This is a genomic window from Pseudomonas ekonensis, from assembly GCF_019145435.1.
Taxonomy (GTDB): Bacteria; Pseudomonadota; Gammaproteobacteria; order Pseudomonadales; family Pseudomonadaceae; genus Aquipseudomonas; species Aquipseudomonas ekonensis.
Map to the genome: position 1 here is coordinate 2,388,058 of NZ_JAHSTS010000001.1, position 227,086 is coordinate 2,615,143.

Genomic DNA, 227,086 nt, shown 5'->3' on the forward strand with positions numbered 1-227,086 from the left:
CGCCGAGTTCCATTCGGTGTGGGGCAGATACAGATCGGGGTCACGCTGGCGGTACCAGGTGTGCAGGTGGGTGGCGATGAAATGGATGCCGGTGCCGATGCCCAGGTCCTGCAAGCCTTTCATGAAGGCCTCGCGGTCCAGGCCGCAGCGTTCGCTGTCGATGCGCAGGATGAACAGGTGCCAGGCGTGCTGCTGCGCGTAGGTCGGCAGCGTCAGCGGCTGCACCGGCAGGCCTTCGAGGCGCTGCAGGTACCGGGTGGCGAGTTCGGTGCGGCGGGCGTTGATCGCGTCCAGGCGCTCCAGCTGCACCAGGGCGATGGCGGCGTTGATGTCGGCCAGGTTGTACTTGAAGCCGGGTTCCATCACCTGGGCCTGGGGCTTGCGGCCATGGGTGAGGCGGTCGTAGGCGTCGACGCCCAGGCCGTGGAACTTGAGCATGCGCACGCGGTTGGCCAGGGCCTCGTCGTCGGTGACGAACATCGCGCCTTCGGCGCAGGTCATGTTCTTGATCGCATGGAACGAGAAAATGGCGGTGCCGGTGGCGCCGACGTGACGGCCCTTGTAGCGGGTGCCGGCGGCGTGGGCGGCGTCTTCGATCACCGCGATGCCGTGCTTGTCGGCCAGGGCGTAGAGCGGATCCAGGTCGAACGCGGCGCCGGCGTAGTGCACCGGGATGATGGCCTTGGTGCGCGGGGTGATGGCGGCTTCGATGCGGGCGGCGTCGGTCATCAGGGTGTCGCGGTCGACATCGACGAACACCGGCTTGGCGCCGAGCAGCGAGATCATGTTGGCGGTGGAGACCCAGGTCTGCGAGGGCGTGATGACCTCGTCGCCGGGCCCGATGCCCAGGGCCAGCAGGGTGATGTGCATGCCGCCGGTGGCCGAGGACAGCGCCACCGCGTGGCGGCAGCCGACGTATTGCGCGAATTGCTCTTCGAGTGCCTGGTTCTTGGGTCCGGTGGTGATCCAGCCTGAACGCAGGACCTGTTCGACGGCTGCTATTTCCTCCTCGCCGATACTCGGGCGGGAGAAGGGGAGAAACGCCTGACTCATGAGCACCTCGCTGCGAAAAAAAAGACTGATCTGTTTCCTGTTGGATCCAATCCCAGCGTAGACGCAAAAAAAGTCTTTGCATCAAGGAGTTGCCAAAACAACATGACGTCGGGGTTTGGTTGACTTTTCAGGCGTTGCCCGGCAGGTTGGTCGGTGCCGGCTGAGGATCAATCGAACTTAAGGTTATGCTCGATTTTGTGAAAGGAATATGAAAAACCGGTCGGCGAATCGTTTATCTCAAAGTCATACAGCCAGTGTTCAGGCTTCTACCGTTTATCGCGTTCTTTTGTGGAAAAGTCCTACGGAAAACGCTCTTTAGATAAGTCTCATTGCAGTTGTTAGTTGCAGTACTGAACCGTTTTTATTCAAGGCCTATCGTTTGATCGACTTACCCGCTGCACCTTCAAAAGATTCCGCAACCAGCCCGATGTCCCTGTATCTGGCGCGTCTGGCGCCTTCCAGCCAACTCACCATGCGCTATGTGCTGCAAGACGCCGCCGACCGCCTGGGGTTTGAAGACGTGAACGTCGAAGACATTCCCTGGCACGCGCTGCAACCGGAAGATGTTGTTGCGCTGGTGGCCGCATTGCGCGCCGACAACTACGCGCCGAACACTTCTTCGCTGTATGTGAATGCCGTTCGCGGCGTCATGAACGAAGCCTGGCGCATGAGCCTGATCAGTCACGAACATCTGTTGAAGATGCGTTCGGTCAAAGGCATCGCCGGCACACGGCTGTCCCAGGGGCGCAACCTCAAACGCACCCTGATCCACGAACTGATGGAAGTCTGCGCCGCCGACCCGCGTCCGCAGGGGTTGCGCGACGCGGCGATCATCGCCTTGCTGTACGGCACCGGCATGCGCAAGTCGGAGTCGGTGGACCTGGATCTGCACCAGGTGGACTTCAGCGAACGCAGTCTGTGCGTCACCGGCAAGGGCAACAAGCAACTGATCAAGTACGCGCCGGCCTGGGCGTTCGCCAAGCTCGACGCCTGGCTCGAACTGCGCCGTTCTCAGCTCAAGGAAGGCGAACGCGACGATCCGTTCCTGTTCAACCGCATCCGGCGCGGCAGCCACATCACCCGCGAGCGCATCACCAAACATGCGATCTACTACATCGCCCGCCAGCGCGGCACCCAGGTCGGGGTGAAGATCATGCCCCACGACTTCCGCCGCTCGTTCATCACCCGGGTGATCGAGGAGCACGACCTGTCGATCGCGCAGAAGCTGGCGCACCACAGCAACATCCAGACCACCGCCAACTACGACGTGCGCGACGACAACGAGCGGCGGCGGGCCGTGGACCGCTTCGACCTCTGATCATACGGCGTCGAAGACGTGAGCCGCCCCCAGCACCGACAGTTGCACGGCGCTGCCGGCCGGCGGCGCGTGCATGCCGGAGCTGCGCACCAGCAGTGAACGCCCGGCGTCTGCGGCCTCAGGCGGGCGCAGTTCCACGGTCAGGGTGCAGGTGTTGCCGCCAAAATCCCGCTCGGTGACCACGGCGTTGCAGCCCTGCGCATCGGCCGCGTCGGACAGCAGCAGCTGTTCGGGGCGCAGCATGATCTGCGCATCGCCGCAGAAACCGTTGCTGTTGACCGGCACCCGGCCCAGGTCGCAATCGGCCCAGCCAGACTCGATCCGCGCGGGCATCACCACCGCTTCGCCGAGAAAACGCGCGGTCTGCTCGTCGTCCGGGTAGCGGTACAGGTCCATCGGGTGGCCGGACTGCACCAGCCGTCCGCTGCGCATGACCGCCAGCTGATCGGCGAACGACAGCGCCTCGCTTTGATCGTGGGTGACCAGAATGGTGGTCACGCCGGCTGCTTCCAGCAGGCGCGCGACCATCTTGCGCATGGCGCCGCGCAGGCCGGTGTCGAGGGCGGAGAACGGTTCGTCCAGCAGCATCAGCCGCGGTTGCTGGGCCAGCGCCCGGGCCAGCGACACCCGCTGCTGCTGGCCGCCGGACAGCTCGTGGGGCCAGCGCGTGGCCATGTCGGCGTCCAGCGCCACGCTGTCCATCAGTTCGGCGATCCGTTCGCTGCGGGCGACGCCGGTCTCCGCCAGGCCGAAACCGATGTTGGCGGCCACCGTCATGTGCGGGAACAGCGCGCCGTCCTGCGGCACATAGCCGATCTGGCGCTGGTAGGCCGGCACCGCGTGGGTGCTGTCCACCAGCGTCTGGCCGTTGAGCGTGAGGCTGCCGGCGTCGGGGAATTCGAAGCCGGCGATCATGCGCAGCAGGGTGGTCTTGCCGGAGCCGGACGGGCCGACGATCACCGTGCGGCTGCCGGTGGGCACCGACAGGCTGACGTCGTCCAGCGCCGTCTGTGCGCCGAAGGTTTTGCGAATGGACTTGAGTTCGAGAGCGTTCATCGGCCGGCACTGCGTCTGGATTGGTGATAGAGGATGGCCGTCAGCGGCAGCGACAGGATCACCATCAGCAGGGCGTAGGGCGCTGCGGCGGCGTAGTCGATTTCGCTGGTCATGGCCCAGAAGCCGGTGGCCAAGGTGCGTGTGCCGTTGGGCGCGAGCAGCAAGGTGGCGGTCAGTTCGTTGGTGATCGCCAGGAACACCAGCGCCGCGCCCGCCGCCGCACCCGGTGCGGCCAGGCGCAGGGTGATCAGCCACAAGGCCCGCAGCGGCGAGCGGCCCAGGCTCTGGGCGATGTTCTCCAGCTCCACCGGCGCCTGGGCGAAACCGGCGCGCAGGCTGACCAGCGCCCGGGGCAGGAACATCAGCAGGTACGCCAGCAGCACGGTGAGGGTGGTCTGGTAGATCGGCCGGGCGAAGTGGATCGTCACGGTGACCAGGGCCAGGGCCACGACGATCCCCGGCAATGCGCTGGTGATGTAGTTGCAGCCTTCGAGCAGGCGTTGCAGCTTGCCGGGGGCACGGATCGACAGCCAGGCGATGGGGATTGCCGCGAGGCTGGTCAGCAGCGCGCCGGCCACGCCGAACGACAGGGTCTGGAGCAGGGCCGGCAGCAGCTCGTCGCCTTGCCAGACCTCGGCGCCGCCGGCGATCAGCCAGCGGCCCAGGGTCAGCAGCGGCACGCCCAAGGCCAGCAGGCACGTCACCGTTTGCAGGACCAGGCCGAAGGCGGCCGTGGCCGGGCGCAGGCGCACGGTGCGCTGTTCGCGGGCGCTGCCGGAACCGACCCGGGCATATCGGGCCTGGCCCCGGGCGGCGGACTCGACGGTGAGCATCGCCAGGCAGCACAGCGCCAACACCCCGGCCAGCATGTTGGCGGCCGGGCCGTTGAAGGTGGACTTGAACTGGTCGAAGATCGCCGTGGTGAACGTGTCGAAGCGGATCATCGCGTACAGGCCGTATTCGGCCAGCAGATGCAGGCCCACCAGCAGCGCGCCGCCGCAGATGGCCAGGCGCAGTTGCGGCAGCACCACCCGGAAGAACACCGCACGGGGCTTCAGGCCGAGGGATTCGGCCACGTCTTCGATGGCCGGATCCAGGCGCCGCAGCGTCGCCGCGATCGGCAAATAGAGGAACGGGAAATAGGCGATCACGGACACCAGCACACCGGCCGGCAACCCGTGGATCGAAGGCACCAGGCTGACCCAGGCGTAACTGTGCACGAAGGCCGGCACCGCCAGCGGCGCGACCGCCAGCAGTGACCAGATCCGCCGGCCCGGCAGGTCCGTGCGTTCGGTGAGCCAGGCCAGCGCCGTACCGAGCACGATGCAGATGGGCAGGGTGATCAGCACCAGCAGCACGGTGTTGACCAGCAGTTCGGCCACGCGCGGGCGGAACACCAGTGCTTCGATGGTCGCCCAGCCGGTGTACCACGACACGCCGATCACGAACCCGATCGGCAGCAGCGACAATAGCGACACCGCCACCGCCAGCACGACCACCCACGAACCGCCGCGCCCGTTGAGGGCGCGGCTGCGACGTGACAGGTTGGCGGGCGGCGCCGCAGCGACCCCCGCCGGTAGAGGTTCGGGCATCAATTACAACAGTCCGGCCTGGGTCATCAGTTCGACGGCTTTCTTGCTGTCGAGCTTCGACGCATCGACTTTCGGCGCGTCCAGATCCTTCAACGGCACCAGTTTGGGGTTGGAACCGGCGTCCTTGCCCACGGCGTACTCAAACGACTTGCCGGTGCGCAGCACCTCCTGGCCTTGCTTGCCGGTGATGTACTTGAGGAACGCCTGGGCTTCCTCCTGGTGCTTGCTGGACGCCAGCACGCCACCGCCGGAAATGCTCACGAAGGCACCCGGATCCTGGTGCCGGAAGTAGTGCAGGGCGGTGTTCTTGCTGTTCTCGCCGGTCTTGGACTGATCGACGAAGCTGTAATAGTGGTAGATGACGCCGCTGTCGATCTGCCCGGCGTTCACGGCCTTGAGCACCGCGCTGTTGCCGCGGTAGGCGGTGGCGTTGGTCTTCATGGCCTTGAGCCAGTCCAGCGTGGCGGCTTCGCCTTTCTGCTGCAGGACGGCGGCGACGATGGCCTGGAAATCCGCGCCGGCCGGGGAGGCGGCCCAGCGGCCTTTCCAGGCTGGGTCGGCCAGGTCCATCAAGGATTTGGGCAGGTCCTTTTCCGCCAGTTTGGCCGGGTTGTAGACGAACACGGTGGAGCGGGCCGCGATGCCGACCCACTGGCCATGGGCCGGGCGGTAGGCGGCGTCCACCTGCTCCAGGGTGGCCGGGGCCACCGGCGCGAACAGCTTGGCGTTGTCCACCAGCACCATGGCCGGGGAGTTCTCGGTGAGGAACACGTCCGCCGGAGAGGCCTTGCCTTCCTGCACCAACTGGTTGCCCATTTCGGTGTCGTCGCCGTTGCGGATGGTCACCGGGATGCCGGTCTCTTCGGTGAAACCGGCGACCCAGGCCTTGGTCAAGGTCTCGTGCTGGGCGTTGTAGACCACGATGCCGACGGAATCGGCGGCGAAGGCATGGCCAGCCCCGAAAAGTGCGGCAGTGAGCGCAGCGAGTTTCAGGAAGGACGGGACGCGTGGACTCATGGCGGGACAGCTCCTGTGGTGGGACGTGATCGGCAACCCGTCGCGTGCCTGGCAATGCGAATGAGTTGCAAATGTCGGGTGGCTGGCAATGTAGAGAGGCAAATGAGAAAAAAACGTCAAACAAACCGTTAATACATGTCATTGCCATTCAGGTTAGCAGTCACTCGACAAGTGCAGGGTTGCCGTGCGTCACACAGAAGCGTTGTCGCTCAGGTGCGGGGGATGTAGGCCACGCTCTGGTCCTGGCGGACATGGAAGACCTGTTCGCCGCGGGTGGGGGTGGTGGTGACGACCTGGTGGTCCGCACCCAGATAATCCAGGGGCAACGGATCGCCGGGGCGGTACTGCGCGACGATGATCGTGCGCTGCGGATCCCAGTGGCGGCCGCTGGTGCGCTCAAGCCAGGCCATCAGCGCGGCGGTGTCGCCGGCGCGGGGGAAGTCCTGGGTTTCCTGCACGTAGTAGAAGGGGGCGCCGCCGGTCTGCAGGTACATCGGCACTTTGTTGTCCACCTCGACCATCACCATCTCCCACTGCTTGAGCGGCGCTTGCAGGCTGGCCTGCTGGCGCACGGTTTCGCCGAAACGGATCACGCCGCCGCCGCTGTTGGTCCACGGGTAGAGGACGCCCAGCACGCCGAGCGTCAGCACCGTGGCGGCGGCGAATCCGGCCTTGAGCCGATTGCCGCCGAACCGCCCTTGGGCTTCACGCGCCGCCATGCGCCGGGTGATCCACCAGGCGCCGAGCAATTGCGCGAACGGCACCAGCGGCAGCACGTAGTAGCTGCGCCGGCTGCCGCTGGCGGTGAAGAACAGCAGCAACAGGCCCAGGCCCTGGATCAGCCGGCGGGTGTCCGGTTCGATGTGCCGCCAGTGGCGCACCGCCACCCACAGCGCAATGATCCAGCACGGTGCCCACGGCAGGGTGTAGACCGGCAGGTAGACGAGATAGGTCCAGATCGGCCCGATGTTGTCGAACGGCTGGAAGAAGCGCACCACGTTTTCCCGCAGCACCAGGCCCAGGCCGCTTTCGCCGTAGTTCGGCGCGCCGTACAGGTGCGAGAGCAGGAACGGCGTCATGTAGAACGCCCCGGCCACCAGCAGCGCGGCGCCCAGGCGCAGGTTGAGGTGGCGTTTCCAGCGGCCGTCCTCCAGCAGGTGCGGCAGCAGCACCAGCCCCGGCAAGATGAAGCCGATCAGGCCCTTGAACAACGAGGTCAGGGCCAGCAGCAGGCAGAACACCACATAGCGCGAGAAACGGCTGTCGTCCGGCCCGCGCCAGTACCACCAGACCGCCGCCAGCACCCCGCACACGGTGAGGATGTCGGCGGTGGCGACCCGGGCCCAGAACACGAAGTAGAAGGTGGTCGCCAGCATCCACCCGGCGATCAGCCCGGTGCCCTTGCGGAACAGGCGTTCGCCCAGCAGGTAGACCAGCCAGACGCTGAACCACGCCGCCACCACCGACGACAGGCGCAGCGACCAGTGGCCCAGGCCGCCGGTCAGCCAGGTGCTGGCGGTGATCAGCCAGTAGGAGAGCAGCGGCTTGTCGTAATAGGCGCCGCCCTTGAGGTACGGGTCGAAGTAGTCGCCGCTTTGCAGCATCTGCAACGCGATGTTGGCCCAGCGGGTTTCGGCGCCCCAGAGCTCGCGGCCGCCGAGGCCCAGCATCAGCATCAGGGCACTGGCGCCCAGCAGAAGCCACAGGGCGCGACGGTCGTCGCGCCGTTCATTGGGTGCGGTCATGGCTGGCTCTGGGGAAAGATGAAGATGTGCAGGTCACCGCGGCGGAAACGCTGGCCGTCCACCGGCAACTGTTCGATTTCCTGTTCCTCCAGGGTGTTGTTGACGCGCATCACCACACCCACCGAGCCTTTCTTGCGGGCTTCGGTCATCCATTGGCCGACGCCTTCGAGGCTGACCTTGCGGTTGGCCATGGCCGGGTCGTCGAGGCCGTACTTCAGCTCGCCGACGGTGTTGAACAGATCCACTTGCGGCCGGTTCAGCCGCCATGACAGGGCCGAGGCCGCACCCAGGTCGTTGCTCAACAGCGAAGCGGTGGCGCCCAGCGCCTGCTGGTGCTCGGCGATGAATTGGTCGGGCATCTTGCTGTCGACGATCTTCGCCGGCATCGCCGCCGGCAGCAGGGCCACCAGCAGGCCGATGCCCAGCGCCGGCATCGCCCACAGCGTCAACGGCCGCAGCGTTTGCAGGGCGTTGGCGATGATCCAGCCGATCAGCACGATGTAGGCCAGCGACAGGCTGAACATCTCGGTGTTTTCGTAGAGTTCGCGCTTGCTCTGCAGGTAGAGCAGGGCCACCAGTGCGACGCTGGCCACCACGGTGTTGATGATGCCGTTCAGGCGCAGGACGCGGCGGCGGCTGTTGTCCAGCCAGGCCACCACGGTGTGCCCCATCAGCAGGGCCAGCGGCAGCAGGCACGGCATGATGTAGGTCGGCAGCTTGCCGCTGCTGAGGCTGAAGAAGGCCAGCGGCAGGAGGAACCACAGGGCGAGGAACGCGGTTTTCGGTTCGCGCCGTTCCCGCCAGGTGCGCATCAGCGTCGACGGCAGCAGCACTGCCCAGGGCAGGGTGGAGGCGAACAGCAGCGGCAGGTAGAACCACCATGGACGGGCATGCTGCGCCGCGTCGCCGGCGGCGAAACGGCGGATGTGCTCGTGCCAGAAGAAGAAACGCCAGAAGTCCGGCTCCCGGTAATGCACGGCGATCACCCACGGCAGGCTGACCAGCGTCGCCACCAGCACGGCCAGCGGGCCGTAGCGCAGCAGTTCGCCGAAGCGGCGCTGCCAGACCATGTAAGGCAGCACGATCAGCACCGGCAGCATCAGGGCCAGGAACCCCTTGGTCAGGAACCCCATGCCGCAGGCCAGCCCCAACGATGCCCAGCCGCCCAACCGGCCCCTTGGCGTCTGGCCGTCGAGGGCGAACCACACCGCCACCAGGCTCAGGTTGACCCACAGGGTGAACTGCGGGTCGAGGTTGGCGTACCCGGCCTGGCCGGCGATCAGGCCGAAGCTCATGTAGAGCAGGGCGCAGGCGGCGCTGATGCGCGGCGAGTTCCACAGGCGGCGGGCCAGCAGGTAGGCCAGCCAGACGCTGGCCCCGGTGCTCAGGGCCGAGGCGATGCGCACACCGAACAGGTTCTCGCCGAAGACCGCCTGGCCGATCGCGATCAGCCAGTAGCCGCCGGCGGGCTTCTCGAAGTAGCGGATGCCCATGAAGTGCGGGGCGATCCAGTTGCCGCTCTGGAGCATTTCCTGGCTGATCTGGCCGTAGCGGGTCTCGTCCGGGATCCACAGGCCGTGGTTCATCAACGGCAGCAGGTAGAACACGGCGAACGCCAGGATCAGGCCGAGGATGGCCCAGCGTTCGAAGCCGGCGTCGGGACGGTTCAGGGGGATGGGACGGGCAGCGTGTCGCAGCGGATTGTTTTGGGACGTCATGACAAAGCCTTGGTGGGGCGGAGTGCAGGGTTCAACGGCCCTGCCGACAGGTTCCTGCGTCGGTGGGCCATCGGGTTGAATGAATGCAGGCGTGTGATCGGGCTACGGATGTTTCCTGTATTCAGAGTGCGTCCCGACTTCCAGGCAGGCGCGCTCGCGATTAAGACAAGCCCAAACAGGGCGGATGTCCAGTTGGGCGGACTGGAATACACCTTTCTTTACAAATTAATGAAAAGACAGGCATTCGAACTGACCGATAACGTCACTGTTTCTGTTGCGGCATTACTTCTGGGCAAGTTGTGTCCAAGTGTCGGCGTTGACTATACCCAGTACTTCAAGTTGACCCTTGCCGCCGATGCGTACGAACAGTGCGCTGCCATATTCTGCGGTGGCCGCATGGGGGAACCCGGTCTGTTTCTCGAAATCGCTGATGCAGCCGCTGTGGGTCACCAGCACCAGGTTATGTTGCGCGACCTTGTGCGCCACCACGTCATTGCGCAGCGTGGGGCCGCAGGTGGCCAGCCATTCCTGGGTGTCGGCGTCGTGGCCGAACATGAAGTGCGCGGTCTGCGCGGTCCGTGTCATCGGGCTGCTCAGCACTTGGGCCTGGTCCATGCCCAGGTGCGCGAAGCCTTGCCCCACGGCGGTCGCCGCCGCGCTGCCCACCTGCGTGATGCCGTCGGCCGGCCCCAGGCAAAGGTTCTCCGAGCGGTCGCAGCGTTCGGTATGACGCACCAGCGCAACCACTTCGCCAGCCTTCCAGGCCGTGATCAGCCGGCTGGTTTCGGCAGGCCCGGCGTTGCCCAGATAAGTGGGCGTTCGCGGCCACCAGACAAACCCGCTGACCAGCGCGGCCAGCGGCAGGAGCCAGGCCAACAGCACCAGTATGCGCATATGTTTCAAGCGCCCTCTCTTATTGGCGGAAATGAATTGCACGGACTCTCCCAAGGCGTGGCCCCTTAGAACTTTCTGAATAAGTCAGGCACGGGGAGTGCCAACTATTAAATCAACTTTGATCACGGGGAACATGAACCGCAGCTGAACACTACGCAGCTGCTCGTCGGGGGGTGGTGAAGAACATGTGAAAAAAATGCCAGAGCCGTAGATCCGCAACTAATCCGGTAATTGATAAATAAACTCAAATCCGAATTTTGTTTGGGCTTCTGGCTTACAAACATTGACGGCTGCGCTGAAGTTGTATTTTTTCAACTTCATCAGGGACGACGGTTTGTCGCCCCATGCCGTGCAGCCCGGAACGCGCCTGCCAAAGCCCTGGAGTCACCGAACCGAATGGATCTCAAGCAAAGCCTGAGCAAGCGCATCGTCATCGTGTTTGCCCTGATGAGCGCCGTCGTCGCGGGAGTGTTTGCCGTGGGCATCGTGGCCACCGTCCATGTGGTGGAGCACAAGCTGACGAGCACCGCCCTGAGCGGCGGATTACGCCGACTGTTGTCGATGGATGACATCAGCCGGTGGAACCATCGCCCGGAAAAGGATGAACTTTTCTACTTCGAGGGGGGGCCGGGGCCGTTGGCGCTCACCCCGGCGCTGGCGGCATTGCCGCCGGGCTTTCAGGAGGTGACGTTCGGCGACGATGCGTTCTTTGCCATGGTGGAACTGGTCGGCGGGCGCAAGTACGTGCTGCTGCGCGACCAGGAAAGCCTGGAGAAGCGCGAGCACCTGCTGTTCGTCGTGGTGACCGTCGGGTTTCTGCTGAGTGTTCTGCTGGCGCTGGTGCTGGGCCGTCTGCTGGCGCGCAGGGTGATGGCGCCGGTGATTCGCCTGGCGCGTCAGGTGCGTCACCGCGATCAGTTGCTGGAACTGGCGCCGCCGCTGCACCCGGACTACGCGGCCGATGAGGTGGGCGAGTTGGCGCTGTCGTTCGACCAGACGCTGGGGCGCCTGCGCGAGACCCTGAGCCGGGAAAAGCTGTTCACCGCCGACGTCAGCCACGAACTGCGCACGCCGCTGATGGTGCTGTCCGGTTCCTGCGAGCTGCTGCTCGCCAACCCTTCGCTGGATACACGCTCCGCTGCGCAGGTGAACCGTATCGCCAGGGCCAGCCATGAGATGCGCCAACTGGTGGACACCTTCCTGATGTTGGCCCGTGCCCAGGACGACACCGGCAACGACATCTGCGCCACGCTCAGGCAGGTGGCGGACGCCCAGGCGGAGATCTGGGGCCGGTTGATCCGGGAGAAGGGCCTGGCGTTTTTCTACGACCCGAACCCGACCCATTCGGAGCGCTTTAACCTGACGTTTCTGCAATCGGTGATGGGCAACCTGCTGCGCAATGCCTGGCACTACACGGATAAGGGCTACGTGCGCCTCACGCTGACGCAAAGCGGCTTCGTGGTGGAGGACAGCGGCATCGGCATCCCCGAGGAACAGCGCCCGGCGATGTTCCAGCCGTTCGTGCGAGGCGACGAGCGTCGTGGCGAAGGGCTCGGCCTGGGGCTGTCGCTGGTGCAGCGGATCTGCACCCGGCAGCGCTGGACGGTGGAGCTCACCACCCGCGAGCCCAACGGCTGCCGCTTCGCGGTGGAACTGACGCCGCCGGTTCAGGAGGCCGTCGGGCACCCCCGGTTGCCGCCCGCCGCCTGAATGATCAGCGCGGCCAGGCGTTTGACGTTGTTCTGCTGGGCACTCACCAACTCATCGATCGACGGCCCGGACGGCGTGCGCAGGGTCGAACGGCAGGCGAGCCGCGCACCGTCGCCGCCCGCCGCCCGCAACTGCCATTTGACGTCGATCAGCCCGTACTGGCCGGGCACCGAATCGAAGCGCTGGATCTCGATCAGCACCGACGCCTTGCGCGGACTGCCGGCATTGCCCATCTGATCGGTCAGGGTGCTGCGCAACTCATCGGCCAGGCTCGCCCCCCACCATTCGGTTTCCAGGATCGCCAGGCCGCTGTTGCCCTGGCGGATGACGATCTGCGGCCGGTCCACCTGCGGCGGCACGCTGATGCCTTCCAGGGCGATGTCCGGGCCGGAGCGGTCGGCGGCCGGTTGCGCCGGGGTCAGGGTGTGGAAGCTGATCGGGTCGCTGCGGCAGGCGCCGAGCAGCAGGCACGCGGCGAGCACGGCGGTTTTCAGCGGTGAGGCCATGGGACAGCTCCTGTGCTCAGTTGCGCGGCGGACCTTTGAGGTCCAGCGGCGCGGCGTTGTCGGGACGTCCGCGGATCAAGGATTCCGGGTGCCGGCCCAGGTAATCCGAGAGTTCGCGCAGCGAGCGCGACATGCGTCCGAGTTCATCCAGCGTGCGGGTCAGCTGTTCGCGCTGCGGCGAGTCTTCGGCCAGGGTCGAATTGGCCGACTGCAAGGTCTTGCTCACGTCGGACAGGGTGTTCTGCACGCCGGGCAGCGTCTTGGCGTTGAACTGGGTCAGGCCTTTGCGCAGTTCCACCAGGTTGCCGTCCAGGTTGCCGGCGATCCGTTCCACCGGCAGCTTGTTGAGCTTGTCGATCACGGCTTCGAGCTTCTCCTGCAACTGTTCGAGGCTGCCGGGGATGGTCGGGATCATGATGGGACGCAGGGTCGGGTCGAACGCGACCTTTTCGGCTTTCGGAAAGAAGTCCAGGGCGATGTACAGCTGGCCGGTCAAAAGGTTGCCGCTGCGGGCCTGGGCGCGCAGGCCGTTCTCGACGAAGGTGCCGATCAGCCGCACGGCGGCGGCTTCGTCCTCAGGATTGTGCTTGAGCACCTTGAGCATCTTGATGTGGGCCTGGCCCAGGCGCTGCGGGTAGATCACGATGCCGACGTTGACCGGGAAGCTGCGTTTCTTTTCGTCGAAGTCCAGGTTGACGCTCACCACCCGGCCCACTTCCATGCCGAGGAACTCCACCGGCGCATCGACCTTGAGCCCGCGCAGCGCCTGGTCGAACCGCAGGCTCAGGTATTGCGGCTTGCCGTTGGGCGGGGCGAGGGCGGTCTGCTGGTCGTCGAACAGGTCGAAGGTCTTGAGCTCTTCGGCCGCCACGTCGTTGGGGCTGTACTCCGGCGCACGGAAGGCGACGCCGCCGACCAGCAGGGTGGACAGCGATTCGGTCTTGACCGCGAAGCCGTTGGCGCCGACGTTCACGTCCAGGCCGCTGGCGTTCCAGAACCGGGTGTTTTCGGTCACGTAGGCATCGTTGGGCGCATGGATGAACACTTCGACGGTCACGCCTTTGCCGTCGGCGTCCAGCGCGTAGGCGACGACCTGGCCCACCGGGATCTTGCGGTAGTAGACCGGCGAACCGATGTCCAGCGAGCCCAGGTCCTGGGTGTGCAGATTGAAGCGCTTGCCCGGTTCGCCGTAGGTGATCGGCGGCGGGTTCTCCAGCCCGGTGAAGTGCTTGGCCCGGCTGTTGGACTGCCCGATGTCGGCTCCGATGTAGTCGCCGGAGAGCAACGTGTCGATGCCCGACACGCCGCCGGCGCCGATGCGCGGGCGCACCACCCAGAACTGCGAGTCCTTGCGGGTGAAGGTCTCGGCCTGCTTGGACAGCTTGACCGTGGCGTTGACGCTTTTCTGGTCGTTGCTCAACTCGACGTCGGTCACGTGGCCGATCACCACGTTGCGGTACTTGACCTCGGTCTTGTTGGCGGTCAGGCCGCTGCCGGTCTTGAACGAGACGGTGATGGTCGGGCCTTCCTGCATCAGGTTGTGCACCACCAGCGATATGCCCACCAGCACCGCGACGATCGGCACGATCCACACCAGCGACACGTTGAAGCGCCGGGTCTTGACCGGGGCGGGGCCGGGTGCGGGCGGCGGGCTCGCGGCTGACGTCTCCATCCATGACCTCCGGGGTGTGTTCGGCAATGAGCGTCAGGAACGCAAAAGCACTTCATCAATATAGAAGTGCTTTGCGAGAGAGCAAATGCGGGCCGGCGAAGCCGTCAGCCGAGGATTTCCCGCAGGCGGTACCAGAACATGCCCAGCGCCAGCAGCGGCGAGCGCAGGGCCGGGCCGCCGGGGAAGGTCATGTGCGGCACGCCGCTGAACACGTCCATGCCTTGGCTGTGGCCGGCGTGGATCGCCTCGCCGAGCAGTTTCGCGCACCAGTGGGTGACGTTCAGGCCATGGCCGGAGTAGCCCTGGGCGTAGAACACGTTCGGGTGCTGCTTGAGCCGGCCGACCTGCGGAAAGCGGTTGGCGGTGATGCCGATCTTGCCGCCCCACTGGTAATCGATGCGCACATCGGCCAGTTGCGGGAACACCTTGAGCATCTTCGGCCGCATGTACGCGGCGATGTCCGCCGGGTCCCGCCCGGAATAGTGGCAGGCGCCGCCGAACAGCAGGCGACGGTCCGCCGAGAGCCGGTAGTAGTCGAGGCCGACTTTCTGGTCGCACAGCGCCAGGTTCTGCGGGATCAGTTCGGCGGCACGCTCCGGCGACAGGGGCTCGGTGGCGATGATGTAGCTGCCGGCGGGCAGCACCTTGCCGCTGAGTTTCTGTTCGAGCCCGTCCAGGTGTGCGTTGCAGCCCAGCACCAGGCGGCCGGCGCGCACGGTGCCTTGGGCGCAGCGCACCTGCACGGTGTCGCCGTGGACGATCTCCTGCACCTGGCTCTGCTCGAAGATCCGTACCCCCAGCCCAGCGGCCACCCGGGCTTCGCCCTGCACCAGGTCCAGCGGGTGCAGGTGGCCCGAGCCCATGTCGATCAGGCCGCCCTGGTAGACCCCGGCGTTCACCACCTGCCGGCGGATCTGTTCCGGCGCCACCAGCCGCGTCTCATGGGCATAGCCAGATTTCGCCAGGCTGTCCTGTTCGGCCTTGAACGCCTCGAACTGCGCGGCGGTGTTGGCCAGTTCGCAGAAGCCCCAGCGCAGGTCGCACTCGATGCCGTGCTCGGCGATGCGCCGGCGCACCAGCTCCACCGAGTCGATCCCGGCCTGTTGAAGGTAGCGTACGCCGTCGCTGCCGACGTGGCGGGCGAAGCCTTCGACGTCATGGCCGATGCCACGGATCAACTGCCCGCCGTTGCGCCCGCTGGCGCCCCAGCCGATCCGCCGGCCCTCCAGCAACACCACCGAGAGGCCGCGTTGCGCCAGTTCGATGGCGGTGTTGACGCCGGTGAAGCCGCCGCCGATCACGCAGACGTCGGCGACGAGGTCGCTGTCCAGAACCGGGTAGGGCGAGGCCGCGCGGGCCGAGGCGGCGTAGTAGGAGCGGGTATGTTCCTGGGTGTACTGATTCATTTGTTCGACTTCACTTTGCTCCAGGACCGGGTCATCAGACGCATGATCGACTGGGGCGGGGTAGAGGAGATGTAGAGCTTGTCGAGCACCGCCTGGGACGGGTAGACCTCAGGGTTGTTGACCAGCTCGGCGTCCATGTACGGCTTGGCCGCAGGGTTGGGGTTGGCGTAGCCCACCGAGGCGCTGACCTTGGCGATCACTTGCGGGTCGAGCAGGTAATTGATGAAGGCGTGGGCTTCTTTGGGGTTGCTGGCGTCGGCGGGGATGGCCAGCAGGTCGAACCACAGGTTGGCGCCTTCCTTGGGGATCGCGTAGGCGATGTTCACGCCGTTCTTGGCTTCCTTGGCGCGGTTGGCGGCCTGGAACACGTCGCCGGAATAGCCGAACGCCACGCAGATGTCGCCGTTGGCCAGGTCCGACACGTACTTGGAGGAGTGGAAGTAGGTGATGTAGGGGCGGATGCTCAGCAGTTTCTCTTCGGCCTTCTTGTAGTCGTCCGGGCTTTCGCTGCGCGGATCCAGGCCCATGTAGTTGAGGACGGCGGGGAAGACTTCGTCGGCCGAGTCCATCATCGACACGCCGCACTGGGTGAGTTTCTTCAGGTTCTGCGGCTCGAACAGCACGGCCCAGGAGTCGATGCGGTCGACGCCCAGCACTTGCTTGACCTTGTCGACGTTGTAGCCGATGCCGTTGGTGCCCCAGAGGTAAGGCACGGAGTGTTCGTTGCCGGCGTCGTTCTTTTCCAGCAGGGCCAGCAGTTTGGGGTCGAGGTTCTTCCAGTTCGGCAATTGCGAACGGTCGAGTTTGAGGAACGCGCCGGCCTTCACCTGGCGGGCCAGGAAGTGGTTGGAGGGCACCACTACGTCGTAGCCGGTGCGGCCGGCGAGCAGTTTGCCTTCCAGGGTTTCGTTGGAGTCGAAGACGTCGTAGATCACCTTGATCCCGCTGCTGGCCTGGAAGTCGGCGAGGGTGGTCTCGCCGATGTAGTCGGTCCAGTTGTAGACGCTGACCTGGGGTTGGGCCTGGACCGCGGCGCTGCACAGCAGCGCGAGGGCGGCGGGGATCATGGATTTCAACGGACGCATGGCGACACCTCTTGGCATTGTTGGAATTTTCGGGTTGCTGCGTTTCCTGTGGGAACTAGCTTGCTGGCGATGACGGCGGGTCAGCCGACGAAGATGTTGGCTGTGCTGGCCCTATCGCGGGCAAGCCCGCTCCCACAGGGGAATGCGGTGTTTCGGTGTTGCGGTTTCTGTAGGCGCCAGCCTGCTGGCGATGGCGGCAGATCACTCAATCAAGATGCTGGCTGTGCCGGCCTCTCGCGAGCAGGCTCGCTCCTACAGGGGATTGCGGTGGTTCAGACGCTCAGCAGCAGGAATTCCCGCTCCCAGGAACTGATCACCCGCTTGAAGTTCTCGTGCTCGGCCCGTTTGACCGCCACGTAGCCGCGCACGAACTTGTCGCCCAGGTAGCCGGCGACGGTCTCGCACTCTTCCATCTGGGTCAGGGCGTCTTCGATGGTGATCGGCAGGCGCAGGTTGCGCCGTTCATAGGCCCGGCCTTCCACGGCAGCGCTCGGCTCGACGCCTTCGACCATGCCGATGTAGCCGCACAGCAGACTGGCGGCGATGGCCAGGTACGGGTTGGCGTCAGCGCCGGGCAGGCGGTTTTCCACGCGCATCGATTCCGGCCCCGATGTCGGCACCCGCAGGCCGACGGTGCGGTTCTCTTCGCCCCATTCGACATTGACCGGCGCCGAGGTGTCCGGCAGGAAGCGGCGGAACGAGTTCACGTTCGGCGCGAACATCGGCAGCACCTTGGGGATGAACTTCTGCAGGCCGCCGATGTGGTGGCGGAACAGCGTGCTCATGGAGCCGTCGTCGTCGGCGAAGATCGGCTGGCCGGTGGCGATGTCCACCACGCTCTGGTGCAGGTGCATGGCGCTGCCGGGCTCGTCGCCGATCGGCTTGGCCATGAAGGTGGCGGTGACGTTGTGCTTGAGCGCCGCCTCGCGCAGGGTGCGTTTGAACACGGTGATCTGGTCGGCCAGGTCCAGCGCGTCGCCGTGGCGAAAGTTGATCTCCATCTGCGCCGGGCCGTCTTCGTGGATCAGCGTGTCCAGATCCAGGCCTTGCAGTTCGCACCAGTCGTAGACGTCTTCGAACAGCGGGTCGAACTCGTTGGCCGCGTCGATGGAAAACGACTGGCGACCGCTCTCGGCCCGTCCCGAACGGCCCAGCGGCGCCTTGAGCGGCAGGTCCGGGTCTTCGCAGCGCTGGGTCAGGTAGAACTCCATTTCCGGCGCCACGATCGGCTTCCAGCCCTTGTCGGTGTACAGCTGCAGAACCTTTTTCAGCACGTTGCGCGGCGACAGTTCGATCGGGTTGCCGAACTTGTCGAAGGTGTCGTGGATCACGATGGCAGTCGGCTCGATGGCCCACGGCACCACGTACACCGCGTCGCTCACCGGTTTGCAGACCATGTCGATGTCGGCCGGGTCGAGCAGGTCGTAGTAGATGTCGTCGTCGACGAAATCCCCGGTTACCGTTTGCAGCAGCACACTCTCCGGCAGGCGCATGCCTCGCTCATGCAGGAACTTGTTGGTCGGTGCGATCTTGCCGCGGGCGATGCCGGTCAGGTCGCTGACCACGCATTCCACTTCGGTAATCTTGTGATCTTTCAGCCATGTGAACAGCTGATCGAAAGGGGCGTTCATAAAGACCTCGTCGTTGGTTTTGTTGACGCGCCGGGAATACGGTTTCATCTGCCGCAGGCTTCCCCTGTGGCGCGTTGGCGTCTATCTTGGGCGGGCCTTGCGGTTCCATCTATCCACTTTCAGCAGCACCAAAGCGCACCAAAAGAGTGCGCAAGGTCTCCCATGACAACGTGTAATCCGATCCAGGTCCAAGCCTTCGACACCGCCGACGTCACCGAACAGATCCGCGCCACGCCGGGTTGGGTGCAGCATTACCAGCAGATGTCGCCGGGGCATTTCGCCGGGCGTATCCGCTACCTGGACCTTGAGGGCGTGGAGGTCTACGAAGAGCAGATGAACACCCGGGTCGAGCAGAATTTCAGTGCGCCGCCGGGGGCGCTGGCGTTCTGTTTCGACCGCAGCGACAACGCGCTCTACCTGCTCAACGAAGAGAGCCGCAACATCTGGATCACCCCGGAGAACTACCAGGAGATCGCCGTGGTGTTCGGCCCCGACTTCGTCCGCCAGCACGGCCTGGACGTGGCGCGGCTGGAAGGGCTGTTCATGGCGCCGCTCAACGGCGGGCAGAACGCGTTGTTCAGCCGCTGGCTCAGTGCGACCCTGACCCGGCTGGCGCAGACCTTCGACCCGACGACCAAAGACGCGCTGACCCTTCAGTTGCTGGAGGACTGCCTGTTCATCCTCGACAACGCCCGGCTGTGCCTGGACCGCGGTGCCCAGCAACGCAGGGCCGACGAGCGGATGATCATGAAGCGCGTGGGCGAATGGGCGGCGGACTCGCCGGAGGAAACCGTCAACCTGCTGGAGCTATCGCAGGTCGCCGGGGTGTCGCTGCGCCAGTTGCAGCAAGCGTTCAAGGCCTACACGGGCATGTCCCCGACCCACTGGCTGCGCCTGCGCAGGCTCAACAGCGCCCGGCGTGAACTGCTCAACCGCAGCGGCGGGGCAACCACCGTAGCGGAAGTGGCCATGAACTGGTCGTTCTGGCACTTGGGGCGGTTCTCCAACAGTTACCGGGCGCTGTTTAAAGAGTTGCCCAGCGAGACGCTGAAACGGGGCAATAAGTAAACGGACTTCTGTTGAGTGCCGAGGGCAGGATTCTTTACCGTCAGGGTGTCTGTAGTGCCGGGGCGTAGGACGTATCCGGCATATGTGGCTTGATGTTTCCCAGAAGTCGCTTATTTGGATTTTTATAAACAAAATCAATGGCTTGAATTAACTTAACGTTGTCGGCCCGCAAGTTTGCTGTGCTTTTCAAGGCCATCTAGCGTTCTGCGAACCGATGCAAACGGTGCATCGGTTCACATGAAACGAGGCATACGAGATGGCTGTTCCATTGAACGAAAAAGATAGCGCCAACACACTTCCCCAGGCCGTCCTGCATCTGATCGCCGGGCAATATCCGGGGGTCGCCCGCGATGCCGGGCTGCTGACCAAAGAAGATGTCATCAAGATCAAACAGTATGTGAAGAAGGGCCTGTCGCTGCCCGGCGAGCTGCCGGAGGTCGAGTCCTACCTCAAGTACAAGAAGATCGACATCGCCGGGCTCGAACCGGTCGACATCCAGGGCCTGTTCAAGAAGATCAGGATCCACGCCGCCAGTTGGGACGCGGTGGAAAGCAAGATCCTGCAGCAGAGCATCGACCTGACGTCCGCCGCCAAGAACATCGTCAGCAGCGGCGGCGAGATCCTGTCGGTGATCAAGGAAATGCCGATCATGGAGCGCGTCCGCACGACGCTCGGGCAAATGACCGGCAATGACCTGGCCGGCATCAAGTACACCTCGGACGACGGCGAGGTCGCCACGGCGGTGACGCAAATCATCCGGTTGATGAAGGTCGACATCCAGCGTCAGCAGGCGGCGACCCGGGAGCTCAAGGAGCGCATCTCGAACTTCAAGATCGAGCTGGCCGGCGGCGACCTGTCGAGCGGCAAGCGGGTGTTCGGGCTGCAATCGGAGGTCAAGGGCAAGTACGACCTGATGGAGCGCAACAACCTGCTCGCGTCGATCGCCGACTCCCGGGAAACCCTCAAGGAGAAGAAAGCCCGGATCACCCAGCTGGACAAGGACTACGACTACTACGTGGGCATGTCCTTTTCCGGTGGCTTGCCGATCCTGTGGCCGATCACCGGGTCGATCTTCGGGCCGAAGGCCGAGAGCGCGAGGAAGGAGCGCAATGCCCTGAAGGATGAGGTCGATGCCCTGCAAGCGTCGGTCAGCGCCAAGCAGAGCCTGCAAAGCGCCATCGAAAGCTCGATGTCCAACTTCGGCGACATCGGCATCCGCATGGCCGGGGCCGAAGCGGCGCTGAACATCCTCAATACGATGTGGCAAACCATCCTCAGCAAGATCGACGCGTCCGCGTCGCAGTTCGAGCGCATCGACGATGCGTTGCGCCTGACCACGTTCGTGGCCGAGTTCGCCCTGGTGATCGACCCGTGGCGCGATGTGAAGAACACCGCCGGCGAGTTGCTGGAGACCTTCAACCAGGCGCTGGACGAATACAAAAAGAACTTCAAGTGACCCTTTCCTTGATGAGGAGCATTGCCATGAACGGCGCAACCCCGATCCACACCCAGAACATGCCTGCCATCGACGTGAAGAAGATCGTGCAGACCATCCGCGACATCGCGACCCTGGCGCGCTTTCGCCACGAACGGGACGATGTCCTGCAGGAGCGGGCGCATCAGGTCGCGGCTTACCTGAACAACACCGACCGTACCTTGCGCGAGTCGTTTCCGGTGCTGTTGACCGCCCTGGACAGCGCCAGCGGCCAAAGTCATTTCGCCGCCCTCGAGGAGCTGTGGGACGCCCTGGGCAGGCATGACTTGAGCGCCGAGGACCGCGCGCTCGTGAGCGATGAGGTGCGCAACCTCAAGGCCACCGTCGAGGCGATGCTCGACCGCGTCGAGACGCGGTTCTGCGAATGCGCCCGGCGTCTGGAGAACGAGGTGCACAGTGTCTACAAGGTGGAGATCGACGGGCGGGCGGACGATCCGCTCAAGGTCGCCAAATCCCGCAAGACCCGGATCCTCGCCGAGCTGAACGAACATGCGCGCAACAAGGCTCTGTGCACCGAACAGCGGGACACGCTGATCAAGGCGCAGGAGGTGATCCGCGAGTTCAACCTGGCCGACATGTACAAGAACTACATCCCGTCGGGCGAAGCCCTCGACGGCATCGATATGGAGAACCCGAAGAAGGAAGCGGTGAAGCAGGGCATCGAGCTCGTCCGCAAAGTGCTGGGCATGGTGTCCGAGGGCATCAAGTACATGGAACTGGCCACCGCCCGCGGCAACCTGGACAGGGAAATCGAGGCCATCGCCCAGCAAGAGGAGCGGCTCAACGATGAACTCGACAGTGCCGAGGACGGGTTGTCGGACGCGCTGGCGGTCGTCGAGATCAGCCGTCGCCGGCGGATCGCGGGCGAGGAGGTGATGGCCGTGGCCAACGTCTGGAAGGGCTTTGCGATGGCGGTGGAGCGGCTGCGCAGCACGGACTACACGCCCAGGGACCTGACGACCCTGCTGAACCGCTATCACGTTCATATTGAGACGCTGAGCATCGACTACAACGCGATCCTGATCGACTGAGTGACGTCGGCGGCCAACCCCTGCGGTTGGCCGCCGCCATCAAGGGCAAAGGTTTCACATGCCGTTGACGAACTCCGGGTCTTCAGGGTGCAGGCGTGCGCCGAGGCCGGCCAGCGCCTTGGCGTATTCGCCGAGCACGCCAAGGGCCCAGTCGGCGCGGCGGCGGATGCGCAGATCGTCGGGGCCGGCGCTGTCGGGACCGTTCATCACCGACTCCACCTGACGCACGATCAGCTGTTCGGGCAGGTAGCAGATGCGGCAGTTCTTGTAGCTTGAAGCACGCAGTTCGGAGAGCGGGTAGGCGCCGCCCTGGCCGGACGACACGCCCACCAGCAACGCAGGCTTGTGGCCGAGTTCGCGGTAGCCGGCGTGGACGAACAGGTTCTTCAGCGCCGGGCAGGCCATGCCGTGCCATTCCGGAGTGAGCACAACCAGTGCGTCTGCCTGGCGCAGCAACGCGGCGTGATCGGCCCAGATCCCTTGGGTGTCTTCGGCGGGCCACAGCGGCAACGGCTCGCGTCCAACGTCAATGACACTGGGGTGGCTGCACAGTCGCAAGTCTTGCAAACGCCCCGCGAGGTAGGCAGCGACTTTCGCCGATTGACTGTCGGGCTGACTGGAGCCGGCGATGAGGACGATGTTCAGGCTCATTGGGCCAGCTCCCGGTTGGCGGTTGTCTTGGGTTGCGGGCGTTTGTCGCGCACCAGCGGCCAGAACAGTTCGTGCTGCCAGCTGACCGGGCGCATGTCCTCGATGCCGTAGTGTTCCGGCCGGCGCCGGGTGATCCTGGCCGAACCGAACAGCACGTCCCAGAAGAACAACAGGTTGCCGAAGTTGCCCTTGTAGTGGGTCACGTCGTCGTCGGCATTGAGCCCGTGGTGTGCGGAATGGGTGGCAGGTGTGGAGATGGTGCGCTCCAGCAGCCACATCAACGGGCGCAGCGCCGGGATACGGTACAGCCGGTCATCCCACGGCACGCTGCTGTGGGCCCCGAAAATCACCAGCATCTTGACGATCAGGTAGCCAAAGTACACCGGGGCCAGGCCCATGTAGAGCAGGGCGCCGGAGAACCACAGCCCGGGCATCAGCAGGTAATAGAAGCTGTTGTTGCGGTAGACGATGCGGATGCTCATGTACGGCGCCGAATGATGGGCACGGTGCAGCGAGTACAGGAACGGCACCTTGTGGCTGAGGCGGTGCCACCAGTATTGGGTCATGTCGTCCAGCACCAGGAACAGGCCCAGCCCGAGCAGCCAGTGCAGGCCGGCGAGGCTGTCTTTGGTCTGCGGCGCGAAACGGTCGAGCAGCCAGGCGCTGAGGAACGTCACCAGCGGCAGCGTGACGCCCATCAGCAGGCCTGAACCGATGATTTCGATGACCGCGTCACGACGCTGGGCACGGGGCTGCCTGAAACAGGCGCAGGCGATTTCGAGGACGATGAAGCCGATCAGGATGGCGCTGATGATCGGGATCGGACTGTTGGTTATTGTTGTTGTATTCATGGCACTCTCTGGTTGGGGCCGACAAGGCCGGTGCCAGACAATAAAAAACCAAGGGCCCGCCGCACGATATGCGCAAAACGGACAGAATCACCCGAGAAGCGGCCAACCCGATGCCGGAGCGGTTTCACCGCGGGCCATTGGGGCGGGTGCTGGAGCGTTATCTCCACAGCCGTTCCTCACAGCCGCGAACCCACTACAGCATGGTCGCCCTGGAGCAGCTTTGGGCCAAGGCCGCCGTCCATGATCCGGCCATCGGCCTGCATCTTTTCTCCCATTTCCGCCGTCAGGACTGGCACGTGCTGGCCCATTCCTGCCTGTTCAGCGCCAATCTCGAAGAGGCGATCCGCTTCTGGGCGCGCTACGCGTCGCTGGCGTCGGACATGGACCATGTGGAACTGGTCGAGGAGGGTGACTGGCTCGGCGTGGAACTGCGCATCGATGCGCCGGCGAGCCTGGCGCGTTATGTGGTCGAGCATTACTGCGTGATGTCGGTCAGCGTGCTGCGGGCCGGCATGGACAGGGCGGTTCTGCCGCAGCGAGCCTGCTTCGCGCATGAAAAGCCGGACTATCACGCCGAATACACCCAGTGGTTCGGCGAGGACGTACGGTTCGGCTGCGGCCACAACCGTGTCTATTACGATCGCGCCAGTCTGCAGCGGCCGCTTCTTACCGCGCACGTCGGGATGATGGAGGTGCTGTGCCAGGAACTTGACCGGCGTCTGGCCCGTCAGCAACGGCTCAGCGGCTGGGCGGGGCGGGTGGCGCAGGGCATCCGCCAGGCTCTGCTGGCGAGCCAGAAGCCCAGCCTGGAAACCCAGGCGCAAGCGTTGCACCAAAGTGCCCGGACATTGCGCCGGCGTCTGGAGGAGGAAGGCCTGACGTTTCGCCAGCTGTTCGACCGGGTTCGCGCCGAGACGGAACAGTACCTGGAACTGCAAGGGCTCAGCCGGGCGGAAATCGCAGCTCAATTGGGCTACAACGATCTGGCGGCTTACGTGCATGCGCGCAAGCGGTGGCGTGGCGATATGGATGACGAAGCATGCAAATAAATTATAACTACGCTAAATGACTGTTTAGTGTAGTTATATCAAACATCCCGAGGACTGAACGATTGAACCGATATGACGCACGGGAATTGGCGGCCGCGCTCAACCTGGAACCCCACACCGAAGGCGGTTTCTACCGGCGCACGTATCAAAACGATCTCGAACCCATGATCGATACGCCCGGCGGCAAGCGTCATCTGATGTCGTCGATCTACTACTTGCTGACCGAAGATGCGCCCATCGGGCATTTTCACTTGAACCGATCCGACATTGTTCATTACTACCATGTGGGCGACGCGATCGAGTACAGCCTGATCCTGCCTGACGGCACGCTGAAAACCGTCGTGATGGGCGCCGATGTCCTGGGCGGCCAGCACTTGCAGCTGTACGTGCCTGGCGGTGTCTGGAAAGCGTCGCGGTTATTGGATGGGGAGCACGGATTCGGTTTGATCAGCGAGGCTGTCTCGCCGGGCTTCGACTATGCGGACATGAGGTTGGGCGAACGAGATGAACTCAGTGAGCGGTTTGCGCAACATCGGGCTTTGATCGACAAACTGGCCTTGTGATGCCCAGTCAGGGACGGGACAGGGCACAATCGACAGGTTCTGGTGCGCACTCACGCACCAGAACCGTCTCAACAGTTACCACTGGCCGCTGGCGAGACAGCCAACGATCTCCCAGCCGCTGTATTCCCACCAGGAATATCGTTCATCGGAGCAACTTCGGGCCAGGCTCGCCAACTTGATCTCGCCAGCTTTTGGCTGCGTTCTGAATGGCGTATCCAGTGAGGCTGTCACCGGGCTGACGGTTTGCGGGGCCTGGATGGCGGTCGGATGCACGGAGGCGCTCGCGACCGTTGCGGTGAATACGAGCGTCGCGGATACGGCCAGAGCCGCTATGGACTTTTTCATGTTCGAATCCCTTCAGTTATCTGACATGCAGCGAATGCATTGGCCAGACCTGCATGAACCAACAATCTGAACAGATCGGCCATTGGCGTGATGTGACGCAATCAAAGCCTAACACCAGGCTGGATCCTGAACAGTCGCTCAAGTGTGCTATTGACAAGGCAGTGGTCGAAGGAGTGGAAAGAGGCCCGGGGTCGTGATGTTGGCTGCAAATCTGGCTAAGACGGGGCTGGATGACCTCATATGAATCTACGCATAATGTATATTATGTTAAATAATGTGTCATTCCAGAATGCTCATGAGCTGTCCATTTCCACTTACCTCGGTCGCTTTTCCACAAAGCCCTGTTTGCAGAAAAATCAACGCCGTTTTTGCCCGCTGCGTAAACCTCGTGTTCGTTCAGTGCTGGAGGAACTCAAACGCACTGCGGCCATTTTTCTCCATCTTGACCAAATCTTGAAAAACCCTTGAGCCGGCCTTGTGAATGGCTCCGTAAGCTTTCTCCGTCTACTCGTTGCGCAACCGTGCAAACGCTCATCGACGGTTCCCCGACGAGCCTTTTTGATCTTGATAAGGAATACCCGCGTGCGCGTCATCAATGGACTTCGTAAAGGTCTGATCCTCTCCCTGACATTCAATGCTTCGCTGATCGCCACCGGCGTGCAGGCCGATGAGTCGCGTTCCGGCGACGCCAGTCTCTGGGGCGACAGCACCGATGTCACCCTTGGCCTCGGCGCCGCCTACGGCCCTCGCTACCTGGGCTCGGAGAACTACACATCGACGGCTCTGCCGATGCTTCGCGTCGAACGCGGAATGTTTTTCTTTGACCTCAAGGAAGGCCTGGGCCTGCAATGGCAGTCGCCTTCAGGCTTCAGCGCCAGTGCCTCGATCGGCCAGGACACAGGCCGTGCGGACGGCGACAGCAAGTACCGCTACGGTTCGGACAAGCTCAAAGGCATGGGCGAAGTCGGCAGCTCCACCGTGCTCAACCTGCATGCCGCCCAGCAACTCACCTCCTGGCTGGCGCTGAGGGCCAAGGCCGAGCTGCGGACCGGCGGAGAGAAGCGCGGCGATCAGTACGCCCTGGGCTTCGAAAGCAAGCTGTTCGACGGCGACCGCGACAAGGTCACCTGGGGCTTCGATGCCCATGCCGGCAACGCACGCTTCAACCAGACCTATTTCGGCGTCACCGACCAGCAGAGCGCCACGTCGCGCTTCGCCAGCTACAAAGCCGACAGGGGCATCTATGCCTACTCGTCCGAACTGACCTGGATGCATGCGTTCGATGAGCATTGGTCGACCATCGCCGGCGTCGAGCTGACCCACTACACCGACCAGGTCCGCCACAGCCCGATCATCACCAAGGACACCACGGCCGTGAGTTATCTCGGTGTAAACTACGCGTTTTGACCGCACGCCAGCCTCCCCCGAACCTTGCCGTCGCCTGCCCGGGCCGCGGCAAGTCTTGTCTTCGAGCCCTTTATGACCAGCAAACTGATCCTCATCGTCGAGGATGACGCCGACAGCGCGAGCATTCTCGAGGCCTACCTGAAACGGGATTTCTTCGATGTGGCGATCGCCAGGGACGGACTCATGGGCGTCGAGCTGCATCAGCGGCTCAAGCCCGACCTGGTGCTGCTCGACATGATGCTGCCGGTGATGAACGGATCCGAGGTGCTCAAGACGCTGCGCCGGCGCGGTGACACGCCGGTCATCATGGTCAGCGCCATGGGCGATGAGCCGGAGAAGCTCGGCGCTCTGCGGTACGGCGCAGACGACTACGTGGTCAAGCCGTACAACCCCAAAGAAGTCGTCGCCCGGGTGCATGCGGTGCTGCGCCGGGTTCAGGCCGGCGCCAAGGCCGTGTCCCGGCTGCGTTTCGAATCGCTGTGGCTGGACACGGACAGCCGCTCGGTCGGCGTGGTTCAGGAGGACGGCACGGATCTGCCGGTCGAGCTCACTCCGACAGAATTCAATCTGCTGGCGATCCTGCTGGGCTCGCCGCAGAAGGCGTTCAGCCGGGAGGACTTGCTGGCCCGCTGCCTGCCGGACAGCGATGCGCTGATCCGGGTGGTCGACACGCATATTCACAATATCCGGCGCAAACTCGAGCTTCAGGGCATCACCGGCGTGCTGGTGACGGTGCGCTCGATCGGTTACCGCTTCCACTGAGGCCGCTGCGATGAACAAACCCGTCACGCTCTGGAAATGGGTCGGCTGGCGCATGGGAATCATCGCCGGCAGCGCCGTCGTCTCGATGGCGATGATCATGTGGGTCCGCTACCTCTGGTGGCAGAAAGAGGTCAACGCCAACATTCCCCTGCACGCGCAACAGCGCTTCGCCTCGCTCATGGAGCAACCCGCCGGCCATGAGGCCGAGCTGTGGGCCTACATCACCCGCTACTACCATTTCGATGACATCCGGCCGGGCATCACCGGGGCCGACTGGTGGACCATCGCCCTGCTCCTCGCCGCCGCGCTTCCGCTGATCGTCGCCACCGGTTTTCTGTTGGTGCGTCCGCTGTCGAGGCGGTTCATCGGGATTGCCGCGGCGGCGCAGAAGGTCGCGGGCGGTAACCTCAATGTGACCCTTCGTGTCAGCGAAAGAATGCCGCTGGAGATGCAATGCCTGACCAGCGACTTCAACAGCATGACCCGCCGGCTCAGGCTCTACGAACAAGAGGTGCAGGCGTCCAGCGCCGTGCTGGCCCACGAGCTGCGCACGCCCCTCAATGCGGCGATGGGCAGGGTTCGCGGGATGATCGACACCGTGTTCCCCGCCAATGAGGAGCAGCTCGGCCTGGTGCTCAATCAGCTGGAGCACCTGAACTTGCTGGTCGATGACCTGCTCCTGCTGTCCCTTGCCCAGGCGGGCCAGTTGCCCCTGACGAAGACCACCTTCAGCGTCGAAGAACTGCTGCGCGAACGCATCAACTGGTTCAAGCCGCAACTGGCCGACGCCGGGCGGGAGGTCAAGGTCAACGGTCTTTCGCCGCTGCCGATCAGCGCAGACCGCAACCGCATCGGCCAACTGTTCAACATCCTGCTGGACAACTACCTGCGCTACGCCGCCACCGGGGGCGATCTGCACATTCAGGGGCGCCCGGATCCGGAGCGCTTCACGTTGATCTTCAGCGACCGCGGCCCCGGCTTATCCGAAGCGGCGCTGCAGCGCGTGTTTCAGCGATTCTGGCGCCAGGAGCCGTCGCGCAGCCGCGGTGCGGGCGGAAGCGGGCTTGGGCTGTCGATTGCGTTGGCCATCTGCACCGCCCACGGCGGCGAGATCGCCGCACGCCGAGGTGCGCGAGGCGGTATGGAGATTGAGATCAGCTTGCCCCGCTCGCTAGGCGGGTGATTCCAGGCAGCCAGGGTCGGGACGACTTCGAGGATGCGGGATCGCCCGAGATGACCCTCCACGTCAAGCCGAAGGCCGGTTCGGGGGAAGGCAATCACCTCCCCCTGAACCGCGTTCACTGCCCTGTCGAGGACGTGGGCAACACGCCACGACGGGAAAACAACACCGGCGCCCCTTGTGGGTCGAGCAACGCCGCTGTCAGCGAAAGCCCCTCGACCGACTGACTCTCCTCGAAGCGCTCTCCCCCGTCGCTGCTTTTCATCATCAGCCCGTCCAGCCCGACTGCCAGCACCCGTCCGCCGGACACCGCCACCGACGTGACGGAGCCTTTGCTCTGGGTCGGCACTCTGCGAAAGTCCTTGCCCTCGGCCGTGCCGTGCATCAGCGTGCCGCGCTGGCCGCCCAACAGCAGGCTGCCGTCCGCCAACACGGCGCCGGACCACAGCGTGCCTTCGTAACCGGTGCTGATGTACCGCCAGCTTTTGCCTTCATCCTCGGAAAGCAGAACTTGTCCGTGTTCGGCGGTGGCATAGAGCTTGTGTTGGCCATCGGCAAACAGTCCCATCAAATTGAGATCCGCCTTCTTCGAACCCGGCGGCGCCTGCAACGTCTGCTCCGTCCACGTCAGCCCGCCGTCCTCGGTGGTCAGCACCAGGGACCAGAGCCCCACGGCGACGCCCTGTTGGGCATTGAAGAAATGCACGGCGAACAGCGGCCGGTCCTCTTCGTTGGACATCCGCTGGATCTGCCAGGAGTCGCCGCCGTCCGCAGTGACCAGGATCGCGCCCCAATGGCCCACCGCCCAGCCGCGTTTGGCGTCGACGAACGACACCCCCGTGAGCGGCGTGGACAACGGCACCGAGCTGGCCTGGCGAAAGCTTTTACCGTGATCGTCCGACAGCAGCACGATCCCGTGGTCACCGGCCGCGACCACGCGCTCGCCGGCCCAGACGGCATCGAGCATGGTCGCCTGGCTGGCATGTTCCGACTGCACCGCCGGCACCACCTGCAACGGCGAAGCCCGCAAGGCAAACGGCGGCAGCATCGCGGCGATCAACACGACGATGGACAAAAAACCGTTACGCATGACTCTCTCCTCAATGCATCAGCGCGCCGATCATGCGCACGGGGCGCCTGCGCGGGAAAACCTGTTCCAGCCAGACCGCAAAGGCCGGCAGCACGGTCATGGCCATGACCATGTTGACGATGAACATGAACGCCAGCAGCTTGCCCATGTCGGCCTGGAACTTGAGGTCGGAGAACGCCCAGGTGGCGACGCCGATGGCCAGGGTGATGGCGGTGAAGATGGTGGCCATGCCGACCTCAAGCAACGCATGCTCGACGGCCTTGGTGATCGGCTGGCCATAGGCCTGGTGCCGTTGCAGGCGGTTGTAGATGTAGAACGCGTAATCGACGCCGATGCCCACCGCCAGCACCATCACCGGCAAGGTGGCGATGGTCAGGCCGATCTGCAGTTCCTTCATGAACCAGTAGCCGATGAAGGTGCCGATGGTCAGCGGCAGGCAGCAGACCAGCACCGCCCGCCAGTCGCGGTAGACGACGAACACCAGCAAGGCGATGGCGGCGTAGACGTACAGCAGCATCGGCGTCTCGCTCTTCTCCACCTCTTCGTTGATGGCGGCCAGGACGCCGGCGTTGCCGGAGGCGAGGCGCACCGTGACGTCGGGCGACGGGTTTTCGCTGCGCAAGGCCTTGGCCGCGTCCACCACCCGGTTGATCGTGGTGGCCTTGTGATCGGCCAGATACAGGTGCACCGCCGACATGCTGCAATCGGAGCGCATCAACCCCGGCGTGCGCGCGACCTCGGTGGCCAGCGCAGCGTAGTTCACCGGGTCGATGGGCACCGCGCCCATCTTCGGGTTGCCTTCGTTGTAGCCCTCGTTGAACTGGCGCATGGTCGAGGAGAACGACGCGACGGACAAAACCCCGGGCACACCCTGCATGGCCCAGACGAAGCGGTCCTGGTACTGCCCCACCGCGACGTTCTCGCAGGCGGCCCGGCTGTCTTCGCCGGTGCTGTCGCGGTTGGCCTCGAACACCACGCTGAGCCAGTCCAGGCCGATGTCGTAGTTGCTGGCGATGGACACGGCGTCGCGGTTGAAGCGCGAGTCTTCGCGCAACTCCGGAGCGCCGGCCTGCAAGGTGCCGACGACCCGGTCATGGCTTTGCCAGATCGCCACCAGAAAAACCGCCAAGGCCACGCCCAGCACCCACTGGGCGTAGCGCCGTTCGGCGAGCCGGCTCAGGCCGTGCAGCCAGCGGGTGCGGCGCTGGCGGGAGACTTCCTGCGCGGCGGCGTACTTGTCGTCCACCTTGAGCAAGGACGCCACCAACGGCAGCATCACCAGGTTGGTGACGATCTTGTAGGCCACGCCGAGCGAGGCCGTGATCGCCAGTTCCCGCACCATGGGAATCGGGATCAGCAGCAACGTCACGAAAGACACCAGCGCCGTCACCAGCGCCAAAGTGCCGGGCACGAGCAGGCCGGTGAAGCTTGAGCGCGCCGCCTGCTCGGCGCTCTTGCCGACGGCGATCTCGCGCACGATGAAGTTGATCTGCTGCACGCCGTGGGAGACCCCGATGGCGAAGACCAGAAACGGCACCAGCACCGCCAGCGGATCGAGGCCGTAGCCCAACAGGCGCAGGCTGCCGAACTGCCACACCAGCGACGCCAGGGAACACACCAGGGCCAGCAAGGTGAAGCGCAGCGAGTGGCAGTACCAATAGACCGCGGCGGTGGTCAGCAGCAACGCCAGCAGGCAGAACTCCAGCACGGCTGACGCGCCGTCGGCGATGTCGCCGATCTGCTTGGCGAAGCCGATCATCTGGATCTCGAAATCGCCGTCCTCGAAGCGCTGGCGGACTTCCTTCTCCAGCGCATGGTTGAACGCGACGTAGTCCAAGCGGGCGCCGTTGGCGTCGAACTCATTGAGCTCCGCGGTGATCATCGCGCTGCTCTGATCCCGCGAGACCAGGGTGCCGATGAAACCACCCTGGGCGCTGGAGTTGGCGATGGTCGCGATGATCTCATCGTCCAGGCGTTCGGGCGTCACCGTCCCCGGCACCAACGGGTCGGCCCGGAAGCCCTCTTCGGTGATCTCGTTGACGAAGGCATTGGGCGTCCACAGCGAACGCACGCTGCTGCGGGATACGCCGGGCAGGAAGGTGACCGCCTGGGTGACGTCGTAGAGCCGCTTGAGGCCTGGCGCGCTCCAGATCGCGCCGTTGCGGGCCTTGACCACGAGGGTCAGGCGGTTCGCGCCCATCAGGTCGTTGCGGTAGGCCTCGAAGGTCTTGATGTACTCGTGGCCGATGGGCAGTTGCTTTTCGAAGCCGGCATCCATGCGCAGCTGCACGGCGAACCACGCCATGATCAGGGTGAAGACGGCCAGGCTCGCCAGCACCAGCCGACGATGCCCGAACAGGACGCCCTCGACGCACGGCAGCAGGCCGCGCGTCCTTGCTTCAGTCAATTTCACAGAACCGTTCACGGCAGGCCTCACAGTGTGCGGGAGATCGAGATGCCGACGTAATCTCGGTCACGGTAGAGCTGGTCGTAAGGCGTGTCGCCGCCCATGAACTTCGCGTAGTTGAGGTTCACCTGCCAACTGGCCGGGTTGCGCACGAAATTGAGGTACAGGTTCATGCTGCTGGCGTCTTCCGTGAAGGTGGCGGTGAGGTTCGGCGTGCGTCCCCCCAGCGAGCGCGAGTAGAAGACCCCCGGCGTGACTTGCCAGCCCGGCAGCAACGTACCGTCGTAGGTCAGGCTCATGTCCAGGTTGATGCCCGAGGACGTCTTGTCGCCATGGGCCTTGGGCGGGATCGCCGGGTTCAGCTGCCAGGTGTTCAGGCCGGCCGCGAGCGGCTCGCCGTTGACCTCGTCATGCAGCCCCGGGTACTTGATGACCACCAATTCCGACAGCAAGGTGCCGGTGCTGGCCCCGGTGAAGTCCAGCAGCGCCGGCGAGTTGGACGGCGTGAAGCTGTACAGGCCGGTCAGGTGCCACTGGAATTTCTTTTCGTCCTTCCAGCATTTGCCGCCGTTGTTCGCGCACAGGTCGACGACCGGATTGAGCATCACCGCATCCTTGGGCCGGTACGAAAGCTCCGTGCCGACCGCCCAGTCGCCGATCGGCATGTTCGCGCTGACGCCGTACAGCATGCGGTCTTCCTGGTACGCCCAGGTGGGTGCTACGGCGAACGTGTTCGGATCGAGCGCCGCCACGCTCAAAGTCGGCAACTTGTCGTGGTAGCGCATCACGTACAGGCCGTAGTTGACGTTGCTGTCCTCCGGTTGCCAGCGCAGCGAAAGGCCCCACTGACCGCTGTCCCGAGCCTTTTTTCCGGAGAAGCCGTAATCGCCCATGCCCTTGCCCGGGCCATTGCTCGTGGACCAGTAACTGCCCACCGGCGGCAATTCGCTCTTGTTCCAGCCGAACTGGTAGTAGGTCTCGATGTTGAGCCCCGAGCCCAGGCCGGAGGCGACGCTGAGCATCGGCGCCGGCAGCACGGCTTCCTTGAGCTGGACGCCGGGGCGCGCCAGCGCCTGGTAGTCGTAGGCGTTGGTATTGTTGATGCCGCCGGCCACGAACAGGCTTTCGCCCCAGTTGATCACCTGGTTGCCCAAGCGCGCCCGGACGCGCTGTTCGCCCACCTCGAAGCCCTTGCTCACCCACAGGTCGAGCAGTCGGGCCTTGAACGCAAGGTCGTCATGGGCGGAGTCGCTGAGACCGTCGCCGCCGACGCTCGCGGGGGTGTTGAAGGACTGGGTGCCGGTGGTGTCGGTGGCGGCGAAGTCGCGGATCCAGCTGCCCCGCACCATGAAGCTGACGTCGTCGGGCATCTTCAGCAGCAGCTCATGCGTGCCTTTGAGGTAGTGGGTGAACAGATCGCCGCGGTCGTAGTTCAGGTCGCCTTGATCGGCGACGCCCGAGCTCTGCGCCAGGCAGCCGGAGGGCGCGTCGTGCCCGGTGACGCCCTGGTTGATCAGGTTGCAGGCTCGCGACTCCGTGCGCAGGCCCATGCCTGCGGTGATCGTGGAGTCGAAGGAGCCGCGGACGGTTTCGGTTTCAAACGTGAAACCCATTGCAAATGGGGTGGCGCACGCGATGACAAGGCCTGAAGCTTTCGTAATTGTTTTTTTCATGCTGGCTCTCGATCTGACGACGTTCGTTAGCGTTCGCTGATGGCTCGCAGGTTATCGGAGGTGAAAAAGTCCCTTTTCAGGCGCGGGCTGGCGTTGTCCTCGGTGAGCCAGCGGATGTCGGTCTTGCCCGCGCCGACCGTGGTCATGTCGAAGAGGTAGCGGCCGTCCACCAGGTTGTACTGGATTTGGGCTTCCACATCGCACGTGCCGGTTTCGTACACGGGCGTTGAGAGCCCCTCGCGCACTTTCCAGATCTGCCCTTGCTTGTCGAAGTCGACGGCCATCACCGCGTTCCAGCTGTCCTCGTCGATGTAGAACAGGCGCTTCGGCGCCTGGTGGCGCATGCCCTGGCGGACGTTGGCTTCGACGACCCACACCCGGTGCAGCTCATAGCGGCGTGCCTGCGGCGCGATCGAGTCGTTGCCGGCGAAGGCTTCCACTTTGGCGGAGGTGTCGTAGGCGCCGAACATGTTGTAGGGCACCAGCAGCTCCTGCTTGCCGACCAGCTTCCAGTCGAAGCGGTCCATGGTGCCGAAGAACACGTTCGCTTCATCGACGGTGTACTGGTTGTCGAGGCCGATCTGCGGCGCGTCGTAGGAGTACGACGGCATGCGCCGCACGCGGCGTTGGCCGGGGAAGTAGTAGAAGGTGGTGGCCTGTTCGCCGGCGACGGCGGTCTGCACCGCGGCCTGGCCGGCCAGCGCCGCCGGCTCCAGGTAGTTGAAGAAGGTCGCGTTCTCCAGGCGCCCGACGGACGAGAACAGCGCACTGCCCTTCTTGCCCCACGGCGTGAAGAAGAACGTGTCCACCGACTGGCGCGACCACTCCCCGCCTTTGCGTGGCGAGATTCCGGAAACGCTGCGTGGGATTTCGACGCCGACACCGCGGTAACGCATCTTCATGTTCCACATCACCTCTGCGCCGTTCTTGGGGACAGGAAACGGAATGCCCGGAACATGGGCTTCCTCGAGGGCGAGCCCTGCGGCGTCAAGCCTGGCGAAGCCGATGTTCTGCCGGGTGTTCTGCGCGACGAAGTCCGGCGCGCCGCAGGTGCGGCGGCTCTGGTAGACATCCATGCGGTAGCCGGGAATCTTCTTGAACAGCTCGAACTGGCCGGGGGACAGCTTGGCGGCGTACTCAGCGACGTTGTTCGAGTCGATGCTGTACAGGGGCTTGTCGCCCTTGAACTTCCAGAAGTCGCCACGGACCTGCCCGTAACTCCATCCCGCGCCCTGGGGCCCCGGCTGCGTCCAGGCCGGAATGTCCCCGTTTTTACTGGCGGCGACTTCGCCGCCCAAGGGGGTCAGCTTCGTCCCCAGCATGGCGGGCTCCACGCTTTCGGCCTGGACCGAAAGCACCACCGTCGCTGCAGCGATACCCACGATCAATTGCCGGATGGCAGGGCGGGGAAACACTGCGCCTTTCGGGCGTTCAACTACGTCATTCATTGCAAGATCCTCAAAGGGCTTTAACCGGCGGCTCGACCGCCCATATGCAAGAAAAGCTGGATGTCGCAGGGGTAGATCACCTGACATGATCAGTTGATCAAGTCCGGCGATCAGAAAAAGCAAGCCATATGCCAAAATCCGGGTGGACGGATTTTTCGTAGGCGTATCAATGGGTTATGGGTTTTCCGTGGATTCGGGTGCGTCGACTGTCCGCACTGTTTTGTTAAATATGGAAACACCTGTTACGAAGATTCACTTGACCCTTCGGGGCCCCAAGGCCACTTCAGGCCCCACTCCGTGCGCACCCGGTGTTTCGCCTCGGGCTGCCCCGCCACGGGGCAGCCCGATCCCTTTTGCACCGGCGTGGCACCTTTCGGATCGGCGCTTTGCTTACGCATTTCCGCCAAGCAGAAAGCCGTGGGCGCAGCCAGGGAATCGGGCCGGGCGGCGGTATAGCGCGTTTCACATATGTTGAAAGAGATCACTCATGCGTTAGCATCCATCCCCGCAGACACTGAACCGGATTACCGACGCAAACACCGAAAAGGAGGCTGAGCCTATGGCCAGAATGGGCGCGGAACTGCGTAGACAGGATTTCATTGACGCCACCGTGAAGGTGATCGCGAAGTACGGCGCCGCCAACGCGACGACTCGCCGGATCGCCGCGCAGGCCGAGTCTCCGCTGGCGTCATTGCACTACACCTTCCACACCAAGGATGAGCTGTTCTATGCGGTGTACGAGTCGCTGATCAACACGCCGCAACAGGCCTTGGAGCAGGTTCCGGCGGGCTCCACCGCCGCCGAAGCCGTGGGGGAAATGCTGCGCCAGGCGGTCGACTGGTTCATGACCCACCCAGATCTGGCCATCGCGCAGGCCGAGCTTTTCACCTGGTCGTTGCGCAACAATCCCGCCATGGCGACCCAGATCTATGCCGATGCCGGCCGGGCGACAGAGCAGGCCATCGAAAAGGTCGTGGGCGCCGGGCTGGACAAAACCGCATCGGTCACCGTCAGCCGTTTGCTGATCAATCTGCTCGACGGGCTGCTGGTCGCTTGGTCCGCCCATAGCGACACGGAGCGTCTGAAGACGGAAACCGAAACGGCGTGTCAGGCAATGAAGCTGCTGGTGGCGACTTTCGAAAAGGTTCCAGAGGCAGCTCGAACGTCATGAGAATCCGGCGCGGGATCCTGATGTTCAGAACTTTTTAAGTATGGAATTGTGTCGGCCCCCTGCCCGCTCAACAGCGTTGTCGAGGAACAGACATAACGCCAGCGCAGAAGAGATCAGGCAACTTGAAGTCGGTGATGAAGTTATAAATCGAGTGTGCTGAAACAGTGACCACTCGAATGCTTCATATGAAATGAGACAGGCGACGCAGAAACAAAAAAGTGCAAACCTGAACATGTAAAAAGAGGGAAGCGCAAACTGCGCCCCCTAAATGAAACACATGCTGCTGACAGCCTATGCCCTGCCGATAGCGGAAGTGGTGTATCGTTCAGTGAGTCGGCAAAATCGTGCCCCATTTCCGGCAGAAGAACCAACTTCGCCCCGGGAATCGCATTAACGGTGGCAATCCCTCCGCCGGTGGCGACCATCAAATCCTTATCCCCGTGAATGACCAAGGTGCTGCACCTTATTTGCCGCAGTTTCTGGCATCCACAACGAAAGCCCCGCCGCCAGGCACTCATCAGTACCTGCGCACCGCCACGGACGACGGCGACTTTCGCAGCGTTCTCTACTACCGACTCAACATCTTGCGCTTGCGGACCACACCGTTGCGCGAGCGGCCAGAAGACATCGCTCTGATCTGCTGGAGCATCAGCCAGCGCCTGCTGGTTCAGGGCCAGCCGCCGGGGGGGGCCGACATCCCGACCGCTCTGCTCCCGCATCTGAGCCGTTATGCCTGGCCGGGAAATTTCCGGGAACTGGAAAAAGTAATCGAACGGGCGATGCTCTCCGCCCGAGAACTGCTGCACGACCACGGCCTGGACGAGCATTACCTGGCCCGCTTGCCGCCCGATCTAATCAGCTTGGCCGGCAATCAAAAATCCGTGAGAATGCCATCTGGCCATTATCGTACGGAACGCACTTATGCCACGGAAGCGAAAAGGAAGCGACGGAGGATCGATCGCCCTATTTGCCTTGATGTTCGTTGTTGCCCTTATGGCGCAGATCCCCAAATACGTGTGGATTACGCTCGGGATTATGCTTGCCATAGGCGTGTTGGCCTGGGTTGTCAGACGTTTGACGCGAAAAAAGCTATACATCCCTGAAGGAAATGACCTCCCCGCAAAGTTTGCTGGTGCCTCAAGGCGGCCAAGCTCACCGACGGTCACTGTTCAATTCAGCACAGGCCCCCAGGAGCGTGAGTTTCACAGAGCCCGCGTGGGAGCAGCAAGAGAGGGTCTGAATTTTACGATCCCGAAATCAAATACCAAATCCACGGGCGTGCGTTGGCTTGCCGAGGGTGAAGCCGTCACTGTCGCCGATCTACAGATTCCTGGTGGATTTCTTTACCTCTGTGAACGAGCCACACAGTTTGGTAATGAGGAGCCATCACTGATTGATGCCACACTTCGTGTCGCGCGCTCATCCATGAGCTTGACTGATCGGCAGATGTCCTATTGGCCTAGCTACAACTCCATCACACCTGAGGCGCGGCGCGCGTACCTGCAGTGGTTGTCGGGAGGCCGCCGTCAGCCAGCGGATGCAGGTTATGTATTCTTGTTCTTCTACGGCCTTGAGCGTCGAGCCCTGATCGATGCGCCAGTTGATCCTCAGGCAAAGGCTGAGCTTCCTGCCATCAAAGCCGAAGTTCACCGTCTTCTCGATCTTTACGGTGATAACTATTCTTTCCGCGGATACGCTACCCGCTTCCTTGCACATCTCGATGCGGGCACAGTCGAATCCCAGAGCTATTTAACCGAGCCAGATATCACCGCCGTCGATGGCTACGAACTGCCCATGACGCTTCGTATCGCGTTAGGTCAAATGGCCGTGGACAAATATCCGCTCAACGCAAGCTGGGCTCTGACTTGGGCATTGACTGAGCCCAACATCTCCAGGCGCACCCCCGTTACCCGTTGCCCGGAGCAGTTCGCAACGCTTTTCAAAAACGAGTTCGCAAAACGCTTTCCCAACGGCATTCCCTTAACCCGGAACAAGACCAAGCTAAAAACGGCTTATCGGCCAGCATCCGCTGGTCTGAGCATTCCAGCAGTATCGGTAGGCGACTTGCCGGACGTCGCTGCGACCTCAGGAACGCGAAACAAGCTTCAGGTTATCGTAGAGGACTGCAGCGCCGTGCTCGATCCTTACAGCCGGTACTTGGGACGCAACCCAGACGCCGCCAACAGCCTGGAATCAATTCTGCAACTGCCCATAGAGCTGTGGCCTGATGAAGCCAAAGCGGAACTGGAGCAATTAGAACAACGTGTAGGTGGAGAGATCATCTGCATGAGTTTCGGCGAGCTGGCAGGTCGATTCAAATCCGCTGGTGCACTTTCTCGCGACAAAGTTCTCGCCCTCGCCCGCGCGCTGGAGAGCATGCGTATCGGTCTAGAGCCGGATGTTCTTTCTGGCAGCCGCACACCCAAAGCAGAAGACACCATTGCGTTGTTCGCCGCAGATTCGGATGAAGGCACGCTTCGTTCCAACGATGCATACGGCGCCGCAGCAGTAACGCTTGATCTGGCTAGTGCAGTAGCCGCTGCAGACGGCGACACCTCACTCGAAGAAGTGAAACTCCTGTTCAGTCACATCGACTCATGGGATCACCTCTGCGGAGCGCATCGTAAACGTTTGAAAGCACACCTGCAGATTCAACTCAAGCAGCCCCCAACGCTGGCAAGTCTCAAGAAGAAGTTGGAGCCGCTCACCTCAGAAGCCAAACGAAAGATTGCCGGTTTCCTAGCCCATCTAGCTCAAGCAGATGGGGAGGTTACGCCGCAGGAAGTGAAACTTCTCGAGCGCGTCTATAAGTCCCTTTCCCTAGACCCTCAGCTTGTCTACAGCGATCTGCATAGCGCCGCAGTGCGCCCGCTCCAGACGGAGCCAGTAGCCTCGATGGACGCGGCACCGACGGTAGCAAGTGCCGAAGGGGGGGTCACTCTGGATATGGCTAAGATTGCCCGGTTGCAACAAGAGACCGCCGAAGTGTCTGCTCTTCTAGCTAATGTGTTCGGCGAGGAGTCAACGGCTGCCGACGTCCCCCAGATTGACGTCATCGACCAGGGGGAGGATAGCTCTGTTGAGCAGTTCGCGACTGTCCATGGCTTAGATGTCGAACACTCCGCGTTCTTGCGTTTGCTGGTTTCGCGCACCGAATGGAGTCGGGCCGAACTGGAGGACGTTGCCAGCGATATGGAACTGATGCTGGACGGCAGCTTGGAGCGAATCAATGATATGGCCTTCGAATTGTTCGACATTCCCGTGACCGAAGGCGATGACCCCATCGAAATCAACCCCGATATTCTGGAAGAATTAGCCCTATGAGTAAGATTCGAGCCAAGGATCGCGATGCGGTCATCCAATCGCTACGCGCAGGTGTAGTGCCACGTGTAGGCCAACATCTGATTCAGGTGGGCCGAGCTGGTGAGCTCGATTCCCTGCTCAAGGATGTGGATCGTCTGGCAGACGGCGGTTCAGCCTTCCGTGTTGTGGTTGGCGAATACGGTGCTGGTAAAACGTTCTTTCTCAATCTGGTGCGCGGTATCGCCATGGAACGCAAGCTGGTGACCATGCATGCCGACTTGAATCCGGATCGGCGTTTACATGCGTCAGGTGGCCAAGCGCGCTCCCTCTATTCTGAACTTGCAAAGAACATGGCTACCCGCACCAAACCTGATGGAGGTGCACTCCAGGGAGTGGTGGAGAAATTCATCTCCCAAGCCAAAACTGAAGCCAAGACGAAAGGTGTGGAGAGCGAAGCGATCATTCGTGAGTACTTGGCGGAACTCACCGAAATGGTCAACGGTTATGACTTCGCAGATGTGATTGCCGCTTATTGCCGCGGTTTTGAGGACGGCAACGAGCAACTCAAGGCCGATGCGATCCGCTGGCTCCGTGGTGAGTTTTCCACCAAGACCGATGCGAGGGCCGCACTAGGCGTGCGTACAATCGTTGACGATGCTTCTATATACGATCAGCTCAAATTGCTGTCGCGGTTTGTACGTTTAGCGGGTTTTGGTGGTTTGATGGTCTGCCTTGACGAGCTCGTAAACTTGTACAAGCTGGCGAATGCCCAAGCCCGGAACGCAAACTACGAACAGATTCTGCGCATCCTCAACGATTCCCTGCAGGGTTCAGCTGAGGGTCTGGGCTTTGTGCTAGGTGGAACGCCCGAGTTTTTGATGGACACTCGTCGCGGTCTCTATAGCTACCCTGCCCTGCAATCCCGACTCGCTGAAAACAGCTTTGCGAGATCCGGCTTAGTCGACTTATCAGGCCCTGTAATTCGCCTCAGCAGCCTGACACCCGAGGACTTCTATGTTCTATTGCAGAAGCTTCGAAATGTTTATGCCTGCGGCGAGCCTGAGAAATTTTTGTTGCCCGACGAGGCCATTCCCGCTTTCATGGCGCACTGTAGTCAGCGTCTTGGCGAAGCTTACTTCCGCACGCCGCGAACGACCATCACCGCTTTCATCAATCTACTCGCCGTGATTGAGCAGAATCCGGAAGCGGATTGGCGTAGCCTGTTGGGCGCCATCGAACTGACCAAAGACGATGGTGGGCAGCAAGATCTTGAGGTCGAGACCGATGATGAACTTGCCACCTTCAAGCTCTGATTCTTCGTCTTTTGAACTTCTCCATCCCGAGATTCAGCAGTGGATCTGGACGCAGGGATGGACGTCATTGCGCGATGCTCAGGAGTGGGCAGCTCCTGCCTTGGTGGATGCAGATCGCGATGTAATCATCGCAGCATCCACTGCGGCGGGTAAAACGGAGGCAGCGTTTCTGCCCATCCTGACAAACCTGCTGAACGACACAGACAGTGCTGGTGCTGTTCTTTACATCAGCCCACTCAAGGCATTGATCAATGATCAGTGGGACAGACTAAGCCGCCTGTGCGAACGGCTTGATGTGCCTGTGGTTGCTTGGCATGGCGATGTTTCATCGAGCAGAAAGCAACGATTTCTAAAGTCGCCAGAAGGTATTCTTCTGATAACTCCCGAATCACTCGAAGCTTTGTTCGTAAACCGCGGTTCTAGCCTTCCAGGGATCTTTCAGAACCTGCGCTATATCGTGGTAGATGAATTACATGCATTTATTGGTAGCGAGCGCGGTAAGCAGTTGCAGTCTCTGATGCAGCGGGTAGAACTCGTTGTTGCCCGTACGTTGCCTAGGGTTGGTCTTTCCGCCACGTTAGGTGAAATGTCCTTGGCGCGCATGTTCTTGAGGCCAGTTCACCCGGATGACATAACAGTTATCGAATCCAAATCTACCGGCCAAGAACTTCAAGTCCAAGTACGCGGTTACATTGAACGCCCGATACAGGATGTGGTAACCGAGCATATCAGCCAATCAGGTGTGGTCGATGTACAAGCTTCATCTGAGGAGGCGCAAGCGCGAGGCAACATTTCAGGATCGAGGACGGCAATCGCAGGTCACCTCTACAAGGTACTCAGAGGTCACAACAATCTGATCTTCCCCAACAGGAGGCAGGAGGTCGAATGGTTTGCCGACCGCCTACGTTTGCTGTGCGAGCAAGACGGCCTGCCCAACGAGTTTTGGCCGCACCATGGCAGTTTGTCCAAGGATCTGCGACAGGACGCTGAGCAGGCGCTGAAGGCGGGATACCCTCCGGCCTCTGCCGTATGCACGACCACCTTGGAGTTGGGTATCGATATTGGCAACATCAAGACAGTAGCTCAGATTGGCAGTCCACCATCAGTCGCTAGTCTGAGGCAGCGTCTCGGACGCTCTGGCCGCCGACCGGGAGAACCCGCAACACTGAGAGCATATTGCCGCGAACGACCGTTAACCGATCAATCAGACCTTTCTGACCAACTTAGAGAAGGGCTTGTCCAGACCATTGCCATGATCCGCTTACTGATCGAGGGTTGGTTTGAACCACCCCGATCGCAAGGCATGCACGCTTCAACGCTTGTCCAGCAGTGCTTGTCTACGATTGCACAGCTAGGCGGGGCTTCAGCGACGCAACTATGGAGCATCCTTATCGCCAGTGGAGCTTTTGCGAGTGTATCCAAAGCTGACCTGATAGCTTTGCTCAAATGCATGGGCGAGAAAGAACTCATTGTCCAAGACAGTTCTGGACTTCTGCTCCCGGGAGAGCTCGGTGAGCGGCTGGTTAACCATTACGAATTCTATACGGCGTTCACGAGCGATGAGGAGTTTCGTTTACTCCGGGATGGCAAACAGCTCGGGTCATTACCGATCAGCAAGCCATTGACCAAGGGGCAACGCATCATTTTCGGAGGCCGTCGTTGGGAGGTTCAGGATGTCGACCTTGAGGCAAAAGTGATCGTAGTCACTGCGGCGCATGGTGGTGAACCTCCACAATTCGAAGGGTTGAGTGCACAGGTACATGATCGCGTCCGACAAGAGATGCGAAGCGTACTGATGGAAACGATCCCCTGTCCTTTCCTGGACAATCAAGCTCAAAAACTGCTTGAGGAAGCACGAGCCAATTTCCATGCGATGGGCCTGTATGCCAAGTCCATCGTCGGTTCATCCAATGCTAGCCACCTGCTTACTTGGCGAGGGGACTACACGAATGATGCTTTGGCATTGCTGCTCAAGCATAAGGGCATTCAGTGTGAGAGTACTGGACTCAGTTTAGAGGTGGCGTTTGACGAAAACGATACGCGGCGAGCATTGCGTGTTGTAGGCGAAATGGACATCTCAGATATAGAGCCCATTCTGGCTGACGTCGAAAATTTGATAAGGGAAAAATGGGACTGGGCTTTGCCCCCTTCACTCCTCATGCGATCGTTTGCTTCAAGTCAACTTGATTTGCGTGGAGCCATCGAAACGGCTCGAATGCTCAGTGACTAATCTTGACGGCTGTAACTTGACAGCCTCTTGTTCAAAGGCGCTCGCGCCGATCGGGTCACAGCATTCAGCCAGCCGTGGCACATCGCGCATATTAATCTGCACCGGACAATGGGCGCAGTGACCCTAGTTGCAATCTAATCTAGTCCTTGTGTCATTCACTGGCATGCACCCGCGTGCGGTTGCGCCCTTCGTGCTTGGCCCGGTACAGGGCCTGGTCGGCCAGGCTGACCCAATGCTCCAGCGAAGCCTCGCCGTCGAGTTGCACCATGCCGATGCTGACGGTCGACGCCAGCTCGCCGCCGGGCACCGGCAACCGATGCTGGCTCCAGGTTTCGCGCAGGCGCTCCAGCAAGGCCAGGGCCTGTTCACGGTCGGTCTGCGGCAGCAGCAGCACGAATTCCTCGCCGCCATAGCGGGCAAACAGGTCCGTACGGCGGACATGGCTTTCGCACACGGCGCTGAAAGCCTTGAGCGCCTGGTCGCCCACCAGGTGGCCATGGGTGTCGTTGACGCGTTTGAAGTGGTCGATGTCGAACATCGCCAGGCACGCCGGACGGCCCTGCAGGCGGACTTGGGCCAGCTCAAGCTGAGCTTGCTCGATGAAGGCGCGGCGGTTGAGGACGCCGGTCAAGGCGTCCCGCGCGGCGGTCTGGCGCAGTTCCTGTTCCAGGGATTTGCGACCGCTGACGTCGCGGATCTCCGCCACCTGGGTGCCATCGTCGAGGGCCGCGAGCGTCAGCTCCGCAGCGAACCGGCTGCCGTCGCAGCGCACCGCCACCCGGTCCAGCGCCACACCGTCGCAGCGGCCCAGCTGTTTCTGCAAATCTTCGTCGGTTTCGAACAGGTCTTCCAGCGGACGCTCGTACAAAAATTCCCGCGGGCAGCCGAACAGGTGCTTGAGCACCGGGTTGGCATCGACGATCCGGCCGTCGCGCACGATCACCACCGCGGCGCTGGTGATGTTCATCAGGCGTTCGAAGCGCGCCGCACTGCTCTGGGCCGCCAGCAGGAAGCGGCGCAGGCTGAGCAGGGTCAGGCCGAACAGGCACAGGATCCACAACGGATAACCGACGTTGTAGGCGAGCATTTCGGCGGCGGGCTCGACGTCTTGCCGGCCCTGGCTCTGCGACAGGCCCTCGAACAGACCGAGAACCCCGCTGCCGGCGGCGCTCAAGGCCAGCAAGCCGAACATCAGCGCGGCGAAGAGCCGCGCGCTGTGCAACCGACGGTCGCCCGGCAGCCGCAGCAGCGCATGGCAGGCCATCCCACGGACAAAGGCGCTGAGGAACGCATACAAGGCCACGACGTCACCGGCCTCCAGCGGCTGCACCAGCCAGTGCCACAGCCACCAGGGCGCTGCGGCCAGGAAGGTCACCGGTATCAGCCACCAGGGCGTGGGCCGGCCGAGGAAACGGAACACGCCGATGACCAGCACCGTTTCCCCCGCGGTCAGCAAGCTGTGGCAGAGCACGTTGTAGGGCAACGAGGCCGTATAGGCGGTGCCTTGCGCCAGGTACTGGCCCACCGTCACCAGCAGGACGCCGCATGTCCACAGGCCAGGCCCTGGATGGGGCCGCGAGTAGTACCACAGCGCCAGGCAAATGATGGCGCTGGCGATCAGAATGTTGGTACCGATCAGGTGGGGTGACAGCAACAAGGCATTCATGGCGGCGGGAGTCTGCAAACCGAAGGGGTCGATCACCGTGACAGGAGCGCCCGGCGATGCCTACGAGTTTTCTGCCGGGCCCGTCCGAACTTTAGGCTTCCTGCGAAAAATCCGCCCGTCGGGCTACAGGGTTTGCCTGCCGCCGCCCAAAGAATGCGCTTGACCTTAAAGGCAGCTTTAATCTTAGGGTGCACACCACCCCGACCCGGTACCCTCAATCTTCATAGGAAACACCATGCAAACCGTCCTGGGAGCAACCGGCCAGATTGCCATGGAGCTGGCCCGCGAACTGCACCGAACCCATACGCAAGACATCCGGCTCGTCAGCCGCAAGCCCCTCAAGGTCAATGACTCCGACACCTTGGCGCCGGCCGACCTTCTGGATGCCGAACAAGCGGCCAAAGCGGTGAAGGGCAGCAGCATCGTCTACTTCACCGCCGGCCTGCCGCCGGACACGCAAGTGTGGGAAACACAGTTCCCCGTGATGCTGCAAAACGCACTCGACGCGACCCGTGCGGCCGGTGCGAAGTTCGTGTACTTCGACAACACCTACATGTACCCGCAGGATGCGCGCGTGCTGACCGAAGACGCTCCGTTCGAGCCGTTCGGCCGCAAAGGCCGGGTGCGCGCGCAGATGGCGTCCATGGTCCTTCGGGAAATGCAGCGAGGCGACATCCCCGTCGTCATCGGCCGCGCCCCGGAGTTCTATGGGCCGGGCAAGACCCAGAGCTTCACCAACGCCCTGATCCTCGACAACCTCAAGGCCGGCAAGACGCCCCGCGTGCCCGTGCGGGACGATACCCGGCGCACGCTGATCTGGACGCCGGACGCCAGCCGTGCCCTGGCCGCGCTGGGGAACACGCCGGACACCTACGGCCAGACCTGGCACCTGCCCTGCGACGACGACCGCCTGACCTACAAGCAATTCGTGGCGCTGGCGTCCGGCATCGTCGGCAGGGAACCGACCTACAAAGTGCTCGGCAAATGGACGCTGACCGCCGTCGGCCTGATCGCCAAGCCAGTGCGCGAACTGCGCGAGCTGCTGCCGCGGTACGAACACGACAACCTGTTCGATTCCTCGAAGTTCAAGCGGCGTTTCCCGGAGTTCAGGGTCACGACCTACCGTGAGGGGCTGAGTCAGGTGCTTGCAGGTTCGGGGCGCCGCTAGACGCCGCGCCCCGCTCTGAGCGGGTTGGCGGGTGCCCCGACACCGGGGCACCCGCGCTTGACCCTCCCTCAAAACACACCGCAACGCCCCGCCTCATCTCCTCCTTGCAAAACCCCGGCGACCGTCTAGTTTTGTGTTAGTTCCCACTAAATAACATCAAAACACCATCACCCAGCCAGGAGGCGCCCTCCCCCAGAAAACCATCAGCACACTGCCTTTAGTCACTGAAACGGATCTCAGTCAAAACGAATCAAGAGGGATGCTTGATGAAGCGCAGTCTTTTGCACCGTGTGCGTTCGGCACGCGGGCCTGCTGATCATTTCTGGGTGTCGTTGTTTTGCTTCTCCGGTCTTGTGATCGCCAGCTTCCTGTTGTTCGAGCAGCAGATCCACGACGTCGTCGCCCAACTCGACCTGTACCTGCCCCGCACACCCGCCCAGCACATCAACCTGGCGCTGCTGCTGATCGCACTGCTGGCCCTGGACGTGGTGCTGCCGGTGCCGTCGAGCATGGTGGCGCTGTTGGCGGTGGCCGCGCTGGGCGGTATCGGCGGGTATCTGGTGATCTTCATCGGCCTGTGCCTGGGGGCCTGGCTGGGATATGCGTTGGGCGCCGGGTATTTCCGGGTGCTGTCGGGCCGTCTCGGGTTGCATCAGCGCAAGCCGGGGCAACTGGCCTACCGGTTGGGCACGCTGTCGTTGATCTGCCTGCGCGGCGTGCCGGTGCTGGCGGAAACCTCGGTGGTGGCCGCCGGCATGCAGCGCTATCCGCTGCGCGCGTTCGTGCTGGTGACCACCCTGGCCAATGCCGGCCTGGCGCTGGCCTACAGCGCCATCGGCACCCTGCTCGTCGAACAGAACGCGCTGCTGGTGACCCTCCTCGCCAGCATGGTGCTGCCGGGGCTGTTCCTCGCCGGGCACAGCCTGTTCAAGAGCCTGCGCAGGCCAGCGCTGGAGCGTCCGCTGCAAGGCCGCTTCGACGTGAGCTACGACTACCCGGTGCTGTTCACCGATCATCTGTTCGACCCGCTCAACCCCTGTCTGCACCAACAGCTCAGCGCCGGGCAACGGGAACCGGTGACGGTGCTGGCGTTCGCCGACGAACAGCTGCTGAAATCCTCCCCGCAGCTGTCGGGACAGATCGAAGCCTGGTTCGCCGCCCACGCCGGCGACCTGCGCCTGAAGGCGCCGCCCATCGCCGTGCCCGCCGGTGAACTGAGCAAGACGGCCGAGGTGCTGCAGCAGCTGTACGCCGACATGCTGGAACACGGGCTGGACCGGCACTGCTATGTCCTGGCCCTGGGCGGCGGCGCCGTGCTGGACTCGGTGGGCTACGCCTGCGCGACCTTCCACCGGGGCATCCGACTGATCCGCATCCCCAGCACGGTGCTGGCCCAGAACGACGCCGGCATCGGGGTGAAGAACGGCATCAACGCCTTCGGCCAGAAGAACCTGCTCGGCGCGTTCTACCCCGCCACCGCCGTGATCAACGACTTTCAGTTGCTGACCAGCCTCAGCCGCCGCGACCAGATCGCCGGACTGGCCGAAGCGGTCAAGGTGGCGCTGATCAAGGACGACGCGTTTTTCCAATGGATGGAGCAACAGGCCGACGCCCTCGCCCGTTTCGATCATCCGGCCAGCCGCTACGCCATCCGCCGCTGCGCCGAGCTGCACCTGGGGCACATCACCGGCGCCGGCGACCCCTTCGAACGCGGCAACGGCCGGCCACTGGACTACGGCCACTGGGCCGCGCACCGGCTGGAGAACCTCAGCCGTCACCGCCTGCGCCACGGCGAGGCGGTCGCGGTGGGCATGGCCCTGGACGGGCTCTACGCCAATGCCCTGGGGCTGTTGAGCGATGCCGAGACCGAACGTGTGCTGAATCTGCTGACCCGGCTCGGCTTCAACCTGTGTCCGCCGGAACTGGCGCTGAAAGATGCCCAGGGCCGTTCCCAGGTGCTGCTCGGGCTGGAGGAGTTCCGCCAGCATTTGGGCGGGCAGCTTTCCATCCCGCTGCTCAACCGCATCGGCGCATCCATCGACCTGCATGAGATCGATGACCGGCTGATGGAGCAGGCGCTGGCCCGGCTGTCCTCCCGCAGTGCGGCGGCACCCGCCTTGAACGAGGGCTGCGCGCAATGAGCCAGATGTCGGGCCTCAAGACCTGGATGACCCTCGGCCGGATCTCCAACCTGCCGACGGTGTGGACCAACACCCTGGCCGCCGCGCTGTTGGCCAGCAGTGCCGGCGCCCTGGCGCCGCCGTCGTCGTTGGTGTGGGTCCTGCTGCTGGTCACGCTCTCGCTGCTGTACCTGGCCGGCATGCTGCTGAACGACCTGCTGGATGCCGACTGGGATCGGCAGCACCACAACCCGCGGCCGATCACCCTGGGTCTGGTCAGCCGGGAACACGTGCGCCGCGCCACCGTGCTGTTGTTGGTACTGGCGGCAGCCTCGGCATTGGGCCTGAGCCGACTGACCGAGCAGCCGCACTGGCTGCTGGGCAGCGTCGTGCTGCTGGTGGGCTGCATTCTCGGCTACAACCTGCTGCACAAGAAGTACGCCCACAGCGTCTGGCTGATGGGCGCCTGCCGTTCGGCGCTGTACCTCACCGCAGCGGCCAGCCTGGCGGTGCCGCCGGAGCCCATCTGGCTGTGCGCCGTTTTGCTGGGCGTGTACATCAGCGGGCTGACCTACCTGGCCCGCCAGGAACACCGCAACCAATTGCTCAGCCGCTTGCCGCTGGCCCTGATGCTGAGCCCGCTGGCCCTGGCGGTGTACGCGGACAATCTGTGGTTCTGGCCTGTGCTGGTTTTGTGGCTCGGCTGGCTGGGATGGCACTACCGGCGGCACCTTGCCGATCCCCGACGACGGCAGGTGCGTGCCTTCATCGGTGCGGGGCTGGCGGCCCTGCCGCTGTTCGATGCCCTGGTGATGGCCGTGGCCGATCAGCCGCTGGGCAGCCTGTTCTGCGTGATGGTGTTTTTCCTGCTTCCCCACTTTCAGCGCTGGGTGAAACCGACATGAACATGGACGTCACCGTACCGCCCACGGATGCACTCGACATGCGCCGCGAATGCCTGGCCGAACGGCGCCAGGCCCTGAGCCGCCAGCTGGATCAGACCGAACTGCAATGGTGGTGCGAAGCGCAGGAGCAGCTCGCCCGATCCCCGGACGCTGACACCGCCGCGCGTTTGAGCAGCCAATGCAAACGCCATCTGCGCGAACGGGGCATGCCCGACAGCGGCTGGAGCACCCTGGAACTGGCGCGCGCCTTGTTGCTGGCCCACGTGCTCGAACACCACGGCCCCGGCGCGCAACTGCCCTTGCTGCACCAACTGTTTCGATGGGGCGACGACCACGAAAAGATCGCCCTGCTCAAAGCCCTCGACTGGCTCGACAGCCATGGCCGTTGCCTTGAACTGGCGTTGCAGGCCGGCCGCACCAGCAACAGCCAGGTGTTCGCCGCCCTCGCCCTCGACACCCCTTACCCGTCGCGGCACTACCCCGAGCGGGCCTTCCACCAACTGGTGCTGAAGGCTCTCGGCATGGGGCTCGACGCCGCACGCCTGAACGGCCTTGCGCAGCGGCACAGCGGCACCCTCAACCAGTTGGCCCTCGACCTGTTGGAAGAGCAGCTCGCCGCCGAACGCACGGTGTCCGCCGGCCTGCCCCGGGTGATCGCCTTCAGCCTGCTCGGCCCTGCGCAACGCCAGCGGCTGGAAGACCTGAACCGGCAGCACCGCTTGCCGCCGGAGTGGCGCGCCCGCCTGGCCGGCACCCCATCGAACTGAAGCCCAACCCGCCTGTGCCTTTGACGAGGAGTCACCATGCCCAAGTACTTCGATCCGCATATCCATATGGTCAGCCGCACCACCGACGACTACCAGAACATGGCGGCCGCCGGCATCACCGGGGTGATCGAGCCGGCGTTCTGGCAGGGCCAGGCCAGGACCAGCGTCGGCAGCTTCGTGGACTACTTCGACACCCTGCTGGGCTGGGAGCGCTTTCGCGCCAGCATGTTCGGCATCCATCACTTCTGCACCATCGGCCTTAACCCAAAGGAGGCCAATGACCTGTCGGTGGCCAACGAAGTGCTGGAGGTGCTGCCGCGCTATCTGGTGAAGGACGGTGTGGTGGCGGTCGGCGAGATCGGCTACGACGACATCACCCCTGAAGAGGACCGCTTTCTGGCCGCTCAACTGGAGCTGGCCAGGCAGTTCAATCTGCCGGTGCTGGTGCACACCCCGCACCGCGACAAGATCGGCGGCACCAAGCGTACCCTGGCCGTGATCCGTGAAGTCGGGATCGCCGAGCATCTGGTGATCATCGACCACCTCAACGAACTGACCCTGCCGCTGGTGCTGGACAGCGACTGCTGGCGCGGCCACTCGATCTACCCCAACACCAAGATGTCGGAGACGCGCATGGTCGCGCTGCTCCAGCAGTACGGCACGGAAAAGATGGTGGTCAACAGCGCCGCCGACTGGGGCATCAGCGACCCGCTCAAGGTGCCGAAGACAGGCCAGGCGATGCTGGACGCCGGCTTCAGCGAAGCCCAGGTCGAAAAGGTGCTGTTCCACAACCCGGTGGACTTCTTCGCCCAGAGCGGCCAGCTCGACAAGGCGCTGGTCGGCACACCGTTGCCCATCGATCAGCGTCGCCAGTGGCAGGAAAACTCCGCCCTGCGCGGTCAGGATCCGGTGATCAAATGAGCGCAGCCGCCGGTTGGACGGCCGCCCAGGTCGGCTATTGCAGCAACGTGCATCCGACCCATGACCTGGCTGGGCTGCGGGCCTCCATCGAGCGGCACTTTCAGAGTGTGCGCCGGCTGCGGGGCTTCAGCGAACAGGACAGCGGCCTGTGGATCTGCGCCCGCGCCGCCGCCGAACTGCGGCAGGCGCCGGCACGTTCGCGGTTCCTGAGCCTGCTGCAACAAAAGGGCCTGCGCCTGACCTCGCTGAACGGCTTTCCTTACGGGCAGTTCCATGACGGCGCGGTGAAGGCCGAGGTCTACCTGCCCGACTGGTCCATGCCGCAACGCCTGGACTACAGCCTCGACCTGGCGCACCTGCTGGCGCAGGCCTTGCCGGCGGACTGCCCTCAGGGCGTGATTTCCACCGTCCCCTTGGGTTATGCCGCCGGCTGGAGCCCGGCGTTGCAGCAGCGGGCCGAGGATCAGTTGCGCCAGCTCACGGCCTCGCTGGCCAGGCTGCACCGGGAAACGGGCAAGAAGATCGTGTTCTGTCTGGAGATGGAGCCCGATTGCGTCTTGGAGAACACCGACCAGGCCATCGCGTTCTTGCGCCATTGGCGAACGGTCGATCCGAACCATGGCCATCTGGCGCTGTGTTTCGACGTCTGCCATCAGGCCGTGATGTTCGAAGACTGTCATCAGTCGCTGAACCGGCTGCGTCAGGCCGGGGTGCCGGTCGGCAAGATCCAGCTGTCCAACGCGCTGATCTGCCGCCTGGCCGGTCTGGACGAAAATCGCGCCAAACAGGTCCTCGAGGTATTGAGCGCTTTTTCCGAAACCACCTACCTGCATCAGGTCAAGGCACGGGATGCCGAGGGCCGCTTGATGGCCTGGCCGGACCTGCCCGGCGCGCTTGACGATTGCGCGAAACATCCGGGGCGCTACCCCGAACTGAGGATCCACTTCCACGTGCCGCTGTTCAGCGAACACTTGCTGTTGCCTGAACTCAGCGGCAGTCAGATCGCCCTGGCGCAGACCTTTGACTATCTGGCCGAGCACAAGGACTTTCGTCCCGTGCTGGAGGTGGAAACCTACAGCTGGGGCGTTCTGCCTGCCTCACTGCGGCCCGCCGATGAGCAGGCCCTGCTCGCGGGGATCGGCGCCGAGCTGCGCTGGGTCGAGACGCAACTTAGTCAGCGGCGCCTGCTGCAAGCCCAGGTACAGGAGGTTGGCGCCGATGCCCTCTGAACGCCCGCGTCAACCGCTGATGCTGATCAACGTGGTCGGGCTGACCCCGGCGCTGCTGGGGCCGAACACGCCGCACATCAATGCGCTGCTGAAGACGGCGCAGATGGCCAGCCTGCAGCCGTCGTTTCCGGCCGTCACCTCCACCGTGCAGGCGTCGATCCTCACCGGGCTGCCGCCCTCCGGGCACGGCATCGTCGGCAATGGCTGGTACTTTCGCGATCAGGCCGAAGTGCGTTTCTGGCTGCAGCCCAACGCGCTGATCCAGGGCGAGAAGGTCTGGGACGTGCTCAAGCGCGAGCTGCCGGGCTTTCGCTGCAGCCAGTTGTTCTGGTGGTACAACATGTACGCGAACGTGGACGCCTCGATCACCCCGCGCCCGCATTACCCGGCCGACGGCCGCAAACTGTTCGGCCTCTATTCGTCGCCGCCGGGCCTGCACGAGCGCATCGAGGCGCAGATCGGCGAGTTCCCGTTTCCGGGCTTCTGGGGGCCGGCGGCCGGCATCGCCTCCAGCCGCTGGATCGTCGATTGCGCCCTGCTCGAATTCCGGCTCAACCGGCCAGACCTGCAACTGATCTACCTGCCCCACCTCGACTACAGCCTGCAACGGGTGGGCCCCGATCACTCGTCGGTCGCCGCCGAAGTGCAGGCCATCGACCAGGAAGTCGGCCGCCTCCTGGACTTCGCCGGGGAACAGGGCACGGCGGTGATGCTGCTGTCCGAGTACGGGATCGAAGCCGTCGAACGCTCGGTGTCGATCAACCGCACGCTGCGCGCGGAAGGCCTGCTGCAGGTGCGCCAGTCGCTGACCTGGGAGCTGTTGGATCCGGGGGCCAGCGCCGCCTTCGCCGTGGTCGATCATCAAGTCGCGCACATCTATGTGAAGCACGCCCGTGACATTCCGCGGGTCAAGGCACTGCTGCAACGGGAATCCGGCATCGAACAGGTGCTGGACAAAAGCGAACAGCGCGCCCGGCAACTGGATCACCCGCGCAGCGGCGACCTGGTGGCCGTCGCCGCCCCAGGGCACTGGTTCGACTACCGCTACTGGCTCGACGACCGCAAGGCGCCCGACTTCGCCCGCACCGTGGACATCCACCGCAAGCCGGGCTACGACCCGCTGGAGCTGTTCATCGACCCCGCCATCCGCTTTCCGAAACTCAAAGTGGCGCGCCGCCTGCTGCAAAAGAAGCTCGGCTTTCGCTACTACATGGACCTGATTCCGCTGGACACGGCCATGGTCCGCGGCAGCCATGGCCGCCCGCCTGCCGACGAACAGAGCGGCCCTTTGCTCATCACCGATTGCGACCTGCCGTTGCCGCAGCGTTTGGCGGCGACGGCGGTCCATCAACTGCTCCTGCAGCATTTCCTGGGGCAGACCTACACCCACCTGGCCAATGCCAAGGAGCTCACATGCGGCGAGCCATCTCCATAACCGTTCTCAGTACCCTGGCAGGATTAGCCCAGGCGGGAACGAACGACACCTTCGATTGCAGCAACTTCCTGCAATTCGGCGGAGACCTGAACAAGACCCGGGCCGAATTCGCGCAAAGCCCGGAAACCATGAGCTGGAACTGGTTCGCCTGCCTGAACCAACCGGCCTCCGCGAACAGCCCCGACCGGGTCTGGGAAACCATGAAACCGTCGGATCAGGTGTACCTGAGCAACGGTGCCCAGCCCCTGCCCTACGCCCAGCGCGTACCGACGCCCCAGGCCGTGCTGGACAAGGCCAGGCAGCAACAGATGAACCTGAGCCGGGTGTTCCACAACCTCAACGCCGTCCAGCAGGTCGACGGACTGATCCTGGAAATGGGCGGTGACGTGCCAGAGGCCGAACGCGGCAAACCGGTGCGGTTCCAGCTGCTGATGGGCGAAGGCACCTTCGACTACATCGTCGAGAAGCAGGTCTACAACATGAACGGTCAGTACGCGCTGACCGGCAACCTGGCCTTCCCCTCCGACGCCTGGGAACTGAAGTCCGGCTGGCTGTGGATCGGCAATGACGCGGCCTACCAGAAGCGGCTGGAAGACGATGGCTACTACATCGCCCAGGCCTACTACCAGGACAAGGACGGGTATCAGGTGGGCTATGCCGCGCTGAGCGCCCTGCACGTGATCAACAAGCTGAACCCCGGCTGGGTCTGGACCACCTTCGAGAACCGCAACAACAGCAAGTACACCGTGACCAATGCGATTCCGCCCACGCCGATGACCAACAGCACCGGCCCCACCGCTGCGGCGCAGCCGGTCAACACGCAGTTCCAGGGCCAGTTCCCGCCGTTGGCGCAATACGAACAGATCGGCACTCAGATTCGGACGACTCCCACCCTGCTCGCCAACTCCCAGCTGGAGTCGGCCTTCCAGAGCCAGTCCTCGTGCTTCGCCTGCCACGACACGGCCGCGTACTCGAAGAAGGACGGCTACTTCAATTTCGCTCTGAAACAGCAAGGAGGCATCGTTTACCCCACTGCCTTGGTGCCGGCATCGGACTTTGCCGGTTACAACAAACTGGATTTTGTCTGGTCGCTGAAGCGCGCCCAGTGGCAACGCTAAGGAGCATGACATGAGCGTACTGAACTTCCCCCGCATCTACATGAACGGCCATATGTTCTGGAACCCGCCGACGGCCAACAACAACGACACCTACCCGCTCTACGACGCAGTGAAGATGGAGATGAACTGGCGCTTCCTGGAGCACTACAACGTCACACCGGAAAATGCCGCCACCGACCTGATGCCATGGATCATCGCCCCGCGGGTGCTGCACGAGGCGCCTGCCTACGTCACCCAGGTGCCGGGCAACGTCGGCATGAGCTCCCCCACCATGCTTCCGGGCGAATGGGACCTGTTCGGCGATAACGCCTGCGGCACCGTCAACTACGACCAGACCCGCTCCGTCATCATCGGCGGCGAGCTCCCGAACGGCGGCTACGTCAATCAGGATCCGTTGATCAACCAGACCTACAACCTGTTCGGCAACCCGTTCGGCAGCACCAGCCCCACCGCGGCCCGCTTCGTCGACGTCAGCCCCTGGCAGAACACTTTCACGGCGCTGTACTTCGACAAACTGGTGCTGGGCGACGACCAGTGCGGCCTGACGCTCAACCGGCAGTACCGGATGCTGGACCGCTTCCTCAACTTCAACTGGGCGGCGACACTGCGCGGCCTGATCTACGTGACCGTCACCTGGCAAACCTGCTTCCCGAGGGAGAACCTGAGTTGGGCGATCGGCGATTCCGCCCTGCTGCGCAACCTCAAGGAACAGATGGAACAACAGAACGCCCAAGGTTTGATGTTCCGGTTTTCCTCCTACCTGACCTGCTACGACAGGAACGGCGTGTTCAACAACTACCCGTTCGTCGACACCCGTTCCGATTCACCCTTGGCGTTGGCTCAACTGCAGGACATGTACCAGAAAGGGCTGGACAACGTCGGCAGCATTTTCTTCAACCCGGCCTACAGCCGCACATCAGGCACCCTGGGCCTGTGGCTGGACGGCGAGTACCCGACGGCGCCGTCCGGTCGGCGCCTGGTTCCGGCCAAACCGGTTCCCGTCACCGGTGTCGGACAACCCAATAACGAGGTGTCACTGGGCGTCATCTCGGCGCAGGCCCACGGCGACACCCTGTCGCTGGATCTGCTGAACACCTTCCCCAGCTATGCGTTCGACTCGAAGGCCCCCATACCGGTGGCGGAAAAGTTCGATGCCGGCACCTACACGCTCGGGATGCGCCAAGGCGACCAATTCACCCCGTTGGTCGATTTCGGCTTCAAGGAATACCGGCAGTCCGAGTTCGACAAACGCTCGGGCATCCTCGATCTGCCGCTCGACGCCGAAGCACAGAAGCAACTGCAAAGCGGCACCCTCGAGCTGCAAATGCGGGCATCTTCGCCCGTGGTGGCCGCGACCCAGGAGATGTGGACCGCCGAGGTGGTCGAAAGCGGCAGCTTCATCGACGTGGGCGAACGCCGCACGCTGCACATCATGGTGCAGTACGACGGCCAGCCGGCGCCGGCCGGCACCGTGCTGACGGTGGCGGAATACAGCAACCCCTACCTCGTCGGCACGTCCGACTACTACCTGACGTTCAGCAACCACGCCGACTTCACCCTGTTCATCGATCACCCGCAAGACCGTTCGAAGAACAGCCCCAACCTGCCGCAGTTCGAAGGCATGCCGGCCGTCGCACGCAGGGTCAACGACGGCACGGGCCGTCAGATCGTCGCAACCCGCATAGCCGAGGCGTCCCCCACCGAGCAGCCGGTCAGCTACCTGCAATACCTGCCGACGCCCGGTTCGGTGTCCCTGAGCCCCTGCCTGTCGTTCGAGAATCCCATCCTGGCCGAAGGTCAGTTGCAGGATGAACCGAACGGCTCGGTGCAGTACACCTACACCCGGATCCAGACCGACGCCAACGGCGTTGCCCTGTTGACCGTCACCGGACGGGCGGCGGGCTTCCCGACCCTGCGCTTCTTCCTGCACGACAGCGGGCAGCCGCCGTCGATCCCCTTCAGTTTCGCGTCGGGGCAGGCCTACCTCGATTTCCTCGCACCGCTGCGCGTCCTGCCGCAGGAGCCGCAGATGCAGCAGGATTTCGTCGACGAGTGGAACCGCATCTACCAGCAACCCGATGCCGGCGAGCTGATCTGGAAGACCTTCATCTATCCGCGCATCCTGGAGCCCTTCTATTACCTGTACCCGATCATGAACAAGTACATGCCGCTCAATTCGCTGCCGCGGATCGAGGGTGCCATCGACCAGTTCATCGTGCTGATCAGCAAGGAGTATCAGGAGGAAAGCACCCTGGCGATGCCCATTACCCGGGACCTGCCGCAGAGCCGTCGGGCGATCCTGGAGCTGTGGGCGAATGCGCTGGTCAAGCATAACTACCCGCCCTTCCCGCTCAGCCTGAGCGACTACCCGCCACGCAAAGCCTGAAACGGCGGCGCTTCACGCAGGAACGCCGGGTGACAGGCCTGTCACCCGGCACTTGTCCACGGAGAGAGACCCATGCCAATGCACATCCCGGCGCAGCCCCGCGAGGCCTTGCGCCCCCAGACGATCATCGCCGAAGGCCTGCTGAACCCACGCGGCGTCTGCGCCCAGGACGACGGCAGCCTGCTGCTGGCCGAGGCCGGTTCGGGCCTGCCGGACGAACCGTTCAGCGGCCGGATCAGCCGGCTGCGACCCGATCCGCGCAACCCCGGCGCCTACCTGCCACGGGAAACCCTGGCGCAGGGCTTTCGCGCCATGAACATGCAGGCCCGCATGCTGCGGGATGAAATCATGGGGCTTTCGGACATCGCGCTCGGCGACGGCCGCTGCCTGGCCAGCCTGACCGATTACGTCGAAGGCTCCAAACTGCTCGACCTGCAATACAGCCCGCCTGAGCCGGTGTGCCACAGCCGGGGCAACCTCAATGCGCTGTGCTATCACCCGACCCGCCGCAGTTGGCTGGCGGTCAAGCCCGATACCAACCAGTTGGTGGAGTTCAGGCCCGGGCAAGAGGAACGTGTGCTGGTTCAGTTGCCCGAACTGGAACAAGGCCAGGAAGCGGTGCCCGTCACCCTGGTGCACGAACCGGCGACGGACGCCATGCTGATCAGCCTGTTCTCCGGCGAACTGCACGGCGATCCGGATCGCAAGGGCACCGACTTCGCCGACAAGGCCGGCCAGGTGATCCGGGTGTGGCCGGACAGCGGACAGATCGAGCGCCTGATCGACGGCCTGCAACTGCCCACCGGGCTGGCCCTGACTCCCGAGGGCGACGTGCTGGTGCTGGAACTCTGCGACCGCCTGCAGCAACCCCTGACCGCCGACTGGCACGGCGAGCCCCGGCACGGCGGCTTCACCCGCTTCACCGGCCGACTGCTGCGCTGCGACCTGAAAACCGCCCAAGTGACCGTGCTCGCCCGCGACCTCGACACCCCCTCCAACTTGTGCGTGCTGCCGGACGCGGTGCTGATCAGCGAAGGCATGGGCCTGACGGGCCGACCGCTGCCCACGCCGGAGGGCGGCGTGGCAGCGTTGAGTGGGCGGTTGCGTCGGGTGGGGTTCTGAGGGGGGCTGATTTCGGTTTCCGGATCCGCGGAAGTTCTCCGTCAGGCACTGCCTTCAGAAGCGCTCGCGTTGAAGGCTCGACACGCCATTGAATGCGCCCGGCACTTGCGGCTGTCCCTCCTAAGCTGTGAGGATAGCGGCTTTGTCGCCAAGACCGGGCAAGCGCCTTTGCCGTGGAAGAGATTCGGATTGATTGACTGATGATTAAGAATGCGCCGCAAGCGCGCTACCAACGCGCGAAGGATTTCGTGCAAGGCAAGCTTCGCGCCGGGGTCTGGAAACCCGGCGACCTGATTCCTTCCGAGCATCAACTGGTGCAGGAACTGGGCATGTCGCGCATGACGGTCAACCGTGCCCTGCGCGAACTGGCCGACGAAGGCCATCTGGTGCGGATCTCGGGGGTCGGCACGTTTGTGGCCGAGAGCAAGCCGCAGTCTAACCTGCTGCGCATCACCAACATCGCCGACGAAATCATCGCCCGGGGGCACAGCTACACCTGCAAGGTGCTGCACCTGGGACGTGAGGCCGCCTCGATGCAAGTGGCCGCCGCGCTGGCGTTGCCGACGGGAGCGTCGGTGTTTCATTTGATCTGTGTGCACAGCGAAGAAGGCGTGCCGGTGCAGTTGGAGGATCGCTACGTCAATCCCGAGATGGTGCCGGAGTTTCTGCAGCAGGAATTCGGCGAAGGCCTGCAGCCGGCCCGTTATCTGTTGCAGGTCATCCGGCCGGATGAGATGGAGCACATCGTCGAGGCCAGCCATCCCAGCGGCGATGAGAGCAAATACATGCAGATCGATGACAACGAGCCCTGCCTGGTGCTCATGCGCCGGACCTGGAACCAGGGCAAGATCGTCACCTATGTTCGCCTGGTCCACCCGTCGTCGCGCTACCGTCTGGGCAGCCGCCTTCCGGTCAATGGCGCCCACAGGGAGAGTTGATACCTCAGGGCTCCACCGGCTTCAAAATCGAATCGCCAGCAGGCTGGCTCCTACAGGAACACGCATTTCACTGTAGGAGCCAGCCTGCTGGCGAATGGGCCTTACAGGCTCGGCAGCAGCTTCGCCGGCACCAGCGCGTTCAGGCAGCGCGATGCCAGCAGCCCGGTCGCTGCGTCGATGTCCGGCGCGAAGAAGCGGTCCTTCTCGTAGAACGGCACCTCGGCGCGCAGGGCCGCGCGGGCCTGCTCCAGCGCCGGCGAGCTCTTCAGCCCGTCGCGCAGGTCCAGCCCCTGGGCCGCCGCCAGCCACTCCACCGCGAGGATCCCGCGGGTGTTCTCGGCCATCTCCCACAGGCGCTTGCCGGCGGCCGGGGCCATCGACACGTGGTCTTCCTGGTTGGCGGAGGTCGGCAGGCTGTCCACCGAGTGCGGATGGGCCAGCGCCTTGTTCTCGCTGGCCAGCGCCGCCGCCGTCACCTGGGCGATCATGAAGCCGGAGTTCACCCCACCGTTGGCCACCAGGAACGGCGGCAGCTGCGACATGTGCTTGTCCATCATCAGCGAGATGCGCCGCTCGCTCAGGGAGCCGATCTCGGCGATGGCCAGGGCCATGTTGTCGGCGGCCATGGCCACCGGCTCGGCGTGGAAGTTGCCGCCGGAAATCACGTCGCCCTCGGCGGCGAACACCAGCGGGTTGTCGGACACCGCGTTGGCCTCAATTGCCAGCACCTCGGCGGCCTGGCGGAACTGGGTCAGGCAGGCGCCCATGACCTGCGGCTGGCAGCGCAGGGAGTACGGATCCTGCACCTTCTCGCAGTTCTGGTGCGAGTCGGACACCTCGCTGCGCTCGCCCAGCAGGTGGCGGTACGCGGCGGCCGCGTCGATCTGGCCTTTCTGGCCGCGGGCGGCGTGGATGCGCGCGTCGAACGGCGAGCGCGAACCGAGCACCGCCTCGACGGTCAGGCCGCCCACGGCCAGCGCGCCGGCGAACAGGTCCTCGCCCTCGAACAGGCCGCGCAGGGCGAACGCGGTGGACACCTGGGTGCCGTTGAGCAGCGCCAGGCCCTCCTTCGCCGCCAGGGTCAGCGGCTTGAGGCCGGCGACCTTCAGCGCCTCGACGGCCGGCAGCCATTCGCCCTTGTGACGCGCCTTGCCCTCGCCCAGCAGCACCAGCGACATGTGCGCCAGCGGCGCGAGGTCGCCGGAGGCGCCGACCGAGCCCTTGAGCGGGATGTGCGGATAGACCTCGGCGTTGACCAGTGCGATCAGCGCGTCGATCACCTGCCGGCGGATGCCGGAGAAGCCGCGGCTCAGGCTGTTGACCTTGAGCACCATGATCAGGCGGCACAGCGCGTCGCTGACCGGCTCGCCGACGCCGGCGGCGTGGGACAGCACCAGCGAACGCTGCAGGTTCTCAAGGTCGGCGCTGGCGATGCGGGTCGAGGCCAGCAGGCCGAAGCCGGTGTTGATGCCGTAGGCGGTGCGGTTCTCGGCGATGATCCGCTCGACGCAGGCGACGCTGGCGTCGATCTGCGCCGAGGCGCTGTCGTCTAGGGTCAGCGTGACCGGGTTCTGGTAGACGTCACGCAGTTGGGCCAGGGTGAGTTGGCCGGGGGTCAGGTTCAATGCAGTCATGCTCAAGCTCCTTTAGCGTTAGTGATCATCGGCAGGTTCAGGCCCTGCTCTTTCGCGCAGTCGATCGCAATCTGGTAACCGGCATCGGCGTGACGCATCACCCCGGTGCCCGGGTCGTTGTGCAGCACGCGGGCGATGCGCTCGGCCGCCTCGTCGGTGCCGTCACAGACGATCACCATCCCCGAGTGCTGCGAGAAGCCCATGCCCACACCGCCGCCGTGGTGCAGCGACACCCAGGTCGCGCCGCTCGCGGTGTTCAGCAGCGCGTTGAGCAGCGGCCAGTCGGACACGGCGTCGGAGCCGTCCTGCATCGATTCGGTCTCGCGGTTCGGGCTCGACACCGAGCCGGAGTCCAGGTGGTCGCGGCCGATCACGATCGGCGCCGACAGCTCGCCGCTGCGCACCATCTCGTTGAACGCCAGGCCCAGCTTGGCGCGCAGGCCCAGGCCGACCCAGCAGATGCGCGCCGGCAGGCCCTGGAAGCTGATGCGCTCGCGCGCCATGTCCAGCCAGTTGTGCAGGTGCGCGTCGTCCGGGATCAGCTCCTTGACCTTGGCGTCGGTCTTGTAGATGTCCTGCGGGTCGCCCGACAGCGCCGCCCAGCGGAACGGGCCGATGCCGCGGCAGAACAGCGGACGGATGTAGGCCGGCACGAAGCCGGGGAAGTCGAAGGCGTTCTCCACGCCCTCTTCCTGGGCCATCTGGCGGATGTTGTTGCCGTAGTCGAAGGTCGGCACGCCCATCTTCTGGAAGTCCAGCATCGCCTTCACGTGCACCGCCATCGACTGCTTGGCGGCCTTGACCACCGCCGCCGGCTCGGTCTTGGCGCGGGCGCGGTACTCGTCCCAGGTCCAGCCGGCCGGCAGGTAGCCGTTGAGCGGGTCGTGGGCGCTGGTCTGGTCGGTGACCATGTCCGGACGCACGCCGCGGCGCACCAGCTCCGGCAGGATCTCGGCGGCGTTGCCGCACAGGGCGATGGAGATCGCCTTGCCTTCGGCGGTGTACTTGGCGATGCGCGCCAGGGCGTCGTCCAGGTCCTTGGCCTGCTCGTCGACGTAGCGGGTCTTGAGGCGGAAGTCGATGCTCACCTGCTGGCATTCGATGTTCAGCGAGCAGGCGCCGGCCAGGGTCGCGGCCAGCGGCTGCGCGCCGCCCATGCCGCCCAGGCCTGCGGTCAGCACCCATTTGCCGGTGAGGTTGTCGTTGTAGTGCTGGCGGCCAGCCTCGACGAAGGTCTCGTAGGTGCCCTGGACGATGCCCTGGCTGCCGATGTAGATCCAGCTGCCGGCGGTCATCTGGCCGTACATGGCCAGGCCCTTGGCGTCCAGTTCGTTGAAGTGCTCCCAGGTCGCCCAGTGCGGCACCAGGTTGGAGTTGGCGATCAGCACGCGCGGGGCGTTGGCGTGGGTCTTGAACACGCCGACCGGCTTGCCCGACTGCACCAGCAGGGTCTCGTCGTCGTTGAGGTGGGTCAGGCTCTCGACGATCTTGTCGTAGCACTCCCAGTTGCGCGCCGCACGGCCGATGCCGCCGTAGACCACCAGCTCTTTCGGGTTCTCGGCCACCTGCGGGTCGAGGTTGTTCATCAGCATGCGCAGCGGCGCTTCGGTCAGCCAGCTCTTGGCGGTCAGCTGGTTGCCGCGGGGGGCGCGGATTTCGACGTCGCGAAAACGGGTTGGCTTGCTCACCGTGAATCCTCTTGAATCGGCAGTCGTGCCGTTTTGTTGTTGTGGATTGGAGTAAATACAAACATGTATATACAGGATCAATCAAGCGAAATTTGACGACCTGTGCGCTACCTGTCGCTTCGGGTGAAAGGAATGGGCTAACAATGGAAAACGAGCGGCCGGACGGCCGCTCAAAAGGCTGGAACGTTACTTCAGGTTGCCGCTGAGGAACTGCTGCAGGCGCTCGCTCTTGGGGTTGCCCAGCACCTCCTCGGGCACGCCCTGCTCTTCCACCCGCCCTTGGTGCAGGAACAGCACCTGGTTCGACACCTTGCGGGCAAAACTCATCTCGTGGGTGACCATGATCATGGTGCGCCCCTCTTCGGCCAGCCCCTGGATCACCTTGAGCACCTCGCCCACCAGTTCCGGGTCCAGGGCCGAGGTCGGCTCGTCGAACAGCATGATCTCCGGCTCCATGCTCAAGGCTCGGGCGATGGCGACCCGCTGCTGCTGGCCGCCGGAGAGAAACGCCGGGTACTGATCGGCGACCCGCGCCGGCAGGCCGACCTTGTCCAGGTAGCGCCGGGCGCGCTCTTCAGCGTCCTTCTTGCTCACGCCCAGCACCCGGCGCGGGGCCAGGGTGATGTTGTCCAGCACTGTCATGTGACTCCACAGGTTGAAGTGCTGGAACACCATGGCCAGGCGCGTGCGCAGGCGCTGCAACTCGTCGGCGTCGGCCACGCGCATGCCGTGCCGGTCGTGGACCATGCGGATCGGCTGGTTGTCCAGGCTCATGGCACCGTCGTTGGGCGTCTCCAGGAAGTTGATGCAGCGCAGGAACGTGCTCTTGCCGGAGCCGCTGGCGCCGATGAGGCTGATCACGTCGCCGGTCTTGGCGCTCAGCGAAACGCCCTTCAGGACTTCGTGGTTGCCGTAGCTTTTGTGCAGGTTTTCAACGGTCAGTTTGTACATGGGCAAACCTTTCGAATTAGTGGGCCGGGCCAAGGAAGGACAACCAGCGCCGTTCCGCCAGGCGGAACAGGCTGACCAGCGAGAACGTGACGGCCAGGTAGATCGCCGCCGCGATGCCGAACGACTGGAAGGTCAGGAACGTCGCCGAATTGGCGTCCCGCGCGACCTTGAGGATGTCCGGCACGGTGGCGGTGAACGCCACAGTGGTCGAGTGCAGCATCAGGATCACTTCGTTGCTGTAGTACGGCAGCGACCGGCGCAGGGCCGACGGAATGATCAGGTAGACGTAGAGCCTCCAGCCGCGCAGGCCGTAGGCCTTGGCGGCCTCGACTTCGCCGTGGTTCATGCTGCGGATCGCCCCGGCGAAGATCTCCGTGGTGTAGGCGCAGGTGTTCAGGGCGAAGGCCAGGATGGTGCAGTTCATCGCGTCGCGAAAGAACGCGTCGAGCATCGGCTGGGCGCGCACCGCCGCGATGCTGTAGATCCCCGTGTAGCAGATCAACAACTGTATATACAGCGGCGTGCCGCGGAACAGGTAGGTGTAGAACTGCACCGGCCAACGCACCAGGGCATTGGACGAGACCCGGGCGATGGACAGCGGCACCGACAGCACGAAGCCGATGAAGATCGAGGCGCTGAGCAGCCAGAGGGTCATGGCCAGGCCGGTGATGTGGTAGCCGTCGTGGAAAAGGAACGGTTTCCAGTATTCCTGCAGGAGCTCGATCATCGTACGGCCTCCCGGGTGCCGGCGGCGTAGAAGATCTCCAGCCGACGCAAGACGTAGTTGGAGACGGTGGTGACCAGCAGGTAGATCAGCGCCGCCAGCACCAGGAAGAAGAACAGTTGATACGAACTCTTGCCGGCGTCCTGGGCCACCTTGACCAGGTCGGCCAGGCCGATGATCGACACCAGCGCCGTGGCCTTGAGGATGACCATCCAGTTGTTGCCGATGCCCGGCAGGGCGAAACGCATCATCTGCGGGAACACCACCAGGCGAAAGCGCTGCATGCGGGTCAGGCCGTAGGCGGTGGCGGCTTCCATCTGCCCGCGGGGCACGGCGAGGATGGCGCCGCGGAAGGTCTCGGTGAAGTACGCCCCGTAGATGAAGCCCAGGGTGATCACCCCGGCGCTGAACGGGTCGATCTCGATGTACTCCCAGCCCATCGCTTCGGTCAGGTTGGTCAGCCAGGTCTGCAGGCTGTAGAAGATCAGCAGCATCAGCACCAGGTCCGGCACCCCGCGGATCAGTGTGGTGTAGGCCTGCGCCGGCATGCGCAGCAAGGCCGTGCGCGACAGCTTGGCGCTGGCGCCGATCAGGCCCAGGAGCACGCTCACCAGCAGGCACAGAAAGGACAGTTTGACCGTCATCCAGGCGCCTTCCAGCAGCAACGGGCCAAAGCCTTTCAGGCTGAAGCCCGACAGCCCCAGCAGCTGCAGCAGTTCATCGAACATCGCGCACCTCCAGGGCAGAGGCGCCAGGCACGCAGCAGGCTTGGGAGCAACGTTGCGGGAAAGGCAGTGGAGCAAGGATCAGAAATGTTTTTTTCATTGTTATTTCCTGAAGACCGACAAGGGCGCTTGCGGCGCACGGGTACTGTTCATGGAACGCAGATGAGGCGATGAAAACGCAAACACCCCGACCCGGGTCTCGAACCGATCCGTGTGTCGAGGTGTTCGGCCGACTCTAATGCACCTATATTTACTTGTACAGACAGGCTTAAGCATTTGGTCGGTTTGTTCGTCATCCCGTCGGGAACCGTGCAAGGCACCCTCCCCGACGGGCCCGTTCGCGCCCCGTCTGCCGTCGGATCAGCCGTTGTCGATATCGAAGTCGAAGTACTTCGCCCGGATCTTCTCGTAGGTGCCGTCGCGGCGGATTTCGGCCAGGGCGGCGTTGATGGCCTGCTTCAGCTCGACGTCATCCTTGCGCAGGCCGATGGAGGCGCCGACGCCCAGGGTCTGGGTGTCGTGCACGGCCTCGCCGGCGAAGCCGAAGTCATGGCCTCGATCGGTTTTGAGGAAGCCCATGTCCGCCTGCACCGTGTCTTGCAGCGCGGCATCCAGTCGCCCCGACAGCAGGTCCTGATACACCAGGTCCTGGTTCTGGTAGGACAACACGTCGACACCGTTCGGCGCCCAGTGGGCCTTGGCGTAGGCTTCCTGGGTCGAGCCCATCTCCACGCCGATGTGCTTGCCTTTGAGCGACTCGACCGCAGGCTTGATGTCCGAGCCCTTGCGGGCCACCAGGCTGGACGGGGTGTGGTAGATCTTGTCCGAGAAGTCGATCTGCTGAAGACGCTTTTCGGTCACGCTCATCGACGACAGGATGCCGTCGAACTTTTTTGCCTTGAGCCCTGGGATCACGCTGTCCCAAGGGCTTTCGACCCACACGCACCTGGCCTTGAGCTCGGCGCAGATGGCGTTGCCGATGTCGATGTCGAAGCCTGTCAGCGTGCCGTCGGGCGCCTTCGATTCGAACGGCGCGTAGCTGGGGTCGACGCCGAAGCGGATCACCGTCCAGTCTTTGGCGTGGACGCCGCCGGCAGCCAGAAACAGGACGAGCGAGAGGATGATTTTGTTCATGTCGGTCTCCGAGGACACATTCGTTCAAAGCCGTGCTTTGAGGTAAGGCCAGCCTGGGTATTTGGACTCATTGTCAGAGGCTGGTCGGGGGAAACATCGGGTCAGGGCTGCGCCAGGAATCGCTCGACCAGGCGCGCCCAATAGGCGGCCCCGACGGGCAGGTTGCTGTCGTTGAAGTCGTAACCGGGGTTGTGCACCATGCAGCCGTCCGCGCCGACACCGTTGCCCAGGCGCAGGAAGCAGCCCGGACGGGCCTGGAGCATGTAGGCGAAGTCTTCGCTGCCCATCAGCAGGTCGGTGTGCGGCACGACCCGGTCAGTGCCCAGCAGTTCTTGCGCCACCGCAATCGCGAAGTCGGTTTCGCGGTCGCTGTTGATCACCACCGGGTAGCCCATGAGGTAATCGATCTCGACTTCGGCGCCGTAGCTGGCGGCCTGCTGCTGCACCAGCTCGGTGATGCGCGACTTGAGCAAGGCACGCACCTGGGCGCTGAACGAGCGCACGCTCAACTCAAGCCGGGCGGTGCCGGGAATGACGTTGTTGGCGGTGCCGGCCTGCAAGACGCCGACCGTCACCACCGCCGGTTGGGTGGGCTCGACGTTGCGCGCCACGACGGTCTGCAGCGCCATCACGATGCTGGAGGCCACCACCACCGGATCCACCGTCAGATGGGGCCGCGCCGCATGGCCGCCGTTGCCCTTGACGGTGATGTAGACGTTGTCGCCCGCCGCCTGTAGCGGCCCGCGGCGGAACAGCATGGTGCCGGCCGGCGCGCCCGGATGGTTGTGCAGGCCGAACACCGCGTCGCAGGGAAAGCGCTCGAACAGGCCGTCCTTGATCATGCTCAGCGCACCGCTGTCGATGCCGTGTTCCTCGGCCGGCTGGAAGTACAGGTGCACGGTGCCGGAAAAGTTGCGCGTCTGCGCCAGGTGACGGGCGGCGCCCAGCAGCATGGTGGTGTGGCCGTCATGGCCGCACGCGTGCATCTTGCCGTGATGGCGGCTGGCGTAGGGCAAGCCGGTCTGCTCCAGGATCGGCAAGGCGTCCATGTCGGCGCGGATGCCGATGCTGCGCGGGCCGTCGCCGACTTTCAGCGTACCGACCACGCCGGTTCTCCCGACGCCGGTGGTCACGGCGTAGCCCCACTCCTCCAGCTTCTTGGCCACCAGCCCGGCCGTCTCCCGTTCCTCGTAGGCCAGCTCGGGATGCTGATGCAGGTGATGGCGTATCGCACGCAGATCGTCGGTCGATTCGGCAAGGTCGGCGACCTCGCAATAACGTCGGGTAGTGTCCATATCGCTTGGCTTCTCTTTGTGATTCCCCCCGTCTGGCGGGGGTGTGAAGCCACAGTAGAGATTGCCGGGTGCCCTGAGAAGATGTATTTTTTTTGCCGATGATCAGCTTTTTTTATCACTCAGCCGTGAAGGCCTGCACCCATGAAAATCAACCAGCTCCAGGTGTTCGTGACCGTCGCCGAAGAAAAGAGCCTGCGCGCCGCCGCCCGCTGCCTGAACCTGACGCAGCCCGCCGTCACCCGCAGCGTGCAGGAGCTGGAAAGCGACCTGGGCGTGGTCCTGATGACCCGCAACGTGCAGGGCATCACCCTGACCGACTGCGGCAAGGCGTTGCAGATCCGTGCCCACCAGATCCTTGAGGATGTGCGCCGGGCCCGTGAGGAACTCGACCAGATCACCCATAACATGCGCGGCAAGGTCACGGTCAGCGCCACGTCCACCATTGCGCTGAGCCTGCTGCCCAAGGCCCTGGAGCAATTCCAGAAGACGGCCCCGGAAGCCGAAATGACGTTCATGGAGGTCAAGTTCCCGCTTGCGGCCCAGCACCTGCGCGACGGTTCGCTGGATTTCGTGGTCTCCCATGAACTGCCCGACATGCTCGGGGACGACCTGATCAGCCTGCCGCTGTTCTCGACCGATTTCGTCGTGATGGCGCGGGCCGGGCATCCGTTGGCGAACGCGCGCCACCTGCGCGAACTGACCGACGCGCAATGGCTGAGCACAGTGCCGTCGGGCGGTTTCCAGCACAGCGTGATGGAGACGATGTTCGGCCACGCCGGCCTGCCGCTGCCCCGGCGGATCGTCCATTGCTCCTCGTTCGCCATTGCGTTGGGCCTGGTCACCGGCACGGATTCGCTGGTGCTGTTCTCGCGGTTGCTGGCCGACAGCATCGCCTGCTTCGGGCTGCAGCAGATTCCGCTGGAGCAGAAACTGCCGGCGCTGGAGATGAGCATCATCCTGCGCAAGGGCACCCTGCTCACGCCGGTGGCCCAGCGCTTCATGGAGTGTTTGCGGGCGGTCGTCAAACACCGTTGAGGGCGGCCCCTCTTCAGGCCAACCGCATCGACACCTCGATGTCATCGGCAAACGGCACCGAAACGTAGCCGTTCTGCGGCGAGCGCACGTGAGCCACGAACTCGGGGCAGTAATCGGTGTTGTCCGCCACCACCAGCGCGCCCGGCCGCAGGTGTTTCTCCACCAGGCCCAGCACGTCGCCGTACAGCGCCTTGGCGCCGTCGAGCAGCAGCAGGTCGACCGATCCGGGCATGCCGCTGGCCAGCGTGACCAGCGCATCGCCTTCGCGGATCTCCACCAGGTCGCTGACCCCGCCTTCCTCGAAATGATGCCGCGCCAGGGCGATCTTCGACGGCTCGAATTCGCTGCCGATCAACACGCCGCCGCCGTTGTCCCGCAGAGCCGCCGCCAAGTGCAGGGTGGACAGCCCGAACGAGGTGCCGAACTCGACGATGGCTTTGGCCTTTGTGCTGCGGGCGAGCATGTACAGCAGCTTGCCGGTGTCGCGGGACACCGGCAGCCACAGGTCCTTGAGCATGGCGTAGAGCTGGCGGTATTCGGTCTTGCTGTGCATCAGCCGCTCGCGCTCATCGTGCGACACCGTCTCCAGCATCGGACTGGTGGCGGCGCTGGCCTGGGTGTAGAGGCGTTCGATCAGGGGCGCCAATGGCGCAGAGGTCAGGGTCGTCATGATTGCTTTCCGTCGGTTGCTTTGTGTGGGTTCGGCGCTAGAGTTGCGAACCAAACGCGAGTGATTCGTCGCATTCAAATGATGCGAGCGATTCGCGCCCGCCGCTATTCGCGTTCTCCGCCAACCGTTGGGGCCCCTATGACAAACCGCCAGACCGCCCGTATTTCCTCACGCAAGCAGCCGCAGCAGGCGCGCTCCACCGAACTGGTGAGCGCCATTCTGGAGGCGGCTGTTCAGGTTTTGGCCAAGGAAGGCGCCGCCCGCTTCACCACCGCGCGGGTGGCGGAAAAGGCCGGCGTGAGCATCGGCTCGCTGTACCAGTACTTCCCCAACAAGGCGGCGATCCTGTTCCGCCTGCAGAGCGACGAGTGGCAGCAGACCACCCAGATGCTGCGCCGGATCCTGGAAAACCAGGCGCAGCCGCCGCTGGAGCGCTTGCGCGCCCTGGTGCATGCCTTCATCCGTTCCGAATGCGACGAGGCGCAGATGCGCGGCGCGCTGCACGACGCCGCCCCGCTCTACCGCGACGCCCCCGAGGCCCACGAAGTGCGCGCGGCCGGCAAGCGGATCTTCGACGCCTTCATGCTGGAACTGCTGCCCGACGCCGCAGAGGCCGTCCGCGCCCAGGCCTGCGACCTGATGCTCAGGACGCTGAGTTCGGTGGGCAAGGATTTTTCCGGCACCCCGCGCAGCGAGGCGGCCATCACCGTGTGCGCCGACGGGATGGCGGATATGTTTTGCGCTTATGTGGGGATGCTCAGGGCGGCTCAGCCAACGACCCAGGCTTGAGGCGTCGGCGGTTTCGTCCGTTCATGGGCCACCCACATCGCGGCGAACAGCATGAACGGCAGGTGCCCTGCCGGCAGGCACAGCGGCAACAGCATCAGCGCCCAGCAGGTGCTGACGCACCAGAAGCCGTGGCTTGCGCCAAAACGCAACGGGTCGGCCAACGCCGGCCAACCGAACACCGACAAGCGCGGACGCAGGTGACAACGCGCCAGACAACGCCTGCGTGCCCGGCTCACCTGCCACAGCAACCCGCCGCTCAGCACGATCGATGCCGCCGCCAGCGCCGAGCCTGTACGGGAAACCAGCAGCAACGCGACCACAAACAACAGGGCGCAGGCTGCCAACCAAACCAGAAAATACGCCAACAGAAACAGCGCGACGGCACGCCAGCGGTGACGCGAAAGCGAGCGGAACCAGAGGTGCAGCAAGGGGCCGGCCAATGCCGGCACCATCATGGCGACCAGCATCGTCAACATCCCGCCTGTCAGGGCGGCGGCATCCACCGTCGCCCCGGCCAGCCGCAGATAGGCGATCCCTTCGGCGAGCATCGGCCTCGAACCGTCCACGCACAGTTGCATCAATCCGGCATGAACCCTGTCGTTGACGGCCATCAGGACGAAGACCGACAGGCTGATCCCCCACAACAGGCTGGCGAGGGGATCAACCCCCGCATCCCTCAGCCGTTGCGCCAGGGCCATGGTCAGGTCGACTGGCGGTAGATGCTGACCCGCTGGATCGAAACCCCTTCGGTGCAATGCACCGGCACGAACAGCACCGGCAGTTTGCGCAGGTCGCTCTGGCCGGACAGGTGCAGCCGGTCGATGGTGGCGGTGATTTCGATCACCTTGCTCAGGCCCGCGCCGCCATGGGGCTTGGCGAGGTTGCTGGCTTCGCCGACGCCGAACAGCGACACCACGCCGGCCAGGTTCTCCGGATGCTCGGCCGGATCCTCGCCTTCGCCCAGGCCGACATAGACGTCGAAGATCGCCGCATCGTTGGCACCGGTGATGTTCTCCAGGTTGAGGAACACCCGGTCGGGTTCCGAGGGAGCCTGCAACGCGAAGCTGGCCATGCTGAAGCTTTGGGTGAGTTTGGCGGCGGTGGGCTTGTCTGTCTTGACGAGCGTCGCGGACGGGGCGCTCCCCAAGGTCAGCGCCTTGCTGTTGGCGCCGAGCAGCTCGACCGTGGGTTTTCTGGGCACGTCAGCGACCTCCGCAAAGGTGAACGTTGCGGGCGCGTCCATCAGCGTCTTCAGCGTATCCATGCGCAGCGCCACACGCTGTTGGCCGCCCAGAGGATCGGAAATGTCCTCGTACACATAGTCGAGCCCCGCTGCTTTGGTGTCCAGCATGTCTTTGGGGGCAAACGACTTGCGGCTGCCGTCGGCCTGCGGCAGCACGAAGCGTTGTTTGCCGGAGGGGCCGTCGAGCCAGGACTTGAGCACCGGGTTGGTGAAGCGCGGATTGCGGTTGCGCCAGACCTCCCAGAGCCGGTCGATGTTGGCGTGGTGCAGCCAGAAGATCGGATCCAGCGCAGCCGTCAGCGGCATGGACATCAACCCGTAATTCCTCCAGTCCTGCGGATCGGTGTTCTGCACCGCGCCCCCGACCAGGCCGTGCACCGGATCGTGGGGCCCCTGCTCCAGCACGCCTTCGTTCGCCCGGTCGGCATTGTGCTGAAAGGGCGTGCGCACGCCGCCGAATCCCGGCGAGCCGTTGGGCAGCCCTTCGTAGTCGGGATCGCTCAGCGCGGCGGTCAGGTCGACATCGATGGCGCGGATCACCACCACCCCGTCGCCACGGCCGAAACGGCGCGCTTCAAAGAGCGGGTTGTCGCCGCCGTCGGGCCAACTGTTCTTGGCGAAGGCTTCCGGCAACTGCCGGGGGTTGGCGGCGGTGGCGTCGTTGTAGTTCCAGTAAGGCAAGGCCCAGTCGGACGGCGCACCGGGCAAGGTGCGGATGGCGGCGCGCACCATCGATTCGAAAGCAGCCAGGTAGCCCCGGTGCCAAGGCAGGAAGTACCAACTGTGGTGCTGGCACTGGTTGCGGTCCTGCTTGAGGAACTCGGGCGTCGCCGGCAGTTTTTCGGTCGGCTTCAGCCAGCCGAATTGACGCCAGACGACCTCTTCGACCCCATGGATCGCCGCCTGGTAGCGCCAACTGGTGACGTCGCTGAACGGTCGCGCCTTCATGATCTTGACCCCGCGTGCATACCACAGCAGTTCGGGGGGCCAAGGTTGCTTCAAGCTCCAGACATTGCGCCGTGTGTACGTCATCGCCTGCACCTCCATGTCGTCGGGTTCGGATCCTTCACCGTCAAACGTCGGACGCTGTGTGATCAGACTATAGGGCACCTTTGCGGGCGGCGTCGGAACCACGGATCCGGTAGTGGCTCATTGCGATGAACGGCCATGTGCAATGACGGGAATGTGCTCTACTCAGCCAATGATCACAGGCCGCACCTCCAGGGATACGGTCTGTCGGGCCCAGGGATCGATGACTGGACAGGGAAGCAATCATGAACCGTCTGAACATCATCGCGCTGGGCCTGGCAGCGGCTGTCTCCAGCCTGTGCGCCAATGCCTATGAATCGGATCTCCACTACGGCCTGACCTACTGGCTCGCCGCGCAGGCCGGTTTCGACCCGCTCCAGACGCAGGAGATCGCCCGCCAGAACGAGCTCACCGACACCGGCATGCTCGATGCGAAACACGCGATCATCTGGGATTTGTGCATCTGGCGCGACACGAACGCCAGCGGTCAGACCCGGGCCTTGCATTTCAGGTCCCAGAATGCGCCGCCCTTGCCGCCGGCCCAGCGCAAAGTCACCGAAGACTCGCGTTACGCCCAAGGCCAGTCCGACAGCATCATCCACACCAAACCCCATGAGGATCCGGAGCTGCAAGGCAAGTTCGGCCAGGCGCTGCACGGTCGGCAGGATGCGTATTCCCATGCAGGACAAAGCAATACGTTTTCCCCCTTGTGCCCTGAGCTGTGGATTTGGTCGCACCCCATAGATAAGGGGGGGATTTTCTCGCACGTCGCCGATCAGACCTTCCGGGCCAAGGAAAAATGTTTCAGGGCGGCGTCGAGCACCTACGGCCTGATGCTGCGCTTTCGGGACACGATGTCGCTCGCGACCCCGCCCAAAAAACTTGATGAACTGGAAACCTCCATCAAGGAATTCTGCGCAGCCTCGACCAAAGCGGAAAAGTCCAAATGGTTCGTTGACCAGCATGTGCCGCAAGCCGACGCCATTGCGAAAAACACCAGCCTTGAGGACGGCGGCCGCAGTTTCTACAGGGCGCCCCGGATCGATCTGCGCCGGGGCGTCCAATCGCTCGCGGCGGTCAAGGAGAACATCCCCGAGTATGAGCAGCAAGAGCCCGGCTGGTTGCCCGCCATCGAAATCGACCCGAAGCTGCGCGACCTGATGATGAACGGAATCAGTGCGTCACCGAAGGCAAGGGAGTACGCCCGGACACTCCTCAGAACGTGGCTCACAGTGCCTCCCGAGCAACTGGGCGGGGTGGTGAAAGTACGGGAGGCAACCGACAGCCCGCCCAAGACACCGGCTGCGGTCGCCCTTCTGCAGCGCTTGCGCCTGAAGGACCAAGGCCGGTTCGCGCCGAAGGCATTCAACCTGCAATCGACGAAACCGGAGGACTACATCACGCTCGACGGCAACGACTGGGCCAGCGTACTGATCCCCGTGCGGGGGCAGAAGGCCGAAGCACTGGTGGGCGACCTGCAAGACGGCTTTCTGGTGATCGCGATCCTTCGCCATGCGCCCAATGAAGTCTTGCTGATCAAAGTCACGAAGGACTACGAACTGGATGAAGTGACCAGCCTGATTTTTCACTGAGTTTCCGACAGCGTCGATGAACCGACCTAAACCCGCGCCTGCGGGACATCCGTCGCGTGCCGGTGATGCTTGGCGCTCACCCGCTGCGCCCGGTAGATGCCGGCATGCCCGGAAAACAGGTACGCCGTCACGCAGCCGACCGCCGCCAGCGGCCCGATGCCGGCGCCGAACAGCTCCATCGCCATCAGCGTCGTGGCGATGGGCGTGTTGGCGGCGCCGGCGAACACCGCCACGAAGCCGATGCCCGCCATCAGGGCGAACGGCATGTCCAGCAGCGGCCCCAGCACGTTGCCGAGGGTCGCGCCGATGTAGAACAGCGGCGTCACTTCACCGCCCTTGAAACCGCTGCCCAACGAGGCGACGGTGAAGGCCAGCTTGCCCGCGAAGTCGTAGGCTGGCACCGGCTCCTGGAACGAGCGGACGATGCCGTCGAGGCCCAGGCCGATGTAGGGCTGGGCGTCCAGGCCCCACACCGCCAGCGCAATGACGGTGCCGCCCAGCAGCGGACGCAGCGGCGCGTAGGCGATCCGCCGTTTCATCAGCGCGCCGAGCCGGTGGGTGGCGCCGGCGAAGAGCATGCCGACCAGGCCGAACACCACGCCCGCGATGACAACGGCCATGACGCTGCCGGCGCTGACCGGCACCAGGTCGCCGATGGCGTAAGGCGTGTGGTGCACGCCCCAGGCCAGGCAGACCCGGTCTGCCACCAGGCTGGCGGCAATGCAGGGAAACAGCGCGTCGTAGCGCAAGCGCCCGATGGCCAGCACCTCCAGGCCGAACACCGCCCCGGCCAGCGGCGTGCCGAACACCGACGAGAACCCGGCGGCGATGCCGGCCATCAGCAGCACGCGCCGGTCGACGCGATCCAGCCTGAACAGGCGCGTGAGCTGATCGGCCAGCGCCCCGCCCATCTGCACCGCCGTGCCTTCGCGGCCCACCGAGGCGCCGAACAGGTGCGAAACCACGGTGCCGCCCAGCACCAGGGGCACCATACGCAGGGGGATCACGCGTTGGGGATCGTGGATCTCGTCGATGATCAGGTTGTTGCCGGCGTCGACGGCCTTGCCGAACCGGTGATAGATCAGGCCGACCGCGAAACCGGCCAGCGGCAGCAGCCAGATGATCCAGGGATGGCGCTCGCGCCAGGCGGTGGCCTGATCGAGCGAAAGCAGGAAAAACGCCGACGCGCTGCCGGCCAGCACCGCCACGGCGGAGGCGATGGCCAGCCACTTGGCCAGATATGGCAGCATCCGGAAGGGTTCGAAACGATTGAGGATTGGCATGGGTCATGAGCTCGAAGGGATTCGGGCTGACCGACGGAGGGGAACGTGACGCGAACGCCTACAGCCCCGACGTTGGTCAGGTATCTGTAGGCGTCATCAGCCGCGTGCGATGCGGCGGTTCAAGGAGGAACACCATCTCCTGCGGGCGATGCTAACCGGACCCTGGGCGATGAGGCCACGGCTTTTTTTCCCGATGGCGCCTCAGGCCAGCGGCCGTTCCTGCCACAAGCGCTTGGGCAACACCGCCGGCGACGCATGGATGATCGACATCCGCACCACGTGGTTGAGCATCACGAAGGCCGGATCGAGCTTGAGCAGCAAGGCCGCCGCCGTCATCACCTCGACCCCGCCGGGCACCCAGGACATGAACAGCGTCAGGAACGGCCGCCCCGTCACCTGGCTGAACGCGGCGGCCACCAGCAGCGTGGCGCAGAACGTCAGAGCGGTGACCACAAGGCCGGCGCGCACGTAACGCAACACATCCTTGAGGGTAATGTCCTTGAGGCGGATGCCGATCAGCCCGCCGAGCAACACCAGCGCGACCAGGGCCAGCGGATCCGGCACATGCAGCGCCGCTTCGGGGAACTCGACGTTGAACGCGGCGGTGTACAGCAGGCCGGTCAGCATGTACGGCGCCGGCATGTCCAGGCGCTCCAGCAGGTAACCGGTGACGACGGCCGCCGACGCTGGCGCCAGCACCAAGAGGTAATCGTGCAGCGACCCGACCGAGGGCCCCGCGCCGCCGGGATGCCCGCCGGCGATGAGCGTGACCACCAGCAGCAACGCCAGCAGACGGACGATGTGCACGAACGCGATGCGCCCGGACGCCGCCCCCTGCCCGCCCGTCACGGTCATGACCGCCGCCATCGCGCCGGGAACGGAGCCGAGCAGGCTCTCGACATGCCCCCATTTCTCCGCACGCCGCAGCCAGTGGTAGCCGACCAGGATCTGCACGCTCATGCAGATGAGCAGGCCGCCCAGGATGCTGACGTCGCCCAGCTCGCCGATCATCGAGACCGTGACGATGGAGCCGACACTGATCCCCAGCAGCAACTGCACGACGGCCACGAACGGATGCGGCATGCGCAGCGGCACGCCCAACTTGCTCACGGCCGTGACGGCGCAGATCGCACCGACCAGCTCGCCGAGGGGCAGCCCGGTCAGGTGACCGATCCAGGCCCCCAGCGCCGCCACCGGGATGGGCAACAGGTATTCGAACAGTGTTTTCATCAAGACTCCGGCGTATCGGTGGGCAATCGGGATTGAAGACGGGTGCCGCCGGGCTTCCAGAACCGTTGGGCGATCAGCAGCGGCAACACCTGGAACAGCACGATCACGGCGGCGCACCCGGCCCAGCCCCAGCGCTCCCAGGCCGCGCCCGGCACGAAGGCCCCGAGGCTGCCGCCCAGGTAGTAGCAGGTCAGGTACAGCCCCACGGCGGCGGCCTTGTTCTGCCGGGCGTTGGCGGTGATGAAGGCGTTGGCGGCGGCCTGGGCGAGGAACACCCCGGTGGAGCTCAGGGCCAGGCCCGCCACGATCCACCCCAGCGACGGCGACAGGGTCAGGGCCGTGCCCGCCACGCCCAGGCACGCGGCCACTTTCACCAGATCGGCCTGGGGCCGGCCTCGGCCCAACCGCCCCGCCAGCGGCACCACCACCAGCGCCAGCAGGAACACCGCATAGATCGACCCGAGCGCTGCGCTGCCCAGCGAAAACGGTGCCCTTCCCAGGTGCAGGCCGATGTAGGTGAACATCGCCACCTGGGCGAACAGGACGCAGAACCCCACCGCGCAGGCGCCCAGCAGCGGTGCGGAAAACAGGCTTGACCGGACTGCCTGAACCGGCCGCTCCGAGGCTTTCGGATTGGCCGGCAGCAACAAGGCAATCGCGAGCCCTGTCAGCAGGCTCAGGCCCGCCAGCGAGGCCAGCCCCAGGCGCCAGTCGCCGAACTCCGTCAGCAGCCCCGACAGGAACCGCCCGAGAAACCCGCCCAGCACCGTGCCGGCGATGTACACGCTGGTGACTTCAGTGACGGCGCCGCCGCTCCAGCGCCCGCCGATGTAGGCGACGCTGGTGGCGAACACGAACGGAATCAGCAGCCCCTCGAGCGAGCGCCAGAACAGGAAAGCACCGAAACCGCCGGCCCACGCCGACAACGCCGCCGGCAACGCCAGCAGCAGCGCGGCCACGACAATCACCTGCCGTTGCGGCCAGCGGGCCGTCATCCGCCCTACAAAGGGGGCGCACACCGCCACGGCCAGGGTGGTGGCCGTGATGCTCCAGCTGGCCTGCCGGGCAGAGATCCGGAAAGCGGCCGACAGTTGATCGAGCAGCCCCTGGGTGGCGTACAGGTTGAGGAACGCCGCGCAGCCGCAGAGGAACAAGGCGATTTTCGGGCAATGCAGGCGTGGCTTCATGGGAATGTTCGTCAACGGACCGAACATTTTTATAAGATGGGCCGCCTTCAGGATCCAATACCGATTTGCGACCGATCGATACCAAGGATGAACATGCTCGACCTGCGCCGCCTGCGTTGTTTTCTGGTTGTCAGCGAAGAACTGCACTTCGGCCGCGCCGCGGCGCGCCTGCACCTGTCCCAACCGCCGCTGACCCGGCAGATCTCGGCGCTGGAGGCGGAACTGGGCTTTCGCCTGTTCGACCGCAGCTCGCGCAACGTCACGCTCACCGCCGAAGGCCGGCACTTTCTGCCCTACGCACGGGCGTTGCTGGAGCAGGTCGAGCGCACGGCCGCCATCGGCCACAAACTGGCCGCCGGCAGCGTCGGCCATCTGGCCCTGGGCTTCGCCAGTTCCATCGCCCTGTCGGATCTGTTCAGCCAGGCCGTCCGGGATTTCTGCTCCGCCCACCCGCAGGTGCAACTGACGGTCGAGGAAGGTGCGTCCACTGCGCAGTGGTCGCAGATCGCCGAGGGACGACTGGACGTCGGCCTGAGCCGCCTGCATCCGCCGGCCGACCGCTCGGACATCGAAGTGACGTGCCTGGGCCAGGAACCCCTGATCGCCGCCGTGGCCAGCGACAGTCCCCTCGCCGCGCAGGAGCGGGTGACGCTCAGCGAATTGAGCGAACACCCGTTGATCGCCTTCCCGACGGACTACGGCTCCGGGCTCAACGACAGCATCGAAACCCTGTACCGCCGCCACGGGCTCACACCCCGCCGGGCGCCGACCGGCAAGCAGATCACCTCGCTCATCGCCCTGGTGGCGGCGGGCCGGGGCGTCGCCGTCGTGCCGCAGTGCGTGCAGACCCTGGTGCGCCACGGCGTGACCTACCGCCCCCTGGCGGAGGCCCACGCCACCGTGCCGCTGCTGGCGATGACCCGCCGGCAGGAGCGCAGCCCGCTGGTGCGCGCCTTTGTCGAGATCCTGCGCCGGAGCGTTCAGAGCATCGGATAACGCTTGAACAGCGCGGTCTGCTCCAGGCGTTCGGCATGGGCCTTCAGGACCGGAAAGTCAGCGGCCTTCACCACCTCCGGCAGCACCAACTGGATGAACGACCACGCCACGGCGCTGGTCAGTGCGGCCTGATCGGGCCGATCGTGCACCGGCCGTACCGCCAGCCGGCGATCCAGCTCCGCGCAGGCTGCGAGCAACTGGCGGGTGACGCGCTCGACCCATGGCTGATGGCGCTTTTCGGCCGGCCGCAGATTGTCCTCGTAAACCCGTTGGACGGCCTTCTCGCAGGCCGCCAGCGCCAGCCCCAACGTGCTCAGCACCTCCACCAGCCCCTGCGGGTTCTGCGGCAGGCAGCGGAAGGCCGGCGCCACGAGGGACCTGCCGTATTCGATGATCAGCGTCGAGTCCATCAGCACCGTGCCGTCGTCCAGCAGCAGGGTCGGCGCCTTGACCACCGGGTTGACCGCGGAAAACGTCTCGAAGGTGCGGAACACCGACAGCGGCTCATGTTCGAACGGCACCCCCAGCAGGTCCAGGCTGATCGCCACCCGCCGCACGTAAGGCGAGTCCAGCATCCCTATCAGTTTCATGGCGTTCGCTCCCTAGTAGACGTTGATTTTCAGTAGCCGCGAGCGCCAAGGGCGCCCAAGGATCCGGCGCCCCGCCGAGCGCAGTTGCAGCAGGCCCTCGCCGTCGATCAGGGCCAGCCCGGCCGAGAGCTTCAGTCGTTCGCCGGGGCCGATCAGGTAATCGACGCCGTCGGCGCTGATCCAGTGCGTGCCGCTGACCGCCTGGGTGTACAGCGCCCGGTCGGCCTGCACCGACAGCAGTTGAGATTTGGCCAGTGCGACCTGGAGCCATTGCCGTTCCATAGCGTTGTGCCTCCTTTGGGCTGATGGTTTACTGTCCCTGACAATAGAGAAACCGATTGCGCCAAAACATCGGTATTTATTACCAAAACGTGTAAGAAAAAGTGACATGTCGAACATTCCACCCATCACCTGCCTGCGCAGTTTCGAGGCGGTCGCACGGCTGGGCAGCGTCACGGCGGCCGCCAAGGAGCTGCACGTCACCCATTCGGCGATCAGCCAGCAGATCAAGGTGCTGGAGGAACTGCTCGGCGCCACCCTGCTGGTGCGTGAGGGCCGTGGCGTGCGGGTCAGCGAAGACGGGCGCCTGTACGCCTTGCAGATCCGCGAATCCCTGGGCGGCATCGCCGAGGCTACCCGGTTGATCAAGACCCAGCCCAAGGCGTCCGAGCTGGTGGTGGCGGTGGTGCCGTCGTTCGGCTGCCACTGGCTGTTGCCGCGCCTGCCGCGCTTTCGGCAGGCGCACCCGCACGTCAGCGTGCGTCTGCAAGCGAGCCTGGCGGTGTCGAACCTGAACCGCGAATCGGTGGACGTCGGCATCCGCATGGGCAAAGGCGATTGGGAAGGCCTGGACAGCCACCTGCTGTTCCACGACGAAACCGTGGTGGTGGCCGCGCCGCACTTCAACGCCGGTGCCCTGCCGCAGTCCCCCGAAGAGATCGTCGGCAGCCGGATCATCTTCAACATGGAATCGTGGCAGCCCTGGTGCCAGGCGGCGGGCCTGGACATCGACGTGCCGCGCTCGGGCCTGTGCAGCAACGATTCCAACCTGGTGCTGCAAGCGGTGCGCCTGGGCCAGGGCATCGCGCTGGAACGGCGCAGCCTGGTGCACGACGCGATCCGCCGGGGCGAGCTGGTGCAACTCAGCGACTACACAGCGCCCTACCCCTTCCCCTATTGGCTGGTGTTGCCGAACCGCGAGCGCTCGCCGGCCCGGCGCCAGGCGTTCTGCGGGTGGCTGAGCGACGAGGTCGAGGCTTACCTGAACGAGCTGAACCCCGGCGCGGCCGACAGCGAGCCAGGCCTGTGATTGTTCGCGATCCCTGGATGCACCATCCAGAAAAGCGGCGCTGATCCGCCCTCCAGGCCTCCCTATCCTGAGCGCTCTCAACCAAGCACTCAGGAGTATCCCCATGCCCAACCACAGCATCCAGGACAAAGTCGTGCTGATCACCGGCGGCGCCAAGAACCTGGGCGGCCTGCTCGCCCGCGACCTCGCCGCCCACGGCGCCCGTGCCGTGGCCATCCACTACAACAGCGACGCCAGCCGCGACGCCGCCGAAGACACCGTGCAAGCCATCCGCGCCGCCGGCGCCCAGGCCCTGGCGATCCAGGCCGACCTCAGTAGCGCCGCCGCCATGGAAAGGCTGTTCGCCGAGGTGGTCGCTGCGTTCGGCCGGCCGGACATCGCCATCAACACCGTGGGCAAGGTGCTGAAGAAACCGATCACCGAAGTCAGCGAGGCCGAGTACGACGAGATGGCGGCGGTCAACGCCAAGTCGGCGTTCTTCTTCCTGTGCGAGGCCGGCCGCCAGCTCAACGACAACGGCAAGGTCTGCACCCTCGTCACCTCGTTGCTGGGGGCGTTCACGCCGTTCTATGCGGCCTACGCCGGCACCAAGGCGCCGGTGGAGCACTTCACCCGCGCCGCCGCCAAGGAGTTCGGCGAACGCGGGATTTCGGTGACCGCCGTGGGGCCGGGCCCGATGGACACGCCGTTCTTCTACCCCGCCGAAGGCGCCGACGCCGTGGCCTACCACAAGACCGCCGCCGCGCTGTCGGCCCTGTCCAGCACCGGCCTGACCGACATCGGCGACGTCGTGCCCTTCATCCGCCACCTGGTCAGCGACGGCTGGTGGATCACCGGCCAGACGATCCTGATCAACGGCGGCTACACCACCAAGTGAGGCCCTCCGGGGCCCGGCGCGACGTGCGTCGGGCCTTTTTCTTTTCTGGCCGCCCTATACTCGGCACCACCGCCACCCCAGGAACGACAGGGTATGGACAAGCTTGAGCGCTACAGGATCTTCGTCCGTGTGGCGGAAATGGGCAGCTTCATCAAGGCCGCCAACCTGCTGGAACTGCCGCGGGCGACCGTCTCCGCCGCCGTGCAGCGGCTGGAAAGCGAGCTCGGCGCCCGCCTGCTGCACCGCACCACCCGCAACGTGCAGTTGACCGCCGCCGGCACGCAACTCTTCGAACGGGCCGTGGAACTGCTGGCCAGCGCCGAGGCCATCGACCGGCTGTTCAAGGATCAGCAGCGCCAGGTCAAGGGCCGCCTGCACGTCGACCTGCCCAGCCGCATCGCCCGCCGCGTGGTGGCGCCGGCGCTGCCGCAGTTGCTCGGTGAATACCCCCATCTCCAATTGCTGCTCGGCTCCAGCGACCGCGCCGTGGACCTGGTGCGCGAAGGCATCGATTGCGTGCTGCGGGTCGGCCCGCTGACCGACAGCAGCCTGGCAGCCCGTCCGCTGGGAATGATCGAACTGATCAACTGCGCGAGCCCCGACTACCTGCAACGCCACGGCACGCCGGCGGACGTCGACGACCTGGCGCAGGGGCACCGGATGATCGGCTATGCCTCGCCGCTCTCCGGCCGGGAAATGCCCTGGGAACAGGTCGACGCCCACGGCGATGTGCAGACACTGACGCTGCCCAGCCAAGTGACGGTCAACAATGCCGAAAGCTACATCGCCTGCTGCCGGGCCGGCCTGGGGCTGATCCAGATCCCGCGCTACGACGTGCAGCACCTGCTCGATGCCGGCGAACTGTGTGAAGTGCTGGCGGACTCGCGCCCGGCGCCGCTGCCGGCCACCCTGCTCTATCCGCACCGGCAGCAGCGTTCGGGGGTGTTGGAGGTGTTCGTCGACTGGTTGCAGGGGGTGTTGGCCCCCTGCCTGGTCGATAAGCAAGCAGGCCGCCGTCCACTGCCGTGAACGGTCGGCCCGGTGACGGCGTCAGGCGCCGGGCGGTGGGTCGTCGGGGCGCTGGGGCAAGCCTTCGTACAGCGGCAGGCCGTACAGCAGCACGTCGGCCCGTTCCTCGCCGAAGCGTGCGATGTTCGGCAGGCGGGCCCACAGCACCGCGCCGATGGACTGCACGATCTGCTGGCTGGGCCGGTTGGCCGCCATGATCCACGCCACCAGGGTCTCCAGGCCGAACTGGCGGCCGAGGATCACCGTCGCATGGCCCAGGCGCACGCCGATGCCGCTGCCGTGGCGGTCGGCCCGCACGTAGATCGCGGTCTCGCCGGTGTGGCGGCAGGCCTGGGTGCCCCAGCTGAAGCGGTTGATCGACAGCCAGCCCACCACCTCGCCGCCGCGTTCGAGCACGTACACCGGCAGCCCGTCGCGCTTGTAGAGGTTGATGTAGAACGTTACCTCCTCCAGCGTCATCGGCCGGGTCACCGGCGAGTTGGCGCCGGTGCCGGCGGTTTCGTTGAAGATCTCCATCATCGCCGGCAGGTCGGCGTCGCAGGACTCGCGCACGCCGCGCGGCAGGGTCGCGGGCAAGGCCCGGCGGTTGAAACCGTTCATGCGCCGGCCTCCTCTGCGAAGACGCTCATCTTCAGTTGGCCGCGGGCCCGGGCCAGGCGCGAGCGCACGGTGCCGATGGGCACCCCCAGCTGCACGGCGGCGTCCTGGTAACTGATGTCGGAATCCACCAGCAAGTCGATCACCGCGCGCATGTCCACCGACAGCCCGTCGATGGCTTCGACCGCGCGACTGAGCAAGCGCTGGTGTTCGCTGACGTGGCTGGGGTCGTGCCCGTGCTCCAGGCTTTCGATGCCCGACTCTTCCAGCACCGCGCATTGCGGGCGGCTGTACAGGCTCTTGAAATGGTTGCTGACCAGGTTGGAGGCAATGCCGAACAGCCAGGTCTCCGGCCGGGACGCGCCGGCGAACTTGTGCTGGTTGCGCCAGGCCTCCAGGTAAGTCATTTGCATCAGGTCGTCGACATCGGCCTGGTTGAACACCCGCTTATTGATGAAGCAGCGCAGTTTGCGTTCGCTGCTGCGAGCCAGGCCTCCCAGGTCCAGCTTGATCGCGCCAATCACTTTCATGTCCGTTTGAACGGTATTCGAATCCACGCTTGATCCCTCATGTCTCACGCTATGCCGACAGTGGCGGGAGAGACAGAGAGCAGCGAACGTACCAACCTCGACGCATTTTCAAGACGTTGATTTATAAAGATTTAATTTTTCGGAATCGTCGAATCGGGCAACTTGTTGCACTTTCGCAAAATTCCCCGTGCCAGTTCTTGCACGCCGTTTTGCGGCCATGGGATGCCCAGGGAACCGGATGCCGCCGCACGCCACTCAGAGCTCACCTGCACTGCGGTGGAATGCGCGCCTCCATGAAAATCAACAGCTACAACGACGTCCTGCCCCTGGACCTGCCGGGCCGGTTTCCCTTCCCCGCCGACACGGCCGCGGCCACGGCGAAGAACCCGCTGATCGACTCCATGGAAGAAGTGGCGCTCAAGTTCAGCGAAAGCGTCGAGCGGCACAGCAAGAGCCTGGACGAACGCCTGATCAGCGAATCGACGCGGGGCCAGCGGGTCGAGCGCATCGAGAAACTCGCCGAGCTCTACCGCCTGCTCGATCACGGCGACCAGCCGAGCCTGGAGCAACAGGCCCGGCGCATGCAAATGCAACTGCAGCAGCAACCGTCGCTGCAAACCGCATTGGGGCTGGCCGAGCAGGATCCGGCGCGGGCCGACATCCTGTTGCAGCAGGCCTTGCGCCTGTCCTTGCAGGAAGGCCGGGAGACCGATGCGCAATCCACGCGCAGCCTGATCGACGAGTTGCGCCAACTGCACGGCGAGCGGATCCGCGCCGGGTTCAACACCGCCGGGGCCATCGCCCTGTTCACCCGCGACCCGCAGCAGCGCGCCGCCATGCGCCAGCTCTACTACAAGGCCATCGTCGGCCAGCAGCCGTTGGCCAACCTGCTCGAAGGGCTGCTCGAACAGTTCAGCGAAGAGCAGTTCGGCCGGGGCCTGCGCACCTTGCAGCGGGCGCTGGCCGACGACATCGCCGCCCTGTCGCCGTCGCTGCCCGGCGGCGTGCTGGGCTCGATGCTGCGCGGGCTCGGTTCCTGCGGACGGCTCAACAGCCTGCTCCAGGCCTGTCAGGCGCTGCTGGAACGCCTGGGCCAGCGGCATGGCGGCATGACCTCGCTGGGCATGAGCAAACGGCTGCTGCGCTTTTGCGGCAACGGCTTCTTCGCCCGGGACCTGACGCTGCTGGGCGATGACACGTTGGGGCCGGCCTCCGACCGTCAAGCGTGGTTCTTCAACGCCCTGTATCCGTTGCTGCAGCAACTGCCGCTGGTGCTGTGGAAAGACCTCAAGACCCGCCAGAACGGCCTGCGCCTGCTGCAAGGCCTGATGGAAGAGATGGCCCGCCAGGAGCGTCAGGCCCTGGGCCTGGACGATGGCCGGAGCCCGCGATGAACCGACTGATCCAAAGCCTCAACCGCCTGGCGCTGGCGGTGATGCGGCGCACCGAGATCGTCGGCGCGGTGATGGTCATGGCCATCGTGTTCATGATGATCCTGCCTTTGCCCACGCCGCTGGTGGACGTGCTGATCGCCCTGAACATCTGCATTTCCTCGCTGCTGATCGTGCTGGCCATGTACTTGCCCAGGCCCCTGGCGTTTTCCACCTTCCCGGCAGTGCTGCTGCTGACCACCATGTTCCGCCTGTCGCTGTCGATCGCCACCACCCGCCTGATCCTGCTGCAACAGGACGCCGGGCACATCGTCGAAGCGTTCGGCAGCTTCGTGGTCGGCGGCAACCTGGCGGTGGGCCTGGTGATCTTCCTGATCCTGACCATCGTCAACTTCCTGGTGATCACCAAAGGGTCGGAACGGGTGGCCGAAGTGGCGGCGCGCTTCACCCTGGACGCCATGCCCGGCAAGCAGATGTCCATCGACAGCGACCTGCGGGCCAACCTGATCACCGTCCGCGAGGCGCGCCAGCGGCGCGAGCAACTGTCCAAGGAAAGCCAACTGTTCGGCGCCATGGACGGGGCCATGAAGTTCGTCAAGGGCGACGCCATCGCCGGCCTGGTGATCGTGTTCATCAACCTGATCGGCGGGTTCTCCATCGGCGTCCTGCAGAACGGCATGGAAGCCGCCGACGCCATGCACCTGTACTCGGTGCTGACCATCGGCGACGGCCTGATCGCGCAGATTCCGGCGCTGCTGATTTCCCTCACCGCCGGCATGATCATCACCCGCGTCGCGCCGGACAGTCAGGCCGGCGACGCCAACATCGGCCACGAGATCGCCGAGCAGCTGACCAGCCAGCCCAAGGCCTGGGTGTTCTCCTCCATCGGCATGCTCGGCTTTGCGGCCATCCCCGGCATGCCGGGCCTGGTGTTCGTCAGCATCAGCCTGGTGTGCCTGTCCGGCGGCCTGTTCCAGCTGTGGCGCATCCGCCGCCGCCAGCTGTTGCAGGAGCACGCCGGCGCCGCCCGCAACGCCGCGCCCGAGCTCAACGGCCGCGAGGACATCCGCCGCTTCAACCCCTCGCGCCCTTACCTGCTGCAATTCCACCCCGCTCACCAGGGCAGCGCCGAGGTCGAGCGGCTGGTGTCCGGCATCCGTCAGCGGCGCAATACCTTGGTACACCGGTTCGGCCTGACCCTGCCGTCGTTCGAGCTGGAGTTCACCGAGCGCTGCGCCGAGGACGAATTCTGCTTCTGCGTCTACGAGGTTCCGCTGATCCGCGCCACGTTCGACAGCCGCCGGGTGGCGGTGCCGCTGCATCAGGTGGGCGAGTTGCATGACGGCGAACGCGGATCGGCGGAGCGCGACGAGGGCCAGTGGGTCTGGCTCGAACCCGAACACACGCTGCTGCGCATGACCAGCGTGGAGCCGGCGAGCGCCGAAGAACTGATCCTTGAACGCATGAGCCGCGCCTTCCAGGCCACCGGCCCGCGCTTCATCGGCTTGCAGGAAAGCAAGGCGATCCTCGGCTGGCTCGAAAGCGAACAGCCGGAACTGGCCCAGGAGCTGCAACGCACCCTGCCGCTGGCCCGCTTCGCGGCGGTGCTGCAACGGCTGTCGGCGGAACTGGTGTCGCTGCGCGCGGTGCGGCCGATCGCCGAGACCCTGATCGAACAGGGCCAGCACGAACGCGACCTGAGCGCCCTCACCGACTACGTGCGCATCGCCCTCAAGGCGCAGATCTGCCATCAGCACGCCGACCAGGGCGCGCTGAACGCCTGGCTGCTGAACCCCGAGACCGAAGTGCTGCTGCGCGACGCCCTGCGCCAGAGCCAGAGCGAGGCCTATTTCGCCCTGGAGCCCGAACTCGGCGGCGCCCTGCTGGAGCAACTGCGCGAAGCGTTCCCGCTGCGGGCCCGGCCGGCCCCGGTGCTGCTGGTGGCCCAGGACCTGCGCAGCCCGCTGCACGGCCTGCTCAACGACGAATTCAACCACGTCCCGGTGCTGTCCTTCGCCGAACTGCTGTCCAGCGTGCAGGTGCAGGTGCTGGGGCGTATCGATCTGCAAGAGGCACAGGCCATGCTGGCCTGACGGAGTGCGACCATGAAACCCCAGATGCTCTACGAACTGCGCGTGCTCACGGGCCTGCACCGTGGCGCGGCCCTGCCGCTGACCGGCGACGAGTGGAGCATCGGCTCCTCCAACGGCGCTGACCTGGCGCTTTACGATCCCGGCATCAAGGACCGCCATTGCCTGCTGCGGCTGGTGGACGACACCTGGTCGCTCTCGCGCAAGGACGGCGCGGTGACCGACAGCGAAGGGCACAAGGTCGACGCCATCGACACCCTGGAACCGGGCACGCCCTTCTCGCTCAACGGCGTCTGGCTGTCGGTGGTCAGCGCCAACACCGAATGGCCCGAGGACGAGGATCCCGTCGCCGACGCCTTTGAGCCCGAAGCCTTGCCGCTGAACGCCGAACCGGATGACGCCCCCCGGCCGCAAGCGCTGGTGCAGCCCCGTCCGCTGCTCGGACCGCTGCTCTTGCTGGGCGCATTGGCGCTGTTTCTCGGGGCGTTGATCTGGGGCCTCAGCGCCGAGGACCCGGTGCCGCCGGTGCCCGTCGCCCCGGCCCGCACGCCGCTCAAGGATGCCGCCGCCGTGCGCGGGGTGCTGGAGGACATGCTCAAGGAACGGGAGCTGCAAAGCCGCATCAGTATCGTCGAGGAACAGGGCAAGCTGCTGCTCAAGGGCCGTTTCGAAGAAGACGATCTGCTGCAATCCACCGAACGCATGCTGCTGCGTTTCGAACAGCAATACCGCAGCCCGCTGCCGGTGCAGAGCGCCCTGCCCCCGGCCACCGATGTCTTGCCGTTCACCGTGGTGCAGATCAGCAATGCGCGCTTGCCCAGCGTGCTGACCAGCGACGGCCGCCGCCTGTTCCTCGGCGACGAGGTCGCCGGCGTGCGGCTGGTGGACATCAGCGACCACACCGTGGTGTTCGAAGGCGACCAGCGCGTCGAGCTGAGCTGGTGATGCAGGCCGCTCTCGAACGCCTGGCCCAGTGGCAAGGCCAGCACCAGGCTCGCCTCGGGCACTGCGCGGCAGTGGAGATCCGCGGGCGCATCATCGGGGTCAGCGGCATCCTGCTGCACAGTCGCATGCCCCGTGCGCGGATCGGTGACCTGTGCCGGATCCGCCGGGCCGACGGCGGCGAGGTGATGGCCGAGATCGTCGGTTTCGACCGCGACCACACCCTGCTGGCGGCCCTCGGCCCGCTGGACGGGATCGCCGTCGGCGCGCCGGTCACGCCGTTGTTCCAGCCCCATGGCCTGGTGGTCAGCGACCGGCTGCTCGGCACTGTGCTCGACGGCTTCGGCCGCGCCCTCGGCGGCGAAGGCCCGGAGGCCTTTGCGCCCGCCGGCACGCCCGGCGCCTTGCCGGTGATCCGCGATGCCCCGGCGGCCACCGAACGGCCGCGCATCGAAGCCCCGTTGCCCACCGGGCTGCGCGCCATCGACGGCCTGCTCACCCTGGGCGAAGGCCAGCGCGTCGGGGTGTTCGCCGGGGCCGGCTGCGGCAAGACCACCCTGCTCGCCGAACTGGCGCGCAATACGCCGTGCCAGGCCATCGTGTTCGGCCTGATCGGCGAGCGGGGCCGCGAGCTGCGCGAGTTCCTCGACCATGAGCTGGACGCCGAACTGCGCAGCCGCACCGTGCTGGTCTGCGCTACCTCCGACCGCAGCAGCATGGAACGGGCCCGCGCCGCCTTCACCGCCACGGCCATCGCCGAGGGGTTCCGCGCACAGGGCCGCTCGACGCTGCTGATCATCGACTCGCTGACCCGCTTCGCCCGGGCCCAGCGCGAGATCGGCCTGGCCAGCGGCGAACCGGCCGGACGCGGCGGCCTGCCGCCCTCGGTCTACAGCCTGCTGCCGCGCCTGGTGGAACGGGCCGGACGCACCGGCGACGGGGCGATCACCGCGCTGTACTCGGTGCTGATCGAACAGGACTCGATGAACGACCCGGTGGCCGACGAGGTGCGCTCGCTGCTGGACGGCCACATCGTGCTGTCCCGGCGCCTGGCCGAGCGCGGGCACTACCCGGCGGTGGACGTGCTCGCCAGCCTGAGCCGGACGATGGGCAACGTCACGGGAACCGAACAGCAGCACGGCGCCACACAGTTGCGCCGGCTGATGGCGGCCTACCAGCAAGTGGAGATGCTCCTCAAGCTGGGCGAATACCAGCCGGGCAACGACCCGTTGACCGATTGCGCCGTGGACTCACGGGCGCGGATCGACGCCTTTCTGCAGCAGTCGCTGCGCGAACCCGTGTCGCTCGACGACACCCTCGACCATCTCTTGCAGGTGACCGCCGATGTCCCACTCTGATTCCGACACCCTGTCGCCGGCCGGCGACGCGCTGCTGCCGACCCTCGACCTGCTGGCCCCGATCCGCCGCCACCGGCTGGCCATGGCCGAACAGGCCTGGCGCCGCCAGCGCGACGTGCTGGCGGCGTTACAGACGCGCCTGACGCAAATGGCCGACGAGCTGCAACGGCTGCGCCAAAGCCAGCAACAGGAACGCCGAGAGCAGCGCGAGCAGCACAGCCACCGCCCCCTGCCGCTGCACGAAATGAACCGCTGGCTGGCCGGCGAACAGCAGGCGATCCGTCGCATCGAGCGCTTCGAACAGCACTACAAGGCCTTGCAGCAAGAGCATCGGCAACAGCAGCACTGGACCGACGACAGCCGCCAACAGCTGCGTCGGCGCCAGCGCGACCTGGAAAAGCTCGACTGCCTGCGCGACTTGTCCCGGGAGGCCTCATGAGCGCACGTCCCGCCCTGCTCAAGCCGCCGCCCCGTCCAGCGGAACCGCCCCGTGCACGCCCGGAGCCGCAAGCGAGCGGCGCATGGCCGGCCCGGCACGGTTCCTTGCGTGAAGCGCACGGCGAAACCCACGACGACGGCGACCGTTTCGAACAACTGCTGGCAGGCGTTGACGGCCCAAGTCCGGCTGACATCGGCCAAGGCACGGTGGCGGACTTCAGCGGCGGCGACCGCCAGCCCTCCGGCCAGGATCCAGAGCGTTGCGCCGCTGCTCCCCTGCCTGCCGGACCGTCGGCGGGCCTTTGGCAAACCCTGTTGGCGCGCCTGGAAGAACGGCTCGAAGCGCTCGACGCAGGACCGCTCGAAGTCCAGTTGCACATGCCGACCCTCGGCACGGTGTCGGCGCGGATCATCCAACACGGCGCCTCGCTGGAGATCGCCCTGGGCTTCGCCAAGGACAGCGCCCGGCGCTATTGCGACGCCCGGCGGCAGGCCAGCGCCGACTGGCTCGGCCGGCAGTTGGGCCGCAGCGTGCGCCTGACCTTGCACCACGAGGCGCACTGACATGCCGGCCCATGCCCTGCGCCTGCCCGGCCTGCCCGCCGCCGACGCCCAGGCCCGCCTGCAATTGGGTGCCGGCCTGGACCTGCACCTCGCCGCGCCTCAATCCGCCACGCTGACCCTGCGCCTGGCCCCCGAGCCCTTCGTCCGGGCACCGGGCAATGCCCTCGAAACCGCCTGCGGGCGGCTGTGGCTGGACGATGCCCAGCCGTTGCTCAGCCGTCTGTCGCAGTGCCCGGCGATCCTGGATCCGGCGCAACCGGCGTCGGACGACAACGACTGGTACTGGCCGCTGTACAACCATTACCTGGCCGCCGGACTCCAGTCGCTGCTCAGTCCGCTGCGGGCGGTGACGGCCCTGCCGGACGCGGGCATCGATTGCCTGCTGGGACTGCACGAGGACAGCGCAACTGCTCTTGTCTGCCGCGCGCGGATACCCGCCGCCACGCTGCTGAACCTGATCCGGGGCGCGCCCTGGCAACGGCGGTCGAGCCATGACGCCGCGCCGCACTGGCCGCTGCGCATCCCCCTGTCGCTGGGCTACTGCACGCTGAGCGCCGCGGATCTGGCCAGCCTGCGAACGGGCGATGTGCTGCTCGCCGAACAGCCGCTGTTCACCCCCGAAGGCCACGGCCACCTGCAACTCGGCGCCTGTCGCCTGCACCTGCGGATCGTGCCTGCAACGGACCTGCGTTTTACCCTCACTGAACTGGAAGACCTGCCCATGAACGCCTCCCTTGACGCTTTCGCCTTGGCCGACAGCGAGCCGCTGTACGCTGCGTCCGAATCCTTCGACGCGCAGCCCGATCCGGGCCGTTTCGACGACCTGCCGCTGGCCCTGACCCTGCGCGCCGGCAGCGTGAGCCTGAGCCTGGGCCAGTTGCGTCACCTTTGCGTCGGTTCGGTGCTGGCCTTCAGCGGCTGCGCACCGGGCCAGGCCAGCCTGTTCCAGGGCGAACGCGCGCTGGCCCACGGCGACCTGGTGGACATCGACGGCCGGCTGGGCCTGCAGATCACCCGCCTGGAGCCGCGCCCGTGAACCTGCAAGACGTCGATCCGCTGACGCTCGCGCTGTTTCTCGGGGCGCTGTCGCTGGTGCCGCTGCTGATGATGATCTGCACCGCGTTCCTGAAGATCTCCATGGTGCTGCTGATCACCCGCAACGCCATCGGCGTCCAGCAGGCGCCGCCGAACATGGCGCTGTACGGCATCGCGCTGGCGGCGACGCTGTTCATCATGGCCCCGGTGTTCAGCGACATGGGCCAGCGCTTCCGGCAGTTGCCCCAACGCATGGCCGACTACCCCGCGATGGAGAGCGCCGCCGGCCAGGTGGCCGAACCGTTGCGCAAGTTCATGTCGCGCAACGTCGACCCGGACATCCAGACCCACCTGCTGGAAAACACCCAGCGCATGTGGCCGGCGGCCATGGCGGCCAAGGCCAGCCGCGACGACCTGTTGCTGGTCATCCCGGCCTTCGTGCTCTCGGAGTTGCAGGCGGGTTTTCAGATCGGCTTCCTGATCTACGTGCCGTTCATCGTCATCGACCTGATCGTCTCCAACATCCTGCTGGCCCTGGGCATGCAGATGGTGGCGCCGATGACCATCTCGCTGCCGCTCAAGATCCTGCTGTTCGTGCTGGTGGACGGCTGGACGCGGCTGCTCGACGGCCTGTTCTACAGCTACCTGTGAGGACGCCATGGAAACCCTGACCCTGTTCAAGCAGGCCATGCTGCTGGTGGTGGTGCTGTCGGCGCCGCCGCTGATCGTGGCGGTGATCGTCGGCGTGCTGACCTCGCTGCTTCAGGCCGTGATGCAGTTGCAGGACCAGACCCTGCCGTTCGCCGTGAAACTGGTGGCCGTGGGCATCGCCCTGGCGCTGACCGGGCGCTGGATCGGCGTCGAGCTGATCCAGTTGGCGCAACTGGCCTTCGCCATGATCCCGCAGACGAGGGCCTGAGATGTTCCAGCCGGCCTTCGACGACATCAGCGAATCGATCATCGCCCTGACCGTCGGCATGGCGCGCCTGTACCCGTGCCTGTTTCTGATACCGGCGTTCGCCTTCCGGGAAATCAAGGGCGCGCTGCGCCACGCGATCGTCCTGGCGTTGGCCCTGGTGCCGATGCCGGCGATCCGCGCCAGCCTGGCCGGACGCGACCTCGGCTGGCTCGACCTGAGCGCTCTGATGCTCAAGGAGAGCCTGATCGGCCTGCTGCTGGGGCTGTTGCTGGCCATGCCGTTCTGGCTGTTCGAGTCGGTCGGCTGCCTGTTCGACAACCAGCGCGGCGCCCTGATCGGCGGGCAGATCAACCCGGCGCTGGGGGACAACACCTCGGAGCTGGGGCACATGTTCAAGCAGGTGCTGATCCTGCTGCTGATCCTCGGCGGCGGCTACGCCAGCCTCACCCAGGTGATCTGGGACAGCTACGGCCTGTGGCCCGCCAGCCAGTGGTTGCCGATGCCCGCCGTGGACGGCTGGGGCCTGTACCTCAAGCTGCTGGCCAGCACCTTTCGCTTCATGGTGCTGTTCGCCGCGCCGCTGGTGGGCCTGTTGCTGCTGATCGAGTTCGGCATGGCGATCCTCAGCCTGTACAGCCCGCAGTTGCAGGTCTCGACCCTGGCGATGCCGGCCAAGAGCCTGATCGGCCTGGGCTTCCTGGTCCTTTATCTGCCGATGCTGTGCTGGCTGGGCAACGGCCGGCTGGCGGAACTGGCCGACCTCAGGCATCTGCTGCCCTTGCTGCTGCGCCCCGCCCCCTGAGGCCTGCGCCCTGCGCCCTTAAACCTGAAACCTGACGAGCACCGCCCGTGAGCGAAAAGACCGAACAGCCCACCCCGAAGAAACTCGCCGACGCCCGCAAGAAAGGCCAGGTCGGCCAGAGCCAGGACGTGCCCAAGCTGCTGATCTTCGCGGCGCTGCTGGAGCTGATCCTGGGCCTGGCCGGCGGCGGCATCGGCAAGCTCGAGGGCTTGGTGATGCTGCCGCTGCGCCAACTGGACCGGCCCTTCGCCGCGGCGGTCGGCGAGGTGCTGACCAAGGCCGGCTGGGACTTGCTGCTGTTCATGCTGCCGGTGCTGGGCATCGCCGTGGCCATGCGCCTGGCCGGCGGCTGGGTGCAGTTCGGCCCGCTGTTCGCCCCCGAGACCCTGAAGCTGGACTTCGAGCGGCTCAACCCGCTGAACCAGTTCAAGCAGATGTTCTCCTCGCGCCAACTGTTCAACCTGCTCAACAGCCTGTGCAAGGCCCTGCTGATCGGCGCGGTGCTGTATTGGGTGCTGCCGCCGGCCCTGAACGACCTGATCGGCTTGGCCAACACCGATCTGGACACCTACTGGCAAGCGATGATCGCCCTGTTCAGCCGGCTGTCGCGCACCTGCCTGGGCGTGCTGCTGGTGCTGGCGGTGGCCGACTTCGCCTTGCAGAAGTACTTCTTCATCAAAGGCCAGCGCATGAGCCACGAGGACGTGCGCAAGGAATACAAGGAGATGGAGGGCGACCCGCACATGAAGTCGCACCGCAAGTCCCTGGCCCGCGAACTCACCCAGCAGCCGGCCGGCGCCGCGCCGGCCAAGGCGCCGGTGGAAGACGCCGACCTGCTGCTGGTCAACCCGACCCACTACGCCGTCGCGCTGTTCTACCGCCCGCAGCAGACGCCGTTGCCGCGGATCGTCTGCAAAGGGCACGACGCCGAGGCCCGGGCGCTGATCGAGCGCGCCCGCCAGGCCGGCGTGCCGGTGATCCGCTTCGTCTGGCTGGCGCGCACGCTGTACCGCAGCGAGGTGGGCCATTTCGTCCCGCGCGAGACGTTGCAGGCGGTGGCCCAGGTCTATCGCCTGCTGCGCGAACTGGACGACGCCGCCCACGGCGAACTGATCGAGATGCCCGGCGTGCCGTACTGACGCCCCGGGGCTGGAACCAGGGCGCGAGCGCTGCCACTCAGGGCAAAGGAATCTTTCCTGAACGCCTTCGGCGAGCCTAACGAACTCGCCCTGTCAGTCCATGACACGGAGAACAGCATGCAGTCACCGGTTCACGCCAATTTTGCCAGGGTCACTACCCCGATCACCGCCCCCACCGGGCAAAACCCGCAGGGCCTGGAACAGCGCCCCCAGGAGCCGACCCAACGCAGCGCCCATTCCTTGCGCCACGTGGGCCAGCGACTGATGCGCAACATCGGCCAACTGACCCAGGACCTGCGGGCCTTGCCGCGCCCCTGGGGACGCAGCCAGAACTCGGCCCCGACGGGCAACCTGGCCCCGGCCAACGGCGCACCGCTGCAGCGCGGGGCGGCGCCGGCGAGCGAGACGATCGAACTCCAGGAACACCACAGCGAGGCCGCCGAGGCGTCCGGCGCCACCCCGCGCCTGAACCGCAGCAACGCCGGGCGCTTCGACAGCCACAGCGAACGCATCCAGCGCCAGGCCACGCCCGAGCCCCCTTCGGCAGGCATCAGCCTGGACGCCAAGGGCAAATCCAAGTTCCAGCACTTCCAGCCGCCGGCGGTCGGCGACCTGCTGCAAAACGCGCTGGGCCAGCCCAGCCAGCGCTATCAGGCCCAGCACAGCGCCGGCGACGGCCAGAACCATCTGCTGCTGGACCTTCAAGGCCACCTGCTGCACGTGAAACAGACCCCCACGGCGCTGGTGGCGCTGCGCAGCAGCCAGGCCGAAGGGCCGGTGACGGACAAGGCGTCGGCGTCGGCGGCGCCGGGCCTGACGTTCGAAGGCAACGCCGCCAAGGTCGGCGAAGGCGCACCGCTGCCCACCCTCGGGCGCGCGCAGATGGGGCACCTGACCGGCATCCACGAGGACTCCGCAGGCCAGACGCTGCGCCTGCACGACGGCAAACTGTATGAACTCGACCGCGCCAGCGCCACCTGGCAGCAGCCGGAAACCGAGGCCGAACCGGCCACGTTCAGCCACCTCGCAAGCCAGGGGGACGGCAAGCTCTACGGCCAGAGCGGCGACAACCTGGTGGATCTGACCGACCATGATGCCGCACCGCTCACGGTGGCGGATCTCAAGGCGTTCTCCGTGAACAACGAGGGCATCGCCGCCAGCCTGAGCGGCGAAAAGAGCCAGACCCTGCAGTTCACGCAACTCTCGGACCACACCGCCAAGTCCATGACCCTGGAGCTGAACGGCGGCTCGGCCGAACCCAAGCACATCGGCCTGACAGAGGACCGGCTGTTCGTCAGCGACACCGAAGGCCGCCTGTACAGCGTCGGGCGCGGAGAGATCGGTGACGACGAGACCACGCTCAAGCTCCAGCCGGACCTGCGCTTCCAGCCGCCGGGCGAACCGCTGGGCGGAACCCGCCAGGCCGCCGGCTTCCTCCACAGCGACGACGGCAGCCTGCATGTGCTGGTCGGCGACAAGGCCGGACACAGCCATTCCCATCCGCTGGACGAAGCCCATCCCGCCCTCGGGCGCGGCTGGAACCTCAGCGACGCGCTGGTGCTGGACAACCGCCGCGGCCTGCCCGGCGCCGAGGCGCCGACCCCGGCCGCCACGTTCGACCTGGACCGTTCCGGTCGCATCGGCCTGAGCGACGGCCGGGTGCAGAGCTGGGATTCCACCCTCCAAGACTGGAAAGACACCGGCATCAAGGACATCTCGCAGTTGCAGCGGGGCATCGACAGCAAGGCGTATCTGGTGCAGGACGGCAAGCTGCACAAGCTGGACGTCAAGCCCAAGTACGAGTCGGTGGCGGTCAACGACACCCATGCCCTCAACCGGCCGGTACGCACCACCGACGTGGCCCTGGGCGATGCGCTGCCGGGCCTGACCGACCGCCACGTAACCGCGTTCGCCATGCTCAACGACAAGCAGTTCGTGGCGCTGGACGACAACGACCGCTTCACCGCCCACCACAAGAACGGCGAAACCAGCGAACTGAGCCGCCTGGACCTGGAGGGCTCGGTGGCCTCCCTGGCCCTGGACGAAAACCACAACCTGCACGCGCTGACCACCGAGGGCAAACTGTTCACCCTGGCCAAGGACGACTGGCAGGCGCCGGCGGACAATCCGCGCCCCGAGGCCCGCTGGAAACCCGTGCCGCTGCCCGAGGGACGGACGCTGGCCAGCATCCGCACCGCCGACGACAACCGCCTGAGCGCCACCGTTCACGGCAGTGAGGACAACGCACAAGTGCAGCTCAAGGGCCAGGCGTGGCAACCGCTGACGCCGCGCCCGGCCGACCAGAACGCGCTGAACGACCTGTTCGGCCGGCTCAAGGACGGGGTCAAAACCGCCAAGATCCCCGGCACCGGCATGATGGCCAAGTACAGCCTCAACGTGATGGGCCGCGGCGCCGTGGAAACGGACAACCGCGCCAGCACGGGCGACTACATCCGCGCGCACATCTTCAAGCCGACCCTGGAAGTGCCCAGGCCGCTGAAGAACGTCGGCTATCACCTCCAGCACCGCTACCAAGGCCGCGAGGGCCTGCGGCCGCTCTATGCCGCCGAAGGCCGGGAATTCAAGCGGCTGGAATTGCTGAGCGCGAAACCGCCGCAGACCGGCGCCGGCCAGGACCTGCAATCGCGCATCGCGGCGCTCGGCAACCGGCCCGGCCTGCAAGGCACCGGGTTGGTCGAGGCGCTGGAGGCGTTTCGCAAGGAACTGGAGGACAACAGCCTGCGCGCCACCCAGCACCTGGGCCGACACGCCGGCAAGTCCACGCTGCTGCAACAGAAGGAAGGCCTGCTCAACGTTCACGGCGAGCTGTCGCCGCCGTCGCGGCGCAGCCAGTTGAGCCTGAAGCTGGACAAACTGTCGCAGAACTTCAACTTCGCCAGCTCCGGCCACGACTTCATCAAGGAACTGAACGGCGCCCTGGCCCATCTGCCGCCCTCGACGCAGAACCGCACCGGCACGTTGCTCACGGAACTGCGCAACAGCGGGTTGCGGGTGTCCCACCAGAAGGCCGACATCCCCCTCGGCCAGCAGCGCGACGCCAGCGACAGCCTGGGCCTGATCAAGGCGCGGCTGGCGCTGGACGTGGGCACGCTGGATGAGCTCGACCAGGTGCTCAAAAGCGCCGAAGCGCTCTCCCACGCGACCCACCCCGGCGAAGGGGCGGACACACTGAAGAAAAGCCTGAGCGAGCTGAAAGACAAGAAGTACGGCGAGCATCCGCTCAAGCAGATCACCGACATGGGCTTCGTCAACCATGCCGGCCTCGAGGGCGCCTACGACGGCATCAAGGCGTTCCTCAACGGTTTCAAAAAGGAAGACCACGCCACCAGCGTCACCCTGCGCGCGGCCACCGGCAGCAAGAGCCAGCCGGAAATGGCGGAAAAGCTCAAGGCCGCGATGAAGCAACTGCATCACCCCGACGACGAGATCGCCCTGCAGCGCGGCTACGGCGTGAGTGTGAGCACGCCGTTCGTGGCCCTGGCCAACAAGGGCATGGGACCCTGGCCCAGCGGCGCGGTCAGCGGCGGACGCAACTACCTCTTCAGCGCCGAACGCGGCGAAAAAGGCGTGACCGTCTACCTGCAACGCGAAGGCGCCGGCACGGCCAGCGGCGGCGTGGGCGGCGGCAAGGACCTGTGGCCGGGGTTCTTCCGGGGCGAAAACGCCGACAAGTTCACCAAGGTCGACATCGGCAACGACCGCCGGATGACCCCGGCCCTGCGTCTGGGGGCCGACGTCACCGGCACCGCCACCACCACCTGGCGCGACGGCGTGGTGTTCACCTTGCCCGATGAAGAGATCGACCCGTTCATCGACAACCTCGTCGCCGGCAAGCTCAATCCGCTGGAGCTGATGAAGAAAGGCCTCGACCACGAAGCCCAGAAGAGCCTGCGCTTCAACTTCGACCTCACCGCCAGCGGCACGGCGGAATTCCGTGTGGGGTTCGGCCTCACCGACAAGGACAGCACACCGCTGTCGTCGGCGGCGCGGGTGGGCGTCGGCGGCACGGTCAGCGTCAACCTGCTGAACTACGGCAACTATTCGCTGGAACAGCACAGCAACAAGGGCGAACTGCAGGAAAGCAGCCGCAACCGCCCGCGCCTGCTCAACAACTTCGGCGTGTCCGGATTCGCCCGGGCGCAGATCGCCGGCAGCAACACCCCCGCCTCGGACGCCGCGACACCCGCCAACCAGGGCCTCACGACGCAACTGGGCATAACGCCCTCGGTCTCGGTGGACAACAAGACCACCAAGCGGATCAAGTTCAACTTCAAGGAGGCCGAACCGCTGACCGCCGAGAACCTGGACAAGCTCGGCAAGAGCCTGGGCAAGGCGTTCAAGGATCCTGAATCGCAGCGGGTGCTGAGCCAACTGACCGACGCCGGCGACGCGCAGAACCCAGACGCCGATGCCGCGCAGCGGATCAGGCAGCAACTGCAAACCCTGGAAACGCACTTCGCCGGCAAGCCGAAAGAGAACGACGAACAATACGCCGCCCTGCGGGCGCTCACCCGTGCCGGTGTCCAGCAGCAGGCCGCCGACGCCAAGCACAGCCTGCTCGACAGCGGCCGGTTCGAATCCACCTACACCAACCTGTCACGCATGAACGGCAAAAGCGCGGTGGCCAGCGTCATGGCCCGGCTCAATCCGCACCACTCGCCGAGCAACGCCGAACGCATCACGGCGCTGATCGAGCACGACCCGACCCTCAAGGCGCTGGTCAAGCAGCTTCAGGCCCAGCCCGGCACCCAGGCCCGGGTACGCCTGGAGCTCAAGGACGACGTGCAGGACCGCATCGACCAGGGCAGCCGCGACGGCAGCCTGTCGCAGAAGGAGCTGGCGGGGCTGCTGTCGGACCGCAACAACATGCGGATCAAGGCGATCACCGTGTCCCAGAGCGTCAACCAGCCGGAAAGCTTCACCTCGCCGCTGCCGGTGTTGAGCTACAGCAGCAGTGCTTCGCTGAACGTCAGCAAGGCCCTGGGCAAGATCAACTTCAGCTACGGCCAGGATCAGGACACGCCAAAAAGCTACTCCCTCGACGGCATGGCCGCCGAGCCGGGCGGCGCGCTGAAGACGGCGGTCGGGGCGCTGAAACAGGAGGGCCTGCAGCTCAAGGGCTGACGCCCGTCCAACCGGCCCCGCCCGCCCGGACGGGGCCTTCTTCCCTTCAAGGAGCTCACATGGATCCTGCCTTTTACCCGCTCGACACCTTTCCGGCCCTCGCCGCCCTTGCCGGCCGCTGGACGGTGATGCGCCAGGAACTGCTGGCGCTGCACGCACCGCTGCTGGACATCGACCGTACCGACAAGCCCCACCAGGCGGTGCACGACGAAGTCAGCGCCCATCTGCGACAGGGCGGCGTCTACGGCTGGCTCAAGGGCTGGGGCGAATCGGGCGGCAACCGCGACTGGGTGCAATACCCGCTGCTGTTCCGGGATGAGCCCATCGCCCCGGCGCTGGCGGCCCTGCCCCAGACCCTGGCCATGCTCGGCGAGGTCGGCGGGCTCAAGGTCGCGGCGCTCGCACGGTTGGCGCCCCAGGCGTTTCTGCCTCGCCACCGGCACCCGGAGATCCGCGCCGAGGGCCTGCTGCAGATGCACCTGACCCTCGATGCCGCGCACGAGCGCAACGATGCTTACCTGAACGTGGCCGGCGAATTCCATCGCCACCGCTGCGGCGCGGCGGCGGTGTTCGACGGATCGCTGGACCATTTCGTGGTCAACGCCAGCGAGGCGCCGCGCACCCTGCTCTATCTGGAGTTCGACCGGGCGCGTCTTGCACGCCCGGCGTGAACCGCACTGCCGGACGCAAAAAAAACGGGCGCATGCTGCATGCGCCCGTTTTTATTTGACTGGGTGTTTCAGTGCAGGGCCCGGCCCAATCCCGAGCGGGTCTCGCGCACCTGGGCGACGAAGCCGCCGACCACGTCGCTGAAGCTGTCCTCGTCCAGCCGGGCCAGTTCGCGCTGGGTGCACAGCCGCACGTCGCCCTTGTCCAGGGCCAGCCAGCAACCGCGCAGGCCCGCGATGTCGAAGTTCATGGCCAACAGGCGCTGCAAGTTGTCCGGGCCTGGCCGCAAGGCGCCGAGCCGGCAGTGGATGATCACGTTTTCGCTGTGTTCGGGCCATTCGATGACGGCGGCCTGGGCCTGTTCGCTGTCGTACAGCGCGCAGACGCCGTTCTGCCAGGTCAGGGGTGTGCCCAAGCGATCGGCCAGATGGGCGATGAAACGCTGGATGGCCGGTGTGGAGTTCGCCATTTGTTTTTCCTCTTAAGTTGAATGGCCCTGGGGTTGGCCGGTTCGCAACTTGAGTGGAAAAACAATGGCGAATAGTTCCAGCCGGAACAAATATTCCGGACTCAGTGCTTCAATCCGGCCAACGAAAGGAGTTGTCCGAGCAAGGCCTGTAGTTGTTCGCCCTGATCATCGTTGTGCAGTTCATGCCAGACCACGAAAGTGTGCTGGCTATCGAGACATATGTAGTAACCCTCATAGGATTCGACATTGTCGAAGCGCCGCTTGAGGGTCTCGGAAAACAGGTCCGGGCGCTGGGCCTGGCGCTGGATGTTCAGGGAAAGTCCCCAGCCCAGGCTCTCCTGGCGGCAGACGAACTCGACGCCGGGAGCCCACTGCCAGACGCTTGCCCGCTTCTGGGCGATGCGCTGGAGGAAGTCCTGCTGATCGGTGCTTTGAAAAATCGTTTCAGTCATTCAGAGGCACCGTACTGTATTGGCCACCGCCGTCACGCAGTGCCGGGGACCACCAGACGTTCAACTCGGAGTTGTTGGCGTCAAGTTGCTGACAATTCCCTATGTGACAGGAAGTTTCAGGTACTGACGTACAAGCGCTCAATATAAGTAAACACAGCCACGCAATACCGGCACGACACCACTTCATCTCTTCACCTTCCTTGTCGGACTCTACAGATTATCGCCTCAAAGCCTAGCTGCTTAAGGGCACCGCGACAGGCAAAAGCCATGTCCAGATTATTGAGTCTTCTCTTATAACCCGCGCGAAAGCGGGGGCAACATCGATACCCGTGCCGGTGCCGCCGCAGGCGACGCTGTCGCTGCGGGCCGCAAGGCCACGAACACCTCCGTTGATTCACCAGGTTGCAACAGGAACCGCGGGGCGGCCGTCACTGCCAGGGTCGCACCGCCGGAACAGGCCTCGGGGTTGAAACGCTGCGGTTTGACACCGACGTTCTTGACCACGCCGACCGCCACCGAGTAGTTCGTTGCGCTGAACCACTGCATCCGCCCGCGATCCAGCGCGAACGGGCCGTCCACTTTACACAGGTCGCCCAAGGCCACACCAGATGATGTTCGTTTGATATCACCGGGGATCCGCCCGCGCACCAGCTCGGCGAACGTATTGCCGATCGTCGCCCGCAACACCGCAGGTCCCCCCGGTTGGCGGCCGGACGCCAGGGCCTGGCCCAGTTGCGCACGGTTTTCGCTGGCCACGTAACGGGCCGGGTCGACCTGATCGCCGATCAGGCGCGGGGTCAGGATAAACAGGCGCTCGCGGCGCGACAGTTCGCGACGGGTCGAGGAAAACATCGGCCCGACCCACGGCAGCTTGCCCAGCACCGGCACCCGGTCGCTCTGGTCGCCCTGCTCGTCCACGTGGAAACCGCCGATCACCAACGAACGGTTTTCGCTGATCACCGCCTGGGTGCTGACCGTGCCGCGCTTGACCGTCGGCGTCTGCTGGTCACGCTGCTGCTCCAACTGGCCGTCCTCGATGTCGACGATCAGCTGGAAGCGGTTGTTCGGCCCGCCCCCGATGGTGCGCGGCACCACTTGCAGGCTGGTGCCGGCGGTGACCGGCTGGATCGTCGCCACCCGCTCGCCCGTGGCGGTGATGAACTGGGTGCGGCTGAAGTCGATCACCGCCGGCTGGTTCTCCAGGGTCAGCACCGAGGGCCGGGCGATCATCGAGGCCATGCCCTGCCCCTCCAGCGCCTGGATCTCGGCGAAGAAGCGCTCGAAGTCGCTGATGAACAGCGTCGAGGAACCGCTGTTGAGCAACGAACTGCCGAAGCCGACCTTGCCCGCCTTGGCCGACCAGCGCGACTCCAGGTTGGCCAGTTGGCTGCGGTCGATGTCGAGGATGATCGCGTCGATCTCCACCAGGTTGCCCGGCAGGTCCAACTGCTCGATCAGTTGCTGGTAGGTGGCGCGCTTGTCCGGATTGTCGTAGATCAGCACCGCGTTGTTGCGCACGTCCGCCGCCACCCGGCGCTGGCCGGCGGCGGTCTGGGGCCGGTGGCCGGTGCGCCCGGCGGTGCGTTCGCTGGCCAGGTTGAGGATCTTGCCCCGGGCCATGTCCGCCATGCCTTGCAGGGCGTCGATGTTGGCCTTGGGGTCCTGGGGCGACGGCTGCGTCGGGCGCTGGCTGTCGAGCATGTCCTCCAGGATGCTGGCCACGCCGGGGATGCGCAGGCTCTGGTCGCGGTAATTGACCTGACGGTCGGCCACCGCCGCGTAGCGCAGGGGGAACATCATCACCTGCTGCTTTTCGTCGGGCTTGGCCTTCTCCTTGCTGAACCCGCGGATCAGCTCGATGTAGCGCGCCGGACCGCTGACCAGCACCACGCCTTCATCGGGCAACTCGCCCCAGCCGAAACGCTTGTCCAGCAGGCCGATGTCGGTCAGCGCCTGCTTGAGGTCCGGCGCGGCGTCGGCGGACACCTCCAGCCGCTGCGAGACCTGGGCCGACTGCGGGCTGACATACAGCTTGCCGTTGTAGACGAACCACTGGAACTGATGCTCCAGGGCCAGGCGGTCGAGGAATTCCTCGGCCGTCGCCGCCCGTAGCTTGGCGTCCACCATGCCGCTGACGCCGCTCAGGCTCAGGCCCACGCCATAGGCGTTGGCGAAATCCTTGAGCACGGTCTCCAGCGGCGTGCGCGAAGCCTCGTAGGCGTAGGCCGATTGCCGCCAGTCGTCGGGCACCACGGCCAGAGCCGGGCTGGATGCGGCCAGCAGCAGGGTCAAGGCGCACAGTCGCTTAAACATAGGTTCTTCCCAGAGGCAGAGGACGGGTCAGGGGCCGGGACACGGCGGCGCTGCGTTCAAGCATCGCCTCCCACACGTCCCGTTGGTTGGCCAGCGATTCGATGGCGGCGATCAGCGCCGGGATGCCCTGGAACGGCAGGTAACGCATCAGGCACAGACGGCGCTCGCCCGGATCCAGCGCCAGTGCCCCGCCGAAGCGCCCAAGGCTGGGGCCGGACAGGCGCAGCGCCGCTTCAAGGCTTGCGTCGTCGCCGCGCCAGGCCGCGCTGAGCATGGCCAGGCACAGCACGCCGCCGGGCCGCCGTTGCAGGCGCAGCGGCGCGCCGTCGATCAGCAGCCCCAATTCGCCGTCGCCGCCGTCCAGCCAGCGTTGCGCCGCGAGCGCCAGTTCAGCGGATTTCATTAATGATCGCCTTGGCCAGGTTGTGCTTGACCACGATTTCCTGGTTCGCCGCCCAGCTGGCGGTGGAGGACTGGCGTATCGCCGAGTTGAAGGCATGCCAGTCGTCCGGGGAAAACGCATCCATGTCCAGCGCGGCAGCGTCCAGGTCCTGTTGCGCGTTTTCGAAGTTGTTGTCCAGGCGGCGGCGCAGTGCATCGGGAGAAAGCATGGTGAGGCTCCAGGTCGATAACTGCCCACTGAGTGGCACTATCCCGACGTTGGTTCCCTGTCCGCCTGCGCTGATGGCGTCAGGTTCATGGCTGCGCGCTGTCCGGCAGCGGCCAGAGCGCGTTGCCCAGGGCCTGCCAGTCGAGCGTGAAGTCGCCCTGTTCGGTGCGCAGGCTCAGGCTGTCCGGCGCTTGCTGCGGATCGGCGCGCAGGCTCCACTCGGCCTGGGCCTGTTGCAGGTGGTGCGCGGCCAGGTCCAGCCGGTCGGGGTGGCAATGCAGCACGCCGGGTTCGTCCGCCGGCCGGGCAGCGCTCAGTTGCCGGCACAGGGCGGCGATCCGCGCCGCATCGCCCTGCTCGCCCAGCAGTCGCTGCCAGGCCTGGCCCAACAGCGATTCGGCGCTTTGGAGAATGGCGTCCCACATCTGTTGGCGTTGCGCCTGCCATTGGGCGAGCAGCGCATCGGCCTGCTGCCAGACTTCGGCCAAGGCTTGTTCCTGCGCCGCTTGACGCAGGCGCTCGGCCTCTTCGCGGGCGTCGGCCAGCAACGTGTCGGCCCGGGCACGGGCATGCGCCAGCAGTTGCCCGGCCAGCAGGCTGTCTTCGAAAATTTCTCGGCGCAGGACGGGGCCGTCAGGCAACGCCTGGGGATGGCTCAGGCTCAGGCGGCGACGGGTCAGCATGGGGGGATCCTTGTGTAGTGAACGTGAGGGCGTACCAGCCGACCGCCTGCCAGAGTGAGGCCAGTCTTGCGTGGGGCAACCCCTGGAGCGGCGCACCTTCGATGGGCGTACCGGCGAACTCCAGGCGCAGACGCTGCCACACCGGTTCGCCGACCCAGGCCCGCAGCAGCCGCAAGCCTTGGCTCTGCGTGTCGCCCTCGCGCCAGCAGGCCGGCAGCCAATGGCCCGGCTGCAACGCCCGGCCCAGGCGGCGGCACCAGCGCAGCCCCGCGTCATCGAGCCCCGGCGGCGGTTCGCCCTGGCTGCCGGCGCAGACCGCCACCGCCAGGCTCAGCACCCGCGCCCACTGCTGCGCGTCCAGCGCCAGCAAAGGCAACAGTCCGCCGTTGGGCGGCGCGGGCCGCGTGGCGCCCATGCCCGCATGACGGGCTCGCCACGCGGCCGGCCATGGCGCGTCCGGTGCCGGAGCGGCGTCGGCCCACCAGCGCACCCAGGCCAGCGCCTGCGGCGGCGTGACGTCCTGCGGCTTCATGCCGGCCCGGACGATGCGTTCTTGCCGCCGCCCGCCACGTTGCCCAGGCGTCGGCGCCAGTGCGGATTGAGGGTGAACAGGCCGGCGACCAGCAGCGCGCCGGCCACTGCGCACAGCCCCAGCAGCCATTGCCAGAACCGCCAGCGCTCACGGGTCAGGGTGAACGGGCCGACCGTCACCGTCTCCACGGTCTCGCGGTAGCCTTGGGCCGGCACGAACACCACGGCGAGTTTCTTGTCGTCGGCGCCGCCGATCCCCGGAATGCTGCTGGCCACCATGCGCCGGATGCGCGGCAGCACGCTGTCCGGATCCAGTTCGGCGCGGTGCTTGATGAACACCGCCGCCGACGCCGGCTGCACCGGCTCGCCCGGCGCGATGCGTTCGGGCAGCACCACGTGCACCCGCGCCACCACCACGCCGTCGATCTGCGACAGGGTCTGCTCAAGCTCCTGGGACAGCGCATAGAGATAGCGTGCCCGCTCTTCCAGAGGCGATGAGATCACCCCTTCCTTGCGGAACACCTCGCCCAGGCTCGAGCGCGAGCGCCGGGGCAACCCCACCGCTTCCAGCGCACGCACGGCCCGGGAAATGTCGCGGCTGGCCACCAACACCGCCACGCCGTTCTTGTCCAGACGCTTCTGCGCGTCGATGTCCTTGCCGGCCAGTTCCGCCAACACCTCGTTGGCGTCCTGTTCGGACAGGTCGCGGTGCAGCTCCATGCGCTCGCCGCAGCCGGCCAGCAACAGAACCATCAGCACCGCCGCGAGCGGCCCGAATACCTTGGGATGCATGGTTGCGCCCTATTGAAGACTGGTGAGTTTTTCCACGCTCTGGGCGGCCTTGCTCACCAGTTTGGCGCTGAGCAGGCTTTGCAGATAAAACGACGACAGCGACCGGTTCGCCTGCAGCGCCTGCTGCGGATCCACCGAGCGCGCGGCCCGCTGCAGCTCGCGGGTGGCCTTGTCGGCGTCCTTCTGCAACGCCGTCGAAGCCTGGGAAATCGCCGACACCGACGGTTCGTGGCCGGCGGCGCGGTTCGCCGCCCGCTGCATCTGTGCATTGAACCAGGCGATGTCCGCCTCGGCAGGCGGCCTGGCCGGCAATGCCTCGGGCGCGGATGCCCCCGAATGCCCGGTTGTTACCCCTGTAATCGCCATTCACGCTCTCCTGCCAGGACGAAGATTTACATTCAGCCGAAGAGGCTGCCGGTGCTCTGCTGCGTCAGCACCGAGAGCACGTTGCCGGCGGTGATGCGGGCATCGGTCTGCAGCGTGTTGCCGGCGCCGCCGTTGAGGAAGTTCTGCTCGGCGTTGGGGAACAGTCCGCCCATCGAGTGGCCCTGGGCACTGCCCTTGACCTCGCCCTTGATCATGTCGATCGCTTTCTGGAACTGTTTGCTCTCGTCACGGGACATGAACTGATCGCCCTCGGACAGCTCCCCCATCCAGTCCTTGGACTTGCCGTCAGGCTTGCCGAACTCTTCAGGGTGCATGTCCATGAAGCGCGCGATTTCCTTGAGCACGTCCTTGTCGTCGTTGGAGAACGCCATCTCGCCGCGGGCGTCGCGGGCCGGGTTGCCGGTGGGCTTGAGCAGGTTGTCGAGCTTTTCCTCGCCCAGGCTGCCCAGCAGCGACGACAGCAGATCCTGCACGCCGCCACCGCCGCCGGTGCCGCCGGGCATGGGGTTCCAGCCGCCACCGCCGTTGCCGCCCGGCATCGGGTTCCAGCCCCCGCCGCCGTTGCCGCCGCCGAACTGGCCGCCGTTCTGCAGGCCGCCGCCCAGCATGTCCTTGATCATGCCTTCGAGGCCTTTGGTGAACGCGGCCTTCTCTTCGCCGTTGAGGTAATTGTCCTCGGTCAGCTCGTCGCGCCAGCTGCGCACCTTGCCGTTGGCGTCGTCGGGCTTGCCGAACTTGCCGGGGTTCTTGTCCATGTAGTCGGCGATCATGCCCAGCAGCGGGTTTTTCGCGTCGCGGATGTTGGCGCCGCTGCCGGATTTCTCGAACAGCGCCTGGCTCAACAGTTCGGCGATCTGCCCGGCGGTGTTGCCCGAGCCGCCCTGGGACCCGCCCATGCCCGGCAGGCTGAAGCCGCCCTGGAACGAGCCGCCTGGAGGGAGTGTCAACGCAGTGGAAAACATAAGGTGCTCCTTGCCTGGATTGCCCGGGTCATGGCCCTTCCGGCCAAGGCCGGAAGGGCCTGTGACCACTTAGTAGTTGATCGCCTTGCCGGTTTGCTGGGCGGCGTTCTGCGCCTTGGTGGCGGAGTCCTGGTAGGCGCTGGCGATACCGTTGACGGTATCGGTCATCATCTTGTTGGACTGAGCCTGGGCGTTCATGGTGGTGGTGGCTGCTGCAGTGGCGTCCATTTGTTGCATGGCAGCCATCGAAGCGCCAAGGGATGCGGTACCGGCCATAGTGTCTACTCCTGATAATCGATTGTTGTTTGAGCACCGGATGGTGTTCGAACAATGAGTGGTCGATTCTCGGCAGCGGTTCCATGGCGAACGCGAATTGGCCGGTGCGGCAGGTTCCGGACGTCGGGGGACGGACGGCGGGCGTCAGAGTTCCGGGGAGTCGATGCTCAGGCTTTTCATGCGGTGATAGAGGGTCCGGCGCGGAATGCCCAGTTCGCTGACCACCGAATCGATGCACTTGGCGTGGCGCGACAGGCAATCCATGATCAGGGTCTTTTCGAACAGGCGCAGGTGGCTCTTGAGCGGTGCGGCCTGGCGGCACGGGGGCGAAGGATCGTCGGTCTGCAAGGCCGGCATGCCCAGCACGAAGCGCTCGGCGGCGCACTTGAGCTCGCGGATGTTGCCCGGCCAGCGGTGGTTGAGCAGGCACTTGAGCAGGTGCGGGTCAGGGGCCGGCATCGGCTGGCGGTGGCGTTCGGCGGCCTCGCAGACGAAGCGCTGGAACAGCGGCTGGATGTGCTGCAGGCGCGAACGCAGGGTCGGCAGCTGGATCTTGATCACGTTGAGGCGAAAGAACAGGTCGCGGCGGAACTTGCCCTCGTCCACCAGTTGTTCCAGCGGCGTCTGGGTGGCGACGATCACCCGCAGGTCCAGCGGCACGAAGCGGGTCGAGCCCAGGCGTTCGATGCCGCGCATCTCCAGCACCCGCAGCAGCTTGGCCTGCAGCAGCAAGGGCATGCTGTCGATCTCATCGAGGTAAAGGGTGCCGCGGTCGGACGCTTCGATGTAGCCGGCCCGTGACTTGGAGGCGCCGGTGTAGGCGCCGGCCATGACCCCGAACAGTTCGCTCTCGGCCAGCTGTTCCGGCACCGCCGCGCAGTTGAGGGCCACCAGCTGACCTTCGCGTCCGGACAGCTCATGGATGCGCCGGGCCAGGGTGTCCTTGCCGGTGCCGGTCTCCCCCTCCAGCACCATGTCGACCTTCAACGGCGCGGCCTTTCTGATAAACGCTTGCAAGGTGCCCACTGTGTCGAGAACTTCATGTTCCCATTGCACGGAGTGGTTGTTCGAAAAGCCCCCAGTCATCTTGTTCCCTCACGATGATGATCACTTCTGTCGGGATCGAGGAATACAGAAACGCCGCGCCTTCTTTCAATCCGAGCATCGGAAGGTCGATGGACGTCAGAAACTCACGCGTATGCCTGCGACACCATTGTTTTTGTTCAGGGCGATATTGATAGCAGCAGATTTCCATCACCAGCCTGCGTTCATTCCCCCGATGGTTCAGTGCGATTTCCAAGGCCGGACGCCGCTGCGGGTGCGCCGGCCGCTCTCCTGCGGCAAGGCCGCAGTCTAGCGTCGCACAGGTGCAGGGCGAAATTGAAATTCGCCGCAAATGCCATAGAAACTCTCAATCCGCCGACAATTTCGAGGGAAGGTGGCGGCGCAAACGGCATCTGCGGTGAAAGCGTTGCGCTTTCGTGGGGATGTTCGGGGAAACGGCCCGGACGCAGGTCAGCCCTGCTCGAACCCTCGGGCCAGTTCCCAGTCGGTGACGCGCCGATCGTACTCGGACTGCTCCCAGCGTGCGGCATGGACGTAGTGGTCGACCACCTCGTTGCCCAGCGCCTCGCGCAGCCAGGTCGACCCATGAGCGATGTCGGTGGCGTGGCGCAAGGTCTTCGGGATTTGCGGCAGTTCGCGGTCGCGGTAGGCATCGCCGACAAACGCTGGCGGCAGCGGCAGGTTCTCGTCCAGGCCCGACAACCCCGCCGCGATCAGGGCGGCGAACGCCAGGTAGGGGTTCAGGTCGGCGCCGCCGATGCGGCATTCGACCCTGGCCGCGTCGGTGCCTTCACCGCAGACGCGGTAGCCCACGGTGCGGTTGTCATGGCTCCAGGCGACCGTGGTCGGCGCGAACGTGTCGCTCTGGAACCGCTTGTAGGCGTTGATCGTGGGCGCCAGAAAAAGGGTGATGTCCCGGGAGTACTTCAGCAGGCCGCCCAAGTAATGGCGCATCAGGTCGGACATGCCTTGCGCCTCGGGGGCGCCGCGGAACAGCGCTCGTCCGTCCAGCGACCACAGTGAAGCGTGCACATGGCTGGAGGAGCCCGCCAGGGTGTCGTTCCACTTGGCCATGTAGGTGATGGACTTGTCGTGCCGGGCCGCGATTTCCTTGCTGCCGTGCTTGATGATGGTGTGCTGGTCGGCCATCACCAGCGGGTCGGCGTAGCGGACATTGATTTCCCCCTGGCCCCGTCCGCCCTCCCCCTTGGTGCATTCGATGCCGATGCCGGCGCCGTGCAGTCCGTTGCGGATCGGGCGCATCACCGATTCCTGCCGGGTGGTCGACAGGATGTTGTAGTCCTGGTTGTAGCTGCCGAAGGTCTTCGGATCGGCGTAGCGACGGGCCGACAGGGTCTCGTAGGGTTCGTCGAACAGATAGAACTCCAGCTCCGAGGCGAAGCAGGCGCGCAGCCCCCGGTCGGCGAGCCGCTGCAACTGGCGCTGCAGGACTTGCCTCGGCGAGTGGGCCACAGGCCGGCCGTGATGGTCGAACACGTCGCAGATCACCAGCGCGGTGGCCTCCAGCCAAGGCAACCGCCGCAAGGTGGCCAGGTCGGGCCTGAGCAGGAAGTCCCCGTACCCCTGCGCCCATCCGGCGCTGAGGTAGCCCGGCACGGTCGCCATCTCGACGTCGTCGGCCAGCAGATAATTGCAGGCGTGGGTTTCATGATGGCCGTGGCGGACAAAGAAATCGCCGTGAAACCGCTTGCCCATCAGGCGTCCCTGCATGTCTGCCAGGCACACCAGCACGGTATCGACAGTGCCGGCGGCGACCGCGTGTTTCAGTTCATCGAACGTCATGCTCATGTGTGTTCACCCGGCGGTCAGAAGGTTATTTGCACCACAGCAGTTCCGAGGCGCGTGGGGCGTTGTGCGCAGGCCGGACCACGGAAGGCGTGAACCTGTCGCTGCCGATCCTTTTCGGATCGGCCGCCGTGGTCTGGTGAATCTGCGTGATCCAGTTGGCGAACAGCAGGTGCGCATGGCTGCGCCATTGGTTTTTCGGCGGGCGGGTTTCGCAGTCGTCCGGAAAATAGTTCCTGGGCAGGCGGATGTCCTTTCCCGCGTCCCGGTCGCGGAAGTACTCGTCGGCCAGCGTGTGCGAGTCGTACTCGATGTGGTTGAAGCAATGCAGCGAGTGGTGCCGCGGGTCGTCGAGCAGGCAGATTCCGGTGTCCGGGGAATCGATCAGCACGCGCAGGCCGCTGCCGGCGGGAATGTCGCTGCGGCGCATCTCCGTCCAGCGCGACACCGGGACGGTGAAGTCGTCGCAGAACCCCTTGAGATAAGGAGAACCGGTGCTCAGCCCATGGTGCCTGAACACGCCGAAGGCCTTTTCGCCCAGCGCGTGCTTGGGCATGCCGTGAAAATAGTGCACGGCGGCCTGGGCGCCCCAGCAGATGTTGAAGCAGCTGTGCACATGGGTCTGGGTCCAACGCAGGATACTGGTGAGTTCGTCCCAGTAGCTGACGTGCTCGAACGGGATCGTTTCGATCGGTGCGCCGGTCACGATAAAGCCGTCGAACTTCTGCTCCTTGATGTCCGGCCAGGCGCGGTAGAACGACGACAGGTGCTCCAGCGGCGTGTTCCGGGGCGCATGGTTGCTGATCTTGACGAGCGTCAGCTCCACTTGCAGCGGTGTCGCGCCGAGCAGCCGGGCGATCTGGATTTCGGTGCTGACCTTGTTGGGCATCAGGTTAAGCAACCCGATCCGCAAGGGGCGCTGCAGCGGTTGCGCGACGTGGTCGTCGTCGGTCACCGTGACGCCTTCCGTCGCAAGGGCGGTCACCGCCGGCAAACCTTTGGGAATTCTGATCGACATAGGCTTCCAAGCCTCCGTAAAGGGTCAGGCACGCATGTTGCGTCTCAAGCGTGAAAGTCAGTGGCCGGTGGCGGCTGCCCTGGCCTCGCGGATGATCAGGTCGGCGGCCTTCTCGCCCACCATCATGACGGTGGCGTTGATGTTGACCGAGACCATCGCCGGGAACACCGACGCGTCGCAGACCCGCAGCCCCGACACGCCCTTGACCTTGAGGTCCGGCGTCAGCACCGCGAGGGGATCGTCCGCCGCGCCGGCCCGGCAGGTGCCGGAGGCGTGGTAGTAGGTCTGACAGTTGTCGCGGATGTACTGGCGCAGCTCGGCCTCGCTCTGCACTTCGGGGCCCGGCGACAGTTCCCGGCGGATGATGCTCCGCAACCCCTGCGTCTGCCCCAGCCGGCGGCAGAACCGGACGCTGGCCAGCAGCACGTCCTCGTCGTGGCCCTCGGCGTCGGACAGATAGTTGAGGTCGATGGCCGGCGGCACCGCGATGTCCGCCGAGGTGATGCGCACCTCGCCGTGGCTGCGGCTGATGGCCACATTGGGCTCCAGGGCGATGACGGTCCGGGGCTTGGGGGCCGACGCTTCGTACTCGTCGCCGAACCTTCCGTTGACCCAGCCGGCGGTGAGGCCCAGCTGGATCTGGCTTTCGGCCGACGTGCCTTGCGGCCGGGTCTTCAGCATCGCGATGGCTTCGTAGGGGGTCACGTCCCATTCGGGCACCGCTTCGGCCGTCTCGAAGATCACCGGCACCGAATAGTGGTCGACCAGGTGCTTGCCGACGCCGGGGCTGTCGTGGACCACGTCGATGCCCAGGTCGCGCAGCGCCGCGCCGTCGCCGACGCCCGAGACCAGCAACAGTTGCGGTGACTGGATGCTGCCGGCGCACAGGAGGATCTCCCGCCGGGCCGCGAAGCGTCCCTTGTCGGTGAGGCACGCGCTGGCCACCGTGCCGGTGAACTCGATCCGCCTCACCAGGGTGTCGGTGAGGATCTTGAGCCGGTCGTGCCCCTCGCTCAACGGATGCAGATAGGCGACCGACGAGGAACTGCGCAGCCGCCCTTTCGCGTTCAGCGTCAGCATGCCGATGCCGGGCTCGACCCCTTGGGTGAAATCCACCTTGGCCAGGCCCAGTTCGACGCCCGCCTCAAGGAACGCCCGGGAAACCGGGTGGCGCTCCGGGCGTCGCTCCAGGGTGACGAGCGCCTTCTGGCGCTCGAAGTACGGCAACACCTCCTCGCCCGACCAGCCGTCGGCGCCCAGGTCGCGCCAGGCATCGAAGTCCGCGGGCGGCGGCACCAGGTAGGCGCAGTCGTTGTGGTTGCCGCAGCCGCCGAGCATCCTGGCGCGGGAGTATGTGAGGCGCCGGTCGGAGTGACGCGTCGGCTCCGCCAGAAATCCCCAGTCGGTGCGGGCATCGAGCTCGAAGAGGCGGGAAATGTCCATCATCGCCGGCACGCCCTCGTCCGCCGGCCCCGCTTCGATGAGCAGGACTGATCCGATGTCCGCATCGGCGAGCCGCCGCGCGATGATCGAGCCCGCGCTGCCGCCGCCGATCACTATGTAGTCGTAGGTCATGCGCTCTGTTCCTTGTGCTGTGCTGTTGAGCCGTTGGCCGTCCTTGGGTGCTGCGCCTCAATAGGGCAGCAGCACCAGACACAGTGCGACCACTGCGTAAATCACCCCGGTGATCCGGTTCAGTGCGGTTTTGTTGTCGAACGCCGCCCGCGCCTTGTGCGCGAGGAACATGTAGCCGCCATAGATCGACAGCGAAATGACCATCGCAGTGACGCTCAGGGCAATGGCCTGGGTGCTGTACGAAAAGTGCGGGCTGATGAAGCTGGGGTAAGTGAGCAGGCTCGCCAGCCATCCCTTGGGGTTGGTCAGCGAGACCAGGAAGGAATCGACGAACATCTGCCGCGGGCTGGAGTTCTCGGCCTTGGCGTCGCTCGGCCCGGACTTGGAGAAGAACGCGCTCAAGGCGAGCCAGGCCAGGTAGATCGCGCCGATCCAGCGCAGGTACGTGAGGATCCAGCGGTTGTCGTGGATGAGCAGGCCGACGCCCGACAGCACCACCGTCGCATGCACCGCGGTGGCCAGCCCGAAGCCCAGCGCGCCGGGCAAGGTCGTGCGCAGGCCGTGCTTGAGCGCCTGTGCCACCGCAAAGGCGACGTTGGGGCCAGGCACCGCGACCGCCGACGTGAACGCAACCGAAAACAACAACAGCAAATGAAAATCCATAGATCCGCCAATGGGCTTGTGGGGTTGATCGAACGGGGCTTGAGGCCGGACGGCTGAATGCCTAGGCGGATTCGCGCTCCTTCGCTTGGTAAACCAGGCATGCATCGGCGAAAGCCTTGAACAGCTTCTGGCTGGTCGCGTCGTTGGCGGCGTGCCATTCGGGGTGCCACTGCACGCCGAACTGGAAGGTGTCCGATGCCGTGTAGGACAGCGCTTCGATCACGCCATCCTGCGCCACCGCTTCGGGCCGGACACCGGGCGGCACCGCCGTGATGCCCTGGTTGTGCAGCGAGTTAACCTGCAATTCCACCTCCCCGACAAGAGACGCCAGCCATCCCCCGGCGGCGACGCGCACGCCGTGCGCCGGCAGGTACTGCTGATCGCGGGGCACGTCGGGGTTCTCGCTGTGCACGACCGCCCCGCCCAGCGCCTTCAGATCCGCATGCAGCGCACCGCCGCGGTGGACGCTCATTTCCTGAAAGCCGCGGCAGATGCCGAGCACCGGCATGTCCAGTTCGAGGGCGACGGTCAGGACGGCGCTGGAGAGGCGATCCCTCGGCCGGTCCCGCGCTTCGGGGATGACATCGTCCGCCCCACGGCTCCACGCCCGCTGTTCGCCAGCGAAGACCGCGGGATCGAGGTTCGACTCGTCGCCGGTCAGCACCAGGCCGTCCAGGCGAGCCAGCACCCGACGCAGCCTGGACACGCTGACCTCCCACGGCAGGTCGCCGTCCAGGGTCGGCAGGATCACGCACTCGACCGGCCCGTGCCGCTCCAGCGCTTCGATGTAGCGCCGCCGCAGCCGGTCGCGATGGACGCCGTCGAGCAGTTGACGGTTGGCGGTCACACCGACGACGGCGCGCCTTGGCTCATGCAGCGGGCCGGTCATCGCGCTTGCCCCGCCGTCGCCAGCTCGGCGGGCCGCGCCTCGTAGAGCCGCCGGTTGCGCTCAAGCAACTGCCGTATGACGCTGGGCTGCCCTTGTGGGCCGGCGACGAACAGGCCGCCCCAGGTTGCGGCGACTTCGGCGTAGTCCGGGTCCCGCAGGCGGATCTGCTGCGCACGCTTGAGCAGCCAGAACGGCACACCGGGCGAGAGATGGTGCTCCAGGTGGTATTCGTCGTAGTTCACGCCGAACAGCACCCGCTCGATCAGGTTGCCTTTGCGGTTGCGGGTGAGGTGGATGTTCTGCTCTTCGGTCTCGCACAGGGGCGAGTGCTCGGCGATCTCGGTGAACCAGCCCAGGATCTGGAACGTGGTCAGGTAAGGCACCAGCCAGAAGAGCACCAGCCAGTGCAGCGCGCCGGCCAGGGCGAAACCGGCGACGACGATCACCCAGAACGCCACGAACCCGTAAGCGTCGAGTTTGGCGCCACGGCGGTCGACGGCCTTGTCTTCCTTGTCAGAGATCAGGAACCGGTTGTGCCACAGGTATTTCAGGTAGCGCAGCGTGGCGCCGCCGAAGATCGCCTTCCAGACGATCGAATTGCGGTACGCCCGTGGCTCGCGGACCTCGTACACGCCGCTGCGGATGAAGAACTGCAGGTCCGGGTCCTTCTCCGGATCGCCCAGGTGCGGGTGGTGCAGGTGCACGTGGGAGACCCGGTAGGCCCAGTGCCGCTGAAAGATCGGGTAAGCGGCGAAGGTGGTGCCGAGGAAATGGTTCCAGCGCGTGTTCTTCGCCAGGATACGGTGCGCGGCGTCGTGGGAGATCGTGGTCAGGCCGCGCTGGTGCGCGCCGATGATCAGCACCGCGACCGGGTACAGCCACCAGCTGATCTGCACCGTGGCGAAGGCGCACGCCAGCACCACCAGATAGTCCTTGAGCACGTACAGCGCACCGGTGAGGTTGTCGGGGCGCAGTTGGGCCAACTCCCGCGTGATCTCGCGGGAAAAACGGAAGGTCGTGAATTTGCTGTTGCGCAGTTTCCAGTCCTGGGAGGTTTCCATGGGGCGTCTTCCTTGGGCGGATGGGGGTCAGATGGCATCGAGCCCGCGCTTGATGTCGTCGATCACGTCGTTCACGTTTTCGATGCCCACGCACAGGCGGATCGAACCGTCGTAGATCCCCGCCGCCTCGCGCTGCTGTTTCGGCACGGTGGTGTGGGTGGTCGAGACCGGGTGCGTCACCAACGTGCGCGCGTCGCCCACGTTCGACACGTGGTACAGCAGCCGGATGTTCTGGATGAAGGTGCGGCCGGCGGTTTCGTCCTCCAGCTCGAACAGGATCATGGCGCCGTGCCCGACCTTCGGGTCGACCAGTTCATCGACCCGTTCGCGCTCTTGGCCGGTGGCCAGCCCCGGATAGGAAACCCGGCGCACCTTGGGGTGGCCCTTGAGGAACCTGGCCACGACGGCGGCGTTCTCGCAGTGGCGCTGCATGCGCAGGTGCAGCGTCTCCAGGCCCTGGATCAACTGGAAGCTGTTGAGCGGACTGATGGCCGCGCCCGTGTCGCGCAGCCAGGTCATCCGGGCCTTGAGCAGGAAGGCGCTGGCACCGAGGTCGCCGAGCCTGTCCACCGCTTCGCGCCAGAGAATGCCGCCGTGCGCCTCGTCCGGTTCGTTGAACAGCGGAAAGCGGCGCGGCTCGTCGAACGCGAAGCGGCCGTTGTCGACCACCAGCCCGCCCAGTGTGGTGCCGTGCCCGCAGATGTACTTCGTCGCCGAGTAGGTGGTGATCGCAGCGCCCAGTGCCCCGGGCCGGCTCACCAGCGGCGTGACCGTGTTGTCGACCACCAGCGGGATCCCCAGCCGCTGGCCGATTTCGGCCAGGGCCGCCACCGGCAAGGGGATCAGGCAGGGATTGGAAAACGTCTCGCCGAAGAACGCGATGGTGCGGTCGTCGGCCAGGGCCTCGAACGAGGACGGCTCGCGCGGATCGGCCGAGCGGGCCTCGATGCCCAGGCGCTTGAACGAGTTGAACAGCAGGTTCCACGAGTTCCCGTACAGGTACTTCGACACCACCACGTTGTCGCCCGGCTTTCCGCTGCACAGGTTGACCAGGGCCAGGAACGTCGCCGCCTGCCCCGAGGCCACGGCGAGCGAGTCCCTGCCGCCGTCCACCGCGGCGTAGCGTTGCTCCAGGATGCGCGTGGTCGGGTTGATGATCCGGGTGTAGGTGAAGCCGTCTTCCTTGACGTTGTAGACGTCGGCGATCCTTTGCAGGTCGCCGTCGAGCTCATAGGCCGTGGACAGGTAGATCGGCACGGCCACCGATTTGGTCACCGGGTCATGGCGGTAGCCGGCGTGCAGCAGTGCGGTCTCTGCGGACAGTTGCGAACTGGGAAGGTACCGGGACATGTCACAAGGCCTCTTTGATGAGTTCGGGTTCGGGATAGGCCGACGCCTTCGCGACGCTGCCGGCGCCCTCGAAGAAATCGCGGAACGCGGTGGTCAGCAGCAGGATCCACGCCGGCCGGATGGCCCCGATGCAGCCGATCCGGAAACTGCGCGTCTGCGGATGCAGCTTCGAATAGATGTAGAGGTTGTACCTGGCCAGATGCAGGTACAGCGCATCGAAATCCTTCTGGGTGTTGATCAGGCCCCGCGCCGTGAGCGCCAGGCACACGGGAGAACGCGCCTGGACGTTGAGCAGCGGCGCCGCGTAGCGCCCGATGGCCCGGACGATCTCGTCACGCACCGCGCCGTAGCGTTCGCCGCGGCGGATCACGCCCTCCGCGCTGAGCCCCTCCAGCGCCTTCGCGCAGGCCTGGATCACATGGGTGGGCGGCGTGGAACGCCATTCGCCGTTCTGTTCGAGCGACTGCCATTGGTCGCGCACGTCCAGCACAAACGAATTGACCGGATGCCCCGTGCCCGCCAGCAGTTCCAGCGAGGCGATGACGAACGCCACGCCCGGCGGGCCTTCGATGCATTTGTTGCTGGACGTCACCAGGACATCGAAACCGCTGCGTCGGGCGCTGATGTCGACGGCGCCGAAGGAGCTCATCGCATCGACCACCGTGCGCACGCCGCGCTGGCGGGCCAGTTGCACGATGGCGTCGAGCGGGTTGATGACCCCGGTGGTGGTTTCGCAGTGCACGAAACACAGGTGGGTGATGGCCGGATCCCGGTCCAGGTGCGCGGCGATTTCGGACACCGAGAGCGGTTCGTCGCTCGACGCCCTCAGGCTCGCGGCCTGAACGCCGCGCAACTGGAGGATCTTGAGGATCCGCTCGCCGTAGATGCCGTTGATGCAGACCAGGGGCCTGGCGGTCGAGCCGATGAAGGTCGCCAGCGCGGCTTCGATGCCGTAGGTGCCGCTGCCCTGGATGGGCACCACCGAATGGGTGCCGTTGCCGTCGATCAGGTCGAGGATGCGTTCTCGCACGGACGCCGTGATGTCTTTGAAACTTTGATCGCGCGAACCCATGTCGAACTGCATCTGCGCTTTGACTTCATCGCTCAATGCCAACGGGCCGGGTGTCAACAGGAAATGATGCTGTCCAGACATATAACGCTCCTTATTATATGCAGATGCGAAATCAACTCCGGCGCAACGCAAAAACGGTGAACACTGTTCGAGTCGCGAGCTTGGAAGCTCAGCGGCTCTACGGTGTTCACCGTTTTGACGGGTGCACAGTTAGTTAGCCAGCAAGGATGTTCAGGAACTTAACGCGATAGTTCAGGCGGCACGGTCATCCATGATCGTCAGTGGATCGGTCCATTCATTAACTTCTGATGTTTGCCTGGCCCCGGATTTTTTGGATCCATTCTCGGGCAGGTGTCGAAACAGTAGAAGGCGACATATATAGCGTCAAGGTATTTGACGGCGAACCGCTATATTAAAAATCCATATACATATGCTCCGTCCTCTTGGCTGTCGGCGGCATGTTCATGCCTCTGCCATGCCTCGCCGAGCCTTCTCCACACCGTCAGCCATCAGTCGCGCCTCTTCGCGCAGCACCTGGCAAAACGCGTCGACGCTGGCCGACGGCGGCCGGTGTTCCGGCCGGATCAGCATCACGCGGTACGGCACCGACAGGCTCAGCGGACGGATGAGCAGATCCCGCCCCGCCTCGGCCAGCGCGGTCAGCGGGTTGATGACCGCCACGCCCAGCCCTTGCCTGACCATGGCGCAGACCGACGCCGCGTTGCCCGTCTCGATCACGGTGCGGCGGTCCACCTGAGCCTGACGGAAATGCGCGTCGAGGGTCTGCCGGTAGATGTCGAGGCTCGCCAGATTGATGAAGTCGATCCGGTGAAAGTCCTCAAGCGCCAGCACCGGCTTGGCCAGCAACGGGTGCCCCGGCGCCAGGACACAGACCAGATCCGCGCTGAACAGCAGTTCACCGCTCGTGCCGCGGGGGATCTGCTCCACTTCGGTCAGCCCCAGGTCGTACTGCTGAGTGACCAGCGACTCCTCCAGCAGGGGCGATTCCTGGGCGACGATGCTGACGCTGACGCCCGGGTGCGCCTGATGGAAGCCCCGGCAGGCCCTGGGCAGGAACGTTTGCGAAAACAGCGGCAGGCAAGTGAGCTCCAGGCGGCCGTGCTCGAAGTTGCGGATCGACTGCGCATAACGGTCGATGCGCTCCAGGCCCACATAGCAACGCTCGACCTCCTCCAACAGCATCAGGGCCTGGGCGGTGGGCCGCAGGCGCCCGCCTTCGCGCTCGAACAGGCGCAGGCCCGACACCTGTTCGAGCCGCGCCAGTTCGCGGCTGACCGTCGGCTGCGAGGTGAGCAGCAACCGGGCCGCACCGGTGACGCTGCCGGTCTGCATGATGGAACGGAACACTTCGACGTGTCGCAGGGTGATTTTCACTCGGGGTTCCTGATTCGAAAGGCTGTGGTCATATCAAATATGAATGGGCTCGCAAACAAAAGGTATTTTTCCAGATGGACAAGGCAAGGCATCCTGCGCCGAACTGTCCGTTGAGCCCTTGCCATGACCTCCTCTTCCCTGTTCCCGCTGTTGGCCGACAGCGCCCAGACCCACGGCACCCCGCTGTGGAGCTACGACGCCGCGACGATCCTTGAGCGTATCGGGCGCCTGCGTGCGTTCGACACCGTCCGCTACGCGCAGAAGGCCTGCTCCAACCTGCACATCCTGCGCCTGATGCGCGAGCACGGCCTGCACGTGGATGCCGTCTCCCTGGGCGAGATCGAACGCGCCCTGCTCGCCGGTTTCCAGGTCGGCGGCGCGCCGGCCGGCATCGTGTTCACCTGCGACCTGTTCGACCGCAAGACCCTTGAGCGCGTGGTCGAGCTGGGGGTGGAAGTCAACGCCGGTTCCATCGACATGCTGCGCCAGTTGGGCGAGCGGTCGCCGGGGCACCGGGTGTGGCTGCGGATCAACCCCGGTTTCGGCCACGGCCACAGCCGCAAGACCAACACCGGCGGCGAGAACAGCAAGCACGGCATCTGGCACGAAGACCTGCACGAGGCGCTGGCGGTGATCCGCTCGTACGGCCTGAAACTGGTGGGCGTGCACATGCACATCGGCTCCGGGGTGGACTACTCGCACCTGGAGGAAGTGGCGCGCTCGATGGTGCAACTGATCGCCGGCCTGGGCCAGGACATCGAAGCCTTTTCCATCGGCGGCGGCCTGTCCACGCCTTACCGTCCGGGCGAGGCTGCCGTGGACGTCGAGCGCTATGCACGCACCTGGGCGGTGGCCAGAAAGGAAATCGAAACGCTGCTCGGCCATCCGGTGCACATGGAGATCGAACCGGGCCGCTTCCTGATGGCCGAGTCGGGCCGGCTGGTGAGCGAGGTGCGGGCGGTCAAGCGCATGGGCAACCGCAACTATGTGCTGGTCGACGCCGGCTTCAACGATCTGATGCGCCCTGCCATGTACGGCGCCTACCATCACATGACGCTGCTCGACGCCGAAGGCCGTCCGGTCGACCGGCCGCTGGTGGACACCGTCGTCGGCGGCCCGCTGTGCGAGTCCGGCGACATCTTCACCCAGGACGACCAGGAACTGCGCCCGCAACCGCTGCCCGAGGCCAAGGTCGGCGACTTGCTGGTGTTCCATGACACCGGGGCCTACGGCGCGTCGATGTCGTCCAACTACAACAGCCGGCCGCTGCTGCCGGAGGTGCTGTTCAGCGACGGCCAGGCCCGGCTGATCCGCCGTCGGCAGACGCTGGACGCCCTGCTCGAGCAAGAACTGGGGCTCTGAGCCTCACGCCTGCGGACCGAAGGCGGCCCTGGCGAAGTCCATGAAGCTTTGCAGCTTGGGCGTCAGCCGCCGGTCCGGCGCGTACAGCAGGTTCATCGGCGAGACCGGCATCTCGTACGGCGTCAGCACCCGCACCAATGTCCCCGCGCGCAAGGCGTCCTTGACCAGTTCCAGCGGCAGCATCACCACCCCCAGCCCCGCCACGGCGGCGGCCAGCAACGGGTCGCCCTGGTTGATCGTCAGCCGGCTCTTGATCGGCACATCGACAACGCCTTCCGGTCCCTCGAGGCGAATGTGCGAACGTCCGTCCGAATAGGCGAACGCCAGGCATTCATGGGTCTGCAGGTCCTGCGGCGTGGCGATGGCCGGGCGCCGGGCCAGGTACGCCGGCGCCGCACAGAGCACCATGGGATACGGTTTGAGCGGCAATGCCTTCATGCCGCTGTCCGCCAGTTCGCCGATTCGAAACACAGCGTCATAGCCGCCCTCCACCAGATCGACCAATTCATTCGACAGGGTCAGGTCCACCGACACCTGCGGGAAACGCACCATGTACTCCAGCAGGCGCGGCGACAGCGTGCTCACGCCGAAGGTCACCGGCGCGTTGATCCGCAGCCTTCCGCTGGGCACGCCCCGGGTGACGGCGGCCATCTCCTCGGCGGCGTCCACGTCGGCCAGGATCAGCTTGGCCCGCTCGTAGAAGGTGCGGCCGAAGTCGGTCAGGCTCTGTTTGCGGGTGGTGCGGTTGAGCAGCGAAACGCCCAAATGCTGTTCGAGCATTTTCACCTGTTTGCCGACCAGTTGCGGCGACAGGTTGAGCTCGTCGGCCACGGCGCTGAACGAACCCAGTTCCACCGACCGGACGAAAGTGGCCATCAACGTAAGGCGATCCATTGGAAACCCTGTGTTTCTAGTGTCGCGCCATCGTAGGGCTTTATCCGCCCCAGGCCAAAGACTAAATTGGGCGCCACGACACGGACGCACCGGGACAGTCCCGGTGCGCCGCTCCATTGATAAGGCAGAGGTGCACATGGCCCGGATTGTCAGGATTCACGAGTACGGCGACGCAAGCGTTTTGAAACTGGAAGCGGTGGACGTGCCTGCCCCCGCGCCCGGCGAGGTGCAGATCCAGGTCAAGGCCTTCGGCCTGAACCGCGCGGAAGTCATGTTCCGCAACCACGCCTACCTGCAGGAGGCCGAGTTCCCCAGCCGTCTGGGCTACGAAGCGGCCGGCGTGGTGTCGGCGGTCGGCGACGGCGTCAGCGGCTTCGATGTCGGCGACGCGGTCAGCCTGATCCCGCCGCTGGACATCGCCCGCTGGGGCACCTACGGCGAAGTGGCGAACGTGCCCGCCCACCTTACGGTCAAGCACCCGGCCAACCTGTCCTTCGAACAGGCCGCCGCGTCCTGGATGCAGTACGTCACCGCGTGGGGCGCGCTGATCGAGCAGGCGAAACTGACCCAGGGCGACGTGGTGCTGATCACCGCCGCCTCCAGCAGCGTCGGCCTGGCCGCGTTCCAGATCGCCCGCAGCGTCGGCGCGGTGCCGGTGGCCATCACCCGCACCCAGGCGAAAAGGCAGGCCCTGCTGGACGCCGGCGCCGCCCATGTGATCGTCAGCGACGAAGAAGACATCGTGGCGCGGGTCATGGCGCTCACCGACGGCCGGGGCGCCCGCGTGGTGTTGGACCCTGTCGGCGGCCCGGCCTTCGAAACGCTCACCCAGAGCATGGCCCGCGGCGGCATCCTGCTCGGGTACGGCGCCCTGAGCCCGGAACCCACGCCGTTCCCGCTGTTCACCGTGCTGGGCAAATGCCTGACGCTCAAGGGCTACCTGTACGCCGAGATCGTCGCCAATCCGGCCGCGCTGGAACGGGCCAAGGCGTTCATCCTCGACGGCCTGGCCTCGGGCGCGCTCAAGCCGGTGATCGCCAAGACGTTCGCGCTGGAAGAGATCCAGCAGGCCCACCGTTTCCTTGAGGCCAACCAGCAGATCGGCAAGATCGTCGTCACGGTCTGAGCCCTTCCCTCCCCCCCTCCAGACCGACGCCCGATGCCTGCATCGGGCGTCGCGCAAGGCTTCCACCATTTCTGGGATATCGCCTTGCGCTCTTCGCTATAACCTTAGAAGCGGCCGCGAATTAGACTGGCGCGAAAGTAGTTCGCACCGCGATTTAAGGAAGAAAGCATGCAAGACATTTTCAGCATCAACTGGTTGCTCTGGCTGTCGACCATGGTGCCGCTCACCCTCAGCGCAGGCCCCGGCAACCTGATGGTCGCCACCTCCGGCGCGCAAAGCGGCGTACGCCGCTCGGTCTGGTTCATCGCCGGCCTCGACATCACCTATTTCCTGATCGCCGTGCTGGTGGGCCTGGGGCTCTACCACACGCTGATGAACCATCCGACGCTGGTCTGGGGCCTGCAGGTGGCGGGCAGCCTGTACATCCTGTGGCTGGGCGTGCGCCTGCTGCGCCGCCCGCTCAAGGCCCCCGGCGACAAGACCCTGCACCTGCAGTTTCGCGACGGCATCTTCGTGCAGCTGGGCAACGTGCAAGGGATCGTCATGCTGCTGGTGATGTTCTCGACCTTCCTGCCCGCCGGCGAGACCAGCAGCACGGTGGTGCTGATCCTCAGCGCCGCGCTGATTTCGCTGAACTTCTTCTCCCACGTCATCTGGGTCTCGATGGGCTCGACCGTGCAGAAACTGATCCGCTCGCGCCCCCGGTTGCTGGTGGCCCAGAACGCCGCGTTCGGCCTGATGCTGATTGCGGTCGCCGTGTGGATCTTCCTGCGCATCGGCCCGCTGTAAGGACTGCCCATGACTCACGCCCATGCCATCGTTTTCACCACCCCCGGCGCACCGGACGTCCTGGAGCTGCGCGAACTCAAGCTGCGCGCCCCCGGCGCCGGTGAGATCACCGTCGCCATCGAGGCGGCCGGGGTCAACTTCATCGATCTGCACCGCCGCTGCGGCGCGCTGGACGACGGCTCGCCGTTCCCCCGGGGCCTGGGCATGGAGGGCGCCGGCCGCGTCATCGAATGCGGGCCGCAGGTGCAGGGGCTCGCCCCCGGTGACCGGGTCGCGTTCGTCGACAGCTCGACGGGGAGCTACGCCAGCCACGCGGTGCTGCCGGCCGCACGGGCCATCCGCCTGCCCGACGGCCTGTCCAGCGAAGTGGCCGCAGCCCTGATGTTCAAGGGCTTGACCGTCGAATACCTGACGCACCGTTGCATACCGGTGGCCCCCGGCGACTGGGTGGTCTGGCATGCCGCCGCCGGTGGCGTGGGCAGCATCGCCACGGCCTGGCTGAGCGCCCGCGGCCTGCACGTCATCGGCCTGGCGTCGAGCGAAGACAAGAGACGTCAGGCCCTCGCCGGCGGCTGCGTGGCGGCCTTCGACGCCGAGGCGCCGGACACGCTCAGGCACATCCGCGAACTGACGGCGAACAAGGGCGTGCACACCGTGTTCGATTCCGTGGGGCGCGCCACGGTCGAGCTGTCGCTGGCGTGCCTGCGCCAACGCGGCCACCTGGTGTCGTTCGGCAACGCCTCCGGCGACGTGACCGGATTCAACCTGTCCCGCCTGGGGCAGATGGGTTCGCTGCACGTGACCCGACCGTCGCTGAAGCACTACATCGGTCAGGACAGCGAACTCGCCGAGGCCGCACAGCGCGTGCTGCGTGCCTTCTGCGACGGCGCCATCCGGGCGCCCGCCATCACGCGCCTGCCGCTGGCCGACGCCGCCGAAGCCCACCGCCGGCTGCAGGACCGGGAAACCCGCGGTTCCCTGATCCTCACGCCATGACCCTCCCGCAGAACGGCCGTCAGTGAATCGCGGCCGTTCTGCCGCTCAGCACTTGCGTCAGATAGTCCACCACCCGGTCGACACGGCCGATGCCCTGGGTCGCCTGATTGCGCAGCAGCCAGACCTCTGAGCTGTGCGTAGGGCCGTCGGCCAGCACCCGGCGCAAGCCTGACTGGTGCGCCACATAGACCGGCAACGCGGCGATGCCGAGATCGGCCTCGACGGCCTTGAGCTGACCGTTGAGGTTGGAGACGCGCATCCACGGTTTCTGTTCGCCGCTGACGTCGCTCAGCCACTGCGCGAGCGGCATGTACGCCATTTCCTCGGTCCAGCCGATCAGCCGGTGGCGCTTCAGGTCATCGACCGCCGCCGGCAGCCCGTGGGCGGCGGCATAGCCTTCGGAACAGAACAGCGCCTGGGTCAGCGTGCCGACCCGGCGCATGGTGAAGTTGCCGTTCTCGGGCCGGCGCAGGCGGACGATGATGTCGCTGTGGCTCTGGGTGAGCTTGGAAGACACGGCCGAATTGAAGAAGTCGAAGCTGATCTCCGGGTACTGCTCACGGAACTGCGCCAGCGCGGGAATGATCAGGTGCGTGCCCATCAGTTCCGGGCAGTCGATGCGCACCTGCCCGGCCATCCGTTCCCCCGGCTGCGACATCTGCCGCTCGATGAGCTTGAAGCGCTCTTCCGTCTCCAGTGCCAGCGGCAGCAATGCCCGACCGGCCTCGGTCAGGAAGTAGCCGTTGGTCTTCTTCAGGAACAAAGCGGTGCCGAGGGATTCCTCCAGCGCCGCGATTTTGCGGGACACCGTCGAAGCCGACACCTTGAGCGAGACGCCGGCCTCGGTCACGTTGTTCGATTTGGCGACGAAGATAAAAACTTTCAGATCATCCCAATCCATGTCGATGATTTACCCAAAAATGAAAAATCGATCCCCATGTATTTCTGTTCGAAATAACCAGAGGTCACGTTAAAGTTTTTTGCATGGAGCAAAACCCTAGAGGAAACATGGATGATACGTAACTCGATGCGCCCGCTTCCAGGGTTCATGCAGCCGTTCTTGAGTTGGCTGACCGCCAAGCCCCTGCCGGAGGACCTCGACCGGGTCCGGCCGCTCAAACCGATGCACCATATCATCGTCTCCGCCGGGTTGATCGGCGTCGGCGCGTTGCTGGCCGGTGCAGGCTACCTGCAAGGCAGCGTCTGGCTCTGGCTGCTGGGCTTCGTGCTGGCGACCGGCGGCATCAAACAGATGCAGGTGATGATCTGCCACAACTGCGCCCACGACATGGTCTTCCAGGACCGCGAGCGCAATCTGAAGGTCGGCCGGATCATTTCCGGCGTGCTGATGCTCAAGCCCTTCGACGTCTACAAGCACGAACACACGCTCCACCACAGTTCCAGGGCCCTTTTGACCGACGATGACGACACCCTGTCCTATCTCCAGGAAGTGGTGGGGCTCAGCCCGTCCGACAGCATCACCACCATGTGGACCAAGCTTGTGACCACCGCGCTGTCGCCGCTGGCCATCCTGCGGTCGTTCTGGGGCCGCGTGAAAGCCACCGCCGTGGCCGACAACCGCCGCGTCGCCCAATGGACGCTGATGTTCTGGATCGCCCTGGCCCTGCTGTCGGCCGCCCTCGGGCATTTCGACCTGTTCGTCATGGCCTGGGTGGTGCCGGTATTCGCCGGCTATCACATCAGCACCACGTTCCGCCTCGCCGCCGAGCACACCTGGCCCAGCGTGGACGTGCTGGAGCGCCGCGGCATCGACTTCATCTGCGAAAGCACGACCGGCGTGTTCATCGGCGAAGAACTGCGCCTGCCGCAAGACGCCGGCTTCATCCGCCGCCAGGCCCTGATCGCCCTGTGGCTGGTGAAGATGCTGTGCTTCCACCTGTTCGTGCGCCTGTTCGTGATGGTCGGCGACACGCCGTGCCATGACTTCCATCACCGCCGCCCGCGCTCCGCCGACTGGCCCAACTACATCACCGCCCGCGAGCGGGACAGGCTTGAAGGCTCCAAGCCCTTCCCGACCAACTACGGCGAAAACTGGGGCTACATCAATGCGGTGACCGCCAACTTCCGCAACTTCCAACGAGCACTTCCGTACTACGCCAACAGGACTGCAACCCAAAAAGGACTTTAAGGATGATGTTCAACAAAACCGCTCTGCTCGCCACCGTACCTTCCGACTCCCACAGCTGGAACCTGGTGTTCATGGAATTCCTGCTCAACGACCTGGGCTACAAGGTCGAGAACCTGGGGCCCAACACGCCCATGGACGAAGTGATCGACCGGCTCAACCGCAAAGGCAACGCGATCGTCGTGGTCAGCACCGTCAACGGCCACGGCTACCTCGAGGGCGCGGAACTGGCCAAGCGTGTGCGCAGCGAAACCCGTCACCAGGGCGGGCTGTACATCGGCGGCAAGATCTGCACCGAGAACGACAGCCAGACCATCGCCCGGCACAGCGAAACCCTGCGCACGGCCGGTTTCGATGAAGTGTTCGACGACAGCGTGGCCAACAGCTTCGATACCTTTCAGGAGCTGGTGACCGCGCAACTGAACCCGACGCACTTCCTGGAAAAACGGGTCGCCCGCTGACCCGTCCGCGCCCCCTACCGGTTTGATGAAAAGGTTTACCGCATGATCGACTTCAACACGCATGTCCTTGAACGGTTCGCCGAGCAAGGTCCGGTGCTCCAGCCGCGCATGGGCTTCAGCGACCCCGCCCGGATGCAGGCGGGGCTTGAGGGCGTGGCCGCCAGCCGCGCCAACACTGTGTGCACCATCACCCTTGATGCGTTCACCCGGGTGAACAACCTCGCGGCGGCGCAGCGGGCCATCGACAGTGGGTCGATGCTCAACGGCTATCCGATCGTCAACCACCCCGGCGAAGACACCCGTGCGATGCTGGAGCAGATCTACGCCCGCCACCGTCTGCCGGTGCAGATCCGTCACGGCTCTCCCGATCCGCTGCACATTTTCGAGCGGATGGTCGAGATCGGCCTGCCCACCACCGAGGGCGGACCGATCTCCTATTGCCTGCCCTACAGCCGCACGCCGCTGCGCGAGGCGTTCGGTCATTGGGAGAAAGCCTGTCGGGTGCTGGCCGACGGCGTCGAGCACAGCCACATCGAAAGCTTCGCCGGCTGCATGATGGGCCAGATGTGCGATCCGGCGATCCTGGTGGCGCTGAACATTCTCGAAGGCCTGTTCTTGCGTTCCCACGGTATCCGGACCCTGTCGTTCTCCTACGCCCAAGGCACCTCCCCGGTGCAGGATCGCGCGGCGGTGGCGGCGCTGCAGCAGCTGGCCAGCGAGTACTTCGCGCCGGGCAGCTACCACTTTGTGGGCTATGTGTTCATGGGCTTCTTCCCGCGCTCCCTGGGCGGGTTCTGCCGGATCACCAGCGATGCGCTGGCGATGATCCGCGCCACCGGCGTGCAGCGGGTGATCATGAAGACCCCGGTGGAATCACGCCGCATCCCCCGCATCGAGGAGAACATCGCGGCGCTGGAATACGCCGACTTCTGCCTGAACACCGAAGGCGAACTGCCGGACATCCCGTTCGATGCGCAAGAGCACGCCCGCGTCCTCGGCGCCGCCCGAAAGCTGATCGAAGGCACCCTCGCCCGCGACAGCGACCTGTCCGAAGCCATCCTCGATGCTTTCGCCGGCGGATTCCTGTCGATCCCGTACTGCCTGCATCCGGACAACCGGCGCAACGCCGGCACCGTGGTGACGGCCCAGAACTACTACCAAGGGTTCGACGGCGAACGGGTCGAGAATGCGTTCTCGTTCCTGGCGGCGCTGCGGCACAACATCCAGACCTACGACCGCGTGGCCTGACGGCACAGCGCTTTGCGTCCCCCCACAAACGCCCGATGCCCGCATCGGGCATTTTCTATTCGGGCAACCCGGCCAGGCGCAGCCCTTCGACGAACCGGGCGGCGTCTTCGGGGCGCTGGATCGGCAGCCAGTCCTTGAGCCTGGACACCTGCAGCGTCGGATCCAGCTCAAGCAGGCGCGCCATGACCGGCGCGGCCTTGTCCATCCGCCCGCTCAGCGCATGGCAGGCAGCCATCAACGCCACCGCCGGCAGCAGGCTGGGCAGATTGCCGACCGACTGTTCGGCATAAGCGGCCGCGATCTCGAAACGACCGGCGAAGAAATGGGCGATGGCCATGCCCACCTGCATGCGGAACATCTCCGGATCCAGGGGGCTGAGGCGCACCGCGTGCTCCAGGTTCTGGATGGCGGTGTCGGTCTCGCCGCGCAAGGCCCGCAGGATCCCGCCCAGGTACCACGCCGGGGCCAGGTTGGGGTTGAGCAGCCGGGCCCGGTCGAGCAAGGCGATGCCGCCGTCGACGTCGCCGGTCAGGTGGGCCAGCGCATGGCCGCTGCGGGTCAGGGCCACGGCGTCGTCGCGGCCCAGTTCCACCGCCATCCGCGCCAGCCGCGCCCCTTCGGCGATTTCCCCCGGCCGGTCGGTCATCCAGCCGTTGAGCTTGCGCCAGAAGTGGCACCAGGCGGCCATGCCGTAGGCGGACGCGAATTCCGGATCCAGCTCGATGGCGCGGTAGAACAGCGCGAGCGATTCGTCGATGGCCTCGCGGGTGGCGATGTGCAGTTTGGCCGTGGCGCGCAGGTAATAGTCGTAGGCATCGAGGCTGTCGGTGGGCTTGCGCTTGGCCCGTTCGATTTCCGCCCGCTCCAGCTGCGGCGCAATGGCGCCGACCACGCTTTCGGCGATCCGGTCCTGCAGCTCGAAAATGTCGTCGAGCTGGCCCTCGAAACGCTCGGCCCACAGATGCGTGCCGCTGCTGGCATCGATCAGCTGGCCGGTGATGCGGACCTTGTTGCCGCTTTTGCGCACGCTGCCTTCAAGCACGTAGCGCACGCCCAGTTCCTGGCCCACGCTGCGGGTGTCCACCGCCCTGCCCTTGTAGGTGAAGCTGGAATTGCGGGCGATGACGAACAGCCAGCGCAGGCGTGACAGCGCAGTGATGATGTCTTCGGCCATGCCGTCGGCGAAGTAGTCCTGCTCGGGGTCGCCGCTGAGGTTCTGGAACGGCAGCACGGTGATCGAAGGCTTGTCCGGCAGCAGGAGCGCCGGGCGCGGCGGGGTCGGCAGCGTGTCGGCGGGAACCTCGGGGTCGTCGCTCGGCCGGATCTCGCCGACGAAGCGGTAGCCCTTGCGCGGCACGGTGCGCACCAGGCGCTGGTGCTCGCCGGTGTCGCCGATGGCCTTGCGCACCGCGTTGATGTGGCTGGTGATGGTGGACTCGGAGACGACCCGGCCGCTCCACACGGCATTGAGCAGTTCGTCCTTGCTCACCACCCGGTCGCGGTGGCTGATCAGTTGCAGCAGCAGATCGAAGACTTGCGGCCCGACGGTCACGGTCTGGCCGCGTTGGGTCAGGTCCCGGCGCTCTGGGTCGAGCACGAAGTCTTCAAACTTGAATGGCACGCTGGCGGTTCCCTGGTCGGACGCCCCCGGGCGGGTTGTCCGGGCTGGCAATGGGTTGGGTTCTCAATGGTACGGCAGAGTGTGCGCTGCCGCACCGGTCTGCGCACCGCCCACGGCAGATTGGACGGTTTGGACGAAAATCCACGCTCGGGCCAAGGCAAATCCAAGGCCCGGGCAAAGATTCGGATCCCCGTCGCAGGCATCCTCGAAGCACATCGACAGCAATGGTTGCGGTCGGCAAGCGGAGAGACGCCATGAAGATTGTCGTTATCGGAGGCACCGGCCTCATCGGATCGAAACTTGTGAAGAACCTGCGCGAGCGCGGCCATGACGCGCTCGCGGCCTCGCCCAACACCGGCGTGAACAGCATCACCCGCGAAGGCCTGGCCGAAGCGATGGACGGCGCCCAGGTGGTGGTCGACGTGTCCAACGCGCCGTCCTGGGAAGACCAAGCGGTGCTGGAGTTCTTCGAGACCTCCACCCGCAACCTGTTGGCCGCCGAGGCCGCCGCCGGGGTTCGCCATCACGTGGCGCTGTCGGTGGTGGGCAGCGAGCGGCTGCCGGACAACGGCTACTTCCGCGCCAAAGTGGCGCAGGAGAACCTGATCAAGGCGTCCGGCATGCCCTACAGCCTGCTGCGGGCCACCCAGTTCTTCGAATTCGTCGGCGGCATCGCCCAGTCGGCCACGGTCGGCGACGAAGTGCGCCTGTCGCCTGCGCTGATCCAGCCCATGGCCTCGGACGACGTCGCCGCCGCGCTGACCGACGTGGCGCTGGCCGCGCCGAGCAACGGCACCCAGGAAGTCGCCGGCCCCGAGGCCTTGCCGCTGGATGAGCTGGTCCGGCGCTTCTTCCGCGTCACCGGCGACACCCGCAAGGTGATCCCGGACGTCCACGCGCGCTATTTCGGCGATGAACTGGACGACCAGTCGCTCACCCCCGGCGGCGCCAACCCGCGCCTGGGCCCGACCCGTTTCGAAGACTGGCTGGCGCAATCGACCGCGTCGGCTGCGCGCTGAACGCGCACTCACCCTCATCGATAGGAGCACTGCCATGTTTAGCCGAATCCTGTTGGCCGCCACCCTGGCGGCCGTGTCGGTCACCGCTGCCTCGACGGCCTCGGCGGCCGAGCCGCAAGCGGGCAAAGTCACCGTGGTGTTCGACCGCGCCCTGCCCAACGTGCCGGGCAAGACCATGAAGGGCGTGCTGGTGGAATACGCGCCGGGCGGGTCTTCGCCTGCGCACTTCCATCCGAAGTCGGCGTTCATCTATGCCACGGTGCTTGAGGGCGCCGTGCGCAGCAAGGTCGGCGATGCGCCGGAGAAGGTCTACAAGGCCGGGGAGCACTTCGTCGAGCAGCCGGGCGACTTCCACGCCGTCAGCGCCAACGCCAGCGCCACCGAGCCGTCCCGCCTGCTGGCGGTGTTCGTGCTCGACAGCACCGAGGGGGATCTGGTCCGGCCGGTGAAGCCGTAAACGCGCCCTTTCACCCGTCAGCCTCCGGCGCACTTGCACCGCCGGAGGTGTTGACGTTCGCGTTCGTCAGGCGCGCACCTTGCTCAGTAAGGATTGCAGCGCTGCGCCACCGCCGTGGCCTGGTCGACATAAGGCCGTGCCGGCTCAAGGTTCCACTCCGGCTTGTCGCGCACGGGCTTGCCGTCGAAGGTGGCCGCCAGGTGGCAGACCAGCTGACGGCGCAACGAGCCGCCGTTGACGCTGTACTGGCGCCATTGGTCGTCGTTCTTATGCTTGTTGTACAGCTCGGCGAACATCCGGTCGGTCTGGTTGTCCTTGATCGCCCGGCCGCACGCGGTGGGCACCACCTGCAGCGACCAGGTGTCCGGGCCGAGCTTGGGGTCGGGCCGCTTCACCCAGGTGCTGGACTCGATGTATTTGTCGCAGTACTTGGGTTCAGGCACCGATGCGGTCTGGATGCAGGAGAACGTCGCCTTGGCCACCGGCGTCTTGGGGAAGTCGATCTTGACGATGTTGCGGTCCTTGCCGGTCTTGTTCTTGTAGTCCTTCTGGTTGGCCAACGCGTCGTTGAGGCCGCGCTGGTCGCTGTAGAAGAAGGCCAGGATCGGCAGTTCGTCGGTCTTGGGGTTGCCCAGGCGCAGTTCGGTCTGGGTCTGGAACTCGCGGCTGTTGATCACCCGCCGCGAGCCCATGAAGTTCTGGAACGCGGTGACCCGCTCCTGGCTGCTCATGGGGTTGCGCATGTTGAAGCCGCACTGCAGTTGGTCCTGCTGGCGGTTGTTGTTGAACTTGGTGAAGTGCGCGACCCACGCATTGACGTTGGTGATCGGCGGCGCCATGGACTGGCACACCGCTTCGGTCTGGGTGGTGTTCTTGTTGTTGCCGCAGCCCCGGTCGTCGCGAAAATCGGTCCAGGCGTCGTTGGGGAACGCGCAGTAGATGTGCACCGGGTTCTCGGGGTCGCGCACCAGATCCACCGGCGTGATGAGGTAGCCGTTCTGGGTGCTCATCCCGGGGTCCTCGTAGCTGATGCCGTCGGCGCGCATCCATGAGGCGGCGAACGTGCCCAGTTCCTGGGCCTTGGGGCTGGGGTTCCAGACATCCCATTGCTGCCCTTTCGCCGGATCCGCCCGGTGGGTGCCCCGGACCAACAACCCAGAACAGTCCGACGCCGGATCCCTGCCGCAACTGTCGACGGTGTTGTTATAGAGCGTTTCGACTTTCCTCAGCGTCTCCGCGCAGGATTCGGCCTTCACCGCTGCCGCTTGCAGGCACAGCGGCAATGCCAGCAACGGTGCGATCCTGTCCCAACGAGTCTTCATGACGTGCTCCTTTCCCTTTTGCGAAACCTGTTTGCCGAACCTATCGCGCCACCGGATTGCAGCCCGCCGCGCGCGTGTCGCCGTCCGACAGCGCGGGCCGGAACGGCTCCAGGTTCCACGGCGTCTTGCTGCGGTAGTTGACCAGCACGCAGTTCAGTTGCCCGCGCATGCTGCCGGCGGATTTCTCGTTGTCGCGCCACTGGCTGTCGCCGCCGCGCAGGGCAAACAACTGGTCGTACAGGGCGCCGGCCTGCTCGTTGGGCAAGGCCCGGCCGGCCGCGGTCGGCACCACGCTCAAGGTCCATTCGTCCTGGCGGGTGCCCGGGTCGTAGCGCTTGACCCAATCGGCGGACGCGATGTACTGCACCGTTCTGGCCGGCACGGGATTGCACCCGGCCTTGGCCGCTTCCTGCGGCGTGACGACGGGGCGGAACGGCTCCAGGTTCCATTCGGTCTTGCCCGGGTAGTGCTGCACCAGGCAACTCAGTTGCTGGCGCATGCTGCCGGCGGCCTTCTCGTTGTCGCGCCACTGGCTGTCGGCGCCGCGCAGGGCGAACAGTTCCTGGTAGACCGCCTCCTGCGCGCTCGCCTGGCTCGCCTTGCCCTGGGCGGTGGGGACGACGTTGAGGGTCCATTCGTTTTTCCCGGTGCCGGGGTCATGACGCTCGACCCAGGTGGCCGACGCGATGTACCGGGCAGGTGGCGTCACCGGGGTCGGCTGGCCGTTGCCGGCGGCGTCCAGGTCAATCGCCTGATCGGCGGCGACATAGCTGAAACGCTGCTCCGGCGGCTTGGTGAAGTCCAGCCGCAGGATCGGCACGCTGTAGCCCTGGGCCTGGAGCTTCTTCTGGAAATTGCGCGCGCTGTTGAGGCCGTTCTCCGGCTTCGGCGGCGCCTGGTCGCCCCGGGTGGCGAAGTTCTGCGTGCTGTTGACGTTGTAGATGAACGCATCGATGTACTTCATGTTTTCGCTGCCGTCGTTGCTGGCCGAGGCATTCTTCAACATGAATTCGTTGACCTGCGCGCTGAAGGCGAACGGGTCTTTGTTGGTGGTCTTCACCCGCGATTCGTGGACGCGGATCATGGCGTTCCAGTCGTCGGGCCTTTCGGCGTTCCAGGAGCACTGGTCGTACTGGATCGGCCCCTTGAGCAAGCCGGTGTAGCGGGCCGTCCACTGCGCGGCGGTGCTCACGCCGGCTTCGGCGCAGGTGCCGTAGGCCAACGCCGCGTTGCGGTTGTCCATCGCGGCCTGAGCCTTGCGCGGCGGCTCCTTGCTGTCGAAAAAGCCGCAACCGTACCACTTGCGCTCCGGCCCCGTGCCGCCGTCGAACGCGTAGATGCACGTCCAGCCCTGCTCCTTGACCGGCAGCTGCAGGTCCATCGAATCGGTGGGCGTGCGCAGGATGAACCCGGCCGGATGGATGAGGATGCGCGTGCTCAGGTCCTTGCGGATCCACGAATAGGAGGTCGCGCCGATCTTGATCGCGTACGGGCTGTAGTCCCACGGGTTGAACGGCCCGTCGTTGACCATGCGCAAGGTCACGCCGCTGCAGTAGTAATGCCCGCGGGCAGCGCCGGTGTCGGGCTCCTGGCAGGCGTCCTTGAGGGTGTTGTAGTTGCGGTTGATGCGGTTCAGGGTCTCGACCGGATCGAGCACCGTCTGGGCCGCCGCGCCGCAGGCCAGGGTAAGGGAACACACGAGAGCGAAAGACGAACGCAGGGCTGCGCGCATGGCCGACGACTCCTTGTCGTGGGAGGTGAAACGTCCTTGGGGTTGAGCGTAGATAGGCTGGTGTTTGCGGTCAAACCAGTGAACCGCAAATGTCGTCCGCTATGGCTTTGCAGGGATTTCCTTTTCGCGCTCCTGCTCGACCAACGCTTTGGCGTACGCCTTTATGGTCTGGTATTTGGGAAACAGCCTGTCCCGAAGCACCGCCTCCAGATCGGATCGTTGATGGTCGAAATAGAACACGAATTCGCTTCTGATCTCTCTCAGTTCGACGAGCATCAACCGGTACGTATTCTTTTTGGTCTCGACCCCGAACAACGTGTCCATCGCCGTAATGACGGTCGTCGCAACGCCCAAGATCAGCAGCCAATTCACGGTCGGGGCATCGGGTTCGGCGTCAGTCCAGCCGGACACCAGCGTCACCGCGGATGCCACAAGGATCAGGCCTATCCGGAATGAGTAATAGACCAGCCTGTAGGTGTCAGCCTTGCTGTCGATCCTGTCTATGTCTCGCTGGAGTTGCGCATAAAACTTGTGGTCTATCGACGGATTCTTCATTTCTCAGGTCCCTTGATGAGTTCCGGCACGGCGATGAATCCAACGCAAGCTGAAGCATAGGCCAGACTTCGGCCTGCTCTGTGCCTAAACGATTTCTGGCTGAGGCTAACGGCCCGAGCGACTATAGTTCACACCTGAGACAGCGTTGAAAGACTGGAACGCTGCCCCCCGCTCGACGATGGAAGATCCAAGCCCACACCATCAGGAACCCCACGATGAAGGACGCATCAACGGATCTTGGAAGACAAATCGACACCGCCATGAAGTTGCTCTCGCTCTCGGCAAAAGTGGGGCTTCTGGTGGGCGGCGGCTCCATCGTCGGTTATCTGCTGATGAACGGGCATTACCCCCAAGGCGTCTCCCTGGGCGATGGATTGCTGTTTCTGGTGTCGGCGTTTTCCTTCGGCATCGTCTGCCTGTACTTCTCGATCTCCATCACGGCGGTCGGGATTCTGCTGTCGCCGATCCTCGCACCCGCCGTGAGGCTGGCCGTCCGGGTCGTGAACGTATTCAGGGAGCAGAAGATCGCTTCGCCCGTCACGCGGCAGAAGATCGGGTTCCCGGCGGTGTTCTTCGGGTTCTGCGGACTGGCCATCATCTATTTCCTGGCGCGACGGAGCCTGATCGATCACCTGCCCCTGATCGTGCTGCCGTTGTTCCAATGCATCATGTATGCGGCGCTCGTGGAGCAGAACGAGAAGATGCGGCTGGCAAAACTTCAGGCCGAGCCTGATCCGCAAGAAAACCAGCCTTCACCCGACTTGCACCACCTCAGGAAATCCAGGGCCATCCTGGCGGGCATCATATTGGTCGTCCCGATTTTGATGGGCGGCGTGACATCCGATCTGTTGCAGTTGGCCATGACCTTCGCAAAGATCCGCATCGACCACGCGACCATCCTGGTGAAGGCCCCCTACTCCAACCTGCTGCCGAACCCGAAAGAGTCAAAGATCGACAACTTCAAGACCTTCGAAAAGGCCACTGTGATCTTCAGGGGCGTCGGCAACACCACGCTCATCGAAATGCGCACTCCCGACACGGCGACCCGGCTGGAGATCCCGAACGACTCGATCATCATCGAGCGCACGGCGAAGATCGCGCCGGACGCCAAAATCGCTGAAGGCAATCTTTAGCGCTTAAAGTCCCGGCGAGCTGCCCTTGCCTGCCCTGGCGATGCCAGCCACTGATAGGAATAGGCAACCCTCAAAGACAAACCGGCATAGGTCACTCTTGCCTCATTCCCTACCATGGGCTCCACGCCAACACACCGGAGCCCTACCATGCCAGTCACCAAAACCCTCTTCATCACCGGCGCCAGCAGCGGCTTCGGCCATGCGCTGGCCAAGGAAGCGCTTGCCGCCGGCCACCGTGTCATCGGTACCGTGCGCCGCGAGGCGGACTTGCAGGCCTTCGAGGCCCTGTCGCCGGGCAATGCCCATGGCGTGATCCTGGATGTCACCGACTTCGACCGGATCGACGCCGTCGTCGCCGAGACCGAAACCGCCTTCGGCCCGGTCGATGTGTTGGTCAACAACGCCGGCTACGGCCACGAAGGCGTCTTCGAGGAGTCGCCGCTGGAGGAGATGCGCCGTCAGTTCGACGTCAACGTGTTCGGCGCCGTGGCGGTGACCCAGGCGTTCCTGCCCTGCTTCCGCCAACGCCGCGCCGGGCGCATCCTCAACATCACCTCCATGGGCGGCACGATCACGATGCCGGGCATCGCCTATTACTGCGCCAGCAAGTTTGCGCTCGAAGGCATCTCCGATACCCTGAGCCAGGAACTGCGCCCGTTCGGCATCTTCGTCACCGCCGTGGCGCCCGGCTCGTTCCGCACGGACTGGGCCGGCCGCTCGATGCGGCGCACGCCGCGCAGCATCGCCGACTACGACGCCAGCTTCGACCCGGTCCGCAAGGCCCGCGAAGACAAGAGCGGCAAGCAGCTCGGCGACCCGCAAAAAGCCGCGCAAGCAATGTTGCAGGTCATCGACGAACCGACGCCGCCGGCCCACCTGCTGCTGGGCAGCGACGCCCTGAACCTGGTGCGCGACAAGCTCAAGCGCACCGCCGACGAGATCGACCGATGGGAAGCCCTGACCCGCTCCACCGACCATTGACCCCACGGCAGGAGGTCCGCCCATGACCCCGCACGATGCAGACACCCGGCACATGGTGCGGCTCATGGAGAAACTGGCTCCGGTCGAAGGCTACAACCTCAGCGCGCTGGATGACGTGCGTTTCCTGCGCTCGAACCGGCCGCTGACCCGCACGCCGGTGCTGTACGACCCCGGCATCGTGATCCTGTGCCAGGGGCGCAAGCGCGGGTATCTGGGCGACGAAGTGTATGTCTACGACGCCAGCCACTACCTGGTCGTGTCCGTGCCGGTGCCCTTCACCATGGAGACCGACGCCAGCGAAGAGGAACCGATGCTGGCGGTCTACATGCGCCTGGATCTGCGCCTGGCCAGCGAGCTGATGCAGCAGGTGGACGAGGTGCACGGCCCGAGCCAGGCGCCGCCCAAAGGCATGTACGCCTCGCCGATGGACGATTCGCTGCACGCCTCGACGCTGCGTTTCCTGGAGGCCATGAGCGTGCCGGGCGAGGCTTTGATTCTGGGGCCCTCGCTGGTGCGGGAGATCTACTACCGCATCCTCACCGGCGCCCAAGGCGGCTCGATGCGCGCGGCGCTCGAGCGCCAGGGGCATTTCGGCAAGGTGACCCGTGCGATCCGCATGATCCACGCCTGCTACCCGCAGCATCTGGACGTCGAGCGACTCGCCCGGGAAGCGAGCATGAGCGTGCCCAACTTCCACCTGCACTTTCGCAACGTCACGGACGCCTCGCCCATGCAGTACCTCAAGTCCACGCGCCTGCATCAGGCACGGCTGCTGATGCTGCGCCACACCATGACCGCGTCGGCGGCGGCTTTCGCCGTCGGCTACGAAAGCGCCTCGCAGTTCAGCCGCGAGTTCAAGCGCTTCTTCGGCAGGACGCCGCTGGCCGAGATCCAATGGATGAAAGCGACGTATGCGCTGCCGGCGCCCGTTTCGCCTTCGATCTATGTGTCGTCGCACTAGAGACCAGTCCCGCGAAATGCCTGCCTGCGCGCGCAACGGACTTGCAACCTCGCCGGATTCTCATCAAGGTGGAGCGTCCGGCAACCAGGCAGTTTCGCGATGACCTCCTCCACCCACGACCCGAGCGCCAACGACTGGATCAACATCCGCCGCGACCGGGACACCGGCATCGAAAGCGTGCATGCGCACTTTCAGGGCCACGCCTACGAGCCCCACGACCACGACGAGATGCTGGTGGGCGTGACCCAGCAAGGCGTGCAGCGCTTCAGTTGCCACCGTTCGCTGCACACCAGCACGCCGGGCCGTTCGATCCTGATCGAGCCCGGCGCGGTGCATGACGGCCATGCGCCGGAGCCGGAAGGCTTCACCTACGCGATGCTGTACCTGCCGCAGACGTGGGTCGCAGGCATGACCGACCGCCTCGGCCTGGGCGATGCTTCGGCTTTGGAAGCGGCGTTCCGCAGCACCCTGGCCGACGACTCGCAGCTCAGCGCCTCGATCCAGCAAGCGTTCCTGGCCATCCACAATGAGGAAGGCCGGCTGGCCCGGGACCAAAGCCTGGATCACCTGATCGGCATGCTGGCCCGGCACATCTACCGGCCGACGCCTTCCGGCAAGGCCGATGCCGACTTTGAAATGCAGCGGGCCCGGGAATACCTGCACGCCCACCTGTCCGACGACATCGGCCTGGACGAACTGGCGATGCATTCGGGGATCGACCGTTTCCGTCTGACCCGCCAGTTCAAGCGCGCCTTCGGCCAGACGCCCCACGCCTATCTGGTGCGGCTGCGCTTGCGGGCCGCGCGCATTCTCCTGGCCAGCGGCCAGGCGCCGGTAGACGTGGCCGCCGCCGTGGGCTTCGCTGACCAAAGCCATTTGGGGCTGTGGTTCCGCCGTGCCTACCGGCTCACCCCGGCCGGCTATCAGCGCCAGTGCACAAACCTTACAGACCGGGAAACCGCCCGCCTTCCATGATGCAGGCTCCAGACTGACGGAGCCTTCCACTCATGTTCGATACCAAAATCGCCTTCATCGTGCGCAACGACCTGGCCGCCTGGCAGCGGATGAACGTCGTGGCGTTTCTCGCCACCGGCATCGCCTCGGCCGCACCCGACATCATGGGCCAGCCCTACATCGACGCCAACGGCCACCGCTACGGCAACATGGCCGGCCAGCCGATGCTGGTGTTCGAAGGGGATCTGGCCGGCCTGCAAAAGGCCCACCGCATCGGCCTTGAGCGCGAGCTCACCCTGCTGCCCTATGTGTTCCCGATGTTCTCCACCGGTTTCGACGAAGCCAACCGCGAGGTGTTCCGGGCGCAGGATCCGCACAACCTGGACCTGGTCGGGATCGTCCTGCGCGGCTCGAAAAAAGCCGTGGACAAGGCCATCAAAGGCCTGTCGCTGCACGCCTGAGCCCTTCCCTTGCGACCTTTCAAACGGTGTTCAACGATGTTCGATCCTTTTGTTGCGGCAGACCGACGCCCCGCCCCCTTCAACCTCCGCCGACGCGGTGCGCGCCGATGAGCGCCTCGACCTTGCTCGGCTTCTGGGCCTTCGCCCTGGTGTTCGTGATCGTGCCCGGCGCCGACTGGGCCTATGCGATTTCCGCCGGAGTGCGCGGCCAAGGCGTCATTCCCGCCGTGCTTGGCCTCCTGACCGGCTACACCGTGCTGACCGTGGTGGTCGCCGCCGGCCTGGGCGTGCTGGTGGCGGCCAACCCCAGCCTGCTGACGGCGCTGTCCATCGCCGGCGCCCTGTACCTGTGCTGGCTGGGGGTCGGCATGCTGCGCAGCCCGCCGGCCTCCATCAAAGTGGACGACGCGACCGGCGCACGGCGCGGGATGGACTGGTACGTAAAGGGCACCCTGGTCAGCGGCCTCAACCCCAAGGGGCTGCTGTTCTTCGTCGCGTTCCTGCCGCCGTGGACGTCCGCCCAGGCCAGTTGGGGCGTCCCTGCGCAGTTGCTGGCCCTGGGCCTGGTCTACACCGCCAGTTGCTCGGTCATCTACACGCTGGTGGGGTTGGGCGCAGAACGCACGCTGCGGACGCGGCCCGATGCGGCGCGGCTGATCGGCCGGGTGTCCGGGGTGATCATGCTGGTGCTGGCCGCCTCGCTGCTGTACCGGGAGCTGCCGATGGGCTGATCGCGATCCTTGTGTGACCTGTCCGACCGACCGCTGGTCAGGCCCGCCCGCTGCGCTCGTCGGGCGGGCCGATTTTTTGCCCGCCGGTGTTGGCAGCCGTCCATTCCGGATCTATACCAGCCAATGAGCGAGGGCCCCTTGCAATTTGTGCCGAGACCCTCCATCTGGGGGTGGTTGCTTGCTCGTCGAGCTTCTAAGATCGAGCAACCGGTATCCCATGAACACTGTTTCGAGGAGAACACCATGGCACGCACGACCCCCATCAACCGCTACCGCAACCTGGGCATCGTCGCCCACGTTGACGCGGGCAAGACCACCACCACAGAGCGGATCCTGTTCTACACGGGTCTGAGCCACAAGATGGGTGAGGTGCACGACGGTGCCGCCACCACCGACTGGATGGTGCAGGAACAGGAACGCGGCATCACCATCACGTCCGCCGCCGTGACCACGTTCTGGAAAGGTTCGCGCGGCCAGTACGACAACTACCGCGTCAACATCATCGACACCCCCGGCCACGTGGACTTCACCATTGAAGTGGAGCGTTCGCTGCGGGTGCTCGACGGCGCGGTCGTGGTGTTCTGCGGCACCTCCGGCGTCGAGCCGCAATCCGAGACCGTGTGGCGCCAGGCCAACAAGTACCATGTGCCGCGTGTGGTCTACGTGAACAAGATGGACCGCGCCGGCGCGGACTTCCTGCGCGTCGTCGGCCAGATCAAGAACCGCCTGGGCCACACCCCGGTGCCGGTGCAGCTGGCCATCGGCGCGGAAGAGAACTTCCAGGGCCAGATCGACCTGATCAAGATGAAGGCCATCTACTGGAACGATGACGACAAGGGCACCACCTACCGCGAGGAAGAGATTCCGCCCGATATGGTGGAGCTGGCCAACGAGTGGCGCAACAACATGGTCGAGGCCGCCGCCGAAGCCAACGAAGAGCTGATGAACAAGTACCTGGACGAAGGCGACCTGTCTCCCGAAGAGATCAAGGCCGGCCTGCGCGCCCGCACCCTGGCCAGCGAGATCGTGCCGGCGGTGTGCGGCTCGTCGTTCAAGAACAAGGGCGTCCCGCTGGTGCTCGACGCGGTGATCGACTATTTGCCGGCGCCCATCGAGATTCCGTCGATCAAGGGCCATCACCCGGACAGCACCGACGACAACGAGATCATCGACGAACGCCACGCGGACGACGACGAACCGTTCTCGGCGCTGGCGTTCAAGATCGCCACCGACCCGTTCGTGGGCACGCTGACGTTTGTGCGGGTCTACTCGGGTTTCTTGAGCTCGGGCGACTCGGTGATCAACTCGGTCAAGGGCAAGAAAGAGCGCGTCGGCCGGATGGTGCAGATGCACGCCAACCAGCGCGACGAGATCAAGGAAGTGCGCGCCGGCGACATCGCCGCGCTGATCGGCATGAAGGACGTCACCACCGGGGACACCCTGTGCGACATCGACAAACCGATCATCCTGGAGCGCATGGACTTCCCTGAGCCGGTGATTTCGGTGGCCGTGGAGCCCAAGACCAAGCAGGACCAGGAAAAGATGGGCATCGCCCTGGGCAAGCTGGCCCAGGAAGACCCGTCGTTCCGCGTCAAGACCGACGAAGAGACCGGCCAGACGATCATCTCCGGCATGGGCGAGCTGCACCTGGACATCCTCGTCGACCGCATGAAGCGCGAGTTCAACGTCGAGGCCAACATCGGCAAGCCGCAGGTGTCGTACCGCGAGAAGATCACCAAGAACAACGTCGAGATCGAAGGCAAGTTCGTCCGCCAGTCCGGCGGCCGGGGTCAGTTCGGTCACTGCTGGATCCGCTTCTCGCAGCCGGACGTGGATGAGAAAGGCAACATCACCGAAGGCCTGGCGTTCACCAACGAAGTGGTCGGCGGCGTGGTGCCGAAGGAGTACATCCCGGCGATCCAGAAAGGCATCGAGGAGCAGATGAAGAACGGCGTGGTCGCCGGCTATCCGCTGATCGGCCTGAAGGCAACGGTGTTCGACGGCTCGTACCACGACGTCGACTCCAACGAGATGGCGTTCAAGGTCGCGGCCTCCATGGCCACCAAGCAACTGGCCCAGAAAGGCGGCGGCGTGGTGCTGGAGCCGATCATGAAGGTTGAAGTGGTCACCCCCGAGGACTACATGGGTGACGTGATGGGCGACCTGAACCGGCGTCGCGGCCTGATCCAGGGCATGGAAGACTCGGTGTCCGGCAAGATCATCCGCGCCGAGGTGCCGCTGGGCGAGATGTTCGGTTATGCGACGGACGTGCGCTCGATGTCCCAGGGGCGTGCGAGCTACTCGATGGAGTTCTCCAAGTACGCCGAAGCGCCGCCGAACATCGTCGAAACGCTGGTGAAGAAACAAGGCGGAGCCTGATGTGACCCAAGCCGGAGCCTCCTGAAAGGGAGCTCCGGCTTTTTCATGCCCGGCCTTCCCTCACGGCTCGGCGAACGCCTGCTCGATGAACGCCTCCAGTTCCCTCTCCTCCAGCAACTCAATCGAAAACTGCCCGAAGCGTTTCGGCAGCCAGAGGATCCGCGTCCCGCTCGGCGACTGGAGGTTGTCGCGGGTCAGCGGCCGGCCGTTCTCGTCCTCCGGCTGCACGCCGCTGGCGACCAGTTCATCGTAGGCCGCCTCGATGTCCGGCGTGGAATAGCAGTGGCGGTAGATCGTGCCCTCGCCCTTGGCGTCCATCAGGTCTTTGAGGTTGCCGGCGAACGGCTGCACCAGCATCAGGCGTTCGCTGCCGAACCGCACGACCGCATAGCGCACGTGCAGGCCGCCGCGCTGCCAGTCGAGAGTCTTGGAGATGCGGGCGTTGAAGACCTTGGCGTAATAGCGGCAGGCTTCGTCGAGGTCGGCGACGAGCACATCGATGTGGCTGAACTTGAGATCCAAGGGCTGCTCCCTGCGCAGTGGCGTGAAGCTGACGTTGTACAGAATCCCGGCGAACGGATCCACGGTCCGGCGCAACAGCCACTATGCTCACTGAACCCGAACCCGCATGGACGCCGCCAGCCTCTTGCCCCAGGAGCCGGCCCACCATGAACACCGCCACCCTGCTGACCCTGCTCGCCGTCACGCTCGCGCTGGCCGCAGGCTGCTCCGACAAAAAGGCCAACATCCGCTACGCCGCCGCCCAGACCGGCTCCAACTGCTACGCCAAGGCCCTGCCCACGTTGGGCGAAGGCGGCCTGGCCTGGGGCGACACCTTGAGCATGGCTCGGCAGAAATCCATGGCCAACTGCATGCGTTATGCCGGCCGCTCCGGCGGCACGCCGGACACCTGCCAGGTGGTGCTGGCCGGTTGCAAGGACTGAGCGCTTCCGCCCTCTGACCGAAAAAGCAAAATCCCCATGTGTTTCCTTCGTTCTTAAGGGCGTCGCACTGTTCCCTGCCCGTTCGTCTTGCCTGGAGTTGCCCCGATGCCCTCGCCCAAATCCCTGCCCACCGCTTTGCTGGGCCTGGCCCTCGTCTGTCCGGCCATGGCCGACGCCGAGGGGATGGAACTGGGCCAGGTGGTGATCGGCGCCGAAGACCGCAGCGGCGAGGACCAATCGGTGGAGGACGCCAAGGCCCGGCTGGCCGAGGTGCCCGGCGGAACCAACGTCGTCGATGCGCGGCGCCCGTTGCAGGGCCGGGTGGCCAGCAACCAGGACGTGCTGGCCTACCAGCCAGGGATCTACGCCCAGTCTTCGGGCAACGAAGGGGTCAAGGTGTCGATCCGCGGCTCCGGCATCAACCGCGCACCGGGGGCCCACGCTTCGGGGCTGTACGCGATGCTCGACGGCCTGCCGCTGACCGGCCCCGGCGGCACGCCCTATGAGTTGCTGGAGCCGCTGTGGCTGGATCATGTGGAAGTGCTGCGCGGCGCCAACGGTTTCGACCGGGGCGCCCTGGCGCTGGGCGGCGCCATCGATTACGTCAGCCACACCGGCTACGACTCGCCGCTGCTGCAGGTGCGCTATGCCATGGGCAGCCATGGCTACATCCAGCGCCAGGTCAGCTCCGGGCAGGTGCTGGGCAACCTGGATTACTACATGGCGGTGACCGGCGCGCAGTCCGACGGCTATCAGGACCACACCGCCAGCAAGAGCCAGGGTGTCATCGCCAACGTCGGCTACCGGTTCAGCCCGAACCTGGAGACCCGTATCTATCTGCGTCACCGCGAGACCGACAACGACCTCGCCGGCCGGGTGACCAGGCACGCCATAGAGCACGACCCGCGCGCCGCCAACCCGGCCTACGTGACCCGCAACGACAGCCGCGACGAACCGGGCAGCACGTTCTTCGGCAACAAGACCACCTGGTACATCGACGACGATTCGAGCCTGCAGACCGGTCTGGTCTATCACGACTACCCGATGGACCTGCGCGAAGGCCCCAACCGCCTGAAGGTGGCGTACACCGACGTCAGCGGCACGCTTGACTACAAGCGCCGCGACACCCTCTGGGGCCTGGAAAGCCGCAGCAACGTGGGCCTGCGTGTGACCAAGCACCTGCCCAACGCCGGCGCCACCGAACTGGTGCGCATCCCCACCGGCAACACCGCCGGCTACGCGCCGGGCACCCATATCCGCGACTTCACCTACCAGGGCTCGGACACCGTGCTGCACGCCGGCAACGACCTGGAGATCGCCGACGACCTGTGGCTGACCACCGGCCTGGCCGCCATCTACACCCGCCGCGAAAGCGCCGTGACCTACCCCGACGGCGGCGGCAAGACCAGCCTCGGCGACTGGGACTACGCCCCGCGCATCGGCCTGCGCTACCAGCTGACGCCCGACCTGCAACTGTTCGGCAACCTCAGCCGTTCGGTCGAGGCGCCGCACCCGTGGTCGCTGATCTACAGTTCCAACGTGCGCTTCCCCGCCGGCAGCGGCGTGGCCACCGGCGCCCAGCGCGACCCGGTCAAGCTGCAGAACCAGACCGCCACCACCCTTGAGCTGGGCGGCCGGGGCGACGCCGCCATCGGCCAGTGGAGCCTAGCCTGGTACTACGCCCAGGTGCGCCACGAACTGCTGTCGGTGCTGCCGGACGCCAACGCCACCACCCCTTACGAACTCAACGCCAGCCCCACCGTGCACCAAGGGGTGGAAGCCGGTATGCTGAGCGACCTGTGGACGGCCGCCGACGGTGGCCGGTTGAGCCTGCGCCAGAGCTACACCTTCAGCGACTTCCACTACCGCGACGACGACCGTTTCGGCGACAACCGCCTGCCGGGCCTGCCGATGCACTTCTACCAGGGCGAACTGCGCTACGACTGGCCGCAGGGCTTCTTCGCCGGCGTCAACACCCAGTGGGCCTCGAAGGTTGCCGTGGACTACGCCAACAGCTATTACGCCGACCCGTACGCGATCTTCGGCGCCACCGTGGGCTACAACGCGCCCAAGGGCGACTGGCAGACCTGGCTTGACCTGCGCAACCTGACCGACAAGCGCTACGCCGCCACGGTCACGCCGGGCTACGACGACAAGGGTCTGGACGTGGCGCGCTCCACGCCGGGCGAAGGGATGGCGATGTATGTCGGAGTGTCGTGGAGCCTGCGCTGAGGTCTGGCGGGGTCGCGCAATGCCTAGGGGTAACGGCTCGCCGCCGCAAAACCCGCAGGATCGAACCGCTCCGACGTGTCCATCCGGACATTGCGCAAGGGCGCCGTGGCGAGGTGGGACGCGTAGAGGACTTCGGCGCAATAGCCGATCAACAGCGTGCGGCGGCGTGCGCCCGTCACGTTCAGGCTGCCGGCGTGCACCAGGTCGGCATCGAACACCAGCATGTCGCCGGCGCTGCCGCACAGTTGCAGCGACCGCGACTCGTCGCTGAAGTCGAACGGCGCCGCGCCAGGTTCGGGCCGGTGGCTGCCGGGGACGATCCGCGTGGCCCCGTTCTCATGCCCGTAGTCATCCAGGAAGGCCAGCGCGTTCACCCGGTCACCCGGCCTCTGCGCCGAGAGGTCGCGGTGCAGCACTTGATGGCCGCCGCCGGCCAGCGGCTCGCGCCCCTCGACCTGCGAAAGGAAGAACCGCTCGGCGATCAACGCTCCCGCCGCCGCCAGCACCGCCGGCAGACGGCACACGGCCAGGACCGTCGGGTCGTCATCGAGCAGCGAATGCCGCCAGTCCCAGCCGCGGGGCACGGGCCATTGCTCCGAAGGCCTCACCTGCGCGTCGAACGTGGCGCGCAGTTCGTCCAGCCATTCACCGGGGATCGCCCGACGGAGCAGGACATAACCGTTCTGGTGGAGTTGCTCGCGGTCGGTCATGGCGTGCTCGAATCCTTTCGTTCAATGGGCTCAGTGAACCAGCGTAGCTGCGCCAACCCCCACGTCGAGCGCCAGCCTATGCCAGCAGTTCGGCAATCCAGCGCGCCTGCCGTTCGATTTCCCCGGTCTTCTCTTCGGGCACCGACTGGCGAGCCCGGGCGAAGTGGCTCAGGGTCTGTTGCCGGCGCCGCAGCGTGCGCTGCCATTTGTCCAGGAAGGCCGGGCTGCGGGCCTGCATCTGCAACGGGCCGAAGTACAGCTCCCGGTCACTGTAGGCCGGTGCTTCGCCGCGTTCGGCGACGATGATTTCGTAGTCGAAGCGGTTTTCCCGCAGCACTTCTTCGTGAAGGATCCGGTAGCCGTTGTCCATCAGCCACAGCCGCAACGGCTCTTCGCCGCCGTTGGGCTGCAGGATCAGGCGCTCCCGGCCGTTCAGCCGCGCCTTGCCGCTGTCGAGGATGTCGCGGATCGTCTCCCCGCCCATGCCGCACAGGCTGATTGCGGTGATGCCGTCGTTCGGTTCGATGGCCTCCAGGCCGTTGGCCAGGCGCACGGTGATGGATTCGTCCAGGCCGTTGTCGCGCACGGTGCGTTCGGCGGCATGGAACGGCGTGCGCGCCACTTCGCCGGCCACCGCCGCCGCAATCGCGCCACGGCGCATCAGCGCCACCGGCAGGTAGCCGTGGTCCGAGCCGATGTCGGCCAGGCGTGCACCTTGGGGCACCTGGGCGGCGACGCGTTCAAGGCGCATGGACAATGTCTGTTCGTTCAACGGCGGTTCCTGTTCACCAGCGGAATCGGCCCGGCGGCCCGATCGGGACGCGATTGTGTCGGGCCGCGTCGTACATTTCAAATCCCGGCGACGGAACCGATGGCTATGAATGGCAACAGGCAGGCACCGACCTGCTGCTGGTGACGATTGCCACAGGCCTGATCTACGAGGTGCTGCACGACGTGCTGGATTGAGCGCCGGCCTCAAGACAGGTCTGTGCCCGGCGGGTGACGGCGTCGATATAGGACGCATCGCCGTAGACCCGCGCCAACAGGATCGCCCCCTCGTAATCCGCCACCCACTGCCGGGCGGTCTGCAACGCTTGCGCTTCGTCCAGGCGCCCCGCGAGCAAATGCGCGAAGGCCTTGGCCCATTCATCGAAGAACGCGCGGATCGGCACCATCAGCTCGTTTTTGCCGTAAGTCGCATCCACCGCCACCACGCCCATCAGGCAACCGATGGAGTCGTCCTGAAACAGCCTCGCCGCCTTGCGCCCCATCTTGCCCAGACGCTCTTGGGGGCTGAGCTTCTCATCGTAGGCCACGGCGAACAGCATCTGGCGGATGCCCTGGTGCGTCCACTCCAGCACGTCGCGCAGCAGCGATTCCTTGTTCGGGTAATGGTGATAGAACGACGCCTTGGTGAATCCGCAGGCGGCGGCGAGCACGTCCATGGTGGTGCCGTGGTAGCCCAGGCGCTTGAACGTGCCGGCGCAGCGCAGCAGCAGTTCCTCTCGGGGGATTTTCAACGGTCGCACGGGGAATTCCTGATCAGGATCACTGGCGCTGATTCTATGACATAAGCCTGCCCTGCTCAATTTGACGGTAACCAACCGTTCGTTTAGTTTTCGACTTACCAAACAAACGGTCAGTAAGTGGCCAACCATCGAAACGCAGGAGCAAACGACATGACTGAAGCCAACAGCGGTGCAGGCCGGGTGACCCGGGAACGGCGCGGACACCTGATGCTGATCGGTCTGGACCGGGCCGGCAAACGCAACGCCTTCGACAGCGCGCTGCTGACCGACCTGTCACTGGCCATCGGCGAGTACGAACGTGACGAACAATTGCGCTGCGCCGTGCTGTTTGCCCACGGCGAGCATTTCACCGCCGGGCTCGACCTGATGGAACTCACGCCGAAGCTCGCCTCCGGCAGCTTCCGTTACCCCGAAGACGGCATCGATCCCTGGGGAGTCTCGGCGCCGCGGCGCCGCAAACCGATGGTGGTGGCCGTCGAAGGCACCTGCTGGACCGCCGGCATCGAGTTGATGCTCAATGCCGACATCGCCGTCGCCGCCGACAACGCGCGGTTCGCGCACCTGGAAGTCCTGCGCGGCATTTCGCCGGCCGGCGGCTCCACCGTGCGTTTCACCCGCGCCGCCGGCTGGGCCGCGGCCATGCGCTACATGCTCACCGGCGAAGCGTTCGACGCCGCGCAGGCCCTGGAGATGCGCCTGCTGAGCGAAGTGGTCGTTCCCGGCCAGGCGCTGCCCCGTGCCCTCGAATACGCTGAACGCATCGCCAAGGCTGCACCGCTGGCGATCCGGGCCACCTTGCAATCGGCCTTCCTGGCCCAGGACGAAGGCGACGGCGCCGCCCTGTCGACACTCAACGAACAACTCCTGGCGCTGATCAAGAGCGAGGACGTGCGCGAGGGCGTCATGGCGATGATGCAAAAGCGCGATCCGTGCTTCACGGGCCGTTGATGATTTGTCCCTCTCCCACTGAACAAGCGAACCCGACGATGAACACCCTCGCCTCTCCCTTCATCAACCCGGTGCAGACGCAAAAGGTTGCGCTGGTCGCCCGTGACGGCTACCGGCTCGGTGCCCTGCTCTACCGGGCGTCCGGCACCGCCAAAGGCAATCTGATCGTGGCGGGCGCCACTGGCGTCCAACAGCGTTTCTACCGGCGCTTTGCCGAACACGCGGCGCAGCAGGGATTCAACGTCCTGACCCTCGATTACCGGGGCATCGGCGAGTCGAAACCGGCTTCGCTCAAGGGCTTCGAGATGGCCTACCTGGACTGGGCCAGCCAAGACCTGGCCGCCGCCGTGGATCTGTTCGACGGGCAAACACAGCCGCTGTACTGGGTCGGCCACTCGTTCGGCGGCCACGCCATCGGCCTGCTGCCCAACCACCGGGCGCTGACCGCTTGCTATTCGCTGGGCGCCGGCGCCGGGTGGAGCGGCTGGATGTCCAGGGCCGAAGCGCTGAAGACGCGCCTGCTCTGGACACTGGTGCTGCCGGCCATCGTCGCCTGCAAGGGCTACATGGCCTGGAGCGTGCTGGGCATGGGCGACGACCTGCCGCTGGGCGTCTACCAGGCCTGGAAACGTTGGTGCCGGTTTCCGCATTACTACTTCGACGACCCTGCCATGGCCCACCTCCAAGCGCTGTACGCCGACGTCACGACGCCGTGCGTGTTCGCCACCTCGGTGGACGATCCTTGGGCGCCTCCACGCTCGCGCGACGCCTTCGCCCAGGCCTACCGCAACGCGCCGCTGACCACCCCCGACCTGACGCCGCCCGCCGGCACCGCCCCCTACGGGCACATGGGCTATTTCCGGGACGGATCGCAACCGCTTTGGGACGATATCCTGCGCTGGCTGCAAGACCATTGACCCGTTCCGGCCATCGCCATTGCGCATCGGCGCAGCCTTCTTGCGCACGGCAAACGCCATCGCGAAGGCCCTTTTCATTGAACCCCCGCGCTTTTTCTGCACAATGGCAGGCATTCGAAACACCACCGAGACCCCTGATGTCCCTGACTCCTCACGACGAACGACTCATCAAGGCGCTGGCACTGGCCATCGTCGATCGCCCGCGGGCGACGCTCAAGGAGCTGGCCGAGGCCGCCGGCGTCAGCAAGGCCACCCTGCACCGCTTCTGCGGCACCCGCGACAACCTGGTGCTGATCATGGAAAACCACGGCGAAACCGTGCTCAACCAGATCGTCGGCACCACGGACCTGGTGCACGGCGAGCCCCTGGCGGCGCTGCGCAGCCTGATCAACGAACACCTGGCCCATCGCGAGATGCTGGCGTTCCTGCTGTTCCAGTACCGTCCCGACACGCTCAACGGCGGCGACGAGCGCTGGCAACCCTATGCCGACGCGCTGGATGCGTTTTTCCTGCGCGGCCAGCAACTGGGCGCGTTCCGCATCGACATCACGGCGGCGGTGTTCACCGAACTGTTCCTGACCATGATCTTCGGCATGGTCGACGCCGAACGCCGCGGGCGCGCCGCCAGCGCCAACTCGGCCCATGTGCTGGAACTGATGTTCCTGCAAGGCGCCGCCTCCGCCCCCCGCCCGGAATAACCCGCCCGCCGCAGGACGCTGCGCATAAAAAAGCCCCGCGACCCAAAGGGTGCGGGGCGAGCGGGTCGAAGCTTCCAACCCAAGGAGCACGCAACGTGCGTTTACCGGTTGGCGAGCTTCTCGCCCGGCCAGCCGCCGCCCAACGAGCGGAACAGGTCCACCAGCGCGATCTGACGCTGGGTGCCGACTTCGATCAAAGCCGATTCGTCGATGAAGCTGCTGCGCTGGGCATCGAGATAGCGCAGGTGGCTGTCGATCCCGCCTTCGTAGCGGGCCTTGGCCAGGGTCAGGGTCTCGCGGCTGGTGTCGGCCAGCGCACGTTGGGCCTGTTCCTCGCGGCGCAGGGTGTCGGTGGCCGACAAGGCGTCCGCCACTTCACGGAACGCCGTCTGGATCGTGCCTTCGTACGCGGCCACCGCCGAATCCTTGCGCGCCTCGGCCAGGCTCAGCCCGGCGCGGTTGCGGCCGCCGTCGAACAGCGGCACGGAAAGGTTCGGCACGAAGCTCCAACTGCGCGATCCGCCGTCGAACAGGCCGGACATCTGCGCGCTGGAGGTGCCGAAGCTGCCGGTCAGGGTGATGCGCGGGAAGAACGCCGCCCGGGCCGCGCCGATGTCGGCGTTGCGCGCCTGCAAGCGGTGCTCGGCAGCCAGGATGTCCGGGCGACGCTCGATCAGCGACGACGGGGTGCCCGGCGCGATGTCCTGCACCAGCATCGGCGAGGCCTGAGCAGCCTTCGGGATCGACTTCGCCGCATCCGGCGTGCCGAGCAACAGCACCAGGGCGTTGAACGCCTGTTGCTTCTGACGCAGGTTGCGCTCCTGCTCGGCGCGGGACTGCTCCACCAGCCCCAGCGCTTCCTGATAGTCCAGGGCGCTGGCGGTGCCGACCGAGCGGCGCTGGCTGATCAGGGCGAAGGAGTATTCGCGGCTGATCAGGGTCTGGCGGGTCAACGTCAGACGGCGCTGGGCGCCGTCGTGCACCAGGTACGCCTGGCTGACCTCGGCGATCAGGGCGATCCGCGCGGCGCGGGCCGCCTCCTCCGTGGCCAGGAACTCCTGGAGCGCGGAGTCGCTGAGGCTCTTCACCCGGCCGAACAGGTCCAGTTCGTACTCGGGCAGCGCCAGGCCGACCTGATACTGACTGGCGACTTCTGAACGGCCGCTGTTGGACAAGTCCGCCGGCTGCCGCTGGCGGTTGCCCGAGGCCCCGGCGTTGAGGCCCGGCACCCGGTCGGCGCGCTGGATGCGGTACTGCGCGCGGGCCTCTTCGATGTCCAGCAATGTCTGGCGCAGCGAACGGTTGTTGTCCAGGGCCGTGGTGATCAGGCCCCTCAACTGCGGGTCGACGATGAACGTCTGCCAGGACAGTTCGTTGATGGCCGTACCGGTGGGGGCCGACTGGCCGCGCCAGTGGTCGGCCACGGGCGCGGCGGGCCGCTCGTAGGTCGGCGCCAGGGAACAGCCGCCCAGGGCCAGGGCGATCAACAGCGAGGAAATGGCTGAAAGACGCATGGGATCACTCCTGGGCCAGGGCCGGTTTTTCGGAAGGCTCGGACTGTTCGATCGGAGCCGGTTTGCGGCGCAGCACTTTCAGCACCCAGACAAAGCAGATCGGCACGAACAGCACGCCCAGCAGCGTGGCGCTGAGCATCCCGCCGATGACGCCGGTGCCGATGGCCCGCTGGCTCATGGCGCCTGCGCCGGTGGCCAGGGCCAGCGGCACCACGCCGAGGATGAACGCCATCGAGGTCATCACGATCGGGCGGAAGCGCAGGCGTGCGGCTTCCAGCGCGGCGTCGCGCAGGCTGTAGCCCTTCTCCCACAGTTCCTTGGCGAACTCGACGATCAGGATCGCGTTCTTCGCCGCCAGGCCGATGATGGTGATCAGGCCCACCTTGAAGTACACGTCGTTGGGCATGCCGGTGACCATCACCGCCAGCACCGCACCGATGGCGCCGATGGGCACGATCAGCATCACCGTCAACGGGATCGCCCAGCTTTCGTACAGCGCCACCAGCAGCAGGAACACCACCAGGATCGCCAGGGCGAACAGCTGCGTGGCCTGGCCGCTGGACACTTTCTCCTGGTACGACAGGCCGGTCCACTCGTAGCTGAAGCCCGCCGGCAACTGCGCAGCCAGGCGTTCCATCTCGGCCATGGCCTCGCCGGTGCTGGAACCCGGTGCGGCGTCGCCGACGATACGGATCGACGGGTAACCGTTGTAGCGCACCAGTTGCACCGGGCCTTCTTCCCAGTGGGTGGTGACGAACGCGCTGAGCGGCACCAGATTGCCCGCGCTGTTGTGCACGTACAGCTTGAGCACGCTTTCCGGGGTCATCCGGTCGCCCTGCTCGGCCTGCACCACCACCCGCTGCTGACGGCCGGCGTTGGTGAAGTCGTTGATCACCTCGGAACCGAACGCCGCCGACAAGGCGCCGCTGACCGATTCGAAGCTCACGCCCAGGGTGCGCGCCTTGTCGCGGTCGATCACCACGCGCAGCTGCGGCGACTCGGCCAGGCCTTCCATCATCGCGTAGAGGATTTTCGGGTTGCCGTTGGCCTGGCCCAGCAGTTGGTCGCGGGCAGCGATCAGAGCCTCCCGGCCGAGGCCGGCGCGGTCCTGCAGACGCAGGGCGAAACCGCCGGAGTTGCCCAGGCCGTCAATCGGTGGCGGCGGCACCGCCATCACTGCGCCGTCGCGGGGCACGGCGAACTGCTCGTTCAAGGCATTGATTTGCGCCAGGGCCGATTGCTCCTCGTTGCGCAGCGACCAGTCCTTGAAGGTCGGGAACACCAGCGCCGCGTTGTCGCCCATGCCGGAGAAGCTGAAGCCCGAGACCAGGAACGTCGAGGCCACCGCCTCGCGGGTGGCGAGGTAGCGCTCAAGCTCCGCGCCGGCGGCATCGGTGCGGGTGCGGGTGGCGCCCGGCGGCAACTGGATGTCGACGATCATGTAGCCCTGGTCTTCCACGGGCACGAAGGACTCCGGCAGGCGCACATAGAAGTAGCCGAGCATGGCGATGATGCCGACATACACCAGCATCATGCGGCCGGCACGCATCACCAGGGCATTGTTGAGCAGCGAATAGCGCTCGGTGAGCCGGGCGAAGCCACGGTTGAACGCGCCGAAGAAGCCGCGCTTTTCATGATGCCCGTGAGGGATCGGCTTGAGCAGCGTGGCGCACAGCGCCGGGGTGAAGGTCAGCGCCAAAAAGCCCGAGAACAGGATCGACACCGCCAGCGACACCGAGAACTGCTGGTAGATCACGCCGACCGAACCGGACATGAACGCCAGCGGCATGAACACCGCCGACAACACCAGGGTGATGCCGACGATCGCGCCCGACACCTGCCCCATCGCCTTGACCGTGGCGTCCACCGGCGACAGCCCTTCCTCGGCCATGATCCGTTCGACGTTCTCCACCACCACGATGGCGTCGTCCACCAGGATGCCGATGGCCAGCACCATGCCGAACATGGTCATCATGTTCACCGAGAAGCCGAGCAGGTACATCATCAGCAGCGTACCGGCCAGGCACACCGGCACCACGATCGACGGGATCAACGTGTAGCGGATGTTCTGCAGGAACAGGAACATCACCAGGAACACCAGCACCATCGCTTCGACCAGGGTATGGATCACCTTCTCGATGGCGACGTCGACGAACCGCGAGGTGTCGTACGGGACGGAGTATTCCACGTCAGCCGGGAAATACTGCGACAGCTCGGCCAGACGCGCCTTCACCGACGCGGCGGTCTGCAGCGCGTTGGCGCCCGGCGACAACTGGATCGCCGCCGCCACCGCCGGCCGGCCGTTGAGCCGCGAGGTGAAGTTGTAGCTTTCCTGACCGATTTCCACCCGCGCGACATCCGCGAGCTTGACGGTCGAGCCGTCTTCGTTGGCGCGCAGGACGATCCGGCCGAACTCCTGCGGGTTGTCCAGCGTACCTTTCACCGCCAGGGTGGCGGTCAGCTCCTGCTGGCTGCTGCCCGGCGCACTGCCGAAACTGCCTGCCGGCACCTGCACGTTCTGCCCGCGGATGGCCGCGCTCACGTCGTCGATGGACAGTCCGTAGCCCACCAGTTTCTGCGGGTCGATCCAGACCCGCATGGCCGCTTCGGAGGAAAAGAACTGCAGCTTGCCAACGCCCGGCACACGGCGCAATTCGTTGTTGATGTTGCGCGCGGCGTAGTCGCCCAGCGCGGTCGTGTCGCTGTGCTGCGCGCCTTCTTTGTAGTTGAGCGCGTAGATCAGCAGGAAGCCGGCGCTGGTCTGCTCCACCTCAAGGCCCTGGGTCAGCACGGCCGGCGGCATGCGCGCCTCGGCCTTCTTCAAGCGGTTCTGCACGTCCACCTGGGCCAGCTGCGGATCGGTGCCGGGCTGGAACGTCACCACGATTTCGGCGATGCCGTTGGAGTTGTTGGTGGACTCGAAGTACAGCAGGTCGCGGGCGCCGTTGAGCGACTCCTCGATCACGCTGGTGACCGAGTCCACCAGCACTTTGGCGGAGGCACCGGGATAGGTCGCCGTCACCTTGATCTGCGGCGGCGCGACGTTGGGGTACTGCGCCACCGGCAGCATCGGGATGGCCAGCAACCCGGCCAGGGAGATGAACAACGCCACCACCCAGGCGAAGTTCGGGCGGTTGATGAAAAATCGGGACATCGGAAAATCCTCGCGGCCACCGGGCCTTACTGATGGGCGCCGGACAACTGTGCTTGAGCTTGAGCCTGGGCCTGACTGGCCGTGACCTTGGCGCCCGGCTGCAGGCCGGCCATGCCGCCGACGATCACCTGGTCACCGGCCTTCAGGCCTTCGCTGATCTGCCAGCGCGAACCTTGCATCGCGCCGGTCTGCACGCTGCGGGCCTCGACCCGCTCGTCCGCGCCGACCACCAGCACCGTCGCGCCGCCGTCGCTGCCGCGCTGCACCGCGCGCTGCGGCACCAAGATCGCCTGGCCGTCGGTGCCTTGAGGCGTGCGCACCCGCACGTACATGCCCGGCAGCAGCACGCCGTCGGTGTTGGCGAACTTGCCGCGCAGCGACACCTGGCCGGTGCCGCGGTCCACCGCCACGTCGGTGAACATCAGGGCACCCTGGCGCTCGTAGGCCGTGCCTTCGACGCGGATCGACAAGGCGTTGTTGCCGTTGGCCGAGAGCTTGCCGTCCTTGAGCGACTCACGCAGGCGCAGCGCGTCGGCCGCCGACTGGGTGAAGTCGACATACACCGGATCCAACTGCTGGATCCGCGCCATCAGCGTGGCGTCGCCCTGCCCGACCAGCGCGCCTTCGGTCACGAGCGCACGGCCGACCCGGCCGGAAATCGGTGCGGTGACCGAGGCATAGCCGAGGTTGAGACGGGCCGTTTCCACATCGGCCTGGGCCGTGCGCGCAGCCGCTTCGGCGCCGCGCAGCTGGGCGGTGGCGCTGTCGAAGTCCTGCTGGCTGACCGCTTCGATCTTCACCAGCGGCTCGTAGCGCTTGAGCCGCGCCTGCGCCTCCTGCTGCGTCGAGCGGGCCCGGGCCAGTTCGCCTTCGGCACGCGACAGCGCGGCCTTGAGCGGAGCCGGGTCGATCTGGAACAGCAAGTCGCCGGCCTTCACGTCCGCGCCTTCCTCGAACCGCTTGTGCAGGACGATGCCCGACACCCGTGCGCGCACTTCCGCCACCCGCATCGGCTCGACCCGGCCCGGCAGCTCCGAGCTCAACGCCAGCGGTTCGGTGACCACCGGCACCACCTCGACCGGCCGCGGGACTTCAGCCACGTCCTGCCGATCGTCCGCCGCCCCGCACCCGGCCAGCGCAATGGCCATCGCCAGTGAACTCGCCATCCCTATTGCACGCAAATTACCCATGAGACACCCAAGGCTTGATCAAGAATGGCGCGAATGCTACTTTCAGATTCGTTATGAGTCAAATATGTCTCATATGAATGTTTTTTGTCATTTCCTTGAATCCGACCCTGGTCTGCGCCATGCCCCCGACAGAAATGCCTGCATCCGCCACCGCTCCACCTGCCTTGGACTGGGCGCATCCACCGACGCCCCACGATGAGCATCTGTTCAAGCGCCTGACGGCGGCGTTCGTCAGCCGGCCCCGGGCAACCATGAAGGAACTGGCGCAGATGGCTGGCCTGAGCAAGGCCACCCTGCACCGCTTCTGCGGGACGCGGGACAACCTGTTGAACCGGCTGGAGCTGCATGCCGAAAACATGCTCAGGATGATCATCGCCAACGCCCGGCTCGACCCCGCCGATGCACAGGAGGCCCTGCGCCGCCTGATCCGCGAGCACCTGACGCACCGCGAACTGATGGCGTTCCTGATGGTCCAGTACCGGCCCGACTCGCTGGACTTCGACCAGCCGGACGCACGCTGGAAACCCTATTTCGATGCGCTGGACCGGTTCTTTCTCGGCGGCCAGCAACTGGGCGTCATCCGGATCGACATCACGGCGGCCGTGCTCACCGAACTGTTCATCTCACTGATGTACGGCATCGTCGATGCCGAACAGCGCGGGCGTGCGGCGCCGGCCGACTCGGCCCGGGCGGTGGAGCAGATGTTCCTGCACGGCGCCGTGGGCGGCGAACAGACCGCTGCGGCCCATTGACGACGGCGGCCGGGCAGGCCGTCGCGCAAAGTCAAAAACCAGTCATGCAAAGCCAATCAATCGGCGCGGGACTGGCCAAGAATCCAGGTGCTCTCTTCGCAATCATTCGAGACCTGCACCAATGGAATTCGACTACATCATCGTGGGCGCCGGCTCCGCCGGCTGTGTGTTGGCCAACCGGCTCAGCGCCGATCCCGGGATCCGGGTGTGCCTGCTGGAAGCCGGGCCACCGGACACCTCGCCGCTGATCCACACGCCGGTGGGCGTGGCGGCCATCCTGCCGACCCGTCACGTCAACTGGGCCTTCCACACCGTCGCGCAACCGGGCCTGGGCGGGCGCCTGGGCGGGCGCCTGGGCTACCAGCCCCGGGGCAAGGTGCTGGGCGGCAGCAGTTCGATCAACGGCATGGTGTACATCCGCGGCCACCGCAGCGACTTCGACGACTGGCAAGCGCTGGGCAACGACGGTTGGTCGTACGAGGACGTGCTGCCGTACTTTCGCAAGAGCGAAAGGCACCACAAGGGCAGCACCGATTTCCACGGCGCCGACGGCGAACTGCATGTCAGCCCCGCCCATCGCCACCCCGCCACCGAGGCCTTCGTGGCCGCCGGCCGGATGGCCCGGCACCGCTACAACCCCGACTTCAACGGCGAAGACCAGGAAGGCGTCGGCTACTACGACGTGACGATCCGCGACGGCCGCCGCTGGAGCGCCGCCAGCGCGTTCCTCAACCCGGCGCGCCGGCGCAGCAACCTCACCGTGCTGACCGGCGCCCGGGCCCGGCGCATCCTGCTGGAAGGCAAACGGGCCGTGGGGGTCGAGCTGACGCTCAACGGTTCACGGGTGTCGATCAAGGCGCGCAAGGAAGTGCTGCTGGCCGCCGGCACCTTCGGCAGCCCGCACCTTTTGATGTTGTCGGGCATCGGGCCTTCCGCCGAGCTCCAGCCCCAGGGCATCGCCGTCCAGCATGAACTGCCGGGCGTCGGGCAGAACCTGCGCGACCACCCGGACGTGGTGCTCTGCTACAGGAGCACCGACACCTCGCTGCTCGGCGTCTCGCTGGGCGGCAGCCTGAAAATGGGCAAGGCGGTGGTCGACTATGTGCGCCACAGGCGCGGCCCGCTGTCGAGCAACTGCGCCGAGGCCGGGGCGTTCCTCAAGACCCGGCCGGAGCTGGAACGGCCGGACATCCAACTGCATTCGGTGATCGGCGCCGTGGACGACCACAACCGCAAGCTGCATTGGGGCCACGGCTTCAGTTGCCACGTCTGCGTGCTGCGGCCCAAAAGCGTCGGCAGCGTGGGCCTGAACTCCGCCGACCCGGCGGCCGACCCGCGCATCGACCCCAACCTGCTGGCCCACGACGATGACGTGCAGACCCTGCTCAGGGGCTACCGCATCACCCGCGAGATCCTCGCCCAGTCGCCGATGGGCCGCTTCGGCCTCAAGGACCTGTACAGCCAGGATCTGCACAGCGACGAGCAGTTGATCGAACTGCTGCGCCGACGCACCGACACCATTTACCACCCGGTCGGCACCTGCAAGATGGGCCACGACGAGACGGCCGTGGTCGATGACCGCCTGCGCGTGCATGGCCTGGAGGGGCTGCGGGTCATCGACGCCTCGATCATGCCGACGCTCGTCGGCGGCAACACCAACGCGGCCACCTACATGATCGCCGAGCGCGGCGCCGAATGGCTGGCGTCGGCCTGAACCCAAGAATTCGTGCGAGACAGAACAATGAATGCCAATCACAACAAGACCGTACGCCTGACCGGCTGGGCGGCGATTCTCGGCGGCGTGTTCGCCTACCTCAACGTCGGGCTGATGGCCGTGGCCACCCAAGGCGACATGGCGGTCACCCTGCAAGGCGCGACGATGCTCGCGCTGCCGGCCGGATCCCGGCAGCTGTTCCGGCTGTCGATGTTCGCCGACCTGCTGGGCTTCTACCTGCCGCTGCTGGCCATCGGCGGCCACCTGTGGAGCAAGTACCGACAGCAGGCGGGTGCCCAGGGCGACATGGCGGCCCTGGCCATCACGGTGTACGTGACGCTCGGGCTGGTCGGCGCCTGCCTGCAACTGGCCGCCCTGAACCCGTTGGCGCAACTGCATGCCTCAGGCGATCCGGCGACCAAAGCCGCCGCCGAAGCGGCCTGGACCGCCATCGCCACCGCGTCGCAAAAAGGTTTGTGGTGGTGCGAGGGCCCCGTCGTGCTGTTCTGGGGCCTGGTGGTCGGCGCGCAACTGAAGCGCGACGGCTGGAGCGCGTCCCTGCGCTTGCCGCTGGCGCTGGTCGGCGTGTGCTTTGGCCTGGCGTTCCCGGTGGGGTTCTTTCCCGCAATGGACCGGTTGTCTTATGGGTTGCTGGTGGTCATCGTCGCGGTCTTCCCCCTGTGGATGATCCTGTTCGGCTCGCGGCTGCTGCGCCGGGGTGAACTCAACGCTACCCAGCCCCTCACCGCGAAGTGACCGCCGCGCGACCGGCCGCCCTCAGGCGTGCGACCGGTCGCGGTGCTTCTTGGCAGTGGTGCCGAACCAGCGCTGGCACGAGCGGCTGAACACGCTTTGCTCGGCATACCCCAACAGGCCGGCGATCTGCACCATCTGCAACCCCGAGCGGCACAGGTAATGGTCGGCCAGCCGGCGCCGCTCGCGGTCGAGCAGTTCCTCGTAGCGCACCCCTTCGCTGTGCAGGCGCCGTTGCAGGGTGCGCGGATGCAGGGTCACGCCGTCGGCGACGTTCTCGATGTTGCAGTGCCCGGTCGGCAGCAGCCGGCCGATCAGCTCGACGACCCTCAGGCTCAACGCGGCGGTGCCCGGCGCGTAACTCGATTCCAGGTAACGGGTGGCGTAATGCAGGGTCTGGGCGTCGGCGTGGTCGATGGCGCGCGCGGCCAACGACAAAGGCATGCGCCAGCCGCACCAGTCCTGTTCGAACCTCACTTCGCAGCCGAAGGTCTTTTCGTAGCCGCGCACCGGACTCAGCGGCGGGTGCAGGAACGACACCTGCAGCGGGTGCGCGCCTTCGCCGGCCAGCAGCTTCAGGATCTGCAGGGCGTTGGCCAGGCTCAACTCGTAGGACTGGCGCAACTGCGGCGCCGAGAGTTCGCTGATCCGGTAATCGAACTGCACCCAGCCGGCCTCGTCATGTCGCGTGAAGCCGAGCTGCAACGCCGGGCTGTGGATGTAGAGGTAACGGGCGATGGCCTCGAAGGCGTCCAGCACGGTGGCGCAGTTGCGGGCGATGACCGCCACCGGTCCGAGGATCTCCAGCCCCTGCCACCGGGCGAGCCGCAAGCCGAAGTCGGCGCACTTGAGCTCCACCGCCGTCGCCTCCAGCAGCAGGGACGCGCTGCGGTACAGGTAGAACGCGTCGTCCGGCCGCTCATGGGCCGGCGGAATGTGGAAACGGCCGAGCAGGCGCTGCGGGTCGCCCCCCAGCTCGCGGACCAGTTCGTCGTAGCCCCACAGGTTTGTCGCCCGGATCAGATGACTCATTGTTGTGCTCTTGTGCGGTCAGGGTGTCGCCAAATGTCAATCGACTGTCATGTCCCGTCAATCAATTTCTGCGCCCGCCCTCTACATTACCCAGGCTGTCGAGCGAGCCTCGATGCTTTGTCAATGTGCCCGGAGCAACGTCATGAACAACAACGACTACGACGTACTGATCATCGGCGCAGGCCTTTCCGGCATCGGAACCGCTTGCCACCTGAGCGAAGAATGTCCAGAGAAACGCCTGGCGATCCTGGAGCGGCGCGATTGCGCGGGGGGCACGTGGGATCTGTTCCGCTACCCGGGCATCCGCTCCGATTCGGACATGCTCAGCTACGGCTACCGGTTCCGCCCTTGGGACAGCCCGAAAGTGCTGGCCGACGGCGCCGCCCTGCGCCAGTACATCCAGGACACGGCCCAGGCGTTCGGCATCGACGACAAGATTCATTTCGGCCTGAAGATCATCGGCGCCGACTGGTCCACCGCCGACCGGCGCTGGCACCTGACCGCCCTGCACGAGGCCAGCGGCAGCCTGCGTACCTACCGCTGCAAGCACCTTGTGTGCTGCACCGGCTACTACAACCATGACGAGGGGTTCCTGCCGTCCTTCGCCGGAGAGGAAGACTTCAAAGGCCTGCGGATCCACCCGCAGCACTGGCCGCAGAACCTGGACTACACCGGCAAGCGCGTCGTGGTGATCGGCAGCGGCGCCACCGCCGCCACGCTGATCCCGGCCATGGCGCAGACCGCCGGGCACGTCACCATGCTGCAGCGCTCGCCCTCCTACATCTACTCTTTGCCGGCCGAAGACAAGCTGACCGCCGCGCTCACGCACCTCATGCCGCCCCGGTGGGCCTACGCACTGGCGCGCAAGCGCAACATCCTGATGTACCGCTGGGTCTACGTGGCGTGCCGGCGCTGGCCGACGCTGATGCGCAAGTTCCTGCTCAGCCATGTCCGGCGCCAGGTCGGCCCCGGCGTCGACATGCGCCACTTCACCCCGGCCTACATGCCCTGGGACGAGCGCCTGTGCGCCGTGCCCGGCGGCGACCTGTTCAAGGCCGTGCGCCAGGGCAAGGCCAGCGTGGCGACCGACCGCATCGAGCGGTTCACCGAGCGCGGCATCCTGCTCAAGTCCGGCCAGCACCTGGACGCCGACATCATCGTCACGGCCACCGGCCTCAAGCTGCAATTGCTGGGGGGCCTGACGCTGTCGGTCGACGGCGTGCCCTACCCGGTCAACGAGCACCTGACCTACAAGGGCGTGCTGCTGGAGAACCTGCCCAACCTGGCGTGGATCTTCGGTTACACCAACATTTCCTGGACGCTGAAGGTCAGCCTGTCTGCCAGGTACCTGTGCCGCCTGTTCAAGTTCATGGACCGGCACGGCCTGGAAACCGTCGCTCCGATTGACGACGACGGCAACGCCTTGAACGACGGCATCATGGACTCGATGAAGTCCGGCTACATCCAGCGCGACCGGCAGATCCTGCCGCGCCAGGGCAAGGCGCATCCGTGGCGCGTGCTGATGAACTACAGCGCCGACAAGCAAATGCTGCTCAAGGATCCGGTCGAGGATCCGCGCCTGACGTTCCAGCCGCTGCGCCAGGCGCAGCCCGCCCCGCGCACAACCGCGCTGCTGTGAGGTGGGCGATGACATCCCTAAGACAAGGCTCGACCCGCGAACCCGGCCACACCCGCTTCGTCCGTCCCCGCCGGGGCCGTTTGATCGGCGCGCTGCTCAACGGCCTGCTGCGCCTCACCGTCAAGTGGCGGCACGGGTTGCGCATCGACATCGCCGCGCTGCGCGATCAACTGGCGAAACTCGACCGCCAGGCGCCGCACCGGTTGCTGGCCGGCGTGCAGCGCCAACGGGTGGACTGCAACGGCGTGAACGCCCATTGGCTAGTGCCCAAGACCTGCCGGCCGAAACGCGTGCTGCTCTATCTCCATGGCGGCGCCTTCGTCGGCTACACGGCGGACACCTATGCCGGCATGGTCGCATCGTGGTGCAAGGCGCTGGACGCCCGGGCCTTGATGGTCGATTACCGGTTGGCGCCGGAGTCGCCGCACCCGGCGGCGCTGCAAGACTGTTTCACTGCGTACCAATGGCTACTGGACCAGGGCGTCAAACCGCAGCACATCGTGCTGGCCGGCGATTCGGCCGGCGGCAACCTGGCGCTGGCCACCTTGCAGCACCTGAAACACGCAGGCCTGCCGCTGCCCTGCTGCGCGGCGTTGCTGTCGCCGTTCCTGGACTTCACCCTCAGCGGCGCCAGCGCCCTCACCAACGCCCGCCGCGATCCGGTGTTCACCCACGCCTTCGCCATCGGCATCCGGGGCTTCTACGCCAGCGCCGAACAGCATTCGCTGCCGGCGGTGTCGCCGCTGTTCGGCGACTTCCACGCACTGCCACCGTTGCTCTTGCAGGTCGGCAGCACCGAGATGCTGCTGGACGACGCCGTGCGCGCCGCCGCCAAGGCCCGCGCGGCCGGCGTGACGGTGCAGCTGGAGGTCTGGCGGCACCTGCCCCATGTGTTCCAGATGGTTGCCGCACTGCCGCAGTCCCGTGAGGCCGCACGGCACATCTGCGACTTCGTCCGGGTTCATGCAGGCTGGAGTGCCGACTGTTGAATGGTGCTCCATTCATTTAAATAACAGTCGTTTCGCTTATGTGGAAGACGCGGATACGCTCGGTCGGCCATGTGGCGAACTGATGGAGGAAAGCGCTATGCAAGCGTCTCTTCGCAAGGCGTTCCGGGAAGACGGAGCCGTGCTGATCAAAGGATTCCTGACCCCGCAACAACTGTCCCAATGCCGGGAAGCCTACGACTGGGCCGTGGACAACCACGGCCCCAACGCCTTCCGGATGTTCAACGACACCGAGCAGCAGGCCCACGTCGACAACGCCAACCCCGTGGCCAAGGACCGGCTGGAGGCACTGGTGGCGAGCCTGCCCCTGGGCTGCCTGTTCGCCGACCTGTGGGGCAGCGAGAACGTCTGGTATTTCGCCGAGGAAGTCTTCCTCAAGGCCGGCGGCCACGGCTCGCGCACCCTCTGGCACCAGGACACGTCCTACCTGCCCTGGGCCGGCGAGCATTGGGGTAACGCGTGGATCAGCTTCGAGTCCGTGCCCAAGCGCAACGCCCTGGAGATCGTGCGCGGCTCCCACCGCGGCCCACGCTACGACGGCACCACCTTCCGCGACCCGGACGACCCGACCCAACCGCTGCACGGCGGCGCGCCGGTCGATGCGGCGTTCCCGGACCGACACACCTTCGTGTTCCGTTTCTTCGGCGACGACGCCACGTTCCAGCCGCTGCCGAGCGACAGCGCCTCAGGCTATCCGCCCCAGGGCTCGCTGTTCGCCAACGAGCTGGCCGGCCTGAAAGCGGGCGACCCGTTCCGCCACCCGACCTTCCGCCGCCTCATCTGCCCTGACCGTGGAGAACTGCCATGAGCGAACCGACACCCAAGCGCGAACTGATCAACCCGCCCCACACGCAAGCGTTCTACGACCAGTACCACTTTTCCCAGGCCAACCGTGTCGGCGACATCGTCTGGGTCTCGGGCCAGGTGGGGATAGACGCCAACGCCGTGCCCGGCGACGGCATCACCCAGCAGTCGTACCTGGCGTTCCAGGCCCTGCGCACGGTGCTTGAAGAGGCCGGCGCGACCCTGGCCGACGTGGTGGAACTGATGACCTTCCACACCGACCTGCAAGCCGACGTCAAGGCGTTCGCCAAGGTCAAGGACGAGTACTTTCCCGACCGTTACCCGGCGTGGAGCGCCCTGGGCATCTCGCAGCTGTCGTTGCCGCAGTTGCGGGTGGAGATCCGCGCCGTGGCCGTGGTCGGCAGCGGCCGCACCTGACCGGCACGCGTCCCGCAGCCCGGGCGGCTGCGGGACGCTCCGGAGCGGATGCTTTCCCCCGGCAAATTTCCTATAGTGCGGGACTGGATCAATTGCGCAACGACCGCGCCCGGAGCTCAGCCATTCCCATGCACGACGCCCCTCGCCCCGCCCCCGCCGCCCACCGCCAGGCCGACGACGGCCAGCCCGAACCCCGTGCCCGCCGGGGCCGCCCCGTGGGCAACCATGAGGAAAAACGCACCGGCCTGCTCAATGCGGTGGTCTCGGTGATCGCCCGCGAAGGCTACGCCGACACCTCGATGCGCAAGGTCGCGCAGCAGGCCGGCTGCACCACCGGCGCCGTCACCTACTACTTCGCCAACAAGGAAGAAATGGTCACGGCCGCCGCCCGCCACCTGTTCGATCAATTCGACATCCTGCTCGACGGCGGCAACGGCGCGGACATCGGCGCACTGATCAAGGACTGGCTGAACCTGGCCAAGACCGACGAGGCGGACGCGTGGCTGGCCCTGTTCCAGTTGATGGCCCACGCCCGGCACGAGCCGGCCTTCGCCCGGGTCTTCGAGGAGCGCTATTCGCGGTTCCGGCAGGTGTTCAGCGCGGTGCTGGCCCAGGGGCAGCGCGACGGCAAGATCCGCAACGACGTGGACGCCACCCTGCTCGCCGACCTGCTCAGCGCCATGGGCGACGGCTGGATGATGGCCAAGCCCATCGAGCCCGAACGGTTCACCCCGGCCAACAAGGACGCCTTGCTGACGACCGTGATGACGCTGCTCGCGCCCGTGCGCTGAACCGGCGGCGGGCCTCCCTGCCGGCCGCCGCTCGCCTCATCGCGCCTGGCCGCCCAACCAGGCGCTGACGGCGTCGATGTCGGCCTCCGACAGCCCCGCCGCCATGGCGTTCATCGCCTGCCCCGGATCCCGGCGGCTGCCCTGCTTGAACCCGTGCAACTGATCCGCCAGATAGAAACGTCCCTGCCCGGCGATGCGCGGCGCCAGCGGGCCACCCGCCGCTTCGTTGCCGTGACAAGCCGCGCAACCCTTGGCGGCGAACACGGTTTTGCCTTGTGCCTCCAGCGCCTTGACGTTGCCGTCGGGCTCGCCCGGCCCCGGCGGCTGCTTCGCGTAGTAGTCCGCCAGGCGCTTGATCTGCTCGTCGCTCAGGCTCGCCGCCAGCGCTTCCATCGTCGGGCTGTGCCGGCGCCCTTGGGCGAAGGCGCGCAATTGCGCCTCAAGGTACGCCGCCTGCTGACCGGCCAGCGCCGGATACCGGGCATTGGCCGCTTGGCCGTTGGCGCCGTGGCACAGCGCGCAGGTGTCCTGCAACTGCGGCCAGGGGCCGACGCTGGCCTGGTAGTGCGCGTCATGGGCGTCCAGGTTCTGCGTGAACCGGTAGCCCTGCCACATCTCGGGGCCGTAGACCCCGGCGAACGCCGCCGCGGACACGGCCGCCAACGCCGTTGCGGTCCGGATGATCCGCTTCATCAGGTCGTCCTCCTGCGCTGCGTCAGCGCCTGCAAGGCTTGCAGCGCCGCCCGGCGGCCTGAGCGCACAGCGCCGTCCATCGCCCCCGGCCAGACCTCGGCGGTCTCGGTGCCGGACCAGATCAGCCGCCCCACGGACGGCCTCAAGTGCCGGCCCCACTGCGTCCAGAAACCCGGCGGCAGCGGTGCGATGCAGCTCAGTGACCAGGGATCGGCCTTGCCCCAGTCGTGATCGTGAAACTGCCGGGGGCGCAGGGCTTCGTCGCCCAAGGCGCGGGCGTAGATGTCCGACAGGATCGCCTCGGCACGCCCGGCATCGCTCGGCAACTGCCCGGTGCGGACGAACGCGTTGAGCACGCCGGCCCGGCCGTCCGGCGGCGAATTGTCGTAGGACCAGATCAACGGCCCCTCCACCTGCACGACCTGCCCGTTCAGGCCCTGGTCGCGCCAGAACGGCCGGTCGTACACATGCACGGTCTTGCGCATCGGCGCGTGGGCCGGCCAGCGGCGCTGCAACTGCGCGCGCCCCTCGGGCAGCGGCGGATCGAACTCGATCCGGTTGCACAGCGCCGGGTTGAGCGCGGCGATCACCTGCCGGGCGCGGACGACGCCCTGGTCGGTGTGCAGCTCGACGATGTCCCGATCCCAACCGACGATCCTGCGCACCGGGCACGACAGCCTGACCTTGTCGCCCAACCCTTCGGCCATCTTCAGGGCCAGCCGCTGCGAGCCGCCGACGAAGCGGGTTTCCTGGGCGCCGTCCTTGATGCCTTCCAGCGTTTCGAGGCTGCAGCCGGAGGTGTTGATGATCGACAGGTAATGCAGCAGGCTCACACCGGCCGGCGAACTGCCGAAGCTCAGGCTCACCGACATGTCGAAGCCGATCCGGTCGACCGGGCTTGCGCCCTCGCGGCTGAGCCATTCGCCGACGGTCTGCCCGTCGAGGGCGGCAGCGTTCTGCGCCGTCCACGGCTCGGCGGCCGGCACCGCGCGGGACATTGCGTTGAGCTTGCCCACCAGCACCGCGTTGGCGTTCGGTCCGCCGCTGGCGTCTTCCTGCACGCTGGCGTCGCCCAGCAGGTAGACCGTCTTGCCTTGGTAATAGGTCGGGAACGTGTCCACCTCCAGTTGCCGGGCCAGATCGGCGATGGCGGTCTGGCCCGGGCCGATCCACTGGCCGCCGGCCTCGGACACCACGCCACCGCCCAGGTCGTGGTTGTAGGTGCGCCCGCCCACCCGGTCCCGGGCCTCCAGCACCTGGAAAGATTCGCAACCGGCCGCCAGCAAGTCCCGCGCCGCGGTCAGGCCCGCCAGGCCGGCACCGAGGATCGCCACATCGAGCACGTCCTCGGGCGTCGATGGCTGCTGTGCAGCGGCCCGCCCGCTCAACGCCAGGCCGCCGACCACCGCCGCCGCCCCGAGCGCCTGCAACAACCGGCGCCGCTGGGCGGCCTCAAGGGGCAATTCGCAGTTTTCTGTGTTCATCGTTGCCTAGTCCTCGGTCGGTTCAGCAGGGTTGCAGCGGGTACGCGGCGTTCTTCGAACGCTCCAGCGCGCAATAGGCGACATGCATCTGCATCAGGCAGAAGGCCCAGGTCACCATGGCCAGGGTGTAGAAGTTCAGGACGACGTTGGTCTCGTCCCCCGGAATTTTGTAGAAGTCGTAGATGCTGGCGATGGCCTGACCGCTGAGCATGGCCAGCGCCAGGCCGATGGCCGCCCGGTGTTCGCCGACGCTCACCAGCCGACACACCACCCACACCAGGTACAGCGAGTAGGCACTCCAGGTGACCAGGTAGAAGTACGGCAGCGGCTTGGCGATGGCGCTGGACAGCACCAGCCCGAACGTCGCCGCCAGGGCAGCCGCGAACAGCAGGATGTCCTTGGTGAGCTGCGGCTTGTAGCCATGGGTGACGGCCATCATGCCGATCACCGCGATCACCGGGATGCCGAAGCCCCGGGAAAACGCATCGCAGAAGAACGAGATGACGTAGGACACCTCCCAGCCCATCAGGAAGTACAGCAAGGCGTTGGTCGCGGAAAACGCCACGACCAGGCACTCGAGCCCCAGCAGCACGTTGCGCTTGCGCAGGAACTTGATGCCATGCACGACGCCGGACAAGACCAGCAGGAACGCGGCAATGCAGATAGCGATGTTTCGAAGATCCATGGCGGCACGCTCGTTTCAGGGTTGTTGTTGTAGTGGTGGGTTGGCTGAAGCCAGGTAATGGGCGATCGCCTTGCGTTCGTCCGCCGACAGCGCGGCGGCCATGGCCTGCATGGCGCCGGTCGGTTCGCGGCGCTGGCCGTCGGCGAACGCGTCGAGCTGCGCCCGCAGGTAGTCGACGCCCTGCCCGGCCAGACGCGGGAACCCGGCGGCGCCTTGCAGGCTTTGGCCATGGCAGGCGACGCAGCCGCGGGTGGTCACCAGTTGCTTGCCCGCGTCCAGCAGGCCGGCATCGGGCCGAAAGCTCTGGTTGTCGGGCGGGCTCTGACGGGCGAAGTAGTCCGCCAAAGCGCGGATGTCCGCGTCGCCCAGGGTCTTGGCCAGCGGCTCCATGTTCGGCGCCCGGCGCTGCCCATCGGCGAACTGCTGCAACTGGTGGATCAGGTACGGCGCCGGCTGGCCGGCCAGGCTCGGGTAGCGTTGATGCAGCGAGCGGCCGCCGTTGCCGTGGCAACCGGTGCAGACGTCGGTCAGGTGCGGCCACGGCCCTTCGGACTCGTAGGCCTGGGCCGAGTCGCCGATGTACTGCTGCAGGTGATAGAGGCCGAGCAGGTCCCGGCCGTAGAAAGCGGCGAGCGACGCGGTCACGGCCAGCACGCCCCATGCGATGCGTTTTTTCATGTGTGCTCCCTAGCCCTGACGCAACGCGTTGAGCACTTGCAGGGCACTGCGGTGCCCCGAGCGCACCGCGCCGTCCATGTAGCCGGCCCAGATGTCGGCGGTTTCGGTGCCCGACCAGTAGAGGTTGCCGCAGGACGGGTGCAGGCAAGCGCCATGGGCACTCCAGAACCCCGGCGGGATCGGCGAGACGCAGGTGATCGTCCACGGGTCGGCGAAACCCCAGTCGTGCTCGCTGTACGACACGGGGTTCAAGGCCTCCTCTCCCAGGCTTTTCGCGTAGGTCTGCGCCAACAGGTGTTTCGCGTCGTCCAGGTCGGAGGGGACTTTGGCGTTGACGATGAAGGCGTTGATCACGCCGATCTCGCCCCCCGGCGGCGAATTGTCGTAAGCCCAGAGGATCGGGCCGTTGAGTTGCAGGGTGTGGCCGTTCAGACCCTTGTCGCGCCAGAACGGGCGGCGGTAGACCATCACCGTCTTGCGCGCCGGCGCATGGGCCGGCCAGGCGCTTTGCAGGGCCGCGCGCCCGGCGGGCAACGGCGGGTCGAAGGTCAGTTGATGGCACAGCGCCGGGTGGATCGCCATGATCACCTTGCGGGCGCGCACCGGGCCCCGGTCGGTGTGCAGCGTGACGACCGGCTGCCCCCAGTCCGAGATCCGCCGCACCGGGCACGACAGGCGCACCTTCGGCCCCAAGGCCTCGGCCATCCTGATCGACAGCAACTGCGAGCCGCCGATCAGCCGGGTGCCCTGGGCGCTGTCCTTGATCGAGTCCAGCCGTGCATATTCGCAACCGGCCGAATTGATCATCGACAGGTAGTGCAGCAGGCCCATCTTCGCCGGCGGCACTCCGCAGGTCAGCGACAGGCTCACGTCCCAGCCGGAGCGGTCCTCAGGCCTGACGCCCTGCCCGGCCAGCCAGTCGCCCATCGACAGCTTGTCCAGTTCGGCGAGCCGCGAAGAAGTCCACGGCGCCCCGCACGGCACGTCCCGCGACAGTTCGCTGAGTTTGGCCGCCAGGGTTTCATCGGTGCCGAAGGTGCCTTCCAGGTCGACTTCGACACGCCCGTCGGCCCCGCCGAGAATCACCGTGCGGCCTTGGTAGTAGCTGGGGAACGTCCCCACCTCCAGTTCCCGGGCCAGGTCCGCCACGGCGGTCTGGCCCGGACCGATCCACTGCCCGCCGGCCTCGGACACGAAGCCCGAGCCCAGGTCGTGATTGAGCGTGCGACCGCCCACCCGATCCCTTGCCTCCAGCACGGCGAACGCTTCGCAGCCGGCCCGTCGCAGATCGCGGGCGGCCGTCAGCCCGGCCAGGCCCGCGCCGATGATCGCCACGTCCAGCACGTCACCGGCAACGTCCTCTGCCGTGTCGCTGGCGTCGGCCAGGCCGATCCTGAGGCCCAGGCCGCCGACGGCCATCGAGGCGCCGGCCAGTTTGAGCAGTTGCCTTCGCGGCAATTCGAACGGACTCCCGGGGGAGTACGGCTTGTCCATGTTCCTACCTCACGCAAGTGGTCTTCTGATGGGGTCGCTCTTTCTTCGGGCAAAGCGAGGCCTGTCCGCCCGGACACGGCGATCCGCGCAGCAGGGTCAAACGGTGTCGTGAACGGCGGCCTGCGCCGGCGCGGGGCTCAGCCGGCCTTGTGCACCCGTCGGTTGGTGAAGCTGTCCAGTTGATGCGCGGCGCCCAGCGCCAGCGTCATCGCGCACCACTGCAACGGCTCCGGCAGCAGCGACGGCGTCTTGTGGCGCAAGGCGGCCAGCAGCGGGTGCTCGATGCCGCCGATGCGTTCCGCCAGCAGATGGCCGATGAACGATTGCGTGGCCACGCCATGCCCCGAGCAGCCGGCGGTGTAATGGATGTTCTGCTGCTTGCCCGTTTCGCCCACCACCGGCAAGGCGTCGAACGCCAGGCTGATGTATCCGCTCCAGCAATGCTGGATGTCGAGCCCGCGCAGCGTCGGGAAACGTTGGTGGAGCGCGATGGCCAGTTGTTGGTAGGCGACGTGGTCCGGCTCGTTGGGGGTCTTGCTGCCGTACACGTAACTGATGCGTTTGGTGGTCAGCACCAGAGTGTTGTGGGCGGTCAGGCGGTGGCTTTCCATGGTCAGGTGGGAAGTCATGATCCCTTCGCGGTTCGGCCAGCCCAGCGACGCCAGCTGCGCCGGCGACAGCGGCCGGGTCTCGATGGCCGAGACCTTGATGGGCATGACCTTGTCGCGCAGCAGCCCGAGCTGCGGGGTGTAGGCGTTGGTGGCGAACACCAGGTGCGGCGCGCGGGCACTGCCTTGCGGCGTCTTGCACTCGATCACAGGGCCTTCGCTGTAGCCGAGCAGCGGCGTGTTCTCGTAGAGCCGCACGCCCGCGCGAATCGCCGCGCGGCGCAGGCCCAGGACGTACTTGCCGGGGTTCAGCGTGCCGCCGCCGGGAATGTGACAGCCGAACAGGAACGCCGGCGGAATGCCCCGCGCCCGCATCTGCGCGTGATCCAGGAAGGTCGCCGGCGAACCCAGCGAGACGCCCAGTTCCATGCTCTCGCGCAAGCGTTTTTCCTGGGAGGGATGTACGCCGGCACGGATGATGCCCGAGGGGTTGTAGTCGCAGTCGATGCCAAGCTCGCCCAGCTTTCTTTCGACATAGCCGACACCTTCGTCGTAGAAGCGGATGATGGACCGGGCCTGCTCATGGCCGACGCGCTTGAGGAACAGCTCGTACTCCAGCCCCTGCCCCCCGCCGAGGTAACCGGCGTTGCGGCCGCTGGCGCCGAAGCCGGCGAATTCCTGCTCGAGGACAATCACTTTCGCGCCCAGGGCCGTGAGCTCCAGCGCCGTGCAGAGGCCGGCGAACCCGGCGCCCACCACGATCACATCGGCGCTGTCGTCGCCGCAAAGGCACGGCTGGATATCGTCCGGGCGCTCAAGCCAGCCGCCCAGGCTGCGAAACGGTCCCGGTTTGGCGGCCGACGGGCTGGATGGGTTCCCGCGGGTCATGGACATGGCAAGTCTCCTGCTCTGCCTGGTGTTTTTCAGGCCGATCTCGTGGTGCTTCGGCGGGCGGCCATTGCGAAAAAACAGAAGCGGCCCGTCAAAACCATTTGACTTGATCACTTGACCAAGTCACGCAAACAAGAGCAAGCGACATGCCAACCGCACGCCTGGATATTCTTTCTTAAGGGAAATCAAACCATTACGCTGCTCACACCGACAAGCCGCCGCCCCGCAAAAGCCAAGCCGGGCAGGATCGTGCACGGTTCCTGTGAATTAAAGAAACAAGTGTTACTTAATTGGTGCACCCCTCCTCACCCTCGGTTTGAAAATCAAAAAGGAAAGAGATGAACCTGCAGCGTGAAATCGACCATCTGTTCGACGGCCAGGCGTTCGCCCGCCCGCTGTTCTATGCCTGTCCGGGCGGGCTGCGCTTCGGGCTCTCCGAAGGCGGCGGGATGATCGAGCAGTTTCTGACAGCGCTGCGCAAATCGACCGAGGTCTGCCGCGATGTCTTCGACGGCGAAGATTCGCTCACCGTCTGTTTGCGAACCCATTCCCGCGGCAACCCGATGGCTCATCGCCCCACGCTCCTGGCGCTGCGGTCAGCGGGCATCCAGATACCCGCCGTCCGCTCGGTCTGGAGCGAGATGATCGACGACGAATGGTTTGACGAGGCGGTGCCCGAGTACTGGGTCAACGTCGCGTTCGAAGCCCCATCGGATCTGCTCCAAGCCGTCCTCTGGTGCGCCATGGCCAGCGACTTCGGCGCCATCAGGCCCAAACCCGGCTGCGCCTTTTACCTCTTCAACCTGAACCGGCAGGTCATGGCGTTCCCCTATGACGACAGGGGCATGGACGTGGTCGGCCCCAACAAGACGCTGCTTTCGCGGCTGTACCGCAAGCACCAGGCGTACTTGCTGGACTATGACCGGGAGGCGATGGACGCGACCTTCGCCGAATCAGGGGATGATTGACATGATTGCCTGAAGCAACTATATATTTGCCTCAGGCAACCATAGGGTCTTTCACCATGTCCCCGATCATCGAGCGCGCCGAAACCGTCCGCCGCTTCAACCGCTTCTACACCCAACAGATCGGCGTATTGCAGGAACACCTGCTGCGCAGCGAGTTCTCGCTGACCGAAAGCCGCATCCTCTACGAACTGGGCTCGCGGGCCGACCTCACCGGCGCCGACCTCTGCCAGATGCTGGGGCTGAACGCGGGTTACCTGAGCCGGGTCATCAGCGGTTTCGAGAAAAAGGGGCTGATCGACAAGACTCGCTCCGCCACCGACGCCCGCGCCTCGTGCCTCGGGCTCACCGACCAGGGCCGGCAAGTGCTGGCCACCCTGGAACACGCCTCCCGCGAAGAGGTCATCGCCCTGTTGCAGCGCCTGCCCGAACCCCGGCAGGAGGAGCTGATCCAGGCGATGAAGCGGGTGCAGAACCTGCTGGGCGGCGGCGAACCGTCCTACCTCTTGCGCGACCCCAAGGCCGGCGACATGGGCGCCGTCGTCCAGCAGCAGGCCGAGCTCTACACCCGCGAGTACGGCTGGAACCACGAGTTCGAGGCGCTGGTGGCCGAGATCGTCGCCAAGTACCTGCGCGAGTTCGACCCGAGCGCCGAGCGCTGCTGGATCGCGGAGAAGGACGGCCGGGTGGTCGGGTCGGTCTTTGTCGTCCGCCATGACGCCACCACGGCCAAGCTGCGGATGCTCTACGTCGATGCCGGCGCCCGGGGCCTGGGGATCGGCAAGCGCCTGGTCGACGAGACCCTGCGTTTCGCCCGCCAGGCCGGCTACAAGACGATGATGCTGTGGACGGTCGACATCCTTACCGACGCCCGCCGGCTGTACCAGAAGGCCGGCTTCCGACTGGTCGAAGAGGAGCCGATGCACAGCTTCGGCAAGGATCTCGTCAGCCAGACCTGGGCGGTGGATCTGTGACGCTGACCGGCCCTGAACAACGGATTCGACCATCACCGGGTGGAGTTTAGGGGCGGTTCTGTGGTGTCCTGTCGCCAAAGGCCCGCCGTTGCCGGCGGGGCTCACGTCATTCGGCTACTTCACGATGAGGTTCGATTCATGAGCAAAACGCCCTACGTCCCGCCCAAAGTCTGGAAACACGAAGCGCCGTCCGGCGGCCAGTTCGCCAACATCAACCGCCCGGTGGCCGGGCCGACCCACGACAAGGCCCTGCCGGTGGGCAAGCATCCGCTGCAGCTGTATTCGCTGGCCACGCCCAACGGCGTGAAGGTCACCATCCTGCTCGAAGAACTGCTGGCCCTGGGGCACACGGGCGCTGAGTACGATGCCTGGCTGATCCGCATCGGCGAAGGCGATCAGTTCTCCAGCGGCTTCGTCGAGGTCAACCCGAACTCGAAGATCCCGGCGCTGCTGGACCGCAGCGTGGAACCGGCCATCCGCGTGTTCGAGTCCGGCTCGATCCTGCTGTACCTGGCGGAAAAGTTCGGCGCCCTGCTCCCCTCCGACCCGGCCGGCCGCACCGAAACCCTGAACTGGCTGTTCTGGCAAATGGGCTCGGCCCCCTACCTGGGCGGCGGCTTCGGCCACTTCTACGCCTATGCGCCGGAGAAGTTCGAATACCCGATCAACCGCTTCACCATGGAAGCCAAGCGCCAACTGGACGTGCTGGACCGCCGCCTCGGCGAAAGCGCCTACCTGGCCGGCGACACCTACACCATCGCCGACATCGCTGTCTGGCCGTGGTACGGGCAACTGGTGCGCAACAACGTCTACGCCGCCGCCGAATTCCTCAACGCGCAGCAATACACCCACGTGCTGCGCTGGGCGGAAGAGATCGCCAAGCGGCCGGCGGTGCAGCGCGGAATGCGCGTCAACCGCACCTGGGGCGACGAGGCGAGCCAGGTGCCGGAGCGGCATCGGGATGAGGATTTGGGGTGAGGACGCGGGGCATTTCTGATGGAACGGCCGGTCAAGCCAAAGCTTGACCGGCCGTTTTTGCTTTAGCGCACTTCACGTTCTCCGCTGTACCAGCTTTGCAGGCTCGCCTTATCGGCGTCGCCGAGCGACATGCACCACACGGCGTGGCAGCCGGCCTGAACATTGCCGGGTTCAACTCCGGTATCGCACTGGGCACGTGGCTGGGTGGCGTCACTGTCAGTACGGTCGGCGTTTCCTACACGGGGATTACTGGGGCAGTGATCTCTGCACTCGGTCTGGTTCTGCTGCTGGTTCTGATGGCCCGAGACCGAGGTGTCAACTATCGCTCTGTCGCTGGTGCAGCACATTAAGCAGGTACTGCTTTATCTGACGAAGCAAGAAATACGGTGATAGCTGCCATCACCGCGTCTGGATGTTCGCGGTGCGGCACATGTCCGCAATTCGCAAAAACCTGCAGGCTGGCGGGGCCGGATGCCTGTGCGCAGATACGCTCGGGATGCTGCTGTGAACCGTACTCGTCTTGATCGCCGTGCAGAGCAAGTAGAGGGCAGTGAACCTTGCTCAACTGCTTATCTAGATTCCACTGGCTAAAGGCATCTGCTGACCAGGTGTCGATCCAGGTGCGCAGCACCCACTCGGCTTTTTCGCCGTGATAGCGCCGAAGTTTCTCTAATTGCTCCGCGCTCGCGAATTGGCGCTCGGCGGCTCGGATGCCCGTCAAAGTAGCTGGCTCGACGAAGGCTTGGGCGGATTCGGTGATCAACCCGAGGCAGGCCTCTTTATAAGCCGCCGCACAGCCGACCGCCATGCCGCCACCTACGCTGTGCCCCATTAGCACGAACTGGTTCAGCTTGAGTTCGCGATAGAGGGCTCGAAAGCTGCCATGAGCCTCATCGTCGATAAAACTCAGGGGCAACTTTCCCGCAACGGCGTCAGAGCACCCGAAACCCAGCCGGTCGTAGGCGATCACTTGACGGCCACTGGCCTGAGCCAGGCGCTCAGGGAACGTGCGCCATAACGCCACGCAGCCCAGCGAATCATGGAGTAAAACGATTGGGGCGGCGCGCTCTTCAGAAGGACTCCAGCTCTGCGCGAATAGCCGACCGCGCGGGGTGTCTATCCGGTACTGCCGGGTATAGGTGCTCTGCATGGCCATGCTCCTTCACTGACTGAGTCGGTATGCCGAAGCGCTAAACAGCGCGATCCGGGTGTCACCGTTATCGGTAACCAGCACCTGGTAATGAGCGATCTTTCTGGAGCTGCCCATTAATGTCGCGGTAGCTGTCAAAACATCGCCCTGTACCCCATTCATATAGCGAACCTCGGCTTGCAGGCCGATGTACACCGCGCTGCCGGCGTTGCAGGCTGCGGCAAAGGCGATATCGGCCAGGGAGAAAATCAATCCGCCATGAATGCCACCTAATGCATTGCGGTGGTGTTCACCGAGGCGTATTTGGCACGCCGACTTCTCGAAGCCACTATGAAGCGACTCGACGCCGAGCAACTCGGCAAAGTAATCCTGTGTACCGCTGTTGAGTGCCTGCATCTTTACCTTCCTAGCGCCTAGCGGACTAATTTCCGATAGGCAGCAAAGGTATTCTTGAGGCATGGAAAAATCGGTACCCTAAAGGGATTATCGATAGTCCGATCAGGCCAGGTAACGAATGAAAAGGGTTGCAATCCTGTCGTACGACGGCTGCTGGGCCATGGGCGTTTTTTCCGTGACAGACTTTTTTCGGATAGTGGCGCTACTTGAGCAGCATCTTGGGCTGACACAACGCTATGCAGTCGACGTGCTTTCCGCCGACGGCGCTGCCGTTTACGCCGCAAGCGGCCATAAGATTCAGCCCGATGCCGCCATCACCGATACCGGTCACTATGACCTGCTGGTTATCCCGCCCATCGAGGGTGTGCGCCTTGCTGCCGGTTTCACCCCCGAACCCCATGTGCTTACGTGGCTGGCCGCTCGGCGCGAGGCCGGTACTCATTTATTAGCCATGACCACCGGGGTTTGCTTTTTGGCCGCTGCCGGTTTCGCGCAGCATCAGCTACTGGCTACACACTGGGCCTATGCCCGCCAGCTGAAAAAATGCTACCCGGCCAGCCAGTTCGTCACTCAGCAACCCTTCCTCCAGAGTGGCGGCATCTGGAGCACCGGAACCTTGAACGGCAGTTTCGATGCGTTACTGGAAATTCTCGCACAGGAGCGTGGCGACCAATTTTCGCAACTGTGCGCTACCCATCTGTTGGTCTCCGGGCCTGAACGCCTCAATCCCATCCTTCCAGGTCATCGCAATCATTGCGACGAGCTGATGTTAAGGCTACAGGGCTGGATTGAGCTGCATCACGCCAAAACGCTCACCATTGAACGCATGGCACGGGAAGTCGGCCTAGCCGAGCGTACGCTGAAACGCCGCTTCCAACAGGCGACCCAACTGTCCCCTAACCTCTACACCCAGAAAGTACGGATCGACAAAGCCAAGAAGCTGCTACTGGCCACCGATCTTTCCGTCAAGGCGATTGCCTATGAAGTGGGTTACGAGAACGTAAGCTTCTTTGTGCGACTGTTCAAAACCCATACGGAGCAAACACCAGCGCAGTGGCGCACGTGCAAGGTCGCAATCACGTCTTAGACGTACTCGATGGTGAGTGTTCTGAAGGGTAACTATTGGCCGGAAGCTGCCTGCCGTGGGGGCACCGGCCACCCAAAGCAGACAGATCGACCCAGAACTTGAGTCGATCTATCAATGCCGGTCAGAAACGCCAGTCCGCAGCGTGAACGACACGACAGAATGGGCCCGCCAGGGTTGCATTGTGATGAGCGACGATACTTTCAGCCTTCAAAGCGGGAGTGTCGGTGCAGGTATGACCATCGGCGATCAGCACTGCATCGAATCCTAGATCTCGTGCGGCGCGGCAGGTGCTATCGACACAATACTGGGTCTTCATTCCGGCAATAACCACGCCTTGGGAACCACAAGCCTTAAGTTGATCGGCCAGGTCAGTCATGGCGAAAGCGTTAGGTCGGCTTTTTTCGAAAATCACTTCGTCGCCCCTCAGCAACAGTTCCTCCACCAGTTGCGTCAACGGGCTTCCTGGTTCGATAGGCGAGCCGGGCGTCCCAACGTGGCGGGCAAGAAAAATTGGCGCGCCGGCGCTGCGGGCTTTATCCAACAGACTATTCAACGTGCTTAGCAGTGCCTCACCAGCCCATGGTTTTTCTGGGCCATGAAACAATCCGACCTGCATATCGAGAATCAACAGTGCATGCATAGTGCTTTTCCTTGCGTTTGGGCCAGCGACACAAGGGCAAAAGAAAAGGCCCTATCCATCACTGGCGGGCCTTTGAAGTTCGTGCATTATTGGCTCACGACACCTCTCACGACCCGCCTCGGGCGGTCGTGGTAGTGGTGGTCGAGGCAATACGTAGCTGATTCATAAGTGGGACAGTATCTGCACGGTGCCCGGTTGGCAAGGGAACAAGATCTAGGCGATGGCTACTTCTTGTATTGCTCGTAGGGGGCCGCTTCTGGCCGTTTGCTGCCCTCAACCACCGGCAGCCATGGGTCGAAAGATGTCTTTCGGTAAAGACATCGGGACGTCACTACACCCCGCACGAACCCGGTAGCAACGTGGAGATGGGAATCACCTGAGTCGTTGCGCATTTGATAGGTCATCGTCATTCTGGAGGCGACGATCTTTGAGGAAATTGAAGTGGACATTGACCGTCTTTTAAAAAAACGGCAACTGAACGTGCAAGAGCAAAATGCTCTTGTGGCCCACAGACTCATGGTAACCGCCAAAGCTTGGTTGGCCAGAGGGATTCCCCTCGCCTTAAGAAACTATGGTGAGTCGAAAGGCATTAGGTGGTCAGAAACCGTCGTACTAAATCTTGAAGTCGACTTTCCCGGTATGCCCAGCCTTTATGGTCTTCTGCTCACTCATGCAGAGCGGTTCATAGAGTTTGAAATTGATACCGATAACACTCATAGGTATGTGGAATCGGTAAGTCAATGGGAGGATATTTCTGCTAATCAGGACTACGCGTCCCGCAAGCGCGGCACTGGAAAAGGCTTCGCAGCAATTGCACTCCAGGTGAGGCGCGAACTTTTATGCGACTTGTAGGTATGAATCACGGTAGCTGAAATTATATTGTTGATCGGAAGCAGCTTTTGCGCCGATTACTCACGAAAATAGCGTCTGCTTTTGGCCGATAGCAGTCGTTAGTGAGCGATAGCTTCCGCCCAAAAGCAGACCTTTACCTTCTCTGCGGCACGAGAATGCTCCTGCAATCCCGCCGTGCTCAGGTGCAGGGAGAGCGCTTAAAAAGGGTCTCGTACAGATCAAAACGGCAATAGCTCGACGAGCAACCCCACCTCACCCCAACCTGACAACATCCACCGAAACCTCCCGAGCCACCTCCGCCCCCCGATTCTCCAGCCAGTGCGTGGTGTTCCTGTCCTCCGGCCAGCCGGCACCCGGCCCGTAGTCCGTGGCGATGCCGTTGCGGTGATCGGTGATCGTGCCTTGCAGAATGAACACCATGCCGGGCCTGTCCTTGTGGTCATGGACCGGGCCGAATACGCCGCCGGGTTCAATGGTCACCAGGCGCATGCGCAGTTGCCGCCCTGCCATGCCTTCGATCTCCGGGCCCAGGTCCAGGGCCGCCAGCAACTCCACGGTGACACCTTGGGTTTCCGGGGCCGTGTGTTCGCCGCTCATTTCGGTGTCCTCCGCAAAAAGACAGGGCCTCATCAGCAGTAGACACCTTGAAGGCCTTCAGCGGGCGATAAGCGACAACCGGTCAGACGGCCCAAGGCGCCGCAGGGACGAACTTCGACTCGATCCACTGCTTGAACGCGACCACCGTCGCACTGGGAAACCGCGCCGAAGGCCTGACCAGATAGACGCCGCCCGGCGTATCGAGCTGCCAGTCGGCGAGCACCTGGCGCAGCCTTCCGGCGGCGATGTCGCGGCTCATCAGCCAGTCGCCGGCGCCGAGGATGCCCTCGTCGGCGCAGGCCGCCGCCAGCAGGGATTCGCTGTCGTTGGCGGTCAGGTTGCCGCTGGGCGTCACGGTCTGGATTTCGTCGCCCCGGTGCAGGCGCCAGTGCGGAAAGGACGCGAGGCCGCTGAAGCGAAGGCAGTTGTGCCGGAGCAGGTCCTGGGGCGTTTCGGGCACGCCGTGCCGCTCCAGGTAGGCCGGTGAGGCGCAGAGTATCCGGCGGTGGTCGCACAGTTTTTTGGCGACCAGTCGGCTGTCTTCCAGCGCGCCGATGCGGATGGCCGCGTCGAACCCTTCGTCGATGATGTCCACCCGCCGTTCGCTGTAGTCGGCGTAGACCGAGACCTGCGGATACGCCTTGAGAAACGCCGGCAGCATCGGCCCCAGCCAACGCCGGCCCATGGCCGCCGGCAACGCGAGGCGCAAGGTGCCACGCACCTCACCCGCCGCCTCTGCCGTCTGTTGCTGCGCTTCCTCCAGCAGTTCGATGGCCGTGCGCAGGCGCTGTTCCAGCCGCAGGCCCGCCTCGGTGATGCGCACCTGTCGGGTGGAACGCTCGACCAACCGCACGCCCAAGCGCGCCTCCATGGCGGCGAGGCGTTTGGAGACCACCGTCGGGTGCCGTTGCAGCACCCGGCCGGCGCCGACGAACGAGCCTTGCGCGGCCACGGCCAGGAACGCCGCGACCTCGTCGCTGTGCTGATGACTCAGGACATCCAGATTCATGGCTTGAGAATGATCGCCCCCGATGATCGTCCGGACTCCAGGTCCGCGTGCGCCCGCGCCGCGTCGGCCAACGGGTAGGCCGCCCGGATGCGGGGCTTGATGATACCCGCCTCGACCGCCGCCAGCACATCCTGCGCCCGTGCCTGGTATTCGGCGTCGGTGGCCGTGTGCGCCGCGAGCGAAGGACGCGTCAGGAACAGGGAGCCCTTGGCGTTGAGCGTGGCCAGCTCCACCGCCGCCGGCACGCCGGACGACGCCCCGAACGACACCATCAGGCCGCGCGGGCGCAGGCTGTCCAACGACGCCTGGAAGGACACGCGCCCGATGGGGTCGTAGACCACGTCCACCTTCTGCCCGTCAGTGATGCGCGAGACCTGCGCCGCCAAGGTGTCCGGATCGAACACCAGCACCTCGTCGCAACCGGACGCCCGGGCCTTCTCGACACTGGCCTGCCTCGACACCACGCCGATCACCCTGGCGCCCAGGTGTTTCGCCCACGGCGCCATGATCTCGCCCAAACCGCCCGCCACGCCGTACAGCAGCACCGTGGTGCCCGGCCCCACCGGATACGTGGACTTGAGCAGGTACTGGGCCGTGATGCCCTTGAACAGCACGGCGGCGGCCTCATCGAAAGTCAGCGTGTCCGGGATCTTCACTAGCCGCTGTGCGGGAAACAACCGGGCCGAGGCGTAAGCGCCCAACGGGCCGGTGGCGTAGGCGACACGGTCGCCGACCTGCACAGTGCCGACGCCCTCGCCCACCGCCGCCACACGCCCGGCCCCTTCCAGGCCCAGCCCGGACGGCAGCGCAACGGGCACCGCGCCCTTGCGTTGGGTCACGTCGAGGTAGTTGACGCCGATGGCTTCCTGCCGGAGCCAGACCTCGCCGGGGCCGGGCGACAGCTCGTCGAGGGTGTCCAGGGTCAACACGTCGGGCGCGCCGGCCCGGTCAAAACGGATCGCTGAAACCATGGGGGTTTTCCTTGCTGTCAGAAGCGGTCTTCAAAGGGTGGGTCGAGTATGGGAATTCGCTTCTTCGCCAACAATGAGGCCTCTTGCAGATCATTACTGCACCCTTTACAGCAATCCAACAAACCGGACATTGACCTGAACCGGCCAAGCATCGAACATTCGCCGCGAACCTCTGAATGAAAGAAACGGGCATGAACCTCGAAAAAATCAAAGGACGATTGGCGTTCCTGCGCGAAGCAGAAAAGCTCAAAAGCGTGCTGCGCAGCGCCCATACCGCCGCCGGACGCCCGGAAAGCACCGCCGAACACAGTTGGCGCCTGTGCCTGATGGCCATTGCCTTCGAAGACGAGCTGACCGGCCTCGACCTCTCCAGAATCCTCAAGCTGTGCGTCATCCATGACCTGGGCGAAGCCATCAGCGGCGACATTCCCGCCATCAACAAGGTCTCGTTCCCCGACAAGAGCGAGCAGGAAAAGAACGACCTGCTGCTGTTGACCCAGGCACTGGACGCGCCCCTGCGGGACGACATCCTCGCGCTGTGGGACGACTACGAACACGGACGCTCCGCCGAGGCCCAGGCGGTGAAGGCGCTGGACAAGCTGGAGACGATCCTGCAGCACACCCAGGGCGCCAACCCGCCCGACTTCAACTACGCGTTCAACCTGACCTACGGCAAGCGCTACACCGACGCCACGCCGCTGTTTCAGACCCTGCGCGCCCTGATCGACCAGGACACCAAAGAACGGATCGGCATGAACCTCTCAATCCGCAAAGAACAGCCCCAAGACGTCGAGACCATCGCCCGCCTCACCGAAGCGGCGTTCCGCGACGCCGAGCACTCCAGCCACACCGAGCACTTCATCGTCGACGCCCTGCGCCGCGCCGGCCAATTGAGCCTGTCGTTGGTGGCGCAAGAAAACGGCGCGATCGTCGGCCATGTGGCCCTGTCGCCGGTCACGGTGTCGGACGGAGCCACGGGCTGGTACGGCCTCGGGCCGATTTCCGTGTGGCCGGAGCGTCACGGCCAGGGCATCGGCGCGGCGCTGATGAAAGCGGCCCTGAGCGGGCTGCGGGAACTGGGCGGCGCCGGTTGCGTGCTGCTGGGCGATCCCGGCTACTACGCACGTTTCGGCTTCAAGCCCCAACCGGGCCTCGAATTGCCGGGGGTTCCGGCCGAGTACTTCCAGGCGCTGGCGCTGGGCGACGCGGTGCCGACAGGCGTGGTGCGCTACCACGAGGCCTTCGACGCCACCGAATGAGCCCCCACCGGCAGCCCGGTCCCGCCGGGCTGCTACACTCTCGACGCCTTGCGTTATGTTCCGATGTGCTCCCCTGACTGTTCCCGCAGCGCTCGCCGTTCGGGTCGTCGTCCCCCCGTTTCGCCAACCGGAGGTGTCCCATGAGCAACAGTACCGAACTCTCGTCCTTCACCGGCTGGGCCGCCACCGCCGCCGGCGCGCCCCTTGAACGCTACAGCTACGATCCCGGCCCGTTGGGCGACGAAGACGTCGAAGTGGCCGTGGAATACTGCGGCGTCTGCCACTCCGACCAGTCGCTGATCGACAACGATTGGGGCATCAGCCAATACCCGTTCATTCCCGGCCATGAGGTGGTCGGCAAGATCGTGCGCACCGGCGCCCAGGTGCGTGGTCTTGAGGTCGGTCAGCGGGTCGGCATCGGCTGGTACAAGGGCAGTTGCATGCACTGCCCGTCCTGCATGGGCGGTTCCCATAACCTGTGCAGCACCGCCCGGCCCACCATCATCGGCAGCCACGGCGGGTTCGCCGACCGCGTGCGCAGTCACTGGGCCTGGGCCTTGAAGATTCCCGCAGGGCTCGACCCGGCGCTGGCCGGGCCGCTGTTCTGCGCCGGCTCCACGGTGTTCAACCCGCTGGTGGAGTTCGGCGTCAAACCCACCGACCGCGTGGGCGTGGTGGGGATCGGCGGGCTCGGTCACCTGGCGTTGCGCTTCCTCAATGCCTGGGGCTGCGAGGTCACGGCGTTCACCTCCTCCTTGAGCAAGCAGGACGAAGCCAAGCGCCTCGGCGCCCACAACGTGGTGGCCTCCACCGACAGCGCCGCGCTCAAGGCCATCGCCGGCACCCTGGACTTCCTGCTGGTCACCGCCAACGCCAACCTCGACTGGTCGGCGATGCTCGCCACGCTGCGCGGCCGGGGCCGTCTGCACTTTGTCGGCATCGTGCCCAGCGCGATTCCGGTGCATGTGTTCGAACTGATACCCCAGCAAAAGGTCCTGTCCGCCTCGCCGGTCGGCTCCCCCGCCGCCACTGCGACCATGCTGGAGTTCTGCGCCCGGCACCAGATCGTGCCGCAGGTCGAGCACTTCCCGATGAGCCGGGTCAACGAGGCCGTCGACCACTTGCGCAGCGGCAAGGCGCGGTATCGCATTGTGCTGGATGCGAGCCGGTGATCGGCAGGCCTTCAGGTAAGGCCTGCGCAGCGGCCCCAAAAATGGCGGAAGGCAGCCGGAGTCGAACCTGCCCGGGAACGGATGCCGTCCCCAACCGGGTTTGAAGCCCGGCCGCGCCACCGGGCGCGATTGCCTTCCTTTGAACTCAATGTGCGTCGGCGTTGGCCAAGGCGCTGTCGAAGCGGATTTGCCGGTGATCGCCCACCCGCCGGGTCAGGCCCAGGCGGTCGAAGTACTCAAGCACCTGAATGCTGCGCTTGCGCCCCAAGCCTAGCGCATCGCGGAACGCCGTGACCTGGATCTGCGGATTTTCTTCGCCCAGGCGCAGCAGCACCGCCGCCATCTGCCGGAGCGTGAGGTCGGTGACGAACAGGTCGCGCACCACCTGATGCATCAGCCCCAACCGCGCCAGTTTGCGCAGCAGCAAGCGCACGGCGGCATCGTCCCTGCACGTTGCCGTGGCCACGTCCCGCACCCACGGCGGATCGAACCCCGCTTGTTCGAACAGCGGTTGCAGAACTTGCCACAAGGTTTCGTCGTCGGCATTCAGGCGCACCTGATGGTCCGGCAGGTGCAGCCACGGGCCGCTGGCCGTGATCGAGCCGGCAGCGCGCAATTCGTCGAGCAGGCTGAGGAAGGTCGAACGCTCCAGCTCCAAGCCGCTGAAGCGCCGCAGGCGGTCGCGGTCGGGGCCCATCTGGTCAGGCTCCAGCTCATGCAGGCGGGCGAGCTTTTCCAGCAGGGTGAACTTGAGGATGCCCCAACGCTGGGCATTGAACAGCACCGGGCCTTGGCGGGTGTCGATCAACCGGACATTCTCCGGCAATGCCCAACCGGCCTGCGGACGGTTGAACTGACGCTCCAGCCATTGCGCCGCCAGCCCGCTGGCGCTGTGGTCGAGCAGCGCCGGCAAGGCCGCCTCCATCGTTTCGCTGCCGGCCAACGCCCGCAGTTGCGCCAGGCGCTCGGGGCTGCGCCGCTGGCGGGTCGGCGCGAACGGGTCGAGCACCTGTGCGCCGCCCAAGGTGCGCTGGGCGCTGGCGTCACGCAGGATCAACCGGTCGCCCTTGACCGCCTGCACCGGCGAGGCGGTCAGCAGTTGCGCGAACGTGCGCTCGCCGGGGCTCAACCGCGCCCCTTCCAGCAGCGCCACGCGGGCGATCACGTCTTGCGTGCCGACGTGCAGGTGCACCGGCTGAAAGTGCTCGAACGCGCGGGTTTCGTCGGGCAGCAGCCGCCATTCGATGTCCAGCCGCTGGGTCGGCGCATGCAGCCAGTCGGCCGACAGCCACTGGCCCCGGTGGATCTGCCCGAGTTCAAGGCGTTCGCCGCTCAGGTTCAAGGCCACCCGCTGGCCGGCGAAGGCGTGTTCGGCGGGTTGGTTCTGCGCATGCAGGCCGCGCACCCGCACCGTTTTGCCGGACGACCCGAGCACCAGCCTGTCGCCCACCGCCACCGTCCCCGACAGCGCCGTGCCGGTGACCACGATCCCCGCCCCGGCCACGCTGAACGCCCGGTCGACGGGCAGGCGAAAACCGCCCTCAAGGCTGCGGGCCTGCACTTCGCCCTGGGCCTGCAACAGTTGCTCACGCAGCGCCTCGACGCCCTGCCCGGTCACGCTCGACACCGCCACCATCGGCGCCTGGCTGAACGGCCCCGGCGCCAGCAGCGCCCTCACCTGCCGCCGCACCGCGTCCACCCTGGCCGGCTCGACCCGGTCCGCTTTGGTGATCGCCACCCGCGCACGGGGAATCCCGAGCAGCTCGACGATGGCCAGGTGTTCGCGGGTCTGGGGCATCACGCCGTCGTCCGCCGCCACCACCAGCAGCACCAGATCAATGCCTTGGGCCCCGGCCAGCATGTTGTGGGTGAATTTCTCGTGGCCCGGCACGTCGATGAAGCCGGTCAGCCCGGCGCCCGGCGCGAGCTCCGCGTACAGGTAACCCAAATCGATGGTCATGCCCCGCTCGCGCTCCTGCGGACGGCGGTCGCCGGCCTGGCCGGTGAGCGCCTGAAGCAGCGAGGTCTTGCCGTGGTCGATGTGCCCGGCGGTGCCGACGATCATTCGGGCACCTGCAGTCGCCCGAGCTGCGCCAGCCACGCCGGCTCGTCGTCCAGCTGCCGCAGGTCCAGCCACAAGGCATCGTCGTCGAGACGGCCTAGCACCGGCACCGGCAAACCACGCAGCGCCGCCTCCAGGTTCAGCAGGCTGCGCCCGCGCAGACGCTTCGACACCTGCGGGCGCGCGCACAACGCGGCGCTGGGCAGGCGTGCCACCGGTTGGCTGCCGCTGCCGATCATGCCCAGGGCCGGTTCGGCGCTGACCCGCCAGTTCGGCCCCAACGCCTGGGTCAGCGCCGGTAGCAGGCGTTCGGCCTGGGCCAAAATTTCCGGTTGCGGGCGAGTCAGCAGGCGCAGGCTCGGCAGGCGCTCGGCCAAGCGGTCCGGATCGCGGTACAAGCCGAGCACCGCCTCCAGCGCCGCCAAGGTCAGCTTGTCGACCCGCAGCGCCCGTTTCAGCGGGTTCTTCTTGATCTTCGCGATCAGCTCTTTGCGCCCGACGATGAGTCCCGCCTGGGGCCCGCCGAGCAGTTTGTCGCCGCTGAAGGTCACGATGTCCGCGCCGTCGAGCAAGGCCTGGCCCACGGTCGGCTCCGCCGGCAAACCCCAGCGGGTCAGGTCCAGCAGGCTGCCGCTGCCCAGGTCTTCGAGCAGCGGCAAGCCATGCCGGTGGGCCAGTTCCGCCAGTTCGGCGGTGGACACCCGGGCGGTGAACCCTTCGATGCTGTAGTTGCTCGCGTGCACCCGCATGATCAACCCGCTGCGCGGGCCGACCGCCGCTTCGTAGTCGCGGGCGTGGGTGCGGTTGGTGGTGCCGACCTCGTGCAGGCGCACGCCGGCGCGGGCCATGATGTCGGGGATGCGGAACGCGCCGCCGATCTCGATCAGTTCACCGCGGGAGATGATGCCTTCCTTGCGCGCCCCCAGGCTGTTGAGAGTCAGCAGGACAGCGGCGGCATTGTTGTTGACCACGGTCACGGCCTCGGCGCCGGTCAGCTCGCGGATCAGCCCTTCGATCAGGTCGTCGCGGTCGCCGCGCTTGCCGCTGGCCAGGTCGAATTCCAGGTTGAGCGGATAGCGCGCCGCGACCTGCACCGCCTCGATCGCTTCCTCCGGCAGCAAGGCGCGGCCCAGGTTGGTGTGCAGCACCGTGCCGGTCAGGTTGAACACCCGACGCACGTGGCTGCGCCGCTGCGCCGCCAGCCGTTCGGCGGCGCGCCCGGCCAACGCCTCGGGGCCGATCTCGATGGCCGCCAACTGCCCGCCCAGGACCTCGGGGCGCAGCTCATCCAGCAGTTGGCGCAGACAGGCCAGCAGCGCCTCCCGCCCGAAACGCTCGTTCAGCGGCCGGCAGGCGGGATGACGCAACAGGCTGTCGATGGAAGGCAAACGCGGGGCGACACTCACAGACATCCGGCTCTCCCGAAATCAACAGATCGTCGGGCCTGAGTGTAGACGCTGCCGTCATTCGTCTCCGGGGGCCAACAGCAGATTCGGCGCCAGCCGTTGATGGCCGTCCTGGGCCAGGCGCATGTCCAGCAGCAGGCTGGTCAGGTCCGCCGACAGCGCTTCGGCGTCGGGGTCGTTCTCCAGATAGACCAACTTGAGGTAGGTGTTGCAGGTGGGACACACCTCCGCCCGCAGCGGCGCCCGCTCCGCCGTGTGGCGGTCGTCCGCCAGGCTCATGTATTCCAGACCTTTGCTCTGTTCGCAGTACACGCACTTGACCCGCACCACATGCCATTCGCAGGCGCACAGCGAACACACCAGGTAACGCAGGCCGTTGTGCTTGCCGCGGTGGCGGATCACCCCGGCCATGGCCGGCGCGCCGCAGGCCGGGCATTGGCTGAGGCTGTCGCCGGGGGTCAGCCGCAGATCCGGCACGCTGAGCAGCCAATGGCTCCACGCCGCTTGCAGGGCCGCGCCCAGAAACGGCACCAGCGCCGCCGGCACCAGCGAATACTGGCCGCTGACCAGCGCCACCGCCCAGGCGCGGCGCTGGCCGGGGCTGGCCGTGCGCAAGGTGGCCACGGAGTCGACCACCGCCGCTTGTTCGGGCGCGTCATAGCGTTGCAGCAAGGCGTCCAGGTAAGCCTGCCAGGCGTCCTCGCGGACCAAGGTGTCGGCGGCGAACGGCGGCAAGCCGTGCTGACGGCACGTCTCCAGGCGCTGCGCATCGGGCGCCACCGCCAGCGGCGGATCGTCCAGCACCTGCTGCTGCACCCGGCACAGGCCGGCGATCAGCCGCAGATACGCGGCCAGCGGATGCCCCTCGGCCAGATGTTCCAGCCGCAGGGCGCGCAAGGTGAACAGATCGCGCGGCGGCAAATGCAGGAACGGCGGCGAACCGGCCGCCGCTTCGATTTCCCCGGGTTCCAGAATGGTCGGCAACGGTCAGCCCTTCTTGGTGATCGGCGGTTTCGGCGCAGGCTCGCCTTCCACCTCGCGAGCCCACAGCGCATGGTGCTTGCGGGCCCAGGCGCGGCTGACGCGGCCGTGCATCATCGCGTCCACCGAGCCCTTGATCCAGATCCCGGCATAGATGTGCACGATGATGCTCAGGATCAGCACGAACCCGGCCAGCGCGTGCAGCAGCATCGCCCAGCGGATCGTGGTGATGCCGAACCAGTGGCTGAAGTACGCCCGCCAGATCACCAGCCCCGTGAACAGCAACGCCAGCATGCACAGCAGTAAAGTCCAGAACAGCAGTTTCTGCCCGGCGTTGTACTTGCCCACCGGCGGCACGGCTTCTTCGTCGTTGACCAGCACCCGGTCGATGCGCCGCAGCCACTTCCAGTCGTTGTCGATGAAGAAGTTCGAACGCCAGAAGCGCAACACCAGCCCCAGGAAGAACACGAACATCAGCACGCCCATGAACGGATGCAGGATCCGCGTCCACGGCCCGCCGCCGAACAGGTTCGTCAGCCAGAACAATGCCGGGTGGAACAGCGCCAGCCCCGACAGCCCGGCCATGAAGAACAGGATCGCCACCAGCCAGTGATTGGTGCGCTGGTTGGCGGTGTAGCGCAGGATCGGTTTGTCGCTCATGGCCTGCCCTCCCCGCGGGGGTCGAAGGTGTGCACCGCCGGATCGACGACGTGCACCGAGGTGTCCGGCGGTTGCGGGTGTTCATCCTCTTCCGTGCGGTTGGGCCCGACGCGCACGTAATGGAAGAACCCGGCCAGCACCGCCGCGCCCATCGCCAGCAGGCCCAGCGGCTTGCTGATGCCTTTCCACAGCCCCACCAGCGGGCTGATCGCCGGAGCGTCCGGCAGGCCGGCGTACAGCCGCGGCGTGTCGGCGTGGTGCAGCACGTACATCACGTGGGTGCCGCCGACGCCTTCGGGGTCATACAGGCCGGCCTGGTCGAAGCCGCGGCTCTTGAGGTCGACGACGCGTTCGGCGGCGTGGACCTTCATGTCCTCCTTGCTGCCGAACACGATGGCCCCGGTCGGGCAGGTCTTCACGCAGGCCGGCTCCAGGCCCACGGCCACCCGGTCCGAACACAAGGTGCACTTGTAGGCCTTGTGGTCTTTCTGCGAGATGCGCGGGATGTTGAACGGGCAACCGGTGATGCAGTAGCCGCAGCCGATGCAGTGGTCCTGATCGAAATCGACGATGCCGTTGGCGTGCTTGATGATCGCGCCGGGGCTCGGGCACGCCGCCAGGCAGCCGGGCTCGGCGCAGTGCATGCAGCCGTCCTTGCGGATCAGCCATTCCAGGTTGCCGGCGTCGGTCTCGTGCTCGGTGAAGCGCATCAGCGTCCACGAGTCGGCGGTCAGGTCCTGGGGGTTGTCGTAGGTGCCGTGGTTGTGGCCCACCTCGTCGCGCAGCTCGTTCCATTCCGAGCACGCGACCTGGCAGGCCTTGCAGCCGATGCACTTGGTGGTGTCGATCAGCTTGGCGACCTCTTGCTGACCGCGCACCGACGGCGCCGGCGTGGTGGTGGCCGAGCGGGCGATGATGTCTTGGCTGGCCATTTACAGTTTCTCCACGTTGACCAGGAACGACTTGGATTCCGGGGTCTGGGTGTTGCCGTCGCCGAGGAACGGCACCAGCGTGTTGGTCAGGTAGCCGTGCCGCGTCAGGCCGGTGAAGCCCCAGTGCAGCGGAATGCCGATCTGGTGCACCACCTGGTTGTTGACCTGCAGCGGCCGGATCCGTTTGGTGACCACCGCCACCGCCTCGATGAACCCGCGCTTGCTGCTGACCCGTACCCGGTCGCCCGCGACGATGCCCTTCTCTTTGGCCAGCACCTCGCCGATCTCCACGAACTGCTCCGGCTGGACGATGGCGTTCAACCGGCAATGCTTGCTCCAGAAGTGGAAATGCTCGGTCAGCCGGTAGCTGGTGGCGGCGTACGGGAAGTCCTTGGCCTGGCCGAGGCTGTCCCACACCGAATCGAAGATCCGTGCCGCCGGGTTGCTGGTGGCTGTCTTGTTCTGCGGGTGCAGGGGGTTGATGCCGATCGGCGTCTCGAACGGCTCGTAGTGCTCGGGGAACGGGCCTTCGTTCATCTTGTCCACGGCGAAGAACCGCGCCACGCCTTCGGGGTTCATGATGAACGGATTCATCCCCGCTTCCGGCGGCACGTCGGCCTTGTAGTCCGGCACGTCGGTGCCGCCCCAGGCCTTGCCGTTCCACCACACCAGGCGCTTCTTCGGATCCCACGGTTTGCCTTGGGGGTCGGCGGAGGCGCGGTTGTAGAGGATCCGCCGGTTGGCCGGCCATGCCCAGGCCCAGCCCTGATGCTGATGCATGCCGTAAGGGTCGTTGTTGTCGCGCCGGGCCATCTGGTTGCCGGCCTCGGTCCAACTGCCGCAGAAGATCCAGCAGCCGGACGCGGTGCTGCCGTCGTCCTTGAGCTGGGCGAAGGCCGCCAGTTGCGCGTTGGCCTTGACCGCCAGGCCGCTGGCGTCGGTGAAGTCGGTGGTGGCGTAGCCGTTGACCTCCTTGGCGATTTCCTCCGGCGACGGCTCGTCGGCGATCTTGTACGGCCACGACAGTTTCAGGATCGGCTCGGCCCAGGCGCCGCCCTCGGCCTGATAGCGCTCGCGCAGGCGCAGGAACAGCCCGCTCATGATCTGCACGTCGGTGCGCGCCTCACCCGGTCCGTCGGCGCCTTTCCAGTGCCATTGCAGCCAGCGGCTGCTGTTGACCAGCGACCCGTCCTCCTCGGCGAAGCACGTGGTGGGCAGGCGGATGACCTCGGTCTGGATGTCGGCGGTCTTCACGTCGTTGTAGGGACCGGCGTTCTCCCAGAACTGCGAGGTCTCGGTGGCCAGCGGATCCATCACCACCAGCCACTTGAGCCGGGCCAGCGCCTTCATCACCCGGTTCTTGTCGGGCAGCGCGGCGATCGGGTTGAAGCCCTGGCACATGTAGCCGTTGACCTTGCCCTGGCCCATCAGGTCGAAGACCTTGAGGATGTCGTAGTTGGGGATGTCGAGCTTGGGCAGGTAGCTGTAGCCCCACTGGTTGTCGGCGGTGGCGTTGGCGCCGTACCAGGCCTTCATCAGGCTGACGTGGAACTTGCTGTAGTTCTGCCAGTAGGACAGTTGCCCAGGCCGCAGCGGTTTCTGCGTGCGTTTGGCGATGAAGGCGTTGTAGTCCTGCTCGGCGTCCAGCGGCAGGGTCAGGTAGCCCGGCAGCGAGTTGGACAGCAGGCCCAGGTCGGTCAGGCCCTGGATGTTGGAGTGCCCGCGCAAGGCGTTGACCCCGCCGCCCGGCATGCCGACGTTGCCCAGCAGCAACTGCACCATCGCCGCGCTGCGGATGATCTGCGAACCGATGGAGTGCTGCGTCCAGCCCAGCGCATACAGGATGGTCATGGTCTTGCCCGGTTGCGAGCAGGTGGCGATCTCCTCCCAGATCTTCTTCATGGCCTCGACCGGCATGCCGCAGATCTGGCTGGCCAGGTCGAGGGTGTAGCGGCTGTAGTGGCCCTTCATCAATTGATAGACGCAACGCGGATCCTGCAGGGTCGGATCGACCTTGGCGAAGCCGTCCTCGCCCAGTTCGTAGCCCCAGGTGGACTTGTCGGTGTAGCTGCGCTTGGCCGCGTCGTAGCCGGTGAACAGGCCGTCCTCGAAGCCGAAGCCGGCCTTCACGATGAAGGACAGGTCGGTGTAGTTGCGCACGTATTCGTGCTGGATCTTGTCCTCGGTCAGCAGGTAATTGATCAGCCCGCCCATGAAGGCGATGTCGGTGCCGGTGCGGATCGGCGCGTAATAGTCGGCCACCGACGCGGTGCGGGTGAACCTGGGGTCGACCACGATCAGCCGCGCGGCGTTGTGCGCCTTGGCTTCGGTCACCCACTTGAAGCCGCACGGATGCGCTTCGGCGGAATTGCCGCCCATCACCAGGATCAGGTTCGCGTTGGCGATGTCGGTCCAGGTGTTGGTCATGGCTCCACGGCCGTACGTCGGGGCAAGACTTGCCACCGTCGGGCCGTGTCAGACACGCGCCTGGTTGTCGAACCCCAGCATGCCGAGGCTGCGCACCACCTTATGGGTGATGTAGCCCGCTTCGTTGGACGCCGCCGACGCCGCGAGGAACCCGGTGGTGAGCCAGCGGTTCACCGTCTGGCCCTGGGCGTTGCGCTCGGTGAAGTTGGCGTCGCGGTCGGCCTTCATCAGGTCGGCCACGCGGTCCAGCGCCTCGTCCCAGGAGATCCGCGTCCACTCGTTGGAACCCGGCTTGCGTACCTGCGGGTACTGCAGGCGGCCCGGGCTGTGGATGAAGTCCAGCAGGCCGGCGCCCTTGGGGCACAGGGTGCCGCGGTTGACCGGGTGGTCGGCGTCGCCCTCGATGTGGATGATGTTCTGCGCCACGTTCTTGCCGGCGTCGCCCTGGCTGTACATGATCAGCCCGCACCCGACCGAGCAGTACGGGCAGGTGTTGCGGGTCTCATGGGTGTGGGCGAGCTTGAAGTGGCGAACCTGCTCGGCGAAGGCCGGCGTCGGGGCCATGCCCAACGCGCCCAGGCTCGAGCCTGCAAGGCCGATGCCGGCGACCTTGAAGAACTGACGACGGCTGAGATCCATCGTGAACTCCTGATCAGGTGAAACCCGGTACGTTGCCGGGCAGTTCTGGACAATCACGGTTGCGGCAGACGCACTGCCGATCCTTTCACTCTAGCCAACGAACCGACAGCCGGCACGCCAACCGACCGTCGGTGGCACGCCGTCATCCGCCGATGCCCCTTGCGGGAGCAACTGCCCTGCCCTGGGCCGGTGGTGTCCGGGCTGACGCCATCGCCTGCGGGCTGGCTCCTACAGGGGAATGTGTGTGCAACCCGGAACGCGCAGTCATTCGCCAATACCTTTGCGGGAGCCAACCTGACGGCGATGGCGACCTGACTGACACAGCGCGATGACCGCCCGGTCGCGCAAGGGCAGGCAGTGGCTTATCATGGCGCCCATCAACGACCCCGCCTTCACGAGACCCCGCATGACTTTCGATTTTGATCAGGTATTCGACCGCCACGACACCGGCAGCACCAAGTGGAGCCGCTATTCGGCCGACGTGCTGCCGATGTGGGTCGCTGACATGGATTTCGCCGCGCCGCCGGTGGTCATCGAAGCGTTGCAGCAACGCCTGCTCCACCCGCTGGTGGGCTACAGCGTGGCCCAGGACAACCTGCGCCAGGCCATCGTCGCCGACCTCTGGGCCAAGTACGCCTGGCGCGTGCAGCCCCAGGAGCTGGTGTTCCTGCCGGGCGTGGAATCGGGCTTCAACATGGCGCTCAAGGCGCTGGTGCAGCCGCAGCAGAACGTCGTGGTGCAAACGCCGAACTACCCGCCGCTGCGCCACGCGCCGGGCCACTGGGGCCTGAACAAGGTCGAACTGGAATTCCTCGCGCAGGACGACGGCACCTACGCCACCCCGCTGGACGCCCTGCGCCAGGCCCTCGACGGCGGCGGCGCGCTGCTGCTGAGCAACCCGCACAACCCGATCGGCAAGGTCTTCGCCCGTGAGGAGCTGCAAGCGGTGGCCGACCTCTGCGTCCAGCAGGACGCCTGGATCATCTCCGACGAAATCCACGCCGAGCTGTGCTACGACGGCCGCGTGCACATTCCGACCGCCTCCCTCGGCGCCGACATCGCCAAACGCACCATCACCCTGATGTCGGCCAGCAAGGCCTACAACATCGCCGGGCTGAAGACCTCGTTCATGATCATCCAGGACGCCGCCCTGCGCGAGCGGGTCAACCACGCCCGCTGCGGCATGGTCGACAGCGTCAACCCGCTGGGCATGGAAGCCACCCGCGTGGCCTACAGCGAGGCCGGGCCATGGCTCAAGGCGCTGAAACAGTACCTGCAAGCCAACCGCGATTACCTGGTCGAAGCGGTGCGCAGCCGTCTGCCGGGCGTGTCGATCAACGTGCCGCAAGGCACTTACCTGGCCTGGCTCGACTGCTCGGCGCTGGACCTGGGCGACCCGCAGCGGTTTTTCCTCGAACACGCCAAGGTCGGCCTGAGCACCGGATCGGACTTCGGCGACCACAGCCAACCGTTCGTGCGCCTGAACTTCGGCTGCCCGCGCTCGATGCTCGAAGAAGGCATCGCCCGCATGGAACGCAGCCTGGCGCAGCGAAGCGGCGCCTAAACCGCAAAACTGTAGGAGCTTGCCTGCAAGCGATGACGCCGGCATTGCCGACATCGGTAGCGACTGCCCCACCGCCATCGCCAGCAGGCTGGCTCCCACAAAGAATCAGATACTTGCACGCCGCAGAACCTGTAGGAGCTTGCCTGCAAGCGATGACGCCGGCATTGCCAACATCGGTGGCGACTGCCCCACCGCCATCGCCAGCAGGCTGGCTCCCACAAAGAATCAGATACTTGCACGCCGCAGAACCTGTAGGAGCTTGCCTGCAAGCGATGACGCCGGCATTGCCGACATCGGTGGCGACTGCCCCACCGCCATCGCCAGCAGGCTGGCTCCTACAAAGGGCCGGGAGGCGTTCGGAATCGGTGGTCGCCGCAGAACTCTGTGGGAGCGGGCTTGCCCGCGATAGCGTCAGACGGGTCGCCGCAACATCCGGAAATGAGTAACATGGCCGCCCGTCCCCGCAGCCCGTCTGCGCCCTGCCGAATAAGCCGATTCCATGCCCTTCGATCTCAGCGTTGACCTCACCACCCTGGCCATCCTGGCCCTCGTCGCGTTCATTGCCGGTTTCATCGACGCCATCGCCGGCGGCGGCGGCCTGTTGACCACCCCGGCCCTGCTCACCGCCGGCCTGCCGCCGCACCTGGTGCTGGGCACCAACAAGCTGAGCTCGACTTTCGGCTCGGCCACCGCCAGCTTCACCTTCTACCGGCGCAAGCTGTTCCACCCAAGGCAATGGATGCACGCGATCGTCGGCACCCTGGTCGGCGCGCTGACCGGTGCCATCGTCGCCCACTACCTGCCGGCGGAATGGCTGAACAAGATGCTGCCGGTGATCGTGTTCGCCTGCGGCCTGTACCTGCTGTTCGGCGGCACGCCGAAGGCGCCGCTGGACAGCGACGCGCCGATCAAGAAGACCTGGCAAGGCCCGCAAGGCTTCAGCCTGGGCTTCTACGACGGCGTGGCCGGCCCCGGCACCGGCGCGTTCTGGACGGTGAGCAGCCTGCTGCTCTACCCCATCGACCTGGTCAAGGCCAGCGGTGTGGCGCGCAGCATGAACTTCGTCAGCAACATCGCGGCGCTGGCGGTGTTCGTGTTCTCCGGGCAAGTGGACTGGATCATCGGCCTGTGCATGGGCCTGTCGGTGATGGTCGGCGCGTTCTTCGGGGCGCGCACCGCGATCAGCGGCGGCGCCAAGTTCATCCGTCCGGTGTTCATCACCGTAGTGCTGGGGCTGACCGTGCGGCTAGCCTGGCAGCACTGGTTCAGCGTGGCCTAAGCGGCGGGCCACGTAGACGTCGATCAAATAACGTGCAATCGATTTTGACGCCGGCAACGGCGGCAGATCGTGCACGTTGAACCACTGGGCGTCTTCGATTTCGTCTTCCTGGCAGACAATCTCGCCACCGGCATATTCGGCATGGAAACCCAGCATCATCGAGTGCGGGAACGGCCAGCACTGGCTGCCCATGTACCGAATGTTCTTCACTTCGATGCTGACTTCTTCACGCACTTCGCGAATCAGGCAATCCTCGGCCGACTCCCCAGGCTCCGCAAACCCGGCCAGCGTGCTGTAGACCCCGGTGACGAAACGCGGTGAGCGCGCCAGCAGCACTTCATCGCCCCGGGTCACCAGCACGATCATGCTCGGCGAAATGCGCGGATAGCTGCGCAGGTCGCAAGGCCGGCAGTACATCGCCCGCTCCCGCGGCACCTGGGTCATGGCCTGACCGCAGTTGCCGCAGAACCGGTGCTCGCGGGCCCAGGTGCCGATCTGCGCCGCATAGCCCAGCACCTTGTAGACGGTGTGGTCGCCGTCGAGCATGAACGCCCGCAGCCCCTTCCAGGCGCAGCCCGGCACCTCGCTGTGGCTGCGCAGCTCCAGCAGGTACACCGGCTCGCCGTCGAGGTGGCCGATGCCGTGCTCGGCGAGGATCGCCAGATCCTGGCGCTTGAGCCATTCCCGGGGGAACAGCGCGCCGTTGTCATCGAACAGGAAGCCCTCGGGGCTGCGTGCCACGGCCCAGCCGCCCGGCAAGTCGGTGTCCAGTACTGCAGTGGTCCAGCGAGATGTCATGGTTTCTCAATCCAGAAATTCGGGTTTCTGTTTGCTCATGTGGGCGGCCATGGCCACGCGCAAGTCGGTGGATTGCAGCATGGCGGCGTTCCAGGTGGCAACGTACTCGAGGCCGTCGTCGATGCCATGGTCGCGCATGTAGCTGATCATGGCCTTGGTGCCGGCGACCGCGATCGGCGACTTGGCGGCGATCTCCCGGGCGATGTCCATCACGCCTTCGATCAGACTGTCCTTGTCGCCGTAGACGCGGTTGACCAGGCCGATGCTGCGCGCCTCTTCGGCGCCGAAGGTACGGCCGGTGTAGGCCAGCTCACGCAGCATGCCGTCGCCGACGATCCGTGGCAACCGTTGCAAGGTGCCGACGTCGGCGGCCATGCCGATGTCGATTTCCTTGATCGAGAATTGCGCGTCCTCGGCGGCATAGCGCATGTCGCACGCGGCGATCAGGTCGATGGCGCCGCCCAGGCAGTAGCCCTGAATGGCCGCCAGCACCGGCTTGCGGCAGTTGTCCACGGCATTGAACGAGGCTTGCAGGGTGAGGATCTTGCGCCGCAGCAGGCGCGCATTGCGGCCGACGTCCTTGCCCAGTTCGTTGGCCACGCCGGCCAGCATCATCAGGTCGATGCCGGAGGAGAAATGCTTGCCGGCGCCGCTGAGCACCACCGCCCGCACTTCGTCGGTGTCGTCGATCCACTGGAACACCTCAACGATCTCGCTCCAGAACGCGGCGTTCATCGAGTTGATCTTCTCCGGGCGGTTGATCTGCACATGGGCGACGTTGTCGGCCAGTTCGACGCTGAAGGCGGAGTATTGGGTCATGGCAGAAATCCTTTACCGGGCATTGAATGAGGCCCGCACTATAACAAGGCACCTTGACCGGCAGTAAGGCAGCGGTTCGGCCAAAAGCGGGACTGACCCGGCCTCGCCCCGAACCCTGCGGGAGTCAGCCCGCTGGCGATGAGGTCAGTGAGCGCGCCGCAGGGTTGCGCCCTGTGGAGGCTGGACTGACGCCATCGCCAGCAGGCTGGCTCCTACAGGTTCAACTGCCCTTCACCGCCACGAACGCCGCCGTTTCGTAAGGCACCGTCACCACATCCCGGCCCCGCAACTCGGGCTCGGAGAGGATCAGCGCACGGAGCCGCTCATCGACCTTCGCCCGCTGCGCCGCCGGCAGCGCGGCGATGAAACTGGTGGAACGCACCCGGTTGAAGATCACATCCTCCGGCGAGCCGGTGTGGCCGTGGTGAAAGCGCTGCACCTGCAACGGGCCGAACGCCGGATGGGGGAACGCCTGGCGCCAGGCGCCGGTGTAGTAGCGCGGCGTGTCGCCCTCCAGCGCGTTGACGATGGCGTCGAGCCTCGGCACCCAGCTCACTTGCGTGTCGCGCAGGTTCCAGATCAGCCCGAGCCGGCCGCCGGGCTTGAGCACCCGGGCGATTTCGTCCAGCGCCTCGGCGCTGGCGAACCAGTGAAACGCCTGGGCGCAGACCACCGCGTCCACCGAGGCGTCCGGCAACGGCAGGTCGGTCGCCGTGCCGCTGACCGCCAAGGCCTTGGGCCAGGTGACGGCAAGCCGGTCCAGCATCTGCGCCACCGGTTCCACGGCGATCACCTGGGCGCCGGTCGCCAGCAGCCGGCCGGTGAACTTGCCGGTGCCGGCGCCGAGGTCGATCACCGTCTTGTGGCTGTCGAGCCCGAGCGTGGCGCTCAGCCAGTCCTCCACTTGGGGCGGGTAGTCCGGACGGCCTTTGACATAAAGGTCGGCGGCGCTCTTGTAGCCGGCGGTGGCTGAGTGATGGACCTGATCTTTCATGGCGCACTCCAAAAAGACGACGGACGCCGACGAGCATAGCGTCCGGAATTGGGCTTACCTTGAACGAACCCTGACAAAGCGATGAATAAAAATTCACCCTGGGGTGTTCAAAGTGAAACGTGACCCACAGTGGAGCCTTGCCCATGACTATCCGTTCCGTTATGTTCGCCGCCCCGTTGCTGATGGCCGCCGTTCTGGCCAGTCCCCTCGCCTTCGCCCATGGCGATGAGGACGAGCCGGTCAAGGCACCGAACTGCCCAAAAGGCCAGGTGTACGACAGCAAGTCGCAGAAATGCGTCATGCAGACCAGCCACCTGCTGCCGGACGCCGACCGCACCGATTACGCCTACCGGCTGGCCAAGGCCGGCCGCTATGAAGAAGCCCTGGCGCTGCTCGACACCCTCCGGCAGCCGAACACCGCCAAGGCTTTGAATTACCGCGGCTACGCCACCCGCAAACTGGGGCGCACCGACGAAGGCATCGGCTATTACCTGCAATCGGTGAAGCTGGACCCGCAGTACGCGCAAGTGCGCGAGTACCTGGGCGAAGCCTACGTGGTGAAAGGCCGGATCGACCTGGCGCAGGAACAGCTGCAACACATCAAGGCGATCTGCGGCACGGCCTGCGAGGAGTACCGCGACCTGGCCGAAGCCATCAACGATTCATCGAAAACCTGACACGACACCCGGAGGCGATCATTTTCAGCGAACAGGCATTCAGAGCCGAACTGGGGCAACACCTGGCACGCCTGTGGCGCTACGGCCTGCTGTTGTCGCGCAACCGCCACGTGGCCGAGGATCTGGTGCAGGCCACCTGCGTGCGCGCCCTGGAGCGTGCCGGCCAATACGTGGCCGGCACGCGCATGGACCGCTGGCTGCTGAGCATCCTGCATTCGATCTGGCTCAATGAAGTGCGCGCCCGCCGGGTGCGCCAGGGCCAGGGCACCTCGGACGCCGACGGCCAGTTGGCGTTCGACGGCGAATACGCCGCCCAGACCCACGTGATGGCCGCGCAGGTGATCCGCCGGGTCGATGCCCTGCCGGAAACCCAGCGGGTGACCGTCTACCTGGCCTATGTCGAAGGGCTGTCCTACCGCGAAGTCGCCGAGATCCTGCAGGTGCCCATCGGCACGGTCATGAGCCGCCTGGCCACCGCGCGCCTGAAACTGGCCGAATACCCGCCGCTGCAAGCGGTGCCGAACACCCCCGCAGGAGACCGGCAATGAATACGCCTTCGGACGAGCGACTGGTGGCGTACCTGGACGACGAGATCGACCGCGAGCAACGCGACCTGCTGGACACCGCCATCACCGACGACCCGCTGCTGAGCCTGCGCGTGCAGTGGCTGGCCCGCAGCAACCTGCCGTTCCGGGACGCCTACGACGAACTGGCCCGCCAGGCGCCGCTGGAACGGTTGCAAGCCAGGCTGGACGCCGCGCCCTCCCCGGCCCGCCCCGGCATCAGCCGGCGCTGGTTCATCGGTGCCGCCGCAGCCGCCCTGGCGCTGGGCGGCGTGGCGGCCGACCGCCTGTTCCTCGGCTGGCAGGCGCGGCAGCCGCACAACTGGCGGGCGATGGTCGGCGACTACATGGCGCTGTACGTGCCGCAGACCCTCGAGCACCTGCCCACCGACGAAGCCTCTCAGCGCGCCCAGTTGCGCACCGTCGATGCGCGGCTGGGCCTGAACCTGACCGTCGCGCAGCTGAAACTGCCCGGCGCCGAGCTCAAGCGCGCGCAACTGCTGGAGTACGACGGCATGCCCATCGCCCAGCTGACCTGGCTGGACGCCGCCCACGGCCCGCTGGCGCTGTGCGTCATCCGCGCCAACAGCGGCAGCCGGCCCCTGGCCCACGAGCGGCGGCACACGATGAACGTGGTGTACTGGACGGAACGCGAGCACGCGTGGATGCTGATCGGCCACAATCCGCCCGCCGACCTGGAGGCGCTGGCGAAAATGTTTAAAGAACGGCTCGGCGCCTGAGCGGGCCGGTCGCTATGCTGGGTAAGTGATTATCCAGGGAGGAACACTGTTTATGCCGATTTCACCACGCTCCGCATTGCTGGTCATCGACGTCCAGAACGACTTCATTCCCGGCGGCCGGTTGCCGGTGCCCGAAGGCGACCTGATCGTCCCGTTGGTCAACCGCCTCGGCGCCCGCTTCAAGCAAGTCATCGCCGCCCAGGACTGGCATCCGGCCGGCCACGCGTCGTTTGCCTCAAGCCACCCCGGCCACGGCCCTTACGATGTGGTCCACCTGCCGTACGGTGAGCAGACCCTCTGGCCGGACCATTGCGTGCAGGGCTCGCCGGGGGCCGAGTTTCACCCGGGGCTGGATCTGCCCCACACGCAATTGATCATCCGCAAGGGCTGCAATCCCGACATCGACAGCTATTCGGCGTTTCTGGAGGCGGACCGGGCCACCGTCACGGGCCTGGCCGGTTACCTGAAGGAGCGCGGCATCGACACCGTTTACGTGGTCGGGCTGGCCCTGGACTTCTGCGTGATGTTCACCGCGCTGGATGCGCGGGCGGCCGGCTTCAATGCCTTCGTGGTGATGGACGCCTGCCGGGCCATCGACCACAACGGCTCGCTGGCCGCAGCGGTCGAACGGATGCAGGTGGCGGGCGTCGGCCTGATCCAGTCCAACGACCTTCTCTAGCCGCAGCCCCTCGTGGCGAGGGAGCTTGCTCCCTCGCCGCAGAATCAGACCGGGGTCGGCAGGCACAGCCGGAACCGCGCCCCGCCCAGCGGAGAACTCTCCACGGTCAGCGTGCCGCCCTGGGCTTCCAGGGCCCGGCGGCTGATCGCCAGCCCCAGGCCAAAACCGCCGGTGGCCCGGTCGCGGCTGCGGTCGAGCCGGTAGAACGGCTCGAAGATCCGCTCGCGCTCGTCGTCCGGAATACCGATGCCGTCGTCGTCCACCCAGATCTCGCAGCCCTTGGGGCACACCTGCACGCCGACCTGGATGCGCTTCTCGCAGTAGCGCATGGCATTGCGCAGCAGGTTCTGCAGGGCCCTGGCGGTCAGGCGCGGATCCAGCGTGAAGCGCTCAAGCTGACCGTGCAGCAGCACGTCGATGACGACCTCCGAGGACTCCTGCTCGTCATCGACGCTGCCCAGGATGCTGTCGATGAACTCGTCCAGCGACACCTCGACCTGCTCCGGCAGCTTCGCCGGATTCTGCAGGCGGCTGTAGGACAGCAATTCCAGCACCAGGTCGTCCAGCTCGCGGATGTGCGCGACCAGCCCTTGCAGACGCTCGCGGCTGGCCGCCGGCAAGTCGTCGGACAGCGCCAGCGCCAGGCCGAAGTCCAGGCGGGTCAGCGGCGTGCGCAATTCGTGGGAGACCGCGTTGAGCAGGTCGCGCTGCTGGTTGAGCAGGCTCTCGATATCGCTGGCCATGGTGTCGAACACATGGGCCAGGCTGCCGATGTTCGAGCTTTGGGCGATCTGCGTGCGCTCGCTCAAATGGCCCTTGCCGAACCGTTCGGCCGTGCGCTTGAGACGCTCCAGGTCGCGCCAGTGCGGGCGCAGCCACAGCAGCAGGCACGCCAGCATCGTCGCGCCGATCAGCACGTTGATGCTCCAGTACAGCAGGTTGACGTCCATCGGATCCGGCGGCACCACCATCCGCACCGCCATCTCGTCGTTGAGCGGCGTCACCGCCAGGGTGCGCCAGCCCCAATCGCCGATGCGCACCACGTTTTCGCCCTTGAGCAGGCGCTCGCGCTCAGGCGCGGTGAAGTCGGCGTCGTCGATGCGCGCCAGCACGATGTGCAGCGGCTGGAAATCCTTGTCCATCGAAGCCGCCACTTCTGGCCAGCGCTCCGGCGGCGCGGCGCGGAACTGTTTGGTGATCAGCGACTGCAAGCCCCGCGAGAATTCCAGGTTGTAGGTGATGAAGCGGTCCCGGAAGGCCATCACCACCAGGTCCGGCATCAGGTAGGTCGCGGCGCTGAACGAGACGATCGTCACCAGATAGAGGCGGAACAGGATTCTGAACATCGGCTCAGCATTCCCACTCGGAACGGCTGAACAGGTAGCCCTTGCCCCACACCGTCTTGATCTTGCGCGCCTCGCCGGCATGGTCGTCGAACTTGCGCCGCAGCTTGGAGATGGCCACGTCCACCGAACGGTCGGTGCCGTTGAACTCGATGCCGCGCAGGCGTTGCAGGATCTGGTCGCGGCTCAGCACTTCGCCGGCGTGGCGGGCCAGCACCACCAGCAGGTTGTATTCGCCGCTGGACAGCTCCACCGCCTGCCCGCGCCAGGTCACGGTGCGCTCCGACAGGTCGATGCACAGGTTGCCCATGACGATCCGGTCGTTGACCGTCAGCGGTTCGCCCAGGCTGCTGCGGCGCAGCAAGGTGCGCACCCGGGCCAGCAGCACCCGGGGCTCGCAAGGCTTGGTGACGTAGTCGTCGGCGCCCATCTCCAGGCCCAGCACCTGATCGTGGCTGTCGTCGCGGGCCGTGAGCATCAGGATCGGCAGCGTCGCCGAGTCGGCGCGCAGCAGGCGGCACACCTGCAGGCCGTCGAGGCCCGGCAGCATCAGGTCGAGGATCACCAGGTCCGGCGGGCTGAGCCGCGCCCGCTCGCGCACATGGTCGCCGCGGCCGATCACGCTGACGGAATAACCGTTGCGCTCCAGGTAGCTGGCAATCAGTTCGGCGAGGGCGGTGTCGTCTTCGACCAGGAGGATGTTGGGCATTGATGATCCAGAAAGTGCTGTGGCGACCGGCAGGGCCTCTTCGCGGGCAAGCCCGCTCCCACAGTGGCCTGGGTCGATCACAAAGTCTGTGTCCACAACCAATCACTGTGGGAGCGGGCTTGCCCGCGAAGGCGGCCTGTTTGTCGCAATAAATTTCAAGGCATAAAGGATATACGCCCTCACCCGTCCCTGACTAAAACCCTTACACAATTTCACACAGCGCCTACAAAGCTTCACCGCTGCCGGCGGTCGCTGCCCGTAGGATTCGCCCATCAACATTGGGGGTGGTACATGTCGAAGAAACTGCTGGCCGGGCTCGGCCTGATCGCAACGGCGCTGGCGCTCGGCGCCTGTGGTGCGTCCTCGGACAGCGAAGAGCAGGCGCCGCCGGCGACGGTGCGGATCGAGACCCTCAAGGCCCATCCCCTGTCGCTCAGCAGCGAGCTGAGCGGACGCATCGCCGCGCCGCGCATCGCCGAGGTGCGGGCGCGGGTGGCCGGCGTGGTGCTGCAGCGCACCTTCCGCGAAGGCAGCGACGTGAAAAAGGGCGACGTGCTGTTCCGCATCGACCCCGCCCCGTTCAAGGCTGACCTGGACAGCGCCGAAGCCGCGCTGCGCAAGGCCGAGGCCAATGCGTTCCAGGCCACGCTGCAAGAGCAGCGCTACGCCCAGTTGATCGGCGACAAGGCCATCAGCGCCCAGGACTACGACAACGCCCGGGCCAACGCGCGGCAGACCGCCGCCGACGTCGCCGCCAACAAGGCGGCCGTCGAACGGGCGAAGCTGAATCTGGGCTACGCCACCGTCACCGCGCCGATCTCCGGACGCGTCGGCCGGGCGCTGGTGACCGAAGGCGCACTGGTCGGCCAGAACGAAAGCACGCCGCTGGCGCTGATCCAGCAGCTCGACCCGATCCACGCCGACGTCACCCAGTCGACCCGCGAGCTCAACGAATTGCGCCGCGCCTTCCGCTCCGGCCAGTTGCAGCAGGTCGGCCAGGATCAGGTCAAGGCCACGCTGATCCAGGACGACGGCAGCCTCTACCCGTTGCCGGGCAAGCTGCTGTTCGCCGACATCACCGTCGATCCGGGCACCGGTCAGATCATCCTGCGCAGCGAGTTCCCCAACCCGGACCTGGACCTGTTGCCCGGCAGTTTCGTGCGCGTGCGCCTGGAGCAAGCGGTCATCCGCGAGGGCCTCACCGTGCCGCAGCGGGCCGTGCAGCGCGACAGCGCCGGCATCGCCCAGGTGCTGACCCTCGACGACCACCTGCGCGTTGCCCAGCAGCCGGTGCAACTGGGCGCAGTGCAGAACGACCGCTGGATCGTCACCGGCGGCCTCAAGCCGGGCGACCGCATCATCGTCGAAGGCTTGCAGCACGCCCGTCCCGGCGAAACCGTGCAGATCGACGACACCCCTCTTCCACTCGCCCAGACCTCCGGGCAGTAAGCAGGACACTTTTTTATGCCGCAGTTCTTTATCGACCGCCCGGTGTTCGCCTGGGTGGTCGCCCTGTTCATCCTGTTGGCCGGCGCGCTGTCGATTCCGCAGTTGCCGGTGGCCCAGTACCCGGACGTCGCGCCGCCGCAGATCGAAATCTACGCCGTGTACCCCGGCGCCTCGGCGCAGACCGTCGACGAGAGCGTGGTCAGCCTGATCGAGGAAGAGCTCAACGGCGCCGATCACCTGCTGTATTTCGAATCGCAAAGCAGCCTCGGCAGCGCCACGATCAAGGCGACTTTCCAGCCGGGCACCAACCCGGAACTGGCGCAGGTCGATGTGCAGAACCGCCTCAAGGCCGTGGAGTCGCGCCTGCCGCAAGCGGTCAACCAGCAAGGCTTGCAGGTGGAGAAAGTCTCCGCCGGTTTCCTGCTGCTGATCACCCTCACCTCCAGCGACGGCAAGCTCGACGACGTGGCGCTCAGCGATTACCTGGCGCGCAACGTGATGAACGAGATCAAACGCATCGACGGCGTCGGCAAGGCCCAGCTGTACGGTGCCGAGCGGGCGATGCGGATCTGGATCGATCCGCAGAAGCTGATCGGCTTCAACCTGACCCCGGCCGACGTCAACGCCGCCATCGCCGCGCAGAACGCGCAGGTGTCCGCCGGCAGCATCGGCGACCTGCCCGCGCCGAAGGCCCAGGAGATCACCGCCACGGTGTTGGTCAAAGGCCAGTTGTCGACGCCGGAAGAGTTCGCCGACATCGTGCTCAAGGCCAACCCCGACGGCTCCACCGTGCGCATCGGCGATGTGGCGCGGGTCGAGGTCGGCAGCCAGGAATACCAGTTCGGCACCCGCTTGAACGGCAAGCCGTCCACCGCCGTGGGCGTGCAGCTGTCGCCGGGGGCCAACGCCCTCAACACCGCCACCCTGATCCGGGCGAAGATGGACGAGCTGTCGCGCTACTTCCCGGCGGGCGTTGCGTACAAGATCCCCTACGACACCTCGCCGTTCGTGAAGGTCTCGATCACCAAAGTGGTCTACACCCTCGGCGAAGCGATGTTGCTGGTGTTCGCGGTGATGTTCCTGTTCCTGCAGAACGTACGCTACACGCTGATCCCGACCCTGGTGGTGCCGGTCGCCCTGATGGGCACCTTCGCCACGATGCTGGCGCTGGGGTACTCGATCAACGTGCTGACCATGTTCGGCATGGTGCTGGCCATCGGCATTCTGGTGGACGACGCCATCGTGGTGGTGGAGAACGTCGAGCGGATCATGGCCGCCGAAGGCCTGTCGCCCAAGGACGCCACCCGCAAGGCGATGGGGCAAATCACCGGTGCGATCATCGGCATCACCCTGGTGCTGGTGGCGGTGTTCATTCCGATGGCGTTCATGCACGGCTCGGTGGGCGTGATCTACCGCCAGTTCTCGCTGTCGATGGCCACCTCGATCCTGTTCTCAGCGTTTCTGGCCCTGACCCTGACGCCCGCGTTGTGCGCCACCCTGCTCAAGCCGATCGCCCAGGGCGAACACCATGAGAAGGCCGGGTTCTTCGGCTGGTTCAACCGCCGCTTCGAACGGCTGACGGCGCGCTATCAGGGCTGGGTGGGGTATGCGCTCAAGCGCAGCGGGCGCTACCTGCTGATCTACGTCGTGCTGCTGGCGGGCCTGGGCGTTTGCTTTGCCCGGCTGCCCTCCTCGTTCCTGCCCACGGAAGACCAGGGCTACACCATCACCGACATCCAACTGCCGCCGGGCGCGACCCAGAACCGCACGGTGCAGGTGGCCGAACAGCTTGAGGCGCACAACGCCGGCGAGCCGGGCATCAGCGACAGCGTGGTGATCCTGGGCTTCAGCTTCTCCGGCAGCGGGCAGAACGCCGCATTGGCCTTCTCCACGCTCAAGGACTGGTCCGAACGCGGCAGCGACGACTCGGCCGCGTCCATCGCCGACCGCGCCAACGCCGCGCTGAGCCAGGTCAAGGACGCCGTGGCCTTCGCCGTGCTGCCGCCGCCGGTGGACGGCCTCGGCACCTCCAGCGGCTTCGAGTTCCGCCTGCAGGACCGCGGCGGCCTCGGCCACGCCGCACTGATGGCGGCGCGCACCGAACTGCTCGACGCCGCCGAGAAGAGCCCGGTGCTGATGAACGTGCGCGAGAGCGCGCTGGCCGAAGCGCCGCAGGTGCAGCTGGAGGTCGACCGCCGGCAGGCCAACGCGCAGGGCGTGTCGTTCGCCGACATCAGCAACGTGCTGGCCAGCGCGGTCGGTTCGACCTACGTCAACGACTTCCCCAACCAGGGCCGCATGCAGCGGGTGGTGGTGCAGGCCGAAGGCGACCGCCGCAGCCAGGTGGACGACCTGCTGAAAATGCACGTGCGCAACGACGCCGGGAAAATGGTGCCGCTGTCGGCGTTCGTCCAGGCCAAGTGGACGCAAGGCCCGACCCAGCTGACCCGCTACAACGGCTACCCGGCCATCGCCATTTCCGGCGAACCGTCGCCCGGCCACACCACCGGCGAAGCCATGGCCGAGATCGAGCGGCTGGTGGCCCAGGGGCCCAATGGCCTGGGCCAGGAATGGACGGGGCTGTCGCTGCAGGAACGGCTGTCCGGCAGCCAGGCGCCGATCCTGCTCGGGCTGTCGCTGCTGATCGTGTTCCTGTGTCTGGCGGCGCTGTACGAGAGTTGGTCGATCCCGACTTCGGTGCTGCTGGTGGTGCCGCTGGGCGTGCTCGGTGCGGTGCTGGCGGTGACCCTGCGCGGGATGCCCAACGACGTGTTCTTCAAGGTCGGGCTGATCACCATCATCGGCCTGTCGGCGAAGAACGCGATCCTGATCATCGAGTTCGCCAAGAGCCTGTACGACGACGGCCACGACCTGCTCGACGCCACCCTGCAGGCCGCCCGCATGCGTCTGCGACCGATCGTGATGACGTCGCTGGCGTTCATCCTCGGCGTGGTGCCGCTGGCCATCGCCACCGGCGCAAGCTCGGCGAGCCAGCAGGCCATCGGCACCGGGGTGATCGGCGGGATGATCACGGCGACGTTGGCGGTCATCTTCGTGCCGATGTTCTTTGTGGTGGTGATGAAGCTGGTGCGCAGATCCGGCCGCCACTGATCGATCGGGGGAGCGGGCGTCCTCGCGGACGCCATCGCGCCCCCACATGAGCTAAGGTGTCAGCAAACCCTGACCCCACGAGCCCCCATGCGCTTTCTCGCCCGCACCCACCCTCGCCTCTCCGCCGCCGCGCTGTTCGGCATCGCCGTCGGCCTGCTCACACCCAACGCTTCCCTCGTCAGCAAAATCCTGATCGGCTGGAACGCCGGCGTCTGGACCTATCTGGCGCTGATGCTCTGGCTGACCGCCCGGGCCAAGGCCCCGGACGTCAAACGCATCGCGGAAATGGAAGACGAGAACGCCGGGCTGGTGCTGCTGATGGTGAGCATCGCCGCCCTGGCCAGCCTCGCCACCATCACCTTCGAACTGGTGGGCAGCAAGGACCTGGAAACCACCCGCAAGCTGCTGCACTACGGCTTCACCGCGCTGACGGTGATCGGCTCATGGCTGCTGATCGGGGTGATCTTCAGCGTGCACTACGCCCGCCTCTATTACACCTGGGACGGCAAGGAACCGGCCCTGCGCTTCGCCGAAGGCCTGACCACGCCCAACTACTGGGACTTCCTGTACTTCTCGTTCACCATCGGCGTCGCGGTGCAGACCTCTGACGTGGGCGTCGCCACCCGCGAGCTGCGCAAGATCGTGCTGGCGCAGTCGTTGATCGGGTTTGTGTTCAATACGGCGATCCTGGGGTTCTCGATCAATATTGCGGCGGGGTTGTTCGGATGACGAGCACCGAACATCAGCAGGATCCAACTGGGCTCACCTGTCAACTCTGACAGTTTACAAGCCGACTGGCGAAGCGTGTCATAGGGCAATCCCGCCAACTGTTTGCAGGGCGAGATATTACTTTTCATGACAATGGAGTTTGTACCGATGAACGCATTCGCAAAAGTAGTCACTCAACCTATGTTGCTGGGATCCTGCCAAGGCACCATCGACGGCACCGAAGAATTCCGGGCCGGGCTGGTGGAGCTGTCGGAAGCCTCCTATCCGCCACCTCATGGCGAGGCCTATGTGATGCTGGCGACGCAGCGAAAGCCAGGACCGGACTACACAACCAAAGAATTGAAGATCTCTTTCTCCAAAGGTTGGCCCGATGGCAACTACGGGCTGTATGCAGACGCCTACACGGTTCGCGTGCTGTTCATCGACAGCTCGATTCCCGCTAAGCCGGTGGTCTATACCCAGTACCAGGGGATCGCCAGGGTTGCCTATGACACGGAGTCTTCAACGTTTTCCGGAGAAATCAGCGCGGCTCTTGAAAACCGGGATGAAGACACCCCCAGAACCGTGAACATCAAGGTCGATTTCGAAGCCTTCCCCAACGTCCGGAACCGCCGCATTCCACGTCGCCCCTCACCTCGGGCACATTGCTGAACAGTTGACTGTGCAGACAACAAAAAGGAGGCCTAAGCCTCCTTTTTGTTCAACCCCGCTTCACCCTCAAAACGCGTAGCGCAACCCCAGGGTCAGTCCGCCCGGCTGCCTGAAATTTTTCCCGTCGCTGTATTCATAGTCCGCATGGATCTGCAGTTTGTCGGTCATCGACGCCGCGATGCCCGCCCCCAGCTTTACGCGCGATCCGGACAGGTTGTTCTTGAACACATTGTCGTTGACCGTCACCTCATTGTTCTTCTCGAACTCATAGGCCCCGGCGACACGCACGTAAGGTTGCAGCTCGATATCGTCCTGAACCTTGAAGTTGCGACCGGCGGTGACCCCGACCTCACCCAGCAGCGATCGGGCCTGGCCGCCATCGGCCTGCAAGTTGTTGTCCAGCGAGAAATCCTTGCCTTGAACCGTCACCGCCGACCATTGGGTGTACGGCTCGACGAAATAGCCCCCATCCAGCTTGATGTGCCGCCCGACCTCGATCGAACCACCGACTCCGGTATTGTCGTAGTCGCCCTTGGCCCGGCCACCATCGCTCAGGCCGACCTTGGCCTCGTTGCGAAACCGGTTCACCTTCAGCACCGCATCGGCGTAGTAGCCGTCGACCGGATCGAGCCAGGTGGCATAGGCGCCCAGGTAGTAACTGTCGACCTCACCGGACGTGCCGGCGTCCAGATCGAGGTCGGACGCGCTGTGCCCCCCCATGACCCCCACCAGCCATTGCCCTTCCCCCAACGCCGCGTCGGCACCCAGCGTGAACCCGCGCTGGGTCTGATCGTAACCGGTGCCCGAACCGTCCGCGATCTGGAACTTGTTGCCGTAGGTGCGTCCCCAAGCACCGGACCGGCCCGGGTTCATGCGCAACTCACCCATGCGGGTGCGCAGCGACGTCAGCTCGCCGTACCACGTCGGCAATGGCGTATTGAACAGTGCCAGCACCGAACGCGTGCCCGGACTCACGACCCGTGTCGACGGATCAAGAATCCAGTCATTGCCGCTCTTGGCCAGCGCGTAGGAATAGGCGCCTTGATCCACCACTCCTCCAACCAAGGAAAACTGCGCGTCCCCACCGGCGGTCTTGACGACGGTCACCGGTTGCCCGGCCGCAGGCTCGGTGCCGCTGCTGGCGATCAGCAATTCGTGGGAGCCGGTGGCGCTGCCGGTGACGTTCAACAGGTCGGTCTGTCCGGTGGCCAGGTCGGTGCCCATGATGAAACGACCGTTACCGGACAGCTCGCTCACGTTCAATTGATAAAAGGCATTGTCCGCACCGAACTTCACGGCACCGCCATTGAGCGCAAGCTTGCCGACCTGGCTGTCGCCCACCAGCACCCACTGGGACGTGTCGTTGATCGTCGCACTGGCCACATTGTCGAGCCGGCCGGTCAGCACGGAACCGTTCTGCAAGGTCAGATCGGTGTTGCTGCCGGTTTGCGTAACGATGTTGCCGTTCAAGGTGCTGGCGTTGACGACCATCGACACGTCCGCACCGCCCTTGACTTCAAGCAAGGTGCCGTTGCTGGCCAGCAACCGTGAGTTGTTGAGCGTCACGGTTGCCGTCGACTGCTGGAAATTGTCAAAGTCCACCACGATCGCCGAACCGTTCTTGCCCTGCACGGTGGTGTTGTCCAGGTTCAATGCGGCGGGTGCCACGCCGGTTTGATCCAGTTCAATGAAAACACCGTCCTTGGCGCCGGTGATCGTGCTGTTTCTGGCCGTGGCTTCGGCACTCTGCAGCCACAGGCCATACCCGGTGGTGCCTGTCCCTTCAAGGGACGAATCAGTCAGGTCGATGACGCTGTGGGAAGAGGCGAACGCTCCGGCATCCACACCTGTGATGGTGCTGTTGCCGGAGATGGTCAGGGTGGAACCGTTCTGGGTGGTGGAGAACCGAACAGCGGACACACCGAAGAAATCGCCGCTGACCGTGCTGTTGTCGATACGCCCCTGACTGGACACCAACTCCAGGGCCGTCTGCCCGCTGGTGCCGGTCACGTGGGCGCCGCTCACATTGACCACCGAGCCGTTGCTCGCCGAAATCGCCCCGGTGCGTCCGCCGGCGTTGACATTGACCGTCGAGCTGTCCGCGTTGATGCCCAGCGTCTCGGCGCCATTGACGGTCAAGGTTGCGTTCTGACTCAAGAACCAGCTGTCGACAGGATCGCCATTGTTGAGCGTCACACTGCCGCCCACAATCGGTGCAGCCAGCGTGAAGGAAGAAAACATCAGCGCCGGGAGGCTCAGCGCCCGCCCCTTCAGCGCAGGAAGAGAAAGCGACAAGAAGTTGAGATGCATACTGGACACCTGCTTGGAAGAGTGAGTGACAGCACGGCAGGTGTTGGAATCCACTGCCTGGCCAAAAAGTTCGCAAGGCTATCGAGTAATTACGCAGTTTTATGTAGGAATAGTCTCTATATATGAGGGAAAAGTCCTCAGCATGACATTGGAGCGAAAAACCAAAACAACAGAGGCGGACATGAAGATCACTCGTGTCCGCCGCTGCCACGCATCACCCGTCAAGGTGTTGGAATTGGGTTTGCCACTTCACAGTAGTCATCGTTGTTGTCCTGCAGGAATACGAAATGAATCGCGGGATCAGACTCCTGAACGACGCCTGTAATGGTATAAGTCAACTTCCCGAACCCATCCGACACCGGTTTGAAGTGGGTTTCATAGTCTCCGATATCCAGCGCAAGACCTTCAGCAGGAACCGGATCGGGAATGACTATATCTTTTTCAACCTCAGTACCATCGATAGGAACAGTAGCGGCTTCATCCGTATACCCTGCCCACTTCAGCGTGACTGTTCTTCCGGCCACCATCGAAGTGCTGGGTGGAATGACAACTTTCAGGTTGCGACGATTAGTTCCATCTCCCGGCGGGACAAAGTTCAAGGTCGGACAGGCAATCGCATCATTTTCAAGTGCCTGCACCAACGGCTTGGGCAACTCGATCTTGGAGATATTGACATCGACGTCTTGCTCTCTTGACCAAACGGAATTATTGCCGCCAACCGCTGACAACACCCATTTCAGCTTGACCGTCCCCATCGGTTTCTTGGCAATCACCTCCCACGGCACCGTAACCGCTTCAATTTCGGTGCCCTCTTCTCCTGGCGACAGGAAGTAAGCCGGTGCCAGCTCATTGTCGTCATACCAGACCGTAATGCTCAGGCCCGCTTCTGTCGGTGGTGCGTCGTACAGCCGGATAAAGACTTTGGCGTCCTGACCGTAGTCGTTGTCGTCAAGGGTGTTGTCCACCCCTTGCGACGAAACGAGCCGAGGCAGCTCCAGCGCCGGGTTGACCGGATCCGGCTCATCCGGGTTCACCGGGCCGGGATAGGAGATGTCTACCTGGATGTCGACTTTTTCCTCGGCGATTTTGTTACCCGAGCCGCGCAGCATGACGTAGCTCACAGTGGTCGGCACCGGGCCATCAGTGGCGCCGTAGGCGGTTTTGATGATCGCGTAATCCACCGTAAAGATCAGGGTGGTTTTCGTCTCAACCCTTTGGTCTTCAAGTTCTTCGCCCTGCCAGGAGACGACGATCAAATCGTTGGGAGAACTGGGTTGAGGCACCGGCACCTCCACCGTGACCCCTGCGTTGCAATCCGCGATGTCGATCAACGTGTCGCCACCGGTTCCGTCCGCCAAAGGCACAACCGGAGGCTCTGCCACAGGCGGTTTCAAGCGTCTCACCGTGCGCTGATTGACTTTCGACCGGCGGCTGATGTTGCCGGGCAAATCCTTCGTGATGAACGTCAGCGTATTGAGGCCTTCCTTGGAGTTCTCGAAAACCGAAATGGGGATTGTGATTTGCTGACTGGCCGGGATCACAACTCCGCTCAGGACAGGGGTGGCATAAGCAGGATCCGCCGGGTCGCCCCAATAGACATCGACCGTGTCCGTACTTTCATAGTTTGCGGCTCGGGGCAATGTAATGACGATGCCCCCCGGATTCGCCACGAGATATTCTTCGTCGATCTCCTTTGTGGGCGGCAGGTCCGCAGGAAAAGCGGCAGCGGCCGGAGAGAAGTCGGAGGCCGGGTTCTTGACCTTGTAGGGCGGTGTCTTGTCGATACTGTAGTTCGCGACGGTTTCAGGGCTGGGGTTGACGTTGGCGGCGAACATCACATACACCAACTCATACGCGGTGGGAGCCTCCGGTGTCGTCAACTCTTTGAGCTGCGCAACCGGGATGGTCAAAGGCAACGGCCAAACACGATCCGCCAACGGCCCCAGCGCTCTACGAGTCTCGATCGGAATCTGTGTAGGGTTACCGGCTACCCGCAAAAACACGCTCAATGTATCCCTCGCATGCTCGGAGACCGGCCTTGGGATCCGGTACTCCAGATCACTGCCCAATGCAGCGACCGGAATGCGCAGATCACCTCCCGGCAACGTCTGCGCAGGAATGGTTGCGGGATCCAACAGGATGGTTCCCCCTTGTAACGATACGGGTTGATTCAAACTGAGACTGCCGATTTTTGCGTTCATGAGCCACTCTCCATATTGTTTGACCGCGCGGATCTCACCCAAGAAACCTGCGCAACTGCATTGACTACCCACACATCCAACAGAACCTTCAAGGACCACACAGTTGTTCTTCACCTGGAATGGCCCTATCGATCTTCACCAACCCTTTAAGCGAAACGCCCATTCGCCTCCCTCCCCGGTAGAGCGTGTAGTTCGCCAGCGCCGATGCAAGTTTTTGCATCGGTTCTATATGAGGACGATAGGGTTCAACCAAAACCGAAAAACCCTGTGCGATTTCTTGCGCATTCATAATCGTCTTATCGATTTTCTTATATGTTTGTGCGATGGGAGCGCCGCTTCCGTTAAGCGTCAGGTATCCCGTCCACTCAACCGAACACAGGTCTCCCACCCGAACAAATGCCGGAAGCGCTGGAACTTTCACTTCAACGCCTTCCCATATAGGCGGCTCGCTTGAACAGTTCAGGTAACCATTTCTGTTCGCAGCCGGAAAGTTCGGCTCAGTCAAATCCTTGGGAACAAGCGTATGGTCGATCGTCAACTTCCGTGGCAATGAGTGCGCCGGATTGTTGAAGTGATTGAGCGTCGTATACATCACTTCGACTACACCGTCCTCGACCAGATGCGCAGGCCCGATCGCAATGGTGAATTGCGTTTCGGCAATCGGCCCCGGATGCTCGGTCCGCTGGTTGAACACCACAACCCCATTGCGCTTCATCTCAACGATGAGTTTGTCTGTCTGCCCAGGGCCGGCAGGGCGGGGCCAGATCGGTATGACCACCTCAATGCCCTGCGCCAGCAACTCTTCCGGGATGTACCCATCCGGGTCGTCATCCGCGACACCGACCACTCGAGGTGGGTCATACATCATGATTTCCTCGGACGGCATCATCCTTCTCCCGCAAGACTGTAAGATCGTTGGATTGATTAGGCGCCTGTTCCAAGCATCGGACTACTGTCAGATCTGACAGGGAAAGCGACCGTCCGTCGTCTTTCTGCGGGATTGGCGGTGAGCGGAGGCTTGACGGATTCCTCTGGGTGGCGTCTCATGAAACCGGTTTCAGCATCGTCCGACGTGCGCTGTTTCCCAACGCCAATAACAAGGTCCAACCACCGTGAACGACTTCTCCGCCGCCCAGCGCAGCCGCGTGACCATGCTCGACGTCGCCGAACACGCCGGCGTGTCCAAGGCCAGCGTCTCGCGCTTCATCGGCGACGACCGCGCCCTGCTCTCCGAGGCCACCGCCGAGCGCATCGAACGGGCAATCGCCGAGCTGGGTTACCGCCCCAACCAGATGGCCCGAGGCCTCAAGCGCGGGCGCACCCGCCTGATCGGCATGCTGGTGGCCGACATCCGCAACCCCTATTCGATCGCCGTGATGCACGGGGTGGAAACCGCCTGCCGCCGTCACGGCTACAGCCTGGTGGTGTGCAACACCGACCGCGACGACGAGCAAGAACGCCAGCACCTGGCGCTGCTGCGCTCGTACAACATCGAAGGCCTGATCGTGAACACCCTCGGCCATCACCGGGACGAACTGCATGAGCTCAAGCGCGAGATGCCGCTGGTGCTGGTGGACCGCAAAGTGGATGGACTGGACAGCGACATGGTCGGGCTGGACAACGCCCGCGCCGTGCAGCTGGCGCTCGATCATCTTGAGCAGCGGGGTTACCGGGATCTGCTGCTGGTGACCGAACCCTTTGACGGCACCAGCTCGCGGATCGAACGGGTCGCCAGCTTCCAGAAGCAGATCGCCCAGCGCAGCGGCCTGAGCGGCGCGGTGCTGGAAACCGGCGCAACGCTCGCCGCCGATCTGCAAGCCTTTCTGAGCCGACCCGGTGCCGGGCCCAAGGCGCTGTTCTGCGCCAACGGCGTGGCGGCGCTGGCCTGCACCCGCGCCTTGCGCGAGATCGGCAGCCGGCTGTTCGAGGACGCCGGGCTGATCGCGCTGGATGACCTGGACTGGTATCCGCTGGTGGGCAGCGGCATCACGGCCCTTGCCCAGCCGACGGCGGACATCGGCGCCCAGGCGTTCGAATGCCTGCTCAAGCGGTTGCGTGGGGATGACGAGGCGGCGCGGGTGGTGGATTTTGCGCCGGTGTTGATCGAGCGGGGGTCTACCTGTGGGGTTTGCGATGACTGATCGGGCCTCATCGCGGACAAGTCGAGTTGTCGCACCGCCGCTCCCACAGGTTTGCGGTTTGCCTGGATTCTGCGGGCATCAGGATACCTGTGGGAGCTGGCTTGTCAGCGAGAGCGATGGATCAGGCGCCGCAGCGCATAGCCAGGACAGTTGCTCTCACAGGCGACGATTCGACGGGCCCGCGCAGAGCTCCCTAAGCCCCCACAACCCTTTTTTTGAACAAAAAATGAAACCGGTTTCAGAGGACAACAACAATGAATGAACCTGCCGTTTCCATCAGCCTGTCCAGCTACGGCGCCGACCTGGTGCGCCAGCGGGGCCAAGGCTTTTTCGTCGATGTGCTGGCCGCCGCCGGCGCCAGCCGCATCGAATGGCGTGAGGAACTGCTCACCGGTGAGGTGCCCGCGCAACTGGCACAGGCCACCGCCGCGGCACGGCTGCAAAGCCTCTATTCCTCACCGACCGAGCTGTGGCTCGCCGGTCAGGCCTTACCGAACCCGCAACTGGAAACCGCCCTGCAGAACGCCGAGGCGTTCGGCGCCCGCTGGTTGAAAGTCTCGTTGGGCCACTTCGCCGACCGCCACGACTTCAGCGCGCTGGCCCACCGCTTGAGCCAAAGCCCGGTGCGGCTGCTGGTGGAGAACGATCAGACCCCGCACGGCGGGCGCATCGAGCCGTTCCAGCGTTTCTTCAGCGCCGTCGAGCAGCACGGGTTGCCGATCCGCATGACCTTCGACATCGGCAACTGGCAGTGGCAAGGCGAATCCGCCGCCCAGGCCGCACGCCTGTTGGGCCGGCACGTCGGCTACGTGCACTGCAAGGCGGTGGCCCGCCGCGCCGACGGCAAGCTCGTCGCCGTGCCGCCCGTCGCCAACGACCTGCATCACTGGGAACAACTGCTGCGGCACATGGATCAAGGCGTCATGCGCGCCGCCGAATACCCGCTGCAAGGCGACGACCTGGTGCAGCTCACCCGCGACCACGTCGCCGCCCTCGCCCGCCTCGGCCAATCCTGCCTGGAGCCTGCCCATGTCTGAGATCGACATCCTTTCGTTCGGCGAAACCATGGCCATGTTCGTCGCCGAGCACAGCGGCGACCTGGCGTCGGTGGGCCAGTTCCACAAACGCATCGCCGGGGCCGACAGCAACGTCGCCATCGGCCTGTCCCGACTGGGGTTCAGCGTGGCGTGGCTGAGCCGGGTCGGCGCCGATTCCCTGGGCCGTTTCGTCGTCGAATCCCTTGCGCGCGAAGGCCTGGACTGCAGCCATGTGGCGGTGGACCCGGCGCACCCCACCGGTTTCCAGCTCAAGTCGCGCAGCGACGACGGCAGCGACCCGCAGGTCGAGTACTTTCGTCGGGGTTCGGCGGCCAGCCACCTGTCGCCCGAGGCGATCACGGCAGAGCTGCTCAACGCCCGGCACCTGCACGCCACCGGCATTCCTGCGGCGCTGTCGGCCTCGGCCCGGGCCATGTCCCATGAACTGATGACGCGCATGCGCCAGGCCGGGCGCAGCGTGTCGTTCGACCCCAACCTGCGCCCGAGCCTGTGGGCCAGCGAACGGGAGATGATCACCGAGATCAACCGCCTCGCCGCCCTCGCCCATTGGGTGCTGCCGGGCCTGGCCGAAGGCCGTCTGCTCACCGGGTTCGACGATCCGGCGGACATCGCCGCGTTCTACCTCGACCGGGGCGCCGAAGCGGTGGCGATCAAGCTCGGGCCCCAAGGCGCCTATTACCGAACGCAACTGGATCAAGGCTTTGTGGCCGGGGTGCCGGTGGCGACGGTGGTGGATACGGTCGGCGCCGGCGACGGGTTCGCCGTCGGGATGATCAGTGCCCTGCTGGAGCACCAGAGTTTTGCCGAGGCGGTCAGGCGCGCCAACTGGATCGGCAGCCGTGCGGTGCAAAGCCGTGGAGACATGGAGGGGCTGCCGGACCGATCCGAACTCACTTGTGAATTTGAGGCCGCCAATCGCCAGCAGGCTGGCTCCTACAGGGGAACGGCGACCACCCCATAGCCCTGTAGGAGCCAGCCTGCTGGCGATGAGGCCAGTACAGACACCCTAGAAATTGAACCTGCTGCGACAAAAACAACAAGCTCAGGAGCAAGCCCCATGAAAACCGCAACCCTCGCCGCCCGCCGCTGGTGGTACATCATGCCCATCGTATTCATCACCTACAGCCTGGCGTACCTGGACCGCGCCAACTACGGCTTCGCCGCCGCCTCCGGCATGGCCGCCGACCTGATGATCACGCCGGGCCTGTCGTCCCTGCTCGGCGCGCTGTTCTTCCTCGGCTATTTCTTCTTCCAGGTGCCGGGCGCGATCTACGCGCAGAAGCACAGCGTGAAGAAACTCATCTTCGTCAGCCTGATCCTCTGGGGCGGCCTCGCCACCCTCACCGGGGTGGTCTCCAACGCCTACTGGCTGATCGTGATCCGCTTCATGCTGGGCGTGGTCGAGGCGGCGGTGATGCCGGCGATGCTGGTCTACCTCTGCCACTGGTTCACCCGCGCCGAACGCTCCCGGGCCAACACCTTCCTGATCCTCGGCAACCCGGTGACGATGCTGTGGATGTCGGTGGTGTCGGGGTATCTGGTGCAGCATTTCAGCTGGCGCTGGATGTTCATCATCGAAGGCCTGCCTGCGGTGCTCTGGGCGTTCATCTGGTGGCGGCTGGCGGATGACCGCCCGGCCCAGGCCGACTGGCTGAGCGACGGCGAGAAACGCGACCTGGAAAGCGCCCTGGCCGCCGAGCAGGTCGGCATCAAGGCGGTGAAGAACTACGCCGAAGCCTTCCGCTCGCCGAAGGTGATCATTCTGGCGTTGCAGTTCTTCTGCTGGAGCATCGGTGTCTACGGGTTCGTGCTGTGGCTGCCGTCGATCCTCAAGGCCGGCGCGCAGATGGACATGGTCGAGGCCGGCTGGCTGTCGGCGCTGCCGTACCTGGCGGCGGTGGTGGGCATGTTGCTGGTGTCGTGGGGCTCGGACAGGCTGCAAAAGCGCAAGCGTTTCGTCTGGCCGCCGCTGCTGGTCGCCTCGGTGGCGTTCTACGGCTCCTACGCCCTGGGCGCCGAGCATTTCTGGTGGTCCTACACCCTGCTGGTGATCGCCGGGGCCTGCATGTACGCGCCTTACGGGCCGTTCTTCGCCATCGTGCCGGAGATCCTGCCGGCCAACGTCGCCGGCGGCGCCATGGCGCTGATCAACAGCATGGGCGCCCTCGGCTCGTTCGGCGGCTCGTACCTGGTCGGCTACCTCAACGGCTCCACCGGTTCCCCCGGCGCGTCGTACCTGTTGATGAGCGGCGCGCTGCTGCTGTCGGTGCTGCTGACGGTGTTCCTCAATCCCGGCGCCAGCGACCGGGTGACACCCAGGCCTGCGGCACGACGTCCGCTGCCGGCCCACTCCTGATTCGAAAGAGAGATGAATGCGATGAAAAAGCAGGTTGTGCTGTACAAGAAACTGTCGCCGCCGCTGATGGCCCGGCTGCATGAACACGTGGACGTGACGCTGATCGACGCCCTCGACGCCGATGGCCTGATGAAGCTGCGCGACGCCCTGCCGGGCGCCCACGGCCTGCTCGGCGCGAGCCTGAGACTGGACGCGGCGCTGCTCGACCTGGCGCCGCGCCTGGAGGCGGTGTCGAGCGTGTCGGTGGGCGTCGACAACTACGACATCGACTACCTGACCCGCCGCCGGATCCTGTTGACCAACACCCCGGACGTGCTCACCGAAACCACCGCCGACACCGGTTTCGCCCTGATCCTGGCCGCGGCCCGGCGTGTGGTGGAACTGGCGAACATGGTGCGCGGCGGCCATTGGCACCGCAGCCTCGGGCCTGCGCATTTCGGCACCGATGTGCACGGCAAGACCCTGGGCATCATCGGCATGGGCCGGATCGGCGAGGCGCTGGCCCAACGTGGGCATTTCGGCTTCGGCATGCCGGTGCTCTACCACAGCCAGTCGCGCAAGCCGGCGGTGGAGCAGCGCTTCGACGCGCAGTACCGCAGCCTTGAGGCGCTGTTGCGAGAAGCCGACTTCATCTGCCTGACCCTGCCGCTCACCGCGCAGACCGAAGGCCTGATCGGCGCCGAACAGTTCGCGCAGATGCGCCCCGAGAGCATCTTCATCAACATCGCCCGAGGCAAGGTGGTGGACGAAGCGGCGCTGATCGACGCCCTGCGCCACAAGCGCATCCGCGCGGCGGGGCTGGACGTGTTCGAGCGTGAGCCGCTGAGCCACGATTCGCCGCTGATGCAATTGAGCAACGTGGTGGCGACGCCGCACATGGGCTCGGCCACCCACGAAACCCGCGAAGCCATGGCCCGGTGCGCGGTGGACAACCTGCTGGCGGCGCTGCACGGGGAGAAGCCTGCGAACCTGGTGAATCCATCGGTCTGGCAGGCTTGAGCGCTTCAGTGACTGTCACTCGGAGACTGTGGGATCCGGCCCTGCGGCGTCTTCGCCATCGCCAGCAGGCTGGCTCCTACAGGTATCGCGGCTGTACACAGCATCGGCGGCCACACCAAAACCTGTAGGAGCTTGCCTGCAAGCGATGGGGCCGGCACTGTCGGCCTCTCTGTTGCCTGACCCGCCGCCATCGCCAGCAGGCTGGCTCCTACAGGTATCGCGGCTGTACACAGCATCGGCGGCCACCCCAAAACCTGTAGGAGCTTGCCTGCAAGCGATGGGGCCGGACAGCCTCCACATAACTGTCAGGCCGTGCGCGCCTGCAACAGCTGCGCCGCGCACAGGGCGATCCGCGCGCAGGCATCAGCCAGCTTCACCCGGTCCACCACCAGCCCGATGCGGATGTGCCCCGCCGCGCTGGGCCCGAAGGCCTCCCCGGCGAGCACCGACACCCCGTAACCCTCCAGCAGCCGCTCGGCGAACGCCTGGGCGCCGAGCCCGGTCTGGCGCACATCGACCATCACGAACATCCCGCCGTCGGGGCGCACCGGGTGCAGGCCCGGGCAACCGCGCAGACGGTCGCACACCAGGTCCCGGCGCAGACGGTATTCCTCGCGCATCCGGGTCACCTCCGGCAGATCCTTCTCCAGCGCCACCTGCGCCGCTTTCTGCACGAAGTCCGGCAAGCCGAACAGCATGCTCAAGGACAGGTTGACCAAATGCCCGGCCAAGGTCTTGGGCCCGATCATCCAGCCGATGCGCCAGCCGGTCATGGCGTGGGACTTGGACAGGCTGTTGACCGTGGCCGTGCGCTCGGCCATGCCCGGCAGGCTCGCCGGGCTGACATGCTCGCCCTCGTACAAAAGTTCGCTGTACACCTCGTCGCTGATCAGCCACAGGTCATGGCGGATGCACAGCGCCGCCAGTTCCTGCCAGACCAGCAGCGGCAGGCTGGCGCCCGAGGGGTTGTTGGGGCTGTTGAGCAGCATGGCGCGGGTCTTGGCGGTGATCCGCGCCGCGACGTCCGCCGGATCGACGCGAAAGCCGTTCTCGGGCCGCACCGGCACCGGCACCACCGTCGCCCCGCAGGCGCCGAACACGCCTTCGTAGGTGACGTACATCGGTTCGGCGACGATCACCTCGTCGCCCGGGTCGAGCAAGCACTGCGCCACCGAATACACGGCGCATTGCGCGCCGGGCATGACGATCACGTGGTCGGCGTCCACCGCCTGGCCGCTGCGCCGCTGGTGGCGCCGGGCGATCAGGGTGCGCAGGGCGTGCTGGCCGCGCACCTCCGAGTAGTGCGTATCGCCGGCCAGCAGGCTGTCGATGGCGCCGTGGATGATCGGCAGCGGCGTGTCGAAATCCGGATCGCCCACGGTCAGCAGCAGGACATCGACGCCTTCGGCGCGCAACTCCAGCGCCCGGTCGTGAATCCGCCAGGCCGCTGCTCCCTCCCCGGCGATCCGTTGGGTCAAGGCTGAATAGCGCATGTACGTCTCCTGGTTGCGCGGTCTCCAGCCTTCACCGTATCTCAAATCACAAAACGCGCCACCATGGCGTTCAAATCCACCGCCAGACGCGACAGTTCGTGGGTCGCGGCGCTCGTCTGGTTGGCCCCTGCGGCCGACTGGGTGGCCAGGTCGCGGATGTTGACCAGGTTGCGGTCCACTTCCCGCGAGACCTGCGCCTGCTCTTCCGACGCGCTGGCGATGACCAGGTTGCGTTCGTTGATCTGATGGATCGACTGGGTGATCTGCTCCAGGGCGATACCGGCGGCGCGGGCCATTTCCAGGGTGGACTGGGTGCGCTGGTTGCTCTGCTGCATCGACTCGACCGCCTCGCCGGTGCCGTTCTGGATGCCGGCGACCATTTTCTCGATTTCCTGGGTCGATTGCGCGGTGCGGTGGGCCAAGGCCCGCACTTCGTCCGCCACCACCGCAAAGCCGCGTCCGGCCTCGCCGGCACGGGCCGCTTCGATGGCGGCGTTGAGCGCCAGCAGGTTGGTCTGCTCGGCGATGGCGCGGATCACGTCCAGCACCTTGCCGATGTCGCGGCCCTGGGCGGCCAGGCCTTCGATCATCTGCGCGGTGTTCTGCACGTCGTGGGTCATGGTCTGGATCGCATCGACGGTCTTCACCACCTGGTCGCGGCCTTCACGGGCGGCGTGGGTGGACTGGTTCGAGGCTTCGGAGGTGGACACGGCGTTGCGCGCCACTTCTTCCACGGCGGCGGTCATTTCGTTGACGGCGGTGGCGGCCTGTTCGATTTCGTCGTTCTGCTGCTGCAGGCCACGGGAGGCCTCTTCGGTCACCGCGCTCAGCTCCTCGGCGGCGGCACCCAACTGCGTGGCGGAGCCGGCGATCTGTTCGATGGTCTTGCGCAGGTTGGCCTGCATCTGCGCCAGCGCTTCGAGCAGGCGCGCCGGTTCGTCCTTGCCGTCGACTTCGATGGCTTTGGTCAGGTTGCCGCCGGCGATGGTCTGCGCCGCCGTCACCGCACGGTTCAGCGGCGTGACGATGCTGCGGGTCAGCAGCAGGGCCAGCAGCACGGTGGCCACGGCGGCGATCAGCGCGACGACGATGATCCCGGTGATGGCGCTGCCGTAGTGCTCGCCGGCCTGGACGGAGGCGGTCTTCGCATCGGCGGCGTTGATCGCGATCAGTTTGTTGAGCTGCTCGCCCATCAGGTCGGTGCCGTCCTTGATCCGGGTGTTGATCAGGGTGCGCATCTCATCGACTTTGTCTTGGCGCGACAGGTCCATCATCTGGTTCTGCGCTTGCAGGTAGTTGTCCAGGGTGGTCGCGAACGACTGATACAGCGCACGCTCCTCGGCGCCGGCCGGCAACGCCGCGTAGGCGGCCTGGGCGGTGCGCACCTTGTCGACCAGCACACCGATGCGGGTCTGGGCCTCTTGCAGGCCGGCCGGATCGCGGTTGACCAAGATACGGAACGACAGGATGCGCAGGCGCAGGACGTTTTCCGTCACCACGGCCAATTGGGTCACGCTGGGCAGTTGCGTGCTTTCCATGTCGATGGAGGCCTGGCGGATGATCGACATGCGGTTGACGGCGAATACGCCGAGCACGATCACCAGCAGGGCAATGAAGGCAAAACCTAAGAAGGCACGGGGCGCGATGTTCAGATTACGCAAAGACATAGGAGCACTCTCGAATGAGGGTAACGGCGAGCGTCCTTGCGCTTATCACTGGCCCGTGGTCGGATCCGGTGCGGCGCCACTGTTCAAAGGAGTCTTTGTGCGCCTGACCGTTGTATCGGCCAGGCTTGAGGAATTTTTCGGGCGAGGATGAAATATTTTTCAAAGTGTTGCAGCAATGAAACACCGCCTGTGGTGAGAAAGCTTGCTGCCTCACCACAGGTTTCAGGTGATCAAACGTTGCGCTGGGCCAGTCGCCACACCCGCGCGATGTCGCAGGCCCGCTCGCGCAGCAGGCGCGGCGCTTCGGCGCAGGCTTGCTCCAGCGTCATCGGCCCGCCGGTCACGGCGAAGGCGGCGTCGATGCCGTGGTCGTAGAGGGCCTGATAGCCTTCGCCCAAGGTCCCGGCGATGACGATCACCGGCACGCCGTGCTGACGGGCGATGCGCGCCACGCCGAACGGCGTCTTGCCGCGCAGGGTCTGGGCATCGAAGCGCCCTTCCCCGGTGATGACCAGATCCGCGCCCTGCACGGCGTCCGCCAGGCCCACCAGCTCCGCCACCACCTCGACGCCTGCCTGGAAGCGCGCGCCGAGAAACGCCTTGGCCGCAAACCCCAGGCCGCCTGCCGCGCCGCTGCCGGGCTCGTCGCGCACTTCTTTGCCCAGTGCTCGGGCACAGAGGTCGGCAAAATGCCCAAGGGCTTGATCCAGCTGTTGCACCTGGGCCGGCGAGGCGCCCTTCTGCGGGCCGAAGATCGCCGAGGCGCCGTGGGGGCCGCACAGCGGGTTGTTGACGTCGGCGGCGATGTCGAAACGCACCTGCGCCAGACGCGGATCCAGCCCGCCGATGTCCAGTTGCGCCAACTGCGCCAGGGCGAGGCCGCCCGGCGCCAGCGCTTGACCTTGGGCATCGCGCAGGTTCACGCCCAACGCCTGCATCGCCCCGGCGCCGCCGTCGTTGGTGGCGCTGCCGCCGATGGCCAGGATCACCCGTTGCGCCCCGGCGTCCAGTGCCGCACGGATCAGCTCGCCGGTGCCGAACGTGCTGCTGACGCAGGCGTCGCGCTGACCCGGCGGCACCCGTTGCAGGCCGCTGGCCTCGGCCATTTCGATGATCGCGGTGCGGTTGTGCGCCAGCCAGCCCCAGGCCGCGTCGACCGGCGCCCCCAACGGGCCGCGCACCCGGGTGTGGCGCAGTTCGCCTTCGCAGGCGGCCAGGATCGACTCCACCGTCCCCTCGCCGCCGTCGGCCATGGGGCACTTGACCAGCGTCGCCTCAGGCCAGACCTGCGCCAGGCCCGACGCAATGGCCTCGGCCACGCCTTGGGCGCTCAGGCTGTCCTTGAACGAATCGGGTGCGATGACGATCTTCATGCGAATTCTCCAGTTCCAATGGCGTCCATGCTGCCAGCCGCCATGGCCCTTGACGCCTGTCCGCTGCACAAGCGGCGGGAGCGTTTATTGTTCATTTCCACAAAACCGGGGGGCTGCGAATGACATTGCGGGAGCTGCGGTGCGCCCGCGGGGCACTTCAGCCCTGCGGCAGCAGTTGCACCCCCAGGTACAGCGCCAGCATCCCGTCCAGCCGCAGCGGATCCACTGCGCTCAGTTCGGCGATCCGCTCCATTCGGTATCGCAGGCTGTTGCGGTGGATGCCCAGCGCATCGGCGCAGGCCTGGCTTTGGCCGTCGTGCTCGCACCAGCTGCGCAGCGTCGCCAGCAACTGGCCGTTGCTGTCTTTGGCGATCACCTTGCGCAAAGGCTTGAGCAGTTCATCGAGGGCGTCGTCGTTGCGGTGCCGCCAGAGCATCACCGGCAGGCGGTAGCGGTCGAGCTTGAGCAGCCGCGCATTCGGCAGCACTTCGCGTCCGTAGGCCAGCAGATCGCCGACCCGCCGATAGCACCGGCGCAGCCCCGCCAGCCCGTCGGCCTGCCCGCCCACGGCGATGCGCAGAATGTTCCAGCCCTGCCCGTCGAGCTTTTCCAGCAAGCGGTCATGCTCCAGGGCCTGACCTGCCGGCCGGCACCACAGCAACGACGACTTGGCCGAGCTCACGCACCAGCTGTCCGGGTAGCGCGACATCAGCCAGGCCCCGAGGGCTTCGACCGTTTGCCCTGCGCCTTGCTCCAGGCCCAGCTCGAACAGGTACGGCACCCGCGTCAACTGCGGTTTGAGCCCCAGCTGCTGCGCTTCGTCCACCAGCCGCGGCGAATCCCCCGCCTCGCTCAGCAGCAGCGCCAGCAGGTCATCGCAGCGCTGGCGCCGCCATTGTTGCTCGGCCTGCTGGTTACGCTGGGCCACCAGCATTTCGGCGGTCATGCGCACCAGCTCGGCGTAGGTGCGCAATGGCTCCGGCTCGCCGGTGATGCCGAGCACGCCGATCAGCCGGCCGTCGAGCATCAACGGCAGGTTGATCCCCGGCTGCACGCCCTTGAGGTGCACGGCGGTCTGGGCGTCGATCTCCACCACCCGACCGTTGGCCAGCACCAGTTGCGCGCCTTCGTGGCGGGTGTTGATGCGCTCCGGCTCGCCGCTGCCCAGGATCAGCCCCTGGCTGTCCATGACATTGACGTTGTAGGGCAGAATGGCCATGGCCCGGTCGACGATGTCCTGCGCAAGGTCGTGATCGAGTTCGAACATAGTGGGCAAAATCCTTGAAAACGGGCGCGGACGGTTGTTCACCCGCACAGGGTCCGGCGACAAACCCTGTGCTCAGGCACAAAGACAATCCGGCCAAAGGTGGCCGAGACTCTCAGGGCGATCAACGTTACCCTTGCATCGCAAAAAATCATAATAAAGAGAGAGTCGCCATGTCACAGAGCGCCGCAGCTGTCCAGGCCATCGCTGACGACAAAAATGCCGTCTACAAACGCATCACCCTGCGTTTGATCCCCTTCATCTTCATCTGCTACCTGTTCAACTACCTCGACCGGGTGAACGTCGGCTTCGCCAAGCTGCAGATGCTCGACGCGCTGAAATTCAGCGAAACCGTCTACGGCCTCGGCGCCGGGATCTTCTTCATCGGCTACGTGCTGTGCGGCGTGCCGAGCAACCTGGCGCTGACCAGGTTCGGCCCGCGGCGCTGGATCGCCCTGATGATGATCACCTGGGGCACGCTGTCGACTTGCCTGCTGTTCGTCACCACCCCGACCCAGTTCTACACCCTGCGCCTGTTCACCGGCGCCGCCGAAGCCGGGTTCTTCCCCGGCGTGGTGCTGTACCTCTCGCAGTGGTTCCCGACGTTCCGCCGCGGGCGGATCATGGCGCTGTTCATGTCGGCGATCCCGGTGTCGGGCCTGCTCGGCAGCCCGTTCTCCGGCTGGATCCTCAACCACTTCGCCGCAGGCCAGGGCGGCCTGGCCGGGTGGCAGTGGATGTTCCTGCTGCAGGGCATTCCGACCGTGGTGCTGGGGGTGCTCGCGTACTTCCTGCTCAGCGACAGCTTCGCCAACGCCAAGTGGCTGAGCCCCCAGGAGCGCAAGGTACTGGAGGCCGACCAGGCCGAAGACCTGGCGAACAAGCCGAAGACCGCCTCCGACTCGTTGGCCGAAGTGTTCAAGAACCCGGCGATCTGGGCGTTCGGCCTGATCTACTTCTGCATCCAGAGCGGCGTGTACGCGATCAACTTCTGGCTGCCGTCGATCATCAAGAACCTGGGCTTCAGCGACAACCTGGTGATCGGCTGGCTGAGCGCGATCCCGTACCTGCTGGCCGCGCTGTTCATGCTGGTGGTCGGCCGCTCGGCGGACCTGCGCAAGGAACGCCGCTGGCACCTGGTGG

Annotated in this window: 201 protein-coding genes, 1 tRNA gene, 2 pseudogenes and 1 riboswitch (2 of these 205 running past the window's edge); of the genes and pseudogenes, 100 read left to right on the top strand and 104 right to left on the bottom strand. The window is 65.4% G+C overall.

The features are described from left to right. Positions 1-1,053, bottom strand: partial view of a UDP-4-amino-4-deoxy-L-arabinose aminotransferase gene (arnB, locus tag KVG96_RS10500; RefSeq protein WP_217891972.1) — the 5' portion only. The gene continues 96 nt to the left of window position 1, outside the view; the window shows 1,053 of its 1,149 coding nt (coding positions 1-1,053); it begins with the start codon at positions 1,051-1,053; the stop codon falls past the left edge of the window. A 427-nt stretch (positions 1,054-1,480) separates the two neighbouring features. On the opposite strand from arnB, the gene KVG96_RS10505 reads away from it, so the two are divergent. Further along, entirely contained in the window at positions 1,481-2,371 is an 891-nt protein-coding gene (locus KVG96_RS10505) for a site-specific integrase (RefSeq protein WP_217891973.1), read from the top strand. On the opposite strand, the gene KVG96_RS10510 is transcribed toward KVG96_RS10505, so the two are convergent. From KVG96_RS10510 to pmrG, 6 genes are all read right to left on the bottom strand, one after another. Further along, the gene (locus KVG96_RS10510; RefSeq protein ID WP_217891974.1) at positions 2,372-3,427 is read right to left on the bottom strand and encodes an ABC transporter ATP-binding protein; all 1,056 of its coding nucleotides are present in this window, start codon (positions 3,425-3,427) and stop codon (positions 2,372-2,374) included. It abuts the gene before it with no gap. After that, positions 3,424-5,019, bottom strand: coding sequence for an ABC transporter permease (locus KVG96_RS10515; RefSeq protein ID WP_217891975.1), 1,596 nt, complete (start codon positions 5,017-5,019; stop codon positions 3,424-3,426). Before KVG96_RS10515 ends, KVG96_RS10510 begins: the two co-directional genes overlap by 4 nt. A gap of 3 nt (positions 5,020-5,022) precedes the next feature. After that, a complete protein-coding gene (locus tag KVG96_RS10520; protein WP_217891976.1) occupies positions 5,023-6,036 on the bottom strand; it encodes an iron ABC transporter substrate-binding protein in 1,014 nt (337 codons plus the stop codon). 209 nt (positions 6,037-6,245) lie between these two features. Next, positions 6,246-7,781 (bottom strand): ArnT family glycosyltransferase, encoded by a 1,536-nt coding sequence (locus KVG96_RS10525; protein ID WP_217891977.1) that lies wholly within the window; start codon positions 7,779-7,781, stop codon positions 6,246-6,248. Further along, positions 7,778-9,499 (bottom strand): lipid IV(A) 4-amino-4-deoxy-L-arabinosyltransferase, encoded by a 1,722-nt coding sequence (gene arnT / locus KVG96_RS10530; RefSeq protein ID WP_217891978.1) that lies wholly within the window; start codon positions 9,497-9,499, stop codon positions 7,778-7,780. The genes KVG96_RS10525 and arnT overlap by 4 nt, the downstream gene beginning before the upstream one ends. 282 nt (positions 9,500-9,781) lie before the next feature. Then, positions 9,782-10,393, bottom strand: coding sequence for a lipopolysaccharide core heptose(II)-phosphate phosphatase PmrG (gene pmrG / locus KVG96_RS10535; RefSeq protein WP_217892467.1), 612 nt, complete (start codon positions 10,391-10,393; stop codon positions 9,782-9,784). A gap of 396 nt (positions 10,394-10,789) precedes the next feature. On the opposite strand from pmrG, the gene KVG96_RS10540 reads away from it, so the two are divergent. Next, on the top strand, positions 10,790-12,103 hold the full coding sequence (locus KVG96_RS10540; RefSeq protein ID WP_217891979.1) for a sensor histidine kinase: 1,314 nt from the start codon (positions 10,790-10,792) through the stop codon (positions 12,101-12,103). On the opposite strand, the gene KVG96_RS10545 is transcribed toward KVG96_RS10540, so the two are convergent. The 5 genes from KVG96_RS10545 to KVG96_RS10565 all read right to left on the bottom strand — a co-directional run bounded on the left by KVG96_RS10545 (position 12,061) and on the right by KVG96_RS10565 (position 18,403). After that, complete coding sequence (locus tag KVG96_RS10545; RefSeq protein WP_217891980.1) at positions 12,061-12,609, bottom strand: PqiC family protein; 549 nt, start codon at positions 12,607-12,609, stop codon at positions 12,061-12,063. The two genes, KVG96_RS10540 and KVG96_RS10545, sit on opposite strands and share 43 nt — an antisense overlap. A gap of 16 nt (positions 12,610-12,625) precedes the next feature. Further along, positions 12,626-14,281 carry a PqiB family protein gene (locus KVG96_RS10550; RefSeq protein ID WP_217891981.1) on the bottom strand — a complete coding sequence of 552 codons (1,656 nt, stop codon included), beginning with the start codon at positions 14,279-14,281 and terminating at the stop codon, positions 12,626-12,628. Between the two features lie 104 nt (positions 14,282-14,385). Beyond that, complete coding sequence (locus tag KVG96_RS10555; RefSeq protein WP_217891982.1) at positions 14,386-15,687, bottom strand: NAD(P)/FAD-dependent oxidoreductase; 1,302 nt, start codon at positions 15,685-15,687, stop codon at positions 14,386-14,388. Next, entirely contained in the window at positions 15,684-16,772 is a 1,089-nt protein-coding gene (locus KVG96_RS10560; RefSeq protein ID WP_217891983.1) for a polyamine ABC transporter substrate-binding protein, read from the bottom strand. Before KVG96_RS10560 ends, KVG96_RS10555 begins: the two co-directional genes overlap by 4 nt. A 272-nt stretch (positions 16,773-17,044) precedes the next feature. Then, complete coding sequence (locus KVG96_RS10565) at positions 17,045-18,403, bottom strand: glutamine synthetase family protein (protein ID WP_217891984.1); 1,359 nt, start codon at positions 18,401-18,403, stop codon at positions 17,045-17,047. Positions 18,404-18,565: 162 nt separating this feature from the next. On the opposite strand from KVG96_RS10565, the gene KVG96_RS10570 reads away from it, so the two are divergent. The 3 genes from KVG96_RS10570 (at position 18,566) to KVG96_RS10580 (ending at position 21,997) form a co-directional block, all read left to right on the top strand. Next, positions 18,566-19,471 (top strand): helix-turn-helix domain-containing protein, encoded by a 906-nt coding sequence (locus KVG96_RS10570; protein WP_217891985.1) that lies wholly within the window; start codon positions 18,566-18,568, stop codon positions 19,469-19,471. 256 nt (positions 19,472-19,727) lie between these two features. Further along, positions 19,728-20,927 (top strand): alpha-xenorhabdolysin family binary toxin subunit A, encoded by a 1,200-nt coding sequence (locus KVG96_RS10575; RefSeq protein WP_217891986.1) that lies wholly within the window; start codon positions 19,728-19,730, stop codon positions 20,925-20,927. Between the two features lie 26 nt (positions 20,928-20,953). Then, on the top strand, positions 20,954-21,997 hold the full coding sequence (locus KVG96_RS10580; protein ID WP_217891987.1) for an alpha-xenorhabdolysin family binary toxin subunit B: 1,044 nt from the start codon (positions 20,954-20,956) through the stop codon (positions 21,995-21,997). Positions 21,998-22,051: 54 nt separating this feature from the next. Here KVG96_RS10580 and KVG96_RS10585 read toward each other — a convergent pair whose 3' ends face one another. Together KVG96_RS10585 and KVG96_RS10590 are read right to left on the bottom strand one after the other, a co-directional pair. Continuing rightward, positions 22,052-22,648, bottom strand: coding sequence for an NADPH-dependent FMN reductase (locus KVG96_RS10585; RefSeq protein ID WP_217891988.1), 597 nt, complete (start codon positions 22,646-22,648; stop codon positions 22,052-22,054). Further along, positions 22,645-23,499, bottom strand: a complete 855-nt coding sequence (locus tag KVG96_RS10590; RefSeq protein WP_217891989.1) for a sterol desaturase family protein — start codon at positions 23,497-23,499, stop codon at positions 22,645-22,647. Before KVG96_RS10590 ends, KVG96_RS10585 begins: the two co-directional genes overlap by 4 nt. 68 nt (positions 23,500-23,567) lie before the next feature. On the opposite strand from KVG96_RS10590, the gene KVG96_RS10595 reads away from it, so the two are divergent. Both KVG96_RS10595 and KVG96_RS10600 read left to right on the top strand, forming a co-directional pair. Beyond that, positions 23,568-24,548, top strand: coding sequence for an AraC family transcriptional regulator ligand-binding domain-containing protein (locus KVG96_RS10595; protein WP_217891990.1), 981 nt, complete (start codon positions 23,568-23,570; stop codon positions 24,546-24,548). Positions 24,549-24,610: 62 nt separating this feature from the next. After that, a complete protein-coding gene (locus KVG96_RS10600; RefSeq protein ID WP_217891991.1) occupies positions 24,611-25,111 on the top strand; it encodes a cupin domain-containing protein in 501 nt (166 codons plus the stop codon). Positions 25,112-25,186: 75 nt separating this feature from the next. Here KVG96_RS10600 and KVG96_RS10605 read toward each other — a convergent pair whose 3' ends face one another. After that, entirely contained in the window at positions 25,187-25,456 is a 270-nt protein-coding gene (locus KVG96_RS10605) for a hypothetical protein (protein WP_217891992.1), read from the bottom strand. Positions 25,457-26,038: 582 nt separating this feature from the next. Here KVG96_RS10605 and KVG96_RS10610 point away from each other — a divergent pair. From KVG96_RS10610 to KVG96_RS10620, 3 genes are all read left to right on the top strand, one after another. Beyond that, positions 26,039-26,863: a MipA/OmpV family protein gene (locus tag KVG96_RS10610; RefSeq protein ID WP_217891993.1), complete on the top strand. Its 825-nt coding sequence runs from the start codon at positions 26,039-26,041 to the stop codon at positions 26,861-26,863. 72 nt (positions 26,864-26,935) lie between these two features. After that, positions 26,936-27,625 (top strand): response regulator, encoded by a 690-nt coding sequence (locus tag KVG96_RS10615; protein ID WP_217891994.1) that lies wholly within the window; start codon positions 26,936-26,938, stop codon positions 27,623-27,625. A 10-nt stretch (positions 27,626-27,635) separates the two neighbouring features. Then, a complete protein-coding gene (locus KVG96_RS10620) occupies positions 27,636-28,808 on the top strand; it encodes an ATP-binding protein (protein WP_217891995.1) in 1,173 nt (390 codons plus the stop codon). Between the two features lie 115 nt (positions 28,809-28,923). On the opposite strand, the gene KVG96_RS10625 is transcribed toward KVG96_RS10620, so the two are convergent. Genes KVG96_RS10625 through KVG96_RS10640 form a run of 4 tightly spaced genes read right to left on the bottom strand, consistent with a single transcriptional unit; the run spans position 28,924 to position 35,423 of the window. Then, positions 28,924-29,895 carry a WD40/YVTN/BNR-like repeat-containing protein gene (locus tag KVG96_RS10625; RefSeq protein ID WP_217891997.1) on the bottom strand — a complete coding sequence of 324 codons (972 nt, stop codon included), beginning with the start codon at positions 29,893-29,895 and terminating at the stop codon, positions 28,924-28,926. A 10-nt stretch (positions 29,896-29,905) separates the two neighbouring features. Beyond that, positions 29,906-32,320, bottom strand: a complete 2,415-nt coding sequence (locus KVG96_RS10630; protein WP_217891998.1) for an efflux RND transporter permease subunit — start codon at positions 32,318-32,320, stop codon at positions 29,906-29,908. 8 nt (positions 32,321-32,328) lie between these two features. Further along, positions 32,329-33,975, bottom strand: a complete 1,647-nt coding sequence (locus KVG96_RS10635; protein WP_367617478.1) for a DUF1302 domain-containing protein — start codon at positions 33,973-33,975, stop codon at positions 32,329-32,331. Between the two features lie 26 nt (positions 33,976-34,001). After that, the gene (locus KVG96_RS10640; protein ID WP_217892000.1) at positions 34,002-35,423 is read right to left on the bottom strand and encodes a DUF1329 domain-containing protein; all 1,422 of its coding nucleotides are present in this window, start codon (positions 35,421-35,423) and stop codon (positions 34,002-34,004) included. 559 nt (positions 35,424-35,982) lie between these two features. On the opposite strand from KVG96_RS10640, the gene KVG96_RS10645 reads away from it, so the two are divergent. The 5 genes from KVG96_RS10645 to KVG96_RS10665 all read left to right on the top strand — a co-directional run bounded on the left by KVG96_RS10645 (position 35,983) and on the right by KVG96_RS10665 (position 43,440). After that, positions 35,983-36,594 (top strand): TetR/AcrR family transcriptional regulator, encoded by a 612-nt coding sequence (locus KVG96_RS10645; protein ID WP_217892001.1) that lies wholly within the window; start codon positions 35,983-35,985, stop codon positions 36,592-36,594. 344 nt (positions 36,595-36,938) lie between these two features. Beyond that, positions 36,939-37,697 (top strand): AAA-type ATPase lid domain-containing protein, encoded by a 759-nt coding sequence (locus KVG96_RS27500; RefSeq protein ID WP_225927400.1) that lies wholly within the window; start codon positions 36,939-36,941, stop codon positions 37,695-37,697. A 112-nt stretch (positions 37,698-37,809) separates the two neighbouring features. Continuing rightward, the gene (locus KVG96_RS10655) at positions 37,810-39,918 is read left to right on the top strand and encodes a tellurite resistance TerB family protein (RefSeq protein WP_367617479.1); all 2,109 of its coding nucleotides are present in this window, start codon (positions 37,810-37,812) and stop codon (positions 39,916-39,918) included. Beyond that, entirely contained in the window at positions 39,915-41,210 is a 1,296-nt protein-coding gene (locus KVG96_RS10660; RefSeq protein ID WP_217892004.1) for an ATP-binding protein, read from the top strand. Before KVG96_RS10655 ends, KVG96_RS10660 begins: the two co-directional genes overlap by 4 nt. Before the next feature lie 43 nt (positions 41,211-41,253). Then, positions 41,254-43,440 (top strand): DEAD/DEAH box helicase, encoded by a 2,187-nt coding sequence (locus tag KVG96_RS10665; protein ID WP_367617486.1) that lies wholly within the window; start codon positions 41,254-41,256, stop codon positions 43,438-43,440. A 151-nt stretch (positions 43,441-43,591) separates the two neighbouring features. Here KVG96_RS10665 and KVG96_RS10670 read toward each other — a convergent pair whose 3' ends face one another. Beyond that, positions 43,592-45,106: a sensor domain-containing diguanylate cyclase gene (locus KVG96_RS10670; protein ID WP_217892006.1), complete on the bottom strand. Its 1,515-nt coding sequence runs from the start codon at positions 45,104-45,106 to the stop codon at positions 43,592-43,594. Positions 45,107-45,341: 235 nt separating this feature from the next. Between KVG96_RS10670 and KVG96_RS10675 the strand changes: the two genes are divergently transcribed. The 11 genes from KVG96_RS10675 to hutC all read left to right on the top strand — a co-directional run bounded on the left by KVG96_RS10675 (position 45,342) and on the right by hutC (position 59,215). Next, a complete protein-coding gene (locus tag KVG96_RS10675) occupies positions 45,342-46,274 on the top strand; it encodes an NAD-dependent epimerase/dehydratase family protein (protein ID WP_217892007.1) in 933 nt (310 codons plus the stop codon). Between the two features lie 266 nt (positions 46,275-46,540). Continuing rightward, positions 46,541-48,415 carry a 3-dehydroquinate synthase gene (locus KVG96_RS10680; protein WP_217892008.1) on the top strand — a complete coding sequence of 625 codons (1,875 nt, stop codon included), beginning with the start codon at positions 46,541-46,543 and terminating at the stop codon, positions 48,413-48,415. Then, complete coding sequence (locus tag KVG96_RS10685; protein WP_217892009.1) at positions 48,412-49,299, top strand: UbiA family prenyltransferase; 888 nt, start codon at positions 48,412-48,414, stop codon at positions 49,297-49,299. Before KVG96_RS10680 ends, KVG96_RS10685 begins: the two co-directional genes overlap by 4 nt. Then, complete coding sequence (locus KVG96_RS10690; protein ID WP_217892010.1) at positions 49,296-50,066, top strand: EboA domain-containing protein; 771 nt, start codon at positions 49,296-49,298, stop codon at positions 50,064-50,066. The genes KVG96_RS10685 and KVG96_RS10690 overlap by 4 nt, the downstream gene beginning before the upstream one ends. Before the next feature lie 36 nt (positions 50,067-50,102). Then, positions 50,103-50,987, top strand: coding sequence for a TatD family hydrolase (locus tag KVG96_RS10695; protein WP_217892011.1), 885 nt, complete (start codon positions 50,103-50,105; stop codon positions 50,985-50,987). Continuing rightward, positions 50,984-52,216, top strand: coding sequence for a metabolite traffic protein EboE (eboE, locus tag KVG96_RS10700; protein WP_217892012.1), 1,233 nt, complete (start codon positions 50,984-50,986; stop codon positions 52,214-52,216). The genes KVG96_RS10695 and eboE overlap by 4 nt, the downstream gene beginning before the upstream one ends. Then, complete coding sequence (locus KVG96_RS10705) at positions 52,206-53,651, top strand: alkaline phosphatase family protein (protein ID WP_217892013.1); 1,446 nt, start codon at positions 52,206-52,208, stop codon at positions 53,649-53,651. Before eboE ends, KVG96_RS10705 begins: the two co-directional genes overlap by 11 nt. Then, entirely contained in the window at positions 53,630-54,769 is a 1,140-nt protein-coding gene (locus KVG96_RS10710; RefSeq protein ID WP_217892014.1) for a hypothetical protein, read from the top strand. Before KVG96_RS10705 ends, KVG96_RS10710 begins: the two co-directional genes overlap by 22 nt. 10 nt (positions 54,770-54,779) lie before the next feature. Further along, complete coding sequence (locus tag KVG96_RS10715; protein WP_217892015.1) at positions 54,780-57,155, top strand: hypothetical protein; 2,376 nt, start codon at positions 54,780-54,782, stop codon at positions 57,153-57,155. Between the two features lie 72 nt (positions 57,156-57,227). Continuing rightward, positions 57,228-58,277 (top strand): hypothetical protein, encoded by a 1,050-nt coding sequence (locus KVG96_RS10720; protein ID WP_217892017.1) that lies wholly within the window; start codon positions 57,228-57,230, stop codon positions 58,275-58,277. Positions 58,278-58,477: 200 nt separating this feature from the next. Continuing rightward, a complete protein-coding gene (hutC, locus tag KVG96_RS10725) occupies positions 58,478-59,215 on the top strand; it encodes a histidine utilization transcriptional repressor HutC (protein ID WP_217892018.1) in 738 nt (245 codons plus the stop codon). A gap of 101 nt (positions 59,216-59,316) precedes the next feature. On the opposite strand, the gene hutH is transcribed toward hutC, so the two are convergent. From hutH to KVG96_RS10760, 7 genes are all read right to left on the bottom strand, one after another. Beyond that, a complete protein-coding gene (hutH, locus tag KVG96_RS10730) occupies positions 59,317-60,849 on the bottom strand; it encodes a histidine ammonia-lyase (protein ID WP_217892019.1) in 1,533 nt (510 codons plus the stop codon). A gap of 2 nt (positions 60,850-60,851) precedes the next feature. After that, positions 60,852-62,537, bottom strand: coding sequence for a urocanate hydratase (gene hutU, locus KVG96_RS10735; RefSeq protein WP_217892020.1), 1,686 nt, complete (start codon positions 62,535-62,537; stop codon positions 60,852-60,854). Positions 62,538-62,723: 186 nt separating this feature from the next. Then, positions 62,724-63,488 (bottom strand): ABC transporter ATP-binding protein, encoded by a 765-nt coding sequence (locus tag KVG96_RS10740; protein ID WP_217892021.1) that lies wholly within the window; start codon positions 63,486-63,488, stop codon positions 62,724-62,726. A gap of 16 nt (positions 63,489-63,504) precedes the next feature. Beyond that, positions 63,505-64,215 (bottom strand): ABC transporter permease, encoded by a 711-nt coding sequence (locus tag KVG96_RS10745; RefSeq protein WP_217892022.1) that lies wholly within the window; start codon positions 64,213-64,215, stop codon positions 63,505-63,507. Next, positions 64,212-64,940, bottom strand: coding sequence for an ABC transporter permease (locus KVG96_RS10750; RefSeq protein WP_217892023.1), 729 nt, complete (start codon positions 64,938-64,940; stop codon positions 64,212-64,214). The genes KVG96_RS10745 and KVG96_RS10750 overlap by 4 nt, the downstream gene beginning before the upstream one ends. Positions 64,941-65,297: 357 nt before the next feature. Further along, on the bottom strand, positions 65,298-66,071 hold the full coding sequence (locus KVG96_RS10755) for an ABC transporter substrate-binding protein (RefSeq protein ID WP_217892024.1): 774 nt from the start codon (positions 66,069-66,071) through the stop codon (positions 65,298-65,300). A 101-nt stretch (positions 66,072-66,172) separates the two neighbouring features. Continuing rightward, entirely contained in the window at positions 66,173-67,366 is a 1,194-nt protein-coding gene (locus KVG96_RS10760) for a M20 aminoacylase family protein (protein WP_217892025.1), read from the bottom strand. Positions 67,367-67,507: 141 nt separating this feature from the next. Here KVG96_RS10760 and KVG96_RS10765 point away from each other — a divergent pair, with 141 nt between their 5' ends. Then, positions 67,508-68,401, top strand: coding sequence for a LysR substrate-binding domain-containing protein (locus KVG96_RS10765; RefSeq protein ID WP_217892026.1), 894 nt, complete (start codon positions 67,508-67,510; stop codon positions 68,399-68,401). A 13-nt stretch (positions 68,402-68,414) separates the two neighbouring features. Here KVG96_RS10765 and KVG96_RS10770 read toward each other — a convergent pair whose 3' ends face one another. Continuing rightward, on the bottom strand, positions 68,415-69,071 hold the full coding sequence (locus tag KVG96_RS10770; RefSeq protein WP_217892027.1) for an O-methyltransferase: 657 nt from the start codon (positions 69,069-69,071) through the stop codon (positions 68,415-68,417). A gap of 138 nt (positions 69,072-69,209) precedes the next feature. Between KVG96_RS10770 and KVG96_RS10775 the strand changes: the two genes are divergently transcribed. Beyond that, positions 69,210-69,860: a TetR/AcrR family transcriptional regulator gene (locus KVG96_RS10775; protein ID WP_217892029.1), complete on the top strand. Its 651-nt coding sequence runs from the start codon at positions 69,210-69,212 to the stop codon at positions 69,858-69,860. Here the strand turns inward: KVG96_RS10775 and KVG96_RS10780 are convergent. Then, positions 69,839-70,558 carry a copper chaperone gene (locus tag KVG96_RS10780; protein ID WP_217892030.1) on the bottom strand — a complete coding sequence of 240 codons (720 nt, stop codon included), beginning with the start codon at positions 70,556-70,558 and terminating at the stop codon, positions 69,839-69,841. The two genes, KVG96_RS10775 and KVG96_RS10780, sit on opposite strands and share 22 nt — an antisense overlap. Before the next feature lie 2 nt (positions 70,559-70,560). Then, complete coding sequence (locus KVG96_RS10785) at positions 70,561-72,135, bottom strand: tyrosinase family protein (RefSeq protein WP_217892031.1); 1,575 nt, start codon at positions 72,133-72,135, stop codon at positions 70,561-70,563. Between the two features lie 242 nt (positions 72,136-72,377). Between KVG96_RS10785 and KVG96_RS10790 the strand changes: the two genes are divergently transcribed. After that, positions 72,378-73,724, top strand: a complete 1,347-nt coding sequence (locus KVG96_RS10790) for a hypothetical protein (protein WP_217892032.1) — start codon at positions 72,378-72,380, stop codon at positions 73,722-73,724. 26 nt (positions 73,725-73,750) lie between these two features. Here the strand turns inward: KVG96_RS10790 and KVG96_RS10795 are convergent, their stop codons facing one another. The 3 genes from KVG96_RS10795 to KVG96_RS10805 all read right to left on the bottom strand — a co-directional run bounded on the left by KVG96_RS10795 (position 73,751) and on the right by KVG96_RS10805 (position 77,424). After that, entirely contained in the window at positions 73,751-75,007 is a 1,257-nt protein-coding gene (locus KVG96_RS10795) for a voltage-gated chloride channel family protein (protein ID WP_217892033.1), read from the bottom strand. 80 nt (positions 75,008-75,087) lie between these two features. Next, positions 75,088-75,156, bottom strand: a riboswitch (Fluoride riboswitch). A gap of 52 nt (positions 75,157-75,208) precedes the next feature. After that, the gene (locus KVG96_RS10800) at positions 75,209-76,237 is read right to left on the bottom strand and encodes an AbrB family transcriptional regulator (RefSeq protein WP_217892034.1); all 1,029 of its coding nucleotides are present in this window, start codon (positions 76,235-76,237) and stop codon (positions 75,209-75,211) included. Continuing rightward, positions 76,237-77,424, bottom strand: a complete 1,188-nt coding sequence (locus KVG96_RS10805; protein ID WP_217892035.1) for an MFS transporter — start codon at positions 77,422-77,424, stop codon at positions 76,237-76,239. The genes KVG96_RS10800 and KVG96_RS10805 overlap by 1 nt, the downstream gene beginning before the upstream one ends. Before the next feature lie 93 nt (positions 77,425-77,517). On the opposite strand from KVG96_RS10805, the gene KVG96_RS10810 reads away from it, so the two are divergent. Then, positions 77,518-78,420 carry a LysR family transcriptional regulator gene (locus KVG96_RS10810; protein ID WP_217892036.1) on the top strand — a complete coding sequence of 301 codons (903 nt, stop codon included), beginning with the start codon at positions 77,518-77,520 and terminating at the stop codon, positions 78,418-78,420. Here the strand turns inward: KVG96_RS10810 and KVG96_RS10815 are convergent. Continuing rightward, entirely contained in the window at positions 78,405-79,010 is a 606-nt protein-coding gene (locus KVG96_RS10815) for a glutathione S-transferase (RefSeq protein WP_217892037.1), read from the bottom strand. The two genes, KVG96_RS10810 and KVG96_RS10815, sit on opposite strands and share 16 nt — an antisense overlap. Before the next feature lie 12 nt (positions 79,011-79,022). Further along, positions 79,023-79,292 carry a hypothetical protein gene (locus KVG96_RS10820; protein ID WP_217892038.1) on the bottom strand — a complete coding sequence of 90 codons (270 nt, stop codon included), beginning with the start codon at positions 79,290-79,292 and terminating at the stop codon, positions 79,023-79,025. Positions 79,293-79,398: 106 nt separating this feature from the next. Here KVG96_RS10820 and KVG96_RS10825 point away from each other — a divergent pair, with 106 nt between their 5' ends. From KVG96_RS10825 to KVG96_RS10835, 3 genes are all read left to right on the top strand, one after another. Continuing rightward, entirely contained in the window at positions 79,399-80,319 is a 921-nt protein-coding gene (locus KVG96_RS10825; RefSeq protein ID WP_217892039.1) for a LysR substrate-binding domain-containing protein, read from the top strand. A gap of 103 nt (positions 80,320-80,422) precedes the next feature. Beyond that, the gene (locus tag KVG96_RS10830; protein ID WP_217892041.1) at positions 80,423-81,196 is read left to right on the top strand and encodes an SDR family oxidoreductase; all 774 of its coding nucleotides are present in this window, start codon (positions 80,423-80,425) and stop codon (positions 81,194-81,196) included. Positions 81,197-81,289: 93 nt separating this feature from the next. After that, positions 81,290-82,225, top strand: a complete 936-nt coding sequence (locus tag KVG96_RS10835) for a LysR family transcriptional regulator (RefSeq protein ID WP_217892042.1) — start codon at positions 81,290-81,292, stop codon at positions 82,223-82,225. Positions 82,226-82,246: 21 nt separating this feature from the next. On the opposite strand, the gene KVG96_RS10840 is transcribed toward KVG96_RS10835, so the two are convergent. Both KVG96_RS10840 and KVG96_RS10845 read right to left on the bottom strand, forming a co-directional pair. Beyond that, positions 82,247-82,825: a GNAT family N-acetyltransferase gene (locus KVG96_RS10840; RefSeq protein WP_217892043.1), complete on the bottom strand. Its 579-nt coding sequence runs from the start codon at positions 82,823-82,825 to the stop codon at positions 82,247-82,249. Beyond that, positions 82,822-83,352 (bottom strand): RNA polymerase sigma factor, encoded by a 531-nt coding sequence (locus KVG96_RS10845; protein WP_225927243.1) that lies wholly within the window; start codon positions 83,350-83,352, stop codon positions 82,822-82,824. Before KVG96_RS10845 ends, KVG96_RS10840 begins: the two co-directional genes overlap by 4 nt. A 293-nt stretch (positions 83,353-83,645) precedes the next feature. Between KVG96_RS10845 and sctW the strand changes: the two genes are divergently transcribed. The 13 genes from sctW (at position 83,646) to KVG96_RS10910 (ending at position 99,846) form a co-directional block, all read left to right on the top strand. Beyond that, positions 83,646-84,746 (top strand): type III secretion system gatekeeper subunit SctW, encoded by a 1,101-nt coding sequence (gene sctW / locus KVG96_RS10850; RefSeq protein ID WP_217892045.1) that lies wholly within the window; start codon positions 83,646-83,648, stop codon positions 84,744-84,746. After that, positions 84,743-86,836 (top strand): type III secretion system export apparatus subunit SctV, encoded by a 2,094-nt coding sequence (gene sctV / locus KVG96_RS10855; RefSeq protein WP_217892046.1) that lies wholly within the window; start codon positions 84,743-84,745, stop codon positions 86,834-86,836. Before sctW ends, sctV begins: the two co-directional genes overlap by 4 nt. Before the next feature lie 12 nt (positions 86,837-86,848). Next, positions 86,849-87,778 carry an FHA domain-containing protein gene (locus KVG96_RS10860; RefSeq protein ID WP_225927244.1) on the top strand — a complete coding sequence of 310 codons (930 nt, stop codon included), beginning with the start codon at positions 86,849-86,851 and terminating at the stop codon, positions 87,776-87,778. Beyond that, positions 87,778-89,133 carry a FliI/YscN family ATPase gene (locus tag KVG96_RS10865; RefSeq protein ID WP_217892047.1) on the top strand — a complete coding sequence of 452 codons (1,356 nt, stop codon included), beginning with the start codon at positions 87,778-87,780 and terminating at the stop codon, positions 89,131-89,133. The genes KVG96_RS10860 and KVG96_RS10865 overlap by 1 nt, the downstream gene beginning before the upstream one ends. Beyond that, positions 89,120-89,572, top strand: coding sequence for a type III secretion protein (locus KVG96_RS10870; RefSeq protein ID WP_217892048.1), 453 nt, complete (start codon positions 89,120-89,122; stop codon positions 89,570-89,572). The genes KVG96_RS10865 and KVG96_RS10870 overlap by 14 nt, the downstream gene beginning before the upstream one ends. Beyond that, positions 89,569-90,135: a type III secretion system HrpP C-terminal domain-containing protein gene (locus tag KVG96_RS10875; protein ID WP_217892050.1), complete on the top strand. Its 567-nt coding sequence runs from the start codon at positions 89,569-89,571 to the stop codon at positions 90,133-90,135. The genes KVG96_RS10870 and KVG96_RS10875 overlap by 4 nt, the downstream gene beginning before the upstream one ends. A gap of 1 nt (position 90,136) precedes the next feature. Further along, entirely contained in the window at positions 90,137-91,171 is a 1,035-nt protein-coding gene (gene sctQ, locus KVG96_RS10880) for a type III secretion system cytoplasmic ring protein SctQ (protein WP_217892051.1), read from the top strand. Then, positions 91,168-91,821 carry a type III secretion system export apparatus subunit SctR gene (sctR, locus tag KVG96_RS10885; RefSeq protein WP_085633489.1) on the top strand — a complete coding sequence of 218 codons (654 nt, stop codon included), beginning with the start codon at positions 91,168-91,170 and terminating at the stop codon, positions 91,819-91,821. The genes sctQ and sctR overlap by 4 nt, the downstream gene beginning before the upstream one ends. A 7-nt stretch (positions 91,822-91,828) precedes the next feature. Continuing rightward, entirely contained in the window at positions 91,829-92,089 is a 261-nt protein-coding gene (gene sctS / locus KVG96_RS10890) for a type III secretion system export apparatus subunit SctS (RefSeq protein ID WP_085583685.1), read from the top strand. Position 92,090: 1 nt separating this feature from the next. Next, positions 92,091-92,891: a type III secretion system export apparatus subunit SctT gene (sctT, locus tag KVG96_RS10895; protein ID WP_217892052.1), complete on the top strand. Its 801-nt coding sequence runs from the start codon at positions 92,091-92,093 to the stop codon at positions 92,889-92,891. A 47-nt stretch (positions 92,892-92,938) separates the two neighbouring features. Beyond that, the gene (sctU, locus tag KVG96_RS10900; protein ID WP_217892053.1) at positions 92,939-94,030 is read left to right on the top strand and encodes a type III secretion system export apparatus subunit SctU; all 1,092 of its coding nucleotides are present in this window, start codon (positions 92,939-92,941) and stop codon (positions 94,028-94,030) included. Positions 94,031-94,147: 117 nt separating this feature from the next. Further along, entirely contained in the window at positions 94,148-99,175 is a 5,028-nt protein-coding gene (locus KVG96_RS10905; RefSeq protein ID WP_217892054.1) for an AvrE-family type 3 secretion system effector, read from the top strand. 59 nt (positions 99,176-99,234) lie between these two features. Further along, positions 99,235-99,846, top strand: coding sequence for an aspartyl/asparaginyl beta-hydroxylase domain-containing protein (locus KVG96_RS10910; RefSeq protein ID WP_217892055.1), 612 nt, complete (start codon positions 99,235-99,237; stop codon positions 99,844-99,846). Between the two features lie 68 nt (positions 99,847-99,914). On the opposite strand, the gene KVG96_RS10915 is transcribed toward KVG96_RS10910, so the two are convergent. From KVG96_RS10915 to KVG96_RS11020, 22 genes are all read right to left on the bottom strand, one after another. After that, positions 99,915-100,313, bottom strand: a complete 399-nt coding sequence (locus KVG96_RS10915; protein ID WP_217892056.1) for a type III secretion system chaperone — start codon at positions 100,311-100,313, stop codon at positions 99,915-99,917. A 101-nt stretch (positions 100,314-100,414) separates the two neighbouring features. After that, complete coding sequence (locus KVG96_RS10920; protein WP_085583698.1) at positions 100,415-100,765, bottom strand: negative regulator of hrp expression HrpV; 351 nt, start codon at positions 100,763-100,765, stop codon at positions 100,415-100,417. 291 nt (positions 100,766-101,056) lie between these two features. Continuing rightward, positions 101,057-103,078 (bottom strand): type III secretion system outer membrane ring subunit SctC, encoded by a 2,022-nt coding sequence (gene sctC, locus KVG96_RS10925; RefSeq protein ID WP_217892057.1) that lies wholly within the window; start codon positions 103,076-103,078, stop codon positions 101,057-101,059. Next, positions 103,071-103,481: a type III secretion system chaperone gene (locus KVG96_RS10930; protein ID WP_217892058.1), complete on the bottom strand. Its 411-nt coding sequence runs from the start codon at positions 103,479-103,481 to the stop codon at positions 103,071-103,073. The genes sctC and KVG96_RS10930 overlap by 8 nt, the downstream gene beginning before the upstream one ends. Beyond that, entirely contained in the window at positions 103,468-103,689 is a 222-nt protein-coding gene (locus KVG96_RS10935; protein ID WP_085583704.1) for a serine kinase, read from the bottom strand. The genes KVG96_RS10930 and KVG96_RS10935 overlap by 14 nt, the downstream gene beginning before the upstream one ends. An 85-nt stretch (positions 103,690-103,774) precedes the next feature. After that, entirely contained in the window at positions 103,775-104,371 is a 597-nt protein-coding gene (gene sctL / locus KVG96_RS10940; protein WP_217892059.1) for a type III secretion system stator protein SctL, read from the bottom strand. Further along, positions 104,322-104,903 (bottom strand): hypothetical protein, encoded by a 582-nt coding sequence (locus tag KVG96_RS10945; protein WP_217892060.1) that lies wholly within the window; start codon positions 104,901-104,903, stop codon positions 104,322-104,324. The genes sctL and KVG96_RS10945 overlap by 50 nt, the downstream gene beginning before the upstream one ends. After that, a complete protein-coding gene (gene sctJ, locus KVG96_RS10950) occupies positions 104,900-105,694 on the bottom strand; it encodes a type III secretion system inner membrane ring lipoprotein SctJ (RefSeq protein ID WP_217892061.1) in 795 nt (264 codons plus the stop codon). The genes KVG96_RS10945 and sctJ overlap by 4 nt, the downstream gene beginning before the upstream one ends. A gap of 9 nt (positions 105,695-105,703) precedes the next feature. Then, positions 105,704-106,060 carry a type III secretion system inner rod subunit SctI gene (sctI, locus tag KVG96_RS10955; RefSeq protein WP_217892062.1) on the bottom strand — a complete coding sequence of 119 codons (357 nt, stop codon included), beginning with the start codon at positions 106,058-106,060 and terminating at the stop codon, positions 105,704-105,706. Between the two features lie 32 nt (positions 106,061-106,092). Beyond that, a complete protein-coding gene (locus tag KVG96_RS10960; protein WP_217892063.1) occupies positions 106,093-107,043 on the bottom strand; it encodes a harpin HrpZ family protein in 951 nt (316 codons plus the stop codon). Between the two features lie 69 nt (positions 107,044-107,112). Further along, the gene (locus KVG96_RS10965; protein ID WP_170930070.1) at positions 107,113-107,361 is read right to left on the bottom strand and encodes a type III secretion system major pilin HrpA; all 249 of its coding nucleotides are present in this window, start codon (positions 107,359-107,361) and stop codon (positions 107,113-107,115) included. A 102-nt stretch (positions 107,362-107,463) separates the two neighbouring features. Beyond that, positions 107,464-108,405 carry a sigma 54-interacting transcriptional regulator gene (locus KVG96_RS10970; protein WP_217892065.1) on the bottom strand — a complete coding sequence of 314 codons (942 nt, stop codon included), beginning with the start codon at positions 108,403-108,405 and terminating at the stop codon, positions 107,464-107,466. Continuing rightward, positions 108,359-108,619 (bottom strand): hypothetical protein, encoded by a 261-nt coding sequence (locus tag KVG96_RS10975; protein ID WP_217892066.1) that lies wholly within the window; start codon positions 108,617-108,619, stop codon positions 108,359-108,361. Before KVG96_RS10975 ends, KVG96_RS10970 begins: the two co-directional genes overlap by 47 nt. 215 nt (positions 108,620-108,834) lie before the next feature. After that, positions 108,835-110,187, bottom strand: coding sequence for a glutamine synthetase family protein (locus tag KVG96_RS10980; RefSeq protein WP_217892469.1), 1,353 nt, complete (start codon positions 110,185-110,187; stop codon positions 108,835-108,837). A 31-nt stretch (positions 110,188-110,218) separates the two neighbouring features. After that, positions 110,219-111,208, bottom strand: coding sequence for a homoserine O-succinyltransferase (locus KVG96_RS10985; RefSeq protein ID WP_217892067.1), 990 nt, complete (start codon positions 111,206-111,208; stop codon positions 110,219-110,221). Positions 111,209-111,265: 57 nt separating this feature from the next. Then, a complete protein-coding gene (locus KVG96_RS10990; RefSeq protein WP_217892068.1) occupies positions 111,266-112,783 on the bottom strand; it encodes a GMC family oxidoreductase in 1,518 nt (505 codons plus the stop codon). A gap of 57 nt (positions 112,784-112,840) precedes the next feature. Then, positions 112,841-113,446, bottom strand: a complete 606-nt coding sequence (locus tag KVG96_RS10995; RefSeq protein ID WP_217892069.1) for a LysE family translocator — start codon at positions 113,444-113,446, stop codon at positions 112,841-112,843. 61 nt (positions 113,447-113,507) lie between these two features. Continuing rightward, the gene (locus tag KVG96_RS11000) at positions 113,508-114,335 is read right to left on the bottom strand and encodes a gamma-glutamyl-gamma-aminobutyrate hydrolase family protein (protein WP_217892070.1); all 828 of its coding nucleotides are present in this window, start codon (positions 114,333-114,335) and stop codon (positions 113,508-113,510) included. Then, a complete protein-coding gene (locus tag KVG96_RS11005; RefSeq protein WP_217892071.1) occupies positions 114,332-115,396 on the bottom strand; it encodes a fatty acid desaturase family protein in 1,065 nt (354 codons plus the stop codon). Before KVG96_RS11005 ends, KVG96_RS11000 begins: the two co-directional genes overlap by 4 nt. A gap of 27 nt (positions 115,397-115,423) precedes the next feature. After that, the gene (locus KVG96_RS11010) at positions 115,424-116,746 is read right to left on the bottom strand and encodes an O-acetylhomoserine aminocarboxypropyltransferase/cysteine synthase family protein (protein WP_217892073.1); all 1,323 of its coding nucleotides are present in this window, start codon (positions 116,744-116,746) and stop codon (positions 115,424-115,426) included. Position 116,747: 1 nt separating this feature from the next. Then, positions 116,748-117,899 (bottom strand): 2-aminoethylphosphonate--pyruvate transaminase, encoded by a 1,152-nt coding sequence (locus tag KVG96_RS11015; protein WP_217892074.1) that lies wholly within the window; start codon positions 117,897-117,899, stop codon positions 116,748-116,750. Between the two features lie 381 nt (positions 117,900-118,280). Beyond that, positions 118,281-119,213, bottom strand: coding sequence for a LysR family transcriptional regulator (locus KVG96_RS11020; RefSeq protein WP_217892076.1), 933 nt, complete (start codon positions 119,211-119,213; stop codon positions 118,281-118,283). Between the two features lie 123 nt (positions 119,214-119,336). Between KVG96_RS11020 and lysA the strand changes: the two genes are divergently transcribed. After that, positions 119,337-120,575, top strand: a complete 1,239-nt coding sequence (gene lysA / locus KVG96_RS11025; RefSeq protein WP_217892077.1) for a diaminopimelate decarboxylase — start codon at positions 119,337-119,339, stop codon at positions 120,573-120,575. A 3-nt stretch (positions 120,576-120,578) separates the two neighbouring features. On the opposite strand, the gene KVG96_RS11030 is transcribed toward lysA, so the two are convergent. Further along, positions 120,579-121,469 carry a LysR family transcriptional regulator gene (locus KVG96_RS11030; protein ID WP_217892079.1) on the bottom strand — a complete coding sequence of 297 codons (891 nt, stop codon included), beginning with the start codon at positions 121,467-121,469 and terminating at the stop codon, positions 120,579-120,581. 136 nt (positions 121,470-121,605) lie between these two features. On the opposite strand from KVG96_RS11030, the gene KVG96_RS11035 reads away from it, so the two are divergent. The 3 genes from KVG96_RS11035 (at position 121,606) to KVG96_RS11045 (ending at position 124,380) form a co-directional block, all read left to right on the top strand. Beyond that, positions 121,606-122,595, top strand: coding sequence for a zinc-dependent alcohol dehydrogenase family protein (locus KVG96_RS11035; RefSeq protein ID WP_217892080.1), 990 nt, complete (start codon positions 121,606-121,608; stop codon positions 122,593-122,595). 168 nt (positions 122,596-122,763) lie between these two features. Beyond that, positions 122,764-123,384: a LysE family translocator gene (locus KVG96_RS11040; RefSeq protein ID WP_217892081.1), complete on the top strand. Its 621-nt coding sequence runs from the start codon at positions 122,764-122,766 to the stop codon at positions 123,382-123,384. Between the two features lie 9 nt (positions 123,385-123,393). Continuing rightward, positions 123,394-124,380, top strand: coding sequence for a quinone oxidoreductase family protein (locus KVG96_RS11045; protein WP_225927246.1), 987 nt, complete (start codon positions 123,394-123,396; stop codon positions 124,378-124,380). 19 nt (positions 124,381-124,399) lie between these two features. Here KVG96_RS11045 and KVG96_RS11050 read toward each other — a convergent pair whose 3' ends face one another. After that, positions 124,400-125,281: a LysR family transcriptional regulator gene (locus tag KVG96_RS11050; RefSeq protein WP_217892082.1), complete on the bottom strand. Its 882-nt coding sequence runs from the start codon at positions 125,279-125,281 to the stop codon at positions 124,400-124,402. A gap of 111 nt (positions 125,282-125,392) precedes the next feature. Here KVG96_RS11050 and KVG96_RS11055 point away from each other — a divergent pair, with 111 nt between their 5' ends. From KVG96_RS11055 to KVG96_RS11065, 3 genes are read left to right on the top strand one after another with little or no spacing between them, the layout of a single operon-like run. Beyond that, complete coding sequence (locus KVG96_RS11055; protein ID WP_217892083.1) at positions 125,393-126,529, top strand: fatty acid desaturase; 1,137 nt, start codon at positions 125,393-125,395, stop codon at positions 126,527-126,529. Positions 126,530-126,531: 2 nt separating this feature from the next. After that, the gene (locus KVG96_RS11060; protein ID WP_217892084.1) at positions 126,532-126,987 is read left to right on the top strand and encodes a cobalamin B12-binding domain-containing protein; all 456 of its coding nucleotides are present in this window, start codon (positions 126,532-126,534) and stop codon (positions 126,985-126,987) included. 42 nt (positions 126,988-127,029) lie between these two features. Further along, complete coding sequence (locus tag KVG96_RS11065; RefSeq protein WP_217892085.1) at positions 127,030-128,235, top strand: methylaspartate mutase; 1,206 nt, start codon at positions 127,030-127,032, stop codon at positions 128,233-128,235. Between the two features lie 55 nt (positions 128,236-128,290). Here the strand turns inward: KVG96_RS11065 and KVG96_RS11070 are convergent, their stop codons facing one another. Next, complete coding sequence (locus KVG96_RS11070) at positions 128,291-129,856, bottom strand: winged helix-turn-helix domain-containing protein (RefSeq protein ID WP_217892086.1); 1,566 nt, start codon at positions 129,854-129,856, stop codon at positions 128,291-128,293. Between the two features lie 254 nt (positions 129,857-130,110). On the opposite strand from KVG96_RS11070, the gene KVG96_RS11075 reads away from it, so the two are divergent. After that, a complete protein-coding gene (locus tag KVG96_RS11075; RefSeq protein WP_217892088.1) occupies positions 130,111-130,875 on the top strand; it encodes an SDR family oxidoreductase in 765 nt (254 codons plus the stop codon). 34 nt (positions 130,876-130,909) lie between these two features. Beyond that, the gene (locus KVG96_RS11080; RefSeq protein ID WP_217892089.1) at positions 130,910-131,332 is read left to right on the top strand and encodes a cupin domain-containing protein; all 423 of its coding nucleotides are present in this window, start codon (positions 130,910-130,912) and stop codon (positions 131,330-131,332) included. A gap of 83 nt (positions 131,333-131,415) precedes the next feature. On the opposite strand, the gene KVG96_RS11085 is transcribed toward KVG96_RS11080, so the two are convergent. From KVG96_RS11085 to KVG96_RS11095, 3 genes are all read right to left on the bottom strand, one after another. Continuing rightward, complete coding sequence (locus KVG96_RS11085) at positions 131,416-132,654, bottom strand: DUF2599 domain-containing protein (protein ID WP_217892090.1); 1,239 nt, start codon at positions 132,652-132,654, stop codon at positions 131,416-131,418. Positions 132,655-132,694: 40 nt separating this feature from the next. Beyond that, positions 132,695-134,386 (bottom strand): DUF2599 domain-containing protein, encoded by a 1,692-nt coding sequence (locus KVG96_RS11090; protein WP_217892091.1) that lies wholly within the window; start codon positions 134,384-134,386, stop codon positions 132,695-132,697. Between the two features lie 99 nt (positions 134,387-134,485). Then, positions 134,486-134,941, bottom strand: coding sequence for an SLATT domain-containing protein (locus KVG96_RS11095; RefSeq protein WP_217892093.1), 456 nt, complete (start codon positions 134,939-134,941; stop codon positions 134,486-134,488). A gap of 215 nt (positions 134,942-135,156) precedes the next feature. Here KVG96_RS11095 and KVG96_RS11100 point away from each other — a divergent pair, with 215 nt between their 5' ends. From KVG96_RS11100 to fusA, 7 genes are all read left to right on the top strand, one after another. Further along, positions 135,157-136,074 (top strand): hypothetical protein, encoded by a 918-nt coding sequence (locus KVG96_RS11100; protein WP_217892094.1) that lies wholly within the window; start codon positions 135,157-135,159, stop codon positions 136,072-136,074. A gap of 147 nt (positions 136,075-136,221) precedes the next feature. After that, the gene (locus KVG96_RS11105; protein ID WP_217892096.1) at positions 136,222-137,055 is read left to right on the top strand and encodes an oxidoreductase; all 834 of its coding nucleotides are present in this window, start codon (positions 136,222-136,224) and stop codon (positions 137,053-137,055) included. Between the two features lie 22 nt (positions 137,056-137,077). Continuing rightward, entirely contained in the window at positions 137,078-138,016 is a 939-nt protein-coding gene (locus KVG96_RS11110) for an AraC family transcriptional regulator (protein WP_217892097.1), read from the top strand. A gap of 99 nt (positions 138,017-138,115) precedes the next feature. Then, positions 138,116-138,991 carry an AraC family transcriptional regulator gene (locus tag KVG96_RS11115; protein WP_217892099.1) on the top strand — a complete coding sequence of 292 codons (876 nt, stop codon included), beginning with the start codon at positions 138,116-138,118 and terminating at the stop codon, positions 138,989-138,991. A 32-nt stretch (positions 138,992-139,023) separates the two neighbouring features. Next, the gene (locus tag KVG96_RS11120) at positions 139,024-139,431 is read left to right on the top strand and encodes a DUF2000 family protein (protein WP_217892100.1); all 408 of its coding nucleotides are present in this window, start codon (positions 139,024-139,026) and stop codon (positions 139,429-139,431) included. 107 nt (positions 139,432-139,538) lie between these two features. Next, on the top strand, positions 139,539-140,162 hold the full coding sequence (locus KVG96_RS11125; RefSeq protein WP_217892101.1) for a LysE family translocator: 624 nt from the start codon (positions 139,539-139,541) through the stop codon (positions 140,160-140,162). Positions 140,163-140,405: 243 nt separating this feature from the next. Continuing rightward, a complete protein-coding gene (gene fusA / locus KVG96_RS11130; RefSeq protein ID WP_217892103.1) occupies positions 140,406-142,541 on the top strand; it encodes an elongation factor G in 2,136 nt (711 codons plus the stop codon). A 60-nt stretch (positions 142,542-142,601) separates the two neighbouring features. On the opposite strand, the gene KVG96_RS11135 is transcribed toward fusA, so the two are convergent. Then, positions 142,602-143,063 (bottom strand): VOC family protein, encoded by a 462-nt coding sequence (locus tag KVG96_RS11135; RefSeq protein WP_217892104.1) that lies wholly within the window; start codon positions 143,061-143,063, stop codon positions 142,602-142,604. Positions 143,064-143,209: 146 nt separating this feature from the next. On the opposite strand from KVG96_RS11135, the gene KVG96_RS11140 reads away from it, so the two are divergent. Both KVG96_RS11140 and KVG96_RS11145 read left to right on the top strand, forming a co-directional pair. Further along, entirely contained in the window at positions 143,210-143,485 is a 276-nt protein-coding gene (locus KVG96_RS11140; RefSeq protein ID WP_217892105.1) for a hypothetical protein, read from the top strand. 105 nt (positions 143,486-143,590) lie between these two features. Next, positions 143,591-145,717, top strand: a complete 2,127-nt coding sequence (locus KVG96_RS11145) for a TonB-dependent receptor family protein (protein WP_217892107.1) — start codon at positions 143,591-143,593, stop codon at positions 145,715-145,717. A 23-nt stretch (positions 145,718-145,740) separates the two neighbouring features. Here KVG96_RS11145 and KVG96_RS11150 read toward each other — a convergent pair whose 3' ends face one another. Further along, on the bottom strand, positions 145,741-146,427 hold the full coding sequence (locus KVG96_RS11150; RefSeq protein WP_217892109.1) for a phytanoyl-CoA dioxygenase family protein: 687 nt from the start codon (positions 146,425-146,427) through the stop codon (positions 145,741-145,743). A 76-nt stretch (positions 146,428-146,503) separates the two neighbouring features. Then, a complete protein-coding gene (locus KVG96_RS11155; RefSeq protein ID WP_302471299.1) occupies positions 146,504-147,199 on the bottom strand; it encodes a tRNA (adenine(22)-N(1))-methyltransferase in 696 nt (231 codons plus the stop codon). A gap of 98 nt (positions 147,200-147,297) precedes the next feature. Here KVG96_RS11155 and KVG96_RS11160 point away from each other — a divergent pair. Then, positions 147,298-147,393 (top strand): annotated as a pseudogene (locus KVG96_RS11160) (RcnB family protein); the annotation flags it as partial. Here the strand turns inward: KVG96_RS11160 and KVG96_RS11165 are convergent. Continuing rightward, entirely contained in the window at positions 147,363-147,956 is a 594-nt protein-coding gene (locus KVG96_RS11165; protein WP_217892111.1) for a TetR/AcrR family transcriptional regulator, read from the bottom strand. The pseudogene KVG96_RS11160 and the gene KVG96_RS11165 overlap by 31 nt on opposite strands. A gap of 150 nt (positions 147,957-148,106) precedes the next feature. Here KVG96_RS11165 and KVG96_RS11170 point away from each other — a divergent pair, with 150 nt between their 5' ends. The 3 genes from KVG96_RS11170 to KVG96_RS11180 all read left to right on the top strand — a co-directional run bounded on the left by KVG96_RS11170 (position 148,107) and on the right by KVG96_RS11180 (position 150,519). Then, on the top strand, positions 148,107-148,904 hold the full coding sequence (locus tag KVG96_RS11170; RefSeq protein WP_217892112.1) for a crotonase/enoyl-CoA hydratase family protein: 798 nt from the start codon (positions 148,107-148,109) through the stop codon (positions 148,902-148,904). Between the two features lie 38 nt (positions 148,905-148,942). Beyond that, on the top strand, positions 148,943-149,821 hold the full coding sequence (locus KVG96_RS11175) for an alpha/beta hydrolase family protein (RefSeq protein WP_217892113.1): 879 nt from the start codon (positions 148,943-148,945) through the stop codon (positions 149,819-149,821). A 137-nt stretch (positions 149,822-149,958) separates the two neighbouring features. After that, positions 149,959-150,519, top strand: coding sequence for a TetR/AcrR family transcriptional regulator (locus KVG96_RS11180; protein WP_217892114.1), 561 nt, complete (start codon positions 149,959-149,961; stop codon positions 150,517-150,519). Positions 150,520-150,620: 101 nt separating this feature from the next. Here the strand turns inward: KVG96_RS11180 and KVG96_RS11185 are convergent, their stop codons facing one another. From KVG96_RS11185 to KVG96_RS11195, 3 genes are read right to left on the bottom strand one after another with little or no spacing between them, the layout of a single operon-like run. Beyond that, complete coding sequence (locus KVG96_RS11185; protein ID WP_217892115.1) at positions 150,621-152,033, bottom strand: efflux transporter outer membrane subunit; 1,413 nt, start codon at positions 152,031-152,033, stop codon at positions 150,621-150,623. A 4-nt stretch (positions 152,034-152,037) separates the two neighbouring features. After that, a complete protein-coding gene (locus KVG96_RS11190; RefSeq protein ID WP_217892116.1) occupies positions 152,038-155,187 on the bottom strand; it encodes a multidrug efflux RND transporter permease subunit in 3,150 nt (1,049 codons plus the stop codon). 26 nt (positions 155,188-155,213) lie between these two features. Continuing rightward, positions 155,214-156,377, bottom strand: a complete 1,164-nt coding sequence (locus KVG96_RS11195) for a MexC family multidrug efflux RND transporter periplasmic adaptor subunit (protein WP_217892117.1) — start codon at positions 156,375-156,377, stop codon at positions 155,214-155,216. Positions 156,378-156,511: 134 nt separating this feature from the next. Here KVG96_RS11195 and KVG96_RS11200 point away from each other — a divergent pair, with 134 nt between their 5' ends. From KVG96_RS11200 to KVG96_RS11210, 3 genes are all read left to right on the top strand, one after another. Beyond that, on the top strand, positions 156,512-157,129 hold the full coding sequence (locus KVG96_RS11200) for a TetR/AcrR family transcriptional regulator (RefSeq protein ID WP_217892471.1): 618 nt from the start codon (positions 156,512-156,514) through the stop codon (positions 157,127-157,129). A gap of 121 nt (positions 157,130-157,250) precedes the next feature. Then, positions 157,251-158,843 (top strand): GMC family oxidoreductase, encoded by a 1,593-nt coding sequence (locus KVG96_RS11205; RefSeq protein WP_217892119.1) that lies wholly within the window; start codon positions 157,251-157,253, stop codon positions 158,841-158,843. A gap of 27 nt (positions 158,844-158,870) precedes the next feature. Continuing rightward, a complete protein-coding gene (locus KVG96_RS11210; protein WP_217892121.1) occupies positions 158,871-159,599 on the top strand; it encodes a hypothetical protein in 729 nt (242 codons plus the stop codon). Between the two features lie 21 nt (positions 159,600-159,620). On the opposite strand, the gene KVG96_RS11215 is transcribed toward KVG96_RS11210, so the two are convergent. Next, positions 159,621-160,628 carry an AraC family transcriptional regulator gene (locus KVG96_RS11215; RefSeq protein ID WP_217892122.1) on the bottom strand — a complete coding sequence of 336 codons (1,008 nt, stop codon included), beginning with the start codon at positions 160,626-160,628 and terminating at the stop codon, positions 159,621-159,623. 142 nt (positions 160,629-160,770) lie between these two features. Between KVG96_RS11215 and KVG96_RS11220 the strand changes: the two genes are divergently transcribed. The 5 genes from KVG96_RS11220 (at position 160,771) to KVG96_RS11240 (ending at position 165,286) form a co-directional block, all read left to right on the top strand. After that, positions 160,771-162,267: a flavin-containing monooxygenase gene (locus KVG96_RS11220; protein WP_217892123.1), complete on the top strand. Its 1,497-nt coding sequence runs from the start codon at positions 160,771-160,773 to the stop codon at positions 162,265-162,267. Between the two features lie 8 nt (positions 162,268-162,275). Continuing rightward, on the top strand, positions 162,276-163,256 hold the full coding sequence (locus tag KVG96_RS11225; RefSeq protein ID WP_217892124.1) for an alpha/beta hydrolase: 981 nt from the start codon (positions 162,276-162,278) through the stop codon (positions 163,254-163,256). Positions 163,257-163,353: 97 nt separating this feature from the next. After that, the gene (locus KVG96_RS11230; protein ID WP_217892125.1) at positions 163,354-164,082 is read left to right on the top strand and encodes a phytanoyl-CoA dioxygenase family protein; all 729 of its coding nucleotides are present in this window, start codon (positions 163,354-163,356) and stop codon (positions 164,080-164,082) included. Then, on the top strand, positions 164,079-164,495 hold the full coding sequence (locus tag KVG96_RS11235) for a RidA family protein (protein ID WP_217892126.1): 417 nt from the start codon (positions 164,079-164,081) through the stop codon (positions 164,493-164,495). Before KVG96_RS11230 ends, KVG96_RS11235 begins: the two co-directional genes overlap by 4 nt. 128 nt (positions 164,496-164,623) lie before the next feature. Continuing rightward, complete coding sequence (locus KVG96_RS11240) at positions 164,624-165,286, top strand: TetR/AcrR family transcriptional regulator (protein WP_217892127.1); 663 nt, start codon at positions 164,624-164,626, stop codon at positions 165,284-165,286. Between the two features lie 36 nt (positions 165,287-165,322). Here the strand turns inward: KVG96_RS11240 and KVG96_RS11245 are convergent, their stop codons facing one another. The 6 genes from KVG96_RS11245 to KVG96_RS11270 all read right to left on the bottom strand — a co-directional run bounded on the left by KVG96_RS11245 (position 165,323) and on the right by KVG96_RS11270 (position 171,822). Then, positions 165,323-165,979, bottom strand: a complete 657-nt coding sequence (locus KVG96_RS11245) for a c-type cytochrome (RefSeq protein WP_217892128.1) — start codon at positions 165,977-165,979, stop codon at positions 165,323-165,325. Next, complete coding sequence (locus KVG96_RS11250; RefSeq protein ID WP_217892129.1) at positions 165,979-167,463, bottom strand: flavin monoamine oxidase family protein; 1,485 nt, start codon at positions 167,461-167,463, stop codon at positions 165,979-165,981. The genes KVG96_RS11245 and KVG96_RS11250 overlap by 1 nt, the downstream gene beginning before the upstream one ends. 22 nt (positions 167,464-167,485) lie before the next feature. Further along, entirely contained in the window at positions 167,486-168,148 is a 663-nt protein-coding gene (locus KVG96_RS11255; protein WP_217892130.1) for a hypothetical protein, read from the bottom strand. Between the two features lie 15 nt (positions 168,149-168,163). Further along, entirely contained in the window at positions 168,164-168,826 is a 663-nt protein-coding gene (locus KVG96_RS11260) for a c-type cytochrome (protein WP_217892131.1), read from the bottom strand. Between the two features lie 9 nt (positions 168,827-168,835). Then, entirely contained in the window at positions 168,836-170,320 is a 1,485-nt protein-coding gene (locus KVG96_RS11265; protein WP_217892132.1) for a flavin monoamine oxidase family protein, read from the bottom strand. Between the two features lie 137 nt (positions 170,321-170,457). Then, entirely contained in the window at positions 170,458-171,822 is a 1,365-nt protein-coding gene (locus KVG96_RS11270) for an NAD(P)/FAD-dependent oxidoreductase (RefSeq protein WP_437180489.1), read from the bottom strand. A gap of 335 nt (positions 171,823-172,157) precedes the next feature. Here KVG96_RS11270 and KVG96_RS11275 point away from each other — a divergent pair, with 335 nt between their 5' ends. The 3 genes from KVG96_RS11275 (at position 172,158) to yghU (ending at position 174,736) form a co-directional block, all read left to right on the top strand. Beyond that, on the top strand, positions 172,158-172,787 hold the full coding sequence (locus tag KVG96_RS11275; protein ID WP_217892133.1) for a DUF3885 domain-containing protein: 630 nt from the start codon (positions 172,158-172,160) through the stop codon (positions 172,785-172,787). Between the two features lie 56 nt (positions 172,788-172,843). Beyond that, positions 172,844-173,758: a bifunctional helix-turn-helix transcriptional regulator/GNAT family N-acetyltransferase gene (locus KVG96_RS11280; RefSeq protein WP_217892134.1), complete on the top strand. Its 915-nt coding sequence runs from the start codon at positions 172,844-172,846 to the stop codon at positions 173,756-173,758. A 138-nt stretch (positions 173,759-173,896) separates the two neighbouring features. Continuing rightward, positions 173,897-174,736: a glutathione-dependent disulfide-bond oxidoreductase gene (gene yghU / locus KVG96_RS11285; protein ID WP_217892135.1), complete on the top strand. Its 840-nt coding sequence runs from the start codon at positions 173,897-173,899 to the stop codon at positions 174,734-174,736. Positions 174,737-175,082: 346 nt separating this feature from the next. On the opposite strand, the gene KVG96_RS11290 is transcribed toward yghU, so the two are convergent. Next, a complete protein-coding gene (locus KVG96_RS11290) occupies positions 175,083-175,886 on the bottom strand; it encodes an alpha/beta fold hydrolase (RefSeq protein ID WP_217892136.1) in 804 nt (267 codons plus the stop codon). Positions 175,887-175,898: 12 nt separating this feature from the next. Beyond that, entirely contained in the window at positions 175,899-176,282 is a 384-nt protein-coding gene (locus KVG96_RS11295) for a PaaI family thioesterase (RefSeq protein ID WP_217892137.1), read from the bottom strand. A 118-nt stretch (positions 176,283-176,400) separates the two neighbouring features. On the opposite strand from KVG96_RS11295, the gene KVG96_RS11300 reads away from it, so the two are divergent. Beyond that, a complete protein-coding gene (locus KVG96_RS11300; protein ID WP_217892138.1) occupies positions 176,401-177,369 on the top strand; it encodes a GlxA family transcriptional regulator in 969 nt (322 codons plus the stop codon). Between the two features lie 121 nt (positions 177,370-177,490). On the opposite strand, the gene KVG96_RS11305 is transcribed toward KVG96_RS11300, so the two are convergent. After that, complete coding sequence (locus tag KVG96_RS11305; RefSeq protein WP_217892139.1) at positions 177,491-178,009, bottom strand: cysteine hydrolase family protein; 519 nt, start codon at positions 178,007-178,009, stop codon at positions 177,491-177,493. A gap of 441 nt (positions 178,010-178,450) precedes the next feature. Between KVG96_RS11305 and KVG96_RS11310 the strand changes: the two genes are divergently transcribed. After that, the gene (locus KVG96_RS11310) at positions 178,451-178,861 is read left to right on the top strand and encodes a hypothetical protein (protein WP_217892140.1); all 411 of its coding nucleotides are present in this window, start codon (positions 178,451-178,453) and stop codon (positions 178,859-178,861) included. Between the two features lie 252 nt (positions 178,862-179,113). Here KVG96_RS11310 and KVG96_RS11315 read toward each other — a convergent pair whose 3' ends face one another. The 3 genes from KVG96_RS11315 to KVG96_RS11325 all read right to left on the bottom strand — a co-directional run bounded on the left by KVG96_RS11315 (position 179,114) and on the right by KVG96_RS11325 (position 181,438). Next, positions 179,114-179,458 (bottom strand): cupin domain-containing protein, encoded by a 345-nt coding sequence (locus KVG96_RS11315; protein WP_217892141.1) that lies wholly within the window; start codon positions 179,456-179,458, stop codon positions 179,114-179,116. A gap of 82 nt (positions 179,459-179,540) precedes the next feature. Then, positions 179,541-180,467 carry a LysR family transcriptional regulator gene (locus tag KVG96_RS11320; protein ID WP_217892142.1) on the bottom strand — a complete coding sequence of 309 codons (927 nt, stop codon included), beginning with the start codon at positions 180,465-180,467 and terminating at the stop codon, positions 179,541-179,543. After that, entirely contained in the window at positions 180,464-181,438 is a 975-nt protein-coding gene (locus tag KVG96_RS11325) for a quinone oxidoreductase family protein (RefSeq protein WP_217892143.1), read from the bottom strand. The genes KVG96_RS11320 and KVG96_RS11325 overlap by 4 nt, the downstream gene beginning before the upstream one ends. Before the next feature lie 191 nt (positions 181,439-181,629). Here KVG96_RS11325 and KVG96_RS27600 point away from each other — a divergent pair. The 3 genes and pseudogenes from KVG96_RS27600 to ahr form a co-directional block, all read left to right on the top strand. After that, positions 181,630-182,187, top strand: a pseudogene (locus tag KVG96_RS27600) (HD domain-containing protein); the annotation flags it as partial. 3 nt (positions 182,188-182,190) lie between these two features. Beyond that, a complete protein-coding gene (locus KVG96_RS27605) occupies positions 182,191-182,697 on the top strand; it encodes a GNAT family N-acetyltransferase (RefSeq protein WP_264082378.1) in 507 nt (168 codons plus the stop codon). A 140-nt stretch (positions 182,698-182,837) separates the two neighbouring features. Beyond that, on the top strand, positions 182,838-183,869 hold the full coding sequence (gene ahr, locus KVG96_RS11335) for an NADPH-dependent aldehyde reductase Ahr (protein ID WP_217892145.1): 1,032 nt from the start codon (positions 182,838-182,840) through the stop codon (positions 183,867-183,869). Between the two features lie 42 nt (positions 183,870-183,911). Here ahr and KVG96_RS11340 read toward each other — a convergent pair. The 7 genes from KVG96_RS11340 to fdnG form a co-directional block, all read right to left on the bottom strand. After that, a tRNA-Sec gene (locus tag KVG96_RS11340) sits at positions 183,912-184,007 on the bottom strand. A 7-nt stretch (positions 184,008-184,014) separates the two neighbouring features. Continuing rightward, positions 184,015-185,934, bottom strand: a complete 1,920-nt coding sequence (gene selB, locus KVG96_RS11345; protein ID WP_217892146.1) for a selenocysteine-specific translation elongation factor — start codon at positions 185,932-185,934, stop codon at positions 184,015-184,017. Beyond that, positions 185,931-187,343, bottom strand: a complete 1,413-nt coding sequence (selA, locus tag KVG96_RS11350) for an L-seryl-tRNA(Sec) selenium transferase (protein ID WP_217892147.1) — start codon at positions 187,341-187,343, stop codon at positions 185,931-185,933. The genes selB and selA overlap by 4 nt, the downstream gene beginning before the upstream one ends. Before the next feature lie 51 nt (positions 187,344-187,394). Continuing rightward, the gene (gene fdhE / locus KVG96_RS11355; RefSeq protein ID WP_217892148.1) at positions 187,395-188,321 is read right to left on the bottom strand and encodes a formate dehydrogenase accessory protein FdhE; all 927 of its coding nucleotides are present in this window, start codon (positions 188,319-188,321) and stop codon (positions 187,395-187,397) included. 3 nt (positions 188,322-188,324) lie between these two features. After that, a complete protein-coding gene (locus KVG96_RS11360) occupies positions 188,325-188,978 on the bottom strand; it encodes a formate dehydrogenase subunit gamma (protein ID WP_217892149.1) in 654 nt (217 codons plus the stop codon). Further along, a complete protein-coding gene (gene fdxH / locus KVG96_RS11365; protein WP_217892150.1) occupies positions 188,975-189,910 on the bottom strand; it encodes a formate dehydrogenase subunit beta in 936 nt (311 codons plus the stop codon). The genes KVG96_RS11360 and fdxH overlap by 4 nt, the downstream gene beginning before the upstream one ends. Then, the gene (gene fdnG / locus KVG96_RS11370) at positions 189,911-192,976 is read right to left on the bottom strand and encodes a formate dehydrogenase-N subunit alpha (RefSeq protein ID WP_217892151.1); all 3,066 of its coding nucleotides are present in this window, start codon (positions 192,974-192,976) and stop codon (positions 189,911-189,913) included. It lies immediately after the preceding gene. A 406-nt stretch (positions 192,977-193,382) separates the two neighbouring features. Between fdnG and KVG96_RS11375 the strand changes: the two genes are divergently transcribed. Together KVG96_RS11375 and KVG96_RS11380 are read left to right on the top strand one after the other, a co-directional pair. After that, entirely contained in the window at positions 193,383-194,540 is a 1,158-nt protein-coding gene (locus KVG96_RS11375; RefSeq protein ID WP_217892152.1) for a MalY/PatB family protein, read from the top strand. Between the two features lie 499 nt (positions 194,541-195,039). Further along, positions 195,040-195,819, top strand: coding sequence for a TSUP family transporter (locus tag KVG96_RS11380; RefSeq protein WP_217892153.1), 780 nt, complete (start codon positions 195,040-195,042; stop codon positions 195,817-195,819). Here the strand turns inward: KVG96_RS11380 and nudC are convergent. The 3 genes from nudC to KVG96_RS11395 form a co-directional block, all read right to left on the bottom strand. Next, entirely contained in the window at positions 195,787-196,617 is an 831-nt protein-coding gene (nudC, locus tag KVG96_RS11385; RefSeq protein WP_217892154.1) for an NAD(+) diphosphatase, read from the bottom strand. The genes KVG96_RS11380 and nudC overlap by 33 nt on opposite strands. A 6-nt stretch (positions 196,618-196,623) precedes the next feature. Then, positions 196,624-197,436 (bottom strand): crotonase/enoyl-CoA hydratase family protein, encoded by an 813-nt coding sequence (locus KVG96_RS11390; RefSeq protein ID WP_217892155.1) that lies wholly within the window; start codon positions 197,434-197,436, stop codon positions 196,624-196,626. A 220-nt stretch (positions 197,437-197,656) separates the two neighbouring features. Further along, entirely contained in the window at positions 197,657-198,430 is a 774-nt protein-coding gene (locus tag KVG96_RS11395; RefSeq protein WP_217892156.1) for a class I SAM-dependent methyltransferase, read from the bottom strand. Between the two features lie 143 nt (positions 198,431-198,573). On the opposite strand from KVG96_RS11395, the gene KVG96_RS11400 reads away from it, so the two are divergent. The 4 genes from KVG96_RS11400 (at position 198,574) to pncA (ending at position 201,089) form a co-directional block, all read left to right on the top strand. Further along, the gene (locus tag KVG96_RS11400) at positions 198,574-199,107 is read left to right on the top strand and encodes a tetratricopeptide repeat protein (RefSeq protein WP_217892157.1); all 534 of its coding nucleotides are present in this window, start codon (positions 198,574-198,576) and stop codon (positions 199,105-199,107) included. 89 nt (positions 199,108-199,196) lie between these two features. Continuing rightward, on the top strand, positions 199,197-199,655 hold the full coding sequence (locus KVG96_RS11405; RefSeq protein ID WP_264082379.1) for a sigma-70 family RNA polymerase sigma factor: 459 nt from the start codon (positions 199,197-199,199) through the stop codon (positions 199,653-199,655). Continuing rightward, a complete protein-coding gene (locus KVG96_RS11410) occupies positions 199,652-200,410 on the top strand; it encodes an anti-sigma factor family protein (RefSeq protein ID WP_217892158.1) in 759 nt (252 codons plus the stop codon). Before KVG96_RS11405 ends, KVG96_RS11410 begins: the two co-directional genes overlap by 4 nt. A 52-nt stretch (positions 200,411-200,462) precedes the next feature. After that, a complete protein-coding gene (gene pncA / locus KVG96_RS11415) occupies positions 200,463-201,089 on the top strand; it encodes a bifunctional nicotinamidase/pyrazinamidase (RefSeq protein WP_217892159.1) in 627 nt (208 codons plus the stop codon). 44 nt (positions 201,090-201,133) lie between these two features. Here the strand turns inward: pncA and KVG96_RS11420 are convergent, their stop codons facing one another. Both KVG96_RS11420 and KVG96_RS11425 read right to left on the bottom strand, forming a co-directional pair. Further along, positions 201,134-202,435: an ATP-binding protein gene (locus KVG96_RS11420; RefSeq protein ID WP_217892160.1), complete on the bottom strand. Its 1,302-nt coding sequence runs from the start codon at positions 202,433-202,435 to the stop codon at positions 201,134-201,136. A 4-nt stretch (positions 202,436-202,439) separates the two neighbouring features. After that, positions 202,440-203,141, bottom strand: coding sequence for a response regulator (locus KVG96_RS11425; RefSeq protein WP_085583841.1), 702 nt, complete (start codon positions 203,139-203,141; stop codon positions 202,440-202,442). A gap of 291 nt (positions 203,142-203,432) precedes the next feature. Here KVG96_RS11425 and KVG96_RS11430 point away from each other — a divergent pair, with 291 nt between their 5' ends. The 4 genes from KVG96_RS11430 to KVG96_RS11445 all read left to right on the top strand — a co-directional run bounded on the left by KVG96_RS11430 (position 203,433) and on the right by KVG96_RS11445 (position 209,081). Beyond that, the gene (locus KVG96_RS11430) at positions 203,433-204,590 is read left to right on the top strand and encodes an efflux RND transporter periplasmic adaptor subunit (protein ID WP_217892161.1); all 1,158 of its coding nucleotides are present in this window, start codon (positions 203,433-203,435) and stop codon (positions 204,588-204,590) included. 15 nt (positions 204,591-204,605) lie between these two features. Further along, entirely contained in the window at positions 204,606-207,701 is a 3,096-nt protein-coding gene (locus KVG96_RS11435; protein WP_217892162.1) for a multidrug efflux RND transporter permease subunit, read from the top strand. 87 nt (positions 207,702-207,788) lie between these two features. Beyond that, complete coding sequence (locus KVG96_RS11440) at positions 207,789-208,430, top strand: DUF1345 domain-containing protein (RefSeq protein ID WP_217892163.1); 642 nt, start codon at positions 207,789-207,791, stop codon at positions 208,428-208,430. Between the two features lie 147 nt (positions 208,431-208,577). Continuing rightward, the gene (locus KVG96_RS11445; protein ID WP_217892164.1) at positions 208,578-209,081 is read left to right on the top strand and encodes a hypothetical protein; all 504 of its coding nucleotides are present in this window, start codon (positions 208,578-208,580) and stop codon (positions 209,079-209,081) included. A gap of 66 nt (positions 209,082-209,147) precedes the next feature. Here KVG96_RS11445 and KVG96_RS11450 read toward each other — a convergent pair whose 3' ends face one another. The 3 genes from KVG96_RS11450 to KVG96_RS11460 form a co-directional block, all read right to left on the bottom strand. Next, the gene (locus tag KVG96_RS11450) at positions 209,148-211,391 is read right to left on the bottom strand and encodes an autotransporter outer membrane beta-barrel domain-containing protein (protein ID WP_217892165.1); all 2,244 of its coding nucleotides are present in this window, start codon (positions 211,389-211,391) and stop codon (positions 209,148-209,150) included. 221 nt (positions 211,392-211,612) lie between these two features. After that, positions 211,613-213,592 carry a hypothetical protein gene (locus KVG96_RS11455; protein ID WP_217892166.1) on the bottom strand — a complete coding sequence of 660 codons (1,980 nt, stop codon included), beginning with the start codon at positions 213,590-213,592 and terminating at the stop codon, positions 211,613-211,615. An 88-nt stretch (positions 213,593-213,680) separates the two neighbouring features. Then, positions 213,681-214,478: a hypothetical protein gene (locus KVG96_RS11460; RefSeq protein WP_217892167.1), complete on the bottom strand. Its 798-nt coding sequence runs from the start codon at positions 214,476-214,478 to the stop codon at positions 213,681-213,683. Positions 214,479-214,704: 226 nt separating this feature from the next. On the opposite strand from KVG96_RS11460, the gene KVG96_RS11465 reads away from it, so the two are divergent. The 5 genes from KVG96_RS11465 (at position 214,705) to KVG96_RS11485 (ending at position 220,146) form a co-directional block, all read left to right on the top strand. Then, the gene (locus tag KVG96_RS11465) at positions 214,705-215,733 is read left to right on the top strand and encodes a LacI family DNA-binding transcriptional regulator (RefSeq protein WP_367617481.1); all 1,029 of its coding nucleotides are present in this window, start codon (positions 214,705-214,707) and stop codon (positions 215,731-215,733) included. A 254-nt stretch (positions 215,734-215,987) separates the two neighbouring features. Next, a complete protein-coding gene (locus tag KVG96_RS11470; RefSeq protein WP_217892168.1) occupies positions 215,988-216,770 on the top strand; it encodes an apurinic/apyrimidinic endonuclease family protein in 783 nt (260 codons plus the stop codon). Beyond that, a complete protein-coding gene (locus tag KVG96_RS11475) occupies positions 216,763-217,752 on the top strand; it encodes a sugar kinase (protein ID WP_217892169.1) in 990 nt (329 codons plus the stop codon). Before KVG96_RS11470 ends, KVG96_RS11475 begins: the two co-directional genes overlap by 8 nt. A gap of 96 nt (positions 217,753-217,848) precedes the next feature. Continuing rightward, a complete protein-coding gene (locus KVG96_RS11480; RefSeq protein ID WP_217892170.1) occupies positions 217,849-219,147 on the top strand; it encodes an MFS transporter in 1,299 nt (432 codons plus the stop codon). Between the two features lie 21 nt (positions 219,148-219,168). Beyond that, positions 219,169-220,146, top strand: coding sequence for a 2-hydroxyacid dehydrogenase (locus KVG96_RS11485; protein ID WP_217892171.1), 978 nt, complete (start codon positions 219,169-219,171; stop codon positions 220,144-220,146). Between the two features lie 305 nt (positions 220,147-220,451). Here the strand turns inward: KVG96_RS11485 and KVG96_RS11490 are convergent, their stop codons facing one another. From KVG96_RS11490 to KVG96_RS11505, 4 genes are all read right to left on the bottom strand, one after another. Next, positions 220,452-221,639, bottom strand: a complete 1,188-nt coding sequence (locus tag KVG96_RS11490; RefSeq protein ID WP_217892172.1) for a pyridoxal phosphate-dependent aminotransferase — start codon at positions 221,637-221,639, stop codon at positions 220,452-220,454. Between the two features lie 41 nt (positions 221,640-221,680). Continuing rightward, a complete protein-coding gene (locus KVG96_RS11495; protein WP_217892173.1) occupies positions 221,681-223,306 on the bottom strand; it encodes a methyl-accepting chemotaxis protein in 1,626 nt (541 codons plus the stop codon). Between the two features lie 230 nt (positions 223,307-223,536). After that, positions 223,537-224,679, bottom strand: a complete 1,143-nt coding sequence (locus tag KVG96_RS11500) for a glycerate kinase (protein ID WP_217892174.1) — start codon at positions 224,677-224,679, stop codon at positions 223,537-223,539. A gap of 157 nt (positions 224,680-224,836) precedes the next feature. Continuing rightward, on the bottom strand, positions 224,837-225,946 hold the full coding sequence (locus KVG96_RS11505) for a sugar diacid recognition domain-containing protein (protein ID WP_217892175.1): 1,110 nt from the start codon (positions 225,944-225,946) through the stop codon (positions 224,837-224,839). A gap of 170 nt (positions 225,947-226,116) precedes the next feature. Here KVG96_RS11505 and KVG96_RS11510 point away from each other — a divergent pair, with 170 nt between their 5' ends. Further along, positions 226,117-227,086 carry the 5' portion of an MFS transporter gene (locus KVG96_RS11510; RefSeq protein ID WP_217892176.1) on the top strand. 341 nt of this gene lie beyond the right edge of the window, so only the first 970 of its 1,311 coding nucleotides appear in the window; it begins with the start codon at positions 226,117-226,119; the stop codon falls past the right edge of the window.

Coding starts and splice junctions, on each gene's coding strand:
- KVG96_RS10505 (WP_217891973.1), top strand. CDS start 1,481: ATGTCCCTGTATCTGGCGCGTCTGGCGCCTTCCAGCCAACTCACCATG.
- KVG96_RS10510 (WP_217891974.1), bottom strand. CDS start 3,427: ATGAACGCTCTCGAACTCAAGTCCATTCGCAAAACCTTCGGCGCACAG.
- KVG96_RS10515 (WP_217891975.1), bottom strand. CDS start 5,019: ATGCCCGAACCTCTACCGGCGGGGGTCGCTGCGGCGCCGCCCGCCAAC.
- KVG96_RS10520 (WP_217891976.1), bottom strand. CDS start 6,036: ATGAGTCCACGCGTCCCGTCCTTCCTGAAACTCGCTGCGCTCACTGCC.
- KVG96_RS10525 (WP_217891977.1), bottom strand. CDS start 7,781: ATGACCGCACCCAATGAACGGCGCGACGACCGTCGCGCCCTGTGGCTT.
- arnT (WP_217891978.1), bottom strand. CDS start 9,499: ATGACGTCCCAAAACAATCCGCTGCGACACGCTGCCCGTCCCATCCCC.
- pmrG (WP_217892467.1), bottom strand. CDS start 10,393: ATGCGCATACTGGTGCTGTTGGCCTGGCTCCTGCCGCTGGCCGCGCTG.
- KVG96_RS10540 (WP_217891979.1), top strand. CDS start 10,790: ATGGATCTCAAGCAAAGCCTGAGCAAGCGCATCGTCATCGTGTTTGCC.
- KVG96_RS10545 (WP_217891980.1), bottom strand. CDS start 12,609: ATGGCCTCACCGCTGAAAACCGCCGTGCTCGCCGCGTGCCTGCTGCTC.
- KVG96_RS10550 (WP_217891981.1), bottom strand. CDS start 14,281: ATGGAGACGTCAGCCGCGAGCCCGCCGCCCGCACCCGGCCCCGCCCCG.
- KVG96_RS10555 (WP_217891982.1), bottom strand. CDS start 15,687: ATGAATCAGTACACCCAGGAACATACCCGCTCCTACTACGCCGCCTCG.
- KVG96_RS10560 (WP_217891983.1), bottom strand. CDS start 16,772: ATGCGTCCGTTGAAATCCATGATCCCCGCCGCCCTCGCGCTGCTGTGC.
- KVG96_RS10565 (WP_217891984.1), bottom strand. CDS start 18,403: ATGAACGCCCCTTTCGATCAGCTGTTCACATGGCTGAAAGATCACAAG.
- KVG96_RS10570 (WP_217891985.1), top strand. CDS start 18,566: ATGACAACGTGTAATCCGATCCAGGTCCAAGCCTTCGACACCGCCGAC.
- KVG96_RS10575 (WP_217891986.1), top strand. CDS start 19,728: ATGGCTGTTCCATTGAACGAAAAAGATAGCGCCAACACACTTCCCCAG.
- KVG96_RS10580 (WP_217891987.1), top strand. CDS start 20,954: ATGAACGGCGCAACCCCGATCCACACCCAGAACATGCCTGCCATCGAC.
- KVG96_RS10585 (WP_217891988.1), bottom strand. CDS start 22,648: ATGAGCCTGAACATCGTCCTCATCGCCGGCTCCAGTCAGCCCGACAGT.
- KVG96_RS10590 (WP_217891989.1), bottom strand. CDS start 23,499: ATGAATACAACAACAATAACCAACAGTCCGATCCCGATCATCAGCGCC.
- KVG96_RS10595 (WP_217891990.1), top strand. CDS start 23,568: ATGCGCAAAACGGACAGAATCACCCGAGAAGCGGCCAACCCGATGCCG.
- KVG96_RS10605 (WP_217891992.1), bottom strand. CDS start 25,456: ATGAAAAAGTCCATAGCGGCTCTGGCCGTATCCGCGACGCTCGTATTC.
- KVG96_RS10615 (WP_217891994.1), top strand. CDS start 26,936: ATGACCAGCAAACTGATCCTCATCGTCGAGGATGACGCCGACAGCGCG.
- KVG96_RS10620 (WP_217891995.1), top strand. CDS start 27,636: ATGAACAAACCCGTCACGCTCTGGAAATGGGTCGGCTGGCGCATGGGA.
- KVG96_RS10625 (WP_217891997.1), bottom strand. CDS start 29,895: ATGCGTAACGGTTTTTTGTCCATCGTCGTGTTGATCGCCGCGATGCTG.
- KVG96_RS10635 (WP_367617478.1), bottom strand. CDS start 33,975: ATGAAAAAAACAATTACGAAAGCTTCAGGCCTTGTCATCGCGTGCGCC.
- KVG96_RS10640 (WP_217892000.1), bottom strand. CDS start 35,423: ATGAATGACGTAGTTGAACGCCCGAAAGGCGCAGTGTTTCCCCGCCCT.
- KVG96_RS10645 (WP_217892001.1), top strand. CDS start 35,983: ATGGCCAGAATGGGCGCGGAACTGCGTAGACAGGATTTCATTGACGCC.
- KVG96_RS10660 (WP_217892004.1), top strand. CDS start 39,915: ATGAGTAAGATTCGAGCCAAGGATCGCGATGCGGTCATCCAATCGCTA.
- KVG96_RS10670 (WP_217892006.1), bottom strand. CDS start 45,106: ATGAATGCCTTGTTGCTGTCACCCCACCTGATCGGTACCAACATTCTG.
- KVG96_RS10675 (WP_217892007.1), top strand. CDS start 45,342: ATGCAAACCGTCCTGGGAGCAACCGGCCAGATTGCCATGGAGCTGGCC.
- KVG96_RS10680 (WP_217892008.1), top strand. CDS start 46,541: ATGAAGCGCAGTCTTTTGCACCGTGTGCGTTCGGCACGCGGGCCTGCT.
- KVG96_RS10685 (WP_217892009.1), top strand. CDS start 48,412: ATGAGCCAGATGTCGGGCCTCAAGACCTGGATGACCCTCGGCCGGATC.
- KVG96_RS10690 (WP_217892010.1), top strand. CDS start 49,296: ATGAACATGGACGTCACCGTACCGCCCACGGATGCACTCGACATGCGC.
- KVG96_RS10695 (WP_217892011.1), top strand. CDS start 50,103: ATGCCCAAGTACTTCGATCCGCATATCCATATGGTCAGCCGCACCACC.
- eboE (WP_217892012.1), top strand. CDS start 50,984: ATGAGCGCAGCCGCCGGTTGGACGGCCGCCCAGGTCGGCTATTGCAGC.
- KVG96_RS10705 (WP_217892013.1), top strand. CDS start 52,206: ATGCCCTCTGAACGCCCGCGTCAACCGCTGATGCTGATCAACGTGGTC.
- KVG96_RS10710 (WP_217892014.1), top strand. CDS start 53,630: ATGCGGCGAGCCATCTCCATAACCGTTCTCAGTACCCTGGCAGGATTA.
- KVG96_RS10715 (WP_217892015.1), top strand. CDS start 54,780: ATGAGCGTACTGAACTTCCCCCGCATCTACATGAACGGCCATATGTTC.
- KVG96_RS10720 (WP_217892017.1), top strand. CDS start 57,228: ATGCCAATGCACATCCCGGCGCAGCCCCGCGAGGCCTTGCGCCCCCAG.
- hutC (WP_217892018.1), top strand. CDS start 58,478: ATGATTAAGAATGCGCCGCAAGCGCGCTACCAACGCGCGAAGGATTTC.
- hutH (WP_217892019.1), bottom strand. CDS start 60,849: ATGACTGCATTGAACCTGACCCCCGGCCAACTCACCCTGGCCCAACTG.
- KVG96_RS10740 (WP_217892021.1), bottom strand. CDS start 63,488: ATGTACAAACTGACCGTTGAAAACCTGCACAAAAGCTACGGCAACCAC.
- KVG96_RS10745 (WP_217892022.1), bottom strand. CDS start 64,215: ATGATCGAGCTCCTGCAGGAATACTGGAAACCGTTCCTTTTCCACGAC.
- KVG96_RS10750 (WP_217892023.1), bottom strand. CDS start 64,940: ATGTTCGATGAACTGCTGCAGCTGCTGGGGCTGTCGGGCTTCAGCCTG.
- KVG96_RS10755 (WP_217892024.1), bottom strand. CDS start 66,071: ATGAACAAAATCATCCTCTCGCTCGTCCTGTTTCTGGCTGCCGGCGGC.
- KVG96_RS10760 (WP_217892025.1), bottom strand. CDS start 67,366: ATGGACACTACCCGACGTTATTGCGAGGTCGCCGACCTTGCCGAATCG.
- KVG96_RS10765 (WP_217892026.1), top strand. CDS start 67,508: ATGAAAATCAACCAGCTCCAGGTGTTCGTGACCGTCGCCGAAGAAAAG.
- KVG96_RS10770 (WP_217892027.1), bottom strand. CDS start 69,071: ATGACGACCCTGACCTCTGCGCCATTGGCGCCCCTGATCGAACGCCTC.
- KVG96_RS10775 (WP_217892029.1), top strand. CDS start 69,210: ATGACAAACCGCCAGACCGCCCGTATTTCCTCACGCAAGCAGCCGCAG.
- KVG96_RS10780 (WP_217892030.1), bottom strand. CDS start 70,558: ATGGCCCTGGCGCAACGGCTGAGGGATGCGGGGGTTGATCCCCTCGCC.
- KVG96_RS10785 (WP_217892031.1), bottom strand. CDS start 72,135: ATGACGTACACACGGCGCAATGTCTGGAGCTTGAAGCAACCTTGGCCC.
- KVG96_RS10790 (WP_217892032.1), top strand. CDS start 72,378: ATGAACCGTCTGAACATCATCGCGCTGGGCCTGGCAGCGGCTGTCTCC.
- KVG96_RS10795 (WP_217892033.1), bottom strand. CDS start 75,007: ATGCCAATCCTCAATCGTTTCGAACCCTTCCGGATGCTGCCATATCTG.
- KVG96_RS10800 (WP_217892034.1), bottom strand. CDS start 76,237: ATGAAAACACTGTTCGAATACCTGTTGCCCATCCCGGTGGCGGCGCTG.
- KVG96_RS10805 (WP_217892035.1), bottom strand. CDS start 77,424: ATGAAGCCACGCCTGCATTGCCCGAAAATCGCCTTGTTCCTCTGCGGC.
- KVG96_RS10810 (WP_217892036.1), top strand. CDS start 77,518: ATGCTCGACCTGCGCCGCCTGCGTTGTTTTCTGGTTGTCAGCGAAGAA.
- KVG96_RS10815 (WP_217892037.1), bottom strand. CDS start 79,010: ATGAAACTGATAGGGATGCTGGACTCGCCTTACGTGCGGCGGGTGGCG.
- KVG96_RS10820 (WP_217892038.1), bottom strand. CDS start 79,292: ATGGAACGGCAATGGCTCCAGGTCGCACTGGCCAAATCTCAACTGCTG.
- KVG96_RS10825 (WP_217892039.1), top strand. CDS start 79,399: ATGTCGAACATTCCACCCATCACCTGCCTGCGCAGTTTCGAGGCGGTC.
- KVG96_RS10830 (WP_217892041.1), top strand. CDS start 80,423: ATGCCCAACCACAGCATCCAGGACAAAGTCGTGCTGATCACCGGCGGC.
- KVG96_RS10835 (WP_217892042.1), top strand. CDS start 81,290: ATGGACAAGCTTGAGCGCTACAGGATCTTCGTCCGTGTGGCGGAAATG.
- KVG96_RS10840 (WP_217892043.1), bottom strand. CDS start 82,825: ATGAACGGTTTCAACCGCCGGGCCTTGCCCGCGACCCTGCCGCGCGGC.
- KVG96_RS10845 (WP_225927243.1), bottom strand. CDS start 83,352: ATGAAAGTGATTGGCGCGATCAAGCTGGACCTGGGAGGCCTGGCTCGC.
- sctW (WP_217892045.1), top strand. CDS start 83,646: ATGAAAATCAACAGCTACAACGACGTCCTGCCCCTGGACCTGCCGGGC.
- sctV (WP_217892046.1), top strand. CDS start 84,743: ATGAACCGACTGATCCAAAGCCTCAACCGCCTGGCGCTGGCGGTGATG.
- KVG96_RS10860 (WP_225927244.1), top strand. CDS start 86,849: ATGAAACCCCAGATGCTCTACGAACTGCGCGTGCTCACGGGCCTGCAC.
- KVG96_RS10865 (WP_217892047.1), top strand. CDS start 87,778: ATGCAGGCCGCTCTCGAACGCCTGGCCCAGTGGCAAGGCCAGCACCAG.
- KVG96_RS10870 (WP_217892048.1), top strand. CDS start 89,120: ATGTCCCACTCTGATTCCGACACCCTGTCGCCGGCCGGCGACGCGCTG.
- KVG96_RS10875 (WP_217892050.1), top strand. CDS start 89,569: ATGAGCGCACGTCCCGCCCTGCTCAAGCCGCCGCCCCGTCCAGCGGAA.
- sctQ (WP_217892051.1), top strand. CDS start 90,137: ATGCCGGCCCATGCCCTGCGCCTGCCCGGCCTGCCCGCCGCCGACGCC.
- sctS (WP_085583685.1), top strand. CDS start 91,829: ATGGAAACCCTGACCCTGTTCAAGCAGGCCATGCTGCTGGTGGTGGTG.
- sctT (WP_217892052.1), top strand. CDS start 92,091: ATGTTCCAGCCGGCCTTCGACGACATCAGCGAATCGATCATCGCCCTG.
- KVG96_RS10905 (WP_217892054.1), top strand. CDS start 94,148: ATGCAGTCACCGGTTCACGCCAATTTTGCCAGGGTCACTACCCCGATC.
- KVG96_RS10910 (WP_217892055.1), top strand. CDS start 99,235: ATGGATCCTGCCTTTTACCCGCTCGACACCTTTCCGGCCCTCGCCGCC.
- KVG96_RS10915 (WP_217892056.1), bottom strand. CDS start 100,313: ATGGCGAACTCCACACCGGCCATCCAGCGTTTCATCGCCCATCTGGCC.
- KVG96_RS10920 (WP_085583698.1), bottom strand. CDS start 100,765: ATGACTGAAACGATTTTTCAAAGCACCGATCAGCAGGACTTCCTCCAG.
- sctC (WP_217892057.1), bottom strand. CDS start 103,078: ATGTTTAAGCGACTGTGCGCCTTGACCCTGCTGCTGGCCGCATCCAGC.
- KVG96_RS10930 (WP_217892058.1), bottom strand. CDS start 103,481: ATGAAATCCGCTGAACTGGCGCTCGCGGCGCAACGCTGGCTGGACGGC.
- KVG96_RS10935 (WP_085583704.1), bottom strand. CDS start 103,689: ATGCTTTCTCCCGATGCACTGCGCCGCCGCCTGGACAACAACTTCGAA.
- sctL (WP_217892059.1), bottom strand. CDS start 104,371: ATGCTGACCCGTCGCCGCCTGAGCCTGAGCCATCCCCAGGCGTTGCCT.
- KVG96_RS10945 (WP_217892060.1), bottom strand. CDS start 104,903: ATGAAGCCGCAGGACGTCACGCCGCCGCAGGCGCTGGCCTGGGTGCGC.
- sctJ (WP_217892061.1), bottom strand. CDS start 105,694: ATGCATCCCAAGGTATTCGGGCCGCTCGCGGCGGTGCTGATGGTTCTG.
- sctI (WP_217892062.1), bottom strand. CDS start 106,060: ATGGCGATTACAGGGGTAACAACCGGGCATTCGGGGGCATCCGCGCCC.
- KVG96_RS10960 (WP_217892063.1), bottom strand. CDS start 107,043: ATGTTTTCCACTGCGTTGACACTCCCTCCAGGCGGCTCGTTCCAGGGC.
- KVG96_RS10970 (WP_217892065.1), bottom strand. CDS start 108,405: ATGACTGGGGGCTTTTCGAACAACCACTCCGTGCAATGGGAACATGAA.
- KVG96_RS10980 (WP_217892469.1), bottom strand. CDS start 110,187: ATGACGTTCGATGAACTGAAACACGCGGTCGCCGCCGGCACTGTCGAT.
- KVG96_RS10985 (WP_217892067.1), bottom strand. CDS start 111,208: ATGTCGATCAGAATTCCCAAAGGTTTGCCGGCGGTGACCGCCCTTGCG.
- KVG96_RS10990 (WP_217892068.1), bottom strand. CDS start 112,783: ATGACCTACGACTACATAGTGATCGGCGGCGGCAGCGCGGGCTCGATC.
- KVG96_RS10995 (WP_217892069.1), bottom strand. CDS start 113,446: ATGGATTTTCATTTGCTGTTGTTGTTTTCGGTTGCGTTCACGTCGGCG.
- KVG96_RS11000 (WP_217892070.1), bottom strand. CDS start 114,335: ATGACCGGCCCGCTGCATGAGCCAAGGCGCGCCGTCGTCGGTGTGACC.
- KVG96_RS11005 (WP_217892071.1), bottom strand. CDS start 115,396: ATGGAAACCTCCCAGGACTGGAAACTGCGCAACAGCAAATTCACGACC.
- KVG96_RS11010 (WP_217892073.1), bottom strand. CDS start 116,746: ATGTCCCGGTACCTTCCCAGTTCGCAACTGTCCGCAGAGACCGCACTG.
- KVG96_RS11015 (WP_217892074.1), bottom strand. CDS start 117,899: ATGTCTGGACAGCATCATTTCCTGTTGACACCCGGCCCGTTGGCATTG.
- lysA (WP_217892077.1), top strand. CDS start 119,337: ATGACCTCCTCTTCCCTGTTCCCGCTGTTGGCCGACAGCGCCCAGACC.
- KVG96_RS11030 (WP_217892079.1), bottom strand. CDS start 121,469: ATGGATCGCCTTACGTTGATGGCCACTTTCGTCCGGTCGGTGGAACTG.
- KVG96_RS11035 (WP_217892080.1), top strand. CDS start 121,606: ATGGCCCGGATTGTCAGGATTCACGAGTACGGCGACGCAAGCGTTTTG.
- KVG96_RS11040 (WP_217892081.1), top strand. CDS start 122,764: ATGCAAGACATTTTCAGCATCAACTGGTTGCTCTGGCTGTCGACCATG.
- KVG96_RS11045 (WP_225927246.1), top strand. CDS start 123,394: ATGACTCACGCCCATGCCATCGTTTTCACCACCCCCGGCGCACCGGAC.
- KVG96_RS11050 (WP_217892082.1), bottom strand. CDS start 125,281: ATGGATTGGGATGATCTGAAAGTTTTTATCTTCGTCGCCAAATCGAAC.
- KVG96_RS11055 (WP_217892083.1), top strand. CDS start 125,393: ATGATACGTAACTCGATGCGCCCGCTTCCAGGGTTCATGCAGCCGTTC.
- KVG96_RS11060 (WP_217892084.1), top strand. CDS start 126,532: ATGATGTTCAACAAAACCGCTCTGCTCGCCACCGTACCTTCCGACTCC.
- KVG96_RS11065 (WP_217892085.1), top strand. CDS start 127,030: ATGATCGACTTCAACACGCATGTCCTTGAACGGTTCGCCGAGCAAGGT.
- KVG96_RS11075 (WP_217892088.1), top strand. CDS start 130,111: ATGAAGATTGTCGTTATCGGAGGCACCGGCCTCATCGGATCGAAACTT.
- KVG96_RS11080 (WP_217892089.1), top strand. CDS start 130,910: ATGTTTAGCCGAATCCTGTTGGCCGCCACCCTGGCGGCCGTGTCGGTC.
- KVG96_RS11085 (WP_217892090.1), bottom strand. CDS start 132,654: ATGAAGACTCGTTGGGACAGGATCGCACCGTTGCTGGCATTGCCGCTG.
- KVG96_RS11090 (WP_217892091.1), bottom strand. CDS start 134,386: ATGCGCGCAGCCCTGCGTTCGTCTTTCGCTCTCGTGTGTTCCCTTACC.
- KVG96_RS11095 (WP_217892093.1), bottom strand. CDS start 134,941: ATGAAGAATCCGTCGATAGACCACAAGTTTTATGCGCAACTCCAGCGA.
- KVG96_RS11100 (WP_217892094.1), top strand. CDS start 135,157: ATGAAGGACGCATCAACGGATCTTGGAAGACAAATCGACACCGCCATG.
- KVG96_RS11105 (WP_217892096.1), top strand. CDS start 136,222: ATGCCAGTCACCAAAACCCTCTTCATCACCGGCGCCAGCAGCGGCTTC.
- KVG96_RS11110 (WP_217892097.1), top strand. CDS start 137,078: ATGACCCCGCACGATGCAGACACCCGGCACATGGTGCGGCTCATGGAG.
- KVG96_RS11115 (WP_217892099.1), top strand. CDS start 138,116: ATGACCTCCTCCACCCACGACCCGAGCGCCAACGACTGGATCAACATC.
- KVG96_RS11120 (WP_217892100.1), top strand. CDS start 139,024: ATGTTCGATACCAAAATCGCCTTCATCGTGCGCAACGACCTGGCCGCC.
- KVG96_RS11125 (WP_217892101.1), top strand. CDS start 139,539: ATGAGCGCCTCGACCTTGCTCGGCTTCTGGGCCTTCGCCCTGGTGTTC.
- fusA (WP_217892103.1), top strand. CDS start 140,406: ATGGCACGCACGACCCCCATCAACCGCTACCGCAACCTGGGCATCGTC.
- KVG96_RS11140 (WP_217892105.1), top strand. CDS start 143,210: ATGAACACCGCCACCCTGCTGACCCTGCTCGCCGTCACGCTCGCGCTG.
- KVG96_RS11145 (WP_217892107.1), top strand. CDS start 143,591: ATGCCCTCGCCCAAATCCCTGCCCACCGCTTTGCTGGGCCTGGCCCTC.
- KVG96_RS11150 (WP_217892109.1), bottom strand. CDS start 146,427: ATGACCGACCGCGAGCAACTCCACCAGAACGGTTATGTCCTGCTCCGT.
- KVG96_RS11170 (WP_217892112.1), top strand. CDS start 148,107: ATGACTGAAGCCAACAGCGGTGCAGGCCGGGTGACCCGGGAACGGCGC.
- KVG96_RS11175 (WP_217892113.1), top strand. CDS start 148,943: ATGAACACCCTCGCCTCTCCCTTCATCAACCCGGTGCAGACGCAAAAG.
- KVG96_RS11180 (WP_217892114.1), top strand. CDS start 149,959: ATGTCCCTGACTCCTCACGACGAACGACTCATCAAGGCGCTGGCACTG.
- KVG96_RS11185 (WP_217892115.1), bottom strand. CDS start 152,033: ATGCGTCTTTCAGCCATTTCCTCGCTGTTGATCGCCCTGGCCCTGGGC.
- KVG96_RS11190 (WP_217892116.1), bottom strand. CDS start 155,187: ATGTCCCGATTTTTCATCAACCGCCCGAACTTCGCCTGGGTGGTGGCG.
- KVG96_RS11195 (WP_217892117.1), bottom strand. CDS start 156,377: ATGGGTAATTTGCGTGCAATAGGGATGGCGAGTTCACTGGCGATGGCC.
- KVG96_RS11200 (WP_217892471.1), top strand. CDS start 156,512: ATGCCTGCATCCGCCACCGCTCCACCTGCCTTGGACTGGGCGCATCCA.
- KVG96_RS11205 (WP_217892119.1), top strand. CDS start 157,251: ATGGAATTCGACTACATCATCGTGGGCGCCGGCTCCGCCGGCTGTGTG.
- KVG96_RS11210 (WP_217892121.1), top strand. CDS start 158,871: ATGAATGCCAATCACAACAAGACCGTACGCCTGACCGGCTGGGCGGCG.
- KVG96_RS11215 (WP_217892122.1), bottom strand. CDS start 160,628: ATGAGTCATCTGATCCGGGCGACAAACCTGTGGGGCTACGACGAACTG.
- KVG96_RS11220 (WP_217892123.1), top strand. CDS start 160,771: ATGAACAACAACGACTACGACGTACTGATCATCGGCGCAGGCCTTTCC.
- KVG96_RS11225 (WP_217892124.1), top strand. CDS start 162,276: ATGACATCCCTAAGACAAGGCTCGACCCGCGAACCCGGCCACACCCGC.
- KVG96_RS11230 (WP_217892125.1), top strand. CDS start 163,354: ATGCAAGCGTCTCTTCGCAAGGCGTTCCGGGAAGACGGAGCCGTGCTG.
- KVG96_RS11235 (WP_217892126.1), top strand. CDS start 164,079: ATGAGCGAACCGACACCCAAGCGCGAACTGATCAACCCGCCCCACACG.
- KVG96_RS11240 (WP_217892127.1), top strand. CDS start 164,624: ATGCACGACGCCCCTCGCCCCGCCCCCGCCGCCCACCGCCAGGCCGAC.
- KVG96_RS11245 (WP_217892128.1), bottom strand. CDS start 165,979: ATGAAGCGGATCATCCGGACCGCAACGGCGTTGGCGGCCGTGTCCGCG.
- KVG96_RS11250 (WP_217892129.1), bottom strand. CDS start 167,463: ATGAACACAGAAAACTGCGAATTGCCCCTTGAGGCCGCCCAGCGGCGC.
- KVG96_RS11255 (WP_217892130.1), bottom strand. CDS start 168,148: ATGGATCTTCGAAACATCGCTATCTGCATTGCCGCGTTCCTGCTGGTC.
- KVG96_RS11260 (WP_217892131.1), bottom strand. CDS start 168,826: ATGAAAAAACGCATCGCATGGGGCGTGCTGGCCGTGACCGCGTCGCTC.
- KVG96_RS11265 (WP_217892132.1), bottom strand. CDS start 170,320: ATGGACAAGCCGTACTCCCCCGGGAGTCCGTTCGAATTGCCGCGAAGG.
- KVG96_RS11270 (WP_437180489.1), bottom strand. CDS start 171,822: ATGTCCATGACCCGCGGGAACCCATCCAGCCCGTCGGCCGCCAAACCG.
- KVG96_RS11275 (WP_217892133.1), top strand. CDS start 172,158: ATGAACCTGCAGCGTGAAATCGACCATCTGTTCGACGGCCAGGCGTTC.
- KVG96_RS11280 (WP_217892134.1), top strand. CDS start 172,844: ATGTCCCCGATCATCGAGCGCGCCGAAACCGTCCGCCGCTTCAACCGC.
- yghU (WP_217892135.1), top strand. CDS start 173,897: ATGAGCAAAACGCCCTACGTCCCGCCCAAAGTCTGGAAACACGAAGCG.
- KVG96_RS11290 (WP_217892136.1), bottom strand. CDS start 175,886: ATGCAGAGCACCTATACCCGGCAGTACCGGATAGACACCCCGCGCGGT.
- KVG96_RS11295 (WP_217892137.1), bottom strand. CDS start 176,282: ATGCAGGCACTCAACAGCGGTACACAGGATTACTTTGCCGAGTTGCTC.
- KVG96_RS11300 (WP_217892138.1), top strand. CDS start 176,401: ATGAAAAGGGTTGCAATCCTGTCGTACGACGGCTGCTGGGCCATGGGC.
- KVG96_RS11305 (WP_217892139.1), bottom strand. CDS start 178,009: ATGCATGCACTGTTGATTCTCGATATGCAGGTCGGATTGTTTCATGGC.
- KVG96_RS11315 (WP_217892141.1), bottom strand. CDS start 179,458: ATGAGCGGCGAACACACGGCCCCGGAAACCCAAGGTGTCACCGTGGAG.
- KVG96_RS11320 (WP_217892142.1), bottom strand. CDS start 180,467: ATGAATCTGGATGTCCTGAGTCATCAGCACAGCGACGAGGTCGCGGCG.
- KVG96_RS11325 (WP_217892143.1), bottom strand. CDS start 181,438: ATGGTTTCAGCGATCCGTTTTGACCGGGCCGGCGCGCCCGACGTGTTG.
- KVG96_RS27605 (WP_264082378.1), top strand. CDS start 182,191: ATGAACCTCTCAATCCGCAAAGAACAGCCCCAAGACGTCGAGACCATC.
- ahr (WP_217892145.1), top strand. CDS start 182,838: ATGAGCAACAGTACCGAACTCTCGTCCTTCACCGGCTGGGCCGCCACC.
- selB (WP_217892146.1), bottom strand. CDS start 185,934: ATGATCGTCGGCACCGCCGGGCACATCGACCACGGCAAGACCTCGCTG.
- selA (WP_217892147.1), bottom strand. CDS start 187,343: ATGTCTGTGAGTGTCGCCCCGCGTTTGCCTTCCATCGACAGCCTGTTG.
- KVG96_RS11360 (WP_217892149.1), bottom strand. CDS start 188,978: ATGAGCGACAAACCGATCCTGCGCTACACCGCCAACCAGCGCACCAAT.
- fdxH (WP_217892150.1), bottom strand. CDS start 189,910: ATGGCCAGCCAAGACATCATCGCCCGCTCGGCCACCACCACGCCGGCG.
- KVG96_RS11375 (WP_217892152.1), top strand. CDS start 193,383: ATGACTTTCGATTTTGATCAGGTATTCGACCGCCACGACACCGGCAGC.
- KVG96_RS11380 (WP_217892153.1), top strand. CDS start 195,040: ATGCCCTTCGATCTCAGCGTTGACCTCACCACCCTGGCCATCCTGGCC.
- nudC (WP_217892154.1), bottom strand. CDS start 196,617: ATGACATCTCGCTGGACCACTGCAGTACTGGACACCGACTTGCCGGGC.
- KVG96_RS11390 (WP_217892155.1), bottom strand. CDS start 197,436: ATGACCCAATACTCCGCCTTCAGCGTCGAACTGGCCGACAACGTCGCC.
- KVG96_RS11395 (WP_217892156.1), bottom strand. CDS start 198,430: ATGAAAGATCAGGTCCATCACTCAGCCACCGCCGGCTACAAGAGCGCC.
- KVG96_RS11400 (WP_217892157.1), top strand. CDS start 198,574: ATGACTATCCGTTCCGTTATGTTCGCCGCCCCGTTGCTGATGGCCGCC.
- KVG96_RS11410 (WP_217892158.1), top strand. CDS start 199,652: ATGAATACGCCTTCGGACGAGCGACTGGTGGCGTACCTGGACGACGAG.
- pncA (WP_217892159.1), top strand. CDS start 200,463: ATGCCGATTTCACCACGCTCCGCATTGCTGGTCATCGACGTCCAGAAC.
- KVG96_RS11420 (WP_217892160.1), bottom strand. CDS start 202,435: ATGTTCAGAATCCTGTTCCGCCTCTATCTGGTGACGATCGTCTCGTTC.
- KVG96_RS11425 (WP_085583841.1), bottom strand. CDS start 203,141: ATGCCCAACATCCTCCTGGTCGAAGACGACACCGCCCTCGCCGAACTG.
- KVG96_RS11430 (WP_217892161.1), top strand. CDS start 203,433: ATGTCGAAGAAACTGCTGGCCGGGCTCGGCCTGATCGCAACGGCGCTG.
- KVG96_RS11435 (WP_217892162.1), top strand. CDS start 204,606: ATGCCGCAGTTCTTTATCGACCGCCCGGTGTTCGCCTGGGTGGTCGCC.
- KVG96_RS11440 (WP_217892163.1), top strand. CDS start 207,789: ATGCGCTTTCTCGCCCGCACCCACCCTCGCCTCTCCGCCGCCGCGCTG.
- KVG96_RS11445 (WP_217892164.1), top strand. CDS start 208,578: ATGAACGCATTCGCAAAAGTAGTCACTCAACCTATGTTGCTGGGATCC.
- KVG96_RS11450 (WP_217892165.1), bottom strand. CDS start 211,391: ATGCATCTCAACTTCTTGTCGCTTTCTCTTCCTGCGCTGAAGGGGCGG.
- KVG96_RS11455 (WP_217892166.1), bottom strand. CDS start 213,592: ATGAACGCAAAAATCGGCAGTCTCAGTTTGAATCAACCCGTATCGTTA.
- KVG96_RS11460 (WP_217892167.1), bottom strand. CDS start 214,478: ATGCCGTCCGAGGAAATCATGATGTATGACCCACCTCGAGTGGTCGGT.
- KVG96_RS11470 (WP_217892168.1), top strand. CDS start 215,988: ATGAATGAACCTGCCGTTTCCATCAGCCTGTCCAGCTACGGCGCCGAC.
- KVG96_RS11475 (WP_217892169.1), top strand. CDS start 216,763: ATGTCTGAGATCGACATCCTTTCGTTCGGCGAAACCATGGCCATGTTC.
- KVG96_RS11480 (WP_217892170.1), top strand. CDS start 217,849: ATGAAAACCGCAACCCTCGCCGCCCGCCGCTGGTGGTACATCATGCCC.
- KVG96_RS11485 (WP_217892171.1), top strand. CDS start 219,169: ATGAAAAAGCAGGTTGTGCTGTACAAGAAACTGTCGCCGCCGCTGATG.
- KVG96_RS11490 (WP_217892172.1), bottom strand. CDS start 221,639: ATGCGCTATTCAGCCTTGACCCAACGGATCGCCGGGGAGGGAGCAGCG.
- KVG96_RS11495 (WP_217892173.1), bottom strand. CDS start 223,306: ATGTCTTTGCGTAATCTGAACATCGCGCCCCGTGCCTTCTTAGGTTTT.
- KVG96_RS11500 (WP_217892174.1), bottom strand. CDS start 224,679: ATGAAGATCGTCATCGCACCCGATTCGTTCAAGGACAGCCTGAGCGCC.
- KVG96_RS11505 (WP_217892175.1), bottom strand. CDS start 225,946: ATGTTCGAACTCGATCACGACCTTGCGCAGGACATCGTCGACCGGGCC.